This is a genomic window from Caulobacter sp. DMC95, assembly GCF_056313785.1.
The window spans coordinates 335,953-560,118 of record NZ_JBQUZP010000002.1 but is presented as its reverse complement, the minus strand read 5'-3'; the positions used below and the strand labels follow the sequence as shown (position 1 = coordinate 560,118).

At 66.6% G+C, this 224,166-nt stretch carries 214 protein-coding genes, 1 tRNA gene, 1 other RNA gene, 1 pseudogene and 1 riboswitch (2 of these 218 cut by a window edge); of the genes and pseudogenes, 107 read left to right on the top strand and 110 right to left on the bottom strand.

Translation table 11 applies throughout. The features are described 5' to 3' along the window. The 5 genes from phoU to ACT53N_RS06615 form a co-directional block, all read right to left on the bottom strand. Positions 1-253, bottom strand: partial view of a phosphate signaling complex protein PhoU gene (gene phoU, locus ACT53N_RS06635; protein ID WP_010918182.1) — the start only. It extends 440 nt beyond the left edge of the window; the window shows 253 of its 693 coding nt (coding positions 1-253); the start codon lies at positions 251-253; its stop codon lies off the left edge, out of view. 20 nt (positions 254-273) lie between these two features. Further along, positions 274-1,107, bottom strand: coding sequence for a phosphate ABC transporter ATP-binding protein PstB (pstB, locus tag ACT53N_RS06630; RefSeq protein WP_476063154.1), 834 nt, complete (start codon positions 1,105-1,107; stop codon positions 274-276). A gap of 59 nt (positions 1,108-1,166) precedes the next feature. Further along, entirely contained in the window at positions 1,167-2,462 is a 1,296-nt protein-coding gene (pstA, locus tag ACT53N_RS06625) for a phosphate ABC transporter permease PstA (RefSeq protein WP_476063153.1), read from the bottom strand. Then, on the bottom strand, positions 2,455-3,888 hold the full coding sequence (gene pstC, locus ACT53N_RS06620) for a phosphate ABC transporter permease subunit PstC (RefSeq protein ID WP_476063152.1): 1,434 nt from the start codon (positions 3,886-3,888) through the stop codon (positions 2,455-2,457). Before pstC ends, pstA begins: the two co-directional genes overlap by 8 nt. Positions 3,889-4,050: 162 nt before the next feature. Next, a complete protein-coding gene (locus tag ACT53N_RS06615) occupies positions 4,051-5,460 on the bottom strand; it encodes a sensor histidine kinase (RefSeq protein WP_476063151.1) in 1,410 nt (469 codons plus the stop codon). 162 nt (positions 5,461-5,622) lie between these two features. Here ACT53N_RS06615 and ACT53N_RS06610 point away from each other — a divergent pair, with 162 nt between their 5' ends. The 9 genes from ACT53N_RS06610 to dapD all read left to right on the top strand — a co-directional run bounded on the left by ACT53N_RS06610 (position 5,623) and on the right by dapD (position 16,332). Continuing rightward, positions 5,623-8,880, top strand: a complete 3,258-nt coding sequence (locus ACT53N_RS06610) for an autotransporter outer membrane beta-barrel domain-containing protein (protein WP_476063150.1) — start codon at positions 5,623-5,625, stop codon at positions 8,878-8,880. 261 nt (positions 8,881-9,141) lie between these two features. Continuing rightward, the gene (locus tag ACT53N_RS06605; RefSeq protein ID WP_476063149.1) at positions 9,142-10,677 is read left to right on the top strand and encodes an OprO/OprP family phosphate-selective porin; all 1,536 of its coding nucleotides are present in this window, start codon (positions 9,142-9,144) and stop codon (positions 10,675-10,677) included. Positions 10,678-10,703: 26 nt separating this feature from the next. Next, positions 10,704-11,753 (top strand): sulfate ABC transporter substrate-binding protein, encoded by a 1,050-nt coding sequence (locus ACT53N_RS06600; protein ID WP_476063148.1) that lies wholly within the window; start codon positions 10,704-10,706, stop codon positions 11,751-11,753. A gap of 212 nt (positions 11,754-11,965) precedes the next feature. Next, on the top strand, positions 11,966-13,072 hold the full coding sequence (gene lovK / locus ACT53N_RS06595; RefSeq protein WP_476063147.1) for a photosensory histidine protein kinase LovK: 1,107 nt from the start codon (positions 11,966-11,968) through the stop codon (positions 13,070-13,072). Positions 13,073-13,091: 19 nt separating this feature from the next. After that, on the top strand, positions 13,092-13,559 hold the full coding sequence (locus ACT53N_RS06590; protein WP_476063146.1) for a response regulator: 468 nt from the start codon (positions 13,092-13,094) through the stop codon (positions 13,557-13,559). Further along, positions 13,559-13,831 (top strand): SemiSWEET family sugar transporter, encoded by a 273-nt coding sequence (locus tag ACT53N_RS06585; RefSeq protein WP_476063145.1) that lies wholly within the window; start codon positions 13,559-13,561, stop codon positions 13,829-13,831. The genes ACT53N_RS06590 and ACT53N_RS06585 overlap by 1 nt, the downstream gene beginning before the upstream one ends. 82 nt (positions 13,832-13,913) lie before the next feature. After that, the gene (gene argB / locus ACT53N_RS06580) at positions 13,914-14,828 is read left to right on the top strand and encodes an acetylglutamate kinase (RefSeq protein ID WP_476063144.1); all 915 of its coding nucleotides are present in this window, start codon (positions 13,914-13,916) and stop codon (positions 14,826-14,828) included. After that, the gene (locus ACT53N_RS06575; RefSeq protein WP_476063143.1) at positions 14,825-15,490 is read left to right on the top strand and encodes a pyrimidine 5'-nucleotidase; all 666 of its coding nucleotides are present in this window, start codon (positions 14,825-14,827) and stop codon (positions 15,488-15,490) included. The genes argB and ACT53N_RS06575 overlap by 4 nt, the downstream gene beginning before the upstream one ends. Continuing rightward, positions 15,487-16,332 carry a 2,3,4,5-tetrahydropyridine-2,6-dicarboxylate N-succinyltransferase gene (gene dapD, locus ACT53N_RS06570; protein ID WP_476063142.1) on the top strand — a complete coding sequence of 282 codons (846 nt, stop codon included), beginning with the start codon at positions 15,487-15,489 and terminating at the stop codon, positions 16,330-16,332. The genes ACT53N_RS06575 and dapD overlap by 4 nt, the downstream gene beginning before the upstream one ends. Positions 16,333-16,383: 51 nt before the next feature. Here dapD and ACT53N_RS06565 read toward each other — a convergent pair whose 3' ends face one another. Next, the gene (locus ACT53N_RS06565; protein WP_476063141.1) at positions 16,384-16,710 is read right to left on the bottom strand and encodes a cell surface protein; all 327 of its coding nucleotides are present in this window, start codon (positions 16,708-16,710) and stop codon (positions 16,384-16,386) included. A gap of 106 nt (positions 16,711-16,816) precedes the next feature. Here ACT53N_RS06565 and fmt point away from each other — a divergent pair, with 106 nt between their 5' ends. Both fmt and truA read left to right on the top strand, forming a co-directional pair. Then, a complete protein-coding gene (fmt, locus tag ACT53N_RS06560) occupies positions 16,817-17,743 on the top strand; it encodes a methionyl-tRNA formyltransferase (protein WP_476063140.1) in 927 nt (308 codons plus the stop codon). After that, positions 17,743-18,522 carry a tRNA pseudouridine(38-40) synthase TruA gene (gene truA / locus ACT53N_RS06555; RefSeq protein WP_476063139.1) on the top strand — a complete coding sequence of 260 codons (780 nt, stop codon included), beginning with the start codon at positions 17,743-17,745 and terminating at the stop codon, positions 18,520-18,522. Before fmt ends, truA begins: the two co-directional genes overlap by 1 nt. Before the next feature lie 92 nt (positions 18,523-18,614). On the opposite strand, the gene ACT53N_RS06550 is transcribed toward truA, so the two are convergent. Both ACT53N_RS06550 and dapE read right to left on the bottom strand, forming a co-directional pair. Beyond that, a complete protein-coding gene (locus ACT53N_RS06550; RefSeq protein WP_476063138.1) occupies positions 18,615-19,535 on the bottom strand; it encodes a glutaminase in 921 nt (306 codons plus the stop codon). 17 nt (positions 19,536-19,552) lie between these two features. Then, positions 19,553-20,713 carry a succinyl-diaminopimelate desuccinylase gene (gene dapE, locus ACT53N_RS06545; RefSeq protein ID WP_476063137.1) on the bottom strand — a complete coding sequence of 387 codons (1,161 nt, stop codon included), beginning with the start codon at positions 20,711-20,713 and terminating at the stop codon, positions 19,553-19,555. Between the two features lie 64 nt (positions 20,714-20,777). On the opposite strand from dapE, the gene ACT53N_RS06540 reads away from it, so the two are divergent. Continuing rightward, positions 20,778-21,257, top strand: coding sequence for a cupin domain-containing protein (locus ACT53N_RS06540; protein WP_476063136.1), 480 nt, complete (start codon positions 20,778-20,780; stop codon positions 21,255-21,257). A gap of 6 nt (positions 21,258-21,263) precedes the next feature. On the opposite strand, the gene def is transcribed toward ACT53N_RS06540, so the two are convergent. The 7 genes from def to ffs all read right to left on the bottom strand — a co-directional run bounded on the left by def (position 21,264) and on the right by ffs (position 26,637). Next, entirely contained in the window at positions 21,264-21,785 is a 522-nt protein-coding gene (gene def, locus ACT53N_RS06535) for a peptide deformylase (protein WP_476063135.1), read from the bottom strand. An 8-nt stretch (positions 21,786-21,793) separates the two neighbouring features. After that, a complete protein-coding gene (locus ACT53N_RS06530) occupies positions 21,794-23,083 on the bottom strand; it encodes a DNA recombination protein RmuC (RefSeq protein WP_476063134.1) in 1,290 nt (429 codons plus the stop codon). Between the two features lie 53 nt (positions 23,084-23,136). Further along, on the bottom strand, positions 23,137-23,289 hold the full coding sequence (locus ACT53N_RS06525; protein WP_476063133.1) for a hypothetical protein: 153 nt from the start codon (positions 23,287-23,289) through the stop codon (positions 23,137-23,139). A gap of 109 nt (positions 23,290-23,398) precedes the next feature. Then, complete coding sequence (recR, locus tag ACT53N_RS06520) at positions 23,399-24,001, bottom strand: recombination mediator RecR (protein ID WP_476063132.1); 603 nt, start codon at positions 23,999-24,001, stop codon at positions 23,399-23,401. 169 nt (positions 24,002-24,170) lie between these two features. Next, entirely contained in the window at positions 24,171-24,500 is a 330-nt protein-coding gene (locus ACT53N_RS06515) for a YbaB/EbfC family nucleoid-associated protein (RefSeq protein WP_062094817.1), read from the bottom strand. Positions 24,501-24,616: 116 nt separating this feature from the next. Then, a complete protein-coding gene (locus ACT53N_RS06510; protein WP_476063131.1) occupies positions 24,617-26,455 on the bottom strand; it encodes a DNA polymerase III subunit gamma/tau in 1,839 nt (612 codons plus the stop codon). A gap of 90 nt (positions 26,456-26,545) precedes the next feature. Further along, an RNA gene (gene ffs, locus ACT53N_RS06505) (signal recognition particle sRNA small type) lies at positions 26,546-26,637 on the bottom strand. Positions 26,638-26,712: 75 nt separating this feature from the next. Between ffs and nudC the strand changes: the two genes are divergently transcribed. Both nudC and ACT53N_RS06495 read left to right on the top strand, forming a co-directional pair. Beyond that, a complete protein-coding gene (gene nudC / locus ACT53N_RS06500; RefSeq protein ID WP_476063130.1) occupies positions 26,713-27,654 on the top strand; it encodes an NAD(+) diphosphatase in 942 nt (313 codons plus the stop codon). A gap of 93 nt (positions 27,655-27,747) precedes the next feature. Continuing rightward, complete coding sequence (locus tag ACT53N_RS06495; protein WP_476063129.1) at positions 27,748-28,986, top strand: acetyl-CoA C-acetyltransferase; 1,239 nt, start codon at positions 27,748-27,750, stop codon at positions 28,984-28,986. Positions 28,987-29,116: 130 nt separating this feature from the next. Here ACT53N_RS06495 and ACT53N_RS06490 read toward each other — a convergent pair whose 3' ends face one another. Beyond that, on the bottom strand, positions 29,117-30,571 hold the full coding sequence (locus ACT53N_RS06490; RefSeq protein ID WP_476063128.1) for an AMP nucleosidase: 1,455 nt from the start codon (positions 30,569-30,571) through the stop codon (positions 29,117-29,119). A gap of 147 nt (positions 30,572-30,718) precedes the next feature. Here ACT53N_RS06490 and ACT53N_RS06485 point away from each other — a divergent pair, with 147 nt between their 5' ends. From ACT53N_RS06485 to ACT53N_RS06470, 4 genes are all read left to right on the top strand, one after another. Then, positions 30,719-31,726, top strand: a complete 1,008-nt coding sequence (locus tag ACT53N_RS06485) for a hypothetical protein (RefSeq protein WP_476063127.1) — start codon at positions 30,719-30,721, stop codon at positions 31,724-31,726. Positions 31,727-31,779: 53 nt separating this feature from the next. After that, the gene (locus ACT53N_RS06480; protein WP_476063126.1) at positions 31,780-32,631 is read left to right on the top strand and encodes a hypothetical protein; all 852 of its coding nucleotides are present in this window, start codon (positions 31,780-31,782) and stop codon (positions 32,629-32,631) included. Between the two features lie 174 nt (positions 32,632-32,805). Beyond that, a complete protein-coding gene (locus ACT53N_RS06475; protein WP_476063125.1) occupies positions 32,806-34,059 on the top strand; it encodes a dicarboxylate/amino acid:cation symporter in 1,254 nt (417 codons plus the stop codon). Positions 34,060-34,203: 144 nt separating this feature from the next. After that, positions 34,204-34,626: a DUF6491 family protein gene (locus tag ACT53N_RS06470; protein WP_476063124.1), complete on the top strand. Its 423-nt coding sequence runs from the start codon at positions 34,204-34,206 to the stop codon at positions 34,624-34,626. A 23-nt stretch (positions 34,627-34,649) separates the two neighbouring features. Here ACT53N_RS06470 and ACT53N_RS06465 read toward each other — a convergent pair whose 3' ends face one another. From ACT53N_RS06465 to ACT53N_RS06455, 3 genes are all read right to left on the bottom strand, one after another. Then, positions 34,650-35,027, bottom strand: coding sequence for a hypothetical protein (locus tag ACT53N_RS06465; RefSeq protein WP_476063123.1), 378 nt, complete (start codon positions 35,025-35,027; stop codon positions 34,650-34,652). Positions 35,028-35,049: 22 nt separating this feature from the next. Continuing rightward, entirely contained in the window at positions 35,050-35,925 is an 876-nt protein-coding gene (locus ACT53N_RS06460; RefSeq protein ID WP_476063122.1) for a 2-dehydropantoate 2-reductase, read from the bottom strand. A 274-nt stretch (positions 35,926-36,199) separates the two neighbouring features. Continuing rightward, the gene (locus tag ACT53N_RS06455) at positions 36,200-37,243 is read right to left on the bottom strand and encodes a ribonucleotide-diphosphate reductase subunit beta (RefSeq protein WP_476063121.1); all 1,044 of its coding nucleotides are present in this window, start codon (positions 37,241-37,243) and stop codon (positions 36,200-36,202) included. Positions 37,244-37,379: 136 nt separating this feature from the next. Between ACT53N_RS06455 and ACT53N_RS06450 the strand changes: the two genes are divergently transcribed. Further along, entirely contained in the window at positions 37,380-38,066 is a 687-nt protein-coding gene (locus tag ACT53N_RS06450) for a glutathione S-transferase family protein (RefSeq protein WP_476063120.1), read from the top strand. 23 nt (positions 38,067-38,089) lie between these two features. Here ACT53N_RS06450 and ACT53N_RS06445 read toward each other — a convergent pair whose 3' ends face one another. Then, entirely contained in the window at positions 38,090-38,449 is a 360-nt protein-coding gene (locus tag ACT53N_RS06445) for a hypothetical protein (protein ID WP_476063119.1), read from the bottom strand. A gap of 312 nt (positions 38,450-38,761) precedes the next feature. On the opposite strand from ACT53N_RS06445, the gene ahcY reads away from it, so the two are divergent. The 3 genes from ahcY to ACT53N_RS06430 all read left to right on the top strand — a co-directional run bounded on the left by ahcY (position 38,762) and on the right by ACT53N_RS06430 (position 42,267). After that, positions 38,762-40,153, top strand: coding sequence for an adenosylhomocysteinase (ahcY, locus tag ACT53N_RS06440; RefSeq protein WP_476063118.1), 1,392 nt, complete (start codon positions 38,762-38,764; stop codon positions 40,151-40,153). Positions 40,154-40,272: 119 nt separating this feature from the next. Beyond that, positions 40,273-41,124: a pyridoxal kinase gene (locus tag ACT53N_RS06435; protein WP_476063117.1), complete on the top strand. Its 852-nt coding sequence runs from the start codon at positions 40,273-40,275 to the stop codon at positions 41,122-41,124. Positions 41,125-41,142: 18 nt separating this feature from the next. After that, entirely contained in the window at positions 41,143-42,267 is a 1,125-nt protein-coding gene (locus tag ACT53N_RS06430) for a serine hydrolase domain-containing protein (protein WP_476063116.1), read from the top strand. Here the strand turns inward: ACT53N_RS06430 and rarD are convergent. Together rarD and ACT53N_RS06420 are read right to left on the bottom strand one after the other, a co-directional pair. After that, positions 42,264-43,166: an EamA family transporter RarD gene (gene rarD / locus ACT53N_RS06425; protein ID WP_476063115.1), complete on the bottom strand. Its 903-nt coding sequence runs from the start codon at positions 43,164-43,166 to the stop codon at positions 42,264-42,266. The two genes, ACT53N_RS06430 and rarD, sit on opposite strands and share 4 nt — an antisense overlap. A gap of 253 nt (positions 43,167-43,419) precedes the next feature. After that, positions 43,420-44,442 (bottom strand): aspartate-semialdehyde dehydrogenase, encoded by a 1,023-nt coding sequence (locus ACT53N_RS06420; RefSeq protein WP_476063114.1) that lies wholly within the window; start codon positions 44,440-44,442, stop codon positions 43,420-43,422. A 251-nt stretch (positions 44,443-44,693) separates the two neighbouring features. Between ACT53N_RS06420 and ACT53N_RS06415 the strand changes: the two genes are divergently transcribed. Beyond that, entirely contained in the window at positions 44,694-46,655 is a 1,962-nt protein-coding gene (locus ACT53N_RS06415) for a penicillin-binding protein 1A (protein WP_476063113.1), read from the top strand. Between the two features lie 6 nt (positions 46,656-46,661). Here ACT53N_RS06415 and ACT53N_RS06410 read toward each other — a convergent pair whose 3' ends face one another. Further along, on the bottom strand, positions 46,662-47,381 hold the full coding sequence (locus ACT53N_RS06410; RefSeq protein ID WP_476063112.1) for a M48 family metallopeptidase: 720 nt from the start codon (positions 47,379-47,381) through the stop codon (positions 46,662-46,664). A gap of 48 nt (positions 47,382-47,429) precedes the next feature. Then, positions 47,430-48,692, bottom strand: a complete 1,263-nt coding sequence (locus ACT53N_RS06405; protein WP_476063111.1) for a polyhydroxyalkanoate depolymerase — start codon at positions 48,690-48,692, stop codon at positions 47,430-47,432. Between the two features lie 213 nt (positions 48,693-48,905). Between ACT53N_RS06405 and ACT53N_RS06400 the strand changes: the two genes are divergently transcribed. Further along, positions 48,906-49,523 (top strand): hemerythrin domain-containing protein, encoded by a 618-nt coding sequence (locus tag ACT53N_RS06400; RefSeq protein ID WP_476063110.1) that lies wholly within the window; start codon positions 48,906-48,908, stop codon positions 49,521-49,523. Positions 49,524-49,534: 11 nt separating this feature from the next. Here the strand turns inward: ACT53N_RS06400 and ACT53N_RS06395 are convergent, their stop codons facing one another. Beyond that, positions 49,535-50,125 carry an SCO family protein gene (locus ACT53N_RS06395; protein ID WP_476063109.1) on the bottom strand — a complete coding sequence of 197 codons (591 nt, stop codon included), beginning with the start codon at positions 50,123-50,125 and terminating at the stop codon, positions 49,535-49,537. Positions 50,126-50,181: 56 nt separating this feature from the next. On the opposite strand from ACT53N_RS06395, the gene ACT53N_RS06390 reads away from it, so the two are divergent. Beyond that, positions 50,182-51,582, top strand: a complete 1,401-nt coding sequence (locus ACT53N_RS06390; RefSeq protein WP_476063108.1) for an ActS/PrrB/RegB family redox-sensitive histidine kinase — start codon at positions 50,182-50,184, stop codon at positions 51,580-51,582. Between the two features lie 76 nt (positions 51,583-51,658). Next, on the top strand, positions 51,659-52,216 hold the full coding sequence (gene spdR, locus ACT53N_RS06385) for a stationary phase response regulator transcription factor SpdR (protein WP_476063107.1): 558 nt from the start codon (positions 51,659-51,661) through the stop codon (positions 52,214-52,216). A gap of 120 nt (positions 52,217-52,336) precedes the next feature. Here the strand turns inward: spdR and ACT53N_RS06380 are convergent, their stop codons facing one another. The 3 genes from ACT53N_RS06380 to ACT53N_RS06370 are packed head-to-tail and all read right to left on the bottom strand — an operon-like array spanning position 52,337 to position 54,117. Further along, a complete protein-coding gene (locus tag ACT53N_RS06380; protein WP_476063106.1) occupies positions 52,337-53,122 on the bottom strand; it encodes an SDR family oxidoreductase in 786 nt (261 codons plus the stop codon). A gap of 41 nt (positions 53,123-53,163) precedes the next feature. Then, a complete protein-coding gene (locus ACT53N_RS06375) occupies positions 53,164-53,448 on the bottom strand; it encodes a 4a-hydroxytetrahydrobiopterin dehydratase (protein ID WP_476063105.1) in 285 nt (94 codons plus the stop codon). Between the two features lie 27 nt (positions 53,449-53,475). Beyond that, positions 53,476-54,117 carry an HAD-IA family hydrolase gene (locus tag ACT53N_RS06370; RefSeq protein ID WP_476063104.1) on the bottom strand — a complete coding sequence of 214 codons (642 nt, stop codon included), beginning with the start codon at positions 54,115-54,117 and terminating at the stop codon, positions 53,476-53,478. 142 nt (positions 54,118-54,259) lie between these two features. Here ACT53N_RS06370 and ACT53N_RS06365 point away from each other — a divergent pair, with 142 nt between their 5' ends. The 3 genes from ACT53N_RS06365 (at position 54,260) to ACT53N_RS06355 (ending at position 56,987) form a co-directional block, all read left to right on the top strand. After that, a complete protein-coding gene (locus ACT53N_RS06365) occupies positions 54,260-54,661 on the top strand; it encodes a hypothetical protein (protein WP_476063103.1) in 402 nt (133 codons plus the stop codon). A 67-nt stretch (positions 54,662-54,728) separates the two neighbouring features. Next, positions 54,729-54,833: a hypothetical protein gene (locus ACT53N_RS06360; RefSeq protein WP_010918131.1), complete on the top strand. Its 105-nt coding sequence runs from the start codon at positions 54,729-54,731 to the stop codon at positions 54,831-54,833. A 75-nt stretch (positions 54,834-54,908) separates the two neighbouring features. Further along, on the top strand, positions 54,909-56,987 hold the full coding sequence (locus ACT53N_RS06355; RefSeq protein ID WP_476063102.1) for an AsmA family protein: 2,079 nt from the start codon (positions 54,909-54,911) through the stop codon (positions 56,985-56,987). 35 nt (positions 56,988-57,022) lie between these two features. Here the strand turns inward: ACT53N_RS06355 and ACT53N_RS06350 are convergent, their stop codons facing one another. The 5 genes from ACT53N_RS06350 to ACT53N_RS06330 all read right to left on the bottom strand — a co-directional run bounded on the left by ACT53N_RS06350 (position 57,023) and on the right by ACT53N_RS06330 (position 60,498). After that, the gene (locus ACT53N_RS06350; RefSeq protein WP_476063101.1) at positions 57,023-57,301 is read right to left on the bottom strand and encodes an HPr family phosphocarrier protein; all 279 of its coding nucleotides are present in this window, start codon (positions 57,299-57,301) and stop codon (positions 57,023-57,025) included. Then, positions 57,298-57,705, bottom strand: coding sequence for a PTS sugar transporter subunit IIA (locus tag ACT53N_RS06345; RefSeq protein ID WP_476063100.1), 408 nt, complete (start codon positions 57,703-57,705; stop codon positions 57,298-57,300). Before ACT53N_RS06345 ends, ACT53N_RS06350 begins: the two co-directional genes overlap by 4 nt. Positions 57,706-57,780: 75 nt before the next feature. Further along, on the bottom strand, positions 57,781-58,215 hold the full coding sequence (locus tag ACT53N_RS06340) for an HPr kinase/phosphatase C-terminal domain-containing protein (RefSeq protein ID WP_476063099.1): 435 nt from the start codon (positions 58,213-58,215) through the stop codon (positions 57,781-57,783). After that, on the bottom strand, positions 58,212-59,816 hold the full coding sequence (locus ACT53N_RS06335) for an ATP-binding protein (protein WP_476063098.1): 1,605 nt from the start codon (positions 59,814-59,816) through the stop codon (positions 58,212-58,214). The genes ACT53N_RS06340 and ACT53N_RS06335 overlap by 4 nt, the downstream gene beginning before the upstream one ends. Next, a complete protein-coding gene (locus ACT53N_RS06330; RefSeq protein WP_476063097.1) occupies positions 59,791-60,498 on the bottom strand; it encodes a response regulator transcription factor in 708 nt (235 codons plus the stop codon). The genes ACT53N_RS06335 and ACT53N_RS06330 overlap by 26 nt, the downstream gene beginning before the upstream one ends. Positions 60,499-60,714: 216 nt before the next feature. On the opposite strand from ACT53N_RS06330, the gene ACT53N_RS06325 reads away from it, so the two are divergent. Further along, positions 60,715-62,412, top strand: coding sequence for a hypothetical protein (locus ACT53N_RS06325; protein WP_476063096.1), 1,698 nt, complete (start codon positions 60,715-60,717; stop codon positions 62,410-62,412). An 8-nt stretch (positions 62,413-62,420) separates the two neighbouring features. Here the strand turns inward: ACT53N_RS06325 and ACT53N_RS06320 are convergent, their stop codons facing one another. The 3 genes from ACT53N_RS06320 to pseB all read right to left on the bottom strand — a co-directional run bounded on the left by ACT53N_RS06320 (position 62,421) and on the right by pseB (position 65,838). Next, the gene (locus tag ACT53N_RS06320) at positions 62,421-63,479 is read right to left on the bottom strand and encodes a DUF5694 domain-containing protein (RefSeq protein ID WP_476063095.1); all 1,059 of its coding nucleotides are present in this window, start codon (positions 63,477-63,479) and stop codon (positions 62,421-62,423) included. 164 nt (positions 63,480-63,643) lie between these two features. Continuing rightward, complete coding sequence (pseC, locus tag ACT53N_RS06315) at positions 63,644-64,801, bottom strand: UDP-4-amino-4,6-dideoxy-N-acetyl-beta-L-altrosamine transaminase (RefSeq protein WP_476063094.1); 1,158 nt, start codon at positions 64,799-64,801, stop codon at positions 63,644-63,646. Continuing rightward, a complete protein-coding gene (gene pseB, locus ACT53N_RS06310; protein ID WP_310218166.1) occupies positions 64,798-65,838 on the bottom strand; it encodes a UDP-N-acetylglucosamine 4,6-dehydratase (inverting) in 1,041 nt (346 codons plus the stop codon). The genes pseC and pseB overlap by 4 nt, the downstream gene beginning before the upstream one ends. Before the next feature lie 129 nt (positions 65,839-65,967). Here pseB and ACT53N_RS06305 point away from each other — a divergent pair, with 129 nt between their 5' ends. Then, the gene (locus tag ACT53N_RS06305) at positions 65,968-66,384 is read left to right on the top strand and encodes a hypothetical protein (protein ID WP_476063093.1); all 417 of its coding nucleotides are present in this window, start codon (positions 65,968-65,970) and stop codon (positions 66,382-66,384) included. Here ACT53N_RS06305 and tadA read toward each other — a convergent pair. Then, on the bottom strand, positions 66,381-66,866 hold the full coding sequence (gene tadA, locus ACT53N_RS06300) for a tRNA adenosine(34) deaminase TadA (protein ID WP_476063092.1): 486 nt from the start codon (positions 66,864-66,866) through the stop codon (positions 66,381-66,383). The genes ACT53N_RS06305 and tadA overlap by 4 nt on opposite strands. A 51-nt stretch (positions 66,867-66,917) precedes the next feature. Between tadA and ACT53N_RS06295 the strand changes: the two genes are divergently transcribed. Then, positions 66,918-68,156, top strand: coding sequence for a pseudouridine synthase (locus ACT53N_RS06295; RefSeq protein WP_476063091.1), 1,239 nt, complete (start codon positions 66,918-66,920; stop codon positions 68,154-68,156). Here the strand turns inward: ACT53N_RS06295 and ACT53N_RS06290 are convergent, their stop codons facing one another. Further along, complete coding sequence (locus ACT53N_RS06290) at positions 68,157-69,125, bottom strand: CPBP family intramembrane glutamic endopeptidase (protein ID WP_476063090.1); 969 nt, start codon at positions 69,123-69,125, stop codon at positions 68,157-68,159. It lies immediately after the preceding gene. A gap of 200 nt (positions 69,126-69,325) precedes the next feature. Between ACT53N_RS06290 and rsmD the strand changes: the two genes are divergently transcribed. Then, positions 69,326-69,892: a 16S rRNA (guanine(966)-N(2))-methyltransferase RsmD gene (gene rsmD / locus ACT53N_RS06285; protein ID WP_476063089.1), complete on the top strand. Its 567-nt coding sequence runs from the start codon at positions 69,326-69,328 to the stop codon at positions 69,890-69,892. Here the strand turns inward: rsmD and ACT53N_RS06280 are convergent, their stop codons facing one another. Further along, positions 69,893-70,168: a YjhX family toxin gene (locus ACT53N_RS06280; protein WP_476063088.1), complete on the bottom strand. Its 276-nt coding sequence runs from the start codon at positions 70,166-70,168 to the stop codon at positions 69,893-69,895. 443 nt (positions 70,169-70,611) lie between these two features. Between ACT53N_RS06280 and ACT53N_RS06275 the strand changes: the two genes are divergently transcribed. After that, complete coding sequence (locus ACT53N_RS06275; protein WP_476063087.1) at positions 70,612-72,672, top strand: TonB-dependent receptor plug domain-containing protein; 2,061 nt, start codon at positions 70,612-70,614, stop codon at positions 72,670-72,672. A 36-nt stretch (positions 72,673-72,708) separates the two neighbouring features. Here ACT53N_RS06275 and pgi read toward each other — a convergent pair whose 3' ends face one another. Then, entirely contained in the window at positions 72,709-74,328 is a 1,620-nt protein-coding gene (gene pgi, locus ACT53N_RS06270) for a glucose-6-phosphate isomerase (protein WP_476063086.1), read from the bottom strand. 104 nt (positions 74,329-74,432) lie between these two features. On the opposite strand from pgi, the gene ACT53N_RS06265 reads away from it, so the two are divergent. Then, positions 74,433-74,927, top strand: a complete 495-nt coding sequence (locus ACT53N_RS06265) for a hypothetical protein (RefSeq protein WP_476063085.1) — start codon at positions 74,433-74,435, stop codon at positions 74,925-74,927. Positions 74,928-74,941: 14 nt separating this feature from the next. On the opposite strand, the gene ACT53N_RS06260 is transcribed toward ACT53N_RS06265, so the two are convergent. After that, positions 74,942-75,547 carry a thioredoxin family protein gene (locus tag ACT53N_RS06260; protein ID WP_476063084.1) on the bottom strand — a complete coding sequence of 202 codons (606 nt, stop codon included), beginning with the start codon at positions 75,545-75,547 and terminating at the stop codon, positions 74,942-74,944. A gap of 165 nt (positions 75,548-75,712) precedes the next feature. On the opposite strand from ACT53N_RS06260, the gene ACT53N_RS06255 reads away from it, so the two are divergent. Beyond that, complete coding sequence (locus ACT53N_RS06255) at positions 75,713-76,444, top strand: DUF1353 domain-containing protein (RefSeq protein WP_476063083.1); 732 nt, start codon at positions 75,713-75,715, stop codon at positions 76,442-76,444. Positions 76,445-76,446: 2 nt separating this feature from the next. Here ACT53N_RS06255 and ACT53N_RS06250 read toward each other — a convergent pair whose 3' ends face one another. Continuing rightward, the gene (locus ACT53N_RS06250) at positions 76,447-78,603 is read right to left on the bottom strand and encodes a protein-disulfide reductase DsbD family protein (RefSeq protein ID WP_476063082.1); all 2,157 of its coding nucleotides are present in this window, start codon (positions 78,601-78,603) and stop codon (positions 76,447-76,449) included. A 113-nt stretch (positions 78,604-78,716) separates the two neighbouring features. Here ACT53N_RS06250 and ACT53N_RS06245 point away from each other — a divergent pair, with 113 nt between their 5' ends. Then, positions 78,717-79,109, top strand: coding sequence for a hotdog family protein (locus ACT53N_RS06245; RefSeq protein WP_476063081.1), 393 nt, complete (start codon positions 78,717-78,719; stop codon positions 79,107-79,109). Positions 79,110-79,176: 67 nt separating this feature from the next. Here ACT53N_RS06245 and ACT53N_RS06240 read toward each other — a convergent pair whose 3' ends face one another. The 6 genes from ACT53N_RS06240 to ACT53N_RS06215 all read right to left on the bottom strand — a co-directional run bounded on the left by ACT53N_RS06240 (position 79,177) and on the right by ACT53N_RS06215 (position 87,416). Further along, positions 79,177-79,965 carry a SapC family protein gene (locus ACT53N_RS06240; protein WP_476063080.1) on the bottom strand — a complete coding sequence of 263 codons (789 nt, stop codon included), beginning with the start codon at positions 79,963-79,965 and terminating at the stop codon, positions 79,177-79,179. 239 nt (positions 79,966-80,204) lie between these two features. Beyond that, positions 80,205-82,232 (bottom strand): TonB-dependent receptor, encoded by a 2,028-nt coding sequence (locus ACT53N_RS06235; RefSeq protein ID WP_476063079.1) that lies wholly within the window; start codon positions 82,230-82,232, stop codon positions 80,205-80,207. A gap of 168 nt (positions 82,233-82,400) precedes the next feature. Further along, complete coding sequence (locus tag ACT53N_RS06230) at positions 82,401-82,928, bottom strand: GNAT family N-acetyltransferase (protein ID WP_476063078.1); 528 nt, start codon at positions 82,926-82,928, stop codon at positions 82,401-82,403. Then, on the bottom strand, positions 82,925-83,803 hold the full coding sequence (aguB, locus tag ACT53N_RS06225; protein WP_476063077.1) for an N-carbamoylputrescine amidase: 879 nt from the start codon (positions 83,801-83,803) through the stop codon (positions 82,925-82,927). The genes ACT53N_RS06230 and aguB overlap by 4 nt, the downstream gene beginning before the upstream one ends. Further along, on the bottom strand, positions 83,803-84,810 hold the full coding sequence (locus tag ACT53N_RS06220; RefSeq protein ID WP_476063076.1) for an agmatine deiminase family protein: 1,008 nt from the start codon (positions 84,808-84,810) through the stop codon (positions 83,803-83,805). The genes aguB and ACT53N_RS06220 overlap by 1 nt, the downstream gene beginning before the upstream one ends. A gap of 161 nt (positions 84,811-84,971) precedes the next feature. Further along, the gene (locus tag ACT53N_RS06215) at positions 84,972-87,416 is read right to left on the bottom strand and encodes a TonB-dependent receptor (RefSeq protein WP_476063075.1); all 2,445 of its coding nucleotides are present in this window, start codon (positions 87,414-87,416) and stop codon (positions 84,972-84,974) included. Between the two features lie 187 nt (positions 87,417-87,603). On the opposite strand from ACT53N_RS06215, the gene ACT53N_RS06210 reads away from it, so the two are divergent. Continuing rightward, positions 87,604-89,181, top strand: coding sequence for an ArnT family glycosyltransferase (locus tag ACT53N_RS06210; RefSeq protein ID WP_476063074.1), 1,578 nt, complete (start codon positions 87,604-87,606; stop codon positions 89,179-89,181). A gap of 80 nt (positions 89,182-89,261) precedes the next feature. After that, the gene (locus tag ACT53N_RS06205; protein ID WP_476063073.1) at positions 89,262-90,251 is read left to right on the top strand and encodes a DJ-1/PfpI family protein; all 990 of its coding nucleotides are present in this window, start codon (positions 89,262-89,264) and stop codon (positions 90,249-90,251) included. On the opposite strand, the gene ACT53N_RS06200 is transcribed toward ACT53N_RS06205, so the two are convergent. After that, positions 90,252-90,893 (bottom strand): 3-oxoacid CoA-transferase subunit B, encoded by a 642-nt coding sequence (locus tag ACT53N_RS06200; RefSeq protein ID WP_476063072.1) that lies wholly within the window; start codon positions 90,891-90,893, stop codon positions 90,252-90,254. Next, positions 90,893-91,543, bottom strand: a complete 651-nt coding sequence (locus ACT53N_RS06195) for a CoA transferase subunit A (protein WP_476063071.1) — start codon at positions 91,541-91,543, stop codon at positions 90,893-90,895. The genes ACT53N_RS06200 and ACT53N_RS06195 overlap by 1 nt, the downstream gene beginning before the upstream one ends. On the opposite strand from ACT53N_RS06195, the gene ACT53N_RS06190 reads away from it, so the two are divergent. Genes ACT53N_RS06190 through ACT53N_RS06180 form a run of 3 tightly spaced genes read left to right on the top strand, consistent with a single transcriptional unit; the run spans position 91,449 to position 94,198 of the window. Further along, on the top strand, positions 91,449-91,712 hold the full coding sequence (locus tag ACT53N_RS06190; protein ID WP_476063070.1) for a hypothetical protein: 264 nt from the start codon (positions 91,449-91,451) through the stop codon (positions 91,710-91,712). The genes ACT53N_RS06195 and ACT53N_RS06190 overlap by 95 nt on opposite strands. Then, positions 91,712-92,293: a glutathione-regulated potassium-efflux system oxidoreductase KefF gene (gene kefF / locus ACT53N_RS06185; RefSeq protein WP_476063069.1), complete on the top strand. Its 582-nt coding sequence runs from the start codon at positions 91,712-91,714 to the stop codon at positions 92,291-92,293. The genes ACT53N_RS06190 and kefF overlap by 1 nt, the downstream gene beginning before the upstream one ends. Positions 92,294-92,296: 3 nt before the next feature. Beyond that, positions 92,297-94,198, top strand: coding sequence for a monovalent cation:proton antiporter-2 (CPA2) family protein (locus ACT53N_RS06180; RefSeq protein ID WP_476063068.1), 1,902 nt, complete (start codon positions 92,297-92,299; stop codon positions 94,196-94,198). A 3-nt stretch (positions 94,199-94,201) separates the two neighbouring features. Here the strand turns inward: ACT53N_RS06180 and ACT53N_RS06175 are convergent, their stop codons facing one another. From ACT53N_RS06175 to ACT53N_RS06165, 3 genes are all read right to left on the bottom strand, one after another. Further along, positions 94,202-95,206: a sterol desaturase family protein gene (locus tag ACT53N_RS06175; RefSeq protein ID WP_476063067.1), complete on the bottom strand. Its 1,005-nt coding sequence runs from the start codon at positions 95,204-95,206 to the stop codon at positions 94,202-94,204. Positions 95,207-95,263: 57 nt separating this feature from the next. Beyond that, a complete protein-coding gene (locus ACT53N_RS06170; protein ID WP_476063066.1) occupies positions 95,264-96,319 on the bottom strand; it encodes a fatty acid desaturase family protein in 1,056 nt (351 codons plus the stop codon). A gap of 116 nt (positions 96,320-96,435) precedes the next feature. Continuing rightward, complete coding sequence (locus tag ACT53N_RS06165; protein WP_476063065.1) at positions 96,436-97,116, bottom strand: YiaD family glycine zipper/OmpA-like lipoprotein; 681 nt, start codon at positions 97,114-97,116, stop codon at positions 96,436-96,438. A gap of 162 nt (positions 97,117-97,278) precedes the next feature. Between ACT53N_RS06165 and ACT53N_RS06160 the strand changes: the two genes are divergently transcribed. After that, positions 97,279-98,214, top strand: coding sequence for an isopenicillin N synthase family dioxygenase (locus ACT53N_RS06160; RefSeq protein ID WP_476063064.1), 936 nt, complete (start codon positions 97,279-97,281; stop codon positions 98,212-98,214). Between the two features lie 52 nt (positions 98,215-98,266). On the opposite strand, the gene ACT53N_RS06155 is transcribed toward ACT53N_RS06160, so the two are convergent. Then, entirely contained in the window at positions 98,267-100,156 is a 1,890-nt protein-coding gene (locus ACT53N_RS06155; protein ID WP_476063063.1) for a ubiquitin-activating E1 FCCH domain-containing protein, read from the bottom strand. Between the two features lie 131 nt (positions 100,157-100,287). Here ACT53N_RS06155 and trmD point away from each other — a divergent pair, with 131 nt between their 5' ends. From trmD to ACT53N_RS06120, 7 genes are all read left to right on the top strand, one after another. Beyond that, complete coding sequence (trmD, locus tag ACT53N_RS06150; RefSeq protein ID WP_476063062.1) at positions 100,288-101,022, top strand: tRNA (guanosine(37)-N1)-methyltransferase TrmD; 735 nt, start codon at positions 100,288-100,290, stop codon at positions 101,020-101,022. Between the two features lie 5 nt (positions 101,023-101,027). After that, complete coding sequence (rplS, locus tag ACT53N_RS06145; protein ID WP_476063061.1) at positions 101,028-101,423, top strand: 50S ribosomal protein L19; 396 nt, start codon at positions 101,028-101,030, stop codon at positions 101,421-101,423. Positions 101,424-101,795: 372 nt separating this feature from the next. Next, entirely contained in the window at positions 101,796-103,232 is a 1,437-nt protein-coding gene (leuC, locus tag ACT53N_RS06140) for a 3-isopropylmalate dehydratase large subunit (protein ID WP_476063060.1), read from the top strand. After that, positions 103,232-103,840, top strand: a complete 609-nt coding sequence (gene leuD / locus ACT53N_RS06135) for a 3-isopropylmalate dehydratase small subunit (RefSeq protein ID WP_476063059.1) — start codon at positions 103,232-103,234, stop codon at positions 103,838-103,840. Before leuC ends, leuD begins: the two co-directional genes overlap by 1 nt. Positions 103,841-103,969: 129 nt before the next feature. Next, positions 103,970-104,272: a putative quinol monooxygenase gene (locus ACT53N_RS06130; protein WP_476063058.1), complete on the top strand. Its 303-nt coding sequence runs from the start codon at positions 103,970-103,972 to the stop codon at positions 104,270-104,272. A gap of 14 nt (positions 104,273-104,286) precedes the next feature. Continuing rightward, the gene (gene leuB, locus ACT53N_RS06125) at positions 104,287-105,339 is read left to right on the top strand and encodes a 3-isopropylmalate dehydrogenase (protein WP_476063057.1); all 1,053 of its coding nucleotides are present in this window, start codon (positions 104,287-104,289) and stop codon (positions 105,337-105,339) included. 64 nt (positions 105,340-105,403) lie between these two features. Further along, positions 105,404-107,023: a long-chain fatty acid--CoA ligase gene (locus ACT53N_RS06120; RefSeq protein ID WP_476063056.1), complete on the top strand. Its 1,620-nt coding sequence runs from the start codon at positions 105,404-105,406 to the stop codon at positions 107,021-107,023. On the opposite strand, the gene ACT53N_RS06115 is transcribed toward ACT53N_RS06120, so the two are convergent. The 4 genes from ACT53N_RS06115 to ACT53N_RS06100 all read right to left on the bottom strand — a co-directional run bounded on the left by ACT53N_RS06115 (position 107,024) and on the right by ACT53N_RS06100 (position 108,696). Beyond that, positions 107,024-107,500 carry a GNAT family N-acetyltransferase gene (locus ACT53N_RS06115; protein WP_476063055.1) on the bottom strand — a complete coding sequence of 159 codons (477 nt, stop codon included), beginning with the start codon at positions 107,498-107,500 and terminating at the stop codon, positions 107,024-107,026. It lies immediately after the preceding gene. Between the two features lie 2 nt (positions 107,501-107,502). Beyond that, on the bottom strand, positions 107,503-107,898 hold the full coding sequence (locus tag ACT53N_RS06110; RefSeq protein WP_476063054.1) for a PaaI family thioesterase: 396 nt from the start codon (positions 107,896-107,898) through the stop codon (positions 107,503-107,505). A 66-nt stretch (positions 107,899-107,964) separates the two neighbouring features. Beyond that, positions 107,965-108,396: an acyl-CoA thioesterase gene (locus ACT53N_RS06105; protein WP_476063053.1), complete on the bottom strand. Its 432-nt coding sequence runs from the start codon at positions 108,394-108,396 to the stop codon at positions 107,965-107,967. 15 nt (positions 108,397-108,411) lie between these two features. Continuing rightward, positions 108,412-108,696 (bottom strand): zinc-finger domain-containing protein, encoded by a 285-nt coding sequence (locus tag ACT53N_RS06100; protein ID WP_476063052.1) that lies wholly within the window; start codon positions 108,694-108,696, stop codon positions 108,412-108,414. A gap of 141 nt (positions 108,697-108,837) precedes the next feature. Here ACT53N_RS06100 and ACT53N_RS06095 point away from each other — a divergent pair, with 141 nt between their 5' ends. The 4 genes from ACT53N_RS06095 (at position 108,838) to ACT53N_RS06080 (ending at position 112,434) form a co-directional block, all read left to right on the top strand. After that, positions 108,838-109,800 (top strand): ABC transporter ATP-binding protein, encoded by a 963-nt coding sequence (locus tag ACT53N_RS06095; protein WP_476063051.1) that lies wholly within the window; start codon positions 108,838-108,840, stop codon positions 109,798-109,800. A gap of 95 nt (positions 109,801-109,895) precedes the next feature. Beyond that, entirely contained in the window at positions 109,896-110,960 is a 1,065-nt protein-coding gene (locus tag ACT53N_RS06090) for a purine nucleoside permease (protein WP_476063050.1), read from the top strand. After that, positions 110,957-112,273, top strand: coding sequence for an NCS2 family permease (locus ACT53N_RS06085; protein WP_476063049.1), 1,317 nt, complete (start codon positions 110,957-110,959; stop codon positions 112,271-112,273). The genes ACT53N_RS06090 and ACT53N_RS06085 overlap by 4 nt, the downstream gene beginning before the upstream one ends. Before the next feature lie 84 nt (positions 112,274-112,357). Beyond that, positions 112,358-112,434, top strand: a tRNA-Arg gene (locus ACT53N_RS06080). A gap of 110 nt (positions 112,435-112,544) precedes the next feature. Here ACT53N_RS06080 and ACT53N_RS06075 read toward each other — a convergent pair. Together ACT53N_RS06075 and ACT53N_RS06070 are read right to left on the bottom strand one after the other, a co-directional pair. Further along, positions 112,545-113,141, bottom strand: coding sequence for a polysaccharide biosynthesis/export family protein (locus tag ACT53N_RS06075; RefSeq protein WP_476063401.1), 597 nt, complete (start codon positions 113,139-113,141; stop codon positions 112,545-112,547). An 84-nt stretch (positions 113,142-113,225) separates the two neighbouring features. Continuing rightward, positions 113,226-114,014 (bottom strand): metallophosphoesterase family protein, encoded by a 789-nt coding sequence (locus tag ACT53N_RS06070; protein WP_476063048.1) that lies wholly within the window; start codon positions 114,012-114,014, stop codon positions 113,226-113,228. Between the two features lie 262 nt (positions 114,015-114,276). Between ACT53N_RS06070 and ACT53N_RS06065 the strand changes: the two genes are divergently transcribed. Next, a complete protein-coding gene (locus ACT53N_RS06065; protein WP_476063047.1) occupies positions 114,277-115,101 on the top strand; it encodes a transglutaminase-like cysteine peptidase in 825 nt (274 codons plus the stop codon). Positions 115,102-115,351: 250 nt separating this feature from the next. Here the strand turns inward: ACT53N_RS06065 and ACT53N_RS06060 are convergent, their stop codons facing one another. Then, positions 115,352-115,492, bottom strand: a complete 141-nt coding sequence (locus ACT53N_RS06060) for a hypothetical protein (protein WP_476063046.1) — start codon at positions 115,490-115,492, stop codon at positions 115,352-115,354. A gap of 198 nt (positions 115,493-115,690) precedes the next feature. On the opposite strand from ACT53N_RS06060, the gene ACT53N_RS06055 reads away from it, so the two are divergent. Then, entirely contained in the window at positions 115,691-116,344 is a 654-nt protein-coding gene (locus ACT53N_RS06055; RefSeq protein WP_476063045.1) for a sugar transferase, read from the top strand. On the opposite strand, the gene ACT53N_RS06050 is transcribed toward ACT53N_RS06055, so the two are convergent. The 10 genes from ACT53N_RS06050 to dnaN all read right to left on the bottom strand — a co-directional run bounded on the left by ACT53N_RS06050 (position 116,338) and on the right by dnaN (position 129,996). Further along, the gene (locus tag ACT53N_RS06050; protein ID WP_476063044.1) at positions 116,338-118,167 is read right to left on the bottom strand and encodes an O-antigen ligase family protein; all 1,830 of its coding nucleotides are present in this window, start codon (positions 118,165-118,167) and stop codon (positions 116,338-116,340) included. The genes ACT53N_RS06055 and ACT53N_RS06050 overlap by 7 nt on opposite strands. A 91-nt stretch (positions 118,168-118,258) precedes the next feature. Continuing rightward, positions 118,259-120,478: a GumC family protein gene (locus ACT53N_RS06045; RefSeq protein WP_476063043.1), complete on the bottom strand. Its 2,220-nt coding sequence runs from the start codon at positions 120,476-120,478 to the stop codon at positions 118,259-118,261. 46 nt (positions 120,479-120,524) lie between these two features. Next, positions 120,525-121,793 (bottom strand): outer membrane beta-barrel protein, encoded by a 1,269-nt coding sequence (locus ACT53N_RS06040; RefSeq protein ID WP_476063042.1) that lies wholly within the window; start codon positions 121,791-121,793, stop codon positions 120,525-120,527. 67 nt (positions 121,794-121,860) lie between these two features. Continuing rightward, the gene (locus ACT53N_RS06035; RefSeq protein WP_476063041.1) at positions 121,861-122,436 is read right to left on the bottom strand and encodes a hypothetical protein; all 576 of its coding nucleotides are present in this window, start codon (positions 122,434-122,436) and stop codon (positions 121,861-121,863) included. A 447-nt stretch (positions 122,437-122,883) separates the two neighbouring features. Continuing rightward, on the bottom strand, positions 122,884-123,954 hold the full coding sequence (locus tag ACT53N_RS06030; protein WP_476063040.1) for a methyl-accepting chemotaxis protein: 1,071 nt from the start codon (positions 123,952-123,954) through the stop codon (positions 122,884-122,886). 209 nt (positions 123,955-124,163) lie between these two features. Then, the gene (gene gyrB / locus ACT53N_RS06025) at positions 124,164-126,629 is read right to left on the bottom strand and encodes a DNA topoisomerase (ATP-hydrolyzing) subunit B (protein ID WP_476063039.1); all 2,466 of its coding nucleotides are present in this window, start codon (positions 126,627-126,629) and stop codon (positions 124,164-124,166) included. Further along, positions 126,626-127,789, bottom strand: coding sequence for a DNA replication/repair protein RecF (gene recF, locus ACT53N_RS06020; protein ID WP_476063038.1), 1,164 nt, complete (start codon positions 127,787-127,789; stop codon positions 126,626-126,628). Before recF ends, gyrB begins: the two co-directional genes overlap by 4 nt. A gap of 227 nt (positions 127,790-128,016) precedes the next feature. Then, complete coding sequence (locus tag ACT53N_RS06015; RefSeq protein WP_476063037.1) at positions 128,017-128,388, bottom strand: VOC family protein; 372 nt, start codon at positions 128,386-128,388, stop codon at positions 128,017-128,019. Between the two features lie 70 nt (positions 128,389-128,458). Next, the gene (locus tag ACT53N_RS06010) at positions 128,459-128,746 is read right to left on the bottom strand and encodes an ArsR/SmtB family transcription factor (RefSeq protein WP_310214347.1); all 288 of its coding nucleotides are present in this window, start codon (positions 128,744-128,746) and stop codon (positions 128,459-128,461) included. Positions 128,747-128,877: 131 nt separating this feature from the next. Then, a complete protein-coding gene (gene dnaN / locus ACT53N_RS06005) occupies positions 128,878-129,996 on the bottom strand; it encodes a DNA polymerase III subunit beta (RefSeq protein ID WP_010918045.1) in 1,119 nt (372 codons plus the stop codon). 177 nt (positions 129,997-130,173) lie between these two features. Here dnaN and ACT53N_RS06000 point away from each other — a divergent pair, with 177 nt between their 5' ends. Next, positions 130,174-130,434 carry a DUF2061 domain-containing protein gene (locus ACT53N_RS06000; RefSeq protein WP_476063036.1) on the top strand — a complete coding sequence of 87 codons (261 nt, stop codon included), beginning with the start codon at positions 130,174-130,176 and terminating at the stop codon, positions 130,432-130,434. Here the strand turns inward: ACT53N_RS06000 and grpE are convergent. Then, the gene (gene grpE, locus ACT53N_RS05995) at positions 130,374-131,000 is read right to left on the bottom strand and encodes a nucleotide exchange factor GrpE (protein ID WP_476063035.1); all 627 of its coding nucleotides are present in this window, start codon (positions 130,998-131,000) and stop codon (positions 130,374-130,376) included. The genes ACT53N_RS06000 and grpE overlap by 61 nt on opposite strands. Positions 131,001-131,012: 12 nt before the next feature. After that, positions 131,013-132,089: a heat-inducible transcriptional repressor HrcA gene (hrcA, locus tag ACT53N_RS05990; protein ID WP_310214337.1), complete on the bottom strand. Its 1,077-nt coding sequence runs from the start codon at positions 132,087-132,089 to the stop codon at positions 131,013-131,015. Between the two features lie 139 nt (positions 132,090-132,228). Between hrcA and rph the strand changes: the two genes are divergently transcribed. Next, positions 132,229-132,945, top strand: coding sequence for a ribonuclease PH (gene rph / locus ACT53N_RS05985; RefSeq protein ID WP_310214335.1), 717 nt, complete (start codon positions 132,229-132,231; stop codon positions 132,943-132,945). Positions 132,946-133,009: 64 nt separating this feature from the next. Further along, positions 133,010-133,987, top strand: a complete 978-nt coding sequence (locus ACT53N_RS05980) for a S1C family serine protease (RefSeq protein WP_476063034.1) — start codon at positions 133,010-133,012, stop codon at positions 133,985-133,987. Here the strand turns inward: ACT53N_RS05980 and ACT53N_RS05975 are convergent. The 4 genes from ACT53N_RS05975 to ACT53N_RS05960 all read right to left on the bottom strand — a co-directional run bounded on the left by ACT53N_RS05975 (position 133,984) and on the right by ACT53N_RS05960 (position 135,726). Beyond that, positions 133,984-134,211: a helix-turn-helix domain-containing protein gene (locus ACT53N_RS05975; protein ID WP_310214330.1), complete on the bottom strand. Its 228-nt coding sequence runs from the start codon at positions 134,209-134,211 to the stop codon at positions 133,984-133,986. The genes ACT53N_RS05980 and ACT53N_RS05975 overlap by 4 nt on opposite strands. Positions 134,212-134,227: 16 nt before the next feature. Then, positions 134,228-134,761 carry a DUF2975 domain-containing protein gene (locus tag ACT53N_RS05970; protein WP_062097943.1) on the bottom strand — a complete coding sequence of 178 codons (534 nt, stop codon included), beginning with the start codon at positions 134,759-134,761 and terminating at the stop codon, positions 134,228-134,230. An 87-nt stretch (positions 134,762-134,848) separates the two neighbouring features. Next, positions 134,849-134,965, bottom strand: a complete 117-nt coding sequence (locus tag ACT53N_RS05965) for a hypothetical protein (RefSeq protein WP_310214328.1) — start codon at positions 134,963-134,965, stop codon at positions 134,849-134,851. Between the two features lie 167 nt (positions 134,966-135,132). Then, positions 135,133-135,726, bottom strand: a complete 594-nt coding sequence (locus tag ACT53N_RS05960) for a glutathione S-transferase family protein (RefSeq protein WP_476063033.1) — start codon at positions 135,724-135,726, stop codon at positions 135,133-135,135. A gap of 24 nt (positions 135,727-135,750) precedes the next feature. On the opposite strand from ACT53N_RS05960, the gene rdgB reads away from it, so the two are divergent. The 9 genes from rdgB (at position 135,751) to ACT53N_RS05915 (ending at position 145,557) form a co-directional block, all read left to right on the top strand. Next, positions 135,751-136,353, top strand: coding sequence for an RdgB/HAM1 family non-canonical purine NTP pyrophosphatase (gene rdgB, locus ACT53N_RS05955; protein ID WP_476063032.1), 603 nt, complete (start codon positions 135,751-135,753; stop codon positions 136,351-136,353). Further along, a complete protein-coding gene (gene hemW, locus ACT53N_RS05950) occupies positions 136,346-137,500 on the top strand; it encodes a radical SAM family heme chaperone HemW (protein ID WP_476063031.1) in 1,155 nt (384 codons plus the stop codon). The genes rdgB and hemW overlap by 8 nt, the downstream gene beginning before the upstream one ends. A 34-nt stretch (positions 137,501-137,534) precedes the next feature. Continuing rightward, the gene (gene rsmI / locus ACT53N_RS05945; protein ID WP_476063030.1) at positions 137,535-138,407 is read left to right on the top strand and encodes a 16S rRNA (cytidine(1402)-2'-O)-methyltransferase; all 873 of its coding nucleotides are present in this window, start codon (positions 137,535-137,537) and stop codon (positions 138,405-138,407) included. After that, entirely contained in the window at positions 138,407-138,784 is a 378-nt protein-coding gene (locus tag ACT53N_RS05940) for a YraN family protein (RefSeq protein ID WP_476063029.1), read from the top strand. Before rsmI ends, ACT53N_RS05940 begins: the two co-directional genes overlap by 1 nt. Position 138,785: 1 nt before the next feature. After that, the gene (locus ACT53N_RS05935) at positions 138,786-139,601 is read left to right on the top strand and encodes a SirB1 family protein (protein WP_476063028.1); all 816 of its coding nucleotides are present in this window, start codon (positions 138,786-138,788) and stop codon (positions 139,599-139,601) included. A gap of 55 nt (positions 139,602-139,656) precedes the next feature. After that, positions 139,657-140,610: a glutathione synthase gene (gshB, locus tag ACT53N_RS05930; protein WP_476063027.1), complete on the top strand. Its 954-nt coding sequence runs from the start codon at positions 139,657-139,659 to the stop codon at positions 140,608-140,610. 108 nt (positions 140,611-140,718) lie between these two features. Beyond that, positions 140,719-142,263: a YifB family Mg chelatase-like AAA ATPase gene (locus tag ACT53N_RS05925; RefSeq protein ID WP_476063026.1), complete on the top strand. Its 1,545-nt coding sequence runs from the start codon at positions 140,719-140,721 to the stop codon at positions 142,261-142,263. A 36-nt stretch (positions 142,264-142,299) separates the two neighbouring features. After that, the gene (locus ACT53N_RS05920; protein WP_476063025.1) at positions 142,300-143,844 is read left to right on the top strand and encodes a response regulator; all 1,545 of its coding nucleotides are present in this window, start codon (positions 142,300-142,302) and stop codon (positions 143,842-143,844) included. 33 nt (positions 143,845-143,877) lie between these two features. Beyond that, positions 143,878-145,557, top strand: coding sequence for an AmpG family muropeptide MFS transporter (locus ACT53N_RS05915; protein WP_476063024.1), 1,680 nt, complete (start codon positions 143,878-143,880; stop codon positions 145,555-145,557). A 22-nt stretch (positions 145,558-145,579) separates the two neighbouring features. Here ACT53N_RS05915 and ACT53N_RS05910 read toward each other — a convergent pair whose 3' ends face one another. The 3 genes from ACT53N_RS05910 to ACT53N_RS05900 all read right to left on the bottom strand — a co-directional run bounded on the left by ACT53N_RS05910 (position 145,580) and on the right by ACT53N_RS05900 (position 147,401). Then, a complete protein-coding gene (locus ACT53N_RS05910; protein ID WP_476063023.1) occupies positions 145,580-146,413 on the bottom strand; it encodes a S1 family peptidase in 834 nt (277 codons plus the stop codon). Positions 146,414-146,438: 25 nt separating this feature from the next. Then, positions 146,439-146,867 carry a DUF350 domain-containing protein gene (locus ACT53N_RS05905; protein ID WP_476063022.1) on the bottom strand — a complete coding sequence of 143 codons (429 nt, stop codon included), beginning with the start codon at positions 146,865-146,867 and terminating at the stop codon, positions 146,439-146,441. 93 nt (positions 146,868-146,960) lie between these two features. Then, complete coding sequence (locus ACT53N_RS05900) at positions 146,961-147,401, bottom strand: SRPBCC domain-containing protein (RefSeq protein ID WP_476063021.1); 441 nt, start codon at positions 147,399-147,401, stop codon at positions 146,961-146,963. A gap of 50 nt (positions 147,402-147,451) precedes the next feature. On the opposite strand from ACT53N_RS05900, the gene ACT53N_RS05895 reads away from it, so the two are divergent. Then, positions 147,452-147,784, top strand: a complete 333-nt coding sequence (locus ACT53N_RS05895) for an ArsR/SmtB family transcription factor (RefSeq protein WP_476063020.1) — start codon at positions 147,452-147,454, stop codon at positions 147,782-147,784. Here ACT53N_RS05895 and rlmN read toward each other — a convergent pair. The 4 genes from rlmN to ACT53N_RS05875 all read right to left on the bottom strand — a co-directional run bounded on the left by rlmN (position 147,781) and on the right by ACT53N_RS05875 (position 151,223). Then, positions 147,781-148,995, bottom strand: a complete 1,215-nt coding sequence (gene rlmN, locus ACT53N_RS05890) for a dual-specificity RNA methyltransferase RlmN (RefSeq protein WP_476063019.1) — start codon at positions 148,993-148,995, stop codon at positions 147,781-147,783. The two genes, ACT53N_RS05895 and rlmN, sit on opposite strands and share 4 nt — an antisense overlap. An 83-nt stretch (positions 148,996-149,078) precedes the next feature. After that, positions 149,079-149,879: an SDR family NAD(P)-dependent oxidoreductase gene (locus ACT53N_RS05885; protein WP_476063018.1), complete on the bottom strand. Its 801-nt coding sequence runs from the start codon at positions 149,877-149,879 to the stop codon at positions 149,079-149,081. A gap of 163 nt (positions 149,880-150,042) precedes the next feature. Next, positions 150,043-150,651, bottom strand: coding sequence for a flavodoxin family protein (locus ACT53N_RS05880; RefSeq protein ID WP_476063017.1), 609 nt, complete (start codon positions 150,649-150,651; stop codon positions 150,043-150,045). A gap of 149 nt (positions 150,652-150,800) precedes the next feature. Beyond that, positions 150,801-151,223 (bottom strand): Rrf2 family transcriptional regulator, encoded by a 423-nt coding sequence (locus tag ACT53N_RS05875; protein ID WP_310214289.1) that lies wholly within the window; start codon positions 151,221-151,223, stop codon positions 150,801-150,803. Between the two features lie 200 nt (positions 151,224-151,423). Between ACT53N_RS05875 and ACT53N_RS05870 the strand changes: the two genes are divergently transcribed. From ACT53N_RS05870 to ACT53N_RS05860, 3 genes are all read left to right on the top strand, one after another. Continuing rightward, complete coding sequence (locus ACT53N_RS05870; protein ID WP_476063016.1) at positions 151,424-153,421, top strand: potassium transporter Kup; 1,998 nt, start codon at positions 151,424-151,426, stop codon at positions 153,419-153,421. A 3-nt stretch (positions 153,422-153,424) separates the two neighbouring features. After that, on the top strand, positions 153,425-153,787 hold the full coding sequence (locus tag ACT53N_RS05865; RefSeq protein ID WP_476063015.1) for a hypothetical protein: 363 nt from the start codon (positions 153,425-153,427) through the stop codon (positions 153,785-153,787). Between the two features lie 83 nt (positions 153,788-153,870). Then, entirely contained in the window at positions 153,871-155,097 is a 1,227-nt protein-coding gene (locus tag ACT53N_RS05860; RefSeq protein ID WP_476063014.1) for an argininosuccinate synthase, read from the top strand. A 229-nt stretch (positions 155,098-155,326) separates the two neighbouring features. Here the strand turns inward: ACT53N_RS05860 and ACT53N_RS05855 are convergent, their stop codons facing one another. Beyond that, entirely contained in the window at positions 155,327-155,527 is a 201-nt protein-coding gene (locus tag ACT53N_RS05855) for a KTSC domain-containing protein (protein ID WP_476063013.1), read from the bottom strand. 220 nt (positions 155,528-155,747) lie between these two features. Here ACT53N_RS05855 and ACT53N_RS05850 point away from each other — a divergent pair, with 220 nt between their 5' ends. From ACT53N_RS05850 to ACT53N_RS05840, 3 genes are all read left to right on the top strand, one after another. Beyond that, positions 155,748-156,155, top strand: coding sequence for an MAPEG family protein (locus tag ACT53N_RS05850; protein ID WP_476063012.1), 408 nt, complete (start codon positions 155,748-155,750; stop codon positions 156,153-156,155). Between the two features lie 6 nt (positions 156,156-156,161). Then, the gene (locus ACT53N_RS05845; protein ID WP_476063011.1) at positions 156,162-156,830 is read left to right on the top strand and encodes a LysE family translocator; all 669 of its coding nucleotides are present in this window, start codon (positions 156,162-156,164) and stop codon (positions 156,828-156,830) included. A gap of 93 nt (positions 156,831-156,923) precedes the next feature. Then, positions 156,924-157,514 (top strand): CC0125/CC1285 family lipoprotein, encoded by a 591-nt coding sequence (locus ACT53N_RS05840; protein WP_476063010.1) that lies wholly within the window; start codon positions 156,924-156,926, stop codon positions 157,512-157,514. A 140-nt stretch (positions 157,515-157,654) separates the two neighbouring features. Here ACT53N_RS05840 and ACT53N_RS05835 read toward each other — a convergent pair whose 3' ends face one another. Continuing rightward, entirely contained in the window at positions 157,655-158,437 is a 783-nt protein-coding gene (locus tag ACT53N_RS05835; protein ID WP_096052862.1) for an SDR family NAD(P)-dependent oxidoreductase, read from the bottom strand. A gap of 72 nt (positions 158,438-158,509) precedes the next feature. On the opposite strand from ACT53N_RS05835, the gene ACT53N_RS05830 reads away from it, so the two are divergent. Together ACT53N_RS05830 and ACT53N_RS05825 are read left to right on the top strand one after the other, a co-directional pair. After that, positions 158,510-158,920 (top strand): YkvA family protein, encoded by a 411-nt coding sequence (locus tag ACT53N_RS05830; RefSeq protein ID WP_476063009.1) that lies wholly within the window; start codon positions 158,510-158,512, stop codon positions 158,918-158,920. 12 nt (positions 158,921-158,932) lie between these two features. Then, positions 158,933-159,388, top strand: coding sequence for a nuclear transport factor 2 family protein (locus tag ACT53N_RS05825; protein WP_476063008.1), 456 nt, complete (start codon positions 158,933-158,935; stop codon positions 159,386-159,388). Here ACT53N_RS05825 and ACT53N_RS05820 read toward each other — a convergent pair. The 6 genes and pseudogenes from ACT53N_RS05820 to glmS all read right to left on the bottom strand — a co-directional run bounded on the left by ACT53N_RS05820 (position 159,385) and on the right by glmS (position 165,435). Continuing rightward, positions 159,385-159,903, bottom strand: a complete 519-nt coding sequence (locus tag ACT53N_RS05820) for a GNAT family N-acetyltransferase (RefSeq protein WP_476063007.1) — start codon at positions 159,901-159,903, stop codon at positions 159,385-159,387. The two genes, ACT53N_RS05825 and ACT53N_RS05820, sit on opposite strands and share 4 nt — an antisense overlap. Further along, entirely contained in the window at positions 159,900-160,361 is a 462-nt protein-coding gene (locus tag ACT53N_RS05815) for an SAM-dependent methyltransferase (RefSeq protein WP_476063006.1), read from the bottom strand. Before ACT53N_RS05815 ends, ACT53N_RS05820 begins: the two co-directional genes overlap by 4 nt. Positions 160,362-160,423: 62 nt before the next feature. Next, positions 160,424-162,367: an O-linked N-acetylglucosamine transferase, SPINDLY family protein gene (locus ACT53N_RS05810; protein WP_476063400.1), complete on the bottom strand. Its 1,944-nt coding sequence runs from the start codon at positions 162,365-162,367 to the stop codon at positions 160,424-160,426. A gap of 147 nt (positions 162,368-162,514) precedes the next feature. Then, a pseudogene (locus ACT53N_RS05805) lies at positions 162,515-162,754 on the bottom strand (tetratricopeptide repeat protein); the annotation flags it as partial. A 220-nt stretch (positions 162,755-162,974) separates the two neighbouring features. Beyond that, a complete protein-coding gene (locus tag ACT53N_RS05800; protein WP_476063005.1) occupies positions 162,975-163,571 on the bottom strand; it encodes a class I SAM-dependent methyltransferase in 597 nt (198 codons plus the stop codon). Between the two features lie 43 nt (positions 163,572-163,614). Continuing rightward, positions 163,615-165,435, bottom strand: a complete 1,821-nt coding sequence (glmS, locus tag ACT53N_RS05795; protein ID WP_476063004.1) for a glutamine--fructose-6-phosphate transaminase (isomerizing) — start codon at positions 165,433-165,435, stop codon at positions 163,615-163,617. Positions 165,436-165,595: 160 nt separating this feature from the next. Between glmS and glmM the strand changes: the two genes are divergently transcribed. Beyond that, positions 165,596-166,942, top strand: coding sequence for a phosphoglucosamine mutase (glmM, locus tag ACT53N_RS05790; RefSeq protein ID WP_476063003.1), 1,347 nt, complete (start codon positions 165,596-165,598; stop codon positions 166,940-166,942). A 20-nt stretch (positions 166,943-166,962) separates the two neighbouring features. On the opposite strand, the gene ACT53N_RS05785 is transcribed toward glmM, so the two are convergent. The 5 genes from ACT53N_RS05785 to ACT53N_RS05765 form a co-directional block, all read right to left on the bottom strand. Further along, on the bottom strand, positions 166,963-170,292 hold the full coding sequence (locus ACT53N_RS05785) for an amidohydrolase family protein (RefSeq protein WP_476063002.1): 3,330 nt from the start codon (positions 170,290-170,292) through the stop codon (positions 166,963-166,965). A gap of 86 nt (positions 170,293-170,378) precedes the next feature. Next, positions 170,379-170,684, bottom strand: a complete 306-nt coding sequence (locus tag ACT53N_RS05780) for a winged helix-turn-helix domain-containing protein (protein ID WP_476063001.1) — start codon at positions 170,682-170,684, stop codon at positions 170,379-170,381. Positions 170,685-170,686: 2 nt separating this feature from the next. Further along, positions 170,687-171,247: a hypothetical protein gene (locus ACT53N_RS05775; RefSeq protein ID WP_476063000.1), complete on the bottom strand. Its 561-nt coding sequence runs from the start codon at positions 171,245-171,247 to the stop codon at positions 170,687-170,689. Between the two features lie 70 nt (positions 171,248-171,317). Then, entirely contained in the window at positions 171,318-171,728 is a 411-nt protein-coding gene (locus ACT53N_RS05770) for a VOC family protein (RefSeq protein WP_476062999.1), read from the bottom strand. A 4-nt stretch (positions 171,729-171,732) separates the two neighbouring features. After that, entirely contained in the window at positions 171,733-172,479 is a 747-nt protein-coding gene (locus ACT53N_RS05765; RefSeq protein ID WP_476062998.1) for a DUF6065 family protein, read from the bottom strand. A gap of 423 nt (positions 172,480-172,902) precedes the next feature. Here ACT53N_RS05765 and ACT53N_RS05760 point away from each other — a divergent pair, with 423 nt between their 5' ends. From ACT53N_RS05760 to ACT53N_RS05745, 4 genes are all read left to right on the top strand, one after another. Continuing rightward, a complete protein-coding gene (locus ACT53N_RS05760; RefSeq protein ID WP_476062997.1) occupies positions 172,903-173,415 on the top strand; it encodes a prolyl-tRNA synthetase associated domain-containing protein in 513 nt (170 codons plus the stop codon). Positions 173,416-173,524: 109 nt separating this feature from the next. Continuing rightward, positions 173,525-174,424, top strand: a complete 900-nt coding sequence (gene trxA, locus ACT53N_RS05755; protein ID WP_476062996.1) for a thioredoxin — start codon at positions 173,525-173,527, stop codon at positions 174,422-174,424. A gap of 14 nt (positions 174,425-174,438) precedes the next feature. Continuing rightward, positions 174,439-175,119 carry an LON peptidase substrate-binding domain-containing protein gene (locus ACT53N_RS05750; RefSeq protein ID WP_476062995.1) on the top strand — a complete coding sequence of 227 codons (681 nt, stop codon included), beginning with the start codon at positions 174,439-174,441 and terminating at the stop codon, positions 175,117-175,119. 9 nt (positions 175,120-175,128) lie between these two features. Continuing rightward, complete coding sequence (locus ACT53N_RS05745; protein ID WP_476062994.1) at positions 175,129-175,326, top strand: Trm112 family protein; 198 nt, start codon at positions 175,129-175,131, stop codon at positions 175,324-175,326. A gap of 115 nt (positions 175,327-175,441) precedes the next feature. Here ACT53N_RS05745 and ACT53N_RS05740 read toward each other — a convergent pair whose 3' ends face one another. Both ACT53N_RS05740 and ACT53N_RS05735 read right to left on the bottom strand, forming a co-directional pair. Next, positions 175,442-176,707 carry a UbiH/UbiF/VisC/COQ6 family ubiquinone biosynthesis hydroxylase gene (locus tag ACT53N_RS05740; protein WP_476062993.1) on the bottom strand — a complete coding sequence of 422 codons (1,266 nt, stop codon included), beginning with the start codon at positions 176,705-176,707 and terminating at the stop codon, positions 175,442-175,444. A gap of 47 nt (positions 176,708-176,754) precedes the next feature. After that, positions 176,755-177,453, bottom strand: coding sequence for a MarC family protein (locus ACT53N_RS05735; RefSeq protein WP_476062992.1), 699 nt, complete (start codon positions 177,451-177,453; stop codon positions 176,755-176,757). An 83-nt stretch (positions 177,454-177,536) separates the two neighbouring features. Here ACT53N_RS05735 and pyrF point away from each other — a divergent pair, with 83 nt between their 5' ends. Next, entirely contained in the window at positions 177,537-178,238 is a 702-nt protein-coding gene (pyrF, locus tag ACT53N_RS05730) for an orotidine-5'-phosphate decarboxylase (RefSeq protein WP_476062991.1), read from the top strand. A 128-nt stretch (positions 178,239-178,366) separates the two neighbouring features. On the opposite strand, the gene ggt is transcribed toward pyrF, so the two are convergent. From ggt to ACT53N_RS05715, 3 genes are all read right to left on the bottom strand, one after another. Further along, entirely contained in the window at positions 178,367-180,064 is a 1,698-nt protein-coding gene (gene ggt, locus ACT53N_RS05725; RefSeq protein ID WP_476062990.1) for a gamma-glutamyltransferase, read from the bottom strand. Positions 180,065-180,166: 102 nt separating this feature from the next. Next, the gene (locus ACT53N_RS05720) at positions 180,167-182,821 is read right to left on the bottom strand and encodes a glycosyl hydrolase 115 family protein (protein ID WP_476062989.1); all 2,655 of its coding nucleotides are present in this window, start codon (positions 182,819-182,821) and stop codon (positions 180,167-180,169) included. Positions 182,822-183,066: 245 nt separating this feature from the next. Next, entirely contained in the window at positions 183,067-183,291 is a 225-nt protein-coding gene (locus ACT53N_RS05715) for a DUF1674 domain-containing protein (protein ID WP_476062988.1), read from the bottom strand. 117 nt (positions 183,292-183,408) lie between these two features. Between ACT53N_RS05715 and ACT53N_RS05710 the strand changes: the two genes are divergently transcribed. Genes ACT53N_RS05710 through ACT53N_RS05695 form a run of 4 tightly spaced genes read left to right on the top strand, consistent with a single transcriptional unit; the run spans position 183,409 to position 187,432 of the window. Then, positions 183,409-184,698 carry an RsmB/NOP family class I SAM-dependent RNA methyltransferase gene (locus ACT53N_RS05710; protein WP_476062987.1) on the top strand — a complete coding sequence of 430 codons (1,290 nt, stop codon included), beginning with the start codon at positions 183,409-183,411 and terminating at the stop codon, positions 184,696-184,698. 38 nt (positions 184,699-184,736) lie between these two features. Further along, a complete protein-coding gene (rpe, locus tag ACT53N_RS05705) occupies positions 184,737-185,396 on the top strand; it encodes a ribulose-phosphate 3-epimerase (protein ID WP_476062986.1) in 660 nt (219 codons plus the stop codon). A 9-nt stretch (positions 185,397-185,405) separates the two neighbouring features. Then, positions 185,406-187,136, top strand: a complete 1,731-nt coding sequence (locus ACT53N_RS05700; protein WP_476062985.1) for a heparinase II/III family protein — start codon at positions 185,406-185,408, stop codon at positions 187,134-187,136. A gap of 5 nt (positions 187,137-187,141) precedes the next feature. Further along, positions 187,142-187,432, top strand: coding sequence for a hypothetical protein (locus ACT53N_RS05695; RefSeq protein ID WP_476062984.1), 291 nt, complete (start codon positions 187,142-187,144; stop codon positions 187,430-187,432). A gap of 299 nt (positions 187,433-187,731) precedes the next feature. On the opposite strand, the gene ACT53N_RS05690 is transcribed toward ACT53N_RS05695, so the two are convergent. Further along, positions 187,732-188,610, bottom strand: coding sequence for an isoaspartyl peptidase/L-asparaginase family protein (locus ACT53N_RS05690; protein WP_476062983.1), 879 nt, complete (start codon positions 188,608-188,610; stop codon positions 187,732-187,734). Positions 188,611-188,679: 69 nt separating this feature from the next. Between ACT53N_RS05690 and ACT53N_RS05685 the strand changes: the two genes are divergently transcribed. The 7 genes from ACT53N_RS05685 (at position 188,680) to ACT53N_RS05655 (ending at position 196,443) form a co-directional block, all read left to right on the top strand. Beyond that, complete coding sequence (locus ACT53N_RS05685; protein ID WP_476062982.1) at positions 188,680-189,678, top strand: NADPH:quinone oxidoreductase family protein; 999 nt, start codon at positions 188,680-188,682, stop codon at positions 189,676-189,678. Positions 189,679-189,781: 103 nt separating this feature from the next. Next, the gene (locus ACT53N_RS05680; protein ID WP_476062981.1) at positions 189,782-190,702 is read left to right on the top strand and encodes a WecB/TagA/CpsF family glycosyltransferase; all 921 of its coding nucleotides are present in this window, start codon (positions 189,782-189,784) and stop codon (positions 190,700-190,702) included. 72 nt (positions 190,703-190,774) lie between these two features. Beyond that, entirely contained in the window at positions 190,775-190,984 is a 210-nt protein-coding gene (locus tag ACT53N_RS05675; RefSeq protein WP_476062980.1) for a hypothetical protein, read from the top strand. A gap of 100 nt (positions 190,985-191,084) precedes the next feature. Continuing rightward, positions 191,085-191,975 carry an SDR family NAD(P)-dependent oxidoreductase gene (locus tag ACT53N_RS05670; RefSeq protein WP_476062979.1) on the top strand — a complete coding sequence of 297 codons (891 nt, stop codon included), beginning with the start codon at positions 191,085-191,087 and terminating at the stop codon, positions 191,973-191,975. Further along, positions 191,972-192,865, top strand: coding sequence for a DMT family transporter (locus tag ACT53N_RS05665; protein ID WP_476062978.1), 894 nt, complete (start codon positions 191,972-191,974; stop codon positions 192,863-192,865). Before ACT53N_RS05670 ends, ACT53N_RS05665 begins: the two co-directional genes overlap by 4 nt. 99 nt (positions 192,866-192,964) lie before the next feature. Further along, positions 192,965-193,942, top strand: coding sequence for a UDP-glucose 4-epimerase GalE (gene galE / locus ACT53N_RS05660; protein ID WP_476062977.1), 978 nt, complete (start codon positions 192,965-192,967; stop codon positions 193,940-193,942). A 68-nt stretch (positions 193,943-194,010) separates the two neighbouring features. Further along, on the top strand, positions 194,011-196,443 hold the full coding sequence (locus tag ACT53N_RS05655; protein WP_476062976.1) for a bifunctional diguanylate cyclase/phosphodiesterase: 2,433 nt from the start codon (positions 194,011-194,013) through the stop codon (positions 196,441-196,443). A gap of 8 nt (positions 196,444-196,451) precedes the next feature. Here the strand turns inward: ACT53N_RS05655 and ACT53N_RS05650 are convergent, their stop codons facing one another. After that, a complete protein-coding gene (locus tag ACT53N_RS05650; RefSeq protein WP_476062975.1) occupies positions 196,452-197,996 on the bottom strand; it encodes a helicase HerA-like C-terminal domain-containing protein in 1,545 nt (514 codons plus the stop codon). A gap of 103 nt (positions 197,997-198,099) precedes the next feature. Here ACT53N_RS05650 and ACT53N_RS05645 point away from each other — a divergent pair, with 103 nt between their 5' ends. From ACT53N_RS05645 to ACT53N_RS05635, 3 genes are all read left to right on the top strand, one after another. Beyond that, complete coding sequence (locus ACT53N_RS05645) at positions 198,100-199,209, top strand: AI-2E family transporter (protein WP_476062974.1); 1,110 nt, start codon at positions 198,100-198,102, stop codon at positions 199,207-199,209. Positions 199,210-199,494: 285 nt separating this feature from the next. Then, positions 199,495-204,321, top strand: a complete 4,827-nt coding sequence (locus ACT53N_RS05640) for an NAD-glutamate dehydrogenase (protein ID WP_476062973.1) — start codon at positions 199,495-199,497, stop codon at positions 204,319-204,321. A 111-nt stretch (positions 204,322-204,432) separates the two neighbouring features. Further along, positions 204,433-205,632 carry a DUF418 domain-containing protein gene (locus tag ACT53N_RS05635; protein ID WP_476062972.1) on the top strand — a complete coding sequence of 400 codons (1,200 nt, stop codon included), beginning with the start codon at positions 204,433-204,435 and terminating at the stop codon, positions 205,630-205,632. On the opposite strand, the gene ACT53N_RS05630 is transcribed toward ACT53N_RS05635, so the two are convergent. Both ACT53N_RS05630 and purH read right to left on the bottom strand, forming a co-directional pair. Beyond that, the gene (locus tag ACT53N_RS05630) at positions 205,615-206,367 is read right to left on the bottom strand and encodes a dienelactone hydrolase family protein (protein ID WP_476062971.1); all 753 of its coding nucleotides are present in this window, start codon (positions 206,365-206,367) and stop codon (positions 205,615-205,617) included. The genes ACT53N_RS05635 and ACT53N_RS05630 overlap by 18 nt on opposite strands. Positions 206,368-206,386: 19 nt before the next feature. Continuing rightward, complete coding sequence (gene purH / locus ACT53N_RS05625; protein WP_476062970.1) at positions 206,387-207,976, bottom strand: bifunctional phosphoribosylaminoimidazolecarboxamide formyltransferase/IMP cyclohydrolase; 1,590 nt, start codon at positions 207,974-207,976, stop codon at positions 206,387-206,389. Between the two features lie 25 nt (positions 207,977-208,001). Next, positions 208,002-208,082, bottom strand: a riboswitch (ZMP/ZTP riboswitch). Between the two features lie 572 nt (positions 208,083-208,654). On the opposite strand from purH, the gene ACT53N_RS05620 reads away from it, so the two are divergent. From ACT53N_RS05620 to ACT53N_RS05605, 4 genes are all read left to right on the top strand, one after another. Further along, on the top strand, positions 208,655-208,714 hold the full coding sequence (locus tag ACT53N_RS05620) for a hypothetical protein (protein ID WP_476063399.1): 60 nt from the start codon (positions 208,655-208,657) through the stop codon (positions 208,712-208,714). Between the two features lie 278 nt (positions 208,715-208,992). Next, positions 208,993-210,633, top strand: a complete 1,641-nt coding sequence (gene pgm / locus ACT53N_RS05615) for a phosphoglucomutase (alpha-D-glucose-1,6-bisphosphate-dependent) (RefSeq protein ID WP_476062969.1) — start codon at positions 208,993-208,995, stop codon at positions 210,631-210,633. 145 nt (positions 210,634-210,778) lie between these two features. Further along, complete coding sequence (locus ACT53N_RS05610; protein ID WP_476062968.1) at positions 210,779-212,437, top strand: lysine--tRNA ligase; 1,659 nt, start codon at positions 210,779-210,781, stop codon at positions 212,435-212,437. Positions 212,438-212,627: 190 nt separating this feature from the next. Then, positions 212,628-212,837 carry a hypothetical protein gene (locus ACT53N_RS05605; protein WP_476062967.1) on the top strand — a complete coding sequence of 70 codons (210 nt, stop codon included), beginning with the start codon at positions 212,628-212,630 and terminating at the stop codon, positions 212,835-212,837. 33 nt (positions 212,838-212,870) lie between these two features. On the opposite strand, the gene ACT53N_RS05600 is transcribed toward ACT53N_RS05605, so the two are convergent. Continuing rightward, on the bottom strand, positions 212,871-213,512 hold the full coding sequence (locus ACT53N_RS05600; RefSeq protein ID WP_476062966.1) for a S24 family peptidase: 642 nt from the start codon (positions 213,510-213,512) through the stop codon (positions 212,871-212,873). Positions 213,513-213,704: 192 nt separating this feature from the next. Here ACT53N_RS05600 and ACT53N_RS05595 point away from each other — a divergent pair, with 192 nt between their 5' ends. From ACT53N_RS05595 to ACT53N_RS05570, 6 genes are all read left to right on the top strand, one after another. Beyond that, positions 213,705-214,184: a MerR family transcriptional regulator gene (locus ACT53N_RS05595; protein ID WP_310214198.1), complete on the top strand. Its 480-nt coding sequence runs from the start codon at positions 213,705-213,707 to the stop codon at positions 214,182-214,184. 87 nt (positions 214,185-214,271) lie between these two features. Then, positions 214,272-216,065 (top strand): acyl-CoA dehydrogenase C-terminal domain-containing protein, encoded by a 1,794-nt coding sequence (locus ACT53N_RS05590; protein WP_476062965.1) that lies wholly within the window; start codon positions 214,272-214,274, stop codon positions 216,063-216,065. A gap of 2 nt (positions 216,066-216,067) precedes the next feature. Then, a complete protein-coding gene (locus ACT53N_RS05585) occupies positions 216,068-217,231 on the top strand; it encodes an acyl-CoA dehydrogenase family protein (RefSeq protein WP_062099432.1) in 1,164 nt (387 codons plus the stop codon). Beyond that, complete coding sequence (locus tag ACT53N_RS05580; protein ID WP_476062964.1) at positions 217,228-217,614, top strand: hypothetical protein; 387 nt, start codon at positions 217,228-217,230, stop codon at positions 217,612-217,614. The genes ACT53N_RS05585 and ACT53N_RS05580 overlap by 4 nt, the downstream gene beginning before the upstream one ends. A 63-nt stretch (positions 217,615-217,677) precedes the next feature. Then, positions 217,678-218,883, top strand: a complete 1,206-nt coding sequence (locus tag ACT53N_RS05575) for an acetyl-CoA C-acetyltransferase (RefSeq protein ID WP_310214191.1) — start codon at positions 217,678-217,680, stop codon at positions 218,881-218,883. A gap of 24 nt (positions 218,884-218,907) precedes the next feature. Beyond that, positions 218,908-221,106: a 3-hydroxyacyl-CoA dehydrogenase NAD-binding domain-containing protein gene (locus ACT53N_RS05570; protein ID WP_476062963.1), complete on the top strand. Its 2,199-nt coding sequence runs from the start codon at positions 218,908-218,910 to the stop codon at positions 221,104-221,106. 60 nt (positions 221,107-221,166) lie between these two features. On the opposite strand, the gene ACT53N_RS05565 is transcribed toward ACT53N_RS05570, so the two are convergent. The 3 genes from ACT53N_RS05565 to ACT53N_RS05555 form a co-directional block, all read right to left on the bottom strand. Further along, positions 221,167-221,463 carry a hypothetical protein gene (locus ACT53N_RS05565; protein WP_476062962.1) on the bottom strand — a complete coding sequence of 99 codons (297 nt, stop codon included), beginning with the start codon at positions 221,461-221,463 and terminating at the stop codon, positions 221,167-221,169. 262 nt (positions 221,464-221,725) lie between these two features. Next, on the bottom strand, positions 221,726-222,928 hold the full coding sequence (locus tag ACT53N_RS05560) for a GIY-YIG nuclease family protein (RefSeq protein ID WP_476062961.1): 1,203 nt from the start codon (positions 222,926-222,928) through the stop codon (positions 221,726-221,728). Further along, positions 222,921-224,166 carry the 3' portion of a DEAD/DEAH box helicase gene (locus ACT53N_RS05555; RefSeq protein WP_476062960.1) on the bottom strand. 818 nt of this gene lie beyond the right edge of the window, so the window shows 1,246 of its 2,064 coding nt (coding positions 819-2,064); its start codon lies off the right edge, out of view; it ends in the stop codon at positions 222,921-222,923. Before ACT53N_RS05555 ends, ACT53N_RS05560 begins: the two co-directional genes overlap by 8 nt.

Sequence of the window (224,166 nt, the reverse complement as noted above, 5' to 3'; positions counted from 1 at the left end):
CCGCATGGCGCAGGTCCACCGCCATCGGCTGGCGCAGCGCGATGAGGCGGAAGGCCTTGCGCTCGATCTCCGACTGCAGCGTGTCGAGACGCTCGTCGCCCGCCACCACAGCCTGGGCCAGCGGCCCGTCGCGACGGGCGATGGCGGCGATGCAGTCGGCGACCTGGCTCTCGGCGATGCCGCCCATGCGGGTGACTTCGGCCGTCAGGTGGGCCAGCTCTTCGCCGTAGGATTTGACGGTATGTTCGGTCATGTCAGCTTCCTCCCGCGCGCTTAGCCGAAGCGGCCGGTGATGTAGTCCTGGGTGCGGCTGTCGCGAGGGTTTGTGAACATCTCCTCGGTCGGGCCGCTCTCGACCAGCTTGCCGAGGTGGAAGAACGCCGTGCGCTGCGAAACCCGGGCGGCCTGGGCCATCGAGTGGGTGACGATGACGATGCAGAACTGGCTGCGCAGCTCGTCGATCAGCTCTTCGATCTTGGCGGTCGCGATCGGGTCAAGAGCCGAGCAGGGCTCGTCCATCAGGATCACTTCCGGCGAAACCGCGATGGCGCGGGCGATGACCAGGCGCTGCTGCTGACCGCCCGAGAGGCCGGTGCCAGGCTGATGCAGACGATCGGCGACTTCATTCCACAGACCAGCCTTCTTGAGGCTGCTCTCGACGATGGCTTCCAACTCCGCCTTGCCCGTCGCCAGTCCGTGAATGCGCGGACCGTAGGCGACGTTCTCGAAGATCGTCTTCGGGAAGGGATTGGGCTTCTGGAACACCATGCCGACGCGCGAGCGCAGCACCACCGGGTCGACGCTCTTGGCGTTGACGTCAGCGCCGTCGATCTCGATCGAGCCCTCGACGCGCGCCGACGGGATCGTGTCGTTCATGCGGTTGATGCAGCGCAGGAAGGTCGACTTGCCACAGCCCGACGGGCCGATGAAGGCGGTGACCGACTTGGCCGGGATGTCGAGGTCGACGTCGAACAGGGCCTGTTTGTCGCCATAGAAAACCTTGACGCCACGCGCCTTGATCTTCGGATCAGCGCTCGCCGGAGCGGCGGGGACCGCGCCGGAGGTCAGCGGCGCGCGGGTGGAGTCGTCGGGGCTTTGGACGGTCATGGCGTGTCCCTGGAGGAGGGGCGAAGCAAGGGGGTTCAGGATCGAGGTCATGGACGGTCTCACCAGCGGCGCTCGAAGCGGCGGCGCAGGATCACGGCCGCGGCGTTCATGACGATCATGAAGACGAGAAGGACGATAATCGCTGCGGCGGTGCGCTCATGGAAGGCGCGTTCCGATGCGTTCTCCCAGATGAACACCTGCACCGGCAGCACCGTGGCGGCGCTGGTGAAGCCCTCCGGAACGCCTGGCACGAACGAGACCATGCCGATCATCAGCAACGGAGCGGTCTCGCCGAGAGCGTGGGCCAGCGACAGGATGGCGCCGGTCATCACGCCGGGCATGGCCAGCGGCAGCACGTGGTGGAACACCGTTTGGGTCTTGCTCGCGCCGACGCCCAGGGCGGCCTCCCGGATCGACGGCGGCACAGCCTTCAGCGCCGAGCGGGTGGCGATGATCACTGTGGGCAGGGCCATAAGCGCCAGCACCAGGCCGCCGACCAGCGGCGAGCCGCGCGGCACGTTCAGCCAGTTGATGAACAGCGCGAGACCCAGCAGGCCGTAGACGATCGAGGGCACGGCCGCGAGGTTGTTGATGTTGACCTCGATGATGTCGGTCCAGCGGTTCTTCGGCGCGAACTCTTCCAGGTAGACGGCGGCCATAACACCGACCGGCACCGAGATCAGGGCAGTGATCAGCAGCATCATGGCCGACCCGACCACCGCGCCCAACACCCCGGCCTGCTCTGGCTCAGTCGAGTCGGAGTGGGTGAAGAAACCGACATTGAAGCCCGAGGTAATCGCGCCGTCCTTCTTCAACTTGTCGAGCCAGTCCAGCTGCTGGTTGTCGAGCTTGCGATCCGCCTCATCGGTCGAGCGCTTGAGCTCGCCCTTGAAATAGAGGTCGGCGTCCGCCTTCAGCGGGCCGGTGAGCGTGATCGTCTGGCCGATAAGCTTCTGGTCAGCCTTCAGCTTGTTCAAGATCTGGAAGCCGAAGTCCCGCGAAACCAGGTCCTGGACCTTGAGCGAGACCGAGCCGAGATCGTCGTCCTGCACGCCCAGCTTCTTCATCACCGCCTCGGCGACAATGTAGTCGTAGTTGACGCCGGTCAGGTCGGACGTGTCGATCCGGTCCGGGTTCAGATAGACCGGCACGGACAAGGTGTGGGTCTCGAAGGTCGAGTAGCCCTGGGTCACGATCCGGCCAACCAGCACCACCAGGAAGATCATCGCGACGATGATCGCGGCGACCCCTTGCGCCTTGAACAGGCGCTCGGCGCGGTGGCGCTTCTTCAGGCGGGCGTCGGCGGCCGAGAGGGCCGGGCGCGGGGCGGCCGCGCCGAGGGTCGCGTCAGTCATATTGTTCCCGGTACTTCTGGACGATGCGCAGGGCGACGATGTTCAGCGTCAGGGTCACCACGAAGAGGGTCAGACCCAGGCCGAAGGCCGACAGCGTCTTGGGGCTGTCGAATTCCTGGTCGCCGGTGAGCAAGGTGACGATCTGGACGGTGACCGTGGTCACGGTGTCGAGCGGGTTGGCGGTGAGCTTGGCCTGCAGGCCGGCGGCCATGGTCACGATCATGGTTTCACCGACCGCCCGCGACACGGCCAGCAGCATGGCGGCCATGATGCCGGGCAGAGCGGCCGGCAGAACGACCTTCTTGACCGTTTCCGACTTCGTGGCGCCCATCGCGTAGCTGCCGTCACGCAAGCTCTGCGGCACGGCGTTGATGATGTCGTCCGACAGAGACGACACGAACGGGATCAGCATGATCCCCATCACCACACCGGCGACCAGCGCCATCTGGTTCTGGACTTCCATCAGATAGGTGGCCAACGGCCCCGGCGGCAGCGCCGCGCCGATGGCGTTGAAGCCGGCGCGGAACAACGGACCGACGGTCAGGGCTGCGAAGAAGCCGTAAACGACGGTCGGCACGCCGGCCAGAATCTCGAGCAGCGGCTTGACGACCCCGCGCACGGTGCGCCCGGCGTACTCCGACAGATAGATCGCTGAGTAGAGACCGATCGGAGCCGCCACCAGCATGGCGATCAGCATGATCAGGAAGGTGCCGGCGAACAGCGGCACCGCGCCGAAAGCTCCCGCCGAGGCGACCTGGTCGGCGCGCATGGCGATCTGTGGGCTCCACTCGGTTCCAAGCAGGAACGAAAGCGGGCTCACGCTCTGGAAGAAGCGCCAGCTTTCCCAGACCAGCGACATCACAATGCCCAAGGTGGTGAGCACCGCCGCGACAGAACAGGCGATCAGCAGTGCGCTGGTCCAGCCTTCGACGCGATTGCGGGCGCGAAACTCGGGGTTGATGCGCGGAAAAGCCAGCAGAAAGCCCGCCAGAGCCAGAACGCCGACGCCGGCCAGCATGCCCGTATTCAGCACCGTCTCGATCCGCCGGGCTTCGGCGACCTTGGCGTCGAGAGCGACCTTCAGTTCGCCCTCATAGGTGACTTCCGACGGCGCTTTCTTGGCAGCGATCGCGCGGGCGTCACTGTAGAAGACCGCCTGACGATCAGCCTCCAGCGCCTGTACGGCGGCGGGCCGCGTCGATTGCAGGATGGCGTCCTCAGCGCGGCCGCCGAACATCACGCCCAACAGCAGCAACAGAGCCGCCGGAATGCCGGCCCACAACGCCACGTAGGCGCCGTAGTAGTCCGGCAGGGAGTGAAGGACGCGTGCGCGCCCGTCGGCGGTTTTGGCGGCGCGACGGCGGCCGGCCACGAAGGCCGCGCCGGAGAACAGCGCCAGGACGAGAAGCGAGAGCCAGGTCAGCATGCGTGAGGCTAATCTTGCGCGAGTTGTCGAGAGCCGCGCAGGATCGCGGGCCCTCCCCCGGCCCGTCTATGCCGGTCCGGCGCCGCGCTTATGCGACACTTACATGACAGTTTGACGACAACGCCCGAAGCGCCGACGACTCTCTGGGGTGAAACACCGCTTTCAGGCGTCGACAGCCGTCATCGCATTGGCGGTGGCTTCGGCTTTAGCCATCGGCAGATAGACGCCGAAAGTCGCCCCTTGGCCCTGAACGCTCTCGACCGTCAGGCCGCCGCGATGGCGGTTCATGATGTGCTTGACGATCGCCAGCCCCAGGCCCGTTCCTGACCTGTCGCCGCTCTTCTGGCCCTCGACGCGATAAAACCGCTCGGTCAGGCGTGGCAGGTGTTCGCGCGCCAATCCGGGACCACGATCGGTGACGCGAAGCACCGCATAGCGCTCGGCCGGATCATGATCCGGCGTCAGCAACGACATCCTTGAGGCCGCCGGATCGCGCGGCGCGGAGGCCGCCTCAACCGCCAAGCTGGGAAACACCTCGACCCGCACCACGCCCTCGCGCGGCGTATACTTGATGGCGTTGTCGACCAAGTTCTGGATGACCTGGATGATCTGGTCGCGGTCACCCTCGACCACGGCGCCGCCGCGCGGCGGCAACACCGGATCAAACGTCACCGCCTTGTCGCGGGCCTGCGGACCAAGCGCGTCGATCACGTCGATCACGGCCATGGCCAGATCGACGCGGCCTAACGGCGCGATGTGTTCGTTCAGCTCAATTCGCGAGAGACTCATCAGGTCGTCAATCAAGCGCGACATGCGCTCGGCCTGGGCCAGCATGATGGCCAGGAACTTGTCGCGCGCGCCGGGGTCGTCCTTGGCATGGCCGCGCAAGGTTTCGATGAAACCTGACAATGACGCGAGCGGCGTTCTCAATTCATGACTGGCGCTGGCCAGGAAGTCGGCGCGCGTGCGCTCGCTCCGGCGCGCGTCGGTCTCGTCCCGCAAGGCCAGAAGGGCGAGGCGGGAGCGGCCGATCGTCTCCTTGAGCGGACGGGCGTAGGCTAGCCACGAGCGTCCCTGGACGCCGCCCGTTTCAAACTCGGCCATGCCCTCGATCCCGCCGAACAACGCCTCGTCGACAGCCTCCAGCACCCGCGGATGTCGCACGGCCGTCACAAGCAGCGCGCCATCGTGCTGGATCTTGAACAGCTCCCGCGCCGCGGCGTTGGCGAACAAGAAACGACGTCCCGTAAGGTCATCGGCTTCTTCGGCGGCGATCACCATCAGCGGGTCGGGCAGGCGATCCAGAATCGCGGCGAACGGCGGCGGCTCGACAGATTTGGCGGCCGGTTGGGCCAGCGCGCTGGGCGCGACGCCTGCGGGCTCGATCTCGCTGCGGCGGTTCAGCAGAACGCCCGCGCCTACGACCGCCAGGGCGGCGAGAACCGCAGGCAGGGGTTCGGCGAAACCGCCGGCGGCCAGGCCCAGCAGGGCTGCTGGTCCAAGCAAAACAGGCCAGAGCGCTCGCTTCGATACGCGCTGAGGACCGGCCTGGGGCGTTTTCGCCAGCGACATCGTGGGCTTCACCGATTCAAGCGAGAGGCGATTCGACGAAGCAGATATGGCGCCCCGCCAAGCCATGCGATAGACGATTGACGCCCTAGTGCGCGTCGCGAGCGGAACTCACCGTATTTTCGCCGCATCGTGACCTGAATTAGTGGCCCGGGTTCTATCGAGGTGTCGTTCGTAATGCAGCGCAAGGTCCTGGTCGCGACGGTCGCGGCCGCTCCTCTCCTGGCCATCGGTTTCGCCGCCTCGGCCGAGACCCCGGTCTCCAACGCGCGCACGACGCCGATCGCCACCAGCACGGCGACCGGAACGGCTGCGGACGATATTCGCATCACCGCCGACGGCTCGATCAAGCCGACCACGGCCGGACCGATCGTGACCATCGACAGCAATCACAAGGTGACGAACCTCGGCACGCTGTCGACCACCGGCGTCAACGACGGCGTCGGCGTGCTGATCATCGGCGGCCGGACTGGCGGGCTGACCAACTCGGCCACGATTTCACTGCTTGAGGACTACACCGCCGCCGACAGCGACTCGGACGGCGACCTCGACGGCGTGTTCGCCCAAGGCGCCAACCGCTTCGGCGTTCGCCTGACCAACGCCGGGACCTTCACCGGCGACATCGTCAATGACGCAACCGGCCTCATCAGCATTGAGGGCAACAACTCCGCCGGCGTTCTGCTGGAAGGTCCCGTCATCGGGAACGTCACCAACCTCGGCTCGATCAGCGTCATCGGCGACAACGCCTATGGCGTGAGGATCGCCGCGCCCGTGACCGGCAAGGTGACGTTGGGCGGCCAGATCAACGTGCAAGGCGTGAACGCCGTCGCCGAGGCCGTAGACGCGAACATCACCGGCGCGCTCGTGCTGCAGGGCGCGGCTAGCGCCACAGGTTACCGCTATACGTCCCGCGCCTCGAGCGTGGACGCCTTGAACAAGCTGGACGCCGACGACCTGCTGCAGGGCGGGCCAGCCGTGCGCATCGCCGGCGATGTCACCGGCGGCGTATTGCTGCAAGGCCTGAACTACTCGTCCAAGGTCAACAGCGACGGAACCACCACGATCTCGACCGTGTCGTCGAGCAACACCGGGACGTCCAGCATCAACGTTTTCGGCGCGGCGCCGGCGTTGCAGATCGGCTCGGCCAGCCAGAACGTGACCCTGGGCGCGGTTGGAACCGGCGACAACGCCTACGGCCTGATCGCAAAGGGGGCCATCTCTGCGGCGGGCGTCTACAACGGCGTCTCGGCCACGGGCGTCTCCATCGGCGCCGGCGGCGGCCGCACGACCACCGTTTCAGGCGGCCTGCGGAACGACGGGCAGATCACCGCGACGGCCTACGAGGCGAGCGCGACGGCCTTGGCGCTGAATTCGGGCGCCAATGTCGCGGCGATCCTCAATCGCGGCGCAATGACCGCCAACAGCGCGTCGTACGCCGGATCCGGTGTCACCGCTGACGCCCGCGCTCTGGTGATCGCCGGCGGCGCTTCGGCCACCAGCTTCAGCAACACGGGAAGCATCACTGTTACGCGGACGGGCGAAACCGGCGATGCGATCGCCGTACTGGACCAGGCCGGAACGCTTCGCACCATCTCAAACACCGGCTCGATCCGGACGACGGTTTCCGCACCCGCATACAAGGCCGACGGCACGCTGGCGACCGTGACCGCCACGGGACGAACGATCGCGCTGGATCTGCGCGCCAACACCTCCGGCGTGACCTTCACCCAGTCGGGTCCGGCGGATTTCACCTCGACCAGCACCTTCCCCAGCACCGACACCACCACCAGCTCGAGCTCGACGTCGACCACGGTGGCGCCGTCCACCATCGGCGACGTGCTGTTCGGCGCGGGCGCCGACACTTTGAACCTCTGGAGCGGCACGCTGCTGGGCGAGATGTCGTTCGGCGCCGGCCAGGACCGCCTGTCGATCGATGGCGGCGGCGTCGCCGTCGGCAAGCTCTATGACAGCGATGGGAAGTTGGATCTGTCGATCGCCAATGGCAGCCTGGCCATCGCGAACAGCGACACCATCAATGTTAGCAGCGTGACCTTGGGCAGCAAGGCCAAGCTCCTGTTCTCCGCGGATCCGGCGGCGGGAACGAACACCAAGCTTGTCGTGTCGGGCGCCACCTCGATCGCCTCGGGCGCCGAACTGGGCATCCGCATGGCCAACCTGGTCAAGCAGCCGACCACCTTCACCGTCATTCAAGGCTCGAACATCAACGTCGGGACGATTGGCAATAGCCTGCTCGCCTCGTCGCCCTATCTTTACGTCGCCACCAGCCGCGCCGACGCCAACAATGTCTATATCGACGTGCGTCGCCGCTCCTCGGCGGAAATCGGCTTCAATCAAGCCGAAGCCTCGGCCTATGACGCCGTGTTCAGCGCGCTTGGCGCCGATACGACGCTGGCCGCGACCTTCTTGAACCAGACGACGCGCGATGGTTTCCGCGACCTCTACGACCAGATGCTGCCGGATCAGGGCGAAGGCCTCTTCGCGGCGCTGCAGACGGTCAATCAGCAGGTTTCCGCCGCCACCATGTTCCGTCCCGATCCGGGCGATCGCTATGGTCCCGATAGCGTTTGGGTGCAGGAGATCAACTCCCTGACCCGTCGCGACACCGACCAGACCCTCGGTTCCGACACCCAGGCCTTCGGCTTCGTGGGCGGCTACGAAGCGATGGGCGACGCCGGTGGCGCGCTGGGCCTGACGCTGGCCTATGTCAGCATCGAAGAACACGACACGGTCGCCAAGGTCGGCGAACAGACGACCGCCTCATTCGTTCAGAGCGGCGCCTATTGGCGGCGCTCGGTCGGCGGCTGGCGCTTCAACGCCGGCGGCGGCCTGGGCTACGCCTTCTTCCAGGGCGATCGTCGTTTCATCGCCCCGGACGCCAGCGGCGACGGCGTGGCGGACCTGCTCTTGCAGAACAGCGCCGACTGGAATGGCGTGACCGCCAACGCCTATGCCGGCATGGCTTACGAACAAAAGTTCGGCCGGTTCTTCGCTCGCCCAGAGGGTCGTCTCGACTATGTCTGGCTCCGCGAAGGCAAGCGCACCGAAAAGGGCGGCGGCGATGCGTTCGACCTGACCGTCGACAAGCGTACGTCCAACAATCTCAGCGGCGAGCTGGGCGTGGTGATGGGCGCGGACTTCGGCAAGCAGGTCTGGTGGCGCCCGGAAGTCCGCGTCGGCTATCGCCAGACGCTGGCCGGGTCGGTGGGCGACACCGTCGCGCGCTTCAAGGGCGGCAACGCCTTCTCGTTGGCGGCCATGGACGACAAGCAGGGCGCGCTCACCGCCGGCTTCGCTCTGCGAGCGGGCACGCCCATGTCGTACCTCGCCCTGGAGGGCGGCGTCGAAGCCGCCAAGAAGCAGAAGCGTTACAATCTGCGCCTCTCCGGCCGGGCGATGTTCTAACCGCGTCAAATCGTCCCAACACACCGTATTCGTTGGAGAGGCCGCTTCGGGAGACCGGGGCGGCCTTTTTCGTGAACGGCTTGTTAATGGCTTCAACCATTTGATTCCGTGGAAGATTCGCGGCCTTTTTCGCGACACTTCGCCGCGCCTCCAGAAAATCTCGGGGCCGGCTCCCTTAATCTCTATTCCCGAACTAGGAATAATCGTCTTCCTTGAGTTCGGCAGGTCGGCCCGCGCAGCGGCGCCGAGAGGGGACTAACGATGATCACCACCAAGACCGCCTTCCGCGCCGCCCTGATCGCTGGCGTTTCCCTGCTCGCAACCGCCGGCGCCGCTTCGGCTCAAACCGCCTCACCCGACGCCGCCGCGCGTATCGCCGCTTTGGAGGCGCAGCTCGAGGCCCTGCAGAAACAGGTTTCGGACCTGAAGGCCGCAACCGCCGCCAGCGTCAAGGACGTCCGGACCGCGCAAAGCGCGACGACCGTCAGCCTCGCCAACGCGCGTCCGACCTTCTCGACGGGCGACGGCGCGTTTTCCGCCTCGATCCGGGGCATCTTCCAGGCCGACGCTGCGCTCTACGACCAGAAGAGCGCAGGTCCGCTCAGCACGGACTTCCGCCGGGGCTCCTTCGGCGACGCCACCGAAAACGATCGCGCCCGTGATCTTTCGGACGGCGCGAACGTGCGCCGCGCCCGTCTGGGCATCGAGGGCAAGGCCTTCGGCGTCTTCGACTACAACATGATCTACGACTTTGGCGGTTCGGGCACGGAGGAGGCCGGCAAGATCTCTTCGGCCTGGGTGCAGTACAGCGGCTTGCCGCTCAAAATCCGCGCCGGCGTCTATGCGCCGGTGACCAGCCTTGAGGACGCGGCCAACAACACAGGCTCGCTGTTTGTCGAACGCGCCTCGGTCGCCGAGACCGTCCGCGGCGTCGCCGGAGGCGACGGCCGCGCAGCCATCGGCGTCTTGGGCAACGGCGATCGTTGGAATTTCTCGGCCGCCGTGACCGGCAACACCGTCACCACCCAGACCTTCGATGAGCAGTTGGGCTTCGTGGGGCGCTTCGCCTATGTGCCGCTGAAGGGCGACGGGTGGCTGGTCCATACCGGGGTTAACACCAACCTGGTCATCAGTCCCGCGAAGAGCGGACCGGACGTCGCGGCCACCGGCGGCGCGATCAGCAACCTTCGACTGCGCGACCGGCCGGAGCTTCGCGTCGATGGGACGCGGCTGATCGATACGGGCAACATCGACGCCGACGGCCTGACCGCCATCGGCTTGGAACTCGGCGCCCAGCGCAAAAACGTGTTTGTTCAGGCCGAGTACTTCGACATCCAGGTCAAGCGCCGCAACAGCACCTCGCCGGACCCGAAGTTCAACGGCTGGTACGTTCAAGCAGGCTGGACGCTGACGGGCGAACCCCGCCGCTACAGCACAGCAACCGCCGGCTTCGACGCGCCCCGTCCCGCGAAGCCCTTTGACCTGAAGAAGGGCAACTGGGGCGCGGTCGAACTGGCCGCGCGCTACTCAACCTTCGATCTCGACTACCTGGCGGGTCCGGGGGGCTCGGCCCCCGTCACGGGCGCCATCCGTGGCGGCGAGCAGAACATCCTGTCGCTGGGCGTGAACTGGTACCTCAATCCGGTTGTTTCGCTGTCTGCCGCCTACCGTAATGTCGAGGTCAAGCGCCTCTCGCCGGGCGGCACGGCCTTCGTCGCCGGCTCGACCCCTGTCGCCGGGGCGCAAGTCGGACAGGACCTCGATATCTGGTCTGTCCGAACACAATACGCGTTCTAACCCTTCACAAGCTCCGAGGACACTTCATGGCTCGTCACTCTGACAAACCCACACGTCGAGGTGTCCTCGGCGCCGCCACCGCCGGCCTTGGCGCGCTCGCCGCCCCCGCCGTGCTTGGCGGTGTCGCCCATGCCCAAGCCAAGCCTGTCACGCTGCTGAATGTCAGCTACGATCCGACGCGCGAACTCTACAAGGAGGTCAATGCGGCGTTCGCGGCGTATTGGAAGTCGCGTGTCGGCCAGACCCTGACCATCAACCAGAGTCACGGCGGCTCGGGCAAACAGGCCCGGTCGGTGATCGACGGCTTGCAGGCCGATGTCGTCACCTTGGCGCTGGCGTATGATATCGACGAGATCGCCGCCAAGGGTCGGCTGCTGCCCGCCAACTGGCAGTCACGCCTGCCGCAGAACTCCACGCCCTACACCTCGACGATCGTGTTCCTGGTGCGCAAGGGCAATCCCTGGAAGATTCGGGATTGGAGCGACCTGATCAAGCCGGGCATCGACGTGATCACGCCCAACCCCAAGACCTCGGGCGGCGCGCGCTGGAACTATCTGGCGGCCTGGGCCTGGGCCCTGAAGCAGCCCGGCGGCAATCCGGCCAAGGCCGAAGCGTACGTCAAGGCGCTGTTCGACCACGTGCCGATCCTGGACACCGGCGCGCGCGGCGCGACGACCACCTTCACCCAGCGCGGCATCGGCGACGTTCTGCTGGCTTGGGAGAACGAAGCCTACCTCGCGCAGGAGGAACTGCCGGGCAAGTTCGACATCGTCTATCCCTCCTTGTCGATCCTCGCCGAGCCGCCGGTCGCGCTGGTCGACAAGAACGTTGATCGCCGCAAGACGCGCACCGTGGCGGAGGGATATCTGAACTTCCTCTACAGCCCGCTGGCGCAGGAGCTCATCGGCAAGCACTACTACCGCCCGCGCAACGCGGCGGTCGCCGCCAAGTACGCCAGCCGTTTCAAGCAGATTCCGCTGGTGACGATCGACGACACCTTCGGGGGCTGGAAGAAGGCGCAAGCGACCCACTTCGCCGACGGCGGCGTCTTCGACCGGATCTACCAGCCCAAGTGACCAGTCTGAGGACTCATCCAGTCCGGGAAGTCCGGATGGGTCCTTGAGCATCGCGGCGACCGGCCCAGCCGGCCATTCCTCCCCAGGTTCGCCGCGTTCTGACGGCGGGAGTCCTTCGCGGCTCCCGCCGTTTCTTCATCCGCTATAACCTCTGTTGGGAACTCGACAGGATCGGGTACGTTGAGCGTCCACGGGGAGGTGGGAGCTTAGCCTTGGAAGACTATTCGGAATCGCGCCGAGCCGGCGAACGGCTCGCCGCCGGACATGGCGTCGACGACCCCTTCGCCGCCGCGATCCGCGCCACGCGGATGGCCATGATCGTTTCGGACGCCACCCAAGCTGACAACCCGATCATCTTCGCCAACGACGCCTTCCTGAAGCTGACCGGCTACGCGCGGGACGAGGTGATCGGCCGCAACTGCCGTTTCCTGCAAGGACCCGACACGGACCCCGAAACTGTCAAGACAGTGCGTGACGCCGTGGCGGCGGGGGATGATGTCGCCGTCGACCTCCTCAACTATCGTAAGGACGGATCGTCGTTCTGGAACGCGCTCTACCTCTCGCCCGTACGGAATGACGCGGGTCAGATCGTCTATTTCTTCGGCTCCCAGCTGGATGTCACCGACAAGAAAGCCGTCGAGGTTCGCGCCCGAGACCACAGTGACGGCCTTCAGCAGATGGTGGATGAGCGGACACGCGAACTCACCCAAGCGCTGGAGCAGAAGACCGTGCTTCTTCACGAGGTGGACCACCGCGTGAAGAATAACCTTCAGCTCATCTCCAGCCTGCTTTTGCTGCAAAACCGGCGCGTGCCTGATCCTGCGATCAAGGCGTCATTGAAGGGAATGTTGGGCCGCGTGAACGCGATCGCGACGGTCCACCGACGCCTGTTCCAAAGCGAGGACGTGGAGCGCTTCGACGTCTCAGCGTTCATTCGGGACATGGTCGCCGACCTGATGGGCTCAGCCATGCGTGACGACATCCGGGTGGAGCTGGATCTCGAACGCGTCGAAATCCCCGCCGCCAAGGCGGCCCCGCTCGCCCTGGTGGTCAACGAACTTCTGACCAACGCCCTTCGGCACGGCTTTCCAGAAGGACGCGGGGGTCGCATCTTCGTCGGCGTTTCCCGCCTCAACGGCGACTTCCGGATCGAAATCGCCGATGACGGCGTTGGTTCGACTAGCGAAACGAAGACATCCGGCTTTGGCCTGACCATCGTCCAACTGCTCTGCCAGCAATTGAAGGCGAAATGGGAGACCACCGACGCGGAACCTGGGACCCGTGTGGTCGTTCTGTTGCCCGTCAATGGGGCGCACTGAGTAAGGACTTGTCTTGGTAATGAGCCGGCCAGCGCTCGATGTTCTGATCGTCGAAGACGAGATGCTTCTCGCCATCGAGTTGGAACATCTGATCGAGGAGGCTGGCTGCCACCCCCTCGGCTGCGCCATGAGTTCAGACGAAGCCGTCGCGCTCGCCGAGCAGCTCAAACCTGACCTTGCCCTCGTGGACGTCCATCTCAGCGATGGCCCGACCGGCGTCGACGTGGCGCGCAAGATCGCCGACGACTGCGGCGGCGTCGCTTTGTTCATGACCGCCAACGTCAAACGTCTGCCCGACGACTTCGCCGGCGCCTGCGGCGTGATCGGCAAGCCCTATTCGGAGCATGGTGTAAAGACCGCCCTGGCCTTTCTCGCCGTCTGCCTCACCGAGGGGCGCGCGCCGGGTCCGATCCCCGTTGGCCTGACCCTGGCGCCAGCCTACGCCCAGCGCTGGGAGGCCGAGGACCCGCTGGCGAGATCCGCCTGATGGACGGGTCGCCTCTCGCCGTTGTGATCGGAACACTGGCGGCCTTGCTGTCGATCGGCAGCTTTGCGCCACAGATCATCAAGACTTGGCGCGAGCGTGATGCTTCAACCGTCTCATTGCGGATGTACCTCGTTACGGTGACGGGATTTGCGTGCTGGCTGGCCTATGGCCTGATGATCCAGTCTTGGCCGGTCATCGCGTCAAATCTCGCCTGCCTTGTGATGTCCGGCGCGATGCTGGCGCTCAAGCTGCGGTTCGGTCGCGTGGGTTAAAGGCCGGGGTTCGTTTTTGGTGACAGGGGGGGCGGGGTCCGCTATCGAGGCGCCGCTCTTTTCCGCATCGAGGACCGCCGCCTTGACCGACGTCGCCGAGGAAGCTGGCTGGGCCACCGCCAAGACTTTGGCTGAGGCTCTGCCCTATATCCAGATCTACGACCGCGAAACGGTCGTGATCAAATACGGCGGCCACGCGATGGGCCAGGAAGAGGTCGCCAAGGTCTTCGCCGCCGATGCGGTCCTGCTGAAGCTTTTGGGTGTCCACCCGGTGGTGATCCACGGCGGCGGCCCGCAGATCAGCCGCATGCTGGACAAGGCGGGCGTGAAGTCCACCTTCGTCGACGGGCTGCGCGTCACTGACGAGGCGACGATGGAAGTCGCCGAGATGGTCCTGTCGGGCGCGATCAACAAGGAGATCGCCAACTGGATCACGCTGGCCGGCGCCGAGGCGGACGTGCGCGGCGTAGGTTTGTCAGGCAAGGACGCGCGCCTGATCACCGCCGAAAAGGTGACGCGGACCAAAAAGGATCCGGACAGCAACATCGAACAGGCGGTGGACCTTGGCTTCGTCGGCGAGCCGACTAAGGTCGACCCGCAGCTGATCGAGGCGCTGCTGACTTCGGAGCATGACTACATCCCGGTCGTCGCGCCGATTGGCGTTTCGCCTGACGGCGACACCTTCAACATCAACGCCGACACCGTGGCGGGCGCCCTGGCGGGCGCGCTCAAGGCCAAGCGCATGTTGATGCTGACCGACATCAAAGGCGTGCTCGACGGGAACGGCGAACTGATCCGTGAGATGACAATCGAACAGGCTCGCGCGCTGATCGAGACGGGCGTGGCCACCGGCGGCATGATTCCGAAGCTGGAAAACGCCATCCACGCGATCGAGTCCGGCGTCGAAGCCGTCGTCATCCTGGACGGCCGCCGCCCGCACGCCATGCTGGTTGAGCTGTTCAGCGAGCACGGCGCGGGCACCCTCATCAAGCGATGAGCGCGGACCTTTCCCACGTCGACACCTGGCTGTTCGACCTCGACAACACGCTCTACCCGATCGAGACCCAGTTCATGGGCCTCATCGAGGCCAAGATGACGGATTTCGTGGCCCGCGAGACCGGCTTGCCGCGCGACGAGGCGCGCGTACTGCAGCACAGCTACTTCACCGAGCATGGCACCACCTTGGCAGGGCTGATGGCCAACCACGGGATAGAGCCCTCGCGTTTTCTCGACGAGGTGCACGACGTCTCGCTGGACTGCCTGTCGCCCGATCCAGCCCTCCGCGCGGCGATCGCCGCCCTGCCCGGTCGCCGACTGATCTTCACCAATGGCTCGATCGGCCACGCCGAGCGGGTTCTGGCGCATCTGCAACTGCGCGACCTGTTCTCCGAGGTTTTCGCCATCGAGACGGCCGACTATGTGCCAAAGCCCGCCCTGACGACCTTCGACAAGATCTGCAAGCTTCATGCGATCGATCCGCCGATGACGGCCTTCTTCGAGGATAGCGAGAAGAACCTCGTTCCCGCCTCGCGCCTGGGCATGACGACCGTCCTGGTCGGCCCGCACGCGGCGGCCTCGACTTCCGAACACGTTCATTTCCGCACCAAAGATCTCGCCGAGTTCCTAAGCTCGGCGCGCCTGCAAGGAAGCCCCGCATGACCGCCATTTCTTTGGCCGACCTCCAAACCGAGATCGAAGCCGCCTGGGAAGCCCGCGCCGACGTCTCGGCTACCACCACTGGCCCGGTCCGCACCGCCGTCGACGAAGCCTTGCGCCTGCTCGACAGCGGCGAGGCCCGCGTCGCCGAGAAGATCGACGGTGAGTGGTTCACGCATCAGTGGCTGAAGAAGGCGGTGCTGCTCTCGTTCCGCCTGAACCCCAACACCGTGATGCGCTCAGGCGCGCTGGGCGGCGGCGTTGGTCCGTGGTGGGACAAGGTGCCGAACAAGTTCGACGGCTGGGACGCCCCGCAGTTCGAGGCCGGCGGCTTCCGCGCGGTGCCCGGCGCGATCGTCCGTCGCGGCGCCCACATCGGCAAGAACGTGATCCTGATGCCGTCGTTCGTGAACATCGGCGGCTATGTCGATGAAGGCACGATGGTCGACACTTGGGTGACCGTGGGCTCGTGCGCCCAGATCGGCAAGAACGTCCACCTGTCCGGCGGCGTCGGCATCGGCGGCGTGCTGGAGCCCCTGCAGGCCAACCCGACCATCATCGAAGACAACTGCTTCATCGGCGCCCGTTCGGAAGTCGTCGAAGGCGTCGTGGTCGGCGAGGGCTCGGTCCTGTCGATGGGCGTGTTCATCAGCGCCTCGACCAAGATCGTCGACCGCAAGACGGGCCAGGTCCACATCGGCAAGGTGCCGCCCTACAGCGTCGTGGTCCCCGGCAACCTGCCGGATCCGAATGGCGGGCCCGGCCTCTACTGCGCGGTGATCGTCAAGACGGTCGACGCCCAGACGCGGTCGAAGACTTCGATCAACGACCTGCTGCGGGATTGATGGGGCTTAGTTCCTCCCTCGCCTCGCGGGGGAGGAATTGGGAACTGCGGGCTACCGGGTCGCCTCATTCAGTTGCTTCTTGCTCTCGGCCGCGCCTTCCTTGGCGTCCTGCTTCAGGTCCCGGCCGGCTTCCTTGAGCTCCTGTCCGGCCTCGCCGGCGGCCTCCTTCAGCTCCGCACCGGTCTCCTTGGCGCTTTCCTTTATCGCCGTCCCAGCCTCCTTGACGTCCGGATCGTTGGCGATGTCGCGGGCCGCGTCCTTGATGTCAGCGGCGGCGGCCTTGGCGCCTTCCTTGACCTCCTGGGCGTGCTGGTCCGAACAAGCGGCGAGAGACAGGGCGGCGCCGGCGGCGGCGATCAGAAGCAATTTCGAGCGCATGGTCAGGCTCCCGGCTGGGTTCATGGGGCAGGTGGATAACGAAAGGCCATGGCGCAGGTTCCGCGTCGGCTTTGCGTCCGGGCGTCGAGACCGCTAAACCCCCGCCATGCGCATCGCCTTTCTCGGCACCCCCGATTTCGCCGTCACCTGCCTCGCCGAACTCGTCGCCTCGGGCCACGAGATCGTCGCCGTCTATTCCCAGCCCCCGGCTCCGCGCGGACGCGGACAGGAGCTGAAGCCCTCGCCGGTCCACGCCTTCGCCGAGGGCCTGGGCCTGCCCGTCCGCACGCCGGTGTCGATGAAGACCCTCGAAGAGATCGACGCCTTCAAGGCGCTGGACCTCGACGCTGCTGTCGTGGTCGCCTTCGGCCAGATCCTGGTGAAGGAGGTGCTGGAGGCCCCGACCCATGGCTGCTTCAACCTGCACGCCAGTCTGCTGCCCCGCTGGCGGGGCGCCGCGCCCATTCAGCGCGCGATCATGGCCGGCGATGCGGTCACCGGCGTTCAGGTCATGCGGATGAGCGAAGGCCTCGACGAAGGACCGATCCTGATGTCCGAGCAGGTCGCGATCGCGGCCGACGACACCGCCGCCTCCCTGCACGACAAGCTAGCCGCCGTCGGCGCGCGCCTGCTGCCCGTGGCCTTGGCCGCGATCGAGCGGGGCGGGGCGGTCGAGACCCCGCAGGCCGAGGACGGCGTCACCTATGCCAAGAAGATCAAGTCCGCTGAAGCTCGCATCGACTGGAGCCGGCCGGCCGGCGAGATCGACTGTCACATCCGGGGTCTGTCGCCCTTCCCCGGCGCCTGGTTCGAGGCGCCGTCCGAGAAGGGTCCCGTCCGGGTGAAGGCGCTGCTGTCACGGGTCGAGGCCGCCTCGGGCACGCCCGGAACCGCCTTGGACGACGCCCTTCTGATCGCCTGCGGTGAAGGCTCGGTCCGTCTGCTCAAGGCCCAGCGCGAGGGCAAGGGCGTCCAGGATGCCGAGACCTTCACGCGCGGCTTCCCGATCGCAGCTGGGACCGTGCTGGCCTGATGCCCCGCTACCGCCTCCTCGTCGAGTATGACGGCCGTCCCTATGCCGGATTCCAGGCCCAGGCCACCCTGCCCAGCGTGCAGGGCGCGATCGAGGCGGCGGTGAAGGCCTTCTGCGGCGAAGAGGTGCGCATCGCCGCCGCCGGCCGCACCGACACCGGCGTTCACGCTACCGGCCAGGTGGTCCATGTCGATCTTGAAAAGGACTGGCCGGCCCAGACGGTGTTCAACGCCCTCAACGCCCACCTGACCCGCGAGGCGGTGTCGATCCTGTCCGCCGAGGTGGCCGAAGGCGATTGGCACGCCCGCTTCTCGGCCAACGAGCGCCGTTACCTCTACCGGATCCTCAACCGCCGCGCCCCGCCAGCCCTCGACAAGGGCCGGGTCTGGCACATGAAGAAGGACCTCGACCACGAGGCCATGCACGCGGCCGCGCAGCATCTTGTCGGCCTGCACGACTTCACGACCTTCCGCGACATGCACTGCCAGTCCAAGAGCCCGGTGAAGACCCTGGACGTCGCCCGCGTGCGCCGGGTCGGCGAGGAGATCCACCTGGACTTCGAGGCCCGCAGCTTCCTGCACCGCCAAGTGCGTTCGATGACGGGGACGCTGGTCGAGGTCGGCGCGGGCCGCTGGAGCCCCGACGACGTAAAGGCCGCGCTGGAGGCCAAGGACCGCCGCGAGTGCGGTCCGGTCGCGCCGGCGGACGGGCTCTATCTGGTGGGCGTTGGGTACGGCCCGATAAATCCTCCCCCCAGCGGGGGAGGTGTCGACGCGTAGCGGCGACGGAGGGGGAAGAGGCGGGGTCTCCAAGACTTCCCCCTCCGTCGCTACGCGCCACCTCCCCCACTGGGGGGGAGGATTTATCGCCCCTAAAGCACCGAGCAGTTCGTGATCTGGCTGAACGCCTCCAGCGCCGCGGCGCCGACCACGCTCGTGCCGAACCGATCCAACTCCGGCGACCAAACCGCGACCGTGGCCTTGCCGGGAATGACCGCGACAATGCCGCCGCCGACGCCGCTCTTGGCCGGCAAGCCGACGCGATAAGCGAAGCTGCCGACGCTGTCATAGATGCCGCAGGTCAGCAGCAGGGCGTTCAGGCGTCGGGTCAGACGTTCGGGGAACACCGTCTCCTGCGCGATCGGCGAAAAGCCGCCAGCCGCCAGCGGCAGGAAGGCGCGGGCGAGCTGACGACAGCTCATGGTCAGCGCGCACTGGCGGCAATAGGCGGCGACCACCGCCTCGGGCTCATGGGTGATCGTGCCCTTGCCCCGCATCAGGCTGGCGATCGCGCGGTTCTGCCAGGCGTGCGCCAGTTCGGACGTTGCAACGGTCGGATCGATCTCGAGCCGCTCTTCGCAAAGGAAGCCGGCGAAGTCGCGCACCAAGGCGGCCGGATCGCGGGTCACGTCCATCAGGATGTCGGTGACCGCCAGGGCGCCGGCGTTGATGAACGGATTGCGCGGCACACCTTGCTCGGCCTCAAGCAGGGACAAGTGATTGAACGGCGTGCCGGACGGCTCTTTACCCACCCGTGTCCAGGTCTCGTCACCCAGACGGTTCAGGGCCAGCCCCAGGGCGAAGACCTTGGTGATGCTCTGGACCGAGAAGCCTTCGTCGGCGTCGCCGATGACGTGTTCGTCGCCATCGACCATCCGCACGGCCATGCCGAACTTGCTCCCAGGCACGGTGGCCAGCTGCGGGATGTAGTCCGCCGGTTTGCCCTTGCCGAAATGCGGCTTTACCAGAACCGCCACCTCAGCCAGCACGTCGGGGATCGAGAGCGCCTTCATCCTCGTCCCCGCTCGGCTCAGGCGAACGCTTGGAAGTAGCGGGTGATCAGGGCCTGGTAGGCGCTCGCCAACTGACGGACCTCTTCGACCGGCACGCGCTCATCGACCTGGTGCATGGTCGAGCCGACCAGGCCGAACTCGACGACGGGGCACAGGGCGCGAATGAAGCGGGCGTCGCTGGTGCCGCCAGTCGTCGACAGCTCCGGCGCACGGCCGGTGGCGTCGGTGATGGCGGCGACGATCACGTCCGTGAAGTCGCCAGGCTCGGTCAGGAAGGCCTCGCCGCTGATCTTGCACAGCGCGCTGGCCGTTCCGTCGAACCCTTCCGCGGCCTTGGCGCACTCGCCCTCGATCCAGGCGGCCAGGTCCTTGCCCTTATGGGCCGGATTAAAGCGGATGTTCACGCGCGCCTTAGCCGAGGCAGGGATGACGTTGGTGGCGGTGTTCCCCACGTCGATCGTGGTGATCTCCAGGTTCGACGGCTGGAAGCCTGTATAGCCACCGTCCAGCACCCGCGCCTTCAGGGCCGACAGGATGTCGACCAGCACCGGAACCGGATTGGCCGCGCGGTGCGGATAAGCCACGTGGCCCTGGCGCCCCTCGACCGTGATCCAGGCGTTGATGCTGCCGCGCCGGCCGATCTTGACCATGTCGCCCAGCAGGTTCGCCGAAGTCGGCTCGCCGACGATGCAGTGGTCGATGATCTCACCCTCTGCGGCCAGGGCCTCGACGACCTTGACGGTGCCGTCCTCGGCCACGCCTTCCTCGTCGCCGGTGATCAGGAAGCTGATCGAACCGGGATGCTCGGGGATCTGGGCGACAGCGGCGACGAAGGCGGCGATGGCCGACTTCATGTCGACTGCGCCACGCCCGAACAGCACCCCGTCCTTGATCTCGGCCTCGAACGGCCCAGCGGTCCAGGCCGCGTCATCGCCCGCCGGCACCACGTCGGTATGACCCGCGAAACACAGGTTTGGCCGCGCCGTCCCACGCCGGGCGTAGAGGTTCTCGATCTCGCCGAACTTCATGCGGCGGCAAGTAAAGCCGAGCGCTTCCAGTTGGCGCTGCAGAGTGTCCATCGCGCCGGCGTCGGCCGGGGTCACGGACGGACGGCGGATCAGGGCCTGGGCGAGCTCAACAACGTCGATGCTGACGGAAACGGGCGCGGGACTGGTCATGGTGCAGGCTTTAGGCTTCCCTCCGGGCCGACGCAAATTCGGCACGCTTGTTCCAAGGTAGGTCATGCCCAAGATCGATCTCGCCACCGCCCCCACCCGTGTCGGCACGGCCTATCCCGCGCCGTTCAACCAGCCTTGCCTGCAGCGCCACCGCACCAAGCTGGGCGACGCGGTCGGGCTCGATCAGTTCGGCGTCAACCTGCTGCGCCTGCCGCCTGGCGCCTGGTCCAGCCAGCGCCACTGGCACACGGCCGAGGACGAGTTCACCTGGGTCGTCGAGGGCGAAGTCGTGCTGGTCGACAATGACGGCGAGACGGTGCTGCGCGCCGGCGATTGCGCAGGCTTCAAGGCCGGCGTCGCCAACGGTCACTGCTTCCAGAACCGGTCAGACAAGGACGTTCTGCTGCTGGAGGTGGGGTCACGCAGGCCGGATGAGGACGGCTGCGACTATCCGGATATCGATCTGATGCTGCGGGAGGGGGAGAGCATATACCGACACCGGGATGGGACGCCCTACGAGACCGACGAGGGGCGAAAGCGATAGCCCGCCCTAAGCCGCCCGGCGCGCCTTCTTCACCTTTGCCATGGCGCGGTCGCGGCGCAGGCGCGAGAGGTGATCGATGAACAGCACCCCTTCCAGGTGATCCATCTCGTGCTGGATGCAGACCGCGAACAGGCCCTCGGCCTCTTCGACGACCGTCTCGCCCTGGTAGTTCATGTAGCGCAGGGTGACCTTGGCCGGGCGCTCGACCTCGTCATAGTACTCGGGCACCGACAGGCAGCCTTCTTCGTAGCCGAGGGTGTCTTCCGAGCTGGCCAGGATCTCCGGATTGACGAAGTAGCGCGGCGCCGGCTCCTCGCCCTCGCGGGCCAGGTCCATGACGATGACGCGGACGGGCTCGCCGATCTGTACGGCGGCCAGACCAATGCCGGGGGCGTCGTACATGGTCTCCAGCATGTCATCCATCAGGATGCGCAGCTCGTCGGTGACGGCCTCCACCGGGGTGGAAACCTTCTTCAGAACCGCCAGGTCGGCGGCGTTATCGACGGTGAGGATGCGACGGATGGCCATGATGCTGGTCAGGTAGGCGTGTCATTCCCGAGGGTCAAGGTGGGAGATTGTCCCACAGCCTTCAGCTTGGTCAAAGGGCGAACGGCCTGATCGACCATAGCGGGCTCGGCAATCTCTTTGCCCTCGTGATCAACCGACAGGTCCTCGAAGCGGCGCGCCTGGGTCAGGACCTGGCTCTCCAGCGAGCCGACAAACTGGTTGTACTTGCCCACGGCGCTCTCCAGCGCCTTGCCCACGGCGCCGGCGTGCGCCCCCATGACCGAGACGCGCTTATAGAGTTCGCGGCCCACCTCGACGATATGGGCGGCGTTCTTGGCCTGGTCCTCGGCCCGCCAGCCATAGGCGACGGCCTTGCAGAGGGCGAAGAGGGTCGTCGGCGTGACCAGCACCACCCGACGATCCATGGCCTCGGCCATCAGCTCAGGAAGGCGGTCCAGGGCTGCGGCCAGGAAGCCGTCGCCCGGCACGAACATGGCCACGAAGTCAGGCGAGCCCTCGCCCGCGAACTGGTCCCAATAGGCCTTGGACGACAGGCCCTGCATGTGGGTGCGGACGCTCTGGGCGTGACGGGCCATGGCAGCTTCGCGCAGGACCTCGTCAGTCGCCTCCTGGGCTTCGAGGAAGGCGTTGAGCGAGCACTTGGCGTCAATCACGAACACCCCGCCGCCCGGCAGCGTGACCTTCACGTCCGGTCGGCGACGCCCCTCGTCGCTGTCGACGCTGAACTGCTCCTGGAAGTCGAAGCGGCTGTTGAGACCGGCGGCTTCCAGCACGTTGCGCAGAGTCTGCTCGCCCCAGCGGCCCTGCACGCCTGCGCCCCGACGCAGGGCGGCCGACAGCTTGCGGGCCTCGGCCTGGGTGGCGGTCGAGGCCTCCATCAGGGCCGCGATCTGGGCCTTGAGGCCGCCGGTCTCCTCGGCGCGGACCTTCTCGACGGCGTTCACCTGGGCCTCGAACTTGGCCAGGGTTTCGGCGACCGGCTTGAGCTGAGCTTCCAGCCGGGCCTCTGCGAGGCGCTCGCGGCTCTTGGCGTTCTCGTCGGCGCGCTTGATCAGCTGTTCGGCGATGGCGTTGGCGCTCTGGGCGGCCTGGGCCTTGATCAGCTCGATCTGGGTGGCGCTCTGGTCCTCGAGCAGGCGATGGCGCTCTTCGGCCTGGGTCAGGCGTTCGGTGAGCAGCCAGGCCTGGGCCTCGGCCTTGGCGGCCCGGCGCTGAGCGGCGACGGCCCACAGTCCCAAGGCCACAGCGGCCAGGGCGAAGACGAGGGCCAGGATCAGATAAGGATCGGAGAAGTTCATGCTCCGTTCCTACCCGAAGTCGGCGGCGGCATAAAGACCGCCGCCGCTTCCCATCACTCGTCGCCGTCAGCAATGTCGGCGATCAGGCCGTTGATGGGCTCATCGTTGAAGCTCGTCACGTTATGACCCTTGTCGTGGACGCCGACCTTGGCGACGTGCGGGGTTTCGATCTCGACCTCAGGGGCCTTGTCGTCTGGCGTGCTCATGAAAATCGTCCCTCTACAGACGCACCGGCGCTCCCGACGCGACAACGGGGAGCTTGGCTTTTGAAAGCGGAGCTGTCAGCCGGTTTCCCGAAGCGCTCCCCGGTTTTTCTCAAGCCGGCCGCCGGGCGCGCAACGCTTGGGCGATCGTGCCGTCGTCTAGCCAATCCAGGTCGCCGCCGACCGGTACGCCGCGCGCCAGCATCGTGACGGGCACGTTGGTCTGGGCCAGGCGGTCGGCGATGTAGTGGGCGGTCGTCTGGCCATCGACCGTGGCTGGCAGGGCCAGGATCACCTCCGCGACCTGCCCCTCCCCGACCCGCGCCACCAGTTCGCCGATCCGCAAGGCCTCAGGGCCGACGCCATCCAGCGCCGAGAGCAGGCCGCCCAGCACGTGGTAGCGCCCCTTGAACGACCCGCCGCGCTCCATCGCCCAGACCGAGCCGACCTCCTCGACCACGCACAGCAGGCGGCCGTCACGCGAGCCGTCCGCACAGACGGCGCAGGGCTCGGTGACGTCCAGCGAGCCGCAGGTCCCACAGGTGCGAACCTTGGCCTGCGCCTCGGCCATGGCCAGCGCCAACGGCGCCAGCAGGGTGTCGCGCTTCTTCAGCAGGGCCAAGGCCGCCCGCCGGCCCGAGCGCGGGCCCAGCCCCGGCAGCTTGGACAGCAGGGCGATCAGGCGCTCAATCTCGGGTCCGGCGGAGGCGGCCATGGTGTCCTTTTTTCTCTGAGCATCAGGATCAGAGACTATTCCGTCGTCATCCCGGCCGTAGCGCAGCGGAGAGCCGGGACCCAGGGGCCACTTCACTGCGCTGGACACCTGGGTCCCGGATAGCCTCTTCGAGGCTTCCGGGATGACGCGCTTTTTGTGGGTGCTTGTCCTAGAACTTCATCCCGGGCAGGCCGCCCATCAGGCCAGCCATCGGACCGGCGGCGTCCTGCATCATCTGGGCCTGCTTGGCGTCGAGCTTCTTCTTGGCGTCGGCGTGGGCGGCGACGATCAGGTCGGCGATCACCTCGCCCTCGCCAGGCTCGATCAGGCTCTCGTCCAGCACCACCTTGGCCAGCTCGCCCGTGCCCTTCAGCGTCACCGTCACCATGCCCCCGCCCGAGGTCCCCTCGACGGTGCTCTCGGCTAGACGCGCCTGGGCGTCCTGGAGCTTCTGTTGCATGGCCTGGGCCTGCTTCATCAGGCCGCCGAGATCTTTCATGGTCTTGTCTCCAAACCTACTTGTCATCCCGGCGAAAGCCGGGACCGCCGGATACGCCGGCGCTCGCCGTGGTCCCGGGTCTGCGCTGCGCTGGCCCGGGATGACAGCTTCCTTTGTCAGCCCTCTTCCTCGTCCGGCTCCAGCGGGGCCGCCTCGGGCGTGAGGATCTTGCGGATTTCGACGATCTCGGCGCCGGGGAAGGCCGACAGCACCGAGGCGACGAAGGGGTCCTGCTTGATGGCTTCCAACGCCTCGCGCTCCTCGCGCTTCTGGCGCTCCATCAGGCTTTCAGCCCCGCCGCCGCCTTCGGCCGCCACCAGCCAGGGCTGGCCAGTGTGTTCCTTCAGGAAGCGGACCAGGCGCCCCGCCAGGTTGCCGGGCGCGCCGGGCGCGGCCTCAAAGGTGAGCGCGCCGGGGCGGAAGTTGATCGGGCGGACGTACTGCTCGACGTCAAGCCGCAAGCCGATATCGCGCTTGGCGGCGATCAGGGCCATGACGTCGTCGAACGAAGCCAGCACCGGCATGGCCAGAGCGCCAGGCGCAGCCATCATCACCGGCGACTGGGCCGAGGCCGTCGCCCCGCCCGAACCGCCGCCGATCGAAACGCCGCCGCCGGGACCACCGCTCCCGAGCGGCGCGCCGTCGCGCAGGGCCTTCAAGGCCTCCTCCGGACCGGGCAGGTCGGCGGCGTAGCACAGGCGGATCAGCGCCATCTCCGCTGCGGCCATGGCGTCTGGGGCGCGTCGCACCTCGTCATGGGCCTTCAGCAGCATCTGCCACAAACGCGACAGCGTGCCGGCCGAGGTATGGGCGCCGATCGCAGCCAGACGCGCGGCCTGCTCCTTGGGCATCGACAGGGCGTCGGGACCCAGCGCCTTGGACACCGCCGAGGCGTGGCAGTGGTCCAGAACATCCAGCATCACCACCGCCGGATCAGCGCCGAAGCCCCACAGGGCGCGGAAGCCTTCCAGGGCCTCCTTGGTCTTGCCGGCCATCACATGTTCGTAGAGGGCGATGGTCTGGCTACGGTCGGCTAGGCCCAGCATGTCGCGGACGACCGTCGAGGTGACCGTCTGACCACGCTCTGTCTGGACGATGGCCTGGTCCAGCAAGGAGAGACCATCACGCACCGAGCCCTCGGCCGCGCGGGCGATCAAGGCCAGGGCGTCCATCTCGATCCGCGCGCCTTCCTTGGCCGAGATGCGGTCGAAGTGCTTGACCAGCACGTCCGGCTCGACCCGGCGCAGGTCAAAGCGCTGGCAGCGCGACAGGATCGTCACCGGAACTTTTCGGATCTCGGTGGTGGCGAAGATGAACTTCGCGTGCGGCGGCGGCTCTTCCAGCGTCTTCAGCAGCGCGTTGAACGCCGCCGTCGACAGCATGTGCACTTCGTCGATGATGTAGACCTTGTAGCGCGCCTCGACCGGGGCGTAGCGCACCCCGTCCAAAAGCTCGCGCATCTCGTCGACCTTGGTGCGCGACGCGGCGTCCAGTTCCAGCACATCCATGTGCCGGCCCTCGATGATCGAGCGGCAGTGGTAGCCTTCGGTGGTCAGGTCCACCGAGGGGCCCTTGGCCGTGTCGGTCTCGTAGTTCAGCGCCCGGGCCAGCAGGCGGGCCGTCGTGGTCTTGCCGACGCCCCGGACGCCGGTGAGCATGAAAGCGTGGGCGATGCGGCCGGTCGAGAAGGCGTTGGCCAGGGTGCGGACCATGGCCTCCTGGCCGATCAGGTCCTCGAAGGTGCGCGGCCGGTACTTCCGCGCCAGAACCGTATAGGCGTCGCCCTTCTCGCCCTCGGGCGGGGTTTCGACCACGGGGCGCGCCTCGACGGCCGACGCCGGCGCGTCACCGAAGATGTCGGCGGTGTTCACGTCCCGCTCGGCCAAGTCTTCCTTGGGGGGCGCCTCGTCCCACGGCGGCGCGGAATCGGGCGAGAGGTCGTCGTGGTCGGCCATGGCGCTGAGTGTAGTGGGGCGGAGGGCGCAGCAAAAGCCTCGCGCCCAACCGAGCGCGCATCTGCTGACAGAATTTCGAGGGAAATGAGGTGGAGACCGGCAGACGACTCAGAGGTGATCTCGTTGTGGCTGCTGCCTCTCGGCCCTGACCAGGTTGGCGAGGACTCCGTCCGCGCCGATCTCCGAGGCCTATATCGCGACTCATCGCGCAGGATGCAAGGCTGACGAGTCATTCCGCTCACGCTACAGAGTGGCGCATGCCTCTTTCGATCATCACCAACACCTTCGCCGGCAACCCTCTGGACCGTGATAGCGAGCGTCGCGGCGACGAAGCCTTCCTCGCCGAAAAGCTGGCCGATCCCGAATCCCTGGCCGTCGCGCTGTGGAACGGCAAGCCGCTGGTCGAGGACATCCTCGGCGAGGACGGCAAGCCGACAGGCGTGCAGATCGCCTATCTGCGGGCCGACATGGCCCAGGACCTGGCGGGCGGGAACGAGAAGCTGCTCTATATGGGCCTGTGGAAGGACATCGCGGTCTTCGCGGTCGACATCGAGGGCGCGGCCGATCCGGCCGAAGGCCCCCTGCAGGGCCTGGGCCGCTTCGAGGAGTTGCGCGGCGCGGCCGCCTCCATGCCGCCCGCCGACGCCGGCATCCTGGCGACCGCCAAGTCGATGTTCGAATGGCGCCGTCGACACCGCTGGTGCAGCGCCTGCGGCCAGAAAACAGAAGTCTCGGACGGCGGCTGGAAGCGCGTCTGCCCGTCCTGCGAGGCGGAGCACTTCCCGCGCACCGATCCCGTCGCGATCATGCTGGCGATCCATGACGGCAAGTGCCTGCTGGGCCGCCAGGCGATGTGGCCCAAGGGCATGTTCTCGGCCCTGGCCGGCTTCATCGAGCCCGGCGAGACCATCGAAGAGGCCTGCGCCCGCGAACTACAGGAAGAGGCCGGCCTCAAGGCGACGGCGGTCCGCTATCACTCCAGCCAGCCCTGGCCGTGGCCAAGCTCGCTGATGATGGGTCTGATGGCCGACGTCGACAGCGCTGACGCCGCCCCCGACCAGACCGAGCTCGAGGAAGTGCGCTGGTTCAGCCGCGAGGAAGCCCAGCAGCTGATCAAGGGCGAACTCGATGGCCTGTTCGCCCCGCCCCCCCTGGCCATCGCCCACCAGCTGATCAAGGCCTGGGCCGAGGAGGCGTAAAACCTCTGGACTGCCCCAGCGGCGCCTCCCGTTCAGTTCGTATCGAGCCCGGCCAGCAAGACCGGCGATGTGAACTGAACATGGGAGGGCCCAATGGCCGAAGCCTATATCATCGACGCCTGCCGCACCCCGCGCGGCATCGGCAAGGTCGGCAAGGGAGCCCTGGCCGACTTCCATCCCCAGCACCTCGCCGCCACGGTCCTCAAGGCCCTGGCCGAGCGCAACGGGCTGAACACGGCCGAGGTCGACGACATCATCTGGGGCACCTCCAGCCAGCGCGGGTCGCAGGCCGGGGACCTGGGCCGCATGGCCGCGCTGGACGCCGGCTATGACGTGCGCGCCAGCGGCGTGACCCTGGACCGCTTCTGCGGCTCGGGCATCACCACGGTGAACCTGGCGGCGGCCTCGATCATGTCGGGCATGGAGGACCTGGTCATCGCCGGCGGGACCGAGATGATGTCCTACACCTCAGCCACCGCGAACGTGACCTCGCCGCCGATGCTGGACAGCGGAAACCTGCGCCTGCGCGCCCGTCATCCGCAGTCGCACCAGGGCGTCTGCGCCGACGCCATCGCCACGCTGGAAGGCATCACCCGCGCCGATGTCGACGCCCTGGCGCTGGAAAGCCAGCGCCGCGCCGACCTCGCCATCAAGGGCGGCCACTTCGACAAGAGCCTGATCCCGGTGCTGCGCGATGACGGCTCGGTGGCGCTGGACCACGAGGAGTTTCCGCGCCCGCAGACCACGGCCGAAGGACTGGCCAGCCTGAAGGCCTCGTTCGCGGCCCTGGCCGAGATCCCGGTCGACGAGGCGGGCAACACCTATGGCGGACTGATCCGCAAGGTCTACCCGGACCTGAAGATCGAGCACATGCACCACGCCGGCAATTCGTCGGGCGTCGTGGACGGCGCGGCGGCGGTGCTGCTGGCCTCCCCCGCCTACGCCCAGCGCAATGGCCTCAAGCCCCGCGCCAAGGTGATCGCCATGGCCAATGTCGGCGACAGCCCGACCCTCATGCTGAACGCCCCGGTCCCCGCCGCGCGCAAGGCCCTGGCCAAGGCCGGCCTGACCGTTGACGACATCGACCTTTGGGAAATCAACGAGGCCTTCGCGGTCGTAGCCGAGAAGTTCATCCGCGACCTGAAGCTGGACCGCGACAAGGTCAATGTGAACGGCGGCGCCATGGCCCTGGGCCACCCGATCGGCGCGACCGGGTCGATCCTGATCGGTACGATCCTGGACGAACTGGAGCGTCGCGACCTTAAGCGCGGCCTGGTGACGATGTGCGCCGCCGGCGGCATGGCGCCGGCGATCATCATCGAGCGGGTGTAAAATAGATGCTCCCCCGCGCTGCGGGGGAGCTCTCACGTAGTGACTGAGGGGGCGAGCTGGGCGAACGCCGCGTTAGCCCCCTCCGCCCCCCCTGGTCCACCTCGCCCGAACCGCGGGGGAGGATCTGTCGTCAACGGAACGGCGGCTCGTCGAAGGCTCGCAGCTTGCGTGAGTGCAGGTTCGGGCCTTCGGCGTGCAGCAGCTTGCAGGCCAGGATGCCGATCTGCAGGTGCTGGCTGATCGCCCGCTCGTAGAAGGCGTTGGCCTGGCCGGGCAGCTTGATCTCGCCGTGCAGCGGCTTGTCAGAGACGCACAGCAGCGTCCCGTAAGGCACCCGGAAGCGATAGCCCTGGGCCGAGATGGTCGCCGACTCCATGTCGATCGCCACCGCGCGGCTCTGGTTGAAGCGCAGGGCTGAGAGGCTGTGGCGAAGCTCCCAGTTGCGGTCGTCGGTTGTGACGACCGTGCCGGTGCGCAGGCGCTTCTTCAGCTGGTCACCGCTGTCGCCGCTGATCGCCTTGGCCGCGTCGTAGAGGGCGCGTTGCACCTCGGCGATCGAGGGGACCGGGATTTCCGGCGGCAGCACCGCGTCCAGCACGTGGTCGTCACGCAGATAGGCGTGGGCCAGGACGTAGTCGCCGATGGTCTGGGTGTCGCGCAGGCCGCCGCAGTGGCCGATCATCAGCCAGGCCTGCGGCCGCAGCACCGCCAGGTGATCGCAGATCGTCTTGGCGTTCGAGGGGCCGACGCCGATATTGACCAGGGTCACGCCTGAGCCGCCCGGCGCCATCAGGTGGTAGGCCGGCATCTGGTGCTTGCGCCAGGTCGACTCCGCCACCGCCAGCTCTGGATTGACCGTGTTGGCGGTGATGGTCAGGCCGCCCGCGCACGACAGCGCGGTGTAGGGGCTATCGGGTTGCTGCAGCTGCTCGATGCCCCAGCGGACGAACTCGTCGACATAGCGATTGTAGTTCGTGAACAGGATGAACTGCTGCACGTCCTCGGCCGGGGCCCCGGTGTAGTGCTTCAGGCGCGCCAGCGAGAAGTCGGTACGCAGGCCGTCGAACAGTGACAGCGGATGGGTGTCCTCCAGCACCGAGTTCCACAGGCCGTCGGCGATCTCGTCGCCGATGAAGGCCAGGTCCGTGGTCGGGAAGAAGCGGGCGATGTCCTCGCTGCGCACATCGGCCTGGTTCAGGTCGATCGTGGCGTCCAGGACGTAGGGATAGGGGATTTCCTGGCGCGAGCGGTCGATTTCGATCTCGACCTCGAAGTCGTCCATCAGCAGCGTCAGTTGCTCGACCAGATAGTCGCGGAACTGGGCCGGGCGGGTCACCGTGGTCGCATAGACGCCCGGACGGCTCACCCGGGCGTAGGAGCGGGCCAGCTTCGGCGGCAGCGCTTCTGGATCGTAGGTCAGCCGCAGCTCGGGATAGGCGAACGTCCCGTCAAAGCGGGCGGCCGGATCCGGGCGGGCTCCATCTTCGAGATAGGCGCGGAGCGCGTCGCGCAGAGCGCCGACGGCGCGTTCGTATTCGTCATTGAGCCGTTCGACGACGGCGATTGCTTTTTCTTGGTTTGACATGGCGCCTTATAGCGACGTTTTGCGACCTTGGCGAGGCAGCGGCGCCGTTCGGATAATAATTTTATTACTTCCGATCTCGCCGAGCGGGTAGCTTTCGCCCTTTGCCACTTCTGCTAGGCTCGCCCCGGGGATTGTGGGGGCGATCAGATGACAGACGGCAAGGCGGCCAGTTCGGCGCCGCGCAAGCGCCGAAGGGCGCTTAAGGCTCAGCCCGCGACAGCCTCTGATCCGACCACGCCCGACGCCATCGAGATCGCCATGGACCTCGCCGCGACGGGCCAGGCGCCCAGTCCAGCCGCCCGCGCCATCCTGGAACGGCAGGCCCAGCTAATCGGCTGGCAAATCGCCAGCGAGCGCGCCGGCTTTGCGCTCAAGGTGCTGACGGGACTGGCGGGCGTGGCCGTAGCGGTGGCGATCGGCCTCATCCTATGGGCGGCCAGCCAGTATCGCGGCGTGACCGTACAGCCCTTCTCCACCCCGCCCGACCTGCAGGCCCGCGGCCTGACCGGCGCGGCGATCTCGGCGCGGCTGCTGGACAAGCTCAGCGACCTGCAGGCGCGGACGAACTCCATCCGAGCAGCCAGCAGTTATGACAACAGCTGGTCCGACGCGCTGCAGGTCGAGATCCCCCAGACCGGCGTCTCGGTCGGCGAAGCCTGGCGCTTCCTGCGGGCTCGACTGGGCAAGGAAACCCAGATCAGCGGCGAGATCATCCGCACGAACGCCGGGCTCAGGATCAGCGCGAGAAGCGATGGCCAATCCGCGCCGCTGGTCTCGGGGGATGAAGCAGATCTTGAGACCCTGTTGGATCAAGTCGCCGACGCGATCTACGCCAAGAACCAGCCCTATCGCTATTCGGTCTTGCTCACCCAAACCAATCGGCGAGCCGAAGGCGACGCTATCCTAGATCAACTCACCCACTCACCGTTGGCGAACGAACGAAAGTGGGCGTTTTCCGGGTTGAGCGTGTCATTGCGCGCGGTCGGACGCTACGAAGAAGCCTATGAAAAGGCCTTGGCCAGCCAAGGCGTAGATGATCGCTTTGCGCCGGCCTTCTTCAACAGGAGTCGAACCGCCGCCGCTCTAGCTGGATGGAGCGCGCATACCGCACGAACGATCAGGGCATTCGGTTCATTCGCGACACCCGTGATCTAGACGTCAGTACGGCCCAGATCCGCGCAGTGTCCGCCCGAGGCGAAGGCTTGGCCATGCTTCATGACCACGTGGGCGCCCTCCCGCTTTTTCGGGCGCGCATGGCGTCGAACTACAACTTCAATACGCTCACCAGCGCGAACGCCGTGGCGTCGCTGATCGCTCTCCACGAGCCAACCGCCGCAATCACACTGATCGGACGCCAGACCCTCGCCTACGAGGGCATCGACTATGGGCGTGAAACCTCCGCCACGCGCCATCTGGCGCTGGAGGATTGGCCCGCAGCGGTCACGGCCTATGCCCAGATCGAGACAGCCTGGGAAACCTCGCCGTCCTTCCCGGAACAGCGCCGCTGGCGACGGCGACGGGCGCCGGACGCGGCCTACGCCCTCGCGCGGACCGGCCGACTGCAAGACGCCAAGGCCCTGGTCGCCGACCTGCCGCTCGACTCCTATTGGGTCGTCATCGGCAAGGGACAGGTCGCGGCCCTGGCCGGCGATGTCCCAGGCTCCGAGCGCTGGTTCGCCACGGCGGCGCAGCAGGCGCCCAGCCTCGCCGACGCCGAGCTGGCCTGGGGGCGGGCGCGGTTGGATCGCGGCGACGTCGACGGCGCGATCGACCGGTTCAAGGCCGCCCGCAAGAAGGCGCCCCGCTGGGCCGATCCGCTGAAGCTGTGGGGCGACGCCCTGATGGCCGGGGGAGACCGCGCCGGCGCGATACGAAAGTACAAGGCCGCCGAGCCCTTCGCGCCGCGCTGGGGCGGACTGCACCTGGCCTGGGGCAAGGCGTTGTTGGCCGAGGGCAAATCCAGCGAGGCGGCCAACCGCCTGCGCCTGGCGCAAGGCCTGGACTTGTCAGCGGCCGATCGCGTCTTGCTTGATCGCCTGATGACTTCGGCGCAGCGTTAACGCCTCCAAGCCCGGCTCGCCGCGCGAAGAGCATGGACGAACCCGCCCATGTCGGCCACAAGGGCTGAAATGCTCCAGGAAAGAGCGACTGGCGGCGCGGGCGTGCTCGCGCGTCGTTCCTTCCGACAACCAGAACAAGCCGTCGACGCCCAAGTGAGGCGCCAGGGGGACTAGATGAATAAACGCTTCGCCTATCTGATCATCGCCTCGATGATCCTAGGGGTGCTGGTCGGCTGGGCCTGCAACCAGTTCCTCGATCCGGCCGGGGCCAAGGCGGCCGCCGGCAACCTGTCGATCATCACCGACATCTTCCTGCGCCTGATCAAGATGATCATCGCGCCGCTGGTCTTCACCACCCTGGTGGCCGGCGTCGCGCACATGGAAGACGCCGCCGCCGTGGGCCGCATCGGCGCCAAGACCATGACCTGGTTCATCGGCGCCTCGGCCGTGTCGCTGCTGCTGGGCCTGCTGATGGTCCACCTGCTGGATCCCGGCGCGGGCCTGAACATGGCCCATGTCGACGTGGCGATGAAGACCACCGCCTCGACCGAAGCCTTCACCCTGAAGGGGTTCATCACCCACCTGGTGCCGACCTCGATCTTCGACGCCATGGCCAAGAACGAGATCCTGCAGATCGTGGTGTTCTCGCTGTTCGTCGGCACTGCGGTCGCGGCCCTGGACGACAAGGCCCCCCAGATCCTGGAGCTGGTCGAGCAGGCCGCCCAGATCATGCTGAAGGTCACGGGCTTTGTGATGAAGCTGGCCCCGCTGGCCATCTTCGCGGCCCTGGCCTCGACGATCGCCACCCAGGGCCTGGGCATGCTGGCCACCTACAGCAAGTTCGTGCTCGGCTTCTACCTGACCATGGGCGTGCTGTGGGCGTTGCTGTTCGTCGCCGGCCTGGCGGTGCTGGGCAAGCGGGTGGTGCCGCTGTTCGGCGTGATCCGCGACCCGACCCTGCTGGCCTTCTCGACCGCCAGCTCGGAAGCCGCCTATCCGCGTATCCTCGACAGCCTGCCCAAGGTGGGCGTGCGCCGCCGGATCGTGTCGTTCGTGCTGCCGCTGGGCTATTCGTTCAACCTCGACGGCTCGATGCTGTACTGCACCTTCGCCACGATGTTCATCGTCCAGGCGCACGGCGTCGAACTGACGGTCCAGCAGCAGATCTTCATGCTGCTGCTGTTGATGGTGACCTCCAAGGGCATCGCCGGCGTGCCGCGCGCGTCGCTGGTGGTGATCATGGCCACCCTCACCTATTTCGGCCTGCCGGAAGCGTGGATCGCGCTCGTTCTGGGCGTCGATCACCTGCTGGACATGGGCCGCAGCGCCACCAACGTGGTCGGCAACAGCGTCGCCGCCGCAGTCGTGGCCAAGTGGGAGGGCGAACTGGACGACATGCCGCCCGAGGGCGAAGCCGCCAAGGTCTGACGCCCCCCTTCGGCCGCCTGAGATCGCCCGCTCCGCCTCGGCGGAGCGGGCTTTTTCGTGTCCAGTTTCAAATGTACAGTAAAAACTTGACAAGAACCGCGCGAGGTCCAATCTCGTTGGGCGAGGGACTATGAGGATGACGTCATGAGCAAGATCTCCCCCATCGCGCGCGGCGCGCTGATCGGGCTGGCCATAGCGGGCTTCTCGGCTTCGGCCGCCCTGGCCCAGGCTCCGGGCGAGGCCCCCAAGGCCGCCAAGCCGACACGGCAGTGCTTCTACCTTTCCGACTGGCGCGGCTGGTCGGCGCCGGACAAGAACACGCTCTACATGAAGGTTCGCGGCCGCGACGTCTATCGCGTCGATCTGGCTTACGGCTCCAACCAGCTGACCTGGCCGGGCACGCATCTGGTCTCGGTGGTGCGCGGGCCCGACAGCGTCTGCCATCCGCTGGACCTGGACCTGCGGGTCTCGGACGGCTTTGGCATGCCGCTGCCGATCCGCGCCAAGACGATCACCAAACTGACACCCGAAGAGGTGCAGGCGCTGCCGAAGAAGTATCGGCCTTAGATCCGGTCGGCGGCGCGCCCAAGCTAACAACCGATGTCGAGCGGCTGCGCGTACAACGCAGCCGCTTTGCGGGTCAGTTCCTCCAACTCCGCCAAAAGCGCTGGATCAGGGCTCTTGAGGTTGAAGCACGACTTGCCCTGCTGTCGCTTCTTCAGCGCAGGCGAGATGTCGGCCAGCAGCGCCGGATGGCTGTAGACCGGCATCAGGTGGATCGACACATAAGCCTTCTTGCGCGCTGCAGCGCCGAACCACATCCGCTCCTTGGGCTTGGCCGGGTTGGCCCAGTCGGCCAGCAGGGTCACCCCATCCGGCCGCTCATTGACCGCCTCCATACCCGTCGCCGCGCGCGCCAGCATCGCCCTGACGGCGGCATAGGTCTCATCCAGAACCTCTGTCGTCATGGCGTCCCCCTCCGCCGTCAGCTTAACCTCGCGCTGCGGCGTTGAGCAAAGCCACGATCATGGCGTTGGCCGGCGTGGCGATGCCGTGGATCGCGCCCCGACGAACAATGACGCCGTTGCGGGCGTCCAGTTCCATGGCGCGCCCCGCCGCGCGGTCGGCGTGCAGCGAGTTGACCGAGCCCGGATCGGCGGCGCGATAGCCGGCGATCACCTGGTCGGGCAGGTCGTCGGAGAGGTCCGCGCCCTCGGCCCGGCCGACGGCCACGCACTCGCGCACCAGGGACCGCATGACCTGCGCCGCGCCCTCGTCCTGGGCGATGCCGGCGGGCTTGAGCACCAGAGCATTGACCGCCCCGGCGCAGTTGAGGGCGAGCTTCTTCCAGGCCTGCGTGGTGAAGTCGGCGACGGTTTCGACCGCGATCGGCGTGTGGGCGAAGAGCGCGACGAAGGCCTCACCAGCCGCGCCCGCCGGAACCTTCATCCAGCCGTTGCGTCGCTGCAGCATCCGTCCCGGCGCCGAACGCTCGGCCGGGATGTCGACGACGGCCGGGACCAGGTTCCCCTTCGCGATCCGGCCCGCGAAGGGCTCGATGTGCTCGACCCCGTTGCGCAGAATGGCCACGCGGGTCTGCGGCCCGACCAACGCTTCGAGCCAGGTCCAGGTGGCGTCAGTGTCATAGGTCTTGGTGGTGACCAGCACCCAGTCGATGGGCGACAGGCCCTCCGGCGAGGTCGCCACGCGCGGCGTCGCGGTGATCGCGCCTTCCGGCGTCTCGATCGCCAAGGTCTCGAAAGGCGTGCGGACACAGACGGTCACCGCATGGTCGGCGTTCTGCGCCAGCCAGGCGGCGAGCGTTCCCCCCACGGCGCCCGGTCCGATCACGGCGATGGTGGTCATGGGAAACACCGAAGACTCAAAAATAAATCTACCGATTATTTTCCATAGGCGCTGAACTGTATCGATTAGGCCAAGTATCGATAATCAACCGCTGAGCCATCGCAAACGCACAGTCTCGATGGATCAGTGCGCTCCTGTATTTACCACCAACTACTAAGTCGTATCTAACTGTAGGACCTTCTACCTCTTTCCCGCAGCACAGACATTCGCGAATTTTCTCGAAGGGAGCATCTTCGCCGGCCACCGCTGCGGTTGGGAAAAAGGTCATAGGAAATCACTCCGCCGGGGTCAGGTCGGCCGAGCGCTTCTTCATCATCTCGTCGAAGCTGGTCCAGACGCCGTCCGAGCCGTGCCACTGGCCCTTGGTGGCGGCCTTGGAGTACTCAGTGGCGCGGGCTTCGAAGAAGTTGGCGTGCTCGACGCCCGACAGCAGCGACTGCAGCCAGGGCAGCGGGTTTTCCTTCACGCCGTACACCTCGGGCAGCTGCAGCTGGCGCAGGCGCCAGTCGGCGATGAAGCGGATGTACGACTTGATGTCGTCCGGGGTCATGCCCTGGATGTCGCCGGCCTCGAAGGCGAGATCGATGAAGCGGTCTTCCAAGCCCACCACGTGCTTGCAGCAGTCGACGATGTCGTCGGCCACCGCCTTGGTCACCGCGCCGGTTTCCTTGTTGAAGGCGTGGTACAGCTTGATGATGCCGTCGCAGTGCAGGCTCTCGTCGCGGATCGACCACGAGACGATCTGGCCCATGCCCTTCATCTTGTTGAAGCGCGGGAAGTTCATCAGCATCGCGAACGAGGCGAACAGCTGCAGCCCCTCCGTGAAGCCGCCGAACATGGCCAGGGTGCGGCAGATGTCGGCGTTGGTCTCGACGCCGAAGGTCTGCATGTAGTCATGCTTGGCCTTCATGGCCTCGTATTCCATGAACGCCGAGAACTCGGTCTCGGGCATGCCGATGGTCTCGAGGAGCAGAGCGTAGGCCGCGATATGGATCGTCTCCATGTTCGCGAACGAGGCCAGCATCATCTTCACTTCGGTGGGTTTGAACACCCGACCGTAGCGCTCCATGTAGTTGTCCTGCACCTCGACGTCGGACTGGGTGAAGAAGCGGAAGATCTGCGTCAGCAGGTTCCGTTCCTTGTCGTTCAGCTTGACGGCCCAGTCCTTGAGGTCCTCGCCCAGCGGCACCTCTTCGGGCATCCAGTGGACCTGCTGCTGCTTCTTCCAGAAGTCATAGGCCCACGGATAGCGGAACGGCTTGTAGCCGCCCGAAGGGGTCATAAGGCCAGGCAGGATCAGCGATGACGGAGCGGACATGACAGAGCCTCGGGCAGAATCGAGCGGACGCGGTAAGGTGCTTTACCCTACCAAAGCCGCTGGGTTCATCTAGTGGCGCCAGCGTCGCACCCCCACAAGATGTTGTGAGCAGGTGTGGATAACCCCGGAGCCGCCCATGGCCGCCTATCGCCTGTTCAGCGCCCTCGGATCGGGCGGCGTGCCCATCGAGGCGGCCATGACCCTGATCGGCCTGCCCTATGAGATCATCGAGGCCCCGACCTGGGAGGGCGAGGTCGAACAGGCCAAGGTCGCGGCGGTCAATCCGCTGAGGCAGATCCCCGCCCTGGTCACGCCCGAGGGCGAAACCCTGACCGAAAGCGCTGCCATCCTGATCTGGCTGGCCGACCACTTTCCCGAAGCGAAGCTCGGTCCCGCGATCGCCGATCCGATACGCGGCCAGTTCCTGCGCTGGATGACCTTCATCCCGGCCTCGATCTATTCGCTGTTCTGGGTGCGCGACGATCCCTCGCGCCTGGGCGGGCCTGATCGGGAGGTGCAGGCGCGGATCAAGGCGGCGACGGCCGACCGCATCGCCGACTGCTGGGCGATGATGGAAAGCCAGCTCGCGCCGCTGATGGACCGCCACGGCGGCCGCTACCTGCTGGGCGATGCGCTGGGCGTGCTGGATCTCTATGTCGCGGTCGTCAGCCGCTGGGGGCCAAGGCGCGTGCGGTTCTACGAGGCCGCGCCGAGGATGGCGGAGGCGGTGCGGCGAGTGGACGCCGACCCGAGGCTGGCGGCGTTCTGGGCGGAGCGGTTTCCGTTCTTTGACGGGTGGGAGCGGCTTGGGCAGCAGGGGTGAGGCTCACACCCCAATTCTCTGCCCTAAGGGTAGATCCTTATTCCGTGGTCTAAGATCGCCGGCCAAACCCTCGCATCGGTCGGCTCCGCTAGCTGAAGGTCGAGGCGAACAGCTATTCCAGCCTGTAGTTGCTCCTGTGCGCCGCCCAACTCATCGATCGCGTAGGCTAGCCGCTCACCGGCATCGTCGCCGACCAGCGTATATCCGACGTCGAGGTCCGGCTCTTCTGCAAGCGTTGATTTGGGACTGCGGAACCCCTTCGCCCGTGAACCGAACACCCAAAGGCCTTCAATGTTTGGATCGCTAGCCGCCCAAACTTTTAGCACCTCTAGCCATTCGGGCTTCGTATCGAAGAAAAGCCTCAATGACACCTCGTGGACCATCCGACCGCCCCCGGTCGGGTGCGATCCTTAAATCTCTTGGAGGCTGCAGCGTGCAGGGCTGGGCAGGTCAGTCAAGGACGACGCTCGCGCGTCGCCGCGCAGCGGCCGCCCGGAGGGCGGTCCTTGAGTGACCTGCCCAGCCCTGCGATCGTCTCGCCGTGAGATGTAAGGATGGCCCCTTCTCAGTGGCGAGAAGGACGCAAACTCAGAGCGCCACCCCTGACATAAAGATATCTTTATGCGTTAATTGCTCGGAAGGGGTCTCGCGCGTATAAGGTCGGCAAAATCCCCACCCGACCGCAGGAGCCGACCGTGGCTGACTATATCGTCAAGGACATCTCGCTCGCCGATTTCGGCCGCAAGGAAATCGCCATCGCCGAGACCGAAATGCCGGGCCTGATGGCCACGCGCGCCGAGTACGGTCCCCAGCAGATCCTCAAGGGCGCCCGCATCGCCGGCAGCCTGCACATGACCATCCAGACCGCCGTGCTGATCGAGACGCTGACGGCCCTGGGCGCTGAGGTCCGCTGGGCCTCGTGCAACATCTTCTCGACCCAGGACCACGCTGCGGCCGCCATCGCCGCCGCCGGCATTCCGGTCTTCGCCTTCAAGGGCGAGAACCTGGTCGAGTACTGGGAATACGCCCACAAGATCTTCGAGTGGCACGACGGCGGCTATCCGAACCTGATCCTCGACGACGGCGGCGACGCCACCCTGCTCTGCGTGCTGGGCCCCAAGGCCGAGAAGGATCCCTCGATCCTCGACAACCCGCAGAACGAGGAAGAAGAAGCCCTCTACGCCGTGATGAAGAAGTACCTGGCCGAAAAGCCGGGCTTCTATTCGGCGATCCGCGCGGCCATCGGCGGCGTGTCGGAAGAGACCACCACGGGCGTCCACCGCCTGTACCACATGGCCCAGAAGGGCGAACTGCCGTTCCCGGCCATCAACGTCAACGACAGCGTCACCAAGTCCAAGTTCGACAACCTGTATGGCTGCCGTGAAAGCCTGGTCGACGCCATCCGTCGCGGCACCGACGTCATGCTGTCGGGCAAGGTCGCCGTGGTCTGCGGCTATGGCGACGTGGGCAAGGGCTCGGCCGCCTCGCTGCGCCAAGGCGGCGCCCGCGTGATCGTCACCGAGATCGACCCGATCTGCGCTCTGCAGGCGGCGATGGAAGGCTATGAGGTCCAGACGCTGGCCGACGTCGCTGACAAGGCTGACATCTTCGTCACCGCGACCGGCAACAAGGACGTCATCACGGTCGACGACATGCGCCGGATGAAGAACAACGCCATCGTCTGCAATATCGGGCACTTCGACTCGGAAATTCAGGTCGCCGGCCTGAAGAACTTCAAGTGGGACGAGATCAAGCCTCAGGTCCACCACGTGGAATTCCCGGACGGCAAGAAGCTGATCCTGCTGTCGGAAGGCCGCCTGGTGAACCTCGGCAACGCCACGGGCCACCCCTCGTTCGTGATGTCGGCCTCGTTCACCAACCAGACCCTGGCCCAGATCGAACTGTGGACCAACAAGGCCAAGTACGAGAACCAGGTCTACACCCTGCCCAAGCACCTCGACGAAAAGGTCGCCTTCCTGCACCTGGAAAAACTGGGCGCGAAGCTGACCACGCTGCGCAAGGACCAGGCCGATTACATCGGCGTGCCTGAAGCCGGTCCGTTCAAGCCGGATCACTACCGGTACTAGGATCGGACAAAGTCTGATTTCCCATGGGGAAGGCCCGCCGCTCGGCGGGCCTTTTCTTTTTTCACCATAGGCGACGACGCTCTATTCAAGCCCGCGATGCTCGGCTAATCGCTTTTCTTATGCCGCTAGCCTTGATCATCTCCAGCCATGTCGCAGGCAGCCAAGTGGGCGCAACCGCCCAGGCCACCGCCCTGGCGCAGTTCAAGATCGACTCGATGGTGGTGCCGACCGTGTTGTTCGGCCGCCACCCAGGCTGGGGCATCCCCGGCGGCGCGCCCGTGCCGATCGAGGTGTTCGAGGGCATGCTGGACGGCATCGAGGCCAACGGCCTGTTCGGCCTCGTCGACCTCGTCATCACCGGCTATTTCGCCACCGCCGCGCAGGCGCGCGCGGCCGCGCGGGTGATCGACGCGGTGCGCGAGTCGCCGCGCCCGAACGGCGCGGCCATGCGCCGGCCGACCGTCATCGTCGACCCCACCATGGGCGACGCCGGCAAGGGCCTCTACATTCCGGCCGAGACCGCCGACGAGATCATCGCCGACCTGATCCCCCGCGCCGATATCGTGGCCTGCAATTCCTGGGAGCTGCAGAAGCTGACCGGGACCGACGCCCGTGATCCGCAGTCGGCCATGCGCGCCGCCCGCCTGCTGGGCAAGACCACCCTGGTCTCCTCGGTGCATCGCGGGGCCGAGATCGGCGCGGTGCTGGCCGACAAGAAGGAAGCCTGGCTGGCCGCTCACGCCAAGTCCGACCGCTCGCCCAACGGCACCGGCGACCTTTTGACCGCGCTCTACGCCGCCTCGATCCTGGAGGGGCAGACCTTCTCGTACGGCCTGGCCCGCGCCGTCGGCGGCGTGGCCGAAACCGTGACCGCCGCCAACATCTGGAACGCGCCGGAACTGCCGATCGTGGCCATGGGCGCGCGCATCAAACAGACCTCGCCGACCGTTCGGATCGAACGGCTGGCCTAAAGCCCGCAAGGCCCGACCATGACCGACATCACCGGCGTCTGCCCCGACCGCTTCGCAGCGGTGCGCGAAGTCTTCGAACAGAACTTCGCCGACGGCGGCGAGCTGGGCGCGCGCTTCGCCTTTGCGATCGAGGGCGAAATCGTCATCGACCTGATGGGCGGCTTCGCCGACCGCAAGCGCGAGACGCCGTTCGGGCGCGACACCCTGACCGCCCTGTTCTCGACCACCAAGGCCGTCGCGGCCCTGCTGATCGCGCGTCTGGTCGATGAAGGCCGCCTCGCCTACGATCAGCCCGTCGCCGACGTCTGGCCCGAGTTCGCGCAAGCCGGCAAGGAAGCGGTCACCGTCGAGCAGGCGCTGTCGCACCAGGCCGGCCTGTCAGGCTTCCCGGACGAGACCGATCCGGCCATCTGGTTCGACTGGGACGCCACCTGCGCCAAGCTGGCGGCCATGGCGCCGCTGTTCCCCATAGGCTCGGCCAGCGGCTACCATCCGGTGACCTACGGCTATCTGGCCGGCGAGATCTTCCGCCGTGTCGATGGCCGCACCATGGGCACGGCCCTGCGCGAGGACATCTGCCAGCCCCTGGACCTGGATCTCTGGATCGGCCTGCCCGACAGCGAACACGGCCGTGTCGCCGACCTGATGCGCCCGACGGCCATGCCCCAGTTCGGCGAGATCAACCCGGCGGTCGAGGCCGCCTTCTTCAAGCCATGGTCCTCGCCCGGTGGGCGCGGCGCGGCCGAGTGGCGGCGAGTCGAGATCCCTTCGGCCAACGGCCACGCCACGGCTCCTGCCCTGGCGCGCCTGATGGGCGCGATGGCCAACGGCGGGTCGCTAGACGGCCGCTCGCTGATCACCCCCGCCGGGATCAAGGCCGCCACCGCCGAGCGCCTTCGCGGCCGCGACCTTGTGCTGCCCTACGAGATCAGCTGGGGCGCGGGCTTCATGCGCAATGAGCCGAACTTCTACTATGGCCCCACCGCCGAGGCGTTCGGCCACTCGGGCTGGGGCGGCTCGTGCGCCTTCGCCGATCCGACGCGCGGCGTCTCCGGCGCCTATGTGATGAACAAGCAGGGCAACGCGCTGATCGGCGATCCGCGCGCCGTGCGCCTGATCGAGGCGGCGTACGCTTCGCTCTAGGCCGGAGCCAGGGCGCGGGATTTGCGCCACGCCCCGTAGGCAAAGGTCGCCACGCCCAGCCAGATGAACACGAACGACAGCGCCCGCAGCGGGGTGAACGGCTCGCCAAACGCCACGCCCAGCAGGAACTGGATCGTCGGCGCGATGAACTGCAGGAAGCCCACCGCGCTCAGCGGCAAACGCCGCGCCGACCAGGCGAACAGGGCCAGCGGAACCACCGTCGCCGGGCCCGCGAGAGCCAGCAGCACCGTCACCCCGGCCCCGCCACCGAAATGACCTTGGCCGCTCGACTGCAGGAACCAGACATAGGCTAGGCCCGGCAGCGCCAGATAGGCGCACTCGATGAAGAGGCCAGTCTGGGCGTCGGCTTTCACCTGTTTGCGCAGGATGGCGTAGACACAGAAGCTGAGCGCCAGACCGAGCGAGACGACCGGCAGGTGGCCCAGCGCTACGGTCTGGATCGCCACGCCCACGGCGGCGAAGCCGATCGCCACCTTACCCTCAGTGGACATCCGCTCGCGGAATAGCAGCGCCCCGGCGGCCATGTTCATCAACGGATTAATGTAATAGCCGAGACTGGCCTCGATCACGTGGCCCGCGTTCACGGCGAAGACATAGATCGTCCAGTTGCTGAAGATGGCCAGGGTGGACAAGGCCAGCACGCCGAGCGTCTTCGGTTGACGCAACACCTCGGCGACCTGCCCCGCCTGCTTGGCGATCAAAACGAGGCCCAGCGCCCAGAGCACCGACCAGAGCGAGCGGTGAGCGATCATCTCCCAGGAGGTGACGCCCAGCTTGGCCAGCAGGTGGAAATAGAGGGGCAGGAAACCCCAAAGCAGGTAGCAGCCGACGCCGGCGAAATAGGCTGACCGGCTCTCGGCCGCAGAACTGGGAGGCATGTCACCGAACCTTTCGGGAGGCTTCTCGCAAATAGGAAGCCCGCCGTCCGCCGACATCTTGCGGTGGTTCGGGAAAATCTGGGCCCGCGCCCAGGAAATCCGGATCGGAACCCCACCCGACCTTCCCGGCGAAGGCCGGGATCCAGATCTCATGACGCTGGGGTGGGTGGGAAGAGCGCGGAATCCCTAGAGACGACTCGGCGCTCTTCCATCTGGGCCCCGGCGTTCGCCGGGGAAGTCGGTGTTTCTAAACTTAAGCCTTGCGCTTCAGCAGGCCTTTGTCGTGCAGAAGCTGGGCGATCTGCACCGCGTTCAGGGCCGCGCCCTTTCGCAGGTTGTCGGAGACGCACCAGAACGCCAGACCGTTCTCGACGGTGGGATCCTTGCGGATGCGAGAGATGTAGACCGGGAACTCGCCCTGCGATTCCTTGGGCGTGATGTAGCCGCCGTCCTCGCGCTTATCGACCACGACGACGCCGTCGGCCTCACGCAGGATCTCGCGGGCCTCATCCTCGTCCAGCGGGGTTTCGAACTCGACGTTCACCGACTCCGAGTGGCCGACCATGACGGGGACGCGCACGCAGGTGGCGGTCAGCTTGATCGCCGGATCCAGGATTTTCTGGGTCTCGACCGCCATCTTCCACTCTTCCTTGGTGAAGCCGTCCTCCATGAAGACGTCGATGTGGGGGATGACGTTGAAGGCGATCTGCTTGGTGAACTTCTTGGGCGGCGGCGCGCCCAGGACATAGACGCCCTTGGTCTGGTCCCACAGCTCGTCCATGCCCTCCTTGCCCGCGCCGGAAACCGACTGGTAGGTCGACACGACCACCCGCTTGATCTTGGCCTCGTCATGCAGCGGCTTCAGCGCCACGACCAGCTGCGCCGTCGAGCAGTTCGGGTTGGCGATGATGTTCTTGGGGATGCTGTTGACGGCTTCCGGGTTCACCTCCGGCACCACCAGCGGGACTTCCGGATCCATGCGGAAGTGGCTGGAGTTGTCGATGACGATCGGACCGGCCGCGCCGATCTTCTCACCCCAGGCCTTGGAGATCGACCCGCCGGCGCTCATCAGCACGAGATCGACCTTGGAGAAGTCGAACTGCTCCAGGTCCTCACACTTGAGGATCTCGTTGCCGAACGAGACCTCGACGCCGATGGATTTGCGGCTGGCGATGGCGTGCATCTTGTCCACGGGGAATTTGACTTCCTCGAGGATGTTGAACATCTCGCGGCCCACATTGCCCGTGGCGCCGACCACGGCGACCCGGTAACCCATCGCGCTCTCCTGAAGACTGTCGCCCGCTGACCTCGCAGGGCGCGGTTCCGTTACGCCTCATACCCACGGCGCGCAAGCCGAGGGTTTCTCTCAGGCCCGCCAGGGAAACGCCGTCGTGTCGGGGATCGCGCCCGAAAAGCGCCGCGTTCATGTCTCGTCAATCTTGTCGCGCGTTTTGTGGGCTTCGGCTAAACCGAACGCGCCCCCAAGGGGCGTGATCCAGACGTCTGCGCGGTAGGAACGATACGATCATGGCGAACGGACCCTTCGGCGGGAACAGGCCGGCGAAGCCGCAGCGCACACCGCTGCAGGCCCTGGTCTATTGGGGCTCGGTCGTCGGCGTCTGGGGCCTGATCTTTGTCGTGGCCTTCTTCGCGGTGTTCGCCAGCGACCTGCCCGACACGTCCAAGCTCTATGACGTCAAGCGTCAGCCCTCGATCAACTATCTGGATCGCTCCGGCGCCCTTCTGGCGGTGCGCGGCAGTCAGTACGCGCCGCCGGTCGATCTGGACGCCCTGCCGAAGTATGTGCCGGCGGCCTTCATCGCCATCGAGGACCGGCAGTTCTACCATCACTTCGGTTTCAACCCCTGGGGCATCGTGCGGTCGATGGCCTGGAACCTGACCCATGACGGCCCGCAACGCGGCGGCTCGACGATCACGCAGCAGCTGGCCCGTAATCTGTTCCTGAGCCCGGCCCAGAACTATCGCCGCAAGGCGCAGGAACTGATCCTGGCCATTTGGCTGGAGCTGAAGTTCTCCAAGAAGCAGATCCTGGCGCTGTATATGAACCGGGTCTATTTCGGGGCCGGCGCCTACGGGATCGAGGCCGCCTCGCAGCGCTATTTCAACAAGCCCGCCCAACAGTTGACCATCGGCGAGGCCGCCTTGCTGGCCGGTATGATGAAGGGCCCCGCCCGCTACTCGCCCGTATCGGCCAAGGAGCGCGCCGCCCGCCGCGCCACCATCGTTCTGGACGAGATGGTGCGCATCAAGGCGATCACCGCCGAAGAGCGCGACGAGGCCTTCCGCACGCCGGTTCAGGTGTCGGCCACCCTCGCCAACCAGCGCGCCCAATACTTCACCGACTATATCGACGCCCAGGTCCGCTCGCTGGTGGGCGAACCCACCGAGGATCTCGTCGTCGAAACCACGATGGACCTGCCGATCCAGGTCTCCGCCGAGCGCGCCGTGAAGCTGGGCGTCGAGGGCCATATCAAGCAGGGCGTGCAGCAGGCGGCGCTGGTGGCGATCGACGGCGAGGGCCGCATCCGCGCCTATGTCGGCGGCGCCGACTACACCGACAGCCAGTTCGACCGCGCCACGACAGCCCGCCGCCAGGCCGGCTCAGCTTTCAAGCCGTTCGTTTACCTGACCGCCATGGAAGCCGGCCGCACGCCGAACGTGATGGTGGTCGACGAACCGGTGAAGATCGGCAATTGGGAGCCGAAGAACTACACCAACAAGTATCTCGGGCCGATCACGCTGCAGACCGCCCTGGCGCAGTCGATCAACACGGTCGCCGCGCGCCTGGCCAATGAGGTGGGCACCAGCAACGTCGCCAATACGGCCCGCCGCCTGGGGATCACCAGCAAGATCCAGCTCGACCCGTCGATGGCCCTGGGCGCGGTGGAAGTCTCGCCGATGGAAATGGCCCAGGCCTATGCGCCGTTCGCGAACGGCGGCTTCCTGGCCAAGGGCTACGGCATCGAACGTATTCGCACCGCCAGCGGCAAGGTTCTGTACGACCACAGCGTCGACAAGCAGGCGCGCGCGGCGGTCATCGGCTCGCCGAGCCTGCAGTACATGAACCAGATGATGCGTGAGGTCGTCTCGACCGGGACCGGCACCCGCGCGCGCGTCGCCGGCTACGACATCGCCGGCAAAACCGGCACGACCAGCGACTACAAGGACGCCTGGTTCGTCGGCTACACGGGCGGCTTCGTGACAGCGGTCTGGACGGGCAAGGACGACGCCACGCCGATGAAGCGCGTCACCGGCGGCGGCGCGCCGGCGGAAGTCTGGCGGGTGTTCATGGCCGCAGCGCTTCCGCGCTTGAAGGCGACACCGATCCCCGGCGGGGTCATCGAACCGCCGCCGGTCGCGCCTGTCGATCCGATCGGCGATCTGATGAACACGCCGCTTGCGCCCGAAGGCCCCGCCGCCGAGGCGCCAGCCGGCGAGCCGCCGCCTGCGGATCAGCTGCCTTACTAGGCCACGTCAGGCGCCGATCGCGTGCAACTCCGCCGCATGAGCGCGGAGCCAGGCGCGATGAGGCGCAGGGTCGCCGATCAGCTGCTCGCACAGCGCCCAGAATCGCGGCCCGTGATTGGCCTCGATCAGGTGCGCGCATTCGTGGGCGGCGACATAGTCCGCGACGGCCGCTGGCGCGAGGATCAGACGCCAGCTGTAGCGGATCGCCGCCGGCGTTCGCGAGGTCGCCGGGCGGCAGGAGCCCCAGCGCGCCTTCGGGTCAGCAATCGCTACCGACGGCATGGGGCGGCCCAAGGCGGCCGCGTGGATCGCTGTCCGTTCGGTCAGGACGGCCAGGGCCTCCCGCTTGGCTAAGCGAATGACCTTCAACCCCCAATTGGCGTCATCGGGCGCGATGATGCGATCGCCGTCGATCTTGGCGCGGCCAGGACCGACCTCCAGGCGATAGGGAACATCGTTGAGAAGCAGCACGCCGCCCGGCGCCAGGCTCATCCGCTCGGGCAGGGCGGCCAGTTGCTTGGCGATCCAGCCAGCCTTCTCCTGGGCGAAGGCGACGGCCTCGTTCAGACGGCGCGGGTTGGGCGACAGCGCGACGACCTCGGATTTGGCGCGATCGACCCGCAGCGAGATCCGGCGCGCCCGACCGTCGACCTTGAGCCGCACCGGCCAGCCGCCGACCTCGAGGCGATCACCATCGGAAAAACGTTGGGCGGTCAGCGCGAACATCGCCTCTAAATCGCGTGCGCGTGCGTTCGCCGCAAGGGCGACCCTGCCTTAGACTTCTTCGCCGAAGTTCGGATCGCACTTCCGAATGAACTTGCGGACACGCGGATAGATTTCCTCGCGGAACCGGCGCCCGTTGAACACCCCGTAGTGGCCGACGCTGGGCTGGACATAGTCCAGCTTCATGTCCTCGGGGATGTTCGAGCACAGGCCATGCGCCGCCTGGGTCTGGCCGATGCCGGAAATGTCGTCGTTCTCGCCCTCGACGGTCATCAAGCCGATGTCGGTGATCACCTCGGGCTTAACCCGCGTTCCGCGATGCATCAACTCGCCCTTAGGTAGCAGATATTGCTGGAACACGATGTCGATGGTCTGAAGGTAGAACTCTTCGGTCAGGTCCAGGACCGACAGATACTCGTCATAGAACTCCAGGTGCTTGTCGGCGCTGTCGCCGTCACCGCTGACCAGATGGTTGAAGTAGCGGCGATGGGCCTCCTGGTGGCGCTCGGCGTTCATGCTCATGAAGCTGGCCAGCTGGACGAAGCCTGGATAGACGCGCCGGCCCGCGCCCGCATAGGGCGGCGGCACGGTGTAGATCATGTTCGACTGGAACCAGGTGAACGGCTTTTCCTCGGCCAGCTGGTTGGTCACGGTCGGCGACAGGCGCGCATCGATCGGCGAACCCATGAAGGTCATGCTGGCCGGACGCGAAGGATGGTTCTGCTCGGCCATCAGGGCGGCGGCGGCCAGGACCGGCGGGCCGGGCTGGCAGACGGCCACCACGTTCGGACGCGGCCCCAGCACTTCCAGCATCTGGATGACGTGGTCGATGTAGTCGTGGAAGTCGAAACGCCCCTCAAGGACCGAGACCTCGCGGGCGTTGACCCAATCGACGATGAAGACAGCGTGGTCGGGCAGGAAAGCCTCGACCGTGCCCCGCAGCAAGGTCGCGTAGTGGCCCGACAGCGGCGCGACGATCAGCACGGCCGGGTCCAGCGAGAACTTGCCCGCCCGGCGCATGTCGGCCATGTCGCGGTCGAACTGGACGAGGCGCGCCCAAGGGCTTTCCCAGACCACCGTCGGACGGACGCGGACGTCGACCTGACCGATCTTGACCGTGTCGATGTTCCATTTCGGCTTGCCGTAGCGCCGGGTGACGTTCGCGAACAGGTCCGCGCCGGCGTGCATGCGCCGGCCAAACGGCGAGTCGGCGGCGGGATTCAATGGCGATCCCCAGAAATCCCGAGCCGCTAGCGCCATTTGGCGCATCGGAGTGGAGGCGTAGTAAGCCGCCTCATGCAGGGCGTAGAGCATGGCGCATCCGCTATATTGCATCGCAACATAACACGCCGAAGCCTAATAAAGTCCAGTCGATCGCCAAATTTTGCGCCGCGACGCAACGTCACCCGTTGTCGTCGCCCTGCGGGCCGAGAAGGCGAACGGCTTGAAGCCGTGGCCGGGAACCTTTGGCCCGCCGAGACGTAGCTGCATCGGCGATCAAGCCAAGCCGTTCAGAAGGGGAAAGCCATGCCTCGAGACGCCATCCAGACGACCTCCCGGCCAACTTCGGCGCGCGAAGCCAAGGCCTTCGCCGTGGCCAAGGCCAAGGCGATCGCGCCGGACCTCGCGGCGCGGATCGGCAGCACGCCCAAGACCACCTTCCGCGGCGATCCCGATATCTTCGGACGTCTTGTGGAGGACCATGACCGCCATCGCGCGCTCTTGGCCATGATCGAGGAAACCCAAGGCGATAGTGATGATCGCCGCGCCCTGTTCGAGGAGTTGACGCGCGAGCTCAAGGCGCACGCCGCCGCAGAGGAGCAGGCGTTGTGGTCCAGCGTTCTGCGGGATCCGGAGACAACCGACTTCGCTCGCCACGCCATCGCCGAACACAAGGAGATCGACGACCTGCTCGCCGACCTCGCCGCCCGCGATATGGGCTCGTCAGGTTGGCTCCAGCGCTTCGCTGGGCTCAAGGCGGAATACCTGCATCACATCCGCGAGGAGGAGCAGGAGCAGTTCGTCGCCGCCGAACAGCACCTTAGCCCCACCGACCTGCGCCATATGCGGCGCGTCTTCGAGCAGCGGAAGAAGGCCGAGAAAGCCGCCGCTCAGATCGAGAAGAAAATCCGGCTCAAGGACTGAGACGGGCCCCATCAGCCCTCGCGAATGGCGTCCTTGATGCGCCGGGCGATCTCGTCAGGCGGCAGATTGTAGGGAATCACCGTCTTGAAGCGCCCTTTGGGGTCCATCAGGTAGATCGCGGTCGAGTGGTCCATGGTGTAGTCCTGCCCGTCCCCGACCTTGGCGTAGTAGACGCGGTAGGCCTTTGCCGCCGCGTCGACCTGCGCCTGGGTTCCAGTCAGGCCGATGGTGGCCTTAGGGACGTAGGGGGCCGAGAGATAGGCCTTCATCTGCTTCACGGTGTCGCGGGCCGGATCGATGGAGATGAAGACGATCTGGAAGTCCTTGGCCTTCGGGCCGAGCTGGTCGGTCGCGGCCGCCAGACCCTGCAGCGTGCCAGGGCAAACATCCGGACAGTAGGTAAAGCCGAAAAAGACCGCGCTCCACTTGCCTTTCAGCGCCTTTTCCGTCGTTGGCGCGCCATTTTGATCGACCAGTTCGAACGGGCCTCCGACCGTTACGGCGGGCTGAGACCGGAACACGCCGACGTTCCAGGCGAGGCCGGCGGCGACCGCAAGTCCGACGACGCAGGCCAGAATGAGCACGAGACGATGGCGTGGCATGGGCGGTTCATCCTTTTACTCTCGCCACGCGCGCAATTCTGGACAATCCTGCGGTCATGGCTGACGCTTCGTTTGCGAGAGCGCCCGACGATCAACGTTCCAAGGGGCTCGATAAGCTGGCCGAGGAGCCGGCGCAAGACGACGCCTGGTCTTGGACCGCGCCGGGTCTTCGCCGAGGCCGCTTGCGGGTGCGAACCCTGCTGGCCCAGCGTTGGGCTTGGGTCGTAGGTCAGACCGCCGTCCTCATCTTCGCGGGCCTTATTCTGAAGCTGCAGGTGCCCTGGGCGCTGTGCTTCACCCTGATCGCGCTTTCAGCCTGGCTGAACGTCCTTTTGGGCCTGGCGTCCACCGGCCAGAGGCTGGCGCGTGATGGTGAGGCCACCGCCCAGATCGCCTTCGACATCCTGCAGCTTTCCGGTCTGTTCTATCTGACCGGCGGCGCTCAGAACCCGTTCTCGCTGCTTCTCATCGCGCCCGTCACCCTGGCGGCGGCCACCCTGCCGGCGCGCTACGCCCTGGCGCTCGGGGCCATGGCTATTCTGTCGTCGATCCTGCTGGCCATCTTCCATCTGCCACTACCGACCGTCGACGGCAGGCCCCTGCCCGATCTCTCCAATAGCAACCTGCTGTGGTCCATCGTGATCGCGAGGATCGTCGGCATCGTCTTCACCGGACTCTACGCCTGGCAGGCCGCGAGCGAATCCGCGCGGATGGAGCTGGCCCTGAACGTCACCGAGACGGTTCTGGCGCGAGAGCAACGCCTGTCGGCGCTCGGCGCCCTGGCCGCCGCCGCCGCTCATGAACTGGGCACGCCGCTCGCTACAATCTCAGTAGTGGCGCGCGAGATGGCGCGGAACGCGCCCAACGACGAAGTGCGCGAAGACGCGGAGCTGATGATCGGCCAGGCTGCGCGCTGCCGCGAAATCCTGCAGCGCCTGACCGAAATGCCTGAGGCGACCGACGCGGTTCACGAGCGCATGAGCCTCGTGCAACTGGTCCAGGACGTGATCGAGCCGCACCTCGTGCACGGCATCCGCGTCGAGGCGGTCGTCAACGGCCCCTCCGGCGACACGGCGCCGGATATCTGGCGCAGGCCGGAGATCATTCACGCCATGACCTCGATCGTGGAGAACGCGGTGGACTTCGCCCGTAGCGAAGTGATCGTCATCGCGCGCTTTGACGCCCGTCACATCGTGATCGAGGCCCGCGACGATGGGCCCGGCTTCTCGCCGGAGGTGCTGGCGAAACTTGGCGAGCCCTATGTCACGACTCGTCCAGGGGCCGAGGGCTCCCGTACCGGTCATATCGGCATGGGTCTTGGCTTCTTTATCGCCAAGACTTTGCTGGAGCGGACAGGCGCGACCGTGGACTTTCGCAATGGTCGTCGCGGCGGCGCAGTGGTTTCTGCGCGCTGGCCTAGACCCGCTCTCGAGGCGCCCGGTCATACGGGGGCTTGAGTTGTGATGCGGAAACGCGAAAGTATGGTTTGTTACTAGAACTGCTTGAGAATTAGCGCGGGGAGGCGCTGACTTCATGGCGGATATCGGAGAACTGGTTTCGGCCCTGCCGGACAAGTCGCTGCTGCTATTGGACGATGACGCGCCGTTGCGGACCCGGCTTGGCCGTGCGCTCGAGCAACGAGGCTTCGAGGTGACCCTCGCCGCCTCCGTCGCCGAGGCCTTGACGATTCTCCGCACGCAAGCGCCTGCGCACGCCGTCCTGGACATGCGGCTTGAGGATGGCTCAGGTCTGAAGGTTGTTGAGGCCGTGCGTGACGCCCGCGCCGACGCCAAGGTCATCATGCTGACCGGCTACGGGAACATCGCCACCGCCGTGGCGGCGGTGAAGGCGGGGGTCGTCGACTATCTGTCCAAGCCGGCCGACGCCGATGACGTGGCCCGCGCGCTTCTGGCCGCCAAGGACGCCGCGCCCGCGCCGCCGGAAAATCCGATGAGCGCCGACCGCGTGCGGTGGGAGCACATCCAGCGCGTCTACGAGATGTGCGGTCACAACGTCTCGGAAACGGCGCGACGCCTGAACATGCACCGCCGCACCCTGCAACGGATCCTGGCGAAAAGGGCGCCGCGGTAAGAAATCTCCAGTCATCCCGGACGGCTTCAAGGGCCGACCCGGGACCACGGCATGCGCGGGCGCTTCCTGCGGTCCCGGCTCGGCGCGCTGGCGCGCTGGGCCGGGATGACAGTTTGAAGGTCACATCGCCGAGATGCCGCCGTCGACCTTGATCTCGGCGCCGGTCATGAACTTGCTTTCGTCGCTGGCCAGATAGAGCACCGCATTGGCGATGTCGGTCGGCTCGCCGATGCGCCCCATCGGCACCTGGCGCGCCAGCTTGGCGAAGGCCTCCTCCTTGCCGAACCGGTTCGAGAAGCCGTCCAGGATCGGGGTGTCGATAAAGGTTGGGTGGATCGAGTTCGAACGGATGTCGAGCTTCATCTTGGCGCAGTAGAGCGCGATGTTCTTGCTCAGCAGCCAGACCGCCGCCTTGGAGGCGTTGTAGGCTGGCGAATTGCCATTGGCGATCAGGCCGGCGATCGAGGACAGGTTGATGATCGACCCAGGTTGATGAGCGCGCATGTGCGTCAGGGCGTGCTTGGCGCCTAGGAAGACCGAGTCGACATTGACCGACATGACCTTCTTCCAGAGCCCGAAGTCGAGGCTCTCGATCGGGCCGTCGCCGCCGATGCCGGCGTTGTTGACCAGAACCGAAAGGCCGCCCATCGCCGCCGTCGCCTTCTCCAGCACGTCGATCCACTGATCTTCCTGGGTGACGTCCAGTTCGAAGGCGAAGGCCGTTCCGGCGCCATGAGCGGCGTTGATCTCGTCGGCCACAGCCTGGGCGCCCGCCAGGTTGATATCCGCCAGGGCGACCTTGGCGCCCTCCTTGGCCAGCATCCGCCCCGCCGCCGCGCCCAAGCCTTGGGCCCCGCCGGTGATGAAAGCCTTCTTGCCGGCGACCCGGCCTGTCGTCTGCGCCATTTCGGCGTCCTCCCGATTATTCAAACATCAGTTTGAAATTTTCAGGCGGCGCTGTCCATGAACTTCGCGAGGGTGACGTCCAGATCAGTCACGCCGTCAGCATCGTGGGTAGTCAGCAGCACCTCGACACGGTTGTAGACGTTGAACCACTCGGGGTGGTGGTCGAGCTTGTCGGCCATCAGCGCAGCGCGGGTCATAAAGCCGAACGCCTGGTTGAAGTCGTCGAACTTGAACGTCTTGACGATGGCGTCCTTGTGGTTCGGGGCGATACTCCAACCCGCAAGCTGGGTGATCGCGGCGGCGGCGCCGATCCTGGGACGGGACATGGGATTCTCCGAAAGAGCCTTGCCCCCTCAGAACGCCAATCCGGTCGCCTTCGCAAGGTCGCTCAGCAACTGGTCCTCGGACGACACCTTGATCGCGGTCATGCCCAGGGCGGCGGCCGGCTTGCAGTTGATCCCGAGGTCATCGAGATAGACACAGGCCTCCGGCGCGACGCCGAGTAATTCGCACATCATCTGATAGATGCGCGGGTCAGGTTTGCGGACGCCGGCCTTCGAGCTTTCGATCACCGCGTCGAACAGCGCCATGATCTCGCCGACCGCCAGCGCCTTTTCGGCGCTCTGCGCCATGCCCGGACCATGGCCGGTCGGGACGTTGTTGGTGATGCAGCCCACCTTGAAACGCCCCTTGCAGGCCTTCAACGCATCCATCACCCGGGGACGAAGGTCGCCGTAGAGCAAGGGCAGCACCTCGGCGCCGCGCACATCTTGGCCTAGGCGCAGCGCCTCGTCCCGAAACAGGCCATCGAAGGCGGCCGGGTCGATCTCGGCGCGCTCAAACCGCGCCCAGGCGTTGGTGTCGGGGTCGGTGGCGTTGACCGTGCGGATGAAGTCCTTGGGCAAGCCGCGCTCAGTCTCGTAGCGCCGGAACGCCTCGAACGGCGAAGTCGTGAAGACACCGCCGAAATCCCAGATCACCGCCTCGATCGCCATGGCCACCTCAAACGCTTGTTTGACCCCAGGCTAGCGAGCGATGCGCGCGAGGGGAAGTCCGCGAATGAGCAAGCTCGCGCGTCGGGTGAAGGGCGATGACGGACGCTTTGGAAAGGTTTTGTTAACAATTCAGGAGTCGCCCATGAGCTTTGTACGTCGCGTTTCAGTGCTAGTCCTTGCTGGCGTCAGTCTGGCGTCCGCCCCCGCCTACGCGGGCTCGCCGCGCGGTGGCCATGTCGATCCGCGCCTGCCGTCGCCCGACGCCTCGGCCGGGGGCTGCGAGACGCGCCGCGTTACGGGCCCGGGCGGCGCTTATCATTGGGAACGTGTCGAGTGCGCCGCCGATCGCGGCTGGTCCGACTACGACCGATGGGGTTACGGCCATGGACCCTTGGCGGTGGAGACGCGCGACGACCGCTATGGCGCGCGCGAGACCTATACCGAGGATCGTTACGGCCCTTCGCCGGAAGCCTATGGGCCAAACTACGCTTCGGCCGGGCGCGACCGGATCGGCTACCTGATCTGGCCCGGGAAAAGACCCTGAAAGAGGTGGCGCCACCCTTGCGCCGGACACGTTCACGTGCACCAAATTGGGACGGGGGAAACAGTAAATGCGTACACCGAATAAACCGCTCTTCAAGGCCTACGAACTCGTCGCCATCGCCGTGTTCGTCGTCGCAGCCGCTGCTGTCAGCAGCATCGGCCTCGTCTACTAGGCCAAGCTTCAGAGTACGGATCGAAGCGTAAAGTCTCGCTCCGACTGGAACAGGATCGCCGGCCCCGCGCGTTATGTGGGAGCAACCGGAGCCGCGATCCTGTCGACCCAAGACGCCATTCCAGACCCTTCGCCACCGCAGAGACCTGCTCGTCGGCCGTCGCGGCGCGCGCTGACCGGCGTCGGATCGGCGCTCGCGCTGCTCGCGGCGATCATCGCGTTCCTAGTGATTTTCGACTGGAACTGGTTGCGCGGGCCAGTCGCCAGATACGCCTCAGCGCAATTGAAGCGCGAGGTCGTGATCACCGGGGATCTGCGCGTTCACCCCTGGTCGCTGGCCCCCAAGGTTGAGGCGTACGGGCTCCGGATCGGTCAGCCGAGCTGGACCCGTGAGCTGGAACCAAACGCCGCGCCCATGGCCAGGGTCCAGCGGGTGGCGGTTCAGATCAAGCTTCTGCCGCTGCTGCGTGGCCAGACGGTGCTGCCGTTCCTGGCGATCGACCGCCCAGACCTTCGCTTGCTGCGCGCCAGGGACGGCCGCGCGAACTGGACTTTCGGGACGGCGCGCAGCGACAAGCCGCTGAAATTGCCCACCGTCCAACACCTGATCATCAACGACGGCGCGCTTCGGATCGACGACCGCCAGCGCGGCGCGCTATTCGTGGGCGAGGTCAGTGCGCGCGAACGCGCAGACGATCGTCAGGGGCGGTTTGTCCTGGAAGGCAGCGGAACCTTGAACCGCTCGCCGTTCAGGGCTGAGATCACTGGAGGGCCGCTGCTCAATATCTCGCCCAGTCGCCCCTACCCCTTTCAAGCGGATGTCCGAGCCGGCGCGACGCGTATCCGAGCGCAAGGCCAGATTACGCGCCCGTTTGACCTTTCTCGTTTTGAAACGCAGCTCAGTGTCGCCGGGGCGGATCTCAATCGGCTGCACGACCTTACCGGTCTCACCCTCCCCAACACGCCGCCTTATCAGATCTCAGGTCGGCTGGTTCGCAAGGGCTCCCGATATGACTTCCAGAGGCTCGAGGGACGTATTGGGGACAGCGATATCGGCGGCGACCTGTTCGTCCTGACCGGACGAGAGCGCCCCTATCTGGAAGCTCAACTGCGATCGCGGCGCCTCGACTTCGACGACCTCGGCAGCCTGGTGGGCGCGGCCCCCGCCACGGGACGCGGCGAGACCGCTTCGGCGGGCCAGAAGGTCGAGGCCGCTCAACGCGATGCGACCCGGCGCCTGCTTCCGGACGCCACCCTGCAGGTCGAACGCGTACGGGCGATGGACGCGAAGGTCTCCTATCAGGCCGAAACCGTGAACGCACCGAATTTGCCGCTGCGCAAGGTCAGTCTGGACATGACGCTGGACGCGGGCGTCCTGACGCTTGACCCACTGGCCTTCACGTTCTCGCGCGGCGATCTTCGCGGAAAGGTGCGACTAGACGCGCGACCAGCCACGCCACGCACCGATATCGATGTTCGCCTGACCAATGGTCGGCTCGAGGAATTCATCCCCATCCAGAGCGCGGGCAAGCCCGTGATCACCGGCCCTGTCATGGCGCGCGCCAAACTCACCGGCGTGGGCGACAGCGTGCGCCGCGCGGCCTCCACCGCCAACGGCGTGGTCACCGTCGTCGCTCCCAAGGGTGAAATCCGCCAAGCTTTCGCCGAACTGCTTGGGGTCAACGCCTCCAAAGGGCTGCTACTTCTGCTGTCGGACAGCGACAAGCAGACATCGGTCCGGTGCGCGGTGGCCGATTTCAGCGTCAAGGGTGGCGTGATGACCACCAATCATCTCGTCGCCGACACCGGGGTAGTGCTGGCCCGAGGGCGCGGGACGATCAATCTGGCGACCGAGCAAATGGCGTTCCGCATCGAGGGCGACAGCAAGAAGCCCAGACTGGTTCGCGTGTTCGTGCCGATCTCGATCAAGGGTCCGTTCATGGAGCCCAGGGTCAGCTTGCAGCCGGGCAAGGCGGTCGGTCAGGGCGGGGTCGCCGCCGCCCTGGGATCGCTGATAAACCCGGTCGCGGCCCTGTTGCCCTTCCTCACCGCTGGCGAAGCCAAGGACGCCGATTGCGCAGGTCTGGTCGGAGAAGCCCGCCGCCAAGGCGCACCCGTTCGGGTGACCCAAACCACGCCAGCCAAGGATCGCTGAGCTAGGCTTCAGAACGCCTTACCCGTTGAGCGGCCCTACCGCTCCTCGTCGAACCGGTTGCCCACCAGTTCGCACAGGGCTTCAACCGCAGCCTCGGCTTCAGGACCCTCAGCGCTGATGTCGATGGTGGATCCGATACCGGCGGCCAGCATCATCAGCCCCATGATCGATCGTGCGTCGACGGACGAACCTTCGCGGCTGACGGTCACTTCGGCGTCGAAGCCCGACGCCATCTTCACGAACTTGGCCGAAGCCCGGGCGTGCAATCCCCGCTCGTTGATGATCTCGACCGTTCTTGAAGCCATGCGCGTCACTTTTCTCCGGCGAGCACGTAGGAGGCCACGGAGATGTACTTGCGTCCAGCCTCCTGGGCGTGCGCGACGCAGGCCTGGAGGGTCTCGCGCTGGCGCACGCTGGCCAGCTTGATGAGCATCGGCAGGTTGAGGCCCGCGATGACCTCGGCCCTGGTCTGCTCCATCACCGAGATGGCCAGATTGCTGGGCGTCCCGCCGAACATGTCGGTCAGCAGGATCACGCCGTCGCCGCTTTCGTCGACCGCGGCGCACGCCTTCAGAATATCCGCACGGCGACGTTCCATGTCGTCTTCAGGACCGATGCAGATCGCCTTCACGGCGGCCTGCGGCCCCACGACATGCTCCATGGCGGAAACGAATTCTTCCGCCAGACGCCCGTGCGTCACGATCACGAGCCCGATCATGCCTTGTATCTCAAACGGGATCCCCATTCCCGCCGCGACCGGGAGAGCGTCGCGCGGGCGGTCTTGATACGCTCGTTAGGATTGGACTCCAAGAGACTGCATCATGCGTCTGATTTTCGCTGGAGCGGCGGGTTCTCGCGGCCACAGGTCGAAAACGGGAACATCCACGCCCGAAATCCGCTCGAAACGCGACTCCGGCAGCCTCTCGACGCCTTCCGGAGCCTCAACGCAACGGACAACCAAGGCGACCTCCGCAAAAGACACCGCAGCGGCGGTGACCACCCCGAGCCCGCGAACCTCGATCAACCCCGCCAAGGTCTCGGGCGCCCGTCCGTAGAGCCGGCCGCCCGCAGCGAAGGTTACGACACGATCATCGGCGACGAGACGAAAGCCCTGGTCCAAGGCGCGCAACGCCAGATCGCTCTTGCCCACCCCAGAGGCGCCCTCGATCAAGGCGCCGCGCCAGACCCCTCCCAGGCGGAGGGCGATCAAACCGCCGTGGCGGATCATTCGCGGGCGTCCGGCAATTCGACGACGAACCGGGCGCCGATCACCGCTCCGGCCTCGTCTTTGCGGTTCTCCGCGTGAATCTTGCCGCCATGGGTCTCCACGATCTGCCGGGCGATCGACAGACCCAGGCCCGAATTCCCGCCGAACGCGCGTCCCTTGGGCCGGGACGTATAGAAGCGCTCGAAGATGGTCTCCAGATTGTCGGGCGGCATGCCCGGCCCGTCATCCTCGACCGTCGTGATCAAGGCGCCGCGCGCCCGAGACAGGCTGATGCGCACCTCACCGTCAGCTGGACTGAATGACCGCGCATTGTCGATCAGGTTGCGGAACACCTGCCCGATCGGCGTCTCGCGCCCCAGGATCATCGCAGGTTGCGACGGATCGTTCACGCGGAGCGATACGCGCACGCTTCCCGGGGCGTCGCCCGGCCGCAACTGGCTCTCATAGAGGCTCACGACCTCGGTCAGCAGACGCCCCAGGTCTACCGCCTTCGGATGCTCACGCGAAAGCTCGGCATCGAGGCGCGAGGCGTTGGAGATATCGGTGACCAGACGATCCAGACGATTGACGTCGTTCTGCAGAATTGCCAGCAGCCGTGCGCGCGCCGCCGGTTCGGTGACGAGATCCAGCGTCTCGATCGCCGACCGGATCGAGGTCAGCGGGTTCTTGATCTCGTGCGCGACGTCGGCGGCGAAGCGCTCGATGGCGTCCATCCGCTCGGACAGCGAATGGGTCATGTCCTCCAGCGAACGCGAGAGATCCCCCAGTTCGTCTTTCCGCTCAGAGAGATCGGGGAGCGAGATCGCGCGGGCGCCCTGAAGTCGGACATGGTCGGCGGCGCGAGCCAACCTCAGCACCGGCACAGCGATCAGCCGGTGCAGTAGAACGCTAGACGTCAGGATCGCCAGCATGGCGACCGCGATGAACGGCAACAGGGCCTTTCGCTGCGCAGCGATGATCTCGTCGACGTCACTGGCCTCAAGGGTGAGGACGCCGAGCACAGCCTTCACATGCTGAATGGGAATGGACACCGAAACGACCCGCTCACCGTTCTCGGCGATGCGGGTCCCGGCGACCGTTCGCCCTTGCATGGCCTGGGCGATCTCGCTGGCCAAGGCCTCCTGGGCGCGTTTGGCCTTCGCATCGCCTGCGGGCGTCGACGGAGCGTCCGCGTCCTTCTGGTCGGGCTTTCGCGCCGGCGGAAGAACCTTCCAGTCAACCCGATCGGCGACCACGAAGGAGTCGGCGAGCGCCTTGCCCTGGGCGTCAAATAGCCGCGCGCGCTGCGAGCGGGGGATGAATAGCAGCTGGAAGATTTGGCTGGCCGTGTACGGGTCAAGCGCGGGTTCCGGCTCCCCGACGGTCGCCGATTGGTCGATCACATTGGCGATCAGTTCGCCCTGGGTCGACAGACTGTCGATCCGCGCGTTGACGAGACCGTTTCTCAGCTCATTGAGGATCAGGGCCCCCACGATGACGATCGCCAGGGCCACGACATTCAGGACAACAATCAGCCGCCCCAGCCGCGAGCCGCGCGGCCAGGCAAACCGCCGCCGGGGTGCAGGCGGCTCGTCGTCAGGCTTCGCGGTAACGGTAGCCAACGCCGTACAGGGTCTCGATGGAGTCGAATTCCGGGTCGACCTGACGGAACTTCTTGCGCATCCGCTTGATGTGGCTGTCGATCGTGCGGTCGTCGACATAGACCTGATCGTCGTAGGCGGCGTCCATCAGGTTGTCGCGGCTCTTCACGAAGCCTGGGCGCTGGGCCAGGGCCTGCAGCAGCAGAAACTCGGTGACGGTGAGGCGGACAGGCTTTCCGTCCCATAGGCTGTCGTGACGAGCGGGGTCGAGCGTGAGCTTGCCACGCTTCATCATCTTGGAGCCCGCCGCGCCGCCGGCGGAGGGCGTCTCGTCCTCCTCAGGGCGCGCGCGCCGCAGAACAGCCTTCACTCGCTCCAGCAGCAGCCTCTGGCTGAAGGGCTTGTGCATGTAGTCATCGGCCCCGAGGTTGAAGCCGAGGATCTCATCGATCTCGTCATCCTTGGACGTCAGCATGATCACCGGGATCTCGGACGTCTGACGCAGCCGGCGAAGCACCTCCATGCCGTCCATGCGCGGCATCTTCACATCAAGGATCACCAGATCCGGAGGGCTCGCCTCCACCGCTTCCAGCCCGGAAGCGCCGTCGTAGTAGGCTTTCACGGTGTGGCCATGGCTCTCCAGGGCCAACGAGACCGAAGCAACGATGTTTTCGTCGTCGTCAATGAGCGTGATCGCGGCCATCGGGTCGATACGTGTCCTTCACCTTCCGTGTTCGCCCGATCCTATCGGTCGGGCGTCACAGCTTCAACGCACGGCGCGGCGAAGCTTTCCCTGCTTGTGTCGGCGCTTTGCGGCTCGAGAAAGGCGCGATTGCGGCGCTACGGTCACCGGCAAGTATCCTCAACTTCGCCTTAAGGTCTCATACGCCATAGTTACTGCTCTTGGAGCGGGTAGGACATGAGCCAGGTCCATTACGAGCTTTTTGTCCGGCGCAAAGTCGGCGCGCAGTGGACGCTCGAGATCGCCACGGAAAACCGCGCGCACGCCTTGCAGGTGGCCGAAGACGTCCTGACTCAAAACCGCGCGGTCGCCTCGCGGGTCACCAAGGAAACCCTCGATCCGTCGACGGGCGAATACAAGTCGATCTCCATCTTCACCAAGGGTCTTGTCGACGGCGGCAAGCCCAAGAAGGAGGTTGAGGACCGCGATCCGCTCTGCGTCCAGCCCGCCGACCTCTACACCGCCCACGCCCGTGACCGGATCGGCCGCCTGCTCGAAAGCTGGCTGTCACGCCACAAGGCGACGCCGTTCGAGCTGCTGCACCGTCCCGACCTTGTCGAGAAGCTGGAAGCCTCGGGCACGGACCTGCAGCACGCGCTGCAGAAGATCGCCATCCCCGAGGCCGAGGCGCGCGGACAGTCGGTGCACGAGGTCATGCGCCACTTCCACGGGCTGGTCGAGCGCACCATCGCCAACCTGATGAAAGCGTTCAAGAAGGGTTCGCTTCCCGACCTTGACAAGGAAGGCTTCGCCAGGGCGGCCGAACGTCTGGTCGCCGACCCCGACCGCGCCTTCCTGCTCGGCGCCGGCGTCGCCGCGTCGATCGCTCCCGCCACCAACTGGTCGGACAAGATCGCGCGCCTGCTTGACCTCGCCGATGCAGCGCCTGCGGAAGCCCGCGCCCGCGCCGCCGCGCTCCAGGCGATCGAAGCGCCGCTGGCCGAGATCATCGGCTCACGGGCCGGCATGGCGGATCTGCTAGACACCAAGGACGACCTTGGCGCCACCCTCGCCGCCATGACCCGCCTGACCGGCGGCGCGGCCGTGGAAGCCCTGATCCGCATCGAACCCAGCGTGCGCGCCTGCATGCCCGAGCTGTCGGGCACCGCGCGCCGTCTCGGCGAGTGGCTCGCTAGCGACAACTTCCCCAGCGTACGCAAGGCCATCGCCCAGCGCGTGCTGACCGAGCTCAATGGCGTCCGCCGTCTGAAACCCAATGACGCCGAGGCCGAGATCGAGTTCCTTCGCTCGCTGGCCATGGGGCTGACCGCCGCCGCCGGGCGCATTCTGCAGGGCGAGGACATCCAGGTCGCCTTCACGACCCGGTCGAAAACCCTCCTGAACGGCGACTTCATCGAGTCCCTGCTCGGCCGCGATCGCTCCGCCCATGAAGAGATCAAGATGCTGATCCGCCTGGCGGAGAACGTCATGGGCGCGGTCAACAAGCGAAACGCCTCGCGGTGGCTCAACGCCAATATCAGCGCCATGCGCTTCGAGAAGGAGATGCGGCAGGGGCCGGACTCGCCTGTCGCCAAGCTCAGCCATCTGGCCATGCTGCAGCGGTCGCTGACCCGGTCAGGCCTCGTCCGCGAGGACTATGAGCCGCTATGCGCCAAGCTGGGCGAGATCGGCGCGCTGATCGAGGCAGATACGCGCCTGCTGACCATGCTCGTGCGCGCGCCAGCGCCCCTGCCCCACCGCCTGCAACTCTTGGCCAAGCTGGCCATGGGGGAGGCTGGTCCCACCGGGCCGGTGGCCGACAAGGCGCGGTTCGAGGCCCTGAAGCTGGCCAAGGACCCAAGCTCCCGCGAGCAGCTGGCGAGCTCGCCCCAGACCATGGACCTGATCAAGAGCTTGCTAACCCAGGCGGCCTGATCGGACGTTCAGCGCAGCACGGTCCGAGCGTCGACCAGCCGCACGTCGTGCATCTGGTTGAGATAAGCCTCGTAGTAGCCCTTGTGGGACGCTCCAACGATGGCCAGGAGGCGCATGCCTGGATAGCGTCCCAGCACGTCGCGGATATTCCCGACCATCCGCAGGTTGCGCGTCTCCCAATAGCCGACATAGCGACGCCCGAACCCTTCTGGCGAGAGCTCGGCGAGCGCCGCGCCGAAGTCCCCCTTGTAGGCCATCATCTGAGCCTCCGCGCTATTGTAGGCGCGGTAGAGGTTCAGGACGCCATCGAGCTTGGCCAGATCCGCTGTCAGCGCCTGATCCTGAGCGCGGCGGGCGTGGGAGACAGGATTGTCCCACGCCGCCATGATCGCCGTCTCGAAGGCCTTCAGTTCTGCGGCGTCCGTCGGCTCCGGCCAATCCGCCGTATGGTCATCGACGCTCCACAGGCGCTCATGGCCCAGGCGCGCCGCGAGAACGGCCGCGATCTGGTCGGTCTCGTTGCGACGGACCCTGCGCTTCTCCAGCGTCTCGACCAGGGCGTCCGTGAGGCCGTCAGCCGCCTTGCGCTCGGCTTCGGGCAGCCGGAGCCATTGCACGAGCGCCGAGCCGCGCTCGCCCGCCGCCAGAAACACCGCCGCCAGACGCCGACGCTGCGCCGCCGTCGGCGCGTCGGGCCATGCGGCCAACAGACGCTCCGCCTCCGCATTGGCTGCGGGCACGTCCAGACCCAGGACGGCGCCGGCTATGGAGGGGTCGGCGCAATAGGTCTTCACGGTCTCGGCGTAGCGGCTGGGGTAGCGCCGCAGCGCATCGCACTGCATCCCCGACAGGTCCTCGGTGGCGACGCCCTCCGGCTTCCAGGTCGCCAGGCGGTCAAGCAGGGGCGCCAGCAGGCCCATATCGAACGTTTTGGGCAAACCCGACAGGTGGGTTGTGCCCAGGACCATGACCTCATTGGCCTTGCGCCCCGCCGGCCCCTTCAGCGTGTCGGGATGAAAGCTCGGACGATAGTCCTGCGCCTTGGCGGCGCCGACGGCCAGGGCCATAGCCCCCATACCAGCAACAAGGAGGCGAACTTGGAGACGCACGGCGCAACCTCTCGAACGAGTGTCGAGCTTGTAGAGGCTCGGAGACTCCCAAACAGAGGCGCCTGAATTTTATTTAATGGCGACGCCCGCCGCACGGCTCAGTCTGACGGAGCCCCGCCGCCCTACCCCAGAATCCTGGCCAGGGCGTTGACCACGCGCTCGACGTCGCTGTCCGTCATCGCCGGGTACAGCGGCAGGGTCAGGCAACGCGCGTACCAGGCGTCTGCGCCGGGCAGCCGGTCCACCCCGTAGCGCTTGGCGTAGTAAGGCTGCCGGTGGACCGGAATATAGTGGACCTGTGTTCCGACCCCCTGGGTCTTGAGGCTCTCGACCACGGTGCGCCGCGAGATGCCTTCGGCCTCGAAGTCGATCAGGACGGTCAACAGGTGCAGGGCGGGATCCGAATGGTCGGGGCTGGTCGCCAACCGGACGCGCGGCGCGCGCTCCGGTAGAAGCCGGGCATAGAGCGCCGTCAGTTCGCGCCGCCGCGCCACAAACCGGTCCAGCTTCGCCAGCTGCGACAGGCCCAAGGCGCACAGGACGTCCGGAATGCGGTAGTTGAAGCCCAGCTCCGGCATCTCGTACCACCAAGGGTCACCGCCCGGCGTGCGGACCATGCCGTGCGAGCGGAGCAGGCGAGCCTTGGCCGCCAGCGCCGGATCGTTGGTGGTCAACATACCGCCCTCGCCGGTGGCGAGCGTCTTGACCGGATGGAACGAAAAGCTCGCGAAGCTGGAATAGGCGCCGTCGCCGACCGGGTGAGCGACACCACCGAAGGTTCCGATCGAGCCCAGGGCGTGCGGCGCATCCTCGACCAGAACCGCGCCCGAGGCGCTGGCCATCGCCTTGAGCGCCGGAAGATCGCAGACGTCGCCGCGCAGGTGCACAGGCAGCACCGCCTTCACCCGCTTGTCGCGCGCGCCGGCCAAGGCCCTGCCCAGGGTGTCTGGCGTCATCAGGCCGCTGTCGGGATCGACGTCGGCGAACACCACCTCGGCGCCGACATAGCGCGCGCAGTTGGCGGTGGCCAAGAAGGTGACGGATGGGACGACGCAGACATCGCCCTCGCCGACTCCCAAAGCCAGCATCGCCAGATGCAGAGTCGCCGTGCCGTTGGAAACGGCGATCGCGTGATCAGCGCCGACCTTGGCGGCGAAAGCGGTCTCGAAGGCTTCGACCGTCGGCCCGGTCGTCAGGAAGTCCCCGCGCAGGGCCTCCGTCACGGCCGCGATGTCGTCGTCCTCGATCGTCTGCCGGCCATAGGGAAGAAAGCCGCTCATCGCGCGGCCTTCTCCTCCAGCATGGCCAAGAGGCCCTCGGGGCTGAGCCAGTCGTGGTTGTTGTCGCTGCTGTACGAGAAGTCCTCTGCGACCGGCTTGGCGCCGTCCGAAACGGCGTAGGGCTCGCGGCCGAACTCCGCGAAGTTCGGCTCGATGGCGTAACGGTCGTCGAACTCGACGGTCGAGCGGGCGTCGTCGGCGCTGATCATGATCTCGTGCAGCTTCTCGCCCGGACGGATGCCGATCACCTTCATCGCAGCCGTCGGCGACATCGCCTTCACGAGGTCGGGCATCGCCATCGAGGGGATCTTGGGCACGAAGATTTCGCCGCCGCGCATCATGGTCAGCGACGAAAGCACGAATTCGACGCCCTCGTTCAGGGTGATCCAGAAGCGGGTCATGCGCGGATCGGTCACCGGTAGTTCCGTCGCGCCCTGGCTCAGCAGGCGGCGATACAGCGGCACAACGCTGCCGCGCGAGCCCACGACATTGCCGTAACGAACCACGCAGAACCGCGTGCCGATGTCGCCCGACAGGTTGTTGGCCGCGACAAACGTCTTGTCCGACGCCAGCTTCGTCGCGCCGTAGAGATTGGTCGGATTGCAGGCCTTGTCTGTGGACAGGGCGACCACCTGCTTCACAGCATTGGCCAGGCTGGCCCAAACCACGTTCTCAGCCCCCAGAACGTTGGTGTGGATGCATTCGGAGGGATTGTACTCGGCCGCAGGCACCTGCTTCAGCGCGGCCGCGTGGATGACGATATCGACACCGCGCAAGGCCAGGGTCAGACGCTCGCGATCACGCACGTCGCCGAGGAAGAAGCGCATCTTGGCGACCTTCGCCTCGTCGAACTGCTCGCGCAGCTCGATCTGCATGTCGCTCTGCTTCAATTCGTCGCGGGAGTAGACGATGACCTTCCGGGGATCATAGCGGCGGAGCACGGTCTCGATGAAGCGCCGCCCGAATGAGCCGGTGCCGCCGGTGACCAGGATCACCTTGCCGTCCAGATCGAGGGATTTCGGGGAAAAACGACCCAATTTCAGCCTCCTGCGACACTGCCGACGACCGATCCGGTTCGGAAGCGTGGCGACGAATCGTGGTTAACGCCCCTTGATGCGCCCGCAGACGTAAAGAGGACGTCAACCACGGCGCGCTAGAACACCGGCATGCGCCGACACCGCCTTCTCTCGTTCGCTCTGGTGACCGCCCTTTCGGCGGCTCCGCTTGTCACGCCCACACAGGCGCTCGCCAGCAAAGGCAAGGACGAGAAGAAGGAGCAGGTCACCTATTTCGCGCTGGCGCCGATCAACGCCGTGGTCCTGCGTCGCGACGGCCGCCGGGGCGTGATGACGGTCGAGACGGGCTTGGAGATCAAGGACGCCAAGCTGATGGAGCGCGCCCAAGCATCGACACCGCGTCTGCGCGCCGCCTTCGCCCAGACCCTGATGGTCTACGCCGCCGGCCTGCGCGGTGGTTCGCCGCCGGACATCGACCATATGAGCCGCGAACTGCAGAAGTCCGCCGACCAGGTTCTGGGCAAGCCGGGCTCGAAGGTTCTGCTGACCTCGGCGATGATCAACTAGCCCCTGGCCTTGCGCCGGGCGCGGAAAAAGCCGCGCAGCAGCGCGGCGCTCTCATCGGCCAGCACCCCGCCGGCCACCTCGGGCCGCCAATGGCAGGTCGGCTGGGCGAAGAATTTCGGGCCGTGGACCACCGCCCCGCCCTTGGGATCTTCGGCGCCGAACACCACGCGCCCGATCCGCGCATGACTGATGGCCCCGGCGCACATGGCGCAGGGCTCCAGGGTCACCACCAGAGTCAGGTCCGTCAGGCGGTAGTTGCCGAGCTTGGCCGCCGCCGACCGCAGAGCGGCGATCTCGGCGTGGGCGGTCGGATCGTGGGCCGCGATGGGACCATTGCCGGCGGTCGCGATCACCTCGCCCGTGCGGGCGTCGAGGATCACCGCGCCGACGGGCGTCTCCCCCGCCTCGGCCGCCGCGCGGGCGGCGTCGAGCGCGAGCCGCATCATGCGGTGGTCTTGATCCTCGCTCGCATCAGTGCGCATTAGAAACCGAAAGCCCATCGAGAGATGCGCCCAGCCCAAGAAGGACGCGCCATGACCAACCCCCACGATCCCCTGTACGAGCCTCACCTCGACGGTCAAGACGGAGATCTTGACGGCGGGCCGGGCGAGCGGGTCGCCAAGGCCCTGGCGCGCGCCGGCGTCGCGTCGCGACGCGAGGTCGAGCGGCTGATCGAGGCCGGCCGCGTCGCCATCAACGGTAAGGTCCTGACGACACCGGCGGTCAAGGTCGCGCCGGGCGACTTTTTGACCGTCGACGGCCAGCTGGTGGCCGAGCGCGAGCCGACGCGGATCTTCCGCTATCACAAGCCCACCGGCCTGATGACCACGCACCATGACCCCAAGGGCCGCCCGACGGTGTTCGGCGCGCTGCCCAAGGATCTGCCCCGCCTGATCTCGGTGGGCCGCCTGGACTTGAACTCCGAAGGTCTCTTGCTGCTGACCAATGACGGTGAGCTGTCGCGCGCGCTCGAAACGCCCAGCAACGCCTGGGTCCGCCGCTATCGCGCCCGGGCCTTTGGCGACACGACCCAGGCCAAGCTCGACAAGCTGAAGGACGGCGTCACCATCGAGGGCGTCAAGTACGGCGCGATCGAGGCCAAGCTCGACAAGGCTCACGAAAAGGCCGGCGGCGGCAAGAACGTCTGGATCACGGTCAGCCTCTCGGAAGGCAAGAACCGCGAAGTCCGCAAGGTGCTGGAGTCTATCGGCCTGAAGGTCAATCGGCTGATCCGCCTGTCCTACGGTCCGTTCGCCTTGGGGACTCTGGCGGCCGGCCAGATCGAGGAGGTCGGCCCCCGCGTCATCCGCGAGCTTCTCGAAGGCGTCGTCTCGCCCGAGAACATGCCGACGGGCGACCGGCCCAAGTTCGCGGGGATCGCCAACCCCACCAAGGCGCCGGGCACCGAGGGCGGCGGCGAACTGCAGCGTCGCGGCGCGCCGCGCGCCGACCGGGCGGTGGTCCTAGACAAGCCGGAGAAACCCGAAAAGCCCGCCTACAAGCCCGGCTGGGCCAAGCCCAAGAAGAAGCTGTCGCCGCACGGTCCGCCCAAGAGCGCCGCAAAAGGGCCGGCGAAGGGCCCCGCCAAGGCCAAGCGCCCGACCAAATCGATCGAAAGCAAGTTCATCGACATCGGCAAACCCGCCGCACGCGGCAAGCCGGCGGCCGCCCGTCCCAGCGCTAAGCCCGCCGATGGGGCGGCCAGGCGCCTATCCGAGCGCCCAGGCAAACCTACGGCGCGTCCGGGCCCGTCTCGCGGCCCCAAACGCTGATCAGGCGGCGGCCGGATCGGGTAGGCCGGTCCAACGCCGCAGCGCGGGCCAGCGCATCCACAGCTCCGCAACGCCGACAAAGCCGACCAGCATCACGACGGCGCTCGCGACGAGTCCGAGATGGAACTCACGCGGGGCGTCGGGCTGCAAGGTGATCGGCCGCAGGAGCAACACGATCACCACGTTGTTGGCCGCGTGGACGCCGACGCCGAGCTCGACGCCGCCCAGGCGCAGCGCCATCCAGGTCAGGCCCGCGCCCATGGCCGCGCGGAACAGGAAGGCGTCGAGATTGGGGTCCAGGTGAATGGCGGCGAAGAGGAGGCCGTTCAGCGCCATCAGGGCGATCGGATTTCGGATATAGGCCGCGCTCTGTTTCAACAGCCACCCGCGAAACAGGAGTTCCTCGGCGGCGGAGGCGAGGATCAGCAGACCAATGGCGATGAGGGCGTAAAGCGATCGCCCCACCAGATTGGGCGAAACCCGAAGGACCACGGGATCCAGCGGGCGACCGGAAACCACGGCGACGCCGCTGATGATCACAGCCATCACGACGCCGACCAAGGCGAGACCTCCCACCACCAACCGCCAACGCAGGGGCTGTCCGTCATTGACGTAGCCACGGACTTGCCGCTTGTGGATCGCGCCGCTGGCCATGACGAATCCGACGGCCGCGCCGAGATTGAGACCCGCCAGCACGGCGAGAATGAAGAGCGACTGACGTCCTGTCAGGTCGCCCGCCTCGGTGTTGGAAAAGACGTCGAACAGCGCTCCGGCCGCAGCGGCGCCATCCAGGCCGCCAACAACCAGCATGAAGGCGAGGGTCGCCGCCAGCGCGCCAAGAAGACCCGTAACGGCGCCGGTCAAAATCCCGGCGGGGATCACGAGCGCCGTCCGTTTCAGATCGCGATCCAGGGGCGAGAGGTCGGCCAGGAAGCGCGAGCGCTTCACGGTCTCCATTAGCTCGCTCATCGATCTTGTCCGCCCGTCATCACCCACGAGCGACTAAGACGGGGCCGTCGCGATCTTGTAAAGCGCCCGCTTGCCGCACGACGCGGACGGCGGCACACATCCGGTTACGACTTGTAAGGGGCTAGTATGGGCGATCAGAATCCGGGCGCGGGACGCCAACGCCACACGATCGTCCGGTCGGCTCAAGGCGCGATCGCCTGATGCGGATCGTTTCTGGCCAGTTTCGCGGCAAGGCCATCGCCGCCCCGCCCGGCGACGCGACGCGTCCCACGTCTGACCGCGCCCGTCAGGCGGTGTTCAACATCCTGGAGCACGCCGCCTGGGCGCCCGAACTGCACGGCGCGCGGGTGATCGACGTGTTCGCGGGCTCAGGAGCCCTGGGCCTGGAAGCCCTGTCGCGTGGGGCGTCCTTCTGTCTGTTCGTCGAAACCGACGACGCCGCGCGTGGCGCGATCCGCGAAAACATCGACGCGATGCACCTGTTCGGCGTGACCCGCGTGCATCGCCGCGACGCGACCGATCTTGGGCCCCGTCCCGCCAGCGCCGGCGAACCGTTCGACATCGTCTTCCTCGATCCGCCCTACGCCAAAGGTCTTGGCGAGAAGGCTGTCGCCGAACTGCGCACGCACGGTTGGTTAGCCCCCGGCGCGATCCTGATGTTCGAGCGCGGACGCGGCGAGGTCGATCCGGCGCTGGAAGGTTTCGAACAGATCGACGCGCGCGACTATGGCGCCGCGCGCGTCCTGTTCTTCAAGCTCGAGGACTGATCACCAGGCCCTCGCGCCGACCCGGTTGTCGAGTTGCGCGCGAAGATTGGCGAGACCCAGCCGGGTGATCCGGTAGGGGCCGCCGTCCTGGCTGGCGATCAGCCGCTTTCGCCTCAACGATTGAAAGACGGCGACCGTGCAGTCGGTCAGCGCCCAGCCATCGCGGGTAATGCAGTCGGCCGAGATCACCCGACCTTTGTCGTCGCGTTCAAGTTCGATGCGGCCGCCCTGGGCCAGCGCGTGCAGCGTGCGTTGCTGCGGCTTTGAGATGTTCAAGGGATTGTCCGAGAGATCGAGGCGTACGATCGCGCTTCCACCGGGCGGAGAGCGCGGGCGGAGCGGGCCTAGCGACGTTCGAACCGAGGTTCGGAGCCTCTTAGGCCCGGGCCTCGCACACAATCTCGGACATGAACCACACAGGATCAGTTTCAGGCGACAGCATGATCCAAGAGCTCGACGAGCTCAAGCTGACCACACCCGTCGCGCCTCGATTTCGCCCTGCGCGATAAGGAGCGCTGGCCAGCATCAATGCCGCGCTGCTTATGTTTACAGTGGTTACATGAAGTAGATACCAGTCAGAACGTGAAAATCATTAGACCTACGCCAATTCATTAAGATGAAAATCCTGTAATGCTTTCTAACATGTAATGCACATGTCGAGCTTGTAACTTGAGATGAATGGCGTCGGCGTCCAGACCTCTCGTCATTGAGGGGAAACAGTGATGACCAAGACCATGCTTCTGGCCAGCGCGGCCGCCATTCTGCTGGCCGGCGCCGCCCAGGCCGCCGACCTGACGCCCGAGCAAGTCGCCGCCCAGGCCGAAGCCGCCCAGGCCGAAGCCGCCCAGCGGGGCGTGCTGATCTTCCAGCCCGATTTCTTCGCCGCTCAACGTCCCAACACCGCACTGGAGATGGTGCAACGCGTACCCGGCTTTTCGGTGCAGGACGGCAGCGGCGCGCGGGGCTTCGAGGGCGCGGTCGGCAACATCCTGATCAATGGGGCTCGCCCGGCCTCCAAGAACGATACGGGCAGCAACGTGTTGTCGCGGACCCAGGCCAATCGGGTCGAGCGGATCGAGTTGATCCGTGGCGGCGCCCCGGGCGTCGACATGCAGGGCTACTCGGTCGTCGTGAACGTAATCCTGAAGAAGGGCGCCAACCGTCAGTCGATCCTGACCTGGAACACTAGCCAGTTCGATGGCGGTCGTGATCTCTACGGCGGCAGCTATCAGTTCACCGCCACGAACGGCGACAAGAGCTGGGGCGTGACGCTGAGCGACGGCATTGGCAGCAGCGACTCCAATGGTCCAGGGACGAACATTCGTCGTGACGGGACCGGCAAGATCCTTCGCGACGAGAAATTCCTGAACGACAGCTGGGGCGGCGGACGCAGCGTTCGGGGCAACTACTCGGCGCCTCTGGCCGGCGGCAAGATCGAAGCGACGGCTCGCTTTGGCGTCAACGACTGGAATCAGTGGCAGACCCTGACCTCGGCGACCGCCGAACGTCGCAGCAACTATGTCGATGACGAGCAGTCGGGAGAGCTGGGCCTGACCTACACCCGCCCGCTGGCGCCCAATTGGGCCCTAGAGACGCGGGCCATCCACAGCTTCGAAAACTTCGAAAGCGCCTCGACCAGCGACGAAACGCTGAACGGGGTCAAGGCGGCGCAGCAGCGCTTCACCGCCGAGGGCGACAGCGGCGAGTCGATCTTCCGCGCCCAGGTCCGTCACGATTGGAGCAAGGCCATCACCGTGGAGACTGGCGGCGAGGTGGCCTACAACATGCTGGATGTGAAACAGGCCTATTCGGTCGGCGGGACCGCTGTGCCGTTGCCCAGCGCGTCGGTCAAGGTCGAGGAACTGCGCGGCGAGGCCTTCTCCAAGGCCACCTGGCGGGTCAATCCGCGCCTGACCCTGGAAGGCGGCCTGCGCCTGGAGACCTCGACGATCAAGCAGTCGGGCGACGCTGACAACGAGAAGAGCTTCTTCTACGCCAAGCCCCGCTTCCTCGCGACCTGGACGCCTGTGGCCAACAACCAGCTCCGCTTCCGCTTCGAGCGGGAGCTGGGTCAGCTGGACTTCGAGGACTTCGCCGCCTCATCGGACCTGGAGGACGGCAATGTCTATGGCGGCAATGTCGAGCTGAAGCCCGAGCAGCGTTGGATCACCGAGATCGGCTATGAGCGCCGCTTCTGGGGCGAAGGGATCGTCGCCGTAACCTACCGCCATGACGAAATCATCGGCGTGATCGACCGCCTTCCCCTGCCCGGCGGCCTGTCGGCGGTCGGCAATATCGGCGACGCCACTCTGGACCGCCTGTCGCTGAACATCGTGGTGCCGACCGACAAGCTCGGGATCAAGGGCGGTCGCTTCACGTTCCGGAACGACTGGAATGAGACCCACGTGAAGGATCCCACGACCGGCAAGGATCGTCCGATCTCTGGCGTGCGCCCGACCCAGGCCAATATCGGCTTCCAGCAGGACCTGACCCAGTACAAGACCCAGTGGGGGATCAACTGGCTGCCGCTGCTAGGCCAGGGCACCTATGACGTCGACCAGACCAGCGTCTGGCGCGGCGCCCAGTACTATGAGGCGTTCGCCGAATACAAGCCGACCCCGACCCTGGCGATCCGCGCCCAGCTGAACCTGTGGGACGACTTCAGCATCCGCCGCACCGTCTTCGCCAATCGCGGCCCCAACCGCGCAGTGGCCTTTGTCGAGGATCGTGCGATCAATCCCCGCACCTTCATGAGCTTCCGGGTGCGGAAGACGTTTTAGTCGCCCTCCACCCGATGGGGAAAGGGCTTGAATAGACTACTTTTTGAGGCGGGAGATCAACGCGGCGGTCGACGGATCATGCCCGCCGGCCGCGCCGTTCTCCAGCTCCGGCAGGATGCGATTGGCCATCACCTTGCCCAGCTCGACGCCCCACTGGTCGAAGGAGTTGATCCCCCAGATCACGCCCTCGACGAAGGTCTTGTGCTCGTAGAGCGCGATCAGGGCGCCGAAGGTCTGGGGCGTCAGGCGGTCCAGTAGCACCAGGGTGGAGGGCCGGTTACCGGCGAAGGTGCGCTGTGGGGCCAAGGTGGCGATCTCGTCTGCTGACACTCCCTTGGCCCTCAGCTCGGCCACCACGTCCTCGGTCGTCCGCCCCACCATGAAGGCCTCGGCCTGAGCCAGCAGGTTCGACAGCAGCTTCTCGTGCATGCCGGCCGGCCCCTCGTCCGACTGGGCCACGCCGATCAGCTCCATCGGCGTGATGTCAGTCCCTTGGTGCATGCATTGGAAATAGGCGTGCTGGACATTCGTGCCCTCGTCGCCGAACACCACCGTGGCCGTACCGCGCTGGACGGGCTGGCCGTCGGCACCAACCGACTTGCCGTTGCTCTCCATCTCCAGCTGCTGGAGGAAGGCGGCCAGGCGGCGCAGGCGGTGCGAGTAAGGCACGACCGAGCGCGCCCGGCGGTCCAGGCCATTGCGATTGAAGATCTGAGCCAGGGCCACCAGCACCGGCGCGTTCTTTTCCAGCGACGCCGTGCGGAAGTGCTCGTCCATGGCCGCGCCGCCATCGAGGAAGCCCTGGAACACGTCCCAGCCACAGGCGACGGCCACCGACAGGCTGACCGAAGACCACAGCGAGTAGCGACCGCCCACCCAGTCCCAGAAGCCAAACACCCGCTCGTCCGGCACGCCGAAGGCGGCGGTCTTGTCCAGCGCCGTCGAGATGGCGGCCAGATGCTGGTTGGCCCCCTGCTCGCCCAGGGCCGCGACCAGCCAGGCCCGCGCCGCGCCGGCGTTGGCCATGGTCTCCTGGGTCGTGAAGGTCTTGGAGACCACCATGACCAAGGTCTCTTCAGGGTTCATGTCCGCGGTCGTCAGGGCGAACTCGGCCCCGTCCACATTAGCCACGAAGCGTAGGTTGATCTCGGGTCGCACCGGACGCAAGGCGTCCCACAGCAGGCGGGGACCCAGGTCCGACCCGCCGATGCCGATATGCAGGATCGCCTTGAACGGCTTGCCGGTCGCGCCCTTGATCGCACCCGAGCGGACAGCCTGCGCGAAAGCCTTCATCCGCTGGCGGACGGCCTCGACCTCGGCCATGACTGGCTGACCCAGCGCCTTCACATCGGCGCCCGCCGGGGCGCGCAGGGCCGTGTGCAGCACGGCGCGGCCCTCGGAGGAATTGATCGCCTCGCCGCCGAACATACGGGCGCGGGCGCCCTCGACATTGGCCGCGTGGGCGAGATCGAGGGCGGCCTCGAGACCCGCCTCGTCCCAGGCCTGCTTGGAAAGATCCAGGTGAAGACCCGCAACGTCCAGGGTCAGAGCTTCAAGCCGACCCGGCTCGGCATCGAAGAACTCGACGATACGCTTGTCGCCCGCGGCCTTGGCGGCGGCTTCCAGGCGGGTCCAGGCGGCGTCGAGATCGGCCATGTCGTCCTCACAGGTTTGGTAAATCGCTGTTTACGGACCCGGGCTTATCAAACAGGCGCCGCCGCGTCATGGCAGACCAATGACGTTTTTTGCGGGAGTCCCCCATGTCCTGTGACGCCGTCGCCTTTTCCGCCATGCTCTGGATGGCGTCGTTCAATCCAGGGCAGAGCGCGAGCCCTATGCCGGCCATCGCGCAGGCGCCTCCGGTTCCCGCCTCCGTCGCGGGCGAGCCTCTGTTTATCGACATCGTCAAGCGGGCGCGCCAGCTAAAGGCGCAGACAGAGGCCTACCGCGCGCAACTGGCCAAGGCCGAGCCAACCAGCGCAGCCGCGCCGCTGAAGGCCTTTGACGCCTTCTCGGGCAAAATCAGCGATCTCGCGGCGCTGGACATGAAGGGCCACGTCACCCTGAAGGAGCGCGGCGCGGTCGACGACCTCAAGTGCATCCTGCGCGGGATCAGCCAGGACCTACCCGAGAAGCTCGCCGCCGTGCGCGCCGCCACGACCATCAAGGCCCAGGACCTTGCGCTCCGCGACATGGTCTATCTGCTTAACGACAATGTCGAGGTCATCACCGCGCCGCCTCAGCCGGCCGCCTAAGCGGCGCGGGGTGGTTAGGCGTCCTTGTATTTCACCGCGCAGCCGTAGGGCGTGACGAACGGCGTGGCGACCTTACGGCCAGCCTTCAGATCGCCGAGCGTTGCGACCACCAGGTTCTTGGAGCCCTGGATATCCTCGACCTTGTTGGTCGGCTTGTCGTCGATCGCACCCTCGTAGACCACCGCGCCGGTCTTATCGATGACGAACATGTGAGGCGTGGTCTTGGCTTTGTAGAGCGTGGCCACCTTGTTGTCGGCGTCGAGCAGCAAGGCGGTGGGCTTGGCTCCCTTGGCGTTCATCCAGGCCTTGGCGGCGGCGCCATCGGCGAAGTGGCCCTGCTTACCCGGCGCGGACGAGGCGATGGTCAGCCAGATCACGCCGTCGGCGCGCGCAGCCTGCTGCAGGCCCTGCATGTTCCCGGAATAGTGCTTGCGGACATAGGGGCAACCTTCGTTGGTCCATTCGAGGACCACGGTCTTGCCGCGAAACTCCGACAGCGAGCGGGTCTTGCCGTCGGCGTCGATCGCCGTGAAGTCGGGCGCGGGGCGAGCATGGGCGAGCGCGGGAACAAGAGCGGTCAGCGGCAGGGCGGCGGCCACAAGGCGGCGCGTGATCGACATGTCAGGTCTCCAGCAACGGCTACTCTGAGCAGCCTCTCACAAACCGATGATCTGCGGAAGATTCGCAGTCGCAATCCTGTGGGGGTCGAAACTTGGCCATAGTGACTTGATCCTTGGGCTCACGCCGCTCAGAAGTGCCCATCCCGCCTTGAAGATCCTGCGCCGATGCCTCGTTCGAGAACCGCCCTTGCCCTGACCGGCGCCGCTCTGTTGGCGAGCGCCTGCGCGACACAGACGAGCACGACGGTCTTCGTACCCGTGGTGGCGCCGACGCCGCCGAGCTCGCTGACGCCGCAGCCGATCATGCTGTTCAACCAGACCAAGGACGGCCGCAAGCTGTTCACGCTGGACGCCGAGTTCCCCTATTGCGACGTGGAGACCGGCAAGGTGATCGTGGTGCCGCGCTGGTACGTCACCGACTTCGCCAGCGTGCCCTGGTACGGTCAGGCCTTCATCGATCCGCAGGGCCCGACGGCGCGCGCCGCCATCGTCCACGACTGGCTCTATACGATCGGCGAGCCGGGCAAGCGCGAGGAAGCCGACCAGATTTTCCTGCGCGCGATGCTGAAGTATGGGGTTCAGCCCTTCCAGGCGAACATCGCCTATCAGGCGGTCCGCCTCGGCGGCGAGAAGGGCTATGGCCTGCCGACCGACTGGCGGTTCGTGGACCCCAAGCGGCAGGATCTGGTCCAGCCGCCGCCGTTCGCCAAGCCGCGCGCGGGCATGGTGCGCTACCTGCCCAAGTGCCAGGGATTCAACGCGTTGATCCAGACCGGCTGGCGCGCCTACCCGATCAAGACTGCGCCGGTGAACGTGCCGCCCCCGGTGGTCGTGACCAAGACACCTCTGGATCAGGTGAAGGCCAAGCTGCCGTTCGGCGGCGACAAGAAGAAGTAGGTTTAGACCCCCGCCTTCTCGATCGCCTCGATGACCATGCCCTCGGTCAGCAGCTGGGGCAGAATGACTGGCGCGCCGCCGTTCTTTGGATAGACGAGGTACAGGGGCACGCCGACACGATTGAACTCGGCCAGCGCCTGGGCGATGACCGGATCGCGATTGGTCCAGTCAGCCTTCAACAGCACAGCGTTCTGGGCCTTGAAGGCCTCGGCGACCTTGGGACCGGACAGGGCGACCTTCTCGTTAACCTGGCAGGTCACGCACCAGGCGGCGGTGAAGTCGACAAGAATCGGACGACCTTCGGCCTGCAGAGCCCTCACCCGCTCGGGCGACCAGGCCTCGGCCGTCAGGCCAGGACCGCTGGGCGTCGAGACTTCAGCAGCGGCGGCCGCCGTCGGAGGCTTGGCGGACAAGGCTGCGGCGGCGCCAAGGCCGAGTGCGCCGATCACCGCCAGCGGGCCCAGGATCATCGACACCACCGAACCCTTGCCTGCGGCGCGGCGCGCCTGCCCCAGGCCGTAGAGCCAAGCGCCGAACGCCGCCAGGACACCCGCGACCAGCAGCTGTCCCAGCGCAATCGGCCCCGCCTGTTGGGCGAACACCCAGACCAGCCACAAGGCCGCGCCATACATCGGGAAGGCCAGGCCCTTCTTCAGCACGTCCATCCAACCGCCGGGGCGTGGCAAGAGCTTCAGCGCGCCAGGGATGAAGGTGACGGCCACGAACGGGGCGGCGAAGCCCAGCGCCAAGGCCAGGAAGACACCCAGGGCGACGACAGTCGGTTGGGTGAGCGCGTAGCCCAGGGCGCCGGCCATGAACGGCGCCGTGCAGGGCGCGGCCACCACAACCGCGAGGGCGCCGGTGAAGAAGGCTCCGGTGACGCCACCCCGCGCAGAGGCGCCGGCGCCGAGGCCCTGGACGGACGTCCCGATCTCGAAAACGCTCGACATATTCAGGGCCACCAGAAGCATCAGCAGCGCCAGACCGGCGATAACCAGCGGCGACTGCAGCTGGAAGCCCCAGCCCACCGCCGCGCCGCCGGCGCGAACCGCCAGCAGCGCGCCGGCCAGGGCGAGGAAGGTGGCGACGACGCCGACCAGGAAGGCCAGGCCCTGGACGCGCGCCTTGCTCGCCTCATGCGCGTGCCCCGCCAGGCTCGCGGCCTTCATCGACAGCACCGGGAAGACGCACGGCATCAGGTTCAGGATCAGCCCGCCCAGGAAGGCGAACAGCAGCGCGCCCGCGAGGCCGCCGGCCAGACCCGTGGCGGGCGCGGCTTCCGCTGGCGGCGGGCCTAGTCCCGAGGCTTCGGGCGGCGGGTCGCCGGCCGTTGCCGTGACTTCCCATGCGCCGGCCTTGGTCGCCAGGACTCCGGCGAGTTCAACCGGCGGCGTACCGCCGCCCACGAAGTCGTATCCGGGCTTGAGGGTGAGGGTCAGCCCGTCGGGACCCCGCTCGATGACCTGCTCGGCGGCGTGTTCGATCACTTTCGAGGAGTACGGATAGAAATAGGCGCCCGCCATGTCGGCGCCCTTCAGCGGACCGCCCGTCACGGCCAGCTTCAGGGCCTGCTCCTCGAGCTTGAAGACCGCCTTCAGGCCGGCGGGCTTGGGAGCCTCAGCCAGCACCTTGCCGATGACGGCGCCCCATTTGGGGTCCGGCGACGGCGCGCCGGCGACCACCGGCAACAGGAGCGAAAGCTTGGCTTCCTCGGGAATGCAGATCTGCTCGCAGACGAGATAGAAGACGTCGGCGGTCAGGCTCAGCGTCGTGCCTGGTTGAGCGTCGGCCGACGCCGTGATCGGGACCGGGATCAGCACCTCACCCTTGTAGGCGTAGTCAAGCAGCGGCCCGAGCTTGGCCTTCTGCGGCGTCGGCCAAACCATGTCGCCGGCGCGCCAGCCCTCCGGCAGGGTCCAATTGATCTTGGTCGGCTCGCCCGCGTCGCCGGGGTTGCGCCAGTAGGTATGCCAGCCGGGCGTGATCTTTTGCCGTAGAGCGACATAGATCGTGCCCCCCGGCGCGATGCCGGTCTCCTGGGCCACCAGTTCCGACTCGATATGACCAGAGTTGACGACCGGACCTGCCAGGGCGTGACCGCCGAGCAGTGCCGCCATCAGCAAGGCTTGCAGGGCGAAGACGGCTTTCTTCAGAAACATGCGCAGGCCCGGACACGGAAAAGAACGTGGCGTACACATGGACCGCCGAGGGGCTCTCGACAATGGCCAAGCCCCAACCGACAGTTGGGCGAGGAATCATCCTGGAGACGCCCATGCCCGCCGCCTTCGACGATATCGAGATCGGCCAGGTCGTCTCCTTGGGCACGCGCGCGGTCGACGGCAAGGCGCTGGACGCCTTCATTGCCGCCTTCACCCCAGGCTGGCCCGTCGAGAACGGCGCGCCCGACGGCATGATCTTCGCGATCTGGACCAGGCTCGACACCGAAGCCAGCGCGGCCTGGCCTCAGACCAAGCGCCTGGGCGTCGACGCCCTGCGGTGGATGCGCAATCCGCCCGTGGGCGAACTGCTGCGCGGCCGGATGACGGTGATGGGCAAGGACCCGGTCGGTGAGGGCAAGGGCATCGTCATCGCCCAGCACGACCTTCTCGACGAGGCAGGTCGCCTCGTCTTTTCGTGCCTCACGCGCAGCATCTTCGCCCGCTAAGCCAACCAAAGAAAAAGGGCGGCGGGTTCAACCCGCCGCCCTCTTCGATTTCAGCTTAGGCCGAACCTTAGTTCTGGTTCTCGGCTTCGGCTTGCTTGAGCATAGTCTTGTTGATCAGGCGATCCCAGCCGAGCAGCGAGACGAGGTGCGCGTAGATCTGAGCCAAGGCGCCGTTTTCTTGCAGCTCCTTGAGCTTCTCAGCCGACAGGCCGTTCAGCTTCTCTTCCGAGACGCCGAAGTACTCGGCGACGGTGACGGGCTCACCGACCGGCGCGCCCACTTCGTCGGTCGGCTGGAAGGTGGCCTTCTTCAGCTCGAACAGATCGTTGTCCTTCAGGATCTGGACAAAAGCGTCGGTGCGGCGACGCTCGACCTCGAAGTCATCGCAGAACTTGATGCAGTTCTGGGTGTATTCGGTGGGCTCGCCCTTGGCGTCGAACAGCGGGGTCTGGCCCTGCTCGCTGAGCAGGTCGCTCCCGCGATCGATGCAGACGATCAGGCGATCCTGGGTGTCGTCGTTGGCCAGCACGAACGGATAGCGGCGGATATAGGCCGGGATATAGACGTTCGGTTCGATCGAGCCGTCAGCGCCGATGAACAGGTTTTCTTGCTGGTTCAGACCCATCACCGCCAGCGGGACCCGGTCGTCACCGGCGAAGATCACCGGGAAGGTCAGGGCGGCGGGGGCGAATTCCGAGACGGTCAGCGGAACGGCGGTGCCGGCGGCGGCGAACGCGTACGGCTTGTCCTTGTGGACGAGCGCGAGCTTGGCGTGCTGCTCGCGGTTCAGCGGCTCCGGCGCGTTGTAGAACAGGACGTTTCCGGTGATCTCGCCGGCGGACTGGGTCGTTGTCATGAAGAGCTCTACGACAAAAAATTGGAAACGGGCGCTCGAACGCTTCGAAGACGACCGCAAAGGCTCGCGGTTCTAGCCGATCCCGCCGGATGCGGCAATCTGGCCTCCGTTCTAGGCGAATCCGGGGCCCGGAGGGAGGATCCGGGCCCCGGCGCTGGGCAAGCCCGCAGGGGGGCTGAGCGAGCTTGCCTAGGGACGATTGGGAACGAAGCTGGATGGTCGGAGTCGGCGAGCCGTCTCTAGAAGCGCAGCGCGATACCGGCCCGAACCTGACGGCCCGGCGACGGCGCAATATCCTTCAGGAACGAGACGTGCTCGCGCACCTCCTCGTTCGTCAGGTTGCGACCATCCAGGAACAGGCGGACGCGCGCGTCGCCGGCCGGCTTCCAAGCCAGGGTGGCGTTGAGCACCGTGTAGCCGTCGGTGGGCAGCTCCAGCTCCGCGACGCGATCCTGGCCGCCCGTGCGGCGCACCTCCACATCACCCGACCACATCGGCGCCGCGTATGACGCCTTCAGCGAGACCGAGTAGGGAGGAATGCGAGCAGGCGGGCCAAGGTCAGACGAGCCACGGACGAAGTCCGCACCGGCGTGCAGATTCAACGACCGCTGTCCGTCGGTCCAAACACGGTAGGCGAACTCGGCTTCGAGCCCGCGGAATTCGGCGTCGGTCTGAACGTAGCGATAGACCGCCAGGCCATCCTCTTCGGCGCCGTTGGGGCGCAGGTCGATGAAGCCGTCATAGCGCGCGACAAACAGATGCAGGTCGCCCGACACGCGCTCGCCGCCATAGTGCAGCGTCGCCTCCAGCGAGGTGGCGGTCTCTTCCTTCAGATCGGCGTCGCCGATCTCGAACCCGCGGGTGGCCGCGTGCGGGCCTTCCGCGAACAGCTCCGACTCGGTCGGCGCGCGGCTGGAACGGGTTAGGGCCAAGCCCACGAAGCTTTCGGCGGTCGGCCGCCAGAAGGCGCCGACCGAACCCGACAGGTTGGTGAAATCGGCCTTGCCTTTCAGGCTGTCCAGCTCCCGCGTATCGATCCGCAGACCACCCTCATAGCCATGGCCGTCCCGTTCGATACGCTGCTGGGTGAACGCGCCGAACTCGGTGATCTTGGTCTTCGGCACATAAGCTTCGTCGCCGATGGCGTCGAAGTTGCGACGCAGGGCCTGGACGCCTACCGCGCCCTTCCAGCCGCCACGCTCAGCCTGGACGAGCTCCAGGCGCCCCTCGTAACCGTCCGAGACGAACTTGGTGCCGACCGCGTCACCTTCAAACTCGGTGTGGGTGTAGTCGGCGTGACCGCCCGAGAACCGCAGCTTGGCGAAGGGTCCGAAAGCGGCGTCGTATTCGCCACGCAGGTCAATACGGGTTTGCTTGAGGCCGATGGTGACCGGAGCTTCCTCCTCACCGCCGTCCTCGTGGGCGTGACCCGGAACGCCATAGGTGGAGTCGGTGCGCTTGATCGACATGCCGACGTAGCCCTTGTCGCCCACGTAGGAAAGGCCCGCGCCGAACGTCTCGAGGTCTACCGCGCTGTTCTCCAGACGCCCGCCGCCGCTCTCCGCCGTCTCGCCCTCGAGGGCCAGTTGACGGTCCGATTCCGGATAGACCGGGATCTTGTAGTCCTTGCTCTCGCGCTTCAGGGCGTCGAGCGTCAGGACCATCGGCCCGACCGTGGCATGGATGGCCCCGGACAGCGCGTAGCTGTCGTCACCGGTCCCGCGCGAGGCGAGCAGGCGACCGCTCATCCCCTCGCTCGGTTGCTGGCTGGCGATGCGGTCATCAATGATGTTGACGACGCCGCCGATCGCCGAGCCGCCATAGGCCAGCGCGGCTGGACCGCGCAGCACTTCGATGCGCTCGGCCTCGCCGGGATCGGTGGCGACCTGGTGGTCGGGAGACAGCGCGCTGGCGTCGATCTGTCCGACGCCGTTGGTCAGCACCTGCACCCGAGGGCCGGCCAGCCCTCGAACCACAGGCCGGCTGGCGCCGGCGCCAAAGGTCGTCGACCGCACGCCCGGAAGACCGGCCAGGGCGTCGCCCAGGCCCTTGGGCGCGGCCAGGTCCAGGTCGGTGCGATCCAGCACCGCGACGCTGGCTGTCAGGGCGTCGGCCGAAACCCCGTAGGGCGCGGCGGTGACAATGACTTTCGAGACCTCGGAGTCTTGCGTCGGAGCGGTCGGCGGAGCGGCGTCCTCGGCTTGAGCGGCGGTGGCGGCGGCGAGCACAAGAAGGCTCGCGGCGGAAAGGGCGACGCGACGGAGCATGTTGGGTCCTGAAACCACGAGAGACTTAGCCGGGGGAGCGGCCGTTCAAGAAACTGTTATGAAATAACATATCTTCTCGTCAATCCGCTTTCGTCGGGCGGATGAACTTCAGGTCGGGGTGTGGCCCTTCTGTTTCGCAGCTGTTCGCCAGCGCCAGCAGGCGCAGCTCTAAGAGCGCGCGACGAAGACGACGTGCGGCCGCAACGGATCTTCGGGCGGCAACCTGGGATGCAGGAAGTCCCGGTCCGGCGCCGGCGCCATGCCGATCCGGCGCATCACGGCCTGCGACGCCAGATTGGTTCGCGCGGTGAAAGCGATGATCTCAGACAGCTTGAGGACCCCGACGCCATGCGCGAGCGCGGCCCTCGCCGCTTCGGTGGCATAGCCCTCACCCCAGACCTCGGGCAGAAATCGCCAGCCGATCTCGACCGCGCCTGGCATGTTCATCTCAGGGGGAACCCACCAGACGCCGGTCATGCCGATGAGGCGGGCGTCCGCCTTGCGGTCGACGACCCAGAAGCCGAAGCCATGCTCGGTCTCATGAGCCATCACGCGATCGACGAACGCGTCACTTTCGGCGCGCGAGCTCACTCCGCCCAGCCACGCGCCCACTTCAGGCCGGGCGTTGAGGTCAGCGATTGCGGCCCGGTCGGCGTCGACCGCCGGGCGCAACACCAAGCGGTCGGTCTCGATCATGCAGGGCGGCCGTTCGCCAGGGCCGTATAGAACTCGGGCCGACGATCGCGGAAGAAGCCCCAGGCCGCGCGGTGCGTGGTCAGGAAGTCGAGGTCGAACGTCCCGCTGACCAGCCCCTCATCGGCGCGCCCCAGCTCACTGACCAGATCGCCGCGATGGTCGGCGACGAACGAAGAGCCGTAAAAGGTCTGACCGCCGTTCGGATAGCCGTCCCAGGGCTCGAAGCCGATACGATTCGCGCCGATCACCGGGATCACGTTGCTGACGGCGTGGCCCTGCATGGCGCGTCGCCAGGGAAGAGCCGTGTCCAGGCTCGGGTCATGCGGCTCGCTGCCGATGGCGGTCGGATAGAACAAGGCCTCGGCGCCCATCAGCGCCATGGCGCGGGCGCATTCGGGGTACCACTGGTCCCAGCAGATACCGACGCCGATGCGGCCAAAGCGGGTGTCCCAGACCTTGAAGCCGGTGTCGCCGGGCCGGAAATAGTACTTCTCCATATAGCCCGGCCCATCCGGAATATGGCTCTTGCGATAGACGCCCAGCAGCGAACCATCCGCGTCGGCCATGACCAGGCTGTTGAAATAGTGCGGCCCCTCGCGCTCGAAGATCGAGATCGGGATCACCACGCCCAGCTCGCCGGCCAGGGGCGCGATGGCCTTGACCACCGGGTGCTCGCGCCACGGATGGGCTTCCGCGAACCACCGCTCCTCCTGAGCGACGCAGAAGTAAGGCCCTTGGAACAGTTCCGACGGCAGGATGACCTGCGCTCCCTTGGACGCGGCCTCGCGGATGAAGGCCTCGGTCTTCTTGATGTTGGCCTGCAGATCCATGCCGTACGAGGTCTGGATCGCGGCGACGCTCAGCGTGCGGGCCATCAGACGGTCTCCGGCTCTTGTTGGCTGATGCAGTGGAACGAACCACCGCCCGTGAGGATGGCGGTCGAGGGCAGGCCGATGACCTGGCGCTCGGGGAACAGGCCCTTGATCACCTCGACGGCGAAGGCGCCCGACTCCTCGGCGTAGATCGGCACAATGACCGCCTCGTTGGCGATCAGGAAGTTCATGTGCGAGGCCGGGATCGGCTCGCCGTCCTCGTCCAGCAGCTTGCCGGGCGAGGGGATGCGGACGACCTGCAGCGGCGAGCCGCGGCTGTCGGTCATGCCGGCCAGCATCTTGGCGGTGTCGCCATAGATGTCCGCGTTCGGATCATCCAGGCCATAGGCCATGGGGCAGGCGACGACGCCCGGCGCCACGAAGCGAGCCAGGTTGTCGACGTGGCCGTCGGTGTGGTCGTTCTTCAGGCCCTTGCCCAACCACAACACCTTCTTGGCGCCCAGCGCCCGGGTCAGGGCCGCGTTTGCCGCAGCCTCGTCCCAACCGGCGTTGCGGTTGTCGTTGAGCAGGCACTGGCGCGTGGTGAGGATTGTGCCGTTGCCGTCATGGTCCAGCGCGCCGCCTTCGAGGATGAAGTCGTTGCGGACCAGCGGCGCGCCCGAGGCGGCGGCGATCTGTTCGGCGACGATGTCGTCGCCCTCCAGGCTGTACTTGCCGCCCCAGCCGTTGAACTGGAAGCCGGCCGCCACCGCCTTGCCGGCGTCGTCGACGAAGATCGGCCCGGTGTCGCGGAGCCAGATGTCGCCGAACTGGCCCCGGACGATCTCGACCGTGGTGTCCGACAGCAGGGCGCGGGCGGCCGCCTCGGCTTCGTCGCCCACCACCATCAGCCGCACGCGCTCGGCGCCAGGGCCTGCAAGCGCACGCGCGAGGTCGGCGACCTCCTGCTGAGCTTGTTCCAGATCCTCCTGCCAGAGCTCGGCGTGGCTGGGGAAACCCACCCACATGGCGCGGTGCGGAGCCCATTCGGCGGGAACGGTCACGGTCATTCGACAAGCCCAATAGAAACGAGCGGGAAAACGAAGGGGGCGCAGATGGCCCCTCACGACGCCGGGGTCAAGCGCCGCCTAGTTAGCAAACGAATACGACAAAGAAAAAGGGCGGCCCGAACGGGCCGCCCTTCTCTTGGTCTTGGCGAAGCCGACGTCGTTTAGAAGCGGGTCGTCAGGCTCAGCTGCAGCGTGCGCGGGAAGCCAATGGCATAGGTCGGCGCGGAGCCGTTCTGGATGCCGGTGATGGTGACCGCGTTGTTCCGGCTGCTGATGTTGCCGAAGTAGTCCTCGTCGAAGAGGTTCTTCACGTTCAGCTGCAGGTAGGTCTTTTCCGCGAACGGCATGTCGTAGCGGATGCTCACGTTGGTGATGGTGTAGGCCGGCGTCTTCTCGTCGTTGACGTCGGTCGACCAGCGCTCACCGGTGTACTTCAGGTCCATCGACAGGCGCAGGGCTTCGGTGATGTTCCAGTCGAAGCCGCCGCCGAAGGTGTATTCCGGCGTTTCAACGACGATCTTGCCCTTGGTCGGCAGAACCCGGCCGCTCAGCGGGATGTCCTGCTTCAGTTCGCTGTGGTTGTACGAGAACGAACCGAAGACGCTCAGGTACTCTTCCAGGCGCCACGACGCGTTGGCGTCCAGGCCATAACCCTTCGCGTCGCCGACGTTGCGGTCGACGAAGATGCCGAGCGCGTCATCGTAGGCGCTGACGATACGGTTCTGGAACTTGTTGGTCCACAGAGCCACCTGAGCGACGACATCCGGCGTCTGATAGCGATAGCCGATGTCGAACGCCTGGGTCGTCTCGGGCTGCACGCCCGGGTTCGACACAGTGCCGTCGGCCAGACGCTTCACGGTGTACAGGCTGTCCGTACGCGGCGCCGACAGACCCTCGGCGTAGCTGCCGTAGAGGTACTGGTGATCGGCCAAGCGATAGTTCAGGCCGATGTTCGGCAGAACGTCGTCGTACTTTTTCGTCGCTTGGTACGGCTTGATGTACTGGGTCGTCGCACCGGCGAAGGTGACGTTCCCGTTGGCCAGCGTGGCGTTAGGCGCTTCGGTGGTGCAACGCACGTTGCTCGAACCGTCTTGCGAGTAGCAGAACTGGTTCAGTTCGCGCTTGAAGTACGGCATGCGCAGACCGGCGACGACGGTCAGCTTGTCGTCGAAATATTCACCGCGGTACTCGAAAGCGACCTGGTTCAGGAAGGCCTTCGAGAGACGGTCACGACCGCGCAGGAAGCTGCCGTCAGAGCCAAAGACTTTCTCGCCGTGGCCGTCCTTGCCGCCGAACACGTTCGTGGTCGTGCCATCGGCGTTCAGCTTGGTGTATTCGCCGGTCTGGCGGTGATAGCCGAAGTCACCGGTGTAGGCGACGCGCAGGCGCTGGCTGTCGTTGATGTCCCAGATCAGCGACGAGGTGACGCCGTAACGACGGGTGTTGGTCACCGAAGGCGTGAAGAAGGCCACGGTGTCGGCGGTGTCGCCGTCGCCGTTCAGGTCCTTGCCAACCGTGCTGGTGCCCTTAACGCGACCGTCGGTTTCCGACATCGTGCCCAGCTGGCCGCCACCGTCAGCCAGGGTGTACTGGAACGACGGGTCGAAGGTGATGCGCAGGCTGTCGTTGATGTGGTGCAGGAACTGACCACGGATGTTGCCGGTGTTCGACGGGTTGACCTGACGGCCATAGAAGTCGACGCAGTTGCCCGGGATGGCGGGCGCGGCCTCGGTGATCGTCGCGGCCGTCGTGTTCAGCGTGCGGTTCGTGCAGGTTTCGGTGAAGTCGAGGTTTTCACCGAAAGCGCGGTACTCCGCCAGCGTCACGGCGCGGTAGTTGTTGTTGCGGTTCTCGTTGTAGTGGAACGCCAGGCTGGCGAAGTCGCCGTTAGCCAGGTTCTGATAGATACGGGCGTTGAACTGCTTCTTTTCCAGCGAGCCCGGGCCCTTGAACTTGTCGTACTTCTGGTACGAGCCGGCGACCCAAGCCTTGGTGCCGAACGGGCCGAACTCGCCCGAGTTCAGCATGCCGAACACGCGGCGATAGTTGTCGCTGCCCACCGAGGCGCGCGCCATGCCGCCGAAGTCGGCGGTCGGGATCAGGGTCACGTAGTTGATCGTGCCGCCGACGGCCGAAGCGGTCGGGCTGTCGACGTCGGTCGTGCCCATGTTGACCGAGGCGCGGCTGATCAGCTCACCGTCCAGCTGCTGGTTGGTGTAGATCGCGTAGTTGCCCGTGTCGTTCAGCGGGATGCCGTCGAAGGTCAGCGAGATGCGGTTGCCGTCGAAACCGCGCAGACGGACGTTACCGCCCGACGAGCCAAAGGCGTCCGAGTTGGTGAACGACAGACCCGGGGTCTGGTTCAGCGTGTCCAGGATGGTCTGACCCGCTTGCTGCTTGTCGATATATTCCTGGTTGATCGACGACTTCGACTTCGGCGCGGTTTCAGCGATCAGACCGCTGACGGCGCGTTGACCCGAAGCGGTGACGACGACCTTGTCGACTTCCGTCGCCTGCGAGGCGGTCGACTGAGCCGAGGCACCGTTGGCGAGCATCAGGCCGCCGACCAGGGCGGTGGTCGCCAGGGCGAAATGTTTCATGTTCATCTGAAGGATCCCCTCATTCATCGACACGCTTGCGTTGGGTCGCACTGTTTCGTGCCTTTGGCGGCCATTTATCGAAAGATTTAGAAGGTTTGGTGACGGAAAGGCCACGCCGGCCCACAAAGTGTCACAAACCCCTGGAAACGCGGAAGAAGTAGTCAGATTTTTTTTACTTGGCTAATCAGGCGTCATGCAGACCGCTCCTGACGCTCCGTCATCCCCCATCGTGAACCGCGCTTGGCGGTTGACCCTGCTCATGGTGGGGACGCTGACGATCGTGCGGCTGGCGGCGCTGTTCATCACGCCGCTCGAGCTCTATCCCGATGAGGCCCAGTACTGGCTGTGGTCGAGAGAGCTGGCCTTCGGCTACTTCTCCAAGCCCCCCATGATCGCCTGGCTGATCTGGCTCACCACTCAGATCGGCGGTGACGCCGAAGCCTGGGTGCGACTGTCAGCGCCCTTCCTGCACGGCGCGACGGCCTTGGTGATCCACAGGATCGCCCGCCGCCTCTACGGCGGCTGGTCGGGCCTCGCGGCCGCAGCGATCTACAGCCTGATGCCGGGGGTCGTGCTCTCGTCAGGCCTCATCGCCACCGACGCGCCGCTCTTGTTCTTCCTGGCCCTGACGATCTGGGCCTATGTGAGTTTGCCCGACGCCCATGCGGGACGCCGATATGCCCTTGCGGCGGGTATGGGCGCAGCTTTGGGCATGGCGTTTCTGTCAAAGTACGCTGCGGTGTACGCCCTTGGCAGCGTGGCGCTGCACTTCGCGATCTCACCTGAAGGGCGGCGGCGCTGGTCGCCCGCCGTGGCCGGCCTGTTTCTGATCGCGTTCGTCCTCGTACTGGCCCCGAACTTCATCTGGAACGCAACAAACCAGTTCTCCACCGTCAAGCACACCGCCGCTAACGCCAACTGGAACGCCAACCAGTTGTTCAACTTCCGTGAGCTGATCGAGTTCGTGGGCTCGCAGTTCGGCGTGTTTGGACCTGTTCCGTTCGCGGTGCTGATCGGCGGCGCGATTGGGCTGGGCTTGAAGAAGAAGTTGCAATCACCGGATCTGCTACTGCTCTGCTTTGCCCTGCCCCCCCTGATCGTGGTCGCCGGCGAGGCGTTTGTCTCGCGCGCCAACGCCAACTGGGCGGGGGCGGCCTTTGTCTCTGGATCGGTCCTGGCCGCCGGCTGGCTGCTGCGCTGGAACGCGCGTCGCTGGCTGGTCGGAGGGCTCGCCGTGCAGGCGCTGTTCGCCGTCTTCTTCATCGCCTGCATGATCGACCCGAAGGTCGCTGACGCCACGGGACTGTCAAATGGCTTCAAGCGGGTACGGGGGTGGGACCAGACCGTCGCGGCGATCATAGAGCGGGTCCGCGAGGAGCAGGCGCTGCGCGGCCCCTTGAGCGCCGTGGCGATGGACGACCGCTTCGTCTACAACGCCGCCGCCTATTACGGTCGCGACTATTTCGGCCAACCCGGCGCGCCGCCGCTGCGGATGTGGGTGCACGAAGCCTATCCGCAGAACCAGGCCGAGACTGAGACCCCGCTCGACCCGGACTACGGCCGCCGCGCCCTGATCGTCAGTCTGGAAGGCGAGTACCGCCCCAAGATCGAGCAGGACTTCAAAGCGGTGTCTGGCCTACAGATCGCGCGCGTTCGCCTGGACAAGACCCGGTCGCGTCGCGTCGACCTGTTCGTCGCGGAGGGCTTCGCGCCCCTGCCGCGTGATCCGGTCACCGGCCTGCCGCCCGAGCCGAAATCGGGCGCGCAGTAGGACTGGCGGGTTTCGAGGGATCACCGTCCTTTCCCGGCCCGCCTGACTGACGATGCTTAACCCGCAGATGGGAGGTATCGATGTTACGGCTGCTGCTGTTTCTTTTCGCCCTTGGGGTCGCCGCGCCCGGCGTCGCCAAACCGTTCGTGGTGATCCTGGCCGATCAGCGCGGCGTCGAGACGACAGACCTGATCGCGCCCTACGCAGTTCTGGCGGAGTCTCGCGCCGTCGATGTGCGGGTGATCGCTCCCAGCCTAGAGCCTGTTCGCCTAATGCCAGGACGCGCCTGGGTTCGGCCCCAGGCCGCCTATGCGGAACTGACCCGTCGGCCCGACGTCGTCATCGTGCCCTTCCTCATGCTTGCCTTCGATCCGGACCGCGACGCCTGGCTGCGCGCCCAGGCGCGGGCCGGCGCCCGGATCGTCTCGATCTGCGCTGGAGCGGAGACCTTGGCGAAAGCCGGACTGCTGGACGGTCGCGAGGCGACAACCCACTGGTACGAAATGAACCGCCTCGCCAAGGCGTTTCCAAAGGTTCGCTGGCAGCGCGATCAGCGCTGGGTGGTCGATGGCCCGATCACGACCACCGCCGGGGTCACGGCCTCCATTCCCGCCAGTCTGGCCCTGCTGCGCGATCTGGCTGGGGACGCGGTGATGCGCGAAACGGCCACTAGGCTGGGCATACCCACACCGGTACAGGCCCATAAGGGCGGAGCGTTCAGGGCCAACGGCGACGCTTTACTAACCGGGCTGTCAGGCTGGTCCAACGCCTGGCGCGCGGAGAAGGTCGCGGTGCGGATCGCCGACGGCTTCGACGATCTGGCCTTCGCCACAGCGCTGGACGCCTGGTCGCGCACCAACCGGTCGGAGGCCTTCGCGAGCGGGACGGCGACATCTCGGCGCGGCCTGACGATCATCGCACCGACCAAGCCGCAGCGCGCGGATCGGACAATCACGCCGAAGAACGCCGATCCGACGGACGCTCTCAACGCGATCGCCGCCGCCTATGGCAAGGCGACGGCGCGCTATGTGGCGCTCACCCTGGAGCACCCGTACTGGCTGGAGCAGTGACTAGACTGCGACCTCGAACGCGGCTTCGGTCTTGGACTTGACCTCGTCGGCCGTGACGCCCGGCGCCAGCTCGATCAGCTTCACCGGCGTCTTGCCGCGATTGATTTCGAAGACGCCGAGTTCGGTGATCAAGAGGTCCACGACGCCGGCGCCGGTCAGGGGCAGCGAGCATTGCTTGAGGAGCTTGGGCGCGCCCGACTTCTCGCAGTGGTCCATGACCACGACGACGCGCTTGACGCCAGCCACAAGGTCCATGGCCCCGCCCATGCCCTTGACCATCTTGCCCGGCACCATCCAGTTGGCGAGGTCGCCGTTCTCCGAGACCTGCATGCCACCCAGGATCGACAGGGCGATGTGGCCGCCGCGGATCATGGCGAAGCTGTCGGCCGACGAGAAATACGAACTGGAGTCCAGCTCGGTGATCGTCTGCTTGCCGGCGTTGATCAGGTCGGCGTCTTCCTCGCCCTCATAGGGGAAGGGACCCATGCCCAGCATGCCGTTCTCGCTCTGCAGCGTCACGTGCATGCCTTCGGGGATGTAGTTGGCCACCAGGGTCGGGATGCCGATACCCAGGTTCACGTAGAAGCCGTCCTGCAGCTCCTTGGCGGCGCGGGCCGCCATCTCATCGCGCGTCCAGGCCATTACGCGGTTTCCTTCTGGCGAGTGGTCACGCGCTCGATGCGCTTCTCGAACTTGGCGCCCTTGACGATGTGGTCGACATAGATGCCGGGCGTGTGGATGGCGTCCTTGTCCAGCTCGCCGATGGCGACCAGCTCTTCCACCTCGACCACCGTCTTCCTGCCGGCCGTAGCCATCATCGGATTAAAGTTCCGGGCGGTCTTTCGATAGATCAGGTTGCCTTCGGCGTCGGCCTTCCAGGCCTTGACGATCGAGAGGTCGGCGGTCAGCCCGCGCTCCATCACGTACATCTCACCGTCGAACTCGCGGGTCTCCTTGCCCTCGGCCACCAGGGTGCCGTAGCCGGTGCGCGTGAAGAACGCCGGAATGCCCGCGCCGCCGGCGCGGATGCGCTCGGCCAGGGTGCCTTGCGGATTGAACTCCAGTTCCAGCTCGCCGGAAAGGTAGAGCTGTTCGAACAGCTTGTTCTCGCCCACATAGGACGAGACCATCTTCTTGATCTGGCGGTTCTCCAGCAGGATCCCCAGACCAAAGCCGTCAACGCCGCAGTTGTTGGAGATGACCGTGAGGTCTTTCGTGCCCGCCTCGCGGATCGCCGCGATCAGGTTCTCCGGAATACCGCAGAGGCCGAACCCGCCGGCCATGATGGTCATACCGTCGAACAAAAGCCCGGCGAGGGCTTCGACGGCGTCCTTCTTCACCTTGTCGACCATGGTGTCTCCCTGTTCCGGAACTTATACGTCCCGTGCTGGGCGAAGCGTGTCGCCCGAGCCGCGAGTAAATTCAACCCTTGATGAATTATTTTCCCGAAGGGCTGCTTGATGACGGACGCTAGCACCGGCGCGATGACGCCCGCCACCTCCAGCGTGCTGCTGGTGCTGGCGCACCCGGCGCTTGAGCGGTCTCGCGCCAATCGGGCTCTGGCCAAGGCGGCGAAGGGTCTTTCCGGGGTCACCTTCAAGGATCTCTACGAGACCTATCCCGACTTCGTGATCGACATCGAAAGCGAGCAGGCTGCGCTGACCGCCCACGACGTCGTGGCGCTACAGTTCCCCCTCTACTGGTACTCGACGCCCGCCCTGATGAAGGAATGGCTGGATCTCGTCTGGCTGCACGGCTTCGCCTACGGCGAGGGGGGCGAGGCGCTGAAGGGCAAAAAGCTGTTCGTGGCCTGCACCACGGGCGCCAGCGCCAAGGCTTATCACGCCCACGGCTACAACCGCTTCTCGATGGACGAGTTTCTTCGCCCCTTGGAGCAGACCGCGCATCTGTGCGGCATGGTCTGGGAGACTCCGTTCGTGGTGCATGGCGCGGCGGTCAAGGACGATGCGGCGCTGAAGGCCGAGGCCGAACGCTATCGCGCGCGGGTCGCCTCGCTGCTGCCCACCAAGACGGAGGCCTGAGCCATGGAAAACATCCTGACCCAGACCCTGGTCTACCTCGGCGCGGCCGTCGTCTCGGTCCCGATCGCCAAACGCCTCGGGCTAGGCTCGGTGCTGGGCTATCTGATCGCCGGCGTGATCATCGGACCGTTCGCCTTGTCGCTGGTGGGCGACCAGGCCGACGTGATGAAGTTCGCCGAGTTCGGCGTCGTGATCCTGCTGTTCCTGATCGGTCTTGAGGTGCAACCCTCGATGCTCTGGGACATGCGCAAGACGATCTTCGGTCTCGGCGGCGCCCAGGTGGTCGGCACCGCCCTGGCGATCGCCGCCGCCGCACTGGCTTTCGGACTGCCCTGGCAGACCGCGCTGGCGGTAGGCCTGGTGCTGGCCATGTCCTCCACCGCCATCGTGCTGCAGACGCTGGACGAAAAGGGGCTGCGACAGGGACCGGTCGGCCGCGCGGCCTTCGGCGTGCTGCTGTTGCAGGACCTGGCCGTCATCCCGATGTTCGCCCTCCTGCCCCTGCTGGCGATCAGCGCGCCCCAGCATGCCGCAGCGGCCGGCGGCCATGGCGCGAGCCTGGTTTCGCACCTGCCGGTCTGGGCTCAGACCCTGTCAGTGCTGGCGGCGGTCGCGGCCGTGGTTGGCGGCGGACGTTATCTCGTGCGCCCGCTGTTCCGCTTTATCGCCAAGGCGCGCCTGCGCGAGATCTTCACCGCCTCGGCCCTGCTGATCGTGGTGGCGGTCGCCAGCCTTATGCAGACCGTCGGCCTCTCCCCCGCCCTCGGCGCCTTCCTGGCCGGGGTCGTGCTGGCCGAGAGCGAGTTCCGCCGTGAACTCGAGACCGATATCGAGCCCTTCAGGGGCCTATTACTGGGCCTTTTCTTCATGACCGTCGGCGCTGGGGTCGACCTGCCCCTGGTCGCGCGTCAGCCCTTGACCCTGGCGGGCCTGGTCCTGGGCCTGATGGTGCTGAAGTTCCTGGTCATGTTCGGTATCGCCCGGCTGTTCGGCGCGCCCAAGCGCGGAGCCCTGGCCGTCGCCACAGCCCTGGCCCAGGGTGGCGAGTTCGCCTTCGTCCTGCTGACCTTCACCGTCGGCGCCGGCGTGATCGGCGCCGAGCTGGCCGCCCTGCTGACCGCCGCCATCGCCGTCTCGATGGCCCTGACGCCCGTGGCCATGATCCTCTACGAGCGGGTCGCGGCCCTGATGGACGCAGCGATCCCCGATGTCACACCTGATACGGGCGACTTCGACGAGGGCGAGCCGGATATCATCATCGCCGGCTTCGGGCGGTTTGGTCAGGTGACCGGCCGTCTGCTGTCTGCCAACGGCTTCAAGTCGACCGTTCTGGACAGCGACATCGAGCAGATAGAGTTGCTGCAACGCTTCGGTCGCCGTGTGCACTATGGCGACGCCACCCGCCTGGACCTACTGCGGCAGGCCGGCGCGGACCGGGCGCGGATGCTGATCGTCGCGCTGGACGACCGCGAAAAGACCGTCGAGCTGGTCGAGACCGCTCGCAAGGCCTTCCCGAACCTGACCATCCTGGCCCGCGCCTGGGACCGCCGTCACGCCTACGACCTGCTCTCGAACGGCGCCGACGCGGTGGAGCGCGAGACCTTTGAGGCGGCCCTGGCGCTGGGCTCGACCGCGCTGCAGAAGCTGGGCTTCCGTGCGCACCGCGCGCATCGCGCGGCCGCCTTCTTCCGTCGCCACGATCGGCGGATGTTCGAGGAGCTGCGGCCGATGTGGGGCCAGGAAGAGGCCTATATCCTGGCCTCGCGTGACGCCGCCCAGACCATGGACCGGCTCCTCAACGCGGATCTGCACCGCATGCGTCCGGGCGATGCGGGCGGCGCCTGGGACACGGCCAGTCTGGACGAGGAATTGCGCGAGCGGGCGCAACAGGAAGGCGCGGACTGATCTCTACTCTGCGGCCAGCGGAACAGGTCTGGGAGTCGGCTCGCCCTTGAAGGCCTCCACGAACGGCGTCGCGAATCCGCCCGTGAGGCTATGGGGATCGGTCGACGCCGCGCCGAACGTCAACGCTGCGGGACGCTGCTCGGGGACATGCAACGTGCCGAACAGCCGGTCCCAGACGGCCAGGCAACTGCCTAGGTTCTTTCCGAAATGGGCTGGGTCGGCCGAGTGGTGGATCTGGTGATGGGCGGGGCTGAGCAGCCACTTTCCGAAGGGCCGGAACGTCATCCAGGCGTGCGAATGCTGCAGGTGGATCACACTCATCGCGAACACCAAGAAAATGGCGTTCTGGCCGAAGATCAGCGGCTGATGCCAGGCTGGTCCGAAGGCCCAGGCCAACACGCCGCCAGTCCCGCCCGTCGCGAGGGCCGCGATATTGGCGAACTTCACGCTCTCGATGGGATGGACGCGGTAGACCGTCAGCGGCGTCAGAACCTCGGCGGTGTGGTGGACCTTGTGGAAGGCCCACAGGAATTTAACCTTGTGGCTCAGCCAATGATCGACCCAGTAGCCGAGCTCGTAGGCGAGGAAGCCGGCGAGCGTCCCCACCACCGCCACGATCGGCCACGGAGTGGCCGCAAAGGGCCCGTCGCCAAGGCTCGCCGCCAGCCAGCCCGACAACGCCTTGGTGATCGCCTGGCCTGACAAGAGCGCTCCGCCCAGCAGAACTCCAGCGCACCAGATGTTGAAGACGAAGAACACGAGATCCAGGCGGCTGGACGCCTTCAGCCAGATCCTGCGGGGAAACAGCGCCCGGAGCAGCAGTCGCGCGGAGGTCCTGCGACCGCGCGCGCCGCGGCTCAAGACCACATGGCTTGCGGCGATCAGCAGCGCGCAGGTCAACGACACAAGAGAAAAGGTCGAGCCCAGCGGTAGCAGGGTGTCGAGCAGCGGCGCGGCCAGTCGGTGGCCGGCGGCGGCGAAATCAAGCCCTGGCTGCGCGATGCTCACGCCTTGCGGTCTCCGTTCGAAACGGATCCGTCTTAGCGAAGACGCCTCAACCGCCGCTTAATGCGCGGGCTGGTTCTTGGCGGCGGCGTTCTTCTGGCGAACGCGGCGGAAGAGATCTCCCAGCGCCTCGAACAGCCCCGGCTCCGACGCGCGATGATAAAGCGAGTCCGCGCCCAGGGCCTCGACCAGTCGCGCGTGAGCCTTGCCCATGTTGTGATAGGGCAGACGCGGCAGCAGGTGATGCAGGGCATGGTAGCGCAGGCCTACCGGCGCCCAGAGCTCGGAGGCCAGGTTCGGCGGCGGGACATTGACCGAGTCGAGGAACTGCTGCTCGAGCGTCATCTTGTCCCCGTCATTGTCCCAATGATGGGCCACCAGGGTGCGCGCCTGGTTCAGAAAGGTGGCCAGGGAAAAGATCGCCAGGCCCGTCAGCACCACACGCACGGGAACGACGCCCAAGGCCACGCCCGCGATCACCGCCCATGACCACAGCCAGCAGGCGACGTCCTGCACCACCCAGGCCTTGCGCCAGCGGCCGAGATCCTCGCGCACGAAGTCGGGATTGATGATCAGCGCCGACAGCTTCGTCTTCAGATAGCGGCGCAGCGACGGAACCAGGAACGACAGCGGGATCAGGATCGCCGAGCGCAGGATCACGCCCAGCGGGGCCAGCAGGGCGACGAACAGAAAGCCGGCCAGCTTCAGCGGCGTGAAGCGCGACAGCGGCAGGTACTCCGGATCCAGCTTGGTGCCGAAGCGGTCCTTGATGTGATGGATGTTGTGGACGCCCTCGTACATTAGGGACGGCGTCATCAGCGGCACGCCGACCAGCACGTTCCAGCCGACGCGGAAGCCCGGCGCCTCGTCGTCGCGGATGTGCGTCAGTTCGTGTATGAAGCTGAGCGCACGGTACAGCGCCAGCATGCTGAGGAGGCCCGCAGCCAGGCCCATCGGGAGGCTGGACGTCGTCGCGGCGATCAGGAAGCCGCCCCACATGACGGCGGCCGAAATCGTCAGGTCGGTCCAGTAAACGGCCGCGTTGGGCGTCATCAGATCGTCGGTCAGACTCATGGCCTGCCGGGTCAGACTGATATCGCTCGCCGTTTTCGCCACGTCTTCCTCGCGCCGCGCCCTCGAAGGATGACGACTTGGCGACGAAGCGCGGGAAAAGCAACCGCTTCATGCCCCTAAGGGGCGGGGCGGCGCGCTAATGCCGCCCCGTAATCCTATCAAGTCAGAGGACGCAGAATGATCTCGACCCGGCGGTTCTGGGCGCGCCCGGCCGGCGTGGCGTTGTCGGCGATCGGCGCGCGCTCGCCCATGCCGGCGACAAAGACCCGATCGACCAGAACGCCGCCCGGCCCCGTCAGGTAGCCCGCGACGGCGCTGGCGCGGCGCTCGGACAAAGTCTGATTGTAGTCGTCCGGGCCGCTGGAGTCGGCGTGGCCGACCACATCGATCGTGGTCTGCGGATAGGCGTTGAGCGTGCGCGCCACGTCGTCAAGCACGCGGGTGAACTGCGGCTGGACATCGGAGCGGTCGACCGCAAAGGTCACGTCGCTGGGCATGACCAGCACGATCTGATCGCCGTTGCGCCGGATCATCACGCCAGACCCTTCGAGGCTGCGGCGGAAGTCGGCCTGCTGGCGGTCCATGTAGTTGCCGATGGCGCCGCCGGCCAGCGCGCCGATGCCCGCGCCGATCAGAGCGTTCTTGCGCCCCTGCTCGCCCTTGTTCGTGTTGGTCAGATACCCCAGCACCGCACCCACGCCCGCGCCGGTCAGGGCGCCCGTGCCGGTGTTGTTGCGGACCGGCATGCCAGTATAGGGGTCAGTGGTGGTGCAGGCGGCCAGGGCGCCGGCGCTCATCAGCACCACCGCCAGCGTTATCTTTCGAGCGAATTTCGGCATTGTCGCAACCCTCGCGTCTTTGCTGTAGATCAAGTCACCCGGGCAAACGCCCGTCTTATGGTCAAGTTCCCAAACTCAACGCCGCGCGGAGACGAACAGCCTTCGTTTCGCCCGACGTCCGGTGTAGTAAGAAGGAACTTACTCATTCCAAGGCTCGCAGACGTGTCCACCTCCGCCATCGACCCGGTTTCGTTTTCTCTCTACGCCAAGGACTTCTCGCGCTTCGCACAAGAACTGGGCGCGTCGTTCGAACGCTACGGCTTCGCCGTGCTGTCCGACTATGACCTGGATCAGGCGCGCATCGACGCTGCCGTCGACTCCGCCAAGGCCTTTTTCGCGCTGCCGGTCGAGACCAAGAAGCAGTACGCCGGCGTCAAGGGCGGCGCGCGGGGCTACATCCCGTTCGGCGTCGAGACCGCCAAGGGCGCGGACCATTACGACTTGAAGGAATTCTGGCACATGGGCCGCGACCTGCCGCCCGGCCACCGGTTCCGCGCCCATATGGCCGACAACGTCTGGCCGGCCGAGATCCCGGCCTTCAAGCATGATGTCAGCTGGCTGTACAACAGCCTCGACACCATGGGCGGCAAGGTTCTGGAGGCGATCGCCACCTATCTGAAGCTGGACCGGAACTTCTTCTACCCGACCGTGCAGGACGGTAACTCGGTGCTGCGCCTGCTGCACTATCCGCCGATCCCCAAGGACGCCACTGGCGTGCGCGCCGGCGCTCACGGCGACATCAACACCATCACCCTGCTCTTGGGCGCCGAGGAAGGCGGCCTTGAGGTTCTGGATCGCGATGGTCAGTGGCTGCCCATCAACCCGCCGCCGGGCTGCTTGGTGATCAATATCGGCGACATGCTCGAGCGCCTGACCAACAACGTGCTGCCCTCGACGGTGCACCGCGTGGTCAACCCGCCGCCCGAGCGCCGGAGCGTGCCTCGCTACTCGACGCCGTTCTTCCTGCACTTCGCGTCGGACTACGAGATCAAGACCCTGCCCAACTGCGTCACGGCCGAGAACCCGGATCGCTATCCGGAGTCGATCACCGCCGACGAGTTCCTTCAGCAGCGCCTGCGCGAGATCAAGCTGGCCTGATCGTCAGCACGACTGAAGATGACGAGCCCCGCCGGATGCCGGCGGGGGTTTTCTATTTGGAGATTCGCAAGGACGAGATTTCCTGGGCGATCGCCTTGAACGACGTCTTCAGCTCCGAACCGTTGGCGGGGAAGAACGCCTTGGACGTGTCTGAGGCGCAATTGGTCAGGAAGGTCTTAGCGGTGTTGTCCGACCCCACGGCGAAGCCGACCGTGTAGAGCGTGATGTCGTTGGCGCTGTTCTTGATCGCCGTACAGAGCGCCCGCGCCTGGGTATAGGGATCACCATTGGTGGCGTTGCAATTGATGTGATCGTCGTCGCTGCCGCTGCCGCCGCCGGCGTCGGCGGCGATCACACCCTTGCAGTAGGGGGTGTTGAACGCGCCGTCCGTCATCATGATCACGACCTTCATCAGGTCCTGGCTTTTGTAGGCGGCGGGGCGCTGGGAGGCGTTCGGCCAGAGGTATCCAAAGTTGGGCGCGACCATGTACCAGCCCCAGGCCAGACCGATCTGGCCCGCTGTCGAGCCCCCCACGGTGTAGCTGTTGATCTGCGCCTTTAGCGCCGTCTTGTCGCTGGATAGCGGCGTGATCTTCGCTGTCGGACAGGGGTTCGGCGAATAGGAATCAGCGGAAGTCGAGGGGTAGTTTGTCCCCACATAGGCCGTACTGGGCGCGGCGTCCGTATACGCATGAGTCCCGGTGCGTTCGCTGACGCAAGTGCTGATGGCGCGAACCTCCGAAGTGTTATCGGCGCTCGTGTAGGCGAGGCGTCGGCACCCCGGAACCGTGCTCTGCTCACAGGTCGCCGTCCCGCCGCTCGTGTAGGCGGCCGTGCCGAGGCCCGCCACCCCGGTATTGAAGGTCGTGCTGGTCAGGTTGGTGATCGTGTGCGTCTGCCCGTTCAGCGACGTCGTACCGCCGATGCTCGCGAAACTGATCTGGTCACCGGTGATGAAACCGTGCGCTGAGCTCGTGGTCACGACGAGGGTGCAGTCGCTGGTCAGGCACTTTCTGACCGTGCCGCCGCTGGAGTAGTTCGACTTGCTGCTGGTGTCTGCGCCATCGAGCCAGAAGCGATTATCGTTGTCCTTTGTGACGGTGTAGATTTGTCCGTTCAGCGACGACATGCTGTTCGAACCGCTGGCGTTGATCCCGGAGATGTAGACCCGGTCGCCAGTGGACAGGCCATGGCCCGACGATGTCACCCGGGCCGATGACGCCTTGGTGATGGCTGTGATGTTCGTCCCCGTCGCGAGCCACTGCACATTGCTGATGTTGCGCAGCGGGATCGGGCCCCGCGCGGCGTCGGCGTAGGTGTCGAGGTTCACGCCGGCGGCGTAGGGCACCAGCGCGATCTTCGAATAGAACGGCGCCTGGGTGTCGCGGACGATGATGTCGACAAGATCGGCGGCGGCGACCTTGAGGTCCGCGATCCGGGTGCCGTCCATCGAGCCGGTGATGTCGAGCACCAGCGCCACTTCCAGGTTCTTGGACGAACGCACCACTTCCGACGTCGCGGTGACCGTGAAGTCTCCGCTCTGCCACAGGTTGGCGATGATCGGCTTCAAGGTCGCGGTGACCGACCCGATGACCCGGTTGTTGGTTCCTGCCGAAAAGGTGGCGTTCGAAGCGGTCAGGCCCAGGTTCATACCTGCGATCTCGGCCAGGAAGGCCGCGTCGCCCACTGTGTCGAGCTCGGCGTTCGTGGACGCCGTCGACCGGGCCGCCATCAGGGTCGCCGCGTCCAGCGCATCCTGCATCTGGCGACGCTGCAGGCTCAGGCGACCGACATCGATGAGACCAAACAGCAGAACCGACAGCGGCAAGGCGAGCAACGCGAATTGGATAGCGATCGCCCCGCGATCGTCGCGCCGCAAACGACGGACGAAAGCAGCGACGCTCTCGCTCAGGCGTCGGAAGAAACGGCTCTGGGTCGGCATGGCTTGAACGGGACCTTATCTCTCGCCGTGACCATCGCCGATGACGGTGAACAACTGGAAAATGCGCTTGGTGAACGGTGCTCGCCCCGCCGGGCTTCGACTCTCGCGCGCTCACCGGCTAAACAGCGGCCATGCCGTTCACCGCCACCGTCCTGACCATGTTCCCCGAGGCCTTTCCCGGCCCGCTCGGCGTCTCGATGATCGGGACCGCCTGGAAGGAGCAGGACCTGTGGCGTTTGGAAACACTGGACATTCGCGCCTTTTCCAAGGATAAGCGCGGCTTCCTCGACGACACCCCTGCGGGTGGCGGCGCTGGAGCCGTGTTGAAAGCGGACGTTATCGCCTCTGCGCTGGACAGCCTGGAGGCCGATGGGCGGCCGCTTTTGTACATGAGCGCCCGGGGCAGGCCCCTGACCCAGGCGCGTGTGAGGGAGTGGTCCAACGCGCCCGGCATCGTGGTGCTGTGCGGCCGCTTCGAAGGGGTGGATCAGCGGGTGCTCGACGCCCGCGGGTTCGAGGAAGTCTCGGTCGGAGACGCGGTCCTTGCCGGTGGCGAGGCGGCGGCGATGGTCGTGATCGAGGCGTGCGTTCGACTTGCCCCGGGGGTTCTGGGGAACATCGAGAGCACGCTGGAAGAAAGCTTCGAGGACGGGCTCCTCGAACATCCGCAGTACACAAGACCGCGGACGTTCGAAGGGCTCGACATCCCCGAGGTGCTGCTATCGGGCGATCACAAGAAGATCGACCAATGGCGCAAGCGTATGCGTGAAGAAACGACCCGCGAGCGGCGCCCGGATCTCTGGGAAGCCCACCTCGCCAATCAACAGGCAAAAGGCGACCCGAAACCGGGTAAGCCCAAGGAGTAGTGATCATGGCGATCAACATCATCGCTCAGCTCGAGCAAGAAGAATCGGCCCGTCTGCTGGCCGCCCGCGCGATCCCGGACTTCCGTCCCGGTGACACCCTGCGCGTCAACGTGAAGATCAAGGAAGGCGAGCGCGAGCGCGTTCAGGCCTACGAAGGCGTCTGCATCGCCCGCGCCGGCACGGGCGTGCACGAGAGCTTCACCGTCCGTAAGATTTCGTTCGGCGAAGGCGTGGAGCGTCTGTTCCCGCTGCTGTCGCCGAGCATTGAAAGCATCGAAGTTAAGCGTCGCGGCGTCGTCCGTCGCGCCAAGCTGTACTACCTGCGCGACCGTCGCGGTAAGTCGGCCCGTATCGCCGAGCGCGCTGGCGGTCCGAAGGCTTCGTCTTCGTCGGAAGACTAATCGTCCGACATTCGGAAATGAACGAGGCCCCGGTGGAAACACCGGGGTCTTTTTCTTTGGCGGCGCCACACAGCTGAGCTTTCGTGCAACTGCACATAGATTGACAAGCCACCGTTTCGTGAGAAGCTGAGTTCACCCCCGGCGACCTTCGCCCGGGCTTCCAGACCGTCTCCTTTCTAGTGGACGGCCCTCTTCGGGCAGGCGCCATCGGCCCCCGAAGGCTGAAAACGATGCGAGGGCGCGCCGACAGGTCGAAAGACGGGCGCGCCCTTTGCGTTATGGGTGTAGCCGCCACGCCCCGCCACGCAAGAATTTGGCCCCAGGCCCGGCCAGCTCTGGATTTTGACGCACGATCCGCCCTATATCCCCGCCATGTCCGGCAAAACCCTTTACGACAAGATCTGGGACGCCCACGTCGTCAGCGAAGCAGGCGGCGAAGCGATCCTCTATATCGACCTGCACCTCATCCACGAGGTGACCACGCCGCAGGCCTTCGCAGGCCTTCGCGCGGCCGGCCGCAAGGTGCGCCGGCCCGATCGCACGCTCGCCGTGGCCGACCACAACATCCCGACCGAGGGCCAGTCCCTGGGCGTCGACGCTGTGGCCGACGAAGAAGCCCGCCTGCAGCTCAAGACACTGGCCCGCAACGTCGCCGACAACGGCATCGAATTCTTCCCGATGGGCGACATCCGCAACGGCATCGTCCACGTGGTCGGGCCCGAGCAGGGCCGCACCCAGCCGGGCATGACCATCGTCTGCGGCGACAGCCACACCTCGACCCACGGCGCCTTCGGGGCCCTCGCCCACGGCATCGGCACGTCCGAGGTCGAGCACGTCCTGGCCACCCAGACCCTGCGCCAGAAGAAGGCCAAGAACATGCTGGTCCGCGTCGACGGCCGGCTGCCGCCCGGCGTCACCGGCAAGGACGTGGCGCTGGCCGTGATCGGCGAGATCGGCACCGCCGGCGGCACCGGCTATGTCATCGAGTTCGCTGGCGAGGCCATTCGCAGCCTGTCGATGGAGGGCCGCATGACCCTCTGCAACCTGACCATCGAGGGCGGCGCCAAGGCCGGCCTGGTGGCGCCGGACGACAAGACCTTCGCCTATATCCAGGGCAAGCCGGCGGCGCCGAAGGGCGCGGCCTGGGACATGGCGCTGAGCCACTGGAAGACCTTCTTCACCGATGAGGACGCTGTCTTCGACCGCACGGTCGTGATTGATGGCTCGGCACTGGTTCCGATGGTCACCTGGGGCACCAGCCCGGAGGACGTCATCCCGGTCACTGGCGAGGTGCCCGACCCCGAAAGCTTCGCCACGCCCGACAAGCGCGCGGCCGCCCACCGGGCCCTGGACTATATGGGCCTGAAGGCCGGCCAGCCGATCTCGGAAGCCCGCATCGACCGCGTCTTCATCGGCTCGTGCACCAACAGCCGCATCGAAGACATGCGCGCCGCCGCCGCCGTGGTGCAGGAAGCCTTCCTGCACGGGCGTCTCGTAGCTCCTCATGTCAAGGCGATGGTCGTGCCGGGCTCGGGGCTGGTGAAAGAGCAAGCCGAGGAAGAGGGCCTGGACGCCATCTTCAAGGCCGCCGGCTTCGACTGGCGCGAGCCGGGCTGCTCGATGTGTCTGGCCATGAACCCCGACAAGCTTCAGCCGGGCGAGCGTTGCGCCTCGACCAGCAACCGCAACTTCGAAGGCCGCCAGGGCCGCGCCGGCCGCACCCACCTGGTCTCGCCCGCCATGGCGGCGGCGGCGGCGATTGCGGGGCGGCTCGTGGATGTTCGCACCTTCCTGGAGGAGACCGCCTGATGCGCGCCTTCACCCGCCTCGACGGCCGCGCGGCTCCGCTGGAGCTGGCCAATATCGACACCGACCAGATCATCCCCAAGCAGTTCCTCAAGACCGTCGAACGCGAGGGCCTGGCCAAGGGCCTGTTCTACGACTTCCGCTTCGACGCCCACGGGAACGAGATCAGCGACTTCGTGCTCAACAAGCCGGAGTACAAGAGCGCCAGCGTGCTGATCGCCGGCGATAATTTCGGCTGCGGCAGCTCGCGCGAGCACGCCCCGTGGGCGCTGATGGACTTCGGGATCATGTGCGTGATCTCGACCAGCTTCGCCGACATCTTCTTCAACAACTGCTTCAACAACGGCCTGCTGCCGGTGGTGGTCAGCCCTGAGGATCTCGCCCTGCTGATGGACGAGGCCAAGGGCGGCAACCACATGGTCAGCGTCGATCTGGAAGCCCAGACGGTCGTATCGCCCTCGGGCAAGACGATCGGCTTCGACATCGATCCGGTCCGCAAGGAGAAGATGCTCAAGGGTCTCGACGCCATCGGCGAGACCCTGCAGCACGGCGCAGACATCGACGTGTTCGAGAGCAAACGCGCCATCAGCCAGCCTTGGCTGGAGGCCTGAAACGCCCCCCTCCCCTTGATGGGGAGGGGTAGGGGTGGGGTGATACGGCAGCTCAGCCGCGCTCCACCCTGACAGGCTGTCACCCCATCCCCGGCCCTTCCCCACCAATGGGAAGGGGGAGACGTGCAGATGACCATCATCCTCGCCGGCACCATCCGCATCGCGCCCGAGCGCCTGGCAGACCTGCGGCCGCACCTGCGTGCTCAGGTCGAGAACAGCCGCGCCGAGCCAGGATGCCTGGACTACGCCCTGACCGAGGATCCGCTCGATCCGGGCCTGATCCGGGTCTATGAGCGCTTCGTCGACGAAGAAGCCCTGGCCTTCCATCGCGCCAGCCCGCACATGGCGGCTTGGCGCGCCGCCTGGCCGGACCTGGGGATCGGCGAGCGCCGCATGTCCTCGTTCGACGTCTCCGCCTATCGCGAAATCTGATCCAAGAGAGCCTCATGTCCACTCTTCTCCTCCTGCCCGGCGACGGCATCGGCCCGGAAGTCTGTGCGGAGGTGCGCCGCGTGGCGGCCGCCCTCACCCCGGACCTGAAGGTCGAGGAAGCCCTCTACGGCGGCGCCAGCTATGACGTCCACGGCGCGCCGCTGACCGACGACGTCCGCGACCAGGCCCTCGCCAGCGACGCGGTGCTGATGGGCGCGGTCGGTGGGCCCAAGTGGGCTGACGCCCCTCGCCACCTGCGCCCCGAAGCGGGCCTTCTGAACCTGCGCAAGGCGATGGACGTATTCGCCAACCTGCGCCCGGCCTACTGCTTCGAAGCCCTGGCCGGCGCCTCCAGCCTGAAACCGGAGCTGGTCTCGGGTCTGGACATCATGTTCGTCCGCGAGCTGGTCGGCGGCGTCTATTTCGGCCAGCCCCGCGGCATCGAGGACCTGGCCGACGGCCAGAAGAAGGGCTTCGACACCCAGGTCTACACGACCAGCGAGATCGAGCGCGTCGGACGCGTGGCGTTCGAGCTGGCGCGCGGCCGCACCAACAAGGTCCACTCGGCCGAGAAGTCGAACGTCATGGAGTCCGGCCTGCTCTGGAAGCAGGTGATCACCGAGCTTCACGCGCGCGAATATCCGGACGTCCAGCTCGAGCACATCCTGGCCGACAACTGCGCCATGCAGTTGGTCCGCGCGCCCAAGCAGTTCGACGTGATCGTCACCGACAACCTGTTCGGCGACATCCTGTCGGACGCCGCCGCGATGCTGACGGGCTCGCTGGGCATGCTGCCCTCGGCCGCCCTGGGCGCGGCGGGCAAGCCGGGCCTCTATGAACCGATCCATGGCTCGGCCCCGGATATCGCCGGCAAGGGCCTGGCCAACCCGCTGGCCGCCATTCTGTCGTTCGAGATGGCCCTGCGCTGGTCGCTGAAGCAAACCGAGGCCGCCGACGCTCTGCTGGCGGCGGTGAAAGCCGCGCTCGACAACGGCGCCCGCACCCGTGACCTCGGCGGCTCGCTGACCACGAAGGAAATGGGCGACGCGGTGCTGGCGGCGCTTTAGGCCCTTTTCCAACAAGCGTTTCACCCTCTAGGCTCCTCCCAACGACAAGAGTTGGGAGGCGCCCATGATCCCGGGCCTGATGCAGACGACGCCGCTGATGATCAGCGGCATCCTCACCTATGCCGCCCAGGCCCACGGCGCGCGTGAGATCGTCTCGCGGCTGATCGATGAACCGCTGCATCGCTATGACTATGCCGGTCTGGCGCGCCGTTCGGCCCAGGCGGCTCACGCGCTTCGTCGTCTAGGGATCAAGGCCGGCGACCGCGTCACCTCCCTGGCCTGGAACACCCATCGGCACCTGGAACTGTTCTACGCGGCGCCCGGGATCGGCGCGGTGCTGCACACGGCCAATCCGCGGCTGTTCGACGAGCAGATCGTCTACACGATAAATCACGCTGAAAGCGCGGTGCTGTTCTTCGAGCGCAACTTCCAGGCCCTGGTCGAGCGGATCGCGCCGCAACTGACCACGGTGAAGACCTTCGTCATGCTGTCGGACGCCGAGCGGACCATGCCCGGCGCGGTCGGGGCGATCAGCTACGAGACCCTGATCGCCGGCGAACCCGACACCATCGACTGGCCCAGTTTCGACGAGAACGCCGGCGCCTTCCTCTGCTACACCTCGGGCACGACGGGCGATCCCAAAGGGGTGCTCTACTCGCACCGGGCCGTGGTGCTACACGCCATGGCGGGAGGCCTGAACAGCGCCTTCGGCTTCACGCCGTTCGACGTGGTGATGCCCTGCTCCAGCCTCTATCACGCCACCGCCTGGGGCTTGCCGTTCAGCGCGCCGATCTGCGGCGCCAAGCTCGTCCTACCCGCCGATAAGATGGACGGCGCCAGCCTGCACCAGCTGATCGACGGCGAGGGCGTCACCTTCACCGGCGGCGTGCCGACCATCTGGACCATGTACCTGGACTGGCTGGACAAGAACGATCGCCGGCCCAACAGCCTGAAGAAGGTGGTCATCGGCGGCAGCGCCGTGCCCCGCGCCATGGCCGAGACCTTCAAGCGCCGCTACGACGTCCAGACCCTGCAGATCTGGGGCATGACCGAGACCTGTCCGATCGGCGTTGTCGCCACCCCCACGCCCGCCCTCGCTGCGCTGGGCGAGGAAGCCATGGACGAGGCGATCTGGACCCGCCAGGGTCGGCTGCAATTCGGCATTGAGCTGAAGGTCGAGACCGAGGACGGTCAGGTCGCGCCCTGGGACGGCGAGACCTCCGGCGCGCTGCTGGTGCGCGGCCCCTGGGTGGTGAAGCGCTACTTCCGGAAAGACGCCGACGCCGCGCGAGACGATGGCTTTTTCGACACCGGCGACATCGCCACCCTGGACGCCAACGGCTTCATGCGGATCACCGACCGCCAGAAGGACGTCATCAAATCGGGCGGCGAGTGGATCAGCTCGATCGATCTGGAGAACGTCGCCGTCGGCTGCCCTGGCGTGAAGATCGCCGCCGTGATCGGGGTGCCGCATCCCAAGTGGGAGGAACGCCCGCTGCTGGTGATCGAGCCGCATGAGGGCGCGGCCGTGACCAAGGCCGCCCTGCTCGACTACCTGGCGCCCCGGATCGTCAAATGGTGGACGCCCGACGACGTGGTCTTCGCCGCTGTGCCGCTGACCGCGACCGGCAAGATCGACAAGAAGGTGCTGCGTCAGGCGTGGAAGGATCACCTGATCGGCTGATCAAAGCTTCAGCCGCCAGCTCTCCGAAATGAGCCCTTCGGCGAAGCCGTCATAGTCCCAGCGCTCCTCGAGCACGAAGCCAAAGCGCGCGTACAGGCGACGCGCGGGAAGCAGGATGCTCTGGGTCCAGAGCACCATCTCGGCGTAGCCGGCCTCGCGGGCCCGGGCGATGCAAGCCGCAATCAAGGCCTCACCAACGCCCAGGCCGCGCGCCGAGGGCTCGACCAGCAGCAGGCGCAGACGGCCGACCGTCTCGGTCTCCTTGGCCAGCATGATCGAACCGACCGGCCGGCCCTCGTGCTCGGCGATCCAGCACGCCTCGCGGGCGGGGTCATGGGTCTTCACATAGTCGGCGACAACACCGGCCACCACGCCCTCGAACCGGTGGTCCCAGCCCTGTTCGGCGGCGTAGAGTTCGCCGTGGCGCTGAATGATCCAGCCCAGGTCCCCCGGTCGCGTCTCCCGCAAGGCGACCACGGCTAGTCCACCGTTATCTGGGTCTGGGTGACTACGGCGACGAGACGGCCACCCTCGCCTTCGATCCGCGTCGTCCAGATGCTGGAACGCTTGCCGACGTGCAGCGGGGTCGCGACCGCCGTGACCGTCGTCCCGACAGGGGCCGAGCCGATGAAGTTGGTCTTGCTCTCCAGCGTGGTCGTCCGCCTGCCCTCGGGCGTCGACAGGAAGGCCCCGATCGCCCCGAGCGTGTCCGCCAGCGCCATCGCGGCTCCGCCGTGAAGAATCCCGCCAGCCGTACAGAGGTCGGGTCTCACCACGAGCCACCCCTCGACGCGATCAGGAGCGGCGAGCGTGACCGTCACTCCCATAAGGGCGGCGAACGGCAGGAGGTCCAGGTCGAAGAGGGGCGTGCTCATCGGCGCATCAGACGCCCGTCTCACCGCGTCATGCAAGCCGGTTCAGGGGAGGCTGCGGCGCGAACGCTAAGGCAGCGGTCGCGACTTCCGATTTTCGTCGATGGCGACGAAGGTGAACACGCCTTCGGTCACTTTGTGCGCCTGCTCACTGTCGCGCGGCCGGCGCCAGGCCTCGACCTGCACCTTCAGCGAGGTCCGCCCAGTATGGACCACGCGCGCGAAAAGACTGACCTCGTCGCCGACGAACACCGGGCTGATGAAGGTCATGCCGTCGATGGCGATGGTGGCGCAGCGGCCCGCAGCGCGGTGGAAAGCGATCGAGGCGGCGGCCAGATCCATCTGCGAGAGCAGCCAGCCCCCGAAGATGTCGCCTTCGGGATTGGTGTCCGACGGCATGGCGATGGCGCGCAGGACGGGCGCCTCGTGCGGCCACTCGGCCTTTTCCCAGGCCTTGGCCAGGGTTTCGGCTCGCTGGGCTTCCGGGAAGCGATCCGTCATCGAGCTTTAGACGGCCTAGTGGCCGCCGGCGCCCTCATAGACGCCTGGGGCCAGCAGCTCATGCTCATCACCCTCGCCAGTGACGGCGACGAAGCGGCGGTCGCAGTAGGAGCAGTCGACGAAGCCTGCAGCGCCCATCTCGAGCCACACGCGCGGATGGCCGAGCGCCCCGCCGACGCCGTCGCAGGCGATGCGGTGCGAGCGAACCATGATCGTCTCCGGCGCAGGACCGGGGATTGCGGCCGGATCCATAGCCGTCGGAACGGTGGCGTTAGCGGGCGTGATCTTGGCCTTGGCCATGTGGGCTATCCCTGAATTCGGAACGCGGCCTTGGCGCGGCGGCGAACGAGGCATACCTATGCGACGCCGAAAGGCGCCGTCAATCGACGCGCGCCTCTTACGACGTTTCCCGGCCGACCGCCGCCCCGTTTTGGACGCTCCATGGACCTCCCCGCCTACGCCATCGAAGCTGAAGGCCTTTACAAGACCTATGCCGGCACCAAGACCTCTCCGGAAAAGCGGGCCCTGAACGGCATTGACCTGAAGATCCCCCGTGGCTCGATCTTCGGCCTGCTGGGCCCGAACGGCGCGGGGAAGTCGACCTTCATCAACATCCTGGCCGGCCTCGTCCGCAAAAGCTCGGGCACGGTGCGGATCTGGGGTCGCGACATCGATCAGCGCCCGCGCGACGCCCGCGCAGCCATCGGCGTGGTGCCGCAGGAGCTGGCCGCCGACGTATTCTTCACCCCGCGCGAGTCGCTAGAGGTGCAGGCGGGCTTCTACGGCGTGCCCAAGAGCGAGCGGCGCACCGACGAACTGCTGAACGCCCTGGGTCTGGGCGACAAGGCCAACGCCTATGTCCGCCAGCTGTCGGGCGGCATGAAGCGACGCCTGATGGTGGCCAAGGCCATGGTCCACCAGCCGCCGGTCCTGATCCTCGACGAACCGACCGCCGGGGTCGATGTCGAGCTGCGCCGCCAGCTCTGGCAGTACGTCACCGGCCTCAATGAACTGGGCGTGACCATCGTGCTCACCACCCACTATCTGGAAGAGGCCCAGGAGCTCTGCGACGAGATCGCCATCGTCAATCGGGGCGAGGTCGTGGCCTGTGAGCCGACCGCCAAGTTGCTGAGCCGGATGGACAGCCGCAACGTCGTGGTCACGCCAGAAAGCCCTGTGACCACGGCCCCGGCGCTGCAGGGCTTTGAGACCAAGCTGCGCACGGGCGGCGCCTTCTCGGTGAGCTACCGAACCGGCCAGTCCAGCGTCGAGCAGGTGCTGGCCGCCGTCCGCGCCAGTGGCGTCCACATCAAGGACATCGCCACCGAGGACCCTGACCTGGAAGACGTCTTCGTCGCCCTGACCTACGGCGATCCCAACGCCGCCGATCCGACCAAGGACTGATCACCGGCCTCGCCGCCGCCCCATCGCGATGAAGCGCGCTTGCCAGCCTTGGCGGCGCGCGTCAGCTTCCCCCGTTGGGCGCGAGGGGCTTGAGCATGAAGCGGCTTTTGGGACTGGTCCTGGGCTTGTGGTTGGGGCTCGGCGCCATCGCGCACGCCCAGCTCGCCAAGCCGATCCCGGTCAAGGTGGTGGTCCTGACCACTTTCGAGATCGGCGCGGTCACCGGCGACCGCCCCGGCGAGTTCCAGCCGTGGGTCGAAGGACTCCCGCTCACCGAGACCATCGTTGTTCCCGGGCTGCGCCATCCGGCTCGCTACTCACCGAAGGACGGCGTGCTGGGGATCATGACCGACATGCGCGCCCGGGCGCGCGAAAGCGTAGCGGCCCTGCTGCTCGACAAGCGTTTCGACTTCTCCAAGACCTATTGGCTGGTGGCCGGCATCGCCGGCGTCGACCCCAAGGCCGCCTCGATCGGCAGCGCCGCCTGGGCCCGCTATGTCGTCGACGCCGATCCGATCTACGAGGTCGATGACCGCGAAATCCCCACCGACTGGCCCTACGGCCTCTACGCCCTGGAGACCGAGCGACCGAACATGAAGGGCTCGGCCGAGGGGTCCTCAGGCATGGTCTGGGCGCTGAATTGGCGCCTGGTCGATTGGGCCTACAGCCTGACATCGAAGGTGGAGATCCCCGACCATCCTGGGTTGGCCGCCCTACGCGCCCCTTACGCCGGAGAGCCCAACGCCCAACGCCCGCCCTTCGTGCTCAAGGGCGAAGCGCTAGGCGCGACCCGCTTCTGGCACGGCGCGAGGCGCACCCAGTGGGCTCAGGACTGGGTCAAGCTGTGGACCGACGGCGCCGGAACGTTCGTGATGACCGACTGCGAAGACCAGGGAATCCTCGACGTCCTGGATCTCTACGCCAAGGCGGGCAGGGTCGACTTCCAGCGCGTGATGGTGCTGCGCACCGCCAGCAACTATTCCCGCCCGCCGCTGGACGCGCCAGCTTTTCCGCGCGCCTTCCACGATGAAGGCGCGGTTTCAGCGTTCGACTCGGCCTATCGTGTTGGCTCGGTGGTGGTGCGCGAACTGACGGCGCACTGGGATCGCTACGAAGCCAACACACCGGACATGACCGCCATCGGGGGGACGGCGAAATGATCGAGAAGACCTTCAAACTCTCGGAACAAGGAACCTCGGTGCGCACCGAGGTGCTGGCCGGTTTCACCACCTTCCTGACCATGGCCTATATCGTGATCGTCAATCCGGCGATCCTCGGCCAAGCCGGCATGCCGATCGCGGCCGTCGCCGCCGCTACGTGCTTGGCCGCGGGCCTTGGCAGCATCCTGATGGGCGTGATCGCCAACTACCCGATCGCCCTGGCGCCCGGCATGGGCCTCAACGCCTATTTCACCTTCACGGTCGTCAAGGGCATGGGCCTGCCGTGGGAGACGGCGCTGGGCTGCGTGTTCCTGTCGGGAGTGGCGTTCCTGGTCCTGACAGTCGCCGGCGTCCGCCAGCTGATCGTCGGCGCCATTCCCCGCCCGCTGTTCTCGGCCGTCGCGGCCGGGGTGGGCCTGTTCATCGCCTTCATCGGCCTCAAGGAGGCCGGCATCATTGTCGCCGATCCCGCCACCACCGTGGCCCTGGGCGACCTGACCAAGCCGACCGCCGCCCTGGCGATCCTGGGCCTGCTCGTCATGGGCGCGCTGATGGCCTGGAGGGTCAAGGGCGCCATCCTGATCGGCATCCTCGTCGCCGCTTGCGCCGCCTGGGCGCTGGGCCTAGCCAAGATCGTCCCCGGCGAATATGGCCTGGCGGCCTTGACCGCGACGGCGTTCAAGCTCGACGTTCCTGCCGCCCTGCACCTCAATGGCGCTCTGGGCATGGCGCTGGCCGAGGTGATCTTCGTCTTTCTGTTTGTCGACCTGTTCGACAATGTCGGCACTCTGGTGGCGGTGACGAAGAAGGCCGGACTCGTCCAGCCTGACGGCACGATCCCGCGCCTAAACCGCATCCTGACCGCAGACTCGATCGCCACCATCGGCGGCTCGCTGGCCGGCACCTCCACCGTGGTCAGCTATATCGAAAGCGCCTCGGGCGTCGCCGAGGGCGGCCGCACCGGCCTCACCGCCGTGGTGGTGGGCGTGCTGTTCCTGCTGACCCTGTTCTTCGCGCCCTGGGTCCAGGCCATTCCCGCCGCCGCCACGGCCCCTGCCCTGATCGTCGTCGGTTCGATGATGGTCGGCGCCCTGGCTGACGTCGACTGGGACGATCCGGGCGTCGCCATCCCGGCCTTCCTGACCGTGATCACAATCCCGCTGACCTTCTCGATAGCCAACGGCCTGGCGTTCGGCATCACCGCCTATGCGGGCCTGACCCTGCTGCGCGGCAAGGCCAAGGCCAAGGACTGGTTGCTGTTTGTCCTAGCCGGCCTGTTCGTCCTGCGGTTCATCTATATGGGAAAGGCGTAAGCGTCATCGCGAGACCGTTTGCGCCGGCCTCGCCTTTCGGCTAAGACCCGCTTCCCGATCCCTTGGTCACCAAGGGGGTCGCAAGCACCCGTAGCTCAGCTGGATAGAGCGTTGCCCTCCGAAGGCAAAGGTCACACGTTCGAATCGTGTCGGGTGCGCCAGTTTTTTCCGAAGATTATGGATTAGGCGGCTTGGACGCCTTGCGGTTCGCAGCGCAAGGAAAAGGCCCGACGTCTCCGTCGGGCCTCTGCGTCCTGGACAGGTGCTACAATCAGAAGAAGCGTTCACCGATGCGGATCGTGTCGCCGGGCGACACCAACGTCGAAGGCTTCAGCTCGCCCTTGTTCTCCGACGTCTCGCCGTTGCGCTTAATGTAGACGCTCTTCTTGTCGGCGCGGTAGGTGAAGCCGCCTGCGGTCGCCACGGCGTTCAGCACCGTCAAGCCGGAAGTGTAGGGGTAGGTGCCCGGCTTTTCGACCTCGCCAAGAATGTAGAACGGACGGAAGGTCAGCACCTCGGCGCTAACGCGCGGATCCTTGAGGTAGCCGTCCTTCAGCTGGTCCTGAACCGCGGTCTGGAACTGACCGACCGTCATGCCGCCGACCTTGATCTCGCCGATCAAGGGCAAGGACATCAGTCCGCTTCCAGACACGAAGAACTCGCCGGACAGCGATTCCTCGCCGTAGACAGTGACCCGAACCTTGTCGCCCGGACCCAGAAGATAGTCGACCGCCTGCGCCACGCCAGCCGCAGGAGCCGGCTCGGGGGCGGCCTGGGCATGGGCGACCGCGCCCGACGTCGAAACCATCATGAAAACCACGGCCGCCAACATGGCGAGCGCGCGAGAGAGTTGCGGAAAACCATTCATGGAAAAGCGTCTCATCTCGGACTTGTCAAACCTGGACGTTGCAATGCCACATCGCACGTGACCGCGCGATGAACAAGGCGAACTCTAAGCCCCGCGCGCCTTACTAAATTGAATGATCTTGGGTTCACCCCCATCAAGTCTCACGGCGGTCAACACGCCTGTGGCATAGGCGCCCGTATCGACATTGATGCGTTGGCGACCGAGGTAGACCGCCTCGACCGGCGTATGGCCGTGCACCACCGTCGCCTGAAGGCCGTGCGCGTTGTCCAGAAAGTCGTTACGGATCCACAGGAGATCCGCGGCGACCTGGCGTTCCAGCGGTAGTCCGGGGCGCACGCCCGCATGCACAAAGACATAGTCGCCATAGACGGCCATCAGCTCTAACCGCCGCAGGAACTGCTCATGGGTAGCGGGGAAAGCCGCGCGAAACGCAACCCGCGTCTGCTCCCAGACCTCGGGCTCGGCCCGCCCAACCGGACGCTGGACCCCGTAAGACGCCATGGTCTCGCCGCCGCCATATTCCACCCACGATGGTCCCGCCTGGGAGTCGTCAAGAAAGTGCAGCAGGGTTTCTTCGTGGTTTCCCATCAGGGTGCGTAACTCGAAACGCCCCTCCGCAGCCTGAGCGCTCAATGCGATGAGGCGGTCGATCACGCCGGCGGACTGCGCGCCTCGATCGACATAGTCCCCTAGCATGATCAGCACTGGGGGATCTTGGCGTCCAAGGGTGCGAAAGTCCTCGGTCATCGCCGCAATCAAGCCGTCCAGCAGATCCAAGCGGCCATGTACGTCCCCAACAGCGTAAAGCACACGCCCCCCGGTTGAAACCGGGCGTCGCTGTTTCGGCTTGGGTCGGAACAGGGTCTTGAACATCGAACTCGCCACGTACGCCGCAGGGCGTCGCCTGGATTGAAGCCGTGATTTTGCCCTACGGCGCCACGGCGTTCAACCAAAAGCCGTGACGTTAACCCTCAATTCATCACAATCATTCTCGCCCAATTTACCAAGTAAATTCGAGCTTTGTTTTCGTAAACATCGAATTCATCACAGTTAAACACGCCGATTATACCATCTAAATTCAGCGCGTTTTCGGACATGTCGCAAATATTGACCTCACGAACACAGCGAGGTCGGCATGTTCAAAGCGCGAAACATTCTAATTGGGCTCGTTGGCGTCGCCGCTCTCATGGCCGGCGCTCAGGCGCAGGCCGGTGCGATGCCGTTCATGCCGCGCGGCCAAGGCGTGATGGCGCCCGCAGGCTTCTCCGACCTCTGCCGCCGCGATGCCGAAACATGCGGACTGCCTGCGGCTCAACTGGCGTTTCTGGGCGCTCAGAGCCAGCTGAACAGGGCCGCAACCTCTTCGGTCGGCCTCGTCTCCCCTCGCGATTTCGCAGCGTCGACGGTCTTGGATCAGGTGGACGACGCCGCGACCCAGCTCATTTCGGTCGAGACGGTCGAGGCGTTCAAGATCGCCGCTGTCGAGGATTTCGTGGCTGCAGGCGTAAGCCGCAATGCCGTGACCGAGGAGGAGGTCGAGTCCGCTGCGGTCGCGACCTGGTACGAGCGGAACGAACGCGACCAGATGAAGCTGCTGAACAAGATCAACCAGCAGGTCAATCGTGACGTTCGCAAGGCCAACGATAGCGACCTCTACGGTCAAGAAGAATACTGGGCGTTGCCGCGACTGGTCGACGGCAAGCTCTATGGCGACTGCGAAGACTTCGCCCTGGAGAAGCGTCGCCAGCTGCTCGCCGCAGGCGTCCCCGAATCCGCCCTGTCGTTGGCGGTGGCTGTGACGGCCCGGGGTGAAGGCCACGCCGTCCTCATGGTGTCGTTGAAGAGCGGCGATTGGGTGCTTGATAACCTCACGCCATGGGCCACCCCCTGGGGCGACCTGAACTATCAATGGGTCGAACGCCAAGTCCCCGGCACAGGCCTGTGGACGAGCATCGCCTAGCACCGCCGCAGTCGCAAACCGAGCGCTGCGTTCCCGTTGATACATACGGGCCGTCCCGGAGCATTTTACACGCCTTCGATCCCGACGGTCTTTGCCAGAACAAATCTAGCGCTGAACTAGACTTTAACGACATGAATCCCCGAGGCGCCAGTTCGGGGCCGCATGGTCATCGGCCCTTGAATGCAGAACACCCGCCCCGGACTACGCCGGGGCGGGTGTTCTAGGATAGTTGGACGCAGGTTTGCGGGAATCAGACGAGCTTGGCGACGGTCACAACCAGCACCGCCCACAGACCCGCCGACAGCACCGCCGCCATAGTCAGACCCAGTAGGGGCGCAAGACGTGGCTTGTCTTGTTCAGCTTGGGCAAAAGACATTTCGACGTCGATCATCAAACAGCACTCCTGCTGATTTCTGATGTAACGTCCACACCGCTAAGGGCGCATGAAAGAATACAGTCTACGCGGGGTTAACTCTATTTCGGGCGCCGACGCTTTTTGCCGGGGACGCTGCGCGGCGATTGCGCTAGCTTAGACGCGTAGAATTGGAAAACAGTCTGCAACGTGGTGAGGAACTCAGAGGATTATCTGGTGAACGGGGGGCCTTGTACGCAGCTCTTGGCGCCGGACTCACCAGGACCGCTTCCTCGGGTTGCGGTCGACTTGCGCAAGCGCGCCTTGGACGTGGCGGCGGCGGCGCTCTTGCTTGTACTGTTCGCTCCGCTCCTTTTGCTGGCGGCGCTGATCATCAAGCTGGAGACGCCAGGCCCCGCTCTGTTCCGCCAGACCCGAGGCGGTCTTGGTGGCGCGCCGTTCCAGATCCTGAAATTGCGGACCATGCATTGTCGGGAAGACGGCCCTGACCTTGCTCAAGCCAAGCGGGGCGACGATAGGGTCACACGCATCGGGCGCCTGCTCCGTGCGACGAGCGTCGATGAACTTCCGCAGCTGATCAATGTTTTGCGGGGCGACATGTCCTTGGTGGGGCCGCGCCCGCACGCGAAGGCGCACGACGACTATTATGGCGCCCGAATTCCCGGATATCATGCGCGCTTTCAGGCGCGTCCGGGTCTGACAGGTCTGGCCCAGGTCAAGGGCCTCCGCGGGGGTACGGAAACCCTTGAGATCATGCGCCAGCGAATCGATGCGGATGTCGACTACATACGGACATGGTCGCTCAGGCAGGATCTGAAGATCGTGTTGGCGACGATCCCCAGCCTCCTGTTGAGCCACAACGCCTACTGACCCGCAGCTTTGGCCGCGCGCTGGGCGACCACGAGGAAGGCCAAGCCCAGCCGACCACTCGGATCGTTGATGCTGTTGGCAAGCGCCACCAGACGCGCGTCGCCGCCCGGTCGCTTGTACTCGATGGTGGCCTGGTAGATCACCTGCTTGCGGAGATCCGGCGTCAGCAATCCCCAGTGCTCATAGGCGATGCGCGCACGCGCTGTGAACAGGCTGGTTTGAAGCGGGGCGACGGCATAGGAGTGCGCCAATGCTGCGTTAGCGGCCCTGATGTCACCACGCTTGAAAGCGATCGCGGCGTTGCGTAGCCAAGCCGCGCCGGACCCAGGGCGCATCGCTAATTCACGGCGGCTGAGCGCGTCGAGGCGGTCCAGAGTCGCCGGCTCGCTGCGATCCGCCGCGAGACCCCTTTCGATGCCTAGCGCCAGGGAGTCCGCCGGCGCAGTCGGCATGAATGAAAGATCGCCGCCAAAGCGACCGGCGACCATTGGAATAGCGACAAGGCTCGTAGCAACTAACGATACGCCGGCGAAGACGCTGACAGCCTTCAAGGCGGGGACGCGCACGGCCTTGGCTGCTGCCTGACCGCCCAAGGGGGCCAGAGCGCCTAAACCTAGGGCGAAGAGAGCCTGCAGGGCTGGCGTCTGCACAGCAAAGTCTGAAAGTCCGTGCAGGAGCACAAGAACCGCTCCCGCGATCGCGGCGCGCGCTGAGGCGCCCGCCGTTCCAGGTTTGCCGGCGCCTCGCCCCACAACGGCCAAGATATACACGGCGAGGGCGCCCATGCAGATGGCGCCAATGACGCCTGCCTCTTCAAGCCACTGCAGATAAAGATTGTGCGTGGCGCGCACGTCGAACAGGACCCGCAGGGTCTCGCTCGTCATGATCATCTGGTTGACGATCGGGAACGACCCTAAGCCGTAGCCAAACCACGGCGCGGCCTGGAAAGCTTGCCAATGGGCCGCGAAGATCGCCTGCCGCACCGCCACATCTGTATCCAGGTTCTCCAGACGCGCCGCCGTAAGCTCCGCGCTCCGCATGGCTATGCCGATCGCGACCAGCAGCGCCGCGCCCCCGCCGACGATCGCCACGACGCGAGCCTTCTTGCCTTGGGCGATGACCTGAGACGTCAGCAGGATGGCCAGCGCGACGACCGTCGAAAAGATGCCCCCCCGGGAGGCGGTCAGCGCCAGAGCCACCGAGAACAGCGCCGCGAGTCCAAGGCTGATCGCGGCGTCGACGGGAAGCTTGTCGAACTTAAGGCTTCCGCCCGCCTTTTGAAGGAATTGGGTGACGTACATTATTGAAAAGACCGCGCAGACCCCCATCAAGGTGCCTGCGGTGTTCGGGCTGAGGAGCGTGGCCGTCAATCGGCCAGTCGCTCGCACGCTGACCTGTTGGATAATGGCCAGCCCCGCGTACGCCCCGAGCGCCAGCAACAGGGCCCAAAAAAGCGCGCGCCGCCGCGTTTCGGAATCTCCGACGATCTGAGCCGCCAGAAATAGGCAGGCCAAACCGCAGAAACGCAAAATACTCAAAAGCAGGGCGGATCGATCGACTGTGAGGGAGCCGCCGTCGTGAGCAACATACTGCCAGACAGGATGCGCCCCGCCCGGGCCAAAAGGGGTCAGACCCCAAGCGACTACGAGCATAAGAAGCCCGAACAGCAGCCAAAGTCTCGATGACACGCCCCGGGCCAAGGCCTTTCGAGCCCAGGCGCAGCTCCCCAAAAGCGACGCTAGAAGCAGGGCCTGGGCTGCGGCGAAGGCTTGAGCCACAGAATGTTCGGTAGCCCCGAAGGCGACGATTTCCAGCAAAACCAAGGCAACGAGGGCGCCGATGGCGACGCCCTCAGAGGTCTTGAGCTTGCGGGTTCTGGCGCCCGCCACAGGCGAAGAGCCGCCGCCCCCGGCCTTAGTCCGCATAGTACTTTCGATAATTCGCGTAATAGTAGTACGAGTCGCCGTAGCCGTAACGCGACTGCGCCTTGAGATCCATCTGAGTCAGGGCGACGCCGGCGATGAAGGCCCGCGTGCCTTGAAGCAGCGCGAGCGCCGACTGGACAGCCTTGACCGGCGTCTTCTTCCATCGGACCAACATCACCACAGCGTCTGTGTGCGGCGCCAGGATGCGTGTGTCTGCAATAGCCAGAAGCGGCGCGGTGTCGAGGAGGACAATTTCGTAGCGACCGCGCAACTCAGCCAGAAGGCGGTGCATGGCCGCAGAGCCCAGAACGTCCCGCGGCGTATAGGCTGACTTCGCCAGCGGCAGGATATGCGCGCCGCTCTCGTCATTGATCAGGGCTTGGTCCAATGTGGCCACGCCGTTCAGGACCTCCAGAAGCCCGACCGATGCGGGCTCCTTCAGGAACTGGCTGATCGCGCTCTGGCGCAGGTCGCAGTCGACGACGATCACCTTGGCGCCGGAGGTGGCCAGGGTCCGCGCCAGTGAGAAGGTGGTCGTGGTTTTGCCTTCGCCCGGAAGCGACGACGTCACCGCAATCACCTGCACCGTCTCACCGACCTTGGAGAACAAGATCGAGGCCCGGAGCTTACGGAGGCTCTCAGCAAAACTGGAGAGCGGCTTGGCCAGAAGATAGTCCGGCGGCGTGAGCCCCTTCAGGATCTTGGCGTCGTCGACCGTGGTGCTCAGGCTTGGCACAGCGCCAAGATAGGGCAGGCCCAACCGCCGCTCGACTTCATCCTCTGTGAAGAGACCCGCCATGAGGATCTCGGCCAGTACAACAGCCGCCACGCCCGCGCCCAAAGCCAGGACCAACCCCAATGCGAGGTTCAAGGTCGGTTTGGGATAACTGGGGCTGGTCGGGATCTTGGCCGGCGAAACCACGCGGGCGTCAGCCTGCTCAATCCCTTCCTGGGTCGTCGTCTGCTTGAACCGCGACAGTAGCGTTTCATACAGGGTCTTCACTGACTGGGCCTTCCGCTCCAGTTCAGCCAGACCGATGGTCGCACGGTTGTTTCCGGCCAGCGTGCCTCTGGATGCGGCCACGCTCGAGGCCACCGACCCCGTGCGCTGACGGGCGACCTGAGCCTGGGCTTCGAGGTTCGAGATGATGCGCCGAATTTCCGCTTGGATCTGGCCATCAATATCGGCCAGCTCACGCCGCGCCTTCAACAGTTCCGGATGGCGATCGCCATAGCGGCCACTAAGGTCGGCGACCTGCGCGCTCTTCTCAGAGCGCTGTTTGCGCAGCTGTTGAACCACGGGCGAGTTCAAGGATTCGCCCACGTCTTCACCCGTGCTGCCTCGGGCCAGTTGCTGGCGCGCGATATTGAGGCGGGCGTCGGTCTCGGCCTGTGCGGCTCGGCTGAGCGCCAGCTGCTGATTGAGGCTCGAGATTTCCTGCTCGGTCAGGGTTGCGCCCTCGGCGCTAAGCAGATTGTTGGCGATCTTGTATTGCTGAACCGCAGCCTCAGCCGCTTGAACCTGGTCGCGAAGTTCACCCACACGCGTGTCGAGCCATTCGTTGGCTTTCTGCGTAGCGTCGAATTTCGCTTCGAGCTGCTCGGTCAGGTACAGGTTTGCAAAGGCGTTAGCCAATTCCGAGGCGCGCTTAGGATCCTCGTGCGTGTACTCGATCGAGATCAGGTAGGTCAGGCCGGCGCGACGTACCTTGAGACCACCAAGAACGCTGTCAACGATCCGTTCGCTGCGACGTTGGAGCTCGATCGAGTCCACCTTTTCGAGCGGCGCGGCGGCCTTGCGCACCGATGAGAGCCAGGCGCCTGCGCCCTTGGCGTTAGGAAGGTAAGGATTGAAGTAGGGGTCTTGTTCGAGCTTCAGCTCCTTGACGACGCGCGCGGCGAGCGAGCGCGATTTGAGGACCTCGACCTCAGTGTCCACGACCGACGAGTCCGCAGGCAGACCAGACAGCACGGCGCTCATGTCCGTGACCTGCTCCTTGCGCACGTCGAGCATGACTTGCGCGACCGCCGTATATTTGGGGGTCTGCTGCAGGGTGAAAAGCACCACCGCCGCAAACACCACCACCGCCACGGCCGCGAACAGCCTGAAGCGCCGCCTGAACGTCGCGATCGCAATGTTCAGATCAAAAGACAACGCTCCGGTGTCATTCACCGGAGCGTTCGAAGTTTCAAACCTGGAGCCGTCCATAACTACTCTCAGTAAGCGGCAAACCTTGCCGTTTCGTGGACGTGGATCAGAACTGCAGGGCGACCGAAGCCACCAGCTTGTTGTCCTTGAACGAAGCGCCCTTGGCGGCGCCCGACGAGTCTTGCTTGAGGTAGTTATAGGTCAGGAACAGGCCCACGCGACGGTTCACGAGGTAGGTGGCCGTGGCCGAGAAGTTGTTACGCTTGTCGTCGCGGTCGACGCCCTTGTAGGCGTCCTTGCCGTAGCTATAGTTCGCCGACAGCAGCACATTGCGCATCAGTTCGTGGTCGATCGAAGCGCCGACCGCGTTGGCCACGTAGCCGCCCGAGCCGGCCGCCGTCGATTCCTGGATCGACCGCGAGGCGTTGACACCGACCGTGGTCAGTTGCGTCGGGAACCACTCGACATTGGCGTTGGCGTTGAAGCCGCTGATGTCCTTGAACACCGCACGATCGTACGACTGCTTCATGTAGCCGAGCTGGATGTCACCGCGCATAGCCTCGGAAAGGTCGAAGTTGGCGCCGACGCCGACCACATAGCCGTCCGAAGACCGGTCCTGAGTGGCGACGTTGGTGTCGTAGTCCTTCTTGTTGCCGGTCGCGGTGGCGTAGACGGCGGTATCGGGGCTGACCGCATATTCGGCCTTGGCGCCGTAGGTCATCTCGTTCCGGTCACGGAAGTCCTGATCGACCACACCGGTGCCGCCAATGTTCGCGACGTCCTTGTAGTTGAAGTCCCGATTATCCAGACGGCCCGTGACGCGCAGACGGTTGAACTCTTTCACGAGCGCCACAGAGCCAGCAGTCAGATCATACTTCACCGGAGCGCCAGCGGCGAGCGGCGAGGTCGGGGCCGTACGCGGCTCAACCAGGCGCTGGGTTTGGATGGAGCCCGTCAGGTTCGAGCCACGCTCGATGTCGACGCGGCCGTTGGCCGATACGGTGAACTCTTCCGCGTCCTCGTTGCCGTTGTCGGCGTAGCGGATAACATTGCCGCCGGCGAAGAAGCCGAGCGCGTGCCGCGACCAGTCCGAACGCACAGCCAGTTCGGGCTTCACGCGCCAAATCTCGTCGCTCGTCTTGCCCGCAGCAACAGCGTAGATGTTGTCGTTGTGCTCAAGGTCGACGGTCACGCGCGGATAGACCGTGAAGCCGCCAGCCTTCTGGCCCGTGGCTTCAAAGTCCGGACGCGGGCGCTGACGCACGCTGACATTCTTGTCGCGGCTAAAGCTGGATCCCAGATCCTGCGCCTGCAGAATCTGCGGCGCGCTGAACGCGATACAGGCCGCGATGGCCGAGCACGTTAGAATTCGCATTATGGTATCCCCACCAGAAGGAAAGCCGCCAGCGCGCGTCGTGACGTGCTGGTCGGCCTCAAAATAACTAACCGCAGTAAGGCCCGGAAGCGCCTGCGCACGGATCAAACGGCGCAGTGACAGTCACAGTCACCGGCGCGCTGCCGCCCGGCGTCGCCGCGCTCTGCAGGCTGATCAGGACCGACGGCGCGCCGCCGTTCGTCGACGCAGTCTGAGTCACCGAAACAGTTTGCCCCGGCGCTAGGCTCGCTTGCACGGCCGGAGCCTGGGCGACCGTGGCGGCCATCGTCGGAGCAGCCGCAGCGGCTACCTGGATCGCAACGCCAGCGGTGATTGCGCCACTCTGAACGGCGGAGATCAAAGCGGTGGCGATTTGCCGGGGCGACGCGCCGCTCGTGGACAGCGCCATCGCGACCGCCGCCTGCACCGCCGCCAATTGCTGAGCGGGCGTGAGGTTGGCAAACCCTTCCTTTTGAGCAGCTTCGGACGCCGCCTCAGCGATCAGGGTCTGCAGCGCCTCAGGGGTCACCGCGTTCTCTTGAAGGGCGGCGCCCTGGCCCGACGCAACGGCGTGGCCGGCGCTCAGCGGCGCAATTGCAATAGCCAGGCTGATCGCCACGGCGCGGAAACGGTTAGAAGCCATGACTGCTCCCTCCAATTGAACGGCGTCCATTTAGGACAAATTTAACAAATGCTCTACTCTGGATACGCTACGATCGTCGGTTCACAACGATGGCGTTTCCCAAAGAACACACTCGCGGTTCAATTCCCCACCCGGAAAAAGAACTTTGGGCCTCCATCTAGTCGAATGACCAGACCAACTCGCCGCGCTGGTTGTGTCCAGCGACTGAAACAGCGAGGCGACGATGCGCTATAGAAACATGGTGACGCTGGCAAGACAACAAATGTCATGCTGAATCGAGTTTCGGCGCCAGAGTTCTGAACGAATTCGCTTTCGGCGCGAGAAAGTAGTTCAAAAATTCCGCAAGCACGCCTCCAGACCCGTCTATTGCGGCGTCGAATGGAGGGATAGTCGACGGCGAGCGCACCCCAGCGTCGGCCTGCGGGCCGTTCAGGGCGCAGTTAACGGTCAGGCGGCAGCCTCTCTTCGCCCTTCGACCGCTTTCGCCTGCGCAAGACAGCCGTACCAGCCCAGACCCTGATAGGTCTCATAGCCTGGCGTTCGCGCGTACCCCACCGTGACGTCGCCATCAGCATAGCTCCCCATTGGCCCGGCGGACGTATCCAGCGGGAACGTCTCCGTCAGCACGCCTTGGCCGTCCGACGCAGCGAGCACGCGGCCGCGGCCGTCCAACAGCATGACGCGCGAGCGCTCGCGCTCCTCCGGCGTAAGGCGGACGCCATCGACCACCGCTTGGGCTTGCGGGCGCCAATCGAAGTGCACGCCCAGCACGCCCAACGGGCGCCCACGCGCCTCACCGCCAGCCCGGATCGCCGTGGCGTAGGTGGCGACGGGCGCGTCACCCAAGGCGGCGCTGCGCTCGATATCGCACGCTACGAAGTCGTCGCCCGTCGCTGTGCGGAGACCGTCGCGGAACCATTGGGCGTCGGCGACCGAACGGCCAACGACGTTCGGATAACGGCCAGGACGGCCGTTGGCGACCACCCGCCCCTGCGCGTCGCAAATCCAGAGGTCGAGATAGACGGTATAGGCGTCGAGAATGACGCCCAGGCGCTCACTGGCGTAACGTCTCGCCGCCGAGTCCTCGTCTTGCGCCAAACAGGCCACGACGGCTGAATCCGTCGCCCACCAGCGCACGTCGCAAGTGCGTTCATAGAGATTGCGATCGACGATCTCGATAGCGTTCAGAGCCAGATCCGCCAAGCGTTGCCCCCGCATGTGCCCCAGGATCGCGCCGCCGATCGCCGAGAGTTCGTCAAGATCGGCGCGAACCTGGCTCTCCAGGGCGGCCGCCACCGCGTCGATCTCGGTGGAGATCTTCTTGAACTCCTCAGCGACGATGGCGAAACCCTTGCCCGCCTCGCCGGCCCGGGCGGCGACGATCAGAGCGTTGATCGCCAGCATCTTCGCCGCCCGATTGACCCGGGCGATCTCGCCGATCTTGGCCCCCGCGACGCTGGACAACCGCTCCGACAGATCCAAGATCCGTTCCGGACGAAGACTGGCGTCCTGTTCCATACTCTACGCGCCCCGAAGCAAACTTTCGGCCGAATCGACCTGAAAGCCGCAAGATGACGCCCCCGTCACGACGCGGCGATGCGCTTGACTAGGACAACCAAGCCGAAACGGGCGTTTCTGGAAACCAAAACGCCGGGCCGCCCGTCGATTGGGCGCCCGGCGCTTAGAGAACAAACACTTGCGACAAAGCTTAGCCGCGCAGCTTAGTCTTAGACGTCGACCTCGGCGTCGAGGGCGTTCTCCTGGATGAACTCGCGACGCGGCTCGACGAGGTCGCCCATCAGACGGCTGAACATGTCGTCGGCGTCGTCGGCGTGATTGACCCGCACCTGCAGCAGGGTGCGCGCTTCGGCGTCCAGCGTGGTTTCCCACAGCTGATCCGGATTCATTTCACCCAGCCCCTTGTAGCGCTGGATGGTCAAACCCTTGCGGCCGGCGTCCAGCACAGCGTTCACGAGGTCGAGCGGGCCACGCACAGTGGTCGACTTGTCCTTGCGGCGGAATACGGCGCGGCCCGAGAAGATTTCGGCCAGCTTGACGGCGCGTTCGGCCAGGCGGCGCGCGTCGGCGGCGTGCAGGAGCACATCGTCCAGCACCACCCGTTCGGAGACTCCCCGGCGAACGCGGCTGAAGACAAAGCCGGTGTCGCCACGCTCGCCGCTCCAGGGCCCGTCCCCCTCCTCGGCGTACAGGTCAAGCCGCGTCGCCGCAGCCTTGGCGTCCGGCGTCTCGCCCAGCAGGCCCGCAAGCGCAGCCTGTTCGATGGCGCTGGCTGGCGCACGGGCGGCGAGACGATCGATATTGGCCTTGGCCGAACGGCAGGTTTGAACCAGGGCCAGCAGGTCCTGGCCCGTCATGCGCTCACCCGAGGCGAGATCGAGTTCGGCGCCTTCGACGCCTTCGTCGACCAGGAAGGCGTCCATCTCGGCGTCGTCCTTCAGGTAGCGCGAGGACTTGCCCTTGCTGGCTTTATAGAGCGGCGGCTGGGCGATGTAGATGTAGCCGCGCTCGATCAGCTCCGGCATCTGCCGGTAGAAGAAGGTCAGCAGCAGGGTGCGGATGTGCGCGCCGTCGACGTCGGCGTCGGTCATCAGCACGATCTTGTGGTAGCGCACCTTGTCCGGATTGAAGTCGTCGCGGCCGATGCCCGCGCCGAGCGCGGTGATCAGCGTGCCGATCTGATCGGACGACAGCATCTTGTCGAACCGGGCGCGCTCGACATTCAGGATCTTGCCGCGCAGCGGCAGGACAGCCTGGTTGTCGCGATTGCGGGCCTGCTTGGCCGAGCCGCCAGCCGAGTCGCCCTCGACGATGAAGATTTCGGACTTGGCCGGGTCGCGTTCCGAGCAGTCGGCGAGCTTCCCGGGCAGGGAGGTGATGTCGAGCGCGCTCTTGCGACGGGTCAGTTCACGGGCCTTGCGGGCCGCCTCGCGGGCCGCAGCGGCTTCGGCGATCTTGGTCACGATCGCCTTGGCTTCGTTCGGATGCTCCTCGAACCAGGTCGAGAGCCCCTCCTGCACCAGGCCTTCCACGGCGGGGCGCACTTCGGACGAGACCAGCTTGTCCTTGGTCTGTGAGCTGAACTTGGGATCGGGAACCTTGACCGAAAGCACGCAGGTCAGCCCTTCGCGGGCGTCCTCCCCCCCAAGGCTGACCTTTTCCTTCTTCAGGATGCCGGAGCTTTCGGCGTAGCCGGTGATGATGCGGGTCAGGGCCGCGCGGAAGGCCGAAAGGTGCGTACCGCCATCCCGCTGCGGGATGTTGTTGGTGAAGCACAGCATCTGCTCGTGGTAGCTGTCGTTCCACCACAGGGCGAGATCGACCTCGACCTTGTCCTTGACGCCTCGCACCGAGATCGGCGCCTTCAGGAGCGGGGTCTTGACCTTGTCCAGGTGGCGGACGAAGGCCTCGATACCGCCGTCGTAGTGCAGCTTCTCTTCCCAGGGCTCGGCGTCGCGATGGTCCTTGAACCAGATCGTCACACCGGAGTTCAGGAACGCCAGCTCGCGCAGGCGATGTTCCAGCGTCTTCCGGTCGAACTCGATGAACGCGAAGGTGTCCTTCGACGGGAAAAAGGTCACTTCCGTGCCGGTCAGGGTTTCGCCGGCCTTGGGCCCATCCTCGCGCACCGGCGACTCGCCGGTGACCTTCAGGGAGGTCACCGCGTCGCCCCGCTCGAAGCGCATCTGGTGAACCTTGCCGTCGCGGTGGATCAGCAGCTCCAGCCAGTCCGACAACGCGTTCACCACCGAGACGCCCACGCCGTGGAGGCCGCCCGAGACCTTGTAGCTGTTCTGGTCGAACTTACCGCCGGCGTGCAGCTGGGTCATGATGACCTCGGCTGCCGAGACGCCTTCTTCCTCGTGGATGCCGACCGGAATGCCCCGGCCGTCGTCGGTGACCGTCACCGAGCCGTCGGCGTTGAGGATTACCTGGACCTTGGTGGCGTGGCCAGCCAGGGCCTCGTCGATGGCGTTGTCGACCACCTCGTAGACCATATGGTGCAGGCCCGAGCCGTCGTCGGTGTCGCCGATATACATGCCAGGGCGCTTGCGAACGGCGTCGAGGCCTTTCAGCACCTTGATCGAGTCCGCGCCATACTGGGCGGCGGCTTCCTCGGTGGTCATTTCCGGGGTCGAGCCTTCGGGAACTTGGTCTTCGGTGTTCTCGGTCATTCGTCTTCCAGAGTCGTCAGGCCGGCGTCGCCCACGCGAACGCCAAGAGCCCGACCCTTGAGATGGTCGAACAGCGACTCGTCCGTGCCGGTAAGAAAGGCCTGGAGCTTGAGCGCCGTGAGTTCGTCGGCCAAAGCGGCTCGCCGGGTAAGGTCGAGATGCGCGGCGACTTCGTCGAGCAATATTACAGGATTCGGCGCGGTTTCCGCACGCGAAAGTCGCGCGGCTTGGGCCAAAACTAGGTTCAAAATCAGAGCTTTTTGCTCGCCGGTCGAGCATTCAGCCGCCGGACGGTCCTTCTCGACGTGGAAGATCGCCAGATCGCCGCGATGGGGACCGGTCAGCGCCCGTCCAGCCGCCCCATCGCGAGCGCGCGCAGCGGCCAGCGCCTCGGCCAGTTTCGACTCGATCTCGGCGAATGCGGCCCCCTCGAGCGCCATCCGCTCCCAATCCCCGGTCAGGTCGAGCCTGGCCTGCGGGAAGGGGCGATCCCCGCGTCCGTCGATCTCGGCCTGGAGGGCCAGAAGCGTCCGGGCGCGCCCCTGCGCCAAAAGTGCGCCGAATTCGGCCAGGCGGGCCTCCAGCGCGGTCAGCCATGTGGCATCCGCGGCCGCGCCGGTCTCGGCGGCGTCGACAAGCAGCCGCATCCGCTCGCGCTGGGCCTTGTCATAGGCGTTGGCGTTGGCGGCGTGCGACGGTTCACCGGCAAAAACCAGTCGGTCGAAGAAGCGTCGTCGCTCGGATGCGGCTTCCAGAAACAACCGGTCTTGGGCGGGCGTCAGCCAGATGGGTCGGACATGGTCGGCCAGACGCCCCGGCGGCACAGTCTCGCCGTCAAGCCGCACAGTCCGGCGCGCCGCGCCGCCCTGCTCCACCCCGGTGCCGATCCTGACCGGCGCGTCCTCGCCGGACTGCACCTCGGCCGTGACCGCCCACGCGCGGCCCGCCGCCTCGCCTGGCATTCGCCGGCCGACCTCCGCAAGGCTTACGCCGCGCAGACCCTTTCCGGGGCTCAGAAGACTGATCGCCTCGAGGAGATTGGTCTTGCCCGCGCCGTTCGCGCCGAACAGGTAGACGCTGCGCCCTGCCGTCTCCAGGCGCGCACGCTCGTAGGACCGGAAATCCGTCAGGGACAGGGAAAGCAATGCGGCCGACGCCATGGGGGCGTTCTTAAGGGGTGTCGCCGCCCGGGGCTAGAAGGGCCGAGACGCCCGCTCCAATCGAGGACGCTGGAGCGGGGTCCGCCTCGGAATGGCCCTCCGGAGACTTGCGCGACATGTAGGCCCCGCCACGGCCAAGCTCGCCGCCACTCTGTGGCGAGACGATGGCCACATCACTGCGAGGCCTGTCATGGACGTGAATTAAGTGTCCGGCGGCCTTTGTGACGTCAGCCCAGCTTGTAGCCGCACAGCTTGTTGCCATCGAGGTCGCGGAAATAGGCGAAATAGGCCTTGGGCATGCGCTCGCCGGGAGGACCGTCGCAGGTCGCGCCCAGCTCCAGGGCCTTGGCGTGGAAGGCGTCCACCTCGGCGGGGGTGTCGAAGGCGAAGCCGGCCATCATGCCGTTGCCCACGCAGGCGGGATTGCCGTCGTGCGGACCGAGCACCCCGAACATGCAGCCGTCGCCGCGATAGAGACGCCCACCGGACGGATGGTCGAACAGCGGCTTGAAGCCGGCCGAGGCCAGGAGCGCATCATAGAAGGCCTTGGCCTTCGGCAGGTCGTTCGATCCGACCGTCACATAGTTCAGCTTGGCCATGGGCCGCCTCCCGTTTTGATATGAAACGGACCTTATCGCGTCTCCCGAGCCGTGCAACTTGCCCCTGACGTCAACGCTCCCAGAGGCTGCGATGGCCGTAGACCCAAGCGCCGACGTCCGCGAAACGGTCCGTGACGATCGAGCAAGTACGAACGCGGCCCGCCTTGGCGCTGACGATCCAGCCTGACCGCTCCAGGATCTTCAGATGCTTCATGAACGACGTCAGCGCCATGTCATGCGGCGCGGCCAGCTCCCCCACGCTGGCGGGACCCTGACCCAGCCGGCTCAGGATCGCCCTTCGCGTCGGATCCGCCAAAGCCTGGAACGCCGCGTCCAAGGTTTCGGATTTCTCAGCCATACGGCTCAGTATGGTTAAAACCGAAGGCCCTGCAACAACTTGTCGGTCAAAACCGGGTCGCCGAACAGCCGGAACGCGAAACGGGCGCCCAAGGCGCCCGCTTCTCATAGATCCATTGAGCAAGCTGCGGATCAGACTCGCAGCGGCATGAGCACATACTTCACGCCCGGATCGACGGGATCGACCACCAGCGTCGGGCTGGCCGGGTCCGCGAAGCGGAACTCGGCCTGCGGGCCGGCGATCTGGCCGCAGACGTCGAGCAGATAGCGCGCGTTGAAGCCGATTTCGAAGGGCTCGCCGTCGTAATCGACCTCGACCTCTTCGACGGCCTGGCCGGCTTCCATGTTGCGCACGGTCAGGGTGATGCGGCCCGGCTCGACAGCCAGTTTCACCGAACGGCTCTTTTCGGCCGAGATGGTCGCCACCCGGTCCACGGCCTTGGCGAACAGGTCGTTGTCCAGGGTCAGAATCTTGGCGTTGTCGCGCGGGATCACCCGCATGTAGTCGGGGAAGGCGCCGTCGATGACCTTGGAGGTCAAGGCGGCCGCGCCGAACTCGAAGCGGACCTTCTGGGGCGAGACCTGCAGGTCGACCGTCTCGCCGGCCGATTCCATCAGGCGGCGGGCCTCAGCGATGGTCTTGCGGGGCACGATCACGCCCGGGATGCCGACCGCGCCTTCGGGCGCGGGCATCTCGGCCAGGGCCAGACGGTGGCCGTCGGTGGCGACGGCGCGCAGCTTGGTCTCGCCGCCTTCGTTGACCGTGTGGACGTAGAGGCCGTTCAGATAGTAGCGCGTCTCTTCGGTCGAGATCGCGAACCGGGTCTTGTCGATCAGGCGGATCAGCTCGTTGGTGTCGACCGCGATGCGGCTGGACAGGCCATCCGAGCTCATCACCGGGAAGTCGCCGGCCGGCAGCACCGGCAGGTTGAAGCGCGAACGGCCGGCCTGGATGACCAGGCGCGGATCGTCACCGCTGAAGCTCAGCGACACGTCGGCGCCGTCGGGCAGCTTGCGAACGATCTCGTAGAGCGTGTGGGCGGGCGCGGTGATCTGGCCGGGCACGTCGATCTGGGCGAAGCCCTCGTCGATGATCTCCATGTCCAGGTCGGTGGCCGAGAACGACAGACGGTCGCCTTCGGCCGACAGCAGGATGTTCGACAGGATCGGGATGGTGTTGCGGCGCTCGACGACGCTCTGCACATGCCCCAGCGCCTTCAGGAGCGCCGCCCGTTCGATCGTAAGCTTCATAGTCCAGTCCAGATGTCGGGTTCAGCCGCCCCTGGGGAGAATCAGCCCCGCGCTAACCCGTGGAGAAGGGACCGCCGACATTAGCGAAAAGACGCGCGCGGGGAAGAGGCCGAAGGCCTTGCACTGCGGGATTCGGGCGCCATTTATTGAGAACGATTCTCAAATAGGAGCATCTCAATGCGCCTCGCCCTCAAGACCCTGACCTACGCGTCCATGCACCTGACGGTCGCGGTCGCCGTGGCCTACGCCCTGACCCGCGACTGGCGCGTCGCGCTGGCGGTCGGCCTGGTCGAACCCCTGGTCCAGACCGTGGCCTTCAATATCCATGAGCGGCTGTGGTCGCGCGCCGACAAGCGGGCGCGCGACCGATCAGGCGATCAGGCCTTGGCGTCGAACGCGCCGCCCGTGCTGTCGCCCTCGGCGGCCGCGCCGGCGTAGGGGTTGGCCGAGGCCGTCGGCGCATCGGGCGAGGCCGGGCCGGTCGAACCCTTGGCCGCGACGGCGACCATGGCCGGGCGGACCAGACGGCCCATCAGCTCATAGCCCGCCTGCATCACCATCAGCACGCCGCCGGCCGCGACCTCGGTCGAGGGCTGCTCGGTGACGGCCTGATGCAGGTGCGGATCGAACTTCTCGCCCTTGGCCGGATCGATCTTCTTGAGGCCGTTGCGTTCGAAGGCGCTCTGCAGCTCCTTCTCGGTCATCTCGACGCCGATGATGAAGTTCTTCACCGCCGGGTCGGTCGAGTCCTTGGGGCTGTGTGCGGTGGCGCGGCCCAGATTGTCGGCGGCCCCCAGTAGGTCGCGGGCGAACTTCTGGATCGCATAGGCCCGCGCGTCGTTCATCTCGCGCTCGGCGCGGCGCTTGGTGTTCTCGGCCTCGGCGGCGTAGCGGAGCGCCTGCTCCTTCAGTTGCGCCACTTCCAGCTTCAGCGCCTCGATTTCCTGCGCGGCGTCATCGGCTTCGAACGGCATGTCTTCCGCCGGCGTTTGCTCGTCGGTCATTGGGTAAAGTCCTTATCCATCCATCATCCGCCCGAGCACCCGGGCGGTATAGTCCACCAACGGAATGACCCGAGCGTAGTTCAAGCGGGCGGGCCCGATCACGCCGATCGCGCCCAGCACCTTCTGACGCCCCGTCATATAGGGCGCCGCGATCACCGAGGAACCCGAAAGCGAAAAGAGACGCGTTTCGGCCCCGATATAGATGCGAACGCCCTCGGCGTCGCGCACGTCGTCCAGCAGGCCGATCAGCTGCCCCTTCTGCTCCAGGTCGTCGAAGAGCTGGCGCACGCGATCGATGTCCTCGCGGGCCCGGGCGTCGGCCAAAAGGTTGGCCTGACCGCGCACGATCAGCGAGCGCGCGTCGCCCTCGCCGCCGCTCCAGGCCGCCAGGCCGTCCTCGACGAGGCGGGCGGCGGTTTCGTCCAGTTGCCGGCGCGCGGCGTCCAGCTCGCCGCGCATCTCGGTCCGCGCCTCGGTGAGCGTGCGGCCGCGCAGGCGGGCGTTCAGGAAGTTCGAGGCTTCCTGCAGCGCCGACGGCGTGACCCCCGGCGCCTGGCGCATCAGGCGGTTCTCGACCTGACCGTCCTCGAACACCATGACCGCCAGCACCTGGCCGCCGCCCAGCGGCACGAACTCCACGTGCTTGACCCCGCCCTCACGGACGGGCGTGACGACGATCCCAGCGCCGCCGGCCAATCCCGACAGGATCGAGGACGCTTCGGCCAGCGCCTCTTCAAAGGAGCGGCCCTTGACCGCCAGCCGCGCCTCGATGGCGCGCTTTTCCTGCTCAGCGACGTCGCCGACCTCCAGAAAGCCGTCGACGAACATCCGCAGCCCCGCGTGGGTGGGCATGCGACCGGCGCTGGTATGCGGTGCGTCAAGCAAACCCAGCTGCGCCAGGTCCTGCATTGTGTTGCGGATCGAGGCCGGAGAAAGGGCGACGCCGCCCTTGGAGATCGTGCGCGAGCCGACCGGCTCGCCGGTCTCGATGTACGACTCCACGACGCGCCGGAAGATATCGCGGGCGCGCGCGTCCAGCTCGGCCAGCCCGGGCGTGCGGACGATCGGCCCTGGGAACAGCTGCGTCATGCGCCAGCGCTCCGATCAAGCGTGACTTCGAAGACCCGGTCGGCGAACAAAAGCGGTCGGCCCCTTTCAAGTTCGGCTTCCAATAGGATAAGCGGCCACCCACACACATTCAAATCTCCCCGTCGATCAGGAGTTTCCCATGCGTCCGTCCGAACGCGCCCCCGACCAGCTGCGCGCCGTCACGCTGGAAACCGGCGTCAACCGTTACGCCGAGGGCTCCTGCCTGATCGGGTTTGGCCACACCAAGGTTCTGGTCACAGCCACCGTCGAGGAGAATGTCCCGGGCTGGATGCGCAACAAGGGCGCCGGCTGGGTCACCGCCGAGTACGGCATGCTGCCCCGCGCCACCCACAGCCGCGGCCGCCGCGAGGCCGCCGCCGGCAAGCAAACCGGACGCACCCAGGAGATCCAACGCCTGATCGGCCGCTCCTTGCGCGCCGTCGTCGACCTGAAGGCCCTGGGCGAGCGCCAGATCACCCTGGACTGCGACGTCGTCCAGGCCGACGGCGGCACCCGCACCGCCGCCATCACCGGCGCCTGGGTCGCCCTGCGCCTGGCCACCCAGTACCTGCTGGACGAAGGCGTGCTGAAGACCGACCCGATCCTGGGCCAGGTCGCCGCCGTCTCGTGCGGCGTCTTCAAGGACACTCCGGTCCTTGACCTCGACTATGAGGAAGACTCCAGCGCTGAAGCCGACAGCAACTTCGTCCTGACCGGCGAGGGCGACATCGTCGAGATCCAGGCGACAGGCGAGAAGCGCGGCTTCACCCGCGCCGAGTTTGAAAGCCTGTACGGCTTGGCCGAGAAGGGGATCAACGAACTGTTCGCCCTGCAGCGCGCCGCCATCAGCCGTTAAGATCCAGGACTTGCCGAACGGGGGCGCCGGTCCCAGATTCGAGCTCCAAGTTTAGGAGTCTCGCGTGCCCACCCCGTTCGAAGGCTATGAAGTCGAAGCCCGCCTGCGTCCCTCGGCCGAAGCCTATTGCTTCGACTTGGACCAGGCGCTGGCCTCGGTGGTCGCCCTGGAAGCCAGGGTCCCGGCCGACGCCTACACCGCCACGATCCTGGGAACCGAGCGGGTCGGCAACGGCGTCGTCGTCAGTCTCAGCGGCCTGGTCGTGACCATGGCCTATCTGGTGACCGAGGCCGAGGAGGTCGTCCTCACCCGCAACGACGGCCGACGCGTGCCCGCCCACGTGCTGGGCCTCGACGTTCGCTCGGGCCTTGGGCTCGTCCAAGCGCTGGAGCCGCTGGACCTGCCGGCGATCACGATCGGCAACGCGCGCGATCTCGAAGCCGGCTCGGCGATCATCGCCGCCGGCGCCGGCGGCCGCGCCCACGCCGTGGCCGGACAGGTGCTGACCCGCATGCCGTTCGCCGGCTACTGGGAATACAAGCTCGACGACGCGGTCATCACCGCGCCGGCCCATCCGCACTGGAGCGGCGCGGCCCTGATCGGTCCCAAGGGTGACCTTGTCGGCCTGGGGTCGCTGACCCTGGAAGGTCGCGACCAGACCGGCGAGGCTCGCCCGCTGAACATGTTCGTGCCGGCTGAACTGTTGCCGCCGATCCTCGATGACCTGGCGCGGGGTCGCAGTCCGCATCCGCCGCGCCCGTGGCTTGGCGTGTTCGCCCAGGAGATGGAGAACCACGTCGTCATCGTCGGCGTCTCGCCCAAGGGGCCCGCCGCCCGCGCCGAACTGCGGGCCGGCGACCTGATCCTGGCGGTCGATGGCAAGCCGGTCTCGGATCTGTCGGAATTCTACGACGCCCTCTGGGGCCTCGGAGAGGCGGGGATCAGCGTGCCGCTAAAGATCCTCCGCGAAGGCGACGCCTTCGAGATGGAGGTCCGCTCGATGGATCGCGCCAACCTGCTGAAGAAACGTCGGCTGAACTAGTCCTCGTTCGCGTCGGCCGGGCCGTACTCGAAGCTCAGCAGATCGCCTGGCTGACATTCCAGCTCCCGACAAAGCGCGTCGAGCGTCGAGAACCGCACCGCGCGGGCCTTGCCGGTTTTCAGGATCGACAGGTTGGCGATCGTCACGCCCACGCGGTCCGACAGTTCGGTCAGCGACATGCGGCGCTCCAGAAGCACGCGGTCGAGGTTCACGCGGACGGGCATGCGGGATCGCTCCGGATCAGATCGTGAGTTCGGCTTCGCGCCGCAGGCGCGCGCCCTCGCGGAAAACCTCGGCCAGGACGAACACCACCAGCACCGAGAACCAGGCGGTCAGGGTGAAGCTGTCGTCGATGACCTTGGCCTTGGGGGCCAGCCAGCGGGCTAAGCCTGAAAAGACGTAACGGCCGACCTCAAGCCCCGCCAGCACCAGGCCGATCAGGCGCAGGCGCACGACATTGTCGGGATGGAAGGGGTCGCCGGCGGTGAGGGTCGCGAAGATCTTGCGCAGGCGCTCGACGATCACCATCCAGCCACCCAGCAACAAGGCCCATGCGGCGAGGGCGCCGGCGAACAGCGGGCCGTTACGGCTGACCGCCTCGACCGCGTCGCTGATCGGCAGCATCGAGGCCAGCAGTTCTGGATTGAAGCTGAAAAGCAGCGCGATCAGCGTGAACAGCGACAGCAGGCTGACGAAGATCCATAGCCCGACATAGATCACGTCGAGGATGATCTTCAGAAAACTCGAAACGGAGCCTGGCCCCAAGGCGCGCATGGCTGGTCCCCCGACAGCGACGCTAGACAACATGCCCCGCGTCGCGGGGAGACGTCAAAACGGCGGGTCTCCCCGGAAATCTCGTCGCTAGAGCGTCTGCGCCACGAACGCTACGGCCGACACCGGCACGGCCACGATCAGGGCGGCGGTGATGGCGGTCATGACGACCTTGTCGGCGATACGGAACAGACGGGCGGCGGACATCGCGTTTTCCAGTTTGAGACGTGGGGTCGGGGTCGAGTCATTCGACCCCTCGCCACGATCAACAATTAGGATGGGTTTGCGGTTCCGCCAATGTCGTTTATCGAGAAACGATATTAAACTTTCGCAATGATCAGGGACGTGTCACCGACGTTGCCGTAGGGACACACTCAGCTCGCCGAGGCGTCGGTCGCGATCATCGAGGTCCGCTTCGAGACGGCTTCGTACCAGGCCGACAGGGCCGGTCGCCCCGGACGCCAAGCCACTACCTGGCGAACGTCGAGATAGGCCAATTGCACGGCGATGGCGATCTCGGCGATCTCGAAACGGTCGTTGGGCAGGTCCGCCGCCTCGAACAGGTCCAGAGCCGCGTTCACCGCGCGCAATTGCCGGTCGAACAGGTCCTGTCGATGCTGGGCCTCCGGCCGCATACGCTCGCGGACGATCAGGATCGCCGCATCGCCCACACCGTCGGCGGCGGCCTCCAGGGTCAGCGCCCGACGGCGCGCTGGTTGCGCGGCGGGGATCAGGCGCGGCTCGGCCAACCCGTCCAGGAAGTCGACGATCACGGCGGAATCGAAAACGGTCTCGCCGCCCTCAAGAACCAGGGTCGGCACCTTGTTCAGCGGGTTCAGGACTCGCAGGCTTTCATCCTGGAACGGCGCGATGGTCTCGACGGACAGCTGGTCCGACAGCCCTTTTTCCATGGCCAGAACACGAACCTTGCGGGCAAAGGGCGACAAGGGCGAGTAAAGAAGCCGCATCGATGGATTCCCTGGAGACGACGAATGGCGCTGAAGCTTGAAATGGGATCGAAGCTTGTGGCCGCCACCCACAATCCTGGCAAGGTCCCCGAGATCGCCGCCTTGCTGGACGGCCGGTTCGAGATCGTCACCGCCGGGCAACTGGGCCTTCCAGAGCCTGAGGAGACCGAGAGCACCTTCGTCGGCAACGCGCTGCTTAAGGCCCGCCACGCCGCCGACTTGTCAGGCTTGCCCGCCCTGGCCGACGACTCAGGCCTTTCAGTCACCGCGCTGGACGGCGCACCGGGGATATTTTCCGCGCGATGGGCGGGGCCCGGCAAGGACTTCATCCTGGCGATGAAGAAGGTTGAGGAGCGGCTCGAAGAAACCGCCTCCGACGATCGCTCGGCCTGGTTCACCTCGGCCCTGGCGGTGGCCTGGCCGAACGGTCCGGCGGTCGTGGTCGAGGGTCGCATCGACGGGACGCTGGTGTTTCCGGGACGCGGAACGCGCGGCTTCGGCTACGACCCGATCTTCGTTCCGGAAGGCCATGACACGACCTTCGGCGAGATGGAGCCGGCCGCCAAGGACGCCATGAGCCACCGCGCCCGCGCCTTCGCCAAGCTGAAGGCGGCCCTGTTTGACTGATCCCCGCGCCGGGTCGGTGGGGGTCTATGTACACTGGCCCTATTGCGCCCGGATCTGCCCCTACTGCGACTTCAACGTCGTCCGAGACCGGGGTCGGGTCGATGAGCAACGCGCCTTGGCCGACGCCATCGTCGCGGACCTGGAGGCCCAGCGCGCCCTGACCGGCGAGCGTCGCCTGTTGTCGATCTTCTTCGGGGGCGGCACGCCCTCGCTGATGGATCCGGCGCAGGTGGCCCGGGTGATCGAGACCGCCAAGCGCCTGTGGTCGCCCGCTGCTGACCTCGAGATCAGCCTGGAGGCCAACCCTACGGACGCAGAGGCCGACCGCTTCGCCGCCCTGGCCGAGGCAGGCGTCCAGCGCCTGTCGCTGGGCGTCCAGGCGCTGGACGATGCGGCGCTGAAGGCGCTGGGCCGCAACCACGACGCCGGCGCCGCGCGCCGCGCCATAGCGGCGGCGACGCAGGCCTTCCCAAGACTGTCGATCGACCTGATCTACGCCCGTCCCGGCCAGACCGACGCGGCTTGGAGAAGCGAACTGGCGGAAGCAATCGCCTTGGGCCCGGAGCACGTCTCGCCCTACCAGCTGACCATCGAGCACGGCACCGCCTTCGATCGCGCGGTCGGTCGCGGAACCCTCGTCGTTCCAGACGAGGATCTCGCCGCCACCCTGTTCGAGACCACCCAGGAGGTTCTCGAAGCCGCCGGCTTCGACGCCTACGAGGTGTCGAACCACGCCCGGGGCGAGGCCGCCCGCTCGCGGCACAATCTCGTTTACTGGCGGGGCGTCGACTATGTCGGGGTCGGTCCGGGCGCACATGGCCGACTGGCCTTGACCGAAGGCCGCGCCGCCACCACCGCCCATCGCGCCATCAAAGATTACATCGCCGCGGTCGGCGAGCACGGCGTCGGCTTCGCGCGCGAGATCCTCAGCGTCGAGGATGCGGCCGAGGAGCGCCTGATCCTGGGTCTGCGGATCGACGATGGCGTCGGCTTCGATGAGATGGCGCCGCTTGGCCTGACCCCCGATCTCGTCAAGGTCCGGGATCTGGTCGAAGCCGGCTTGCTTGTCGAGGACCCGCAGCGTCTGCGCGCCACGCGCGCGGGGCGGCTGGTGCTTGATCGGCTGACAGGCGCGCTGGCGACCTGATATGGGTTTGACTCAACCGAAGGACACCGCGCCCTTGAGTCGTCTGCTTCCCCCGCCAGCCCTGTCCGACGCGCCGCTCGCGCCCGGCCTCTATCTGGTGGCGACGCCGATCGGCAATCTGCGCGACATCACCCTCCGCGCGCTCGACGTCCTGGCCGCCTGCGATGTGCTGCTGGCCGAGGACACCCGCGTCACCGGCAAACTGCTGTCGGCCTACGGCATCCGGACCAAGCTGGAGCGCCACGACGAGCACGTGGCCGAGCGCGCAATCCCGGGCATCCTCGAACGCCTCGCCGCCGGCGAGCGCGTGGCGCTGGTCTCGGACGCCGGCACGCCGATGGTCTCCGATCCCGGCTATCGTCTGGCGCGCGAGGCGATCGCCGCCGGCCATGACGTGATCCCGATCCCCGGCGCCTCGGCCGCCCTGGCCGCCCTGACCCTGGCGGGCCTGCCCACCGAGCGCTTCCTGTTCGCCGGCTTCCCGCCCCCCAAGAGCGCGGCGCGGCGGACCTTCTTTGAGGAATTCGCCAACACCCGCGCCACGCTGATCTTCTACGAAGGCGCCTCGCGGGTGGCCGACTGCCTGGCCGACATGGCGGCCGTGTTCGGCGCCGATCGTCCCGCCGCTGTGTGTCGCGAACTGACCAAGCTCTACGAAACCTGCGTGCGCGGTCCGCTGTCGGATCTCGCCGCCGATCCGCGCTTCGAGGCCCCCAAGGGCGAGATCGTAATCCTCGTCGGCCCCGGCGTCGAAAAGGTCGCCAGCGCCGACGACGCCGAAGCCGCTCTGCGCGAGGCCATGGCGCGTCTGCCGCTGGGCGAGGCCGCCTCGGAGGTCGCCAAGGCGCTGGGGCTATCGCGCAAGGACCTCTATCGCCAGGCTTTGGCGCTGAAGGAGCAGGCCTGATGACGGCCGGCGTTCGCCAGGCGCGCGGAAGCACCGCGCGAAAGGTCGGACGCCGCGCTGAGGTCATCGCCGCCTTGTGGCTGATGGCCAAGGGCTATCGCATTCTCGGCTTCCGACTGGCCACGCCGCTTGGAGAAATCGACATTCTAGGGCAACGCGGCGGGGTGCTGGCCGTTGTCGAGGTCAAGCAACGGACGACGATCGAGGACGCGCTGGACGCCGTGACGCCAACCCAGAGAGAGCGCCTGCGCCGCGCCGCCGCGCACCTGGCCGCGCATCGCGCTGGCCTGCGCGACTTGGCGGTGCGGCTGGATCTTATCGCCATCGCCCCAGGGCGTCCGCCTCGACACCTTCCCGACGCCTGGAGCGGAGCCTGAGATGACGCGGGAAGAGGCCGAAGCGATCCTGACCCGGGCCGGCGAAGGTCCTGACGAGAGCTTCCCTCTGTTCGAAGCCGCCCTGGCCTGCGCCGTCCACGACGATCCAAGCCGCGACACCAAGGCCGCTATCGATTTGGCCAACGACGCGGTCGAGCGCCTGCGTCGCCGCGCCGAGAGCGAGTCGCCGGAAGAAGCGGTCGCCGAGACCCTGGCCGGGGACCTGCGCCTGACCGGTGACGTGATCACCTATGACCATCCCGACAACGCCGACGTCATCGCCATCGCCCACCGTCGCAAGGGTCTGCCCGTGGCGCTCGGCGTCTTTTACCTGCACGCCGCCCGCGCCGTAGGGCTGGAGCTCTATGGCGTCGACTTCCCCGGCCACTTCCTGCTCCGGATCGAGACCGACGAAGGGCCGCTGGCGCTGGACCCGTTCAGCGAAGGTCGCGTGGTGCTGCCGTCGGAACTGTCGCGCCGGGCCCTGCGCACCGGCCTGATGCCGGACGTCGCCGCGCGCCTAGAGCTTCTGATGGCGCCAATCAGCGACCGCGCCGTGCTGATCCGCCTGCAGAACAACATCTTCGCCCGCGCCCAACAGGCCAAGGACTGGGTTCGCGCCGAGCGCTCGGCGCTGCGGCGCGCGCTGCTGAACCCCAAAGACCACCGCCCTTGGCTGGACGTCGCGGCCGCCCGCGAGGGTCAGGGCGCTCTGGCCGGCGCCCTGCAGGCGCTGTCCCGCGCCCAAGTCCTGGACGGCGGCGCGGCGATCGCGGCGCGGGCTCAGCGGGAGCGGGTGCGGCTGCGCTTGAACTAGCGTTCCGGCAAAAACGGCTTAACTAGGCTCCAGACCAAGAACCCCAGGAGCCCCCATGTCGCTGCGAGTCGCCGTTCAGATGGATCCCATCCTGGGGATCAACATCGACACCGACACCTCGTTCCTGATGATGATGGAGGCCCAGAGCCGGGGGCATAAGCTCTGGTTCTACACCCCCGACAAGCTCTCGCAGGAAGACGGCCGTGTGTTCGCCCGCGCCCAGCCGGTCGAGGTTTTCGCCGACAAGGGCGCGCACGCCAAGCTGGGCGAGACTGTGATGCTGGACATGAAGGACGACGTCGACGTCGTCCTGATGCGGCAGGATCCGCCGTTCGACATGGCGTACATCACGGCCACGCACTTCCTGGAGAAGGTCCATCCCCACACCCTGGTGGTGAACAATCCGGCCGAGGTGCGCAACGCCCCCGAAAAGCTGTTCGTCACCGACTTCCCGGGCGTTCAGCCGCCGACCCTGATCACCAGCGACCACGAGGCGATCTACGACTTCCGCGCCCGCCACGGCGACATCGTGCTCAAACCCCTCTACGGCGGCGGCGGCTCGGGCGTGGCGCGGCTCCTGGCCGACGACCCCAATCTCGACGCGCTACTGGAACTGCACGCCATGATCGGCCGCGAGCAGGTCATCGCCCAGAAGTTCGTCCCGGCGGTCAGCAAGGGTGACAAGCGCATCCTGCTGGTCGACGGCGAGCCCGTGGGCGCGATCAACCGCGTCCCGGCCAGCGGTCAGGTCCGATCGAACCTGCGGGTCGGCGGCCGCGCCGAAGCCGTTGAGCTGACCGCTCGTGACCTGGAGCTTTGCAAGATCATCGCCCCGGAGCTGAAGCGTCGCGGCCTGCTCTTTGTCGGCATCGACGTGATCGGCGAGTACCTCACCGAGATCAACGTCACCTCGCCGACGGGGGCCCAACAGCTGAAGCGTTTTACCGGTATCAACGCCGCTGAAGTACTTTGGAACCGGATCGAAAACATTCGTTCAAACGGTGGGTAACTCTGCGTAAACCGCAAGATTTCCCGAAATGTTCGTTTTTCGTTCTTGCTCCATTTCGTTAACTGTGTTGCTCCTTGTGGATAAGTTCAAGTTCCTCAAGGAGTTACGATGGCCGCTCGCGTCGTCACCGTCGCGTTCGAGGGCGTCGAGGCCCGCAGGGTCGATGTCGAGGTCCAGCTGACTACGGGCCAGCACGCCTTCGTGGTGGTGGGGCTGGCCGACAAGGCGGTCGCCGAAAGCCGCGAACGCGTGCGTGGAGCCTTCGCTGGCCTGGGGCTGTCGCTGCCCGGCAAACGCATCGTCGCCAACCTGGCGCCGGCCGATCTGCCCAAGGAAGGGGCGCACTTCGACCTGCCGATCGCCCTGGCGGTGATGGCGGCCCTGGGTGTGATCCCCTTGGACGCTCTGGACGGCTGGGCGGCGATGGGCGAGCTCTCGCTGGACGGCCGCATCGTGCCCGCCGCCGGCGCCCTGCCCGCAGCCATGGCGGCCGGGGCCATGGACCTGGGCCTTATTTGCCCTGAAGCCTCGGGACCGGAAGCGGCCTGGGCCGGCGGCACGCGGATCCTGGCGCCGCGCTCGCTAGTGGCGCTGATCAACCACTTCCGGGGAAGTCAGATCCTCTCGGCGCCGACGCCTGGCCCGATCATCGAGGGCGAACCGCCCAAGGATCTGCGGGACGTGAAGGGTCAGGAACATGCCAAGCGCGCGCTGGAGATCGCGGCGGCCGGCGGTCATAACCTGTTGTTCTGCGGTCCGCCGGGCTCGGGCAAGTCGATGCTGGCCCAGCGTCTTCCCAGTCTGCTGCCGCCCCTGACCTCAGCCGAACTGCTCGAGACCTCGATGGTCCATTCCGTGGCGGGACTGATCGCCCGCGGAACACTCACCAGGGCCCGTCCCTTTCGCGCCCCGCACCACAGCGCCAGCATGGCCGCGCTGACGGGCGGCGGGCATCGCGCCAAGCCGGGAGAAGTGTCCTTGGCGCACAATGGGGTGCTGTTCCTGGATGAACTGCCGGAATTCGGCGTCCAGGCTTTGGACAGCCTGCGCGGCCCTCTGGAAACCGGCGAGGTGATGGTCGCCCGCGCCAACGCGCATGTCCGCTACCCGGCCCGGGTCCAGCTGGTGGCGGCGATGAATCCCTGTCGCTGCGGTCACGGCGGCGCTGGGCGCGGCGCCTGCGGAAAAGCGCCCCGATGCCAGAAGGACTATCAGGGCCGCATCTCCGGTCCGCTCCTGGATCGAATCGATATCGCCGTCGACATGCCCGCCGTCACCGCCGCCGACCTAGCCCTGCCGCCGCCGGTCGAAGGCTCGGCCGAAGTCGCCGCCCGCGTGGCGCGCGCAAGGGCCCTCCAGCTCGAACGCGCTGACACCCTGGACGCCGCCGATGGCCTGAACGGTCGCGCTGAAGGTGCCTTCCTGGAGAAGGTCGCCGGGCTCGACTCGGCGGGCCGCGACCTGCTGTCCCGCGCCGCCGAGGCCGGACGCATCAGCGCGCGGGGCTGGACGCGCGTGCTGCGCCTGTCGCGCACCATCGCCGACCTTGAGGGCGCGGAAAGCGTCAAGCGGGTCCACGTCGCCGAAGCGCTGGCCTATCGGCGCACCAGCGGGGCGGCGGAAGAAAGCGTCGTGGCGGCCAGCCACGTTTGACCGCCCGTTAAGCCGCGTCGGCTAACCTTGGTTTCCATGAGCGACAGCAGACCCGACGACCGCCATCCCAGCGTCACGCCCGAGCAGCTGGCGACCCTGAGCCACGAGTTCCGTACGCCGCTGAACGGCGTGCTGGGCATGGCGCGGCTGTTGGAAAACACCAAGCTGACCGCCGAGCAGCGGTCGTATGTCACCGCTCTGCGCGAAAGCGGCGACCACCTGCTGTCGCTGGTCAACGACGTGTTGCACTTCGCCCGGCTCGGCGCGGCCTCGATCGAGCTGTCGCTGGCGCCGGTCGAGGTCGATAGCCTGCTGCGCCAGGTGGCTGAGCTGATGAGTCCGCGCGCCCATGAAAAGGGGATCGAGATCGCCTGGGCCGTCTCCTCGCCCCTGCCGAAGATCCTGGCGGACGAAGGCCGGCTGCGGCAGATTCTGCTCAACTTCGCCGGCAACGCCGTGAAATTCACCGAGGCCGGCGGCGTCCTGCTGACCGCCAGCGCCGTCGACGGCGGTCGGATCCGCTTCTCAGTGGCCGACACCGGACCCGGCGTCGCGCCCGAGGCGCGCGCCCGCATCTTCGAGGCCTTCGTCCAGACCGACGTCACCCACGCCACCCAGCTGGGCGGCGCGGGCCTGGGCCTGGCGATCGTGTCGCGCCTCTCAGCCGCCATGGACGGCGCGGTCGGTGTCGGCGGTGAGCTGGGCCAAGGCGCGGAGTTCTGGTTCGAGGCGCCGTTCGCCACGGCCACCGCCCCCGTGCGGGCCACGCCGCTGGAAGGCCGCAACGTCGCCATCGCCTCGCCCAACGCCATTGTCCGCGCCGCGACGGTCCGCCAGATCGAGGCCGCCGGCGGTCGCGCCTACGCCGCCGTCGACATCGCCTCAGCCCTGGCCGGCGCGCCCGCCGACGCCGTGTTGCTGATCGACGCCGCCCTCTCAGGACCGCGCGGCGCACTCAAGCCGCCAGCCGGCCGCCGCTCGGTGGTGCTGCTGACGCCGGAGCAACGCGACCGCATCGACCGCCTCAAGGCCGCCGGCTTCTCGGGCTATCTCATCAAGCCTTTGCGCGCGGCCTCACTGGTCGCCCAGGTGCTGCAGGCGGCCACCGCGGGCGGCGTGGCCGAGGACGAGCCCGCCCATGACGACCGCATCGCCGGCGCCGTCGCCAGCGGCGCACGGGTGCTGCTCGCTGAGGACAATCCCATCAACGCTCTCCTGGCGCGCACCCTGCTGGAGCGCGAAGGCTGCAAGGTCGACCGGGTGGCCGACGGCGAACAGGCTGTCGCCGCCGCCTCAGCCGGGGTCTATGACCTCATCCTCATGGACCTGCGCATGCCGGGCCTGACCGGAATCGAGGCCGCCCGCGCCCTGCGCGCCAAGGGCGTCGCCACCCCGATCGCGGCCCTCACCGCCGACGCCTTTGACGAGGACCGCCGGACCTGCCTGGCGGCGGGGATGGACGACTTCATGGTCAAGCCTCTGACCCAGGAAGCCCTACGGGACGTCCTCACCCGCTGGACCACCGGCGGTGTGTCCGGCGGCTGGACGAAACCCGCGACGCGAGCCAAGGTCGCCGGCTGATACGGGGGCGTTCCCCCGCTGGGGGATCGCCGCATGTCCGAAGAAGCCAAGGCGCCGGAGAAGAAGAGCCTGCTGCAGACCCTCGCCTTCTTCGGCGAGCGACGCAGCCTGGTGATGCTGGGCCTGGGCTTCGCCTCGGGCCTGCCGTTCATGCTGATCTTCGACACCCTGTCGCTGTGGCTGCGCGACGCAGGCCTGTCCCTGGCGGTCATCGGCTTCTTCAGCCTGGCGACCCTGTCATTCTCGTTCAAGTTCCTGTGGGCCCCGCTGATCGACCGCACCACGGTGCCGGTGCTGCACCGGCTTCTTGGTCATCGCCGCGCGTGGATGCTGGTGTTCCAGACCGTGATGGTCCTTGGACTGTGGGCCATCTCGACCATGAACCCGCTGAACCAGCTGGGCTTCCTGGCCGCCGCCGCCGTCACGGTCGGTTTCGCCACGGCCTCGCATGACATCGTCATCGACGCCTGGCGCATTGAGGTCGCCAACAAGGAAGAACAGGGCCCGATGGTCGTGGCCTACCAGTGGGGCTATCGCGTCGCCATGATCGTGGCCGGCGCCGGGCCCCTGCTGCTGGCCGAGCGGTTCGGCTGGAACCTGTCCTACGCGGTGATGGGCCTGATCGTGGGTCTTGGCGTGCTGGCCACCCTCTGCGCCCCGCGCGAAGCAGAGCACACCATCCGGCCGATTCCGACCGACGACGTCAAGCAACCCAAGGCGCTGGAAGTCACCGAGTGGCTCGTGCGTCTGGCCGTTCTGCTGCTCGGCGCGCTGGCCCTGGGCTCTGGCCTGTCGGGCGATGCGACCCTGCTGTCCAAGCTGATCGGCGGTGAGGCCCTGGCCGAGGCCTGGACCGCCAAGCCGAACGGGATCTGGCTGCAGCTTGTTGGGGTGATCATCGGTCTCGCCATCGTCGTGGTCGCCGCCTGGCCGATCCCGAAGGTGCGCACCAAGCCCGGCGTCTACATGTCCAAGGCGTTTGGCGAGCCGCTGGGGGAATTCCTGACCCGCTTCCACGGCGTGGCCGGCCTGATCCTGGCGGCGATCTGCGTCTATCGCGTCTCGGACTTCGTGCTGAACATCATGAACCCGTTCTACCGCGACATGGGCTTCACGCTGACCGAGATCGCCGAGATCCGGAAGGTGTTCGGCATCATCGCCTCGATGGCGGGCGTGTTTCTCGGCGGGGTGATCGTCGCGCGCCTGGGCCTGATCAAGGCCCTGGTCATTGGGGCCTTCGCCCAGCCGATCAGCAACCTGATGTTCGCGCTGCTGGCCATGAGCGGTCACAACACCAGCATGTTGTTCGTCTCGATCTGCCTGGACAACATCGCCGGCGGCGTCGCGGGCACCGCCCTGATCGCCTACATGTCCAGCCTAACGAGCGCTGGCTTTACGGCGACGCAATATGCGCTGTTCTCGTCGCTTTACGCTCTGCCCGGCAAGCTGATCGCCTCCCAGTCGGGCCGGATCGTCGAGGCGTCGGCCAAAGCGGCCGAAGCCGGCGGCTTCACCGCGCCGCTCAAGGCCCTGTTCACCCGCCTGCCGCCCGAAAGCTTCACCGCCGCCGGCGCCAAGCTGGGTGTCAGCGCGCCGGCCATGGCGGCCGGCTACACCGCCTTCTTCATCTATACGGCCCTGATCGGGGTCGCCGCGATCGTGCTGTCGTTCATGGTGGCGGCCCGTCAGGGCAAGACGCTGGCGGCGTCCTAGAGCGTTTTGCTCGAAAGACGTCCTAGACCGCCAGGCACACCACCTGGGCCACGCGCAGGTCACGACGCAGACCGTCGGCGACTCGGCCGTAGTTCTCGGTGGTGATCGGCTCGCTGGGGGCGAATTCCGAGGCGGCGGGGCGACGGTGCGAGCCGAGCACGGCCTTCAGGGTTTCAGGCGCGGTCGTATAGATGCGGCCCCGGCGCGGGGCCTCGGCCACGGTGACGCCGATCACCCGTCCCGCCGCGTCGAGCGCGGGCGCGCCGGAAAGGCCCGACAGCGTGCCCTTCAGGGTGTCGGTGCGGCCGACCTCGGCCCAGACGAGCACGGGCTCCGTGCGCGCGCCGCGGCCATGGACGACCAGATTCTCGCGGCCCAGCAGGCGCGAGGCGGCCTCGCCGGGATGGCCTTGCGGGAAGCCTGGATGATAGGCGCGCGCGCCGCGACGCAGCGGCTCGTCCAGCCCCATCGGCACGGCGGGCGCGCCGCCCTCGGTGGTCAGGACGGCGGCGTCGGCCCGGGCGTCGACATGGACCTTGGCGGCGACGCCGCGCCCGTCCGCCACGACGATGGCGGCCTGCTTGCAGCCGTCGACCACATGGCGCGCGGTCAGCCAGACACCGTCGTCGCCGACCGAGAAGGCCGTGCCCGAGCCGGGCGAGGGCTTGTCGGGCACCTGAACCACGATTGAAGGATCGAACGGCGAGGACGGTCCCAGCGGCAAACCCTCCTCGCCTGGCACCGGTGGCGGCGGCGGGGGCGCGTCCGAGCGCTCCTGACGACCGACAGCGACGATCACCAGGGCGCTAACCGCCGCAGCGTAGACCAGCCAGTCGGGAAGCTTGGGGAAATGCACCGGACGACCTCCGGGGGCGACTGTATCAGCCGCCCACCGCCGCGGCCAGAATCAGCGCCACGCCCAGCTTGGCGCCGACCAGCAGGGCGGCGGCGGCGACCTCGCCCTCGTGGATGCGCTCGGGCAGGCCCTTCAGCAGCATGTCGGTGATGCGGAAGACCAGCAGCTGCACCGCGATGGTGGCTGCGCCCCAGATGACGATCTCGGTGACCGAGGTCGACGCCCGCAGCGACACCGACAGCGGGATGGCCAGACCCACGAACACGCCGCCCAGCGACAGGGCCGCAGCCGAGTTGCCCTCGCGGATCAGGGTGATTTCCTTATGCGGCGTCAGCAGGGCGTAAAGCGCCGCCCCCAGGATCAGCATGACCAGGGTCACGCTCGCATGCAGCAGGGTGATCGGAAAACCGGTGGCGAAGGCCTGGACCTCGGGCGACTGAAGCTGGGACGGCATGGACGCAAATGACCCCGATAATCGTGCTGCCCCCTGACTAACACGGGTCGGCAAGACTTGCGTAGAGGGCGCCCGTCCGTGGGGAAACGGGCCCTACTTGTAGAAGCCCTGGCGCAGGTTGATCCCGTGCTCGACAAAGACCTTCATCGCACACAGCATGCCGGTCCACCCTTCGCAATTGCCGAACGCAGCCTTCTCGTCAGCAGGCGCATCGCCCCAGCCGGCCTCATGGATGCGCACCAAGGTCCGGCCATCACCGGTGTCGGCGAAGGTCATGGTCACCGTGGTGGAGCCTCCGGTCGCCGCTTCCCAGCGCAGCACGATCGTCTCGTTAGCGACGACCTCGACCACCTCGACCGGGAATGCGCCAGGGAAGTCGTGGAAATCCCAGGTGACCGTCGCGCCCGTCTCAAGGCGACCCTGGGCCCCGCCTGTGGTGAAGTAGCCTGACAGCTTTTTGGGATCGGCGACCGCCTCGAAGACCTCGGCCACGGGCTTGGCGATGCGGCCGCCGACCGTGAATTCATGGGGCATGGATGATCTCCGTCCTTGCTGCCAGGGACCATATGTTATAGCTTTATAACATGTCAAACGAGGACGAGGCGGATCTGATTTTCAAGGCGCTGGGACATCGTGTCCGACGCCGGATGCTGGATCTTCTCAAGGCAGAGCCGCTGACGACCGGCACGCTCTGCGCGCGGTTCGCCGAGCTCGACCGCTGCACCGTCATGCAGCATCTGTCGGTGCTGGAGCAGGCAGGACTGGTCCTGGCCGAACGACGCGGACGCGAGCGGTGGAACCACCTGGACGCCCTGCCGATCCATGCCCTCCACGAACGCTGGATCGGGCCTTACGCGGCTTATGCGGCGAGCATGCTTAGCCGGCTCAAGACGATGGTGGAGTCGGAGGACGCCTAGGCCGCCTCATCCTCGTCGTCGTCGGCCAACACACCGGCCATCGCCGCCAGGGACAGCTTACGCAGCGCGCTGGCGCGGACCTTCTCGCTCTCACTCTTCAGCTGACCGCAGGCGGCGAGAATGTCACGACCGCGCGGGGTGCGGATGGGCGAAGAGTAGCCGGCCTTGTTGAGGATCGCGGCGAAAGCCTCGATCGTCGCCCAGTCCGAGCACTGGTAATCGCTGCCGGGCCAGGGGTTGAACGGGATCAGGTTGATCTTGGCCGGGATGCCCTTGATCAGCTTGACGAGGGCGCGCGCCTCGTCGGGGCTGTCGTTGACGCCCTTCAGCATCACGTACTCGAAGGTCACGCGGCGGGCGTTGCTCAGGCCCGGATAGGCGCGGATGCCGGCCATCAGCTCGGCGATCGGGTACTTCTTGTTCAGGGGCACCAGGACGTCGCGCAGCGGATCGTTGGTAGCGTGCAGGCTGATGGCCAGCATGGCCTGGGTGGTCGAGCCCAGCTTTTCCAGCATCGGCACGACGCCCGAGGTCGACACCGTGATCCGACGACGCGAGATGGCGATGCCCTCGTTGTCGCTGATGATCTCGATGGCGTCGGCCACCTGGCCCAGATTGTAGAGCGGCTCGCCCATGCCCATGAACACGATGTTCGAGAGCTGGCGGTCCTCCTTGTCGGACGGCCATTCAGCCAAGTCGTCCTTGGCCACCTGGACCTGGGCGACGATCTCGGCCGTCGTGAGGTTGCGGACCAGCGGCTGGGTGCCAGTGTGGCAGAAGCTGCAGTTCAGCGTGCAGCCGACCTGGCTGGACACGCATAGGGCGCCGGCGCGGCCGACGCCGGGGATGTAGACGCTCTCGACCTCGATGCCAGGGGCCATACGGATCAGCCACTTACGGGTGCCGTCCTTGGACACCTGGCGCTCGACGATCTCGGGGCGGGCGATGGTGAAGGCCTCTGCCAGACGCGCGCGGGTCTCCTTGGCCACATCGCTCATGTCGGCGAAGTCGGTGACGCCGCGATGGTGGATCCAGCGGAAGATCTGGGTGGCCCGCATCTTGGCCTTGCCGTGCTCGACCACGCCGCTCTCGACTAGGGCCGCGACCAGCTGCGGGCGCGTCAGACCCGACAGGTTGACCAGGGGCTTGGAGACGGGCTGGGCGGGCGTCGTCTCGGACGAGACGCGCGACAGGTCGAGGGTGACGCTCAAGGGGATGTCCGGCTCTTCGGGGTCGAGGCGGGTCTATAGCAGATCAGGCCCGGTTTTCCAAAAGGACAGCCCCAGCCGGAATGTCACACCTTCCTGAACCGGCTTCCCTGGCTGGCCATCAGGGCCAGGGCCCAGTCGTCGGGGACGATCTTGGCGATGGCGGCGATCGCCTTGTTCGGCGCGCCGGGCACGCAGATCGAGCGGTTGGCTTCGGCGGCTTCGTAGCCGGCGGCGGCGACCTCGTCGGCGCCCAGCCACATCCAGTCCGGCACGCCCTGGCTGACCTGGGCGCGGGTGCCGTTGACGTCGTGGAACTCCGAATAGGTGAAGCCCGGGCAAAGCGCGCTGACATGCACCCCGTTGGACAGGTTCTCCAGGTGCAGGCTTTGCGAGAACTTGACCAGAAAGCCCTTGGTGGCCGCGTAGAGCGTGTGGCCCGCCGCGCCGGGAACCAGGCCCGCCAGCGAGGCCACGTTGACGATCCGGCCGAACTTGCGCTCGACCATGCCCGGCAGGACCTTGTGGGTCATCTCGCAGACACTGGTCAGCATCAGTTGCAGGAACTTGGCCTGATCGGCCCAGCTTGTGGCGTCGTAGGTCCCGGGCAGGCCATAGCCGGCGTTGTTGATCAGGGCGTCGACCTCCCGTCCCTGTTCGGCGATCGCCGAGAGCACGGTGTCGACCCCTTCAACCTCGGCGAGGTCGGCCGGAATCGCATAGGCCTCGACGCCCGAGCGCAGCTTGATCTCGGCGGCCAATCCTTCCAGGCGGTCGGCCCGACGCGCGGTCAGCGCCACGTCATAGCCGTGGCTGGCGTAGATGCGGGCGGAGGCGGCCCCGATGCCGGCGGAAGCGCCGGTGATCAGGGCGAGACGACGGGCCATGACGTAGTGATCCGGTGGAAACTTCGCCGGAGTCGAGCACGGCCCGTGATTTGGTTCAAGCAACCCTCCCTGGGCCAAGACGAAAGGGGCGCGCCGGAATGGCGAGGCGCGCCCCTTTCGGATCACGGCCGGGGAGGGCGGCGGCCGTGATGGTGGACGGGCCTTAGGCGGCCTGTTCGAGCCCGCCGCGCGCCGCGCCGGCCGCCCAACGCGCCGCCGCCTTGGCGACACGCTCGCCGAGCAGCCGCGCAGTCTCGCGGTCACCCGCCGGCGGGGTGATCTCCGGCGAGGCGTTGTCCGACTGGGCGGCCAGACCGATGAACGAACCAACGCGGTTGATCGTATCCGGGCCGCGTTCGGCGGCGGTGACGTTCGGCGGGGCCAGGCCCAGGTTGATCCAGTTCATGCCGTGCTGGGCCGCCAGGATGGTCAGGCTGGCCAGCGCATGGGCCTTGTCGCCCGCGAAGCTGTGGGAATTGGTGAACCCGGCCGCCAGCTTGTCCTTCCAGGCGCTGGTGAAGAACGCACTGGAGGTGGCGTCGGCGAACACTTTGAACACGCCCGAGACGTCGCCCATGTAGGTCGGGGCGCCGAAAATGACGGCGTCGGCCTGGGTGATCTGGTCGATCAGCGGCGCAAAATCCTGGCCCGCGCTTTCGATCTTCAGCAGCACAGGCGTCTGTCCGGCGTCACGGACGCCTTCGGCGACCTTCTGGGCCAGAACTTCGGTGTGGCCGTAGCCGGAATGATAGGCGATGGCGACGGTGGCCATGGGTAATCCCTCGCGTTTAGAAACTGAAACGGTAGCGATTACGTAATGGCGCTTGGTTGCAGCGCCAGGCGATCTGCAACAATCTTTGATGCAGTTTTTCGGAGGCCAGGATCAGCGCGGCTGAAAGCCGGGGCTTCAGGCCGTAAGGTCTAGTGAAGTTCGCTCAGAAGATCTGCGACCGTGATCCGGGACAATCGCTCGGCGGCGGCCTGATCCGCCGCGAGGATCGCCGCGCGGACGGCGTCGGGGATCTTCTCACCCACCGGACAACCTTTCACGCCCTTGGGGGCCACGCCCAGATGGGCGCAGCCGTTGACGGCCCGAAGCACGACATCAAGGGTGATGGTCTCGGCGGGCTTGAGCAGCCAGGCGCCGCCGTTGGCGCCGGCGCGGGCGCCGATCAGACCAGCCTTGCCCAGCATGGCGGTGACCCGGCGGACCACGACCGGGTTCGTCGGCACCGAAGCGGCGAGTTCGGCGCTGGCCACGGCGCGATCGGCCGAGAAGGCGGCCTTGTGCGCCAGATAGGCCAGGGCATGGGCCGCGACGGGGAATTTCTGACTGTCCGACATCTCAACCCGGGAACGTAAGGCGACGGTCTGCACGTTCAACCGAAAACTCGCCCGCAGCAGAGGCCTTCAAAGACCGGGAGACCGCATGATGCGACGCAGCGTGACGATTGAACCGGGCGCGGTTTGGGTGTATCGCGCCGCGCTTGATCGCGATATGGGTCGGCCAGCAGCGTTTTGCGAGGGCTCCCCGGAGGGATTACATGGCTTCCGAAGCCCCCCACGACTCCGCGCCCGATTGCGCGCCTGCGTCCTCAGACATCCCCCAACAAGACGGCGCCGCGACCAACGGCCACGGCCATGACCTGAAGGGCCATGGCTTTTTCGCCCTGGCCTTAGGTTCGGTGGGTGTGGTGTTCGGCGACATCGGCACCAGCCCTCTTTACGCCTTCAAGGAAGCCTTGGCGGCGGCGTCCCACGACGGTGTCACCCGGTCCGAAATTTTCGGCGTGGTGTCTCTGGCGCTCTGGGCGATGTTCCTGATCGTGACGATCAAGTACGTCGTCTTCATCATGCGCGCCGACAACAAGGGCGAGGGCGGCGTGCTGTCGCTGATGGCCTTGGCCCAGCACGCCATGGGACGGCGCACCACCCTGGTGTTCGTCCTGGGCGTCGCCGGCGCGGCGTTGTTCTATGGCGACGCGGTGATCACCCCGGCCATGTCGGTGCTGTCGGCCGTCGAGGGCCTTCGCACCATCCCCGCGCTGGAGCATGGCGTGACCAACGAGGTCGTGCTGCTGATCGCCACGGTGATGTTGCTGGGCCTGTTCTTCATCCAGAGCCGAGGCACGGCCTCGGTCGGCAAGCTTTTTGGACCAGTCTGCGCCCTGTGGTTTGGCGTGATGTTCTCGCTGGGCCTGATGAACCTGGCGGGCAACCCCGGCATCCTGATGGCGGTGAACCCGTTCTATGCAGTCAAGTTCCTGGCCGAGCACGGCCTGACCGGCTTCATCGTCCTGGGCGCGGTGTTCCTGACCGTGACCGGCGTCGAGGCCCTGACCGCCGACATGGGTCACTTCGGCCGTTGGCCGATCCAGGCCGCCTGGCTGTTCTTCGTGCTGCCTTGCCTGGCGATGAACTATCTGGGTCAGGGGGCCTTCGCCCTGACCACGCTGCAGACCGCTGAGGCCGCCGGCAAGGCGATGCCCGAGCTGAACTGGTTCTTCGAAATGGCCCCCGAGGCGCTGCGCCTGCCGCTGGTCTTGCTGGCCGGCGCGGCGACGGTCATCGCCAGCCAGGCCGTCATCACCGGCGCGTTCTCGCTGACCCAGCAGGCTATCCAGCTGGGCCTGCTGCCGCGTCTGGACGTGCGCCGGACCTCGGAAACCCAGTCGGGTCAGATCTTCGTGCCGCAGCTCAACACCATGCTGCTGGTCGGCGTTCTGGCCATCATGTTCACCTTCCAGACCTCCTCGGCCCTGGCCCACGCCTATGGCCTGGCCGTAACCGGTACGATGATCGTCACCACCTGCATGGCCTTCATCGTCATGCGGAAGCTGTGGAAGTGGAGCATGCCGATGGCGCTGCTCTTCCTCGTGCCGTTCCTGACCCTGGACATCACCTTCCTCAGCGCCAACGCCCTGCGCTTCTTCTCGGGCGGCTGGCTGCCGGTGCTGATCGGCGCGGCGCTGTTCACGGTGATGGCCACCTGGGTGCGCGGCAGCCAGATCCTGACCGACAAGACCCGTCGCGACAGCCTGCCCGTCGCCGATCTGATGGACATCCTGCGGGCCCGCGCGCCGCACCGCGCCCCGGGCACGGCGATCTTCCTGACATCGGACCCGGACATGACGCCCGTGGCCCTGATGCACAACCTCAAGCACAACAAGGTGCTGCACGAGCGCAACGTCATCCTGACGGTCCGCACCGCCGAGACGCCGCGCGTGGCCGAGGAAGACCGGGTCAAGATCGAGAAGGTCAACGACGACTTCAAGAAGGTCGTGGTCAACTACGGCTTCATGGAAAGCCCGAACATTCCCAAGGCCCTGGCCGTGTGCCGCAAGCAGGGGCTGAAGTTCGACATCATGGCCACCAGCTTCTTCCTGGGGCGCCGCTCGATCGTGCCGTCGGCCAATAGCGGCATGCCGCTGTGGCAGGATCGCCTGTTCATCTACCTGATGAAGAACGCCGCCAACCCGACGGACTTCTTCAAGATCCCGCCCGGCCGCGTGGTCGAGTTGGGCGCCCAGGTGACGGTCTAGGCGATGGAAACGGCCCTGCGGATCATCGGCGACGGTCTGTCGATCGCCGCCCTGACCATCATCGCCACCACCGCCCACGGCGCCTGGAAACGCATCCCCGCCGGCACGAGCGTGCCGATCGTCTGGACCCGCGAGGGCAAGCCCGCGCTTCGGCTCACCAAGGCCGCGGGCCTGCTGTGGATCCCGATCGCGTCCATGGCGATCATCTTCGCCTTCACCCTGTCGGGGACGACGTTCCGGGCGGAGGGGCTGGAAGCGATCATGGTGTTCTGCGTGCGCGCCACCCTCGGCGCCGTGCTGGCCATGGCTCAGCTTTTCCACCTGCGGTCCGTCATCAAGACGTTGCAGGACGAGGGCGTGCTGTAAGCAGCCCTATTAACGCTTGACCCGCGCGGTCTTTCGCCGTTGAAGGCGCGCGACTTTGTGTTTCTCTCCGAAAGGACCCGCTCATGGCCGACAAGTCCGTGAAGAAGGTCGTGCTCGCCTATTCGGGCGGCCTCGACACCTCGATCATCCTGAAGTGGCTGCAGACCGAGTACGGCGCTGAGGTCATCACCTTCACGGCCGACCTGGGCCAGGGCGAAGAGATCGAACCGGCGCGCGCCAAGGCGCTGGCCGCCGGCGTCAAGCCCGAGAACATCTTCATCGAGGACGTCCGCGAAGAGTTCGTCCGCGACTTCGTGTTCCCGATGTTCCGCGCCAACACGGTCTATGAGGGCCAGTACCTGCTGGGCACCTCGATCGCGCGTCCGCTGATCGCCAAGAAGCAGATCGAGATCGCCCGCAAGATGGGCGCCGACGCCGTCAGCCACGGCGCGACTGGCAAGGGCAACGACCAGGTCCGCTTCGAGCTCGGCTACTATGGCCTGGAGCCCGACATCACCGTGATCGCCCCCTGGCGCGAATGGGACTTCAAGTCCCGCGAGGCCCTGCTGGACTTCGCCGAGAAGCACCAGATCCAGATCGCCAAGGACAAGCGCGGCGAGGCGCCGTTCAGCGTCGACGCCAACCTGCTGCACTCCTCGTCCGAGGGTAAGGTGCTGGAGGACCCGGCGGTCGAGCCGCCCGAGTTCGTCCACATGCGCACCATCGCGCCCGAGGACGCGCCGGACAAGCCGACCATCATCACCATCGACTTCGAGAAGGGGGACCCCGTCGCCATCGACGGCGTGGCGATGAGCCCGGCCACCCTGCTGACTAACCTGAACGAGCTGGGTCGCGACAATGGCATCGGCCGCCTCGACCTCGTCGAGAACCGCTTCGTCGGCATGAAGTCGCGCGGCGTCTACGAGACCCCCGGCGGCACCATCCTGCTGGCCGCCCACCGCGGCATCGAGAGCATCACGCTCGATCGCGGCGCGATGCATCTGAAGGACGAGCTAATGCCGAAGTACGCCACGCTGGTGTACAATGGCTTCTGGTTCACGCCCGAGCGCGAGATGCTGCAGGCCGCCATCGACTACAGCCAGCAGAAGGTCACCGGCCGCGTCCGCGTGAAGCTGTACAAGGGCAATGTCACGGTCATCGGCCGCGAGAGCCCCTACAGCCTGTACGATCAGGACCTGGTCACCTTCGAGGAAGGCAAGGTCGCCTACGACCACCGCGACGCTGGCGGCTTCATCAAGCTCAACGCCCTGCGCCTGCGGGTCCTGGCCAAGCGCGACAAGCGCGGCTAGGCGCAGGCTGGAGCCACACGCGATCAAAGGGCGTCGCGAGGGAGGCCTCGCGGCGCCTTTTTCGTTGGCGCGAGCCGAGGGGGGGAATCCTTTGCCCTTGCGAGAGAGGGTGGTCCGAAGGGCCGGGTGAGGGGTCGCATGGCGCTATCCGGACAGGCCTTTAAACCCCTCATCCGTCAGCTACGCTGACACCTTATCCGGCAAGGGGAGAAGGAAATTTCGGCCTGGGCTACACCCGGTTGTACGGATACCGGTCCCGGATCATCCGCTGGAAGAACCGGCCCTTCGAGCGCGAGCGGTAGAACGCCGCGCTGATCCGTTCGGGTACGCCGACATAGACGTATTCGTCGCCGTCGTGGAACGTGACGAACAGCTTGCCGTGTTCGGGGGTGTAGGCGATGTCGGTGATCGCCGTGGATTCCACTCGCATGGCGCACAGCCTCCGCGGATGAGGATCGTCATCGGGAAAAGCGAACGAGCGAGAGCGGGGTTCCAACGGACCCATCGCACGCGCGACGACAGCTATCCCTAACAATTGTTTAACGCGCAAGCCCTTTAGGCCGCACGCCAGGGGATGCCAAGCTGCGCCGAACCCCGCTAGGGTCGCCCCTTAAGCGGCCCAGGAAAGGCCGTCGGGAGGAAACTTACACATGCAGCAATCCCACGCGCTGGTGGCGATCGTCACCCTGGTTTCGTTGCTCGTCTATGTCTGGATGATCTTCAGGATCGGCGGCGCCCGCCGTCGCACCGGCATCGACGCCCCGGCCATGACCGGCGATCCGGAGCTGGAGCGCCATCTGCGGGTGCAGGCGAACACTGTCGAGTGGCTGGTGATCTACCTGCCCTCGCTGTGGCTGTTCGCGATCTACTGGAACGACCTGTTCGCCGCCGCCGCCGGGGTGGTCTGGATCATCGGCCGGATCCTCTACGCCCTGGGCTACGCCGCCGACGCCAGGAAGCGCGAACTGGGCTTCATCATCCAGATGCTGGCCACCGCCGTCCTGCTGTTCGGCGCCTTGGGCAAGGCGATCTACATCTACGCGGTGATTGGAGCCTAGCTTTGCTTGGTGGTCCATGGCGGAGCGGCCTATATCCGCGCCATGGACCACCTGCCCGTCGATCCCGCCCGTTATGGCGCCTTTCTGGTCGCCATGTTCGTGATGGCCATTACGCCTGGGCCCGCCAACCTGTTCGCCATCGCCACGGGCATGGAACGGGGCAAGACCGCAGCCCTGCTGGGTGTCGTTGGCATGAACACGGCCACCCTGGTCTGGTTCGCCTGTTCGGCGCTGGGCCTGGGCGCGCTGATCATCACCTTTCCTGAGGCGTTTCACGTCCTGGCCCTGGCCGGCGCGGCCTATCTCGTCTGGCTGGGCCTCAAATCGCTGTGGGCCGGGATCAAGAACGTCGAAAGCCAAGCCTCGGCGAGCGTTCGCGAGGGCCGCTCGGCCTTTTTCGACGGTTTCATGGTGCAGATCGCCAACCCGAAGATCCTGCTGTTCTTCTCGGCCGTGCTGCCGCCGTTTCTGGACGTCGACCGTCCGCTGGTCCCGCAGCTGATCATGTTCGCCTGCGCCACCATCGGCATGGACCTGATCAGCATGTCCGCCTACGGCGTCGGCGGTGCAGCGCTGTCGAGCCGGATGAACGAACCGGGCTTCCGGCGCGGCTTTGCGATCCTGGTCGGCGTGCTGCTGATCACGGCGGCCGTGCTGATCGTCTCGCGCGGCTAAGTTTCAACCGTGAGGCAAAGCGGCCTTGGCGAAACCACAAAGCCCAGCCAGAGTTGTTCCAATGTCCAAGGACTCCGCGTGAAGGAGCACGTCATGTCGATCAAGAAGGCCGCCCTTGTCACCGCGCTGGTGGTGACTGCGGGTCTCGCCGCCTGCGCCACCCCCACGCCCTACCAGCCCCGCGTCACCTCGGGCGCCGTGACGGGCGGCTTCTCCGAGCAGAAGCTGGAAGGCGACCGCTACCGCATCTCGTTCGCCGGCAATAACCTCACCTCGCGCGAAACCGTGGAGCGCTATCTGCTCTACCGCTCGGCTGAGCTGACGGTGCAGCAAGGCTATGACTGGTTCGAGACCGCCGACCACCGCACGGACCGCACCGCGCGCACCTATGTCGAGCCCGATCCGTTCTCGCGCCCAGGCTTTGGTTTCGGCTACCCGTACGGCTACTGGCGCCCGGCTTGGCGCTACTATGGCCCCGCCTATGGCTGGCGCACCTGGGACCCCTTCTGGGGCGACCCCTTCTTCGCTGATCGCGGCCAGATCCGCACGGTCGAGAAGTTCGAGGCCGGCGCGGAGATCGTGATGCACAAGGGCCAGAAGCCGCAAGGCGATCCGCGCGCCTATGACGCCCGCGAGATCATGGCCAACCTGGCCAGCACGATCGTGCGGCCGGAGGCGAAGTAGGTCGAAAATCCTCTCCCTGAGGGAGAGGTGTCGATCCGAAGGAGCGACGGAGAAGGAAGTTCAGCGGGTCTTCCGCGTCACTTCCCCCTCCGATCGCCTCGCGATCACCTCCCCCGATTGGTGGAGGATTTTTTACGGCCTTACCGCGGCGCCATGCGGATGCCGCCGTCCAGACGGACATCTTCGCCGTTGAAGTAGCCGCAGGTGATCATGGTGACCGCCAGCTGAGCGTACTCTTCCGGATGACCAAGGCGCTTGGGGAACGGCACCGAGGCGGCCAAGCCGGCCTTCACTGCTTCCGGCGCATTGTTCATCAGCGGGGTGTTGAAGATGCCCGGCAGGATGGTGTTGACGCGGATGCCTTCGCTCATCAGGTCGCGGGCGATCGGCAGGGTCATGCCGACGACGCCGCCCTTCGAGGCCGAATAGGCCGCCTGGCCCATCTGGCCGTCCTCGGCCGCCACCGAGGCGGTGTTGACGATCGCGCCGCGCTCGCCGTCTTCCAGCGGCTCGAGGTCCAGCATCCCCTTGGCCGACTTGGCGATGCAGCGGAACGTGCCGACGAGGTTGATCTGGATGATGCGGTCGAAGGCGTCGAGCGGGAAGTGCTTGGTCTCGCCGGTGGCCTTGTCGCGGCTGGCGGTCTTGGCCGCGTTGCCGGTGCCGGCGCAGTTCACGAGGATCCGCTCCTGGCCGTGCGCGGCGCGAGCCTTCTCGAAGCCGGCGTCGACATCGGCGTCGCTGGTGACGTTGACCTTGCAGAACACGCCGCCGATTTCCTTGGCGACCTGCAGGCCGCGCTCTTCGTTCATGTCGAAGAGGGCGACCTTGACGCCTTGGGCGGCCAGGGCGCGGGCGGTGGCTTCGCCGAGGCCCGAAGCGCCCCCGGTGACGACGGCGGCGACGGTGTTGTCGAGTTTCATTGGACGTTTCCCTGCTAGTTCGCGTTTGAAGCGTTCGCGTTTAGGATCGAGTTTGAACAGAGGTTTATCCCGATGAGCGGCGACGCCAAACCGTCCCCCGACGTAAACGTCAACGAGGTTCTGGATCCGGCCAAGGCGCTGGTCCCCGCCACCGTGCGCGTCAACGAGGAGAAGGTCCGCGAGGGCTTCCTGCCCAAGATCCGCAAGGTCGCGGCCAAGATCCCGTTCGCGGCCGACGCCCTGTCGGTCTGGTGGGCCGCGCGCGACCCTGAAACGCCGATGGCGGCCAAGGGCATGATGCTGGCGGGCCTGGCCTATTTCGTCCTGCCGACCGACGCTCTGCCCGATATACTGCCCGTGATCGGCTTCACCGACGACGCGGCGGTGATCGCGGCCTTGATGGCCATCCTCGGAAAGACCCTCAAGCCACGCCACAAGGAAGCCGCCCAGGCGTTCCTCGATCGGCTTTCCGACGACACCTGACCCGGATCATCCATGCTGCTCACCGCTCTGCTGCTCGCCGCCGCCGCTGTTTCGGCCCCGCCGGGCGATCCGGAGGACAAGGCCGTCCTCGCCGCGACCCAGATCTTCTTCGACGGCCTGGAAGCCGGCGATCCCGCCGCCATGCGCGCTGCAGCGCTGCCGAACATCCCGATGATGGCCGTCACGACCAAGCCGGACGGTTCGATCGACCTGCGACGCTTCGGGTTCGAGGATAGCTTCGGAAAGAAGGTGGCGCCGGGCCTCAAGGAATGGATGTGGTCACCGGTCGTCTACCGGCGCGGTGCGCTGGCGACCGTCACGGGGCCCTTCGAGATCACCCGCGACGGCAAGACCGTCCATTGCGGCGTCAACATTTTCACCCTCGCCAAGGCCGAGGGCGCCTGGAAGGTCGCCAGCGTCAGCTGGACGGCGGAACCTGACGCCTGCCCGGAACTGCGAAAACGCTAGCCGACCCGGAAGGTCAACACGGTCCCGTCCCAGCGGGCGTCGTGGCGGTCTTCCTCGACAACGTCGCGGACGCCAGGATAGGTCTCGACCGCGCGACGCCAGAAGACCCGCGCGCCGACGTTACGGCGGACCGTCGCCGCCTCCCAGACGCCCCAGGCCGAGGCGAACAGCGCATGGGCGGCGGTCAGACCCACCCCGCGCCGGCGATGCTTGCGGACCACAAAGAATTCGGCCACCGCGCGGTCGATCGGCGTGTCGCCATGGGCGACCGCATTGACCAGGGCGAAGCCGACCGGCAGGCCGTTGATCCGGAAGAGCCAGGCCTCGCGGGTCGGGTCGCGCCAGTAGGTCTCAAGCCCGGGATAGTCCGAATAGCGACCGTCCGGGCCCAGCTCTCCTTCGACCTCTCGGTCGAACCACAGTTCCGAGAAGTCGTGGATGTAGAGCTGCATCAGGTTGGCGACGATCGTCGTCTCGTCGGCGCGGGCCCGGTCGACGACGAGGCTGCGGCTCACCAGTAGTTTTCCATGATGGCCTTGGCCCAGTCGGGCTCGCGGACCGCGCCGCGCGGCGCAAAGCCGCTCATCACCGGCTTGATGTCGAGCACTGGGGTGCCGTCGATCGCGTCCAGCCCGCGCACCTCCAGCACACGGCCCGCGACTGAAACGATCTCGCAGACCGTGACGCCGATCCGGTTGGGCCGGTTCTTGCCGCGCTGGGCGAAGATGCCGATGCGCGGCCAATCGGTATTGCCGCGCGGATGGCGCGCACCAGTGACGATCTGGTCCTCGCCGACCTTGTCGAACACATAGACGACCTCGGCGTGGCTAAAAGTGTCCAAGCCCATCAGGGCCTCGTCGTCGAAGCGCGCGGGATCCAGGACAATCCGCGCGCGGCTGCCGCCCCAGTCGTCGTCTTCCGGAGCCTTCCGGCCACCTTCGACCTGACCGATAGGTGTCACGACGAAAGACATCTGATCCCCCACAAACGTCTGCGCAGACAGTTTCGCGCCAGACCATCCTGCGGACAAGGGCGTCAGGACCGCCCGTTTGCTTCGGCTTCCCGCCACATACCCCACAAGGCGTCCCCAAAGGAGCGGGCAAAGCGCTGTGTGTCGAACAGGGGCGTGGTGAGCACTCGGTCGCGTAGGTCCTTCCGCAAGCGGGCCAGGCGCTCCGGGTCCGAGGCCAGGGCCACGGCCTTCTCGACGTAGTCGTCTGGATCCTGCGCGATCAACTCCAAGAGCCCCGCATTGGTCGCGATCGATTCACCCAGGCGCGACAGAAAACGGTCGCCGCGGAGAGTGATAACCGGCGCCCCCATCCACAGAGCGTCCACCGAGGTGGTGCCGCCCGGATAGGGGAAAGTGTCTAGCACCAGATCAATCTGATTATAGGTTTCAAAATAGGCCGCCCGGGGCGCCGAGCCCTGTAGCACAAGGCGTTCGGACGAAACCCCGCGCCCCTCGAACCATCCCTTGACCTTGCTGACGATCATGGGGTCGGCGAACTGCGCAGACTTGAGCAGCAACCGCGACGCCGGAACGCGACGCAGAACTGCGCCCCACACGTCGACCACGGCGTCGTTGATCTTGGCCAAGTTCCCTAAGCATCCAAACGTCATGCCGTCGGAAGCGCGCGATGACTCGCGCCTAACGCCGCAATCTGGCGGCGCCATGCAAAGCCAAGTGTCGGCCAGCGTCCAGACCCGCTCGGTGAAGTGATGGTGCTCGTGCGCTGGCGACATGTGCGGATCGCCAATGAAGAAGTCCATCTCAGGCAGGCCCGTGGTGGCGAAATAGCCAAGCCATGAGGCCTGCACCGGCGCGGGTCGATACGCAAAAACCGGCAAGCGATTGTGCGCGGTGTGGCCCGACAGGTCGAGCAGGACATGGATCCCCGCCGCATGGATTGTCGCCGCCGCGGCGGCGTCATCGAGGCCGCTGATAGGAATCCACTGGTTGAGGCGGTCTTTCAGGCGGGCGGACAGGTCGTCTTCACGCCCCTGCGTCGGAAAGGCCAGCAGCGTGAACTGCTCGGGGTCCAGATGACGCACAACCGCTTCAAGAAAGTAACCGACAGGGTGGTTGCGAAGGTCGCCCGACACCAAGCCGATGCGCAGCCGAGTGGGCGAAGGCTTCGTCCGCCACTGTGTGAACTTCGGCGTTGCGCCCGCCGACACCTGAGCTCCATACCGCTTGGCCTCAGCCAGCGCTTCGCCGGGCGGAAGTGAGGCGATATAATTCAATCCAAACAATAGGTTGCTGTGCGCCGCCGTATAGTCGGGCCGCAGACGCAAAGCCTGCCTGTAGCTGGCCTCAGCGTCCGCCAGACGACCTAGATCGTTCAGGGTCACACCGAGATTATTGTGAGCCTCGGCGCACGTCGGATCAAGCCGGATCGCCGCCTGATAGCAGGCTTCCGCCTCGCTCAGCCGCCCTTGCTTGTAGAGCGCCGCGCCAAGATTGTTGAGAGCGTCGACGCTTTCAGGATCAAGGCGTGCGGCTTCGCGGAACTGGGCTTCGGCTTCTGGGAACCGCCCCTGCGACAACAGTACAGCGCCAAGGCCGTTATAGGCGTCGCTGTAGTCAGGTTTCAGCGCTAGGGCTTGTCGATAGCTTCGTTCAGCCTCGCTAAGACGTCCCATCGCCTTGAGCGAGGCGGCGACCGAGAAGTGAGCCTGCACAAGCGCGCCGTCTAGCCGGAGCGCCTCCAGACCACTGGCCTCAGCCTCCGAGAAACGTCCCAGATGATTGAGAGCGACGGCCAGGTTTGCGTGCGCCGCCGCATCGGTTGGAGCAAGCGCCACACCACGCTGCTTGGCTGCCAAGGCTTCGGGTTTGCGCCCCTGCTTTTGATAGATCGCGCCAAGAACCTTCCAAGCGAGCGGGTGCGCTGGAAATCTCGTGGCAAGGTCGCCGGCTAACGACTCCGCCTCAGCGAGGTCGCCGGCGCCATAAGCGGCGACCAAGGCTTCCATACGGTCTTGTGATGGCTCAACAGCCGACCGGTTCCGCTCCAGCGTTTCAACCAGGGGCTCAACCAAAGGCCCGGAAAGCCCTAGCGCTCGCCCCTGCGCCAAAATCGATTCGGCTTCGGTAAACAGACTCGCGCCGATCAGACCTTCAACATAGCTCAGCCAGAACCGCCCCTCTTGGGGGCGCGCCTCCAAGGCGCGCTTCAGAAGAGGCAGCGCCTCGGCCGGGCGGCCCACGCCAAGGGCGAGTTGACCCAGATTATGATTGGCGTCCGGTTGGTCAGGCGAGACCGCCAGGATCGCGCGATACAACCGCTCAGCCTCGGGCAGTCGACCAGCTTGGTGCGCGTCAACAGCCTGTCGCAAAGCTTGTTCGAGCGTGAGCTCCATAATCCCGCGAGCCTCTACCTAAGCGCCCTGGGCCAAGACGCGCCGGTCACCCGGCCCACGCCCAAACCTCGCCGACAATATGTCAAGGCACGAGGCGTTCGGCGCGCCAGCGAGCGCCGCAGGAGGTAGCTCCGCTTGAACCCATCTCCGCGCATGTGTCCGGAGACACAGGCGGAGGCTTTTAAAATCACCCGGAGCCGCCACGTACGTTGCGGCGGCCCTACGGAAAGTAAAGCTTCGCCATTTCGACCAATTCGACCTCACTTCTCTCGCTACACGAGGCGAGCATCCAAAGGTCGTATGCGGCCTTTCGCTGCACTCCCGCGCGGGCAGGAAATCCTGCCTGCTTCAGAAGCTGATCAAGCACCTTGTATGTGAAGCCGCACCTATGCGCCATGTAGAGGTTCCCAGCAGCGAGGGCGCTGCGGTGACCATAGAGAATATCAATGGCCGCGATTGGCCCTGCCGGCGATGTATAAAGCGGGTCGACTAGCCTATCGTCAGCAACGGCTTCACAAACGGACTGAAGATCAGGACAGGTGAGGATGAGAAAGCCATCCGCTCTCAAAACCCGCCTGAACTCGGCCAGGGCTACTGGCACCTCAAATGGGTAAAGGTGCTCGATGTTGTGGCTCGAGAAGAGGGCGTCCATCGACTCGGACGCCACAGCGCTCATGTCGGTCAGGCTGCCGACAATATCCGGCGAAACGCGCGGATCGATGTCCAGCCTAATCTCTGACCAGGCGTCTCCGGAGAAACCCTTCAGATCGCGTTTGCTGGTCGGCCCGCAGCCAACGTGAAGAAAAGTCTGCGTCATTGGCCTTGCTTAATCTTGAGCAGGGAAGTTGCCTAGATACCCCCTACTCCACGGTCACTGACTTAGCGAGGTTGCGGGGCTGGTCGACGTCCGCGCCCTTCACCACGGCGACGTGGTAGGCCAGGAGCTGGATGGGGGCGGACATAACCAGGGTCGATACCAGAGGATCGCTGGCGGGGGCGGTGACCACCACCTTGGCGCCGGCCGGCGCGTGCTTCACGCCTTCGGTGTCGGTGATGAAGATCACCTGGCCGCCGCGCGCCATCACCTCGCTCATGTTCGAGGCCGACTTCTCGAAATAGCTGTCGTGCGGCGCCAGGATGACGATCGGCGTCTGGTCGTCGACGAGGGCGATCGGGCCGTGCTTCAGCTCGCCGGCGGCGTAGCCCTCGGCGTGGATGTAGCTGATTTCCTTGAGCTTCAGCGCGCCTTCCAGGGCCAGGGCCGACATCGGGCCGCGACCCAGATAGAGCACGTCGCGGGCCTTGGCGACGTCGGCGGCGATCTCCTTGATGGCGTCTTCCAGGCCGATGGCCTCGGCGATCAGTCGCGGGGCTTCCAGCAGCACCTTGACGAGGCGCTGCTCCTCGGCGGCGTCGATGGTCGCGCGCGCCTTGGCGGCGGCGATGGCCAGGGCGATCATCACGCTGACCTGGGCCGTGAAGGCCTTGGTCGAGGCGACGCCGATCTCCGGCCCGCAGTGGATCGGCCAGACCACGTCGACCTCGCGGGCCATGGTCGACTCGGTGGCGTTGACGACCACCGCGCTCTTCATGCCCTTGGCCTTGCAGTAGCGCAGCGCCGCCAGGGTGTCCGCGGTCTCGCCCGACTGCGACATGGCCACGACCAGCGAACCCGGCCGCAGGGCCGGGGTGCGATAGCGGAACTCCGAGGCGATCTCGACGTCGACCGGCAGGTCGGCCAGCTGCTCGATCAGATACTTGCCGACGACGCCGGCGATGTAGGAGGTGCCGCAGGCGACGATCTGGATGCGTTCGAGCTTGGCGAAGTCGATGTCGCCCGGGACCGAGGCCCGCGAGGTCAGGGTGTCGACATAGGCCGCGATCGTCCGCTGGCAGCCTTCGGGCTGATCATGGATCTCCTTCTCCATGAAGTGCCGGTAGTTGCCCTTTTCCAACATCACCGACGAGGTCGGGACCACACGAACCGGCCGATCGACCGGCGCGCCCGAGGCGTCGAAGATGCGGCGGCTGTCGTGGTCGAGGGCCACGTAGTCGCCCTCCTCCAGATAGATCACCCGGTTGGTGAACGGGCCAACGGCCAGGGCGTCCGAGCCCAGGAACATCTCGCCCTGGCCTTCGCCGACCACCAGGGGGCTGCCGCGGCGGGCGCCGAGGATCAGGTCCGCCTCGCCCTGGATCAGCACCGCGAGCGCATAGGCGCCGGTCAGGCGGTCCAGCGTGGCCTTGAAGGCGTCGAGGGGGGCGAGACCCGTCGCCAGCTCAGCGTCGATCAGCTGGGCGATGACCTCGGTGTCGGTGTCGCTCTCGAACGTCCGGCCGGCGGCGGAAAGCTCGGCCTTCAGCTCGGCGAAGTTTTCGATGATGCCGTTGTGCACCAGGGTGACACGGCCGGCGGTGTGCGGGTGGGCGTTGCGCACGTTCGGCGCGCCGTGGGTGGCCCAGCGGGTGTGGCCGATGCCGGTGGTGGCCGTCAGGGGTTCATCAGCCAGAACGGCCTCAAGGGCCTTGATCTTGCCCTGGGCCCGGCGGCGCTGGACCGTTCCGTCGACTACGCCCGCGACACCGGCGGAGTCATAGCCGCGATATTCCAGCCTCTTGAGGCTCTCGATCAGCCGGTCGGCGACGGGTTCTCTTCCGACGATGCCGATAATGCCGCACATGGGCCATGATCCCTTGTAGAACGCGCCGACAGGCTTATGCCTACCGACACGCGAATTTACGTGAGGCGCTTTAGCACTGGCTAAAGACCGCATCGCATAAATCTGCATTTCGGATCGTTTCGCGTCCGAAGCACGGCCCTAGAGAGACGACAGCACGACCATGAGCAAGCGCGCCTATTTCGGCACCGACGGCATCCGGGGCCAGGCCAACAAGCATCCGATGACGGCCGAGGTGGCCCTGCGCGTCGGTCTGGCGGCCGGCAAGCTGTTCCGGTCGCAGGACGAGCGCCGCCATCTGGTGGTGATCGGCAAGGACACGCGCCTGTCGGGCTACATGATCGAGCCCGCCCTGGTGGCCGGCCTGACCAGCGTGGGCCTGGACGTGCGCCTGTTCGGCCCGCTGCCGACGCCGGCGGTGGCGATGATGACCCGCTCGATGCGCGCCGATCTCGGCATCATGATTTCGGCCAGCCACAACAGCTTCGCCGACAACGGCATCAAGCTGTTCGGCCCCGACGGCTACAAGCTGTCGGACGCCCAGGAGCTGGGCATCGAGGCGCTGATGGACCAGGGCCTGCAGGAAGGTCTGGCCGCCCCGCGCGAGCTAGGCCGCGTCAAGCGGATCGACGACGCCCAAGCCCGCTATGTCGAGATCGTCAAGGCGACCTTCCCGCGCCACCTGAACCTGTCGGGCCTGCGCATCGTCATCGATTGCGCCAATGGCGCGGCCTACAAGGTCGCCCCCACCGCCCTCTACGAGCTGGGCGCGGAGGTTATCACGCTGGGTGTCTCGCCGGACGGCACGAACATCAATGAGGAGTGCGGCTCGACCCATCCTGAGGCCATGGCCAAGATGGTGCGCGAATATCGCGCCGACATCGGCATCGCCCTCGACGGCGACGCCGACCGTCTGGTGATCTGCGATGAGAAGGGCGTAGTCGTCGACGGCGACCAGATCATGGCGATTATCGCTGGCGCCTTCGCCAAGGCCGGCGCCCTGAAGGGCGGCGGCGTCGTGGCCACGGTCATGTCGAATCTTGGCCTCGAGCGCCAGTTGAACGGCCTGGGCCTGTCGCTCGAGCGCACCGCCGTGGGCGACCGCTATGTCATGCAGCGCATGCGCGAAGGCGGCTTCAATGTGGGCGGCGAGCAGTCGGGCCACCTGATCCTGTCAGACTTCTCGACCACGGGCGACGGCCTGATCGCGGCCCTGCAGGTGCTGGCTGTCATGGTCGAGACCGACAAGCCGATGAGCGCCCTGGGCCGTCAGTTCGAGCCGGTGCCGCAGCTCCTGGAAAATGTCCGCTTCGCCGGCGGCAAGCCGCTGGAAGCCCAGGCCGTCAAGGACGCCATCGCCGACGGCGAGAGCCAGCTGAACGGCGCTGGACGTATCGTGGTCCGCGCCTCGGGCACCGAGCCCCTGATCCGTATCATGGCCGAAGGCGACGACCCCGCCCTTGTGAAGAAGGTCGTCAAGTCGATCGCCTCGGCGGTGAAGGCGGCTTAAAAGCCGCCTCTCCTTTTCCCCTACCCCACGTCGTCAGTGTGGTCCGAGCCACCCTGGCCGCCGCTCCAGGCTTCGCCCGCGCGCTCCCACCAGTAGGGCTGGCGGACGCGCTGGCCAGTGACGGTCTCGTTCAGGGTCGCCGGATCATAGAGTCGGCCGCCCAGCATCACGCGGTGCAGCTTGTCGCTGTTGCGGATGTCGGCGGTCGGGTCGGCGTCCAGCACCAGAAGGTCGGCCAGCTTGCCGACCTCCAGCGAACCCACATCCTTGGCGTAGCCCAGCGAGCGGGCGGCGTTGATCGTGCCGGCCGCCAGGGCCTCGACGGGGCTCCAGCCGCCGCGCGCGAACGACCACATCTCCCAGTGCGAGCCGAGGCCCGCCTGCTGGCCGTGGGCGCCGATCGACACCTGCACGCCGCGATCGGCCAGCTTCTTGGCCTCGCGCGCGGCGGCACCGTCGACATAGTCTTCCTCGGGCGCGGCCTGGCGGCGCGCGTTCTGGGCGGCCAGCAGCGCCGGCGGCGCGTGCTTGGACAGCAGTGGGTGGGTCCAGACGTCCATGTGCTGACGCCAGTAGGGATCGCCGGCCGGACCGCCATAGGCCACCACCAGGGTGGGGGTGTAGTTGGTCTTGGTCTGCGACCACAGGCTGACGATGTCGTCATAGAAGCGATCCACGGGCACGTTGTGCTCGACGGTGGCGTTGCCGTCCTGGATCAGGGTCACGTCCAGAGTGTAGAGCGACCCGCCCTCGGGCACGACCTCCATGTTTTCCTTCTGGGCCGCGACGACCACCATCTGTCGCTGATCGCGGCGAGGCTGGTTGTAGTTCTTGACGCTGTGCGCGCCCTGAGCCTTCAGGCGGCGGACATGGGCCAGGGCGTCGTCCAGGCTGTTGATCTCGGCATAGACCTCGGCCGCCTTGGCCCCATAGATGATCTCGCCGGTCGAGAAGGTGCGCGGAGCCAGGATCTTGCCCGCGCGCTGCAGCTCCGCCGCCGCGAAGATCATCGACGCCTGCGACGAGGGGTCGTGGATCGTCGTCGTGCCCAGGGCTAGGTTGGCCATGGCCGACCAGTTCTGCTGCGGGATCAGGTCGTTGCTGCCCTGCGGCCCGTGGGCGTGAGCGTCGACGAGGCCGGGGATGATGGTCTTGCCCGTCACGTCGACCACCTTGGCGTCGGCCGGAACCGGCGTGCTGGCCTTGGGCCCGACCGCGACGATGCGGTCGCCCTTGATCACGATCACCGCGTTGTCGATGATCCCGCCGGCCTTATCGGCCATGGTCACGACCCGTGCGCCGGTCAGGGCGACGACGCCGGTCGGCTTGTCGGCGGCGACCTCCATCGACAGCGACAGCCCTGTCTTCACCGGCTTGAACTTGCCGTCGTCCTTGCTGGCCCCGTCGGCGGCCGGGGCGCTGGCGTAGAGCGCCTCGGTCTCGGCGGTGAACAGGGTCGGCCCCATGCTCCAGTGGACCTGCTTGCCGTCCTTCGACCAGTGGATGAACTCCGCGCCCTCGGCGCTGACCCGCGTCACCGGCAGCGGCCCGCCTTTCTGGTCGACCGAAACCTCCTGGGTTCCGGGCATCAGCGGCATGACGAAGGCTTCGTAGTTCTGGCGGAAGGCGAGGTTCCGGCCGTCCGGCGAGACCTTGTAGTCATTGACCATGTCGCCGCTCGCGTGGACCCGCTTGGCCTGGCCGTTCAGGTCGGTGCTGACCAGCTGGCGCTTGTCCCCGCTCGACATCAGCATGAACACGCGATCATTGGCGGCGCCGAACTGGGGCTCCGAACCGCTGCGCGAGACACGCACCGGCGTCCCGCCCGAGGCGGCGACACGATAGATACCAGGGTCCGCCGACCAGCGCCCGGACGTCAGGCCGCCGCCGCGACGGCGCTCGAACACGATGGTCTTGCCGTCCGGCGAGAAGCGCGGCGCGCCATAGTGGCCCGGCTGGGCGATCACGTCCTTGGCCGCGCCGCCGCTGGCGGCCACAGTGCGCAGGCGACCCAGCCCCGCGTCGGTCCAGCTGACGAACACGATCGTGCGGCCGTCGCGCGACCACGACGGATAGAGCTCGAAGGCGTCTTCGTCGCCGCTGACCAGACGACGGGCCTCGCCGCCGGCCGTCGACTTGATCCACAACTTGCCCAGGGTCTCGAACACCACCGACTTGCCGTCGGGCGACACGCTGGCCCAGCGCGGCATCTTGGTGGTGAAGCGCTCCGGCGCGACCGCGACCTCGGGATGAAGGGCGTCGATCACCACGCGGGTGTCGTCGATCTTGAACGGGATCACGCCGGACGCGCCGTCCGCCACGTTCACCCGCCGGATCTTGCCGCCCGCCCAGAACACCACGGACGCGCCATCAGGCGTCCAGGCCATGTTCGGATAGACGCCGGTCACGGCCCAGGTCTCCTGCACGTCCTGATCCAGCGCGTCGTAGATCTTGCGCTCCTCGCCTGAGACGAGGTCCTTCACATAGAGCTTGGACTTGGTCCGCTCGCGGCGGACGAAGGCGATCTTCTTGCCGTCTGGCGAGGGCGTCGGCCGCACCGAACCGCCCAGGCCCGAGACGGCGGTCGTGACCTCGCCGGTCTCCAGGTCGTAGCGCTCGATGTCGAACAGGGCGGTGTTGGAGTCCTGCGCGTACTCGAAAATCGGGCCGGGGGTGACGTTGCGGGTGTAGAAGACGCTCTTGCCGTCGGCCGCATAGATCGGCTCGCCCAGCTCCTTCTGCAGCTGCTCGCTGGCGCGCTTGACCAGCTGCACGCCGCCGCCGCCCGAGACGTGATAGACCCACACCTCGCCGGTCCCCAGCGAGCGACCGGTGGTGAAGTGCTTCTTGGCGACGATGAAGCGGCCGTCTGGGCTCCAGCTGGGCTGGTTGAGCAGACGGAAGTCCTCCTTGGTCACCTGGCGCTTGTCGCTTCCATCCAGGTTCATCACCCAGATGTTGTCGCCGCCGCCGCGGTCGGAGGTGAAGGCGATGCGCTTGCCGTCCGGCGAGAAGCGCGGCTGCTGGTCATAGGCCAGGCCCTCGGCGATGCGCGTCGGCGTCCCGCCCGCGATCGGCATGGTGTAGATGTCGCCCAGGATGTCGAAGGCGATCAGCTTGCCGTCGCGCGAGACGTCGACATTCATCCAGGTGCCGTTGTCGACGCTGATGCGCACCTCGCGGGTCGCCACGCCGGGCGGGGCGTTGACGTTCCACTTCTCAGGCTTGTCGGGCTTGGCGGCGCTTGCCGCCGGCGCGCTGGCCGGCGCGGTTTGCGCCAGCGCCTGATGGGCCAAGGCCGAGCCCGACATCAACAACAAGGCGGCCAGCGCCGTCAGCCGACGATCCATTTGATTTCCCCCGAACACCTGATGGGCACGATTTGGCCGCGACCCTAGGGGGGAAGCTGCGCGGTGTCACGGCCGGGGTTCCTCGACTAGCCGCCCTCGTCGTCCGCCGCCTCGACCACCGCCCGCAGATAGTCGACATGGACGCGGAAGGCCTTGCGACCCTGCGGCGTCAGCCTGGCCTGGGTGCGGGGGCGCTTGCCCACGAAGTCCTTTTCGATCGCCACGTAGCCGGCCTTTTCCAGGGTGGCCAGATGGCTGCCGAGATTGCCGTCGGTGGCCTGGGTGATGGCTTTCAGGCGCGGAAAGTCCAGCGGCTGGCCCTTCTCGGCGCTGAGGGCGGCCATGATCTTCAGGCGCAGCGGCTGGTGGATGATGTCGTCGGCCTGCACCACGCTCAGCGCCTCCACAGCCAGACGCCGCTGAGGAACAGCGCGCCGCTCGCCGCCGCCATCCAGAAGGGCAGCCAGGGCTGGAACAGGAAGTAGCCGACCAGGGTCAGTCCGAACATCAGCCCGCCAATCAACGCATAACTCGGCGCCATCCAGAACCCGACCACCGCGTAGATGACGCCGATCAGCAGGCCCGGAAACGCCATGGCGGCGGCGGGGTCGGCGGGCTTCATCACCCAGAAGACGCTGAGCGCGAAGACCATCAGCGACAGCGAGCCGCCCAGCAGCCGCCAGGTCATCCCGGGGGGCGCGCCAGCCGCCGCCGGCTTGCCGGCCCGCGCCAGCAGCAGAGCGCCGACAACGCCCACGACGTCCAGGCCCAGCCAGACGGGGAGCCAAAGCTCGGGCGGCGCCAGGCCCATGGTCAGGTAGCCGGTCGCCCAGATCAGCGACCACATCATCAGGATCGGACCGCCGAGGCGGTAACCGCGCAGGGTCATACCTCGGCGTTGCGTGGCCTCGATGTCGGACAGCGCGGCGGCCGCGTCATTTCGGGTGATGACCACTGGAGGCCTCCATTATCAGGTGCGTCAGAGCGCTCTGTATAACAGAGTAAACTACTACTAATTCACTCTGTCAAACAGAGTCCTCTGTTACGTTAGCGATTGCCTCGTGCGTCACGAGGCAATGGGCGCATAGCTTGTTGCCGTCGAGGTCGCGGATGTAGCAGAACCACCAGCCCGGCCCGCGCTCGCCCGGAGCGCCCTCGCAGGTCCCCCCCAGAGCTAGGGCCGTCGCGTAGAACAGATCGACCTCTGCGCGAGTGTCGAAGCGGAATGCGAACATCGCGCCGTTGCCCACAGTGGCTGGTGCGCCGTCGAACGGCCCGAGCACGGCGAAGTTCGGCGCGCCGACGCCGTAGACGCGCCCGCCAGACGGATGGTCGAACAACGGCGGTATGCCGACAGCGCCCAGCAGGGCGTCGTAGAAGACCTTCGCCTCCTCCAGCCGGTTGGACCCCACAGTGGCGTAGGTCAACGCCGCCAAGGCCCTAGACCCCGACCTTCGGCGACTTCATCCGGCGCTTGTTGACGTGGTGGCTGGGCGCCTCGGCCTGGATCTCCTCGGGGTACTCGCCCTTGAAGTAGAAGCGCTGCCAGGCCTCCTTGGTGGCTTCCGGGTCGCGCTTGAAGATCAGGTTGTTGAACTCGGTGCGCTTCTCGGCCCAGACGTCGTACTGGCGGCGCAGTTCCGGATTGGAGTTCATCGAGCGGATCACCGGCTGGAAGGCCTCCATCGGCTTGTCCTGGATCAGCATGATGAAGCAGAAGGTCTCGCCCTTCTCGAACCGCACCGTGCCGGGGCGGGTGAAGATCCAGTTCATCGTGAACGGGAACGGCAGCCAGTCGGTCTCGATCACCCCGGCCAGCGGTTGGATCCCGTCCTTGACGTGGTTGGGCGGACCCATGGCCATCAGCGACCAGCCCGGCGGCGTGCGGAAGAGATAGCCGGTATGGAACGTCACCACGCCCCGCGTGAAGTGCGACTTCACGAAGTCCTGGAAGCCCGGATAGGGGTGGTCGGGCTGGAACTTGATGCACTCCTGGTGCGCCCCGCCGTCCCAAGTCATGGTAAAGCCGACCGGGCAGAGAATGTCCCAGCCGGTGGTGTTGGCCATGGTCAGCGGCAGGCAACGATAGGGGTGGCGCTCAGCGAAGCGGTCCATCCAGGCGCGCTGCGGCCGTCCCGGCACGATTTCCGGCGGACGGTTCTCGGTGGGATAGCACTCCAGTTCCATGCCGGTCCTTTGTCTGTTCTTCCTGCCCTGGGATCAGGTCTAGCGGGCCAGACCGGCCCCCGTCCAGCGGGTCAGGCGTACAGGAGGCGGACCGCCTCGACCAAGGCCCAGCCCCCGAGCAGGCAAGCGCTCAGAAAGGCGACCTCAAACGGCCAGGGCCAACGGACGGGTCGTCCGGCCATCGTCTCGCGGAGATGGAAAAGGGCCGCGCCGCCGCAGAGGACTTGAACCGGACGGGTCAAGGCTTCGGGCAGCACAAGGATCAGCGAGAAGAGCAACAACAGTCCGAGCGAGAACCAGAGGGTCCTCCTTGTCACGACCTCAGGCGATGACAGTGGCTGCATAAACTCAGGATTGAATACGCATAAGGGTCCGTCAACGCGCCGGTTTGCTCTGGACGTCGCCGCGTCTTAGGAAACGGCCATGACCGCCAAGACCCGCGCCGACCTGTTCGCCTTCTTCGACGCCCACGGCGTCGACCACAAGACCCTGGACCATCCGCCCGTCTTCCGCGTCGAGGAGGGGCTGGAGATCAAGGCCGCCCTGCCCGGCGGTCACACCAAGAACCTGTTCCTCAAGGACGCCAAGGGCCAGCTGTGGCTGATCTCGGCGCTCGGCGAGACGAGCATCGACCTGAAGAAGCTGCACCACGTGATCGGCTCAGGCCGGCTATCGTTCGGACCCGAGGCGATGATGGTGGAGACCCTGGGCGTGACGCCCGGATCGGTCACCGCCTTTGGCCTGATCAACGACGCCGACAAGCGCGTGCGCTTCGTGCTCGACAAGGCCCTGGCCGACAGCGACCCGGTCAACTTCCACCCGCTGAAGAACGACGCCACCACCGCCGTCAGCCAGGCGGGCTTTCGCCGGTTCCTGGCGGCGCTGAGCGTGACGCCGATGATCGTCGACTTCGCGGCGATGGAAGTGGTCGGCTAACCTCGTCCGCAGCCCATCCCAAAAGACGAACGGGTCATTGCGCGCGCGCCGATCCGGGACCATCTTGACGGCTGAAGCGTTCCCCCAATTTCCGAGTACGAGAACCCCGATGTCCCTGATCGGCGAAAAGCCCGCGCCCTCTTCGAAAAGCGACCACATCAAGGACGGCACGGACGCCAGCTTCATGGCTGACGTGATCGAGGCCTCGAAGACCCAGCCCGTCATCGTCGACTTCTGGGCCACCTGGTGCGGGCCGTGCCGCACCCTGACCCCGACGATCGAGAAGGTCGTCAACGCCGCCAACGGCGCGGTCAAGCTGGTCAAGATCGACGTCGACAAGAACCCCGGTTTCGCTGGCCAGCTGCGCGTGCAGTCGATCCCGACCGTCTACGCCTTTGTCGACGGACGCCCGGTCGACGCCTTCCAGGGCGCTCTGCCCGAGAGCCAGGTCCGGGCCTTCGTAGAGAAACTGGCCGGGGCGGCCGACGGCGGCGCGCTCGACGAGATCATCGCCATGGGCAAGGAGTCGCTGGAAATCGGCGACCTGGGCGGCGCGGCTCAGGCCTTCGCCCAGGCCCTGCAGATCGACCCGACCAGCGCCAAGGCCCTGGGCGGCATGGCCCGCGTCTACCTGGCCAACGGCGATCCGGAAGGCGCGGCCGAGGTGGTGGCCATGGCCCCCGCCGACGCCAAGGATCCCGACCTCGACGCCGCCCGTGCGGCCCTGGCCCTGGCGGCCGAGGCGCCGTCCGAAACCGCCGCCTTCGAGCAGCGCCTGGCCGCCGATGCCGACGACCACGAGGCGCGCCTGGAGCTGGCCAAGGCCCTGGCGGGCATGGGCCGCCTGCAGGACGCCGCCGACCATCTTCTGACCATCATCGCGCGCGACCGTGCCTGGAACGACGACGCCGCCCGCAAGCAACTGCTGACCGTGTTCGAGGCCGCCGGACCGACGTCCGAGGTCGCCAAGCAGGGCCGGCGGAAACTGTCCTCGATCCTCTTCAGCTAGCTCAGGAGCTCTGGATGGCGGCGGCCTACCGCAAGATCAGCGACCTGCCCCTGGTGATCCCAGTGTTCCCGCTGGACGGTGCCCTGCTGTTGCCGGGCGGGCAGCTGCCGCTGAACATCTTCGAACCCCGCTATCTGAACATGCTGGATGACGCCATGTCGGGCGAGCGGATGATCGGCATGATCCAGACAAGGCCCTCTGTCGGGGGAAGAGGCGGCGACCAGCATCGCCCGGCCTTGGCGCCCGTGGGCTGCGCGGGCCGCGTAACCAGCTTCGCCGAGACCAGCGACGGCCGTTATCTGATCACCTTGACCGGGGTCTGCCGCTTCCGAGCCGGCGACGAACTGCCGGCGCGCACGCCCTACCGTCAGGTGCGCGCTGACTTTGCGCCCTATGAAGCCGACCTGCGCGAGGATGTGGCCGGAAGGCGTACGGCCACCGAGATCGATCGCCTGATGAGCGCCCTTCGGCGCTACCTCGACCACCGGGGCCTGGCCATCGACTGGAGCGACGCCGAGGCCGCGCCGTCGGACGCCCTGATCAACAGCCTGGCCATGGCCTTGCCGTTCGATCCAATGGAAAAGCAGGCGCTGCTCGAGGCCGAGACCATCTTCGAGCGCAAGGCCACCCTGACCGCCCTGCTCGAGATCGACGCGGCGGGCGGCGACGATGACGAACCGACTTCGATCCAGTAAGCAGTGTCCATGACCGAAGCCCCCGCCCCCCTCATCGACGTCGATCCGCGCCTGCTGGAAGTGCTGGTGTGCCCCGTGACCCGCGGCCCGCTGGAGTACGACCGCGCCAAGGGCGAACTGATCAGCCGCGCGGCCAAGCTTGCCTATCCGATCCGCGACGGCGTGCCGATCATGCTGCCCGAAGAGGCGCGAGAGCTGGAGGCTTAAATCCTCCCCCTCGCGGGGGAGGTGGTCGCGCAGCGACCGGAGGGGGAAGCTCTGTAGAGCCGGCCTCTCCCCTCTCCGTCGGCTACGCCGACACCTCTCCCAGAGGGAGAGGGTTTTACAACGCCTGCCCCCGCAGCAGCTTCGGCAGATCGCCCACCCCGCCGCCGGCCTCGTGCATGAAGAAGCGGCGCGCCGGGGCGATCTGGTTGACCACCGCAAGGCCCGCGCCGCGCGCGAGGCGCAGCAGCGGGTTGTCGTTCGAGAAGATCCGCACGAAGGCGTCGAAGGCCAGGGCGTTGGTCACGGTGTCGAACCGCCGCCAGCGGGCGTAGCGCTCCAGCACCGCTTCAGCGCCGATGTCCTCGCCGTTGCGGACGGCCTCGACCAGCACCTCGGCCAGGGCGGCGGCGTCCTTGAGGCCAAGGTTCAGGCCCTGCCCCGCGATCGGGTGCACGCCGTGCGCCGCGTCGCCGATCAGCGCCAGACGTGGCGCGACCATGCGCTCGGCCAGCGACAGCGATAGCGGATAGACGAAGATCGGACCCTCGATCGTCACCGCGCCGAGGAAGTCGCCGAAGCGGCGCATCAGGTGGGCGTGGAAGGCCTCGGGACCAGAGTGACGCAGAGCCTCGCCACGCGCCGTGCTCTCGGTCCACACCAGGCTCGCGCGATTGTCGGTCAGCGGCAGGATGGCGAAGGGGCCGCTGGGCAGGAAGTACTCATGCGCCACGCCTTCGTGGGGGCGCTCGAGCCTGACGGTGCAGACGACGCCGCTCTGGCCATAGCTCCAGCCGATGTCGCCGATACCTGCAGCGCGGCGCAGCACCGAGCCGCGCCCCTCGGCGCTGACGGCCAGCGGCGCGGTCAGCACCCGGCCGTCCGACAGGGTCAGCTTCGCCGCGCCGGGCTCGACCGAAAGGGCCTTGGCCGCCATCGGCGCGATGACCGGAATGTTATTGTCGATCACCGCCTTGGAGAGGGCCGCGCGGATCTGGCGGTTCTCCACCAGATAGCCCAGCGGCTCGCCTTCGATGCGGCCGGAGATCTCGCTGGAGTCGAAGCGCAGGAAGGCCGGCAGCGGCTTGCGGGCCGCTGCGCCGGGCGTGCGGCCGTCGGTGACCAGGATCTGCTCGATGCGCTGGGCGTGCGGCTCCAGGGCCTCGCCCGCCCCGATCGCCCGCCACTGGCGGAACGACGAATAGGCGATCGCCGAGCTGCGGCCATCGAAGGTCGGCGCCAGCTGGGCCTCGAACGGCTGCGGATCGACCAGCAGCGGCCGCAGCCCCCCCGAGGCCAGAGCCAGAGCCAGGGTGGAGCCGGCCATGCCAGCGCCGGCGATGATCACATCGGCGTCGTACGAAGAAGCGTCAGAAGCGCGCATGCCGGGGATATGGGCCCCGCCGCCCGCCGCTGTCCAGAGCCGGGTCCCTACTTATGGCTCTCGGCGTAGGGGACCTTGGCGTCGTTCTTGATCAGACCGCGCGTGGCGTCGGCGACCCCCACCAGCACGAACTGGACGGCGAGCGCGCAGAGGATCAGGCCCAGCACCCGAACCACGATGCTCATGCCGATACGGCCCAGCACCTTACTGACCAGCGGCGCGGCCCAGAAGGTGGCGACGGCGACGGCCGAGACGGCGCAGATCACCGCCACCCCGATTCCTGCGCCGGCCCAGCCCAGCGGCTTGGCCTCGGCGGCGTAGATGATCACGGTCGAGATCGCGCCGGGACCGATCAGCAGCGGCATGGCGAACGGCACGATCAGGCGCTCGAACCGTTGTTTGGCGTAGGCGCGCGGGGTCTGCCCCTCGACGCCCTCGGCGGCGTCGGCGAACATGGTGGTGAAGTCGTCGCGCACCATGTCCAGGCCCAGGATGAACAGGATGATGCCGCCAGCGATCCGGAAGGCCGGCATGGAGATGCCGAAGAAGGCCAGCAGGCCCACGCCGGTGAAGTAGAAGAAGATCAGAAACCCGGCCATGAACAGGCCGATATAGGCCGCCACCATGCGCCGACCGGCCGCCGCCGCGCCCAAGGTGGCGGCGGCGAACAGCGGCACGTTGCCGATCGGGTCGATCAGCGCGAACAACGCGACGAAGAAGTTGACGGCGAGTTGGGCCTCGGTCATTCGACGTCCCTACCTTTCAGATCGCGGCTGAGCTTGTCCTTTCCTAGGGCGGACCGACGCGCGCGCCAACCCCGGGGAATCCCATGACCGCTGATCCGCGCCTGATCGTGCCGCTGGACCTGCCCACCGTCGACGACGCCCGCGCCATGGTCGAGCGCCTGGGCGACGCGGTCAGCTTCTACAAGATCGGCCTCGAACTCCTGGCCAGCGACGGCATGACCCTGGCCCATGACCTGAAGGCCTCGGGCAAGTCGATCTTCCTGGATTGGAAGCTGCACGACATCGGCGCCACGGTCGAACGCTCGGCCCGGGTTCTGGCGACTAGCGGCTGCGACCTCCTCACCGTCCATGCCGAGCCTCAGGTGATGAAGTCGGCGGTGAAGGCGCGCGGCGACTCGCCCTTGAAGATCCTGGCGGTGACCGTGCTGACCAGCCTGACCGACGCCGATCTCGTGGAGATGGGCTACGCCTTCACCGCCCGTGACCTCGTCGAGCGCCGCGTACGCCAGGCCCTGGCCTGCGGCGTCGACGGCATCGTCTCCTCGCCCCACGAAGCCGCCCTCGCCCGCGAGATCGCGAATGACGCCGGCCAGCCCGAGTTCCTGATCGTCACCCCCGGCGTGCGTCCCGAATGGTCGGCCAAGAATGACCAGGCCCGCGCCGCCACGCCCGCCGACGCCCTGCGCGCCGGGGCCACGCACCTGGTCTGCGGCCGCCCGATCACGGCCGCCAACGACCCGTACGAGGCGGCGCTGAAAGTGGTGGCGGAGATGGCGGGGATCTAATTCACGCCTCTCCGCCTCCGCGCTACGCGCTCCTCCCCATAGGGGGAAGAAGGGTCGACGCGTCACCTTCCGCCCCCTATGGGGGCGGACGACCTGCGTGAGCAGGTCGGGTGGGGGCAAGTTACAAGCTATCTCACAACCAATCCCACGCCCCGGCCGCGCGGGTCAGGCTCGGGAACCGGCGTGCGACCCTGCACCTGGATGGCTTCCACATCGCCGCTGAAGCTCTCGGTCCACGTGTAGCCCCGCGCCTCGAGCGCCGCCTTCAGGTCAGCCGAGGGCGGACCCGAGCGTTCGTAGAAGATCACGTTCTCCGGCAACAGCTGGTGGTGAAAGCGCGGCGCAGCCTGGGCGGCCTTCAGGCTGAGGCCGTGGTCATAGACATTGGCCAGGACCTGGAAGACCCAGGCGAAGATCCGCGAGCCGCCCGGCGTGCCGATCACCATGGCCACGCGGCCGTCCTTCGTCAGGATGGTCGGCGTCATCGACGACAGTGGGCGTTTGCCGGGCGCGATGGCGTTGGCCGACCCGCCAACCACGCCGAACATGTTGGGCGTGCCCGGCTTGACCGAGAAGTCGTCCATCTCGTTGTTGAGCAGGAAACCCGCGCCCTCGACCACGACGCCTGAACCAAACGAGCCGTTCAGGGTGTAGGTGTTGGAGACCGCGTTCCCCCACTTGTCGACGATCGAATAGTGGGTGGTCTGGGGCTTCTCGAGGCCCGGCTGGACGGACTTGGTCGCCGACGGCTTGTCGGGATCGACCTCCTTGGCGCGCCGCGCTACATAGGCCGGGTCGATCAGGTTGGACACCGGGACCTTCACGAAGTCCGGATCGCCCAGATACTCAGCGCGGTCGGCGTAGACGCGCTTTTCGATCTCGGCCAGCAGATGGACGTACTGCGGATCGTTCAGGGCCACGCCCTGGAAGCGCGGGACCAGGTCCTGCTTCATCAGCAGCAACTGCATCAGGGCGATCCCGCCCGAGCTGGGCGGCGGGGCGGTGATCACCTGATAGCCCCGCCACGGGGCGACCAGCGGCGCCCGCCAGGCCGCCTTGTAGCCCGCAAGATCAGCCTTGGTGATCAGCCCCTTCACCGGTCCGCGCGCCATCTGGGCGACGATCAGGTCGGCGGTCGCGCCCGTGTAGAAGGCCTTGTCACCGCCCTTGGCGATCCGCTCCAGGGTGGCGGCCAGCTCCGGCTGCTTGAATACGGTTCCGGCCTTGTGCGGCGGGAAATAGGTCCGGAAGTTGGAGTGGGCCATCTCAAGCGGACGTTCGCGGACCAGCACGTCGGCCAGGTGCGCGTCCACGACGAACCCCTCGCGCGCATAGCGGATGGCCGGCGCCAGCACCCGCGCCCAGGGCAGCTTGCCAAACCGCTGATGGGCCATGGCCATGCCCCGTACCGTGCCGGGCACGCCCGCCGCCAGGCCGCCGTACAACGACAGGCCCTCGACCGGTTCGCCGTCCGGACCCAGATACATGTCGGCCTTGGCCGCCGCCGGCGCGGTCTCGCGGTAATCAAGGAAGTAGGGCTTGCCGTCCATATAGACGGTCATGAACCCGCCGCCGCCCAGATTGCCGGCTTCGGGATAGGTGACGGCCAGGGCGAAACCCGTCGCGACCGCCGCGTCGATCGCATTGCCGCCGGCCTTCAGGACCTCCTGCGCCGCCAGCGCGCCATAGCGATCCGGCGACGCTACCGCCCCCGCCTCCAGCGCCCGGACCGCCGCAGCGGCGGATTTCGGCTTGGCCTCGACGCTGGGCGCGACCAACAGAAGCGCCGCCGACAAGGCGGCGGCGAGGTGAGCAAACAGGCGCAAGGCGAGACTCCACGACGTCGTCCGACCACGCTAACCGATCAGCGGCGGCGGGCAACAGCCATCAGGAGGACCGACCGTGACGGGCGCCTCGACGGACGGGCCCTAGTTCGGCGCCGCAGTCTCGAAGCTGACGCCCTCCAGGATCACGTTGTCGTCGATCCGCCAGACCTTCAGCGCATGGCGGCCGGCGGCGACATCGGCGAACATGTGGTCTAGCGTCACCCCGTTATCGATCACCGCCTTGTACCAGGCCTTCTGCCCGTCCGTGACGGCGCCGCCCCCGGTCGCGGACAGGCGTGCGGTGAGGATCTGGACGTCGCCGTCGTCGAGAGACACGCCCAGCCGGACGCCCTCGCCGCCCAGGGTGTCCAGCGTCGGGGCGATCCGCACCGCCACCCGCGCCGGACCGGCGCTCGCGGCGGAGACGTCGAAGCCGAGCCACATCTTGTCTTGGACGCCGGTGGCGGGCCGCCCCTGCGGCCAGGCGATCACCGCCGTGTTGCGACCCAAGTCCGAGATCGTCTTCCAGGCCAGCCCCGCGCCCTGGGAGGCGCTGGCGTGCGCGGCGGCCGGGATCGCATAATCGCCTCGAACCGAAGCCGGCCGCGCGAAAACGACCTTGGCCGCCAGCTTCTCCGGCGGCGTGTCGGCTGCGACCCGGACGACGCTGGGCATGGTCTGTTCGGTGGGGTCGTTCCAGATGACGTAGTTCATGTGGACCTGGTTCATCATCCCGGCCCACTTGCCGCCGCCCAGCGCGTGGTACCGCGCGGTCAGGTCCGCATCGCGCCGGAAGGTCGCCTCGACGATATCGGCGAAGTGGTTGGCGCGCGCATCGTTACGGGCGGCCAGCCGACGGTTCCACGCCGTGGCGTAGTACATCTCATAGAGGTTGGAGAGCGCCAGCACCGGATGCTCAACCAGCTGGAAGTAGGCGTCCTGCTGGTCGGGGCGAACCCGCGTCTTGGTGTCCTCGACGCTGCGGACAAGCGCCCGCCAGGCCTCGACCCGAGCCCCGAACTCGCCGCCGTCCAGCACCGGGCCAGCGCCCTCGCCCAGCCGGAAGGTGTCTGGATCGATCAGCTCGGGCTTACGGCGCGCGGCGTAGGTTCCGTAGGTCGCCAGGATCCTCCCGATCTCTGGGCCAAGCTCCGGACCGAAGGTTTCGCCGGCCCAGCGGCGGGGGAAGGCCTCGAGCGCTTGCGGCGTCATCGCCTCCGGATTCCAGGCCATGCGCATGAAGAACGACAGCGGATACTCCATCGGCTTGATGTCGCCGACATTGACGATCCAGAGGTTTCGGGCTCCGCGCTGATAGGCCAGGTCCATCTGCTGCCAGACCTTGGCGACCTGGTTGGTGTTGATCCACTTGTAGTTCCGGGGCGCCCCGACATAGTCGAAGTGGTAGTAGACGCCGTAGCCGCCGGCGCGATCCAGGCGGTCCTTGCCTGCCACCGGCAGTCGCCGGATCTGGCCCCAGTTGTCATCGGCGAACAGCAGGGTGACATCGTCGGGCACGCGCATGCCGTGGTCGTAGTAGTCGAGCACCTCCTTGTAGAGCGCCCAGACCTGCGGGGTTTTCTCCGGCGGTTTGCCGGTGACGTCGGCGATGATAGCACGCTGGTCGCGGACGATCGTCTCGAGCAGTTCGGTGGCCGCCCCCTCGGCCATCGGCTCGTCGCCGTCGCCGCGCATGCCGACGGTGATCAGGCTCTCGTAGCCGACGCCATCGCCCTTGGACATCATGCGCTCGACGCCGCCGCGCCAGAACTTGCGGAGGTTCTCGGCGTTGGTGGCGTAGTCCCAGCGGCCGCCGGTGACGCCCTTGTCCTTGTTGCGGTGCCACTCGTCCTGCGCGCGGGTCATGGGCTCGTGGTGGGAGCTGCCCATCACCACGCCCATCGCGTCGGCGAGCACCTTGCTGTCCGGATCATCGTCGTTGAACGCCTTGGGCGCCCACATGGCGGGCCAGAGGTAGTTGGCCTTCAGCCTCAGCATCAGTTCAAAGACATGCGCATAGGCCTTGGCGTTGATCCCGCCGAACTTGGTCTTCGCCCAGCCGCTGAACGCCGGGTCCTCGTCGTTGATGAAGAAGCCGCGATACTTGACGCGCGGATGGTCGGCGCGCGCGCCGGCGACCAGATAGAGCGCCGAGCGCTGGGTGATCGGCACGTCGGCCCACCAGACCCAGGGCGACACGCCCATCCGCTCCGACAGGTCATAGGCCCCGAACACCGCGCCCCGCCGGTCGGAGCCGACGATGACGAGGGCGCGCTGGATCCCGGGGGTCGGCTGCTCGACGACGACCTGACGATAGCCCTCCCACTGTCCCGTCAGATCCTGCAGCGGCAGCTTGCCGCTTTTCACCAGCGCATCGATCGTCGGGCTCTTGCCCAGTTGCCCCAGAATGATCGTCGGCCCTCGCGCCTCAGCGAGCGTCGCAAGAGCGGCCGCAGGCCGTCCGCTGACCCGGCCAAGATCCTCACGCAGGCTGGCGGCGGCAAGGCGCACCGCCGGGTCGGCCTCGGCGTCGATATAGACCGCAGCGGGGACGCCGGCTTCGATCAACGTGAAGCCGCCCGCGCGCCTGGTCGTACAGACATCGACCGGCGAGACGCAGGCTAGGGCGGACGAGGCGAACATCGTCGCCACCAACGCGAGGAGCAAGCCGAACGCAGAACGACCCTGCGGCTGCAGGCGACCTCCGCCCAGCCAGGAACCGTCGATGCGGCCGGCCGCCTCAAACCCAATCGCCACGCGCTTCTCCCCGTCGGCTTCCTGGCGACAGGCAAGCTCGGGTCCATCCGCCGCCCTGTGCTGGGCGGAGCGGGCCGATCACGTGACCGCACCAAGCTGAAAGCTGGTCAGACCACAGGTCATCACAATCGCGATGTTACCGCAATCATTTCAACACTCGCCGTAGATATGATGCATATTATCGTTTTAAAATAAGCTCTTAATCACTCCATCGACACGATGAACGTGGTCAGATGAGTTCGCGCTCAGAAGTCGACGGCGACGCCCTTCTTCTCCCAGTCGCCAAAGCGGGTGGGCTCGGGACCGTCGCGCCCGCCCTCTTCCGGCGGCAAGGAGAAGGCCGCCTCGGCCGCGCGACGGGCGGCGGCTTCCTCCAGCGCGCGACGGGCGGCGGGGGTCAGGGTCTTGCCGGGCGCGGCGCCGGGAACCTCGGGGACGGCGTCCGTTTCGGGGGTCGGGGTGTCGGTCATGCGCAGGCTCCTTAGCCGTCGATATAGAGCGATCCTGGCCGTCGGCAATCATCGCCGTCCACAGCGCCGGGCGACAATAGACTTGCGTCCGGGCGCGTCCCGAGGCACGGCGAGGCGGTGACTCAAGAACTCAACGATGGCCTCCCCGCCCGGGAAGCCGCGCTTACCCTGATCGACGCGGCCCTGTCGCGTCGCGGCGGCCTCGACGAAGCCGCATCGGCCAACGGTTTCCGCTTCCTGGAGCCGCGCGAGCGCGCGTTCGCCCGCGCTCTGGCCATGGCCGTGCTGCGCCACCTTGGCCCCATCGACCGCGCCCTGACGGCCCGCCTGCAGAAGGCGCCGCCGGATCGCGTGATGCACCTGCTGCGCCTGGGCGCGGCGCAGGCCTTCTATCTGGAGGTCCCCGCCTTCGCCGCTGTGGCCACCTCGGTGGAGCTGGCGGGCGCCAACAAGACCAGCCGCCCCTTCAAGGGCCTGGTCAACGCCGTGCTGCGCGGCCTGCTGCGCGACGGTCAGCCGGCCGATGATCCGAGCCTCCTGGCGCCGCCGTGGCTTTATGCGCGCTGGGTGTCGGCGTTCGGCGAGGCCACCGCCCGCCAGATCGCCGGCCAGATCGCCCTGGAGCCGGCCACCGACCTGTCGGCCAAGCCCGGCGCTGATCTCGCCCCGCTGATCGAAGCGCTGGAGGCCGAGGCCCTGCCTGGCGGGACCCTGCGCCTGCGGCGCAAGGGCGACGTGGCCGCGTGGCCCGGCTTCGAGGACGGGACCTGGTGGGTTCAGGACGCCGCCGCCGCCGTGCCCGCCCGCCTGCTGGACGTCCAGCCGGGCGCGAGCGTGCTCGATCTCTGCGCAGCGCCAGGCGGCAAGACCCTGCAGCTGGCCGCCGCCGGAGCTCAGGTCGTGGCCCTGGACCGCTCGGCCGCGCGCCTGAAGCGCCTGTCGGAGAACCTGGCCCGCACCGGCCTCACCGCCGAGGTCGCCGCCGCCGACGCCGGCGCCTGGGACGATACGCGGACCTTCGACGCCATCCTGCTGGACGCCCCCTGCAGCGCCACCGGCACCTTCCGCCGCCATCCCGACGTGCTGTGGGCCGCGCGTCCAGGCGACGTCGCCAGCCTCGCCGGCGTCCAGGCCCGCATCCTCGACGCCGCCGCCGATCGCCTCAAGCCCGGCGCCCGCCTCGTCTACTGCGTCTGCTCGCTGGAGCCCGAGGAGGGCGAGGCCCAGGTCGAGGCGTTCCTGTCGCGTCGCCAGGACGTCGTCCTGGAGCCGATCACCGCCGCCGAGGCGCCGTCGGCCGGCTTCCCGGAGGCCAGCCTGACTCCGCGCGGGACCCTGCGCCTTTTGCCGCACCACCGCGACGACGGCCAGGACGGCTTCTTCGCCGCGCGGTTTCGCAAGGTCTAAGGGCTGACAGACCGGCGCGACGCGGTTAAGCCAAGGCCATGACCGCGCCGATCATCGCCCCGTCCATCCTCGCCTCCGACTTCGCCAAGCTCGGAGCGGAAGTCGCCGCCATCGAGGCGGCCGGCGCCGACTGGGTGCATGTCGACGTGATGGACGGCCACTTCGTGCCCAACATTACGCTGGGCCCCGACATCGTCAAAGCCATCCGGCCGCACGCCAAGATCCCGTTCGACGTGCACCTGATGATCAGCCCGGCCGATCCGTATCTGGAGGCCTTCCGCGCCGCCGGGGCCGACATCATCAGCATCCACCCCGAGGCCGGCCCGCACCTGCACCGCTCTTTGAAGCGCATCCGCGAGCTGGGCGCCAAGGCGGGCGTGGTGTTCAATCCCTCGACCGGGATCGACCATGTCGAGTGGATCCTCGAGGACGTCGACCTTCTGCTCGTCATGTCGGTGAACCCGGGATTCGGCGGCCAGAGCTTCATTCCGGGCCAGCTGCGCAAGGTCGAGGCCCTGCGCAAGCTGGTCGACAAGGCCGGGCTCGATATCATCATCGAGGTCGACGGCGGCGTCACGCCGGTCACCGCCCCGCAATGCGTGGCCGCCGGGGCCACCGCCCTCGTGGCCGGCTCGGCGGTGTTCAAGGGCGGTCCGGCCGCCTACGCCGACAACATCCGCGCGCTGAAGGGCGGCTGACGGATCGCGATGGCCGGCAAGCCCCCCGTCCTCGGCCTGGCCCTCCCCGCGCTGCCGCGGGGCGGCGTGCTGTGGAAGGCGATCCGCGCCGAGGCCGCCGGCCATGTCGAGCGCGAGTGGTTCGGCTCTGGCCCCCACCGCCTGACGATCGCGTTGCCCCGGCCAGAAGGCCTCGCCGCCCGCCCCCACGATCCGCGACCGGTCGACCCCGCGCACGGCCAGAAGATCCTCGCCGGCGCCCTGACGCTGGACGGCGGTTCGCTGCGGCTGGGCCCCGACGGCGATCCGTTCGACACCGCCAGCCCTTCGCGTCGCTTCGCCGTCAGCCTGCACCGCTTCGACTGGCTGCCGGACCTAGCCGCCGCTGGCCCGAACGGCGCCCGCCGCGCCCTGCGCCTGATCGACGACTGGCGGCGGGTGTTCGGCAAGTGGAACGCCTTTTCCTGGAGCGCCGAGTGCCTGGAGCGGCGTGTCCATCACCTGGCCTGCGCCGCCAAGAGTCTGGCCGCCGAGGCCAGCGACGCCGAGATCGCCGATCTGATCTTCGATCTCGCCCGCCAGGGTCGTCACCTTCTGGAGATCAAGCGCAGTCCCGAACGCGCCCTCGAACGCGCCGCCGCCGCGGGGCTGGCCGGCTGCGTCCTGGCCGGCAAGCCGGGCGAGCAGCTGATCGACAAGGCCCTCAAGGTCCTAGTCCCTCAGCTGGATGTCATGGTGCTGGGCGACGGCGGCCACGCCACCCGCAGCCCCGAGGCCGGGGTCGAGCTGCTGTTCGACCTCCTGACCCTCGACGACGCCCTGGGCCAGCGCGGCCGGCCCAGCCCCGAGGCCCTGTCACGGGCCATCGACCGGCTGTCCAGCGCCACGCGGTTCTTCACCCTGGGCGACGGACATCTGGCCGCCTTCCACGGCGGCGAGACCGTCGGCCCGGCCCGCATCGCCGCCGCCCTGGCGCATGACGACGCCGGCCCGCGCAGCCTGAACGCCGCGCCGCACAGCGGCTATCACAAGATGATCGGCGGCAGCCTTGAGGTGATCGCCGACTGCGGTACGCCCCCGGCCGGCCCCTTGAGCGTCAACGCCTGCGCCCAGCCGGCCGCGCTGGAGATCGTCTGCGCCAAGGACCGCCTGATCACCAGCTGCGGCTGGAGCCCCGAGGCCGCCGGCGCCCACGCCTTTCGCCTGTCGGACGCGGCCTCCACCGTCAGCGTCGGCGACGGCTCGGCGGGCCGGCCGCTATCGGGTTTCCGCGCCAAGGCGCTGGGGCCCTGGCTCGTCGACGGCGCGGCCAAGGTCGAGGCCAAGCGCCACGACGATGTCGGCGGCGTCTGGCTGGACATCGTCCACGACGGCTGGCGGCATCTGGGCCTGACCCACGCCCGTCGCCTTTTCCTCGACGCGGTCAATGACGAGCTGCGCGGCGAGGACAGCCTCTCGCCCCTGGCCCCCGACCCCAAGGCGGCGGAAGGTCCCCGCCGCTACCTGCCCTTCGCCGTGCGCTTCCACCTGCATCCCGAGGCCCGCGCCTCGATCGCCCGCGACGGCAAGAGCGTCCTGATCCGGGGCCCCAACAATATTGGCTGGTGGCTGCGCAACGACGCCGTCGACGTCGAGATCGCCCCCAGCGCCCACTTCGACCACGGCCTGGCGAGAAAGGCCGGACAGATCGTGCTGAAAAGCCAGGTCCGCCCCGAGGTCGGGGCCAAGATCCGCTGGAAACTGACGCGGGCCGAGGGCTAGGCGGTATGGGTTTTTCTCGCCGCCCGCCGATCGATCCCGGCCGGGCGCACGCGCCGCCGGAGTATTCGGCCGAGGAGATCGACGAGGTTCTGGTCGTGCTACGCGCCGAGGCGGCGGAGGCCCTGGCCGTGATTGAACAGGAAGCCCGCACGCTGTGCAGCGTGCCGATGAGCCACCATGACGACGCCTATGACCGCCTGCTGACCGTGCTGTTCGAGCGCGGGTTCGTGCAGACGCATATCGAGATGGCGATGGTGTTTCGGGCGGTTAGGGAGCGGGTGGGGACAGCGGGCTGAACCGGGGCTGCCGCAACAAGAGTGTGCCTTCAGCGGGACCGCCAATACTTGATGTTGGCGACCTGAAGGTCTGGGTTGGGCGCCGGTTTTTTGGCTCCTCACGGCCCGTTGCGGACTGCAGGCCGCCTAACAAGATCCCTCTCTCTTGAGAGAGGGATTCTTGGGCGCCGCTCCGCAGCCCTTTCCAGACCTTCAGCGAGGGATCGCGTGAAGTCGACGAAACATGTCGTCTTTGTTCCTCCTCCGCACGCGGAGGAGGAACAGCCCCGGCCCTTCCCCATCGAGGGAAGGGAGGAGTTCTAGAACGCCGCGCTGACGATGGTTCCGTCCGGCAGCAGGGCGGCGCGTTTGAGGCCGCTGGAGACGAAAGGCATGGCGATGTTTCCCTCACGGTCCACCGCGATCAGTCCGCCGTGACCGCCGAGCTCGGCGACGCTGTCGATGGCGGCCTGGGCGGCGGCGTCCAGCGCCTGAGCACCGAAGCGGAGGCGGTGGGCGATCTGGGCGGCGACGGCGGCGCGGATGAAGTATTCGCCTTGGCCGGTGCACGAGACGGCGGCGTGGCCGTCGGCCCAGGCCCCGGCACCGATGATCGGGCTGTCGCCCACTCGGCCCGGCCGCTTGCCGAACACCCCGGCGGTGGAGGTGGCGGCGGCGAGGCGCCCTTCGCCGTCGCGGACCACGCAGCCGACGGTGCCGGTGGGCAGCGCGTCCGGCGGATGGTTGTCCTCGAAGGCGCCGGCGCGGGTGAACCAGGCGTCGGGGTCCTCGACCGTCTCCAGGCCCTGCTCGCGGGCGAAGTCGATGGCGCCCTGGCCGGCCAGCATGACGTGGGGGGTGTGCTCCATCACCGCCCGGGCGGCTAGGATCGGGCTCTTGTAGCCCTGCAGGGCGGCGACCGATCCGGCGCGCAAGGTGGGGCCGTCCATCAGGCTGGCGTCGAGCTCATACTCGCCGTCGGCGTTGGGCGAGGCGCCCTTGCCGGCGATGTAGAGGCCGCTGGCCTCGAGGCCGACCACGGTCTCGACCGCCACGTCCAGCGCGGAAGCTCCGGCGGCCAGGCGATCACGGGCGGCTTCGACGAGGCCGCGCATGTGGGCGATCTCGACGCCGTAGTCGTGGCCGCGCTTGGCCCCGGCGCCGCCGTGCAGGGCGAGACTAAAACGTTTGTTTGACATTCTGCTTCCTTGGCTCGACGTCCCGCGCTAGCGTCCGGCCTCTTAGCCAAGAAATGTGGGAGAGGCGATATGAAGGCGGTGCTCAGCAAGGAAGTCGGCGGTCCCGAGACCCTGGTGCTGGAGGAGCTGCCCGATCCCGTCGCCGGCCCAGGCCAGGTGCTGATCGACGTCAAGGCCTGCGGGGTCAACTATCCCGACGTCCTGATCATCGAGGACAAGTACCAGTTCAAGCCGACACGTCCGTTCGCGCCGGGCGGCGAGGTGTCGGGCGTGATCTCGGCGGTCGGCGAAGGCGTGACCCGCTTCAAGGTCGGCGACCGCGTGCTGGCCTCGACCGGCTGGGGCGGCTACGCCGAGAAGCTGGCCCTGGAGGAGGGCCGCTGCACCCACATCCCCGACAACATGCCCTTCGACGAGGCCGCAGCCTTCGTCCTGACCTACGGCACCTCCTACTACGCCCTGAAGGATCGCGGCGTGCTGAAGGCCGGCGAAACCCTGCTGGTGCTGGGCGCGGCCGGAGGCGTCGGTTTGGCCGCCGTGGAGCTCGGCAAGGCCATGGGCGCCAAGGTGATCGCCGCCGCCTCGAGCCAGGAGAAGGTCGATCTGGCCATCAAGCACGGCGCCGACAGCGGGGTCGTCTATCCGCGCGGCCCGTTCGACAAGGACGGCCAGAAGGAACTGGCGAACCTGATCAAGGGCGCCTGCGGCTCGGACGGATGGGACGTGGCCTATGACGCGGTCGGCGGCGACTATTCGGAGGCCACCATCCGCGCGGCGGGCTGGAACGGCCGCTTCCTGGTGATCGGCTTCCCGTCGGGCATTCCGAAGATTCCGCTGAACCTGACGCTGCTGAAGTCGTGCGACATCGTCGGCGTGTTCTGGGGCGCGGCGGTGGCGCGCGACCCCAAGGGCCACGCCCAGAACCTGAAGGAGCTGATGGACCTCTACGCCGCCGGCAAGATCCGGCCGTACGTGTCCGAGCGCTTCCCGCTGGCCCGCGCCGGCGAGGCGATCGCGCACCTTTCCAGCCGCAAGGCGATGGGCAAGGTGGTCATCACCGTCGACTGAACAGGGGCTCGAGGACGTGGTTAAATCTCGCTAAGTATCCTTTTTAGCGAAGGAAACAGGATATCTCCGCAGAATGTCTCCAAGACTAGGAGACTCTGCGGAGATGTTTGTTCCCCAGGAGCAGAGCGGCCTCAACGAGGCCGCCCCCGCTGCGCCGCGCCGCCCGTTCCGGCTGTCGCGACGCCCGGAGGAGCGTGTGCACGTGCTGGGCGGGACCATGGATCTGGTGCGCCCCGAAGAGGTCTTTCACTTCGTCACCGGCAAGCTGGAGGCGCGGCAAAGCGCCATCGTCGCCAACCACAATCTTCACAGCCTCTATCTGATCGGCAAGAACCATCAGATCGGCGAGTTCTACAAGACGGCCGACCTGGTCGAGGTCGACTCGGTGCCGCTGATCTTCTGGGCGCGCCTCGTGGGCCGCGCCAGCCGGCGCTTCCACCGCTGCACCTATCTGGACTGGCGCGACGACTTCTGGGCCCTGGCAAGCGAAAAGGCCTGGAAGGTCTTCTTCGTCGGCGGCGCGCCGGGCGTGGGCGAAAAGGCGGTCGAGCGCATCCGCCAGGACTGGCCGAACGCGCGTATCGAGACCCATCACGGCTATTTCGACGTGACTCCAGGCTCGGCGGAAAACGATGCGGTCGTGGCGAAGATCCGCGACTATGCGCCCGATATCGTGCTGGTCGGCATGGGCATGCCGCGCCAGGAGATCTGGACGCTGGAAAACCACAAAGCCTACGGCCCGGCGGCGACCTTCACCGTGGGCGGGGCCTTCGACTACGAGGCCGGCGTCCAGAAGGCTGCGCCGCGCTGGATGGGCCCGCTCGGGATGGAATGGCTGTTCCGCCTGATGTCGGACCCGCAGCGCCTGTTCTCCCGCTACTGCCTCGAGCCCTGGTCGCTGATCGGTCCGGCGTGCGGCGATGTGGTGCGAGCGCTGTCCAGACGCTCCACGGCGGGCGAGTCCCGCGCGGCGGAAAACGCGCGCTGGGAGCAGATCCGCGCCCGCAACGAGGCGGCGCGCTAGCATGACGACCCCCGTGGGCGCCGTTGGCGGCGAGACCGTCGTGCTGTTGAACTTCAGGGGGCTTGAAGTCTGATGGGCCTGGATATTCGCGTCATGACCCTGGAGGCCAAGGAGCGCTCCAGTTTCGCCCATAGGGCCGTGGCCGCCCTTGGCCTCGTCTGTCTGGGGATCGCCTGGGCGGTGCTGCTGGTCCCCTGCCTGCTCTGGCTGGCGGCCACCCACCTTGGGCGCCGCGTGGAGCCCATCGCCCGTCGTCCAGCGCCGGAAGCGCTCAAAAGCTGAGCCCCGAACCGCGAAGCCCCCTAGCCAATCCCGGTTCGCTCCGCGAATATGATCATTGATCACTGACCCGCGTGAGGTCGGGGCGCGGAGGGAATTCACCATGGTCGGACGTCTGGACGGCAAGGTCGCCGTCATCACCGGGGGCTGCTCGGGGATCGGGCTGGGAACGGTCGAACTGTTCGTCGCCGAGGGCGCCTGCGTCGTCGCCGCCGACCTGCAGGACGAGAAGGGCCGTATGCTGGAGCAGCGCTTCCCCGACAAGGTGCGCTTCTCCCGCTGCGACGTCACCTCGGACGCCGATCTCGCCAAGACCATGGCCCTGGCCGAAAGCAGCTTTGGCGGCCTGGACATCCTGTTCAACAACGCCGGCCATGGCGGCACCCCGGCCAGCGTCCCCGAACTGAACGCCGAGGCCTGGGACAAGACCTTCGCCCTTCTGGTGCGCGGCCCGGCCATGGGCATGACGCACGCGCTGCCCCTGATGCTGAAGCGCGGCGGCGGCTCGATCATCAACACCGCCTCGATCGCCGGCCTTCAGGCGGGCTTTGGCCCCCTGGCCTATTCCTCGGCCAAGGCGGCGGTGATCCACATGAGCCGCTGCGCGGCGGCCGAGCTGTCGCCGCAGAAGATCCGCGTCAACGCCATCTGCCCGGGCCTGATCGCCACCTCGATCTTCGGCGCCTCGATGGGCCTGCCGCGCGAGGTCGCCGACCAGATGGCCGCCCAGATCGCTTCGATCGGTCCGAAGATCCAGCCGATCCCGAAATCGGGGCTGCCGGAGGACATCGCGGCGGCGGCCCTGTATCTGGCGAGCGACGACTCACGATTCGTGACGGGCGCGCACATCGTCGTCGACGGAGGCATCACCGTGGGCCCGCGAAGCGCCTGGGACATCAACACGCCCTCGCCGATCCTGGCCGCCATGGGCATCACGCCAGAGCAGGCCGAGCAGATGCGAGCCCAGTTGCTGGCGGCCGGCGAGGCCGGGTGACGCTCAGCCCAAACCTGCGCGGCGCACTGTGGATGCTGGCCTCGGCGGTCGGCTTCACAGTGATGACGACCCTGATCAAGTTCCTGGGCGACGACTATCCAGCGGCCCTGCAGACCTTTTACCGGCAACTGGCCGGGGTCTTGGTGCTGCTGCCGCTGATCGCCCGGGACTGGAGGGGCGCGTTCCGCACAACGCGTCCGGGGATCGTGATCTTCCGCTCCAGCGCCGGGGTCCTGGCGCTGATCATGAGCTTCTATGCCTACCAGAAACTGCCGCTGGCGGATGCGAACGCTCTCTCCTTCACGCGGACGCTCTGGCTGGTGCCCCTGGCGGGCCTGGTGCTGCGCGAACCGATCGGGCCGCGGCGGATCGGCGCCGCGCTGGTGGGCTTTGTAGGCGTGATCATCATGCTGCGGCCCGGCGCCGGCGGTGTGGAGGCTTGGCTCGGCTGGCCGCAACTCTGCGCCCTGGGCGCGGCGCTCCTGTTCGCCCTGACCATCACTGGCATGAAGGTCATGACCCGAGACCACACCCCGTTTGTGCTGCTGGTCTATGCTGCGGTGCTCGGTCTGGTCTTTTCCATCCCGCCCGCCCTGTTCGTCTGGCGCTGGCCGACCTGGCCGGACCTTGGACTGCTGGCCGCCATGGGCGTCATCGGCACCCTGACCCAAGGGGCCTACATCAAGGGCATGGAAGCGGGTGAAGCCGCCGTGATGGCGCCGATCGACTATACGCGCCTGGTGTTTGCGGTGATTGTGGGCCTCCTGCTGTTTCACGAAGTTCCGCGTACGGCGACGATCGTTGGGGCGGTGATCGTGGTCTGCTCTACGCTGTTCATCTCATGGCGAGAGCATCAACTCGCCAAACGGGCTGCGGCCGAGCCGACCTAGAGCTCGAGCCCCGCAGTGAGATGCCCGACGAGGCGCGATGTGTTCTTCCGCCCGCCCCTCAAAGCCGCTAGCGATGGCGCGTTGCTCTAAGGGATCGCGATGCGGACAGTTCTGGTGACGGGCGGCGCCGGCTATGTCGGCGCGCATTGCTGCCTGGCCTTGGCCGAGGCCGGTTTTCGCCCAGTCGTGTTCGATGATCTCTCGAACGGTCATCGCGAGCACGTGCAGTGGGGCCCGCTGGAGGTCGGCGACATCCGCGACGCGGCGCGCCTGGACGCTGTGTTCGCCGCCCACGCGCCGGTGGCGGTCCTGCACTTCGCCGCTCGCATTGAGGTGGGTGAGTCTGTCCAGAATCCCGGCGCCTTTTTCGACGTCAATGTCGGCGGCTCGGTCGCGCTGATCGAGGCCGCGAGGCGCGCGGGGGTGAACGCCCTGGTGTTCTCCTCGACGTGCGCGACCTTCGGGAACCCGATTCATCTGCCGATGACTGAAACCCACCCGCAGGCGCCCCTGAACCCTTATGGCCGCAGCAAGCTGATGGTCGAACAGGCCCTAGCCGACTACGATCGCTATGTCGGTTTCAGAAGCGCCGTGATGCGTTACTTCAACGCCGCCGGCGCGGACCCGCAAGGCCGCATCGGCGAATGGCATGAGCCCGAAACCCACGCAATCCCGCTGGCGATCGAAGTCGCGCTGGGCCAACGGTCGCGCTTCACGATCTTCGGCGACGACTACGACACGCGCGACGGAACGGCCGTCCGCGACTACGTCCACGTCCTTGACCTGGCGGATGCGCACGTCGCCGCGCTCCAACGGCTTCTCGCAGGCGGACCATCCGACGCCTACAACCTCGGAACCGGCGCCGGGACCACAGTGCGTGAGCTGGTCGATGGCGTGGGAAGGACAATCGGTCGCGCCCTGCCGTTCGAGATCGCGCCGCGACGGCCCGGCGACGCCCCCGTGCTGATCGGCGACAACGCCAGGGCGAGAGATCAGTTGGGATGGACACCCTCGCGCGATCTCGACGCTATCCTCGAAAGCGCGTGGCGGTGGCATAGCAGCCGCCCCCAGCGCTGATCGGGCGCAACGCGCGGCGGTACTCAGAAAGGGTTTATTCGTAACTCCTCCGGTAGCCTTAAAAGCGAGTGACCCTCGGGGGGCGTTGCGTGTTCAAGTTTCTAACCTGCCTGACGACCCAGCACGACCTGCGGCTCGTGCTTGTCGCCGGCGTGGTCTGTCTGGCGGGTTGCTTTACGACGTTCCGCCTCTATTCACGGATGCGCGGCGCGCGCGGCGTGGTCAGGGCCGCCTGGCTCCTGTTGACGGGCCTGGTCGCAGGATCCAGCGTCTGGGCCACCCACTTCATCGCCATGGTGGCTTTCACGCCGGGCCTGAAGACCGGCTACAGCCCGACCGGCACCCTCTTGTCGCTGATGATCGCGGCGCTGTTCATGGCCAGTGGCTTCGCGGTCGCTTCGGCGCAGCGCACAACCACGAACGATTTTGCGGGCGGGGTGCTGATCGGCCTGGGCGTGGCCGCCATGCACTACATGGGCATGTCCGCCTTCGTGACCCAGGGTCAACTCGTCTGGGAACACGCGACGGTGGGCCTTTCAGCGATTCTCGGGGTCTGCGGCGCGATCGCGGCGCTGGTGCTGGCCGGCACGGCGCGGACGATCCGTCGCCAGGCGCTGGGCGGCGGTCTGCTCTGCCTGGGCATCGTTCTGCTGCACTTCACCGGCATGTCGGCGATCACCATTGTGCCGGACGCCTCGGTCGCGGTCCCGGATCAGCTTCTATCCGGGGGCATGCTGACCCTGGCCGTTGGCTCGATCACCAGCATGATTATCCTGGGCGGCCTGGGCGCCGTCGCGATCGAATCCCAGACCTCGCGGTCGGCTCTTGAGCGCATCCGGCGCCTGGCCAACGCCGCCTATGAAGGTCTCGTGGTCGTCCAGTCGGGCCGCATCAATGACGCCAACGCCGCCTTCTGCGAACTGGCGGGCGCGCCACTGTCAGAGCTGGTCGGACGACCGCTTTTCGGCGAGATGCTGACCTTCGACGAGGCGGGGCCCAATCGCGATGACGTTCGGCGTGAGGGCCACCTGCGCCCCGTCGTCGGCGGACGAGAAATTCCGGTCGAAGTCTTTTCGCGACTGATGGATGACGGCGCCCGGGTCGAAACCTCAGGCCTGACAGTGTTGGCGGTGCGCGACTTGCGTGAACGTCGCGCCGCCGAAGAGAAGATCCGCTATCTCGCCGAGCACGATGGCCTGACCGGCTTGCCCAACCGCAACTCTCTGCAGATGCGCCTGGCGGCCGCCATCGACCGCGTCGAGGCGTCCGGCGAGAGCTTGGCGGTCATCTGCATCGATCTGGACCACTTCAAGGAAGCCAACGACCAGCATGGCCACCTCGCGGGCGATGCGCTGCTGGTTGAAACCGCCCGGCGGCTACAGTCCGCCGTGCAGGCCCCATCCTTCGCGGCGCGCTTGGGCGGGGACGAGTTCATCGTTGTCCAGATCGCAGGCGGCGATCAGCCGACCGCCGCCGCAGAGCTGGCCGGTCGATTGATCGAAATGCTCGCCGCGCCGGTGGCCTTTGACGGCCAGGACCTGGCGCTGGGATCAAGCCTCGGGGTCAGCCTGTATCCTGACGACGGCAGGACCGCCGAGGCCCTGATGGCCAACGCCGACATGGCGCTCTATCGCGCCAAGGAAAGCGGTCGGGGCGTCTACCGCTTCTTCAAGCGCGAGATGGACGACTCCATCCGCGAACGTCGCAACCTCGCGCGCGATCTTCGCCAAGGCATCGCCGACAACGAGCTGGTCGTCCACTATCAGCCGCTGGCCCGCGCCTCGGACGGAGAGGTGTGCGGCTTCGAGGCGCTTGTGCGATGGCGGCACCCCATACGGGGCATGATCCCGCCCTTGGACTTCATCACCGTGGCCGAAGAGAACGGACTGATCGAGGCTCTGGGCGACTGGGTGCTGCGTCGCGCCTGCGCCGATGCGGCGGCCTGGGAGAAGCCGCTGCGCATTGCGGTGAACCTGTCACCGATCCAGCTTCACAATCCCGCCCTGCCCACCCTTGTGCACGAGGTTCTGATCACGACGGGCTTGTCGCCGTCGCGCCTTGAACTGGAGATCACTGAAAGCGCGCTCTTCAAGGACTATCAGCGCGCGCTCGACAACCTGCGCCGCCTGAAGGCGCTGGGCGTCCGGATCGCGATGGACGACTTCGGCACCGGCTTCTCGTCGCTGTCGACGCTGCAGTCCTTCCCGTTCGACAAGATCAAGATCGACAAGAGCTTCGTCGAGAACATCCATCGCCACGACCGCGCCACCGCTATTGTCCGCGCGGTGCTGGGCCTGGGGCGCAGCCTGGAAATCCCGGTTGTCGCCGAGGGCGTCGAGACCGAGGAGCAGATCCTGTTCCTCCGGGGCGAAGACTGCGCCGAACTACAAGGGTATGCAATCGGACGGCCCGCTCCTGTCGACGCCCTGGGGACCTGGACCTTGGCGAACGTGCCGGTTGATGTCGCCGCCCCGAAGCGCAGGACTAGGCGCTCGGCTTAGGCGAAGGATCAGCGACGGCGGCGACGGCTTACGCCGCCGCTGAGTCCGCCCAGGAGCCCGCGCATCAGTTCGCGTCCAGCCTGTGAGGCGACCGTGCGAACCAGGGTGACCGCGAAAGCCTCGACCATGGTCTGGCGCCCGGAGGCGCGGGGCCGACTCTCCCGCGCTTCACGGGCGGCCTCTCGTTCACGGACCTTGGCCTGGGCGGCGGCGCGCTGGTCGGCTTCCGCCTCCTGAAGATCAGCTTCGGCTTGTCGCTGCGCCTGGGCGGCGCGGCCTTGCAGGATCTCGTAGGCGGAGTCGCGATCCTCGGCGGTGTCATAGACCCCGGCCACTGGACTTTGCGCCTGCAGCGCCGCGCGCTCCTGCGGGGTCAACGGTCCCAGGCGCGAAGCCGGCGGGCGGATCAGGGTTTTCTGGACGATCCGAGGCGCGCCCTTCTCGTCGAGCGTCGACACGAGCGCTTCGCCGACACCCAGCGCCTGGATGGTCTCGGCGGTGTCAAAGCCAGGATTGACCCGGAATGACTGGGCGGCCGCTTTCAAGCCCTTCTGGTCCGCCGGCGTGTAGGCCCGTAGCGCATGCTGCACCCGAGCGCCGAGCTGTCCGAGCACGGCGTCGGGGATATCCGCCGGATTCTGGGTGACGAAGTAGATCCCGACACCCTTCGAGCGGATCAGCCGGACGACCTGTTCGATCTTTTCCAGTAGCGGCTTGGGCGCGTCGTTGAACAGCAGATGCGCCTCGTCGAAGAAGAAGACCAGCTTCGGTTTTTCCGGGTCGCCGACCTCGGGCAGCACCTCGAACAGCTCCGATAGAAGCCAGAGCAAGAAGGTCGAGTAGAGCTTGGGCGACTGTATCAGTCGGTCAGCGGCGAGCAGATTCACGTAGCCACGTCCCGCCACGTCGGTTCGCATCAGGTCTGACAGATCCAGCGCGGGCTCGCCGAAGAAGTGCTCTGCGCCCTGGGTCTGCAGCGTCAGCAACTTCCGCTGGATAGCGCCGACCGTCGCCGGCGCGACATTGCCATACTGGGTGCCGATCTCGTCGGCGTTGTCAGCGACGTACTTCAGCGCAGCCTGCAGATCCTTCAGGTCCAGCAGCAGCAGGCCGTCCTTGTCGGCGACGTGGAAGACGATCGTCAGCACGCCTTCCTGGACGTCGTTCAGCTCCAACAAGCGCGAAAGCAGTAGCGGGCCCATCTCGGAGATGGTGGTGCGGATCGGATGACCCTTCTGGCCGAACAGGTCCCAGAAGATCACTGGCGGCGCAGCCGGTGCCAGGACGAGGTCCATCGAGGCGGCGCGGGCCAGCATCTTCTCGTTGGGCGCCCCCGGCATGGCGACGCCCGAAAGATCGCCCTTCACGTCGGCCGCGAAGACCGGGACGCCTGCGTCCGAGAAGGCTTGGGCCAGCACCTGCAGGGTCACGGTCTTGCCCGTGCCGGTGGCGCCGGCGACCACGCCGTGCCGGTTCGAGCGATCGAGCCTTTGCGTCACCGGGCCTTCACCAAGCCCGACCAGAATCTCGTTCTCGCCGATCGACAGCGGCATGAGCAAACTCCTTACATCGATGCGCGTTCGACCCTAAACGGGGCCTTGCGCCGCGCCAATCGGCGCGGGCAATCTCGGTCGCCTATCTGGAGAAATTTTACAAATGCCGGCTCCCGCCCCGCCGTCGGTCACGACGCGCAACGCCGTCGTCTTCCTGGCCGTCATCGCCGGCGCGGCGACGCTGAAGTGGATGCAGGACATCCTGACGCCGCTCGCGCTAGCGCTGTTCCTGGCGGTGATGATCGACAGCTTCGCGCGGGTGCTCACGGACAAGACGCCGCGCTTTCCCAAGCGGCTGGCCCTGCCGACAGCCGTCATTCTGTCCTTGCTGCTGTTTGGCATGTCGATCTGGATCGTGGTCGACAACGGCAAGGAGTTCTTCGACCACTCGTCGCAGTATGTCGACAGTCTCAACGCGATCATCGCCCGGTTCACACCGACCGTCGCGCGCCTGGCGCCGGGTCTTGAACTGTCGGTGGCGCCGACCATCGGCGACCTCGTCAAGCAGTGGAACCCGCAACGCTACTTCGGGGACGTCGCGCAGTCCTTCAACAGCTTCGCCACCAACGCGGTGCTGGTCCTGATCTATCTGGGCTTTATCCTGGCCTCCCGCCGGGGTTTCGCCCGAAAAATCGTGGCGCTGTTTCCCCATCACGCCGAGCGGGAGACGAATATGAAAATGTTCCAGCGCATCCGCGACGGCGTCGAGCAGTATCTCTGGATCCAGACCGTGACCGGGCTGATGATCGCGGTCGCCGCGTTCGTCGTCATGATGCTGGTCGGCCTGGACAACGCGTTCTTCTGGGCTTTCCTGATCTTCCTGGCGGCCTACATTCCGATCCTCGGCGGCGCCGTCGGCTGCTTCCTGCCGCCCATCTTCGCGCTCATCCAGTTTCCCGACAGCCTTTGGCCTGCGGTCGTTCTCTTCGCCGCGCTGCAAGGCATCTTTTTCATCGTGGGCAATGTCATCCTTCCCCGCATGCAGGGCGACAGCCTGAACATGGACCCGACCGTCGTGCTGCTGTCGCTGGCTGTGTGGGGCGCGCTCTGGGGCGTCCCGGGGATGTTCCTGTCAACGCCCCTCACCGTCGCGGCGATGGTCATCCTCGCGCAGTTCGAAGGCTCGCGTTGGATCGCGATCCTGCTCTCAGAGGACGGCGACCCCCAAGGCGTACCCGAGACGCCCGCGCCAGCCTCCAAGCAAAAGAAATGACCGCGCCCCTTAAACACCGCCACCTGGCGCCTATCTCTTGTTTGTCCGGCTCCCCCCACCCGGACACACCGCCGATGGCGGCAGGCATGGCCGCCGACCATCGTAGCGGAGGACGCCCGCGCTTCCCCGAAGCGGGCCCGCGCCGTCGGCTTCCCCCAGCCGGCGGCGCTTCCGTTTCCGCAGCAGCGCTCAGAAACGGCACGATTTGTTTTCAATTTTCGACGTATCGGTTGAAGTAGGGCCCAAAGCGGCTAGGTTGCGGCCAAAAATTCGCGAGGAAATCCCATGATCGGTGAAAAAAATGACCTCAAGTCCGCTGAGGCTCCGATCAGTCCGCTCGTAAGCGCTTTCGCCGACGCCCTGGGGGCGACGGTGGACAGCCTGCCTGCGGCCGCGCTTGATTTCGCCTCGCAGGCTCAGGACGACTGGTCCGCTGAGGAGCTGCCCGGGCTGGATGGCGCGGATGTCGCCCGAGCGCTCGCGGCGTTCTGGCGCTTCGGCGAAGACGCCAAGGACGTCTCGCAACCCGCCATCCGCCTTCGTCGCGCCGAGGGTGGCGCAACGCCTTCCGACGTCCTGGAGATCGTCCAACTCGACCGTCCATTCCTGGTGGACAGCATCATGGGCGAAGTGACCGAGGCGGGCTTCTCCGTCCGGGCCATGTTCCACCCGGTGTCCGATTGCGGCGGCGTACGCCGCTCGATGATCCAGATCTGGCTGGCCCCGGTCGGCGAGGACCGCGAAGAGGCCCTGGTGCAAGCCGTGCGCGACGTGCTCGGCGACGTGGCCATGGCCGTCCAGGATTTCGAGGCTATGCGCGGACTGATGCGCCGCACGATCGAGGAGCTGAAGAGCGCGTCCGCGCCGGTCTCCGGCGACGAGAAGACCGAGGACATGGCGTTCCTGGACTGGCTGGAACGCGACCACTTCGTCTTCCTCGGCGCGCGTATCTATGAATATCCCCGTACGGCCGATGGCGGCTATGCGGCCGAAGAGCCGCTCTATCAGCCGGAAGGAAGCCTCGGCGTCCTTCGCGATCAGGCGCGCACGGTGCTGCGCCGCAGCAGCGAGCCGGCGATCCTCTCCGCCCAGATCCGTACGCACATCGACATTGGCGAACCGATCGTCGTGGCGAAGTCCAACCTGCGCTCCCGCGTCCACCGGCGGGGCTACATGGACTATGTGGGCGTCCGCCGCTACGGCGCTGACGGCAAGGCGTCTGGCGAGGTCCGTTTCGTCGGTCTATTCACCGCCGAGGCCTACGAAACGCCCGCCAACGCGGTCCCGCTGATCCGCCGCAAGGTGGGCCACGTTCTGTCGCGCGCCGGCAAGGATCCCGAGAGCCATAACGGCAAGCGCCTTCGCAACATCCTCGAGACTTGGCCGCGTGACGAGCTGTTCCAGACCGAGGAGGACCAGCTGCTCACGATGGCGCTGGGCGTCCTGCACCTCTACGACCGCCCGCGCGTGAAGCTGTTCACCCGTCGCGATCCGTTCGACCGTTTCATCTCGGTGCTGATGTTTGTGCCGCGTGATCGCTACGACTCGGGCGTGCGTGCGCGCGCCGGACAGATCCTCGCCGACGCGTTCCAGGGCCGCGTGTCGGCCTATTATCCTAGTTTCTCCGACGCCCCGCTGGCGCGGGTGCACTACATCCTGGGCGTCACGCCCGGGGGTCACGCCGAACCCGATCTCGCTGCGGTCGAGAACGCGATCGCCGAGACCGCGCGCACCTGGGATGACCGCTTCGAGGCGGTCATCCGTGAAGGGCAGTCCGGCCGCGTCGCCCACCTCCTGGCCCGCTACGCCGGCGCCTTTCCGCCGGGCTATCGCGATCAGTATGACGCCGCAGAAGCGCTCGCGGACATCGAAGTCATCGACGACCTACGCGAGAGCGAAGCGGTCAGGGTCCGCGCCTTCCGCCGCGAGGACGACAGCGCCGTCACCTTCCGCTTCAAACTCTATCGTCCGGGCGCGGCGGCGCCATTGGCCGACGTCCTGCCCATCCTCGAGCACATGGGCCTCAAGGCGCTAATCGAGGAAGGCTTCAAGGTTTCGCCCGATGGCCAGCCCGTCTGGGTCCACGAGTTCGTGCTGCGCGACGAGGCCGGAGAGCATCTGGTCTTCGCCGACGTCAAACAGGCTTTCGAGGCCGCCTTTGTCGCCATCTGGACCGGGCGAGCCGAGAGCGACGGCTTCAATCGCCTGGTGCTGGAACTCGGCGTCGGTTGGCGCGAGGCCGCCCTGATCCGCGCCCTGGCGCGCTACCGCCAACAGTCCGGTCTTGACCCCAGTCAGGGCGTCCAAGAGCAGGCCCTTTCGGATCACCCCGGCGTCGCGCGCCTGATCCTGGATCTCTTCCAGACCAAGTTCGACCCCGCCATCAAGGTCGATCTCAAGAGCCGGCAAGAACAGGCGAAGGCCGTGCAGGCCAACATCGTCGAGGCGTTGCAGGCCGTCGAGAGCCTCGACGCCGACCGCGTGCTTCGCCGTCTGGCGGCCTTGGTCGGGGCGATCCAGCGGACCAACTTCTATCAGCTTGGCGCCGACGGCGAGCCCAAGCCCTATATCAGCTTCAAGATCGCCTCCCGCGAACTGGAGGACCTGCCCGCGCCCAAGCCCTATCGCGAGATCTATGTCTCGGCGCCGCACGTCGAGGGCGTCCACCTGCGCTTCGGCCCGGTGGCCCGGGGCGGTCTGCGTTGGTCGGATCGTCGCGATGACTTCCGCACCGAGGTGCTGGGCCTGGTGAAGGCTCAGCAGGTCAAGAACGCCGTCATCGTGCCGGTCGGCAGCAAGGGCGGCTTCTATCCGAAGCAACTGCCGCGCGGAGGTGATCGCGACGCGATCCAGGCCGAGGCGATCCGGGCCTACAAGACCTTCCTGTCGGGCCTGCTGGACCTGACCGACAATATCGACGCCGACAACCAGGTCGTGCCGCCGCCGTCGGTCGTCGCCCACGACGCCCAGGATCCGTATCTCGTCGTGGCCGCCGACAAGGGCACGGCGACCTTCTCCGACATCGCTAACGGCGTGGCCGAGAGCTACGGCTTCTGGCTGGGCGACGCCTTCGCCTCGGGTGGTTCGGTGGGCTACGACCATAAGGTCATGGGCATCACCGCGCGCGGCGCCTGGGAAGCGGTAAAGCGCCACTTCCGCGAACTGGGCAAGGACATCCAGACCGAGACCTTCACCGCCGTGGGCGTCGGCGACATGTCGGGCGACGTGTTCGGCAACGGCATGCTGCTCTCCAAGCAAACCAAGCTGCTGGCCGCCTTCGACCACCGCCATATCTTCCTCGACCCCAACCCCGATCCCGCCGTCTCGTGGGCCGAGCGTGACCGGATGTTCAAGCTGCCGCGCTCGTCGTGGGAGGACTACGACAAGTCGAAGATCTCGGCCGGCGGCGGCGTCTTCGCTCGCAGCCTGAAGAGCATCCCGCTCTCGGTCGAGGTCCGCGCCATGCTCGAGATCAAGGCCGAGACCGTGTCTCCGGCGGAACTGATGACGGCGATCCTGACGTCGAAGGCCGAGCTGCTCTATCTCGGCGGCATCGGCACCTATGTGAAGGCGAAGGGCGAGACCAACGCCGACGCCGGCGACAAGGCCAACGACGCCATCCGCATCAACGGCGCGGACCTGCGGGTGAAGGTGGTCGGCGAAGGCGCGAACCTGGGCCTGACCCAGGCCGGTCGCATCGAGTTCGCCCAAGCGGGCGGTCACATCAACACCGACGCTATCGACAACTCGGCGGGCGTCGACAGCTCCGACCACGAGGTCAACATCAAGATCCTCACTGGGATCCTGGAGCGCGGCGGGCAGCTGGATCGCGAAAGCCGCAACACGCTGCTGGCCTCGATGACCGACGACGTGGCCCACCACGTTCTGGAGCATAACTACGACCAGACCCTGGCCCTGACCCTTCTGGAAAGCGACGCCGTCAGCGAGGTCGACGCCCAGATCCGCTACATGGTCGACTTGGAACAGCGCGGCCGTCTGGATCGCCGCGTCGAGGGGCTGCCGACCAATACGACGCTGCTGGAGCGCAAGGCGGCCGGTCGAGGCCTGACCCGTCCGGAACTGGCGGTGCTGCTGGCGTACGGGAAGCTGGACCTCTTCGACGAGATCGTCGCCAGCCAGTCGCCTGACGACCCGTGGTTTGAACGCACCCTACGCGGGTACTTCCCCAAGGCCCTGGATCAGTACGCCGACGCCATGCAGAAGCATCGGCTGAAGCGCGAGATCATCGCGACCGTGGTCGGCAACCAGATGGTCAACATGTGCGGCCCGACCTTTGTCAGTCGCCTGAAGGCCGCCGCCGGCGCCGACGTCAACGCCGTGGTCGTCGGCTTCACCGCCGCCCGCGAGATCCTCGGAGTCGACGCGCTGTGGGATCAGGTCAACGCCCTGGACAACAAGGCCTCGGCCGAGGGCCAGACCGCGCTCTACAAGGCCCTGGCCTACGCGCTGCGCAGCCTGACCTTCTGGCTGGCCCGCCGCGCCCAGCGCGACGCCGCCAGCGTGCAAGCGCTGGTTGACGCCTACGGTCCGTCGGTCGCCGCGCTGCGGGGCCTGGCTCCGGCGATCCTGTCGCCGTTCGAGCAGAAGGCGGTCGCCAAGCGGGTGAAGGCCTATGTCGCCGACGGCGCCCCCGAGGCGCTTGCCCAGTCGGTCGCGGCCCTTCAGCCGCTGACGACGGCGGCGGATCTGGTCGACCTCGCCAACGCCTCCAGCTGGAGCGTCGAGAACGTGGCCCGCCTATACCATCAGGTCGGCGCGGCCTTTGGCTTCGACCGCCTGCGCGGCGCGGCCGGCTCGTTCGTGGGCGGCGACGCCTTCGAGCGCCTGGCCGTGCGTCGCCTGATCGAAGACATGCTGACCGAGCAGACCTCGATCACTCAGCAGGTCCTGAAGTTCGCCGCCAACGCACAGGCCGGCGAGGACGAGGCTGCAGCCAAGGCGGCTATCTCCTCGTGGGCCGCCCTGCGCGGCGATCGTCCGCGCGCGGTGAAGCGGACCATCGAGGACATCGAGCAGGCCGGCGGCGGCTGGACCTTCGCCAAGCTGACGATCGCCAACGCCGCCCTGCGCGAGCTTTCCAGCGCGGCTTAAGGCTTTCCGTCGCGGGCTTCCTGCCGAAGTGGGAAGCCCGCCTCGCCACCGCGTCGCGTCTTGGTTGTCGACCAGGCCGTAAAAGGGCAGGGTCCCCCCGAGGGGGAGCTCATGACCAAGGATCGCATCGTACTGCTCGATTCCCTGCGGGGACTCGGGGTTCTGGGCATTTTGCTGTGCAATGCGCCGGATTTCGCCGTGCCGCCCAGCATCGCCGAGTCGGTCAAGTCGTGGCCGCACGGCGCCGGGCCTGACACGCTGGGCGTCTGGTTCGTGACCCAGTGGCTGTTCCAGCGGAAGTTCGTGACCCTGTTCTCGATGCTGTTCGGCGTGTCGATCTTCCTGGTCGGCGGCGAGCGGTCTGACAAGGACCGTGGCTCGATCCTGCGCAAGCGCCTGTCGTGGATGGTCCTGTTCGGCGTGCTGCACGGCTTCGCCATCTGGTATGGCGACGTGCTGCTGAGCTACGCCCTGGCCGGATTTGCGGTGATGTTCGCGCGGTCCTGGAGCCCCAAACGCCTCCTATGGACCGGCGTCAGCATCTGGGTGGTGTTCTCGCTGCTGATGACCGCCGGTGCGGTGGCGATGATGCTCGCCCCGCCCGGCGCCGGGCCCAGCGCGGGCGACAGCGCCCAGATCGCCAAGGCCGGGCTGGCCGAGATCCAGTACAGCGGGACCTTCCTGCAGTCGCTGGTCCAAAACGCCAAGGATCGCCTGACCCTGCTGCCCAACGAGCCGATCATCTTCCTGATGACCGCCAGCCTGATGATGATCGGCCTGGCCTGCTTCAAGCTCGGACTGTTCACCGGCGAGGCGCGGACGCGGACCTATGTGATCCTGCTGGTCACAGGTCTGCTGGCCCTGGCCGGAGTCGGCTTTGTCTTCGTCCAGTTCATGGCCCAGGGCCTGCCGCGTCCGATGAGCATGGTCGCGATGACCGTCCAGATGGCGACGGCGCCGCTGACGACCCTGGCCTATGTCAGCCTGATGGTGTTCGCCGCCCGCTCGCGAGGCTTCTGGAGCGCGATTCCGAAGGCCCTGGCGCCAGTGGGGCAAATGGCGTTCACCAACTATCTGACCCAGTCGCTGATCATGACCGCCATCTTCTACGGCGGACGGGGCCTGAACCTGCACGGCGAGGTCGACCGGCCGGGCCTGGCCGCCATTACGATCGGCATCTGGATCGTCCAGATCCTGTGGTCACGCTGGTGGATGGACCGCTTCGAGATGGGTCCGCTGGAGTGGCTGTGGCGTCGCCTCTATCGAGGGCCGACCCCATTGCGGCGCCCCGCCCTAACCGCAGCGGCCTAGGGCCCCTGCGAAATAGCCCTGCACCGCCTGGAAGAGATCCGGGCGGTAGCGGGCGCGGGGATCGTTGGCGCGATTGTCGTCGAAGGCATGTGTGGCGTCAGCGTGAAACATGCGATCAACGTTCAGGCCGTCCGCCACCAGCCGGTCCAGCGCCTTGGCCGGCGCCTTCCAGCCGACGACCTGATCCTTGCCCGCCAGCACCGACCAGACGGGCGGCGCGCCCTCGCCCCAGCCCCGCGAGGCGGTCAGAGATCCATAGCCGGCGTAGGGGTAGACGAGCAGCGTCCCCTTGACCCGTTCTCGCAGCTTGGCCGGGTCGGCGTCGACCAGGGTCGTGCCGCGCGCGGCGCTCCGGCCCACGGCGTAGCTGTCCATGATCGTCCAGCCGCCATGGCTCCAGCCGGCGAGGAAAACACGGCTGGCGTCCGCCCAGCCTTGGGTCTCCAGCCAGGTCAGCATGGCGAAGATGTCGGCCGCGCGCTTGAGGCCATGCAGCGCCACGCCGGTGCAAACGAACAGCTTGGCGTCGAGGGTCGACATGCCCCGCGGCTTCAGCGAGTCGACCACTACGGCCGCCCAGCCGGCCTGAACGGCCACCCGCGCGTACTCTTCGAGAAACGGCGTCTTGCCGCCGCAGCCGTGCAGGATCAGCGCGACCGGGAAGGGGCCGGGCCCCGCAGGCTTGAACACCCGCGAGTGCTTGGCGACCCTTTCCCCCCAGACGGCGCTGTCCATCAGTCCCTCATCGGATGATCTAGTGCCGGAACACTCGCACGCCGGTGAAGGCCATAGTAAGGCCAAGCTTGTCCGCCGCCTCGATGACCTCTGGATCGCGCATCGAGCCGCCCGGCTGGATGATCGCCGTCGCCCCGGCCTCGGCGGCCTGGATGAGACCATCGGCGAACGGGAAGAAGGCTTCCGAGGCGCAGGCGCAACCCTTCAGGTCCAGGCTGAAATCCGCCGCACGCAGCGCCGCGATGCGCGCCGAGTCCTTGCGGTTCATCTGGCCGGCGCCGACGCCCAGGGTCTGGCCGGCGCGGGCGTAGACGATGGCGTTAGACTTGACGTGCTTGCCGACGGTGAAGGCGAACAGCATGTCGCGCACTTCTTCGTCAGTGGGCTGGCGCTGGGTCACGATCTTCAGGTCCGAGGCCTTGATGCGGGCGTCGTCACGCGATTGCACGAGGAAACCGCCGGCCACGCTCTTGAAGGTGTCGCCAGTCGACAGCGGGTCGGGCAGGCCGCCGGTCACGAGCAGGCGGAGGTTCTTCTTGGCGGCGAAGACGGCCACGGCGGCGTCGTCGGCTTCCGGCGCGATGACCACCTCGGTGAAGATCTCGACCATGGCCTCCGCCGCCTCGCGGGTCAGGCGCGAGTTGACCGCCACGATGCCGCCGAAGGCCGAGGTCGGGTCGCAGGCCAGGGCCCGCTCATAGGCCTCGCGCTGGGTCGCGCCGACCGCCACGCCGCAGGGGTTGGCGTGCTTGATGATCGCCACGGCCGGGCCCTGGGCGGGATCGAACTCGGCGATCAGCTCGAAGGCCGCGTCGGTGTCGTTGATGTTGTTGTAGCTGAGCTCCTTGCCCTGCAGCTGCTTGGCCGTGGCCACGCCCGGACGCGGATTGGGGAAGGTGTAGAAGGCCGCCTTCTGGTGCGGGTTCTCGCCATAGCGCATGGTCTGGCGAAGCTCGCCGGCGATCGACTTGCGGGCCGGGAAATCCTGCTCCAGGGCCTGGGCGAACCAGGCCGAGATCGCCGCGTCATAGGCCGCCGTGCGGGCGTAGGCGCGGGCCGCGAGCTGCTGGCGTAGGGCCAGAGTCGTCCCACCGGCCTTCAAGGCCTCAAGCACCTCAGCGAGGTCGGAAGGATCGGTGCAGACGGCGACATAACCGTGGTTCTTGGCCGCCGAACGGATCATGGCCGGACCGCCGATGTCGATGTTCTCGACGCATTCGGCATAGCTGCCGCCCTTCGCGACGGTCGCCTCGAACGGATAGAGGTTCACATAGAGGATATCGATGGCGCCAATGCCATGGTCGGCCATGGCTTTCGCGTGGTCCGCCGCGTCGCGAACGCCGAGAAGCCCGCCGTGCACCACCGGGTGCAGGGTCTTGACCCGGCCGTCCATCATCTCGGGGAAGCCCGTCAGATCCGAGACGTCCTTCACGGGGATGCCGGCGGCGGCGATGGCGGCCTTGGTGCCGCCGGTCGAGACCAGCTCGACGCCCGCCTCATGCAGGATCTTGGCGGCGTCGACCAGGCCGGTCTTGTCGGAGACCGAAAGCAGGGCGCGCTTGGGGGCGACGAGATCGGGGGCGGACGGATAGTCGGGGGCGGCGGGCACGGCGGACTCCTCTGGTGTGTTTCAGAAAGGGAGCCCAGGCGCGCGGCATATGATGTCCGCGCTCCCCGATGGTTCCCCATCACTAGCGCCAGTCACGCGAACGCGGCGGAAAATACGGGGGCCGGCGGGGGAGTCAATCTAGCCTCTCCAGTTCCTCCCCCGCATCGCGGGGGAGGAACTGGGAGGGCGTGCGTCCGCCGCTTCACGCGATCGCTCGCTGAAGGTGCTGGGGAGGCGACGGAGCGGCCGGGCGAACCCGGAGTACCGTGAGTTTGTGTTTGCGTTTCGGCTCGACTGTCCGCTCCGCCAGGTTGTTCTTGCCCGTGAGGATGGGGGGCGTGAGCGTCTTTCAGCTCGGGACCCCAGGAGCCCCCGGGCGGGCGCGGACCAACTGGAGCGGCGACTTCCGTGTCCAGCCCGACGATCCACGATAGGCGGCTTGTACGATCACCGTCCTGTCGCTCCGCGCTCGTCTCTCCACGGCTTCTTCCGAGATCCCGGATCTATCCAACGAACAGACCCCGGTCGAAACCGCTTCGAGACCACGCGGCCCCGCTCAACCTAGCCCCGCCGCCGTATTGGGCCGGATCCAAACGCCCTCCCCCGCGACAGGGATGCATTGAGTATGGGGCGGGTTTTAAGGCCGGGGATAAGTTGGCGCGAAAAAGTGACAAGGTGTTGATTTCGTTGGCGTCGATACCGCCAATTCCGAGCGTTCACGCCCGCCAATCCCCGTAAAGTCGGTTCCCTCTCCCAGAGGGAGAGGGTGGCCGCGAAGCGGTCGGGAGAGGGGTTACAACGCCGGACGGAGCGCCGGCACGCCGTCCGACCGCGTAAACCCTCTCACTCCCATCCCGACGGTCGTCGGGACGGGCACCGCCCTCTCCCTCAGGGAGAGGGTTCAGGAAAAGCCCTCATCCGAAGGGGGAAAATGACGTCACAAACTTCGTGAAATTGTCTCCTGCGCCCTATAGGACTTCAGACGCTCAGACCTTGTTCAAATTTTACCTGGTGACTTGATGCACGACCGCGCCGGCCTTCGCGCTCTTCCCGAAGATCTTGTCGATCTCGGCGCGCTGATCAGCGCCTATTTCGACATCAAGCCAGATGTCTCCAACCCTGCGCAGAAGGTCGTGTTCGGCACCTCGGGCCACCGGGGCTCGAGCCTGGACGGCGCGTTCAACGAAGCCCACATCCTGGCCGTCACCCAGGCGATCGTCGAACACCGCGCCGCCCAGGGCGTGACCGGCCCACTGTTCGTCGGCCGCGACACCCACGGCCTGTCCGAGCCCGCCTGGCGCTCGGTGCTGGAGGTTCTGGCGGCTAATGGCGTCGAGGCCCTGGTCGACTCCCGCGACGGCTTCACCCCGACGCCGGCGGTGTCGCACGCCATCCTGACCCACAACCGTCTGGGCGGCGCCCAGGCCGACGGCCTGCTGCTGACGCCCTCGCACAATCCGCCGCGCGACGGGGGCATCAAGTACAATCCGCCGTCCGGCGGTCCGGCCGGTTCGGACGCGACCTCGGCCATCGCCGCCCGCGCCAATGAGCTGCTCGCTCATGGCCTTTCCGGCGTGAAGCGCGTCTCCTTCGAAGCCGCCCGCAAGGCCGTCGGCGACTACGACTTCCTCGGCCGCTATGTCGACGACCTGCCGGCGGTCATCGACATCGCCGCGATCCGCGCAGCGGGTGTGCGGATCGGCGCCGATCCGCTGGGCGGCGCGGCCGTCGCCTATTGGGGCGCGATCGCCGAGCGCCACGGCCTGGACCTGACGGTGGTCAATGACGCCGTCGATCCGCGCTGGGCGTTCATGCCGCTCGACACCGACGGCAAAATCCGGATGGACTGCTCGTCCGCCTGCGCCATGGCCAACCTGATCGGCATCATGAAGGGCGGCGCCGCCTATGACGTGGCGACGGGCAATGACGCCGACGCCGACCGCCATGGCGTCGTCACACCAGACGGGGGGCTGATGAACCCCAACCACTACCTGGCCGCGGCGATCTCGTACCTGTTCAGCCATCGTCCGGGCTGGGGCGCGGACACCGCGGTCGGCAAGACCCTGGTCTCGTCCTCGATGATCGATCGCGTGGTCGCCGGTATGGGTCGCCGCCTCTTGGAGGTGCCGGTCGGCTTCAAGTACTTCGTTCCCGGCCTCTTGGACGGTTCGGTCGGCTTCGGCGGCGAAGAGTCGGCCGGCGCTTCGTTCCTGCGCCACGACGGCGGGGTGTGGAGCACCGACAAGGACGGCGTCACCCTGGCCCTGCTGGCCGCCGAGATCCAGGCGGTGACGGGCCAGAGCGCCAGCCAGCTCTACGCCGGTCTGACCGAACGATATGGAGCGCCAGCCTATGCCCGCGTCGACGCCCCAGCCAGCCGCGAGGAGAAGGCGCGTCTCGCCAAGCTTAGCCCCGGCGACGTCTCGGCCAAGATCCTGGCCGGCGAGGCGATCACCGACATCCTCACCGCCGCCCCCGGCAACGGCGAGGCGATCGGCGGCCTGAAGGTCTGCACGAAGAACGCCTGGTTCGCCGCGCGGCCTTCAGGCACCGAGGACGTCTACAAGGTCTATGCGGAGTCGTTCCTGGGTCCGGATCACCTGAAGCAGGTGCAGGCCGAAGCCCGCGAGGTGGTGGCGGGGGCGTTGAAGGGCTGAGGGCCTTCAATCGCCGTGTCATCCCGGCCAAGCGCGCAGCGCGCCGAGCCGGGACCGCCGGAAACGCGGCGCTTCCCACGGTCCCGGATAGCCTCTGCGAGGCTTCCGGGATGACAGTGGATGAGGCGCGGTTTATACGCCCCGCATGTTTGAAGGCCTCTCCCCCCTCGCCCGCGAAGCCCGCTCCTGGCCGTTTGAGCAGGCGCGCGCCACGATCGCCCGCGTTCTTCGCGTGCGCCTCCCCGACCGCGCCGACCAGGAGGCCGCCAAGGCCCTGATCGACGCCGGCAAGGCCGACGAGGCGGTGAAAGCCTATCCGGCGCTGGCCAAGGCCGTGATCTTCGAGACCGGCTATGGTCCGTCGGGCCTGCCGCACCTGGGCACTTTCGGCGAGGTGGCGCGCACGACGATGGTGCGCAGCGCCTTCCGCGCGCTGACCGATGACGCCATCCCGACCCGCCTGATCGCCTTCAGCGACGACATGGACGGCCTGCGCAAGGTTCCCGACAATATCGAGAACAAGCAGCCGCTGATCGAAGACCTGGGCAAGCCGCTGACCGTCGTCCGCGACCCCTTCGGCACCCATGACAGCTTCGGCGCCCACAACAACGCCCGCCTCCGCGCGTTCCTGGACGGTTTTGGCTTCGAGTACGAGTTCGTCAGCTCGACCGACTGCTATAAGGGCGGCCTGTTCGACGCGACCCTGCGGACAGCGCTGGAACGCTTCGACGCGATCCAGAAGGTGATGCTGCCGACGCTGGGCGAAGAGCGCCGCGCGACCTATTCGCCATTCCTGCCGATCAGCCCCTCGACGGGCAAGGTGCTGCAGGTCCCGACCCTGGAGCGCAATGTCGAGAAGGGCACGATCGTCTTCGAGGACGAGGACGGCTCCAAGGTCGAGGTCCCGGTCACCGGCGGCCACGTGAAGATGCAGTGGAAGCCCGACTGGGCCATGCGCTGGACGGCGCTGGGCGTCGACTACGAGATGTCGGGCAAGGACCTGATCGACTCGGTCAAGGCCTCGGGCGCGATCTGCAAGGCGCTGGGCGGGGTTCCGCCGGAAGGCTTCAACTACGAGCTCTTCCTGGACGAGAACAACCAGAAGATCTCCAAGTCCAAGGGCAATGGCCTCTCCATGGAGGACTGGCTGCGGTACGGCGCGCCCGAGAGCCTGTCGTACTACATGTTCCAGAGCCCCAAGTCGGCCAAGAAGCTCTATTTCGACGTCATCCCCAAGGCCAGCGACGAGTACCTGCAGCAACTGGACGCGTTCGGCCGCCAGGAGCCGGCCAAGCAGCTGGACAACCCGGTTTGGCACATCCACGGCGGCAAGCCGCCGCAGCAGGGTTCGCCGGTGTCGTTCAGCCTGATGCTGAACCTGGTGTCGGCCGCCGACGCCTCGACCAAGGAAATCCTCTGGGGCTTCTTGTCGCGCTACATCCCGGGCGCCTCGCCGGAAAGCCAGCCGCTGCTGGACCGCCTGGCCGGCTATGCGATCAACTACTACGAGGACTTCGTGAAGCCCTCGAAGGTGTTCCGCGCCCCGAGCGACCAGGAGCGCGCCGCGATGCTGGACCTGCTGGCCAAGCTGAAGGCCATGCCCGCCGGAACCCAGGACGCCGAGCTGATCCAGAACGAGGTGTTCGAGGTCGGCAAGACCCACGGCTTCGACCCACTGCGCGCCTGGTTCCAGGCGCTCTACGAGGTGCTTCTGGGCCAGAGCCAGGGTCCGCGCTTCGGCTCGTTCGCGGCGATCTTCGGGATCGACCGGACCGTGGCGCTGATCGAAGAGAAGCTGGGCTAGCGCCGTCGGCGCCTCTCCCCCCGCGGGAGCGGCGCTGCAGGCACGTGTCGCGCGGGATGAATCCGCGCGACCTGCGACACCATGTCCTTGAAGGTGAACACGGTCTGAAGTCCGGATTAAGGGTATGCCCATGTTTCGGAGTCTAGTCTGGGACCATCAGAACCAAGATTAGTCCTCAAGGTTTCGTCCTATGGCTTCGTTCACCCTGCGTCCGACCGACCGCGAAGAGTTCGACTCCCTGCTCGGCGGCATTGTTCAGCAATTCCCCGACGCTCAGGTCGAGGCTGCGCACAACGACACCTGGAAGTCCTATCGCGTGGACGTGTCGTGCGCCGACCCGGCCGCCGGCCCGCTGATCGCCTGGCTGCTGGACAGCCACGCCAGCTGCCCGCGCACCTGATCCTTCCGGATACCAGCGCCGTCTGGGGTCGGCCTATTGGCTGACCCAGACGATCCGCGCGATCCAGGCCACCTCGTCGCGTGACAGCAGGCGCTCGCCGCCCGCGCGATCCAGCGCCAAGAGCTCGATGCTCCGCGCGGTGACCCGGCCCAATTCCCGCACCAGAACCTCGCCGCCGTGGGTGCGCGCCACGATGCGGTCGCCTCTGCGCGGCTCAAGCGTCGGCGAGACCAGCAGGCGGTCGCCGTCGCGATAGACCGGCGCGAGATCGTCGCCCGTCACCTCCAAGGCGAACAGGCCCTCGCCCAGGTCCGGCGCCGGCGCCTCGTCCCAGCCCGCGCCGACGGGCATGCCGGCCTCATCGAAGAAGCCATCCTTGCCCGCCTGCGCCAGGTCGATCAGCGGCGCGCCTCGCCTGCCGGGCGTACGAACCGGCGATCGCTCGGTCAGGGCCGCGAACTCCGAGAAGTTGACGCCCGTCGCCTCCAGCAGCTTGGACAGGCTCTCGGTCGAGGGCCAGCGGGCGTGACCGGTTTCGGCCGAGCCGCGCTTGGAGCGGTTGAAGCTGGTGGGATCCAGGCCGGCCATCTTGGCCATGGCTGACGGCGTCATGTCGAAGCGCTCGGCCAAGGCGTCGATCGCGCGCCAGATTTCGCCGTGAGACAGGGTCGCCATCGGCTCCTCCTCCAATCGGCCTTCCCGGAGAAAGTACGCCCGCCGGGCTAGGAAAGTAAACCTATCGCCTGCGCGCCAATTGACGTTTACGTAAGCGTTGACGACGTCACGAGATCGGGTTTAGGGTGATCAACGATAACAAAGCGGCCCGGCCGCAGTAGCCAGGCCCTCTTCCTTGGGAGGTTTCCATCCATGGCCGACCTGCGACGCCCCGAGCGGACCTTCACGATCCGCCAGCTGTGCAACGAATTCAAAGCCACGCCCCGCGCCCTGCGCTTCTACGAGGACAAGGGTCTTCTGAACCCCGCTCGTGAAGGCCTGAACCGCGTCTATTCCCACAAGGACCGCGTCCGCCTGCAGTTGATCCTGCGCGGCAAGCGCGTGGGCCTGTCGCTGACCGAGATCCGCGAGCTTCTCGACCTCTATGACGAGAACGACGAGGGCGCGGCGCAGATGGCCCGCTCGCTGAAGAAGTTCCGCGAACGCGCCACGGCGCTGGAACAGCAGCGCGACGACATCGACAACGCCCTGATCGAGCTGCGCGAGGCCTGCAATCGCCTGGAGCGCCGCCTCACCGAGATCCGCCCCGACCTGCTGCCCCGCGCGGCCGACTATGAGCAGGTGCTGCGCGCCCGCCTCGACGGCCACGCCGACGCGATGCTGGGCAAGTAGGGCCTCTCCGCGCCGTCGACATCGCCCTTCAAGGGCGGGCGGCGGCGGCACCCCCTTCCTCCTCCCGATCCTAGCCAGGACCGTTCCATGACCTATCAGCCGCCCGTTCGCGATCACGCCTTCATCCTGCGCGACGTGCTCAATATCGACCAACACGGCGACCTGCCGGGCTTCTCCGACGCGCCGTTCGAGGTGGTCGAGCAGATCCTCGAGGCCGCCGCCCAGTTCACGGGTGAGGTACTGGCCCCGCTGAACACGGTCGGCGACAAGACGGGCTGCAAGCTGGATCCGGTCACCAACACGGTCACCACCCCTCCGGGCTTCAAGGACGCCTACAAGCAGCTGTGCGAAGGTGGCTGGACAGCGATCGGTTCGGACCCGGCCTATGGCGGCCAGGGCCTGCCGCACGTCGTGAATCTGGCGTTCAGCGAGATGTCGAGCTCGGCCAACATGGCCTTCTCGATGTATCCGGGCCTGGCCCACGGCGCCTATTCCGCGATCCACGTCGGCGGCTCCGACGAGCAGAAGCAGACCTACCTGCCGAAGATGGTGTCCGGCGAGTGGACCGGCACCATGAACCTAACCGAGCCGCACTGCGGCACGGACCTGGGCCTGCTGCGCACCAAGGCCGTTCCGCAGGCCGACGGCAGCTACAAGATCACCGGCCAGAAGATCTGGATCTCGGCCGGCGAGCACGACATGGCTGACAATATCGTCCACCTCGTCCTGGCTCGCATCGAAGGCGCCCCGGCCGGCGTGAAGGGCATCAGCCTGTTCATCGTGCCGAAGTTCATCCCCAACGCCGACGGCTCGGTGGGACCGCGCAATGAGGGCGCCAAGTGCGTGGGCCTCGAAGAGAAGATGGGCATCCACGGCAACGCCACCTGCGTCATGCAATATGACAACGCCACGGGCTACCTGATCGGCGAGGAGAACTCGGGCCTCAAGATCATGTTCGTCATGATGAACGAGGCGCGCCTGGGCGTGGGCATGCAAGGCGTGGCCCAGGGCGAAGCCGCCTATCAGGCCGCCGTCGCCTTCGCCAAGGACCGCCTGCAGGGTCGCTCGCTAACTGGTCCGAAGAACGCCGAGGGCCCGGCCGATCCGATCATCGTCCACCCGGACGTGCGTCGCATGCTGCTGGAGAGCAAGGCCCTGATCGAGGGCGGCCGCGCCTTCCTGTTCTGGACCGCCCTGCACGGAGACCTCTCGCACGTCCACCCCGACGCGGCGGTGCGCGAGAAGTCGTCGGACTATATGGGCCTGATGACGCCGGTGCTGAAAGGCTACCTGACCGACAAGGGCTTCCAGGTCTGCTCCAACGCCGTGCAAGTGCACGGCGGCAGCGGCTTCACCGAGCACTTCCCGGTCAGCCAGTTCATGCGCGACTGCCGCATCGCCCTGATCTACGAGGGCACCAACGGCGTGCAGGCCCTGGACTTGGTCGGCCGCAAGCTTGCGGCCAAGGGCGGCCGCGCGGTCATGACCTTCTTCCAGGAAATCGACCAGTTCATCGGCGAGAACGACACCGACGAGGCGCTGAAGCCCTTCATCGAAGCCCTGGGCGGCGTCAAGGCCCAGCTGCAGGACGGCACCATGTGGCTGATGCAGAACGGCCTGCAGAACCCCGACAACGCCGGCGCGGCCTCGACCGACTACATGCACCTCTTCGGCCTGACGGGCCTAGCCTACATGTGGGCGCTGATGGCCAAGGCCGCCAACGCCAAGATCGCGGCCGGCTCGTCCGACCCGTTCTATTCGACCAAGCTGACGACCGGTCGCTATTTCATCGAACGCATCTTGCCTGACGCAGCGTCGCATCTGGCCAAGCTGAAGACCGGTTCGGCGACCCTGATGGCGCTGCCTGCGGAGGCTTTCTGATCATGAGCGTGCTCAACGTTGAAAAGCCGGCCTTCATGGCCGAGGAAGATATCGCGATCTTTGAGGACGCGGTCGGCAAGTTCTTCGACGAGCACGCGCCTGAAGAGACCGTCGCCAAGTGGCGCAAGAACCATTGCGTCGACCGCGACATGTGGACCAAGGCGGGAGAGGCGGGCCTACTCGGCCTCTCCACGCCCGAGCAGTACGGCGGCGCCGGCGGCGACTACCGGCACGAAGTCGTGCTGATGGAGCAGCTGGGCAAGAAGGGCGTCGACGGCTTCGGCGCCAGCCTGCACAACGCCATCGTCATGCCGTACATCTTCCACTACGGCACCGAGGAGCAGAAGCAGCGCTGGCTCCCGCGCATGGCCACCGGCGAACTCGTCTCGGCCATCGCCATGACCGAGCCGGGCGCGGGCTCCGACCTGCAAGGCATCAAGACCACCGCCAAGAAGGTCGGCAACCAGTACGTCATCAACGGCTCCAAGACCTTCATCACCAACGGCCAGACCGCCAACCTGATCTGCGTGGTCGCCAAGACTGATCCGGCCGGCGGCGCCCGCGGCACGTCCTTGATCTTCGTCGAGACTGACGGCGCTGAAGGTTTCGAGCGCGGCCGCAACCTCGACAAGCTGGGCCAGGAGGCTCAGGACACCTCGGAGCTCTTCTTCAACGAGGTGAAGGTTCCGACCGAGAACCTGCTGGGGACCGACGAGGGCCAGGGCTTCTTCCAGCTGATGAGCCAGCTGCCGCAGGAGCGCCTGAACATCGCCGTTCAGGGCATGGCGACCATCGAGCGGGCGCTGGAGCTGACCATCGCCTACGTCAAGGACCGCAAGGCCTTCGGCAAGGCGATCATCGACTTCCAGAACACCCAGTTCGTCCTGGCCGAGTGCAAGACCGAGGCGACCGTCGCCAAGGTCTTCGTCAACCACTGCATCGGCCAACATCTTGAGGGCAAGCTGGACGCGGCCACGGCCTCGATGGCCAAGTACTGGGTCAGCGATCTGGAGAACAAGATCGTCGATCGCTGCTTGCAGCTGTTCGGCGGTTACGGCTTCATGAACGAGTATCCGATCGCGCGCATGTACAAGGACAGCCGCATCCAGCGCATCTACGGCGGCACCAACGAGATCATGAAACTCCTGATCGCGAGGACGCTATGATCGTATCGCTGCTGGCCGGCCTGCTGGCCGGCGCCGCGGCGGCCGAGCCACCAGCCGCCAACGACGCCCGTTCGGCCGTCGTCTGCGTGCGCGCCGTGCAAGGTCCCCGCCCGCTGACCTTCGCCGGCGAACTGGTCGGCAAGCGCCCCCAGCCCGGCGCGTTCAAGCTACCGCTGCAGCCGGCCGGCAAGGATGTCTGCAACGTCCTGCTCCGCTCCAAGGTCGCCGAGTGGAAGCTGGAGGTGACCACGTCGGGCTTCACGCCCTGCACGCTGCCGCCGCCCGAATTCGGATCGCGCCTCTATTACCGGGCCAAGGCCTCGGCCAGCGGCCTGAAGTGCGAGCCGATCGGCAAGTACCCGATCGGCAACTGGAAACCTTAGGCGCTCGGGCACCGAGCCGCCTGAAAACGACACGAACACCACTTCGCAGGAAGGAGCCATTCCATGGCTGACGCTTACATCTTCGACGCCGTGCGCACGCCGCGCGGCAAGGGCAAGAAGGACGGCTCGCTGCACGAGACCACCGCCCTGTCGCTGGCCACCCAGGTGCTGGAAGCCCTGCGCGACCGCAACGGCCTGGACACCAGCAAGGTCGACGACGTCGTCCTGGGCTGCGTCTCGCCGGTCGGCGAGCAAGGCAGCGACATCGCCCGCACCGCCGTCCTGACCGCCGACTACGCCGAGAGCGTCGCCGGCGTGCAGATCAACCGCTTCTGCGCCTCGGGCCTGGAAGCCGTGAACATGGCCGCCGCCAAGGTCGCCTCGGGCGAGGCCGGCCTCGCCATCGGCGGCGGCGTCGAGAGCATGAGCCGCGTGCCGATGGGTAGCGACGGCGGCGCCTGGCCGACCGATCCGTCCTCGGCCTTCAAGACCTATTTCGCCCCGCAGGGCGTGTCGGCCGACTTGATCGCCACCCTCTACGGCTTCAGCCGTGACGACGTCGACGCCTATGCCGTCGAAAGCCAGAAGCGCGCGGCGGCCGCCTGGGCCGACGGTCGCTTCAAGAAGTCGGTGATCCCGGTGAAGGACCAGCTGGGCCTGACCCTGCTGGACCACGACGAGACCGTGCGCGGCTCCACCACCATGCAGACCCTGGCCTCGCTGAACCCCTCGTTCACCGGCATGGGCGAGATGGCCTTCGACGCCGTCGTCACCCAGCGCTATCCGCAGGTCGAGCGCGTCAACCACGTGCACCACGCCGGCAACAGCTCGGGCATCGTCGACGGCGCCGCTGGCGTGCTGATCGGCACCAAGGAAATGGGCGAAGCCCTCGGCCTGAAGGCCCGCGCCAAGATCAAGGGCGCGGCCTCGATCGGCTCGGAACCCTCGATCATGCTCACCGGCCCGGCCCTGGTCAGCGAAAAGCTGCTCAAGAAGCTAGGCATGGAGGTCAAGGACATCGACCTCTACGAACTGAACGAAGCCTTCGCCTCGGTCGTGCTGCGCATGATGCAGGCGCTGGATATCCCGCACGACAAGATGAACGTGAACGGCGGCGCCATCGCCATGGGCCACCCGCTAGGCGCCACCGGCGCAATGATCCTGGGCACCGTCCTCGACGAGCTGGAGCGCTCGGACAAGGAAACCGCCCTGATCACCCTGTGCGTCGGCGCCGGCATGGGCACCGCCACGGTCATCGAACGCGTCTAACCTTCTCGATCAGGAACTAGTCACATGGAAAACTTCAAGATCGAGGTCGATTCCGACGGCGTGGCCCTCGTCACCTTCGACGTGCCCGGCCGTTCGATGAACACCCTGACCGCTTCGGTCATCCGCGAAATCGGCGAGATCGTCGAGCGCATCAAGTCCGACGCCGAGATCAAGGGCGTCGTCATCACCTCGGGCAAGGCGACGGGCTTCTGCGCCGGCGCCGATCTGGGCGAACTGGGCGGCAACGGCGGTCTGGGCGGCGGCGCTGGCGGTGAGGCCGGCCTGAAGGCCGCCTACGACGCCGGCTTCGCGCTGAACAAGGCCTTCCGCGCCCTGGAAACCTGCGGCAAGCCGGTCGCTGCGGCGATCAACGGCCTGGCCATGGGCGGCGGTCTCGAGATCGCGCTCGCCTGCCACTATCGCGTGGTCGCCGACAATCCGAAGATCCAGCTGGCCTTGCCGGAAGCCAAGGTGGGCCTGCTGCCGGGCGCCGGCGGCACCCAGCGCCTGCCGCGCTTGATGGGCGTGATGGCCGCTGCGCCGTACCTGCTGGAAGGCAAGTCGATGAAGCCGGCCGAGGCTCTCGCCAACAAGGTCGTGCACGAGGTCGTTCCGGTCGAGCAGGTCGTCGAGGCCGCCAAGACCTGGGTGAAGACCAAGGGTGACCCCGTCGCGCCGTGGGATAAGAAGGACTTCAAGCTGCCCGGCGGCGGTCCCTACACCCCGACCGGCGGCCAGGTGTTCATCATGGGCAACGCCATGCTGCGCAAGCAGACCTATGGCAACTATCCCGCCCAGCTGAACATCCTGAAGGCGGTCTATGAAGGCATGCAGGTGCCGTTCGACGCGGCCATCCGCATCGAGACCCGCTACTTCTTGAAAACGATGATGTCGCCGCAGGCCAAGGGCATGATCCGCACCCTGTTCCTGTCGCTGCAGGAGCTGGGCAAGGGTTCGGGCCGTCCGGCCAATGTGCCGCCGTCGGAAGCCAAGAAGGTGGCCGTGCTAGGCGCAGGCATGATGGGCGCGGGCATCGCCTATGTCCAAGCCATGGCCGGCATCGAGACCGTCCTGATCGACCAGAGCCAGGAAGCCGCCGAGAAGGGCAAAGGCTACGCCGAGAACCTGCTCAAGAAGGCGGTCTCGCGCGGCAAGATGACTCAGGAAAAGGCCGACAAGGTCCTCGCCCTGATCACCCCGACCACCGACTACGCCCACGTCAAGGGCAGCGACCTGGTGATCGAGGCGGTGTTCGAGAGCCGCGAAATCAAGGCCGACGTGACCCAGAAGGCCGAGGCCCAGCTGGCCGAGACCGCCATCTTCGGCTCCAACACCTCGACCCTGCCGATCACCGGCCTGGCCAAAGCTAGCGTGCGTCCGAAGAACTTCATCGGCATCCACTTCTTCTCGCCGGTCGACAAGATGGGCCTGGTCGAGATCATCATGGGCGAGGAAACGTCCGACGAGGCCCTGGCCAAGTCGATCGACTACGTCCTGAAGATCAAGAAGACCCCGATCGTCGTCAACGACAGCCGCGGGTTCTACACCTCGCGCTGCTTCGGCACCTTCGTCCAGGAAGGCCTGGAAATGCTGGCCGACGGCATCGCCCCGGCCATCATCGACAATGTCGGCCGCGCCACCGGCATGCCGCGCGGTCCGCTGGAAATGAACGACGACGTCGCGCTGGACCTTGGCTACAAGGTCACCCAGCAGACCAAGAAGGACCTCGGCGACAAGTTCGAGGACCGCCCGTTCGCCCCAGTGATCGAGAAGATGGTCGTCGAGCTGCAGCGCTTTGGCCGCAAGAACGGCAAGGGCTTCTACGACTATCCGGAAAACGCCCCCAAGACCCTGTGGAAGGGCCTGTCGGAGCTGATGCCGGTCAAGATCGCCGAAGCCGATCAGGCGCTGATCCAGGAGATCCGCACCCGCCTGCTGTACCGTCAGGCCGTCGAAGCGGCGCGCTGCTTCGAGGAAGGCGTGATCACCGATCCGCGCGAAGCCGATGTCGGCGCGATCCTCGGCTGGGGCTTCGCGCCCTGGACCGGCGGTCCGATCAGCCTGATCGACAGCGTCGGCGCCAAGGCCTTTGTCGAGACCTGCGACGGCCTCGCTCAGAAGTACGGCAAGCGCTTTGCGCCGCCCGCGCTCCTGCGTGAGATGGCCGAAAAGGGCGAGACCTTCTACGGCCGCTTCGGCGCCAAGGCCAAGGCCGCGGCGTAAAGCGCCTCGCTAAGGTCGATGACGAAGGGCCCGGCGGAAACGCCGGGCCTTTTTCGTCGGTCACGCCTTGCCGACGTCCATCCCCAGGGTCGGCCCGATGCCCTCTGGATGATCGCCGAAGTAATTCTTGCTGCGCTCGCGGAGCGCGCTCTCCAGCCGCGCGCGAAAGGCGTCTTCCAGCGCAAGGACCGGCGCGTCTTCCGGATCATCGCCCTCCGCCACGGGGATCGACGCGGCGATCACCTGCCGCAGCCGCTCGCCAAACCGCGTATCATCAGCGCCGCCTGGCTCAGGCGGAGTCTCGAGAAACGCCATCACCTCCTCGAGGGCGGCTTCGTCATCGACGCGGTCTGCCATACGAATCTCCTTCGAGATCCGAACGATTCGCCACGAACTGCGGTTCCGATTTCCAAAAAGGGGGAAAAGTGGTGCGCCTAGGTGACCCACAAGGTCTTGTTAATTATTTGTTCTAGAACATATTTAGTCGCACGGCATTTAAGGATACCCCCAAAACTACCCCCGCGCTTGCCACCCTACCCCCGGTTTTGGGGACAGGCACCTCGCAGCGTTTTCGTTTCGGAGGCGCGTCATACGCCCTGAAGCCAGAACAGGGTGATGCTTACACCGCCGGATCAGAATCCGAAAACGCAACGAGCGATGCGCTTGATGGGTCGTAGCGGAAGCGCTGGATCGAACCATCTCTTACCTTCTCAACAACCTCGGCGATGACGTTAAGCGGAACCAGGTACCACTCGCGCGGCTGCACGGGATTGCCGAACCGGTCGGGAATGGTCAGATCCAGCCGCGCCGGGGCGAAGAACCGATGGATCAGCGCCTCCAGCTTGGTCCGGTTGATGTTGAACAGCTTGTAGGTCGCCACGATCTCGACCTCGGCCAGAAGATAGGTCGCATCGGTCGCGGCCTGGGCGATGCGGGTTTCGACTGAACCGCCCGTTACGCCGATCTTGTGGATCAGGTCGCGGTGGGCGGCGACGCGGGGGTCATCCGAATAGCTGCGCAGGACATAGATCGTGCCGCTGTCGATATCATCGTCTTGGCTGAGGTCGCCAAACAGAGGTCCGGCGCTCATTTTCACGACGCGCCGGCCGGTCTCGTCCTTGTAGAGCGCACGTTGGAGCGAGCGCAGCAGCAGGTCGCTTTCAGAGCCGTTGTCATAGATCACCCGCAGACGGCTATCGGGCCGGCCATAGTCGGTGATGAACTCCTTCGACATGTCGGCGACATAGACGAACACGCCGCCCAGAATGAACATGTCGCCGGTTGTGATCGCAGCGTTCTCGCCGAAGCGAAGCGCGTCACGGGCTCCGATCTTCAGATCGCGCTTGGCCGCCTCAAACAGCGGCTTGAAGGCCTCGAAGTCCTTACAGGCGGTCTTGTTCGCCACATCTTCCGCCGCGCGGACCTCTTCGCGCGATCGCACGTGCTTCAGCACCGCGATGTCGTCCGCACCGCCCGGCGCCACGCCCAGGTCCGCGAGAAGATCGGCGTCGTTTTCGAAGGCCTCCCCGTCGTCGGCGACCCCATCGGCAGCGCCCAGCAACCCGTGTTTGTCCAGCGGCGCGACAAGCTCGCGGCAGTCGGCCTGGGCGCGGATGCGGTCTAGGCGTACTGCGTAGAGCCGTTCGAAGATGTCGCGATCCTCGCCATGACGCGGCGCCCGGCCGTGCTGGTCAACGAAGCGCAGGATGTCCTCGAAGCCCGCAATGATGCGCTCCTCGCGAGGCGAGCGGCTGGCGGCCTTCTTGGTTTCAACCTCTACGCCAAGCTCGGCGAGAAGTTCGCGGTCGTCGAAATCAGCCATTGCCGTTCTGCGCCACGTGACGGCGCAACACTTCCACGCCCTCGGCCATCCGCCGCTCCCAGGCGTCCTGTGACTTGATGTCGGGCAACCGGCCTCGCTCCGCCTTGAACTTGCGGGCTCGTTGCGCAAGCTCGCGGGCCTCGTCAAGCGAGATCGCGGCCCGTTTGCCGGCGATGGCAGCCTCGACCTGTTTGAGCATCTGCTCGTTCATCGCCTTGGACAGCACCGAATAGGCGGTCTCGAACGGGTTGATGCTGTCGATCAGGTCAACGTCCAGCTCACGGACGCTGAGGGCGAACTTGCGGACGCCGTCGACGAAGGCGGTGCTACCCTTGCCGGCCTCATCATCGGATGCCGTGGCGGCCACCTCGCGGGCCTTCTGGGTCAGGGTCATGGCCGCGACCGCGTGCTGCCGGACGGCTTCCTGATCTTCCTGAGTCAGGTCGGGGAAGCGCTCCTGAACGATCTTGCCCATGCGAAGCTGGGTCAGTTCCTGGGGCGCGGTCTCACTGTCGAACAGGCCACGTTGCAGAGCGCTCTTATCCTGTACGAAGGCGGTGATGATCTCGTTCAGGTCTTCCTTGCAGATACGCTGTGCCTCAGGGCTCTTGGGGGTAACCAGGCCCTTGATCTCCATGTGAAACTGACCCGTCGCCTCACTGAAGCCGACATTGGCCGCCCCCTCCTGATAGCCGCTCGGGCCGTAGTCAAAGCCGGGCTTCGGTCCCAGGTCCTTCGGCGTAAAGTCAAAGCGCGGCGCCAGGACCTGCTCCATGAGCAAGCTGGCGGCGATAGCCTTGAGCGTGTCGTTCAACGCGTCGACCACCGCTTCCTGACTGGCGTCAGGCTCGGCGATCAGATTGGTGAAACGCGCCCTCTCCTTGCCGGGAGCGTCGCGCGTGGCCCGGCCGATGATCTGGATGATTTCGGTCAGGCTGGACCGGTAGCCGACGGTCAGGGCGTGCTCGCACCAAATCCAGTCAAACCCTTCCTTGGCCATGCCAAGCGCGATGATGATGTCCACATGGTCGCGGTCGCCCCGATGCTTGGGGTCCTTCAGCGCCGTGATCACCTTGTCGCGCCGGGCGGCGTCATCCTCGACCAGATCGGCGACCTTCAGCAGCCGGCCGTCAGGGCGGCGGATCAGGTGGAAGCCGGTCGCCGGGTCCTCCCCTTCCCAGTCACCAAGAGCGCTCATGATCTCGTTCGCCTCGCGCACCTTGTCGGAGGTGCTCTCG

Excerpts from the sequence above, each read along its gene's own strand:
- pstB (WP_476063154.1), bottom strand. The coding sequence starts at position 1,107 with ATGACCGTCCAAAGCCCCGACGACTCCACCCGCGCGCCGCTGACCTCC.
- pstA (WP_476063153.1), bottom strand. The coding sequence starts at position 2,462 with ATGACTGACGCGACCCTCGGCGCGGCCGCCCCGCGCCCGGCCCTCTCG.
- pstC (WP_476063152.1), bottom strand. The coding sequence starts at position 3,888 with ATGCTGACCTGGCTCTCGCTTCTCGTCCTGGCGCTGTTCTCCGGCGCG.
- ACT53N_RS06615 (WP_476063151.1), bottom strand. The coding sequence starts at position 5,460 with ATGTCGCTGGCGAAAACGCCCCAGGCCGGTCCTCAGCGCGTATCGAAG.
- ACT53N_RS06605 (WP_476063149.1), top strand. The coding sequence starts at position 9,142 with ATGATCACCACCAAGACCGCCTTCCGCGCCGCCCTGATCGCTGGCGTT.
- ACT53N_RS06600 (WP_476063148.1), top strand. The coding sequence starts at position 10,704 with ATGGCTCGTCACTCTGACAAACCCACACGTCGAGGTGTCCTCGGCGCC.
- ACT53N_RS06590 (WP_476063146.1), top strand. The coding sequence starts at position 13,092 with ATGAGCCGGCCAGCGCTCGATGTTCTGATCGTCGAAGACGAGATGCTT.
- ACT53N_RS06585 (WP_476063145.1), top strand. The coding sequence starts at position 13,559 with ATGGACGGGTCGCCTCTCGCCGTTGTGATCGGAACACTGGCGGCCTTG.
- ACT53N_RS06575 (WP_476063143.1), top strand. The coding sequence starts at position 14,825 with ATGAGCGCGGACCTTTCCCACGTCGACACCTGGCTGTTCGACCTCGAC.
- dapD (WP_476063142.1), top strand. The coding sequence starts at position 15,487 with ATGACCGCCATTTCTTTGGCCGACCTCCAAACCGAGATCGAAGCCGCC.
- ACT53N_RS06565 (WP_476063141.1), bottom strand. The coding sequence starts at position 16,710 with ATGCGCTCGAAATTGCTTCTGATCGCCGCCGCCGGCGCCGCCCTGTCT.
- fmt (WP_476063140.1), top strand. The coding sequence starts at position 16,817 with ATGCGCATCGCCTTTCTCGGCACCCCCGATTTCGCCGTCACCTGCCTC.
- truA (WP_476063139.1), top strand. The coding sequence starts at position 17,743 with ATGCCCCGCTACCGCCTCCTCGTCGAGTATGACGGCCGTCCCTATGCC.
- ACT53N_RS06550 (WP_476063138.1), bottom strand. The coding sequence starts at position 19,535 with ATGAAGGCGCTCTCGATCCCCGACGTGCTGGCTGAGGTGGCGGTTCTG.
- dapE (WP_476063137.1), bottom strand. The coding sequence starts at position 20,713 with ATGACCAGTCCCGCGCCCGTTTCCGTCAGCATCGACGTTGTTGAGCTC.
- ACT53N_RS06540 (WP_476063136.1), top strand. The coding sequence starts at position 20,778 with ATGCCCAAGATCGATCTCGCCACCGCCCCCACCCGTGTCGGCACGGCC.
- def (WP_476063135.1), bottom strand. The coding sequence starts at position 21,785 with ATGGCCATCCGTCGCATCCTCACCGTCGATAACGCCGCCGACCTGGCG.
- ACT53N_RS06530 (WP_476063134.1), bottom strand. The coding sequence starts at position 23,083 with ATGAACTTCTCCGATCCTTATCTGATCCTGGCCCTCGTCTTCGCCCTG.
- ACT53N_RS06525 (WP_476063133.1), bottom strand. The coding sequence starts at position 23,289 with ATGAGCACGCCAGACGACAAGGCCCCTGAGGTCGAGATCGAAACCCCG.
- recR (WP_476063132.1), bottom strand. The coding sequence starts at position 24,001 with ATGGCCGCCTCCGCCGGACCCGAGATTGAGCGCCTGATCGCCCTGCTG.
- ACT53N_RS06515 (WP_062094817.1), bottom strand. The coding sequence starts at position 24,500 with ATGAAAGATCTCGGCGGCCTGATGAAGCAGGCCCAGGCCATGCAACAG.
- ACT53N_RS06510 (WP_476063131.1), bottom strand. The coding sequence starts at position 26,455 with ATGGCCGACCACGACGACCTCTCGCCCGATTCCGCGCCGCCGTGGGAC.
- nudC (WP_476063130.1), top strand. The coding sequence starts at position 26,713 with ATGCCTCTTTCGATCATCACCAACACCTTCGCCGGCAACCCTCTGGAC.
- ACT53N_RS06495 (WP_476063129.1), top strand. The coding sequence starts at position 27,748 with ATGGCCGAAGCCTATATCATCGACGCCTGCCGCACCCCGCGCGGCATC.
- ACT53N_RS06490 (WP_476063128.1), bottom strand. The coding sequence starts at position 30,571 with ATGTCAAACCAAGAAAAAGCAATCGCCGTCGTCGAACGGCTCAATGAC.
- ACT53N_RS06485 (WP_476063127.1), top strand. The coding sequence starts at position 30,719 with ATGACAGACGGCAAGGCGGCCAGTTCGGCGCCGCGCAAGCGCCGAAGG.
- ACT53N_RS06480 (WP_476063126.1), top strand. The coding sequence starts at position 31,780 with ATGCTTCATGACCACGTGGGCGCCCTCCCGCTTTTTCGGGCGCGCATG.
- ACT53N_RS06475 (WP_476063125.1), top strand. The coding sequence starts at position 32,806 with ATGAATAAACGCTTCGCCTATCTGATCATCGCCTCGATGATCCTAGGG.
- ACT53N_RS06470 (WP_476063124.1), top strand. The coding sequence starts at position 34,204 with ATGAGCAAGATCTCCCCCATCGCGCGCGGCGCGCTGATCGGGCTGGCC.
- ACT53N_RS06465 (WP_476063123.1), bottom strand. The coding sequence starts at position 35,027 with ATGACGACAGAGGTTCTGGATGAGACCTATGCCGCCGTCAGGGCGATG.
- ACT53N_RS06460 (WP_476063122.1), bottom strand. The coding sequence starts at position 35,925 with ATGACCACCATCGCCGTGATCGGACCGGGCGCCGTGGGGGGAACGCTC.
- ACT53N_RS06455 (WP_476063121.1), bottom strand. The coding sequence starts at position 37,243 with ATGTCCGCTCCGTCATCGCTGATCCTGCCTGGCCTTATGACCCCTTCG.
- ACT53N_RS06450 (WP_476063120.1), top strand. The coding sequence starts at position 37,380 with ATGGCCGCCTATCGCCTGTTCAGCGCCCTCGGATCGGGCGGCGTGCCC.
- ACT53N_RS06445 (WP_476063119.1), bottom strand. The coding sequence starts at position 38,449 with ATGGTCCACGAGGTGTCATTGAGGCTTTTCTTCGATACGAAGCCCGAA.
- ACT53N_RS06435 (WP_476063117.1), top strand. The coding sequence starts at position 40,273 with ATGCCGCTAGCCTTGATCATCTCCAGCCATGTCGCAGGCAGCCAAGTG.
- ACT53N_RS06430 (WP_476063116.1), top strand. The coding sequence starts at position 41,143 with ATGACCGACATCACCGGCGTCTGCCCCGACCGCTTCGCAGCGGTGCGC.
- rarD (WP_476063115.1), bottom strand. The coding sequence starts at position 43,166 with ATGCCTCCCAGTTCTGCGGCCGAGAGCCGGTCAGCCTATTTCGCCGGC.
- ACT53N_RS06420 (WP_476063114.1), bottom strand. The coding sequence starts at position 44,442 with ATGGGTTACCGGGTCGCCGTGGTCGGCGCCACGGGCAATGTGGGCCGC.
- ACT53N_RS06415 (WP_476063113.1), top strand. The coding sequence starts at position 44,694 with ATGGCGAACGGACCCTTCGGCGGGAACAGGCCGGCGAAGCCGCAGCGC.
- ACT53N_RS06410 (WP_476063112.1), bottom strand. The coding sequence starts at position 47,381 with ATGTTCGCGCTGACCGCCCAACGTTTTTCCGATGGTGATCGCCTCGAG.
- ACT53N_RS06405 (WP_476063111.1), bottom strand. The coding sequence starts at position 48,692 with ATGCTCTACGCCCTGCATGAGGCGGCTTACTACGCCTCCACTCCGATG.
- ACT53N_RS06400 (WP_476063110.1), top strand. The coding sequence starts at position 48,906 with ATGCCTCGAGACGCCATCCAGACGACCTCCCGGCCAACTTCGGCGCGC.
- ACT53N_RS06395 (WP_476063109.1), bottom strand. The coding sequence starts at position 50,125 with ATGCCACGCCATCGTCTCGTGCTCATTCTGGCCTGCGTCGTCGGACTT.
- ACT53N_RS06390 (WP_476063108.1), top strand. The coding sequence starts at position 50,182 with ATGGCTGACGCTTCGTTTGCGAGAGCGCCCGACGATCAACGTTCCAAG.
- spdR (WP_476063107.1), top strand. The coding sequence starts at position 51,659 with ATGGCGGATATCGGAGAACTGGTTTCGGCCCTGCCGGACAAGTCGCTG.
- ACT53N_RS06380 (WP_476063106.1), bottom strand. The coding sequence starts at position 53,122 with ATGGCGCAGACGACAGGCCGGGTCGCCGGCAAGAAGGCTTTCATCACC.
- ACT53N_RS06375 (WP_476063105.1), bottom strand. The coding sequence starts at position 53,448 with ATGTCCCGTCCCAGGATCGGCGCCGCCGCCGCGATCACCCAGCTTGCG.
- ACT53N_RS06370 (WP_476063104.1), bottom strand. The coding sequence starts at position 54,117 with ATGGCGATCGAGGCGGTGATCTGGGATTTCGGCGGTGTCTTCACGACT.
- ACT53N_RS06365 (WP_476063103.1), top strand. The coding sequence starts at position 54,260 with ATGAGCTTTGTACGTCGCGTTTCAGTGCTAGTCCTTGCTGGCGTCAGT.
- ACT53N_RS06360 (WP_010918131.1), top strand. The coding sequence starts at position 54,729 with ATGCGTACACCGAATAAACCGCTCTTCAAGGCCTACGAACTCGTCGCC.
- ACT53N_RS06345 (WP_476063100.1), bottom strand. The coding sequence starts at position 57,705 with ATGATCGGGCTCGTGATCGTGACGCACGGGCGTCTGGCGGAAGAATTC.
- ACT53N_RS06340 (WP_476063099.1), bottom strand. The coding sequence starts at position 58,215 with ATGATCCGCCACGGCGGTTTGATCGCCCTCCGCCTGGGAGGGGTCTGG.
- ACT53N_RS06330 (WP_476063097.1), bottom strand. The coding sequence starts at position 60,498 with ATGGCCGCGATCACGCTCATTGACGACGACGAAAACATCGTTGCTTCG.
- ACT53N_RS06325 (WP_476063096.1), top strand. The coding sequence starts at position 60,715 with ATGAGCCAGGTCCATTACGAGCTTTTTGTCCGGCGCAAAGTCGGCGCG.
- ACT53N_RS06320 (WP_476063095.1), bottom strand. The coding sequence starts at position 63,479 with ATGGCCCTGGCCGTCGGCGCCGCCAAGGCGCAGGACTATCGTCCGAGC.
- pseC (WP_476063094.1), bottom strand. The coding sequence starts at position 64,801 with ATGAGCGGCTTTCTTCCCTATGGCCGGCAGACGATCGAGGACGACGAC.
- ACT53N_RS06305 (WP_476063093.1), top strand. The coding sequence starts at position 65,968 with ATGCGCCGACACCGCCTTCTCTCGTTCGCTCTGGTGACCGCCCTTTCG.
- tadA (WP_476063092.1), bottom strand. The coding sequence starts at position 66,866 with ATGCGCACTGATGCGAGCGAGGATCAAGACCACCGCATGATGCGGCTC.
- ACT53N_RS06295 (WP_476063091.1), top strand. The coding sequence starts at position 66,918 with ATGACCAACCCCCACGATCCCCTGTACGAGCCTCACCTCGACGGTCAA.
- ACT53N_RS06290 (WP_476063090.1), bottom strand. The coding sequence starts at position 69,125 with ATGAGCGAGCTAATGGAGACCGTGAAGCGCTCGCGCTTCCTGGCCGAC.
- rsmD (WP_476063089.1), top strand. The coding sequence starts at position 69,326 with ATGCGGATCGTTTCTGGCCAGTTTCGCGGCAAGGCCATCGCCGCCCCG.
- pgi (WP_476063086.1), bottom strand. The coding sequence starts at position 74,328 with ATGGCCGATCTCGACGCCGCCTGGACCCGCCTGGAAGCCGCCGCCAAG.
- ACT53N_RS06265 (WP_476063085.1), top strand. The coding sequence starts at position 74,433 with ATGTCCTGTGACGCCGTCGCCTTTTCCGCCATGCTCTGGATGGCGTCG.
- ACT53N_RS06260 (WP_476063084.1), bottom strand. The coding sequence starts at position 75,547 with ATGTCGATCACGCGCCGCCTTGTGGCCGCCGCCCTGCCGCTGACCGCT.
- ACT53N_RS06255 (WP_476063083.1), top strand. The coding sequence starts at position 75,713 with ATGCCTCGTTCGAGAACCGCCCTTGCCCTGACCGGCGCCGCTCTGTTG.
- ACT53N_RS06250 (WP_476063082.1), bottom strand. The coding sequence starts at position 78,603 with ATGTTTCTGAAGAAAGCCGTCTTCGCCCTGCAAGCCTTGCTGATGGCG.
- ACT53N_RS06245 (WP_476063081.1), top strand. The coding sequence starts at position 78,717 with ATGCCCGCCGCCTTCGACGATATCGAGATCGGCCAGGTCGTCTCCTTG.
- ACT53N_RS06240 (WP_476063080.1), bottom strand. The coding sequence starts at position 79,965 with ATGACAACGACCCAGTCCGCCGGCGAGATCACCGGAAACGTCCTGTTC.
- ACT53N_RS06235 (WP_476063079.1), bottom strand. The coding sequence starts at position 82,232 with ATGCTCCGTCGCGTCGCCCTTTCCGCCGCGAGCCTTCTTGTGCTCGCC.
- ACT53N_RS06230 (WP_476063078.1), bottom strand. The coding sequence starts at position 82,928 with ATGATCGAGACCGACCGCTTGGTGTTGCGCCCGGCGGTCGACGCCGAC.
- aguB (WP_476063077.1), bottom strand. The coding sequence starts at position 83,803 with ATGGCCCGCACGCTGAGCGTCGCCGCGATCCAGACCTCGTACGGCATG.
- ACT53N_RS06220 (WP_476063076.1), bottom strand. The coding sequence starts at position 84,810 with ATGACCGTGACCGTTCCCGCCGAATGGGCTCCGCACCGCGCCATGTGG.
- ACT53N_RS06215 (WP_476063075.1), bottom strand. The coding sequence starts at position 87,416 with ATGAACATGAAACATTTCGCCCTGGCGACCACCGCCCTGGTCGGCGGC.
- ACT53N_RS06210 (WP_476063074.1), top strand. The coding sequence starts at position 87,604 with ATGCAGACCGCTCCTGACGCTCCGTCATCCCCCATCGTGAACCGCGCT.
- ACT53N_RS06205 (WP_476063073.1), top strand. The coding sequence starts at position 89,262 with ATGTTACGGCTGCTGCTGTTTCTTTTCGCCCTTGGGGTCGCCGCGCCC.
- ACT53N_RS06200 (WP_476063072.1), bottom strand. The coding sequence starts at position 90,893 with ATGGCCTGGACGCGCGATGAGATGGCGGCCCGCGCCGCCAAGGAGCTG.
- ACT53N_RS06190 (WP_476063070.1), top strand. The coding sequence starts at position 91,449 with ATGACCGTGAGGTCTTTCGTGCCCGCCTCGCGGATCGCCGCGATCAGG.
- ACT53N_RS06195 (WP_476063071.1), bottom strand. The coding sequence starts at position 91,543 with ATGACCATCATGGCCGGCGGGTTCGGCCTCTGCGGTATTCCGGAGAAC.
- kefF (WP_476063069.1), top strand. The coding sequence starts at position 91,712 with ATGACGGACGCTAGCACCGGCGCGATGACGCCCGCCACCTCCAGCGTG.
- ACT53N_RS06180 (WP_476063068.1), top strand. The coding sequence starts at position 92,297 with ATGGAAAACATCCTGACCCAGACCCTGGTCTACCTCGGCGCGGCCGTC.
- ACT53N_RS06165 (WP_476063065.1), bottom strand. The coding sequence starts at position 97,116 with ATGCCGAAATTCGCTCGAAAGATAACGCTGGCGGTGGTGCTGATGAGC.
- ACT53N_RS06155 (WP_476063063.1), bottom strand. The coding sequence starts at position 100,156 with ATGCCGACCCAGAGCCGTTTCTTCCGACGCCTGAGCGAGAGCGTCGCT.
- trmD (WP_476063062.1), top strand. The coding sequence starts at position 100,288 with ATGCCGTTCACCGCCACCGTCCTGACCATGTTCCCCGAGGCCTTTCCC.
- rplS (WP_476063061.1), top strand. The coding sequence starts at position 101,028 with ATGGCGATCAACATCATCGCTCAGCTCGAGCAAGAAGAATCGGCCCGT.
- leuC (WP_476063060.1), top strand. The coding sequence starts at position 101,796 with ATGTCCGGCAAAACCCTTTACGACAAGATCTGGGACGCCCACGTCGTC.
- leuD (WP_476063059.1), top strand. The coding sequence starts at position 103,232 with ATGCGCGCCTTCACCCGCCTCGACGGCCGCGCGGCTCCGCTGGAGCTG.
- ACT53N_RS06130 (WP_476063058.1), top strand. The coding sequence starts at position 103,970 with ATGACCATCATCCTCGCCGGCACCATCCGCATCGCGCCCGAGCGCCTG.
- leuB (WP_476063057.1), top strand. The coding sequence starts at position 104,287 with ATGTCCACTCTTCTCCTCCTGCCCGGCGACGGCATCGGCCCGGAAGTC.
- ACT53N_RS06120 (WP_476063056.1), top strand. The coding sequence starts at position 105,404 with ATGATCCCGGGCCTGATGCAGACGACGCCGCTGATGATCAGCGGCATC.
- ACT53N_RS06110 (WP_476063054.1), bottom strand. The coding sequence starts at position 107,898 with ATGAGCACGCCCCTCTTCGACCTGGACCTCCTGCCGTTCGCCGCCCTT.
- ACT53N_RS06105 (WP_476063053.1), bottom strand. The coding sequence starts at position 108,396 with ATGACGGATCGCTTCCCGGAAGCCCAGCGAGCCGAAACCCTGGCCAAG.
- ACT53N_RS06100 (WP_476063052.1), bottom strand. The coding sequence starts at position 108,696 with ATGGCCAAGGCCAAGATCACGCCCGCTAACGCCACCGTTCCGACGGCT.
- ACT53N_RS06095 (WP_476063051.1), top strand. The coding sequence starts at position 108,838 with ATGGACCTCCCCGCCTACGCCATCGAAGCTGAAGGCCTTTACAAGACC.
- ACT53N_RS06090 (WP_476063050.1), top strand. The coding sequence starts at position 109,896 with ATGAAGCGGCTTTTGGGACTGGTCCTGGGCTTGTGGTTGGGGCTCGGC.
- ACT53N_RS06085 (WP_476063049.1), top strand. The coding sequence starts at position 110,957 with ATGATCGAGAAGACCTTCAAACTCTCGGAACAAGGAACCTCGGTGCGC.
- ACT53N_RS06075 (WP_476063401.1), bottom strand. The coding sequence starts at position 113,141 with ATGAATGGTTTTCCGCAACTCTCTCGCGCGCTCGCCATGTTGGCGGCC.
- ACT53N_RS06070 (WP_476063048.1), bottom strand. The coding sequence starts at position 114,014 with ATGTTCAAGACCCTGTTCCGACCCAAGCCGAAACAGCGACGCCCGGTT.
- ACT53N_RS06065 (WP_476063047.1), top strand. The coding sequence starts at position 114,277 with ATGTTCAAAGCGCGAAACATTCTAATTGGGCTCGTTGGCGTCGCCGCT.
- ACT53N_RS06060 (WP_476063046.1), bottom strand. The coding sequence starts at position 115,492 with ATGATCGACGTCGAAATGTCTTTTGCCCAAGCTGAACAAGACAAGCCA.
- ACT53N_RS06045 (WP_476063043.1), bottom strand. The coding sequence starts at position 120,478 with ATGGACGGCTCCAGGTTTGAAACTTCGAACGCTCCGGTGAATGACACC.
- ACT53N_RS06040 (WP_476063042.1), bottom strand. The coding sequence starts at position 121,793 with ATGCGAATTCTAACGTGCTCGGCCATCGCGGCCTGTATCGCGTTCAGC.
- ACT53N_RS06035 (WP_476063041.1), bottom strand. The coding sequence starts at position 122,436 with ATGGCTTCTAACCGTTTCCGCGCCGTGGCGATCAGCCTGGCTATTGCA.
- ACT53N_RS06030 (WP_476063040.1), bottom strand. The coding sequence starts at position 123,954 with ATGGAACAGGACGCCAGTCTTCGTCCGGAACGGATCTTGGATCTGTCG.
- gyrB (WP_476063039.1), bottom strand. The coding sequence starts at position 126,629 with ATGACCGAGAACACCGAAGACCAAGTTCCCGAAGGCTCGACCCCGGAA.
- recF (WP_476063038.1), bottom strand. The coding sequence starts at position 127,789 with ATGGCGTCGGCCGCATTGCTTTCCCTGTCCCTGACGGATTTCCGGTCC.
- ACT53N_RS06015 (WP_476063037.1), bottom strand. The coding sequence starts at position 128,388 with ATGGCCAAGCTGAACTATGTGACGGTCGGATCGAACGACCTGCCGAAG.
- ACT53N_RS06010 (WP_310214347.1), bottom strand. The coding sequence starts at position 128,746 with ATGGCTGAGAAATCCGAAACCTTGGACGCGGCGTTCCAGGCTTTGGCG.
- dnaN (WP_010918045.1), bottom strand. The coding sequence starts at position 129,996 with ATGAAGCTTACGATCGAACGGGCGGCGCTCCTGAAGGCGCTGGGGCAT.
- ACT53N_RS06000 (WP_476063036.1), top strand. The coding sequence starts at position 130,174 with ATGCGCCTCGCCCTCAAGACCCTGACCTACGCGTCCATGCACCTGACG.
- grpE (WP_476063035.1), bottom strand. The coding sequence starts at position 131,000 with ATGACCGACGAGCAAACGCCGGCGGAAGACATGCCGTTCGAAGCCGAT.
- hrcA (WP_310214337.1), bottom strand. The coding sequence starts at position 132,089 with ATGACGCAGCTGTTCCCAGGGCCGATCGTCCGCACGCCCGGGCTGGCC.
- rph (WP_310214335.1), top strand. The coding sequence starts at position 132,229 with ATGCGTCCGTCCGAACGCGCCCCCGACCAGCTGCGCGCCGTCACGCTG.
- ACT53N_RS05975 (WP_310214330.1), bottom strand. The coding sequence starts at position 134,211 with ATGCCCGTCCGCGTGAACCTCGACCGCGTGCTTCTGGAGCGCCGCATG.
- ACT53N_RS05970 (WP_062097943.1), bottom strand. The coding sequence starts at position 134,761 with ATGCGCGCCTTGGGGCCAGGCTCCGTTTCGAGTTTTCTGAAGATCATC.
- ACT53N_RS05965 (WP_310214328.1), bottom strand. The coding sequence starts at position 134,965 with ATGTCCGCCGCCCGTCTGTTCCGTATCGCCGACAAGGTCGTCATGACC.
- ACT53N_RS05960 (WP_476063033.1), bottom strand. The coding sequence starts at position 135,726 with ATGCGGCTTCTTTACTCGCCCTTGTCGCCCTTTGCCCGCAAGGTTCGT.
- rdgB (WP_476063032.1), top strand. The coding sequence starts at position 135,751 with ATGGCGCTGAAGCTTGAAATGGGATCGAAGCTTGTGGCCGCCACCCAC.
- ACT53N_RS05940 (WP_476063029.1), top strand. The coding sequence starts at position 138,407 with ATGACGGCCGGCGTTCGCCAGGCGCGCGGAAGCACCGCGCGAAAGGTC.
- ACT53N_RS05935 (WP_476063028.1), top strand. The coding sequence starts at position 138,786 with ATGACGCGGGAAGAGGCCGAAGCGATCCTGACCCGGGCCGGCGAAGGT.
- gshB (WP_476063027.1), top strand. The coding sequence starts at position 139,657 with ATGTCGCTGCGAGTCGCCGTTCAGATGGATCCCATCCTGGGGATCAAC.
- ACT53N_RS05925 (WP_476063026.1), top strand. The coding sequence starts at position 140,719 with ATGGCCGCTCGCGTCGTCACCGTCGCGTTCGAGGGCGTCGAGGCCCGC.
- ACT53N_RS05920 (WP_476063025.1), top strand. The coding sequence starts at position 142,300 with ATGAGCGACAGCAGACCCGACGACCGCCATCCCAGCGTCACGCCCGAG.
- ACT53N_RS05915 (WP_476063024.1), top strand. The coding sequence starts at position 143,878 with ATGTCCGAAGAAGCCAAGGCGCCGGAGAAGAAGAGCCTGCTGCAGACC.
- ACT53N_RS05905 (WP_476063022.1), bottom strand. The coding sequence starts at position 146,867 with ATGCCGTCCCAGCTTCAGTCGCCCGAGGTCCAGGCCTTCGCCACCGGT.
- ACT53N_RS05900 (WP_476063021.1), bottom strand. The coding sequence starts at position 147,401 with ATGCCCCATGAATTCACGGTCGGCGGCCGCATCGCCAAGCCCGTGGCC.
- ACT53N_RS05895 (WP_476063020.1), top strand. The coding sequence starts at position 147,452 with ATGTCAAACGAGGACGAGGCGGATCTGATTTTCAAGGCGCTGGGACAT.
- ACT53N_RS05885 (WP_476063018.1), bottom strand. The coding sequence starts at position 149,879 with ATGGCCCGTCGTCTCGCCCTGATCACCGGCGCTTCCGCCGGCATCGGG.
- ACT53N_RS05880 (WP_476063017.1), bottom strand. The coding sequence starts at position 150,651 with ATGGCCACCGTCGCCATCGCCTATCATTCCGGCTACGGCCACACCGAA.
- ACT53N_RS05875 (WP_310214289.1), bottom strand. The coding sequence starts at position 151,223 with ATGTCGGACAGTCAGAAATTCCCCGTCGCGGCCCATGCCCTGGCCTAT.
- ACT53N_RS05870 (WP_476063016.1), top strand. The coding sequence starts at position 151,424 with ATGGCTTCCGAAGCCCCCCACGACTCCGCGCCCGATTGCGCGCCTGCG.
- ACT53N_RS05865 (WP_476063015.1), top strand. The coding sequence starts at position 153,425 with ATGGAAACGGCCCTGCGGATCATCGGCGACGGTCTGTCGATCGCCGCC.
- ACT53N_RS05860 (WP_476063014.1), top strand. The coding sequence starts at position 153,871 with ATGGCCGACAAGTCCGTGAAGAAGGTCGTGCTCGCCTATTCGGGCGGC.
- ACT53N_RS05855 (WP_476063013.1), bottom strand. The coding sequence starts at position 155,527 with ATGCGAGTGGAATCCACGGCGATCACCGACATCGCCTACACCCCCGAA.
- ACT53N_RS05850 (WP_476063012.1), top strand. The coding sequence starts at position 155,748 with ATGCAGCAATCCCACGCGCTGGTGGCGATCGTCACCCTGGTTTCGTTG.
- ACT53N_RS05840 (WP_476063010.1), top strand. The coding sequence starts at position 156,924 with ATGTCGATCAAGAAGGCCGCCCTTGTCACCGCGCTGGTGGTGACTGCG.
- ACT53N_RS05835 (WP_096052862.1), bottom strand. The coding sequence starts at position 158,437 with ATGAAACTCGACAACACCGTCGCCGCCGTCGTCACCGGGGGCGCTTCG.
- ACT53N_RS05830 (WP_476063009.1), top strand. The coding sequence starts at position 158,510 with ATGAGCGGCGACGCCAAACCGTCCCCCGACGTAAACGTCAACGAGGTT.
- ACT53N_RS05825 (WP_476063008.1), top strand. The coding sequence starts at position 158,933 with ATGCTGCTCACCGCTCTGCTGCTCGCCGCCGCCGCTGTTTCGGCCCCG.
- ACT53N_RS05815 (WP_476063006.1), bottom strand. The coding sequence starts at position 160,361 with ATGTCTTTCGTCGTGACACCTATCGGTCAGGTCGAAGGTGGCCGGAAG.
- ACT53N_RS05810 (WP_476063400.1), bottom strand. The coding sequence starts at position 162,367 with ATGGAAGCCTTGGTCGCCGCTTATGGCGCCGGCGACCTCGCTGAGGCG.
- ACT53N_RS05800 (WP_476063005.1), bottom strand. The coding sequence starts at position 163,571 with ATGACGCAGACTTTTCTTCACGTTGGCTGCGGGCCGACCAGCAAACGC.
- glmS (WP_476063004.1), bottom strand. The coding sequence starts at position 165,435 with ATGTGCGGCATTATCGGCATCGTCGGAAGAGAACCCGTCGCCGACCGG.
- glmM (WP_476063003.1), top strand. The coding sequence starts at position 165,596 with ATGAGCAAGCGCGCCTATTTCGGCACCGACGGCATCCGGGGCCAGGCC.
- ACT53N_RS05785 (WP_476063002.1), bottom strand. The coding sequence starts at position 170,292 with ATGGATCGTCGGCTGACGGCGCTGGCCGCCTTGTTGTTGATGTCGGGC.
- ACT53N_RS05765 (WP_476062998.1), bottom strand. The coding sequence starts at position 172,479 with ATGGAACTGGAGTGCTATCCCACCGAGAACCGTCCGCCGGAAATCGTG.
- ACT53N_RS05760 (WP_476062997.1), top strand. The coding sequence starts at position 172,903 with ATGACCGCCAAGACCCGCGCCGACCTGTTCGCCTTCTTCGACGCCCAC.
- trxA (WP_476062996.1), top strand. The coding sequence starts at position 173,525 with ATGTCCCTGATCGGCGAAAAGCCCGCGCCCTCTTCGAAAAGCGACCAC.
- ACT53N_RS05750 (WP_476062995.1), top strand. The coding sequence starts at position 174,439 with ATGGCGGCGGCCTACCGCAAGATCAGCGACCTGCCCCTGGTGATCCCA.
- ACT53N_RS05745 (WP_476062994.1), top strand. The coding sequence starts at position 175,129 with ATGACCGAAGCCCCCGCCCCCCTCATCGACGTCGATCCGCGCCTGCTG.
- ACT53N_RS05740 (WP_476062993.1), bottom strand. The coding sequence starts at position 176,707 with ATGCGCGCTTCTGACGCTTCTTCGTACGACGCCGATGTGATCATCGCC.
- ACT53N_RS05735 (WP_476062992.1), bottom strand. The coding sequence starts at position 177,453 with ATGACCGAGGCCCAACTCGCCGTCAACTTCTTCGTCGCGTTGTTCGCG.
- pyrF (WP_476062991.1), top strand. The coding sequence starts at position 177,537 with ATGACCGCTGATCCGCGCCTGATCGTGCCGCTGGACCTGCCCACCGTC.
- ACT53N_RS05715 (WP_476062988.1), bottom strand. The coding sequence starts at position 183,291 with ATGACCGACACCCCGACCCCCGAAACGGACGCCGTCCCCGAGGTTCCC.
- rpe (WP_476062986.1), top strand. The coding sequence starts at position 184,737 with ATGACCGCGCCGATCATCGCCCCGTCCATCCTCGCCTCCGACTTCGCC.
- ACT53N_RS05700 (WP_476062985.1), top strand. The coding sequence starts at position 185,406 with ATGGCCGGCAAGCCCCCCGTCCTCGGCCTGGCCCTCCCCGCGCTGCCG.
- ACT53N_RS05695 (WP_476062984.1), top strand. The coding sequence starts at position 187,142 with ATGGGTTTTTCTCGCCGCCCGCCGATCGATCCCGGCCGGGCGCACGCG.
- ACT53N_RS05690 (WP_476062983.1), bottom strand. The coding sequence starts at position 188,610 with ATGTCAAACAAACGTTTTAGTCTCGCCCTGCACGGCGGCGCCGGGGCC.
- ACT53N_RS05685 (WP_476062982.1), top strand. The coding sequence starts at position 188,680 with ATGAAGGCGGTGCTCAGCAAGGAAGTCGGCGGTCCCGAGACCCTGGTG.
- ACT53N_RS05680 (WP_476062981.1), top strand. The coding sequence starts at position 189,782 with ATGTTTGTTCCCCAGGAGCAGAGCGGCCTCAACGAGGCCGCCCCCGCT.
- ACT53N_RS05675 (WP_476062980.1), top strand. The coding sequence starts at position 190,775 with ATGGGCCTGGATATTCGCGTCATGACCCTGGAGGCCAAGGAGCGCTCC.
- ACT53N_RS05670 (WP_476062979.1), top strand. The coding sequence starts at position 191,085 with ATGGTCGGACGTCTGGACGGCAAGGTCGCCGTCATCACCGGGGGCTGC.
- galE (WP_476062977.1), top strand. The coding sequence starts at position 192,965 with ATGCGGACAGTTCTGGTGACGGGCGGCGCCGGCTATGTCGGCGCGCAT.
- ACT53N_RS05650 (WP_476062975.1), bottom strand. The coding sequence starts at position 197,996 with ATGCCGCTGTCGATCGGCGAGAACGAGATTCTGGTCGGGCTTGGTGAA.
- ACT53N_RS05645 (WP_476062974.1), top strand. The coding sequence starts at position 198,100 with ATGCCGGCTCCCGCCCCGCCGTCGGTCACGACGCGCAACGCCGTCGTC.
- ACT53N_RS05640 (WP_476062973.1), top strand. The coding sequence starts at position 199,495 with ATGATCGGTGAAAAAAATGACCTCAAGTCCGCTGAGGCTCCGATCAGT.
- ACT53N_RS05635 (WP_476062972.1), top strand. The coding sequence starts at position 204,433 with ATGACCAAGGATCGCATCGTACTGCTCGATTCCCTGCGGGGACTCGGG.
- ACT53N_RS05630 (WP_476062971.1), bottom strand. The coding sequence starts at position 206,367 with ATGGACAGCGCCGTCTGGGGGGAAAGGGTCGCCAAGCACTCGCGGGTG.
- ACT53N_RS05610 (WP_476062968.1), top strand. The coding sequence starts at position 210,779 with ATGTTTGAAGGCCTCTCCCCCCTCGCCCGCGAAGCCCGCTCCTGGCCG.
- ACT53N_RS05605 (WP_476062967.1), top strand. The coding sequence starts at position 212,628 with ATGGCTTCGTTCACCCTGCGTCCGACCGACCGCGAAGAGTTCGACTCC.
- ACT53N_RS05600 (WP_476062966.1), bottom strand. The coding sequence starts at position 213,512 with ATGGCGACCCTGTCTCACGGCGAAATCTGGCGCGCGATCGACGCCTTG.
- ACT53N_RS05595 (WP_310214198.1), top strand. The coding sequence starts at position 213,705 with ATGGCCGACCTGCGACGCCCCGAGCGGACCTTCACGATCCGCCAGCTG.
- ACT53N_RS05590 (WP_476062965.1), top strand. The coding sequence starts at position 214,272 with ATGACCTATCAGCCGCCCGTTCGCGATCACGCCTTCATCCTGCGCGAC.
- ACT53N_RS05585 (WP_062099432.1), top strand. The coding sequence starts at position 216,068 with ATGAGCGTGCTCAACGTTGAAAAGCCGGCCTTCATGGCCGAGGAAGAT.
- ACT53N_RS05580 (WP_476062964.1), top strand. The coding sequence starts at position 217,228 with ATGATCGTATCGCTGCTGGCCGGCCTGCTGGCCGGCGCCGCGGCGGCC.
- ACT53N_RS05575 (WP_310214191.1), top strand. The coding sequence starts at position 217,678 with ATGGCTGACGCTTACATCTTCGACGCCGTGCGCACGCCGCGCGGCAAG.
- ACT53N_RS05570 (WP_476062963.1), top strand. The coding sequence starts at position 218,908 with ATGGAAAACTTCAAGATCGAGGTCGATTCCGACGGCGTGGCCCTCGTC.
- ACT53N_RS05565 (WP_476062962.1), bottom strand. The coding sequence starts at position 221,463 with ATGGCAGACCGCGTCGATGACGAAGCCGCCCTCGAGGAGGTGATGGCG.
- ACT53N_RS05560 (WP_476062961.1), bottom strand. The coding sequence starts at position 222,928 with ATGGCTGATTTCGACGACCGCGAACTTCTCGCCGAGCTTGGCGTAGAG.